Here is a 229058-nt window from a genome sequence, read left to right as displayed (position 1 = left end):
GGAACCCGGGGGCCCGAAAGGCTTCGCAACGTTAAAACTGTACGCTGCGCAATCGTCTTGCGCAATGGATAGAGTGGGGTCACGCTGGCGAAGTTCCAGAGGCTCACTGTATTTTTTTTCAAGAAATGTAAAGAAGTCATGGCGGTCACCGGGGCACAGGCTGGTTCAGCTGTTGTTCGATGGCCCGCACCAGGCCTTTGTTGTCTGGGGCGGTCAGGCTGGAGTAGCTGTCCACCAGCTTGCCGTCGCGGCCCAGCAGGTATTTGTGGAAGTTCCAGCGCGGCGCTGTGCCCGACAGCTGCGCCAGTTGCTGGAACAGCGGCGAAGCCTCGGAGCCCTTCACGCTGCTTTTGGCAAACATCGGAAATTTCACGCCAAAGGTGTTTTCGCAGAAGTCAGCAATCTCCTTGTTGCTGCCTTTTTCCTGGGCAAAGTCGTTGGACGGAAAGCCCAGCACCACCAGGCCCTTGTCTTTGTAGCGGGCGTACAGCTCCTCCAACCCCTTGTACTGGCCCGTAAAGCCACAGAAGCTGGCCGTGTTCACCACCAGCACCACTTTGCCGCTGTACTGGCACAGCGACTGAGGCTTTTCGTCCTGCAACCTCGCAAACGTGTGCTGCAGCGTGGCCGGGCAGCTTTCGGAACCCGCCGCGCGGACCGGGGGGGCATGGCCGACCGCCACCGCGACCAGCAACAAAAGGCTGGCGGCCGAAAGAAAGCGTCTGTTAGAGGTGTTCATAGGACTTGGGATCGCAGTGGGTATGGGCAATTTAACCATTCCATCATTTTTTGTCCACATGAGTTTTTATTTGGACTGATTGGTTTACGTGAATGCGAACCGCTCGGATTCAAAGTCCTGCAAAAGAAGTGGGTATTGCGGGCGCGCACGGGAACGGGGCGACAGGCGTCGCACGGCTGAAGGTTTGCCGTCGTGGTGGCAAGAGGGGGGAGAATTCCGGGCACAAGCTGCCCGCCAGTGGCGCTGGGCGCCGTTGGGTGGCGTGGGCCTGTGCCAGCCCACCCGCTGCAGGTGGGGGGATGCGCCCGCAGCCCGGCGCGGGGTCAGACCAGGTTGAGCAGGCGGTCCAGCGAGAGCTTGACTCTCACGTCCTTGAAAGCCACCACGCCCGTGACCTTCCAGGGGGGCATGCCGGTGTCACGCGGAATGGGCTCGCCCGTGGGCATGCCTTCACGGTTGGTCACCACCGCCACCTTGGGCGTGGTGGCCGTGGTGCCCCGGCGAACGACCACGCCCACCTCCTGGCTGGCCAGCCGCACGAAGGCCCCGGGCGGGTATACACCCAGGGTCTTGACGAGCGCAGCACCAGCCTCGTCCACCTGGTGCTCTTCGTCGTAGTAGCTGGCCTGCATGGCCGCCGTGACGGGCATGGGCAACCGGGCCGCGCGAGGTGCCATGCGGGCGCCAAAAATGTCGGCACGCTGCAGCAGGCGGGCCATTTGCTGGGGTTCCGTCTTCTTGGCCAGCGGGCCGGGGGTGCGGTGGTGGTGGCAGCGCACCGCCTCCAGCCACACCTGGTCGGCCACGCCAAGCGTGCGCAGCAGCGCCTCGGAACGCTCCGCATGACTCTCGACCGCCGCAATCTGCTGGGCGGTGAGCGGATGGGTCTGCTGGGCCAGCTGGTCCTGCAGCTCGGACATGGCTATGTTCATGGAGAGCGCCGCGTGGCCCAGCTGCTGCACGCGGGAGGCGGGCCAGCGCAGCATCTCGCGCGCCACCACCATGCACACACAGCACACCAGCATCGAATGCGTGGCGCTGTACATGCGCGTTTCCTGCGCAGACAGGTAAATCAGGCCCAGCAGCGTCGCGTCGGGCGTCTGCTCGCAGTGGCGGGCCAGCTCGTCGTGCAGCGTCTGGAAGCGCCCGCCAAAATCAGCGGGCGAAGGTGCACGCAGCAACTGCGTGGCACGCAACTGCAGTTCGGGCCAGTCAGGCAGCGTCTTGCCAGTGCGGCCCCGCCCTCCTGCGTCGTCGGCCGCCGTCATCTTCATCGCGGCAATTTCGCCCAGGTTGGTGTCGGCGATCAGCATGCGCTGCAATTGCGCGAGGTAGGCCCGGTGGCTGTCACCGGACTCATCGGTATCCACACACAGCTGCCGCCCCCGGCCCACCATCTTGGCCAGCTCTTCCCGGGTGCGGATGACATAGCCTTTTTGCGCCAGCAACACGCCATCAGCACCCCGCAGCACAAACGGCAGAGGGTGGCCCAGCTGGATGGATTCGATGTTCAGGCTGACGAGGTTCATGGTGGTCGTTACATTATCTAACGGCCACACGCCCGGCTAAGCCGGGGCAACCCCGGGGATTGCCTGCTTTTTCAAGCAACCACCGGCCTCCATCATCCCGCTGGGGGTGTAGCGGGCGCCTCGGGGGCGGGCACGGGGTGGGCACCCCGCGAGCGCCGCAGCATGCGACCAAACCACTGCCCCAGATCATCCACCCCCGTGAACACGGCGGGGATGACCAGCAGGCTCAGCAGCGTGGACGTGATCAGCCCGCCAATCACCGCCACCGCCATGGGCGAGCGGAAGCTGGCATCCGCCGCACCAATGCCCAGCGCAATCGGCATCATCCCCGCGCCCATGGCCAGCGTGGTCATGATGATGGGCCGTGCGCGCTTGTGGCAAGCGTCGATCAGTGCCTCAAAGCGCGTCATGCCATGCTCGCGCCGCGCCAGGATGGCGTATTCCACCAGCAGGATGGAGTTCTTGGTGGCAATGCCCATGAGCATGATCAGCCCGATGAGCGAGGGCATCGAGAAGCTCTTTTGCGCGATCAGCAGGCCCACGAACGCCCCGCCTAGCGACAGCGGCAGCGCCGCCAGGATGGTGACCGGGTGGAGGAAGTCCTTGAACAGCAGCACCAGCACGATGTAGATGCACAACACCCCGGTCAGCATGGCCAGGCCGAAGCTCGCGAACAGCTCGCCCATCATCTCGGCATCGCCAATGGTGATCTGGCGCACGCCCGGCGGCAGGTTCTGGATGGAGGGCAGCGCTTCGACCGCCTTCGTCACGTCGCCCAGCGGCTGGCCTGACAGCTCGATCTCAAAGTTGACATTGCGCGCGCGGTCATACCGGTCCACCACGGCCGGTCCCCCGCTGAACTCGAGCGTGGCCACCTGGCCCAGCATCACTGGGCCTTTGCTGCCCGGCACCGACAGGCGCTCCAGCAGCGACAGGTCTTTGCGCGCGTCGTCCTGCAGCTTGACCACGATCGGCACCTGGCGCGAGGCCAGGTTGAGCTTGGGCAGCGACACGTCGTAGTCGCCCACGGTCGCAATGCGCAGCGTTTCGGCAATCGCGCTGCTGGTCACCCCCAGGTCGGCGGCGCGCGCAAAGTCCGGGCGCACCGCGATCTCGGAGCGCACCAGGCTGGCCGTGGACGAGATGCTGCCCAGGCCCGGGATGGTGCGCAGGTCCTTCTCGACCGCCAGCGCGGCCGAGGTCAGCGCCTGCGGGTCGTCGCCCGAGAGCACCAGCACGTACTTCTCGCCGGAGCCCCCCAGGCCCACCTTGCTGCGCACGCCCGGCAGCGTCTCCAGCGCGGCGCGGATCTGGTTCTCGATGCCCTGCTTGCGCGGCCGGTCGCCGCGCTCGGCCAGCAAGATGGTGAGCGTGGCCTTGCGCGTTTCGGCATTGGCGCTGCCCATGAACGGGTCGCCACCGGCCGAGCCCCCACCGATGGTGGTGTACACGCTTTGCACATGGTCCACCTTGGCGATGCGCTGGCGCGCGTCCTCGGCCACGGCGCGGGTCTGGGCCAGCGTGGCGCCAGGTGGGAGCTCCAGGTACACCTGGGTCTGCGAGTTGTCATCGGCCGGGATGAAGCCCGTGGGCAGCAGCGGGATCAGCGCCAGAGAACCGATGAAAAACGCTGCCGTGGCAATGAAGGTCATCCAGCGGTGTTTGATGCACCAGGCCGCCCAGCGCAGGTACACCGTCATCCAGCGCGGGTCCTTGTGCGTGTCCACGATGGGTTTGAGGATGTAGGCCGCCATCATGGGTGTCAGCACCCGCGCCACCACCAGGCTGGCAAAGACCGCCAGCGACGCCGTCCAGCCGAACTGCTTGAAGAACTTGCCCGCAATGCCGCTCATGAACGCGGTGGGCAAAAACACCGCAATCAGTGTGAACGTGGTGGCCACCACGGCCAGGCCAATTTCGTCGGCCGCCTCCATGGCCGCCTGGTAGGGCGTCTTGCCCATGCGCAGGTGGCGCACGATGTTCTCCACTTCCACGATGGCGTCATCCACCAAAATGCCCACCACCAGCGACAGCGCCAGCAGCGTGATCACGTTGATCGAGAAGCCCAGCCAGTGCATGCCGATGAACGCCGGGATGACCGACAGCGGCAGCGCCACAGCCGACACGAACGTGGCGCGCCAGTCGCGCAAAAAGAGCCACACCACGAGCACGGCCAGCAACGCGCCTTCGTACAGCAGGTGCATGGAGCCGTCGTACTCCTCCTGCACAGGCTGCACAAAGTTGAAAGCTTCGGTGATCTCCAGATCGGGGTGCTGAGCGCGAATTTCCTTGAGGGCCGCCTGCACCGCAGAGCCGACTTCTACCTCGCTCGCGCCCTTGCTGCGCGCAACCTCGAAGCCCACCACCGGCTTGCCGTTGAGCAGGGCCAGGGCGCGCGGCTCTGCAATCGTGTCTGTCACCGTGGCCACCTGATCGAGCCGCACATGGCGGCCGTCTGACAGTGCCAGCGTGAGCCCTGCGAGCTCCTGCGCCGACTGCACCGTGGCCAGCGTGCGTACAGGCTGTTCGCTGCCGCCCAGGTCGGTGCGGCCACCGGCACTTTCGGTCTGCACCAGCCGCAGCTGGCGCGAGACATCGGCCGCCGTGGCGTTCAACGCCTGCAGCTTGACCGGGTCCAGCAACACATGCACCTCACGCTGCACACCGCCCACGCGGTTGACCGCGCCCACACCCCGCACCGTGAGCAGCTTCTTGGCCACGGCATCGTCCACAAACCAGGACAGCGCCTCGTCGTCCATGCGGGTGGAGGCGATGGTGAACGCCAGCACCGGCTGCGCGGCCAGGTCCATCTTGGTCACGATGGGGTCGCGCACGTCGCCAGGCAGGTCACCGCGCACGCGGGCCACGGCAGAGCGCACGTCGTCCAGCGCTTCCTGCGTAGGCTTTTCCAGGCGGAACTCGGCCGTGATGGTGGCGCCACCGTCCTGCACCTTGGTGTAGATGTGCTTCAGGTCTTGCAGCGTGGCGATGCTGTTTTCAATCTTGCGCGCCACATCGTTTTCGAGCTGCGCGGGCGAGGCGCCGGGCAGCGCCACGGTCACGGAGATCGTGGGCAGGTCAATGTCCGGAAAGTTCTGTACCTTCATGGCGTTGAACGACAGCAGGCCGCCGAAGGTCAGCAGCACAAACAGCATCAGCGCCGGTATGGGGTTCTTGATCGACCAGGTGGATACATTCATGTCGAATGCTCCTCAATTGATAGCTGTTTGCGCTTTATTGGTAAGCGCTAGAGCCATTTTTTGCTTGAAATCCGGAGCTTGCGAGGTGCTGCTGGCGGGCGGCGTGCTCACCACCCGCACCAGGTCACCGTCGTTCAGGAAGCCAGCGCCACGCACCGCTACCGAGGCATTCCCGTCCAGACCCGAGAGCACCTCGACCCGGTCAGCCACGCGGCGGCCCGTCTGCACCTTGCGCATTTGCACACGCTGCTCGGCACCCACCACAAACACGTACGAGAAGCCGTCGCGCACCACCAGCGCCTCTTGTGGCACGGTGAGTGCATCGCTGGCGCCCAGCGCAAACTCGCCGCGCACGAACATGCCCGCACGGAAGTCTGTGTTCAGGGGTAGATCAACGTACACCAGCGCATTACGCGTCTGCGGGTCCACCGTCGGCGCAATCATGCGCACCGTACCCTCCGCCGTCGCGCCGCTGGCCGCCGTCACGCTGACCTTGGCACCGGGCGCAATGCGGCGCAGCTCGGTGGACGTGACTTCGGCGCGCCATTCGAGGCGCCCCTTGCGCACCATGCGGAACAGCTCGGTGCCCGCGCCCACCACCGCGCCCACGGTGGCCGTGCGGGCCGAGATCACGCCGCTGTCGGGCGCCACCACCTGGGTGTACTTCAGACGCAACTGCTGTGCTTTCAGCGTGGCCTTGGCCGCCTCCACGCGAGCCTGCGCGGTCTTCTCGGCCGTGGTGTACTGCTGGATCTGCTGCTGGCTCAAGGCGCCCGTGGCCTGCAGCGAGCGGGCCCGGTCGGCATTGGCAGCGGCTTCGGCCGCATTGGCCTGGGCTTCGAGCAGGCTGGCGCGGACCTGGGCCACATCGGCCTGTACGGTTTCGGCAGAGAAAGTTGCCAGCACCTGGCCGGCCTTGACCACGTCGCCCACGTTCACACGCACGTCGGTCAGGCGCAGGCCGTTGCTCTCGGCGCCAATGCTGGCCTCCTGCCAGGCGGCGACGTTGCCATTGGCCGCCAGGCGCAGGGGCACCGAGGTGCGCTGGGGTTGGGCCGTGCTCACGGTAAGCGCGGGGCGGGGCTGGCCCGCCTTGGGCTCATCGGCGGCGCGCGATGCGCTGGAGAACACCAGGGCGCCACCGGTGGCCAGTGCGCAGGCAGCGATGACGGCGAAGGCCGTGGGAGAAATCTTGAAACCTTGCGTTTGCATTGTGTGTATCCGTTCATCCAGTCGGTGTCAGGAGAAAGGGTGAGCGATCAGCCCACCCCCCCGGTTTTTCATTCAGCGTGCGGCGGTAGCCGCAGCAGAAGGGGAGGCTGCCGTGGTGGTGGTCTGCCCGTCCCATCCACCGCCAGCGGCGCGGTACAGCGCAACCCAGGCGGCCTGGCGTTCATGCTGCAGCGCGATCAGCGCGTTCTCGGCCGCCAAGGACGTGCGCCGCGCGTCTTCCAGCTCCACCAGACTCGCCAGGCCGCCGCGCCAGCGCGCTTCGGTGGCATCGAAAGATGTGCGATAGCCCGCAGCCGCCGTTCGCGCGCTGGTGCTGCGCTCGGCCGTGCTCTGCAGCCGCACCAGCGCCTGTTCGACCTCGCTCACGGCCTGGCGCACCTTGGCGCGGTAGAGCGCGGCGGCTTCGTCATAGCGCGCCTGCGCCGCGTCCACCTGCGCGCCGCGCCGGCCACCATCGAACAGCGGCACGCTGAGCGCCAGCGGGCCGATGGTCCAGGTGTTCAGGTCGGTGGTCACGCCACCGCTGCGCACCCACGCCGTGCCCACCGAGCCGCTGAGAGACAGGCGCGGGTAACGCTGGGCCTGGGCGCTGCCCACTTCGGCACTGGCAGCGGCGACTTCGCGCTCGGCGTTGTACACATCAGGGCGCTGGGCCAGCACCTGGGCGGGTAGCGTGGCGACGGCGAACAGGGTGTCGGGGGCTGTGGCGGCAGGCGTGGACAGGCGCGAACGCAGCGCTGGCTCCTCCCACCCGGTCAGTGCCACCAGGGTCTTGACCTCCACGTCGCACTGCATGCGCTGCTGCGATGCACGCGCCTGCGCTTCGGCGGCGCTGGCACGGGCCAGGGCAGCCGTGGCGGGCGCCGTGAAGCCGGCGCGTTCGCTAAGACCTGACAGGCGCGAGGTTTCGCCACGCGACTGCGCATCGCGCTCGGCCACGCGCAGCTGCTCCAGGCAGGTGCGCAGGCTGCTCGTCTGCTGCGCCACCTCGGCGGCCACGCTCACGCGCGCCTCGTGCCACAGCGCCTGTGCGCCCGCCAGCCGCTCATCGGCAGCGGTCTTGGTCGCGCGGTTCGCACCAAAAAGATCAATCTCCCAGCTCGCCTGCAGCCCGGCCTGCGCCGTGGTCGCGATGCCTGCAAGCTGTTCGTTGAAACCCCGGCTGGCGCTGGCCTGCGCATCGAGCGACGGCAGCAGCGCGGCGCGGCTGGCCACCTGCGTGGCCCGGGCCTGCGCAATGCGGGATTGGGCCTGCGCCACACCGGGGCTGACGGCCTGGGCCGCGTCGATCAACTCCACGAGCAGCGGGTCGCCCAGCTGCGTCCACCATCGGGTCAGATCCCCCAAAGAGCCCTGGTGCGGCAAGGGCGCCTGCCACGCCACAGGTGGAGTGGTGGGCACTTGTGCGGGAGGCGCTGTGATGGCACAGGCGCCCAGGGCCAGGGGCAGGCAGGTGGCCCAGAAGAATCGGGTCTTGCTCAAAGTCATGCGTTGGATTCCTTGTGCGAATTCCGTGAAGTACTGCGGCGCGCGGGCTGTTGTACGGCCTGCCGCCTGGCGATCTCGCCCTGCACCATGCTCAGGGCGTAACCGGTCAGCCGGTCCACCCATTCGTCCACAGCCCCAGACCCCGCCAGCTGCGGTGCAATAGCCTGCAGCGGGTCGCGCTGGGTCCACATCTGCATAACCAGCCCGGCCAGCGAGAAGGCGAGGCGGTGCATGTCGTCGTCCACCTCGGCCACGCCCATGTGGCGGCACAGCACCTCAACCAGGGCGAGGTGGGGGGCACGGCACTCGCGCTCAATGAGCTCTGGCCACACATGGGTGGGGTCCAGCAGCTCGCGCACATGCAAGCGCAGCGACTGGGTCACGAGGTCATCGTGCTTGAGCGGCTCCAGAAAGCCACCGAAGTAGGCGGCCAGCGCCTGCTGCAAGGTCAGCGCAGGGTCGGCAAACACCGGGATGAGGTCGCTGCCGCTGCCGAAGGGCTCGTAGAACGTGGCTGTGTAGAGGCGCGCCTTGTCGCCAAAATGGTAGGCGATCGCTGCCACGTTGGTGCCGGCGGCTTCGGCAATGGCACGCACCGAGGTTTGCGCAAAGCCCCGCTCGGAAAACAGCTGCAGCGCGGCGCGCAGCAAGCGCACGCGCGTGTCTTCTCCGTCGCTGCGGGCGGTGCGCTGGGCTGCGGGAATGAAATGGGCGCCAAAACTCATGGCACCGGATTACACACCAGAATTCAAACAACCGTTTGAATTAGCGATGCCACGCGGAAAATTCAGCCCGCAAAAATGCAACAAAACGTCACACCTTGGTGCGACTCAACCGAACACGGACCTCCACAGGGCCAACACCGCATCGCGCTCGGCCTGCAGTGCGGGGGGGGCAACCTGGGTGGGCGCCTCGTCCAGGCGCGCCACGTGTTGCACGCGCCGCAGTTCACGGTACGCATCCGCAGCCGCCATACCCACGCCAGGGGGCAACAGCCCCACCTGCTCGGCGCGCTGCAGCAGCGCGATGTTGCCCACATTGCCCACCAGCTCCGGGTGGTTTGCAGACTGCGAGAGCACCAGGTATTGAACGGCAAACTCCGCATCCACCATGCCACCCGGACTGTGTTTCACATCAAACTGCCCGTCGCGCGTGGGGTGCGCTGCGCGCACACGATCGCGCATGGCCACGATCTCCTCACGCAGGGCGGCAGGGTCGCGTTCGGAGGTGATAACGGCCTCCCGCACGGCATCGAAGCGCGCCTGCAAGGCCTCGCTGCCCATCACAAAACGCGCGCGTGTCATGGCCTGGTGCTCCCAGGTCCACGCGGTGTTGCTGCCCCGGCGCTGCTGGTAGTTGGCGTAGGCCTCGAAGCTCGTGACCAGCAGACCTGAGCTGCCATTGGGCCGCAACGCAGTGTCGATCTCGTACAGATCGCCCTCGCCCGTCTTCACGGTGAGCCAGTTGATGAGCTTGCGCACAAAGGCCGCGTAGACCTCGGGGGCGCGTTCGTCGTCGTCATCGAACACAAAGACGATGTCCAGGTCGCTGCCGTAGCCCAGTTCCTTGCCGCCCAGCTTGCCGTAGCCAATGATGGCGAATTGCGGGCTCTCGCGGTGGCGCGTCTTGAGCCGGCTCCAGCACCACTGGGCCGTGATGCGCAGCACGCTGTCAGCCAGGGCGGACAGGTCATCCGCCACCTGCTCGACGGTGATGCGCCGCTCCACGTCGCGCGCGAGGGTGCGGAAGGTTTCCGCGTGCTGGGCACGGCGCAGCAGGTTGAGCAAGGTTTCGTCATCGTCCTCGCCCGTGGACTGCAGCGACGCGAGCCGCACGGCCAGTTCGCGCTCGAAGTCGGCCACCACAAAACGTTCGGCGAGCAGCGAATCCCCCACCAGTTCATCGATGACACCGGGGTGCTGCAGCAGGTAGCGGGCGGGCCACTTGGCCGCGCCCAGCAAGTGCAGCAATTGCTCGTGCACAGAGGGGCGCTCCAGCAGCAGCGCCAGATAGCTCTCGCGGCGCAGCAGCGGCTCCAGCCAGTTGGCAAGGCGCAGGGCGGCCTCTTCGGTGACGCGGCCTTCCTTGAGCCACTGTGCGGTGCGCTGCACCAGCCGGAACAGGCGGGCACGGGCTTCGTCGCGCAGCCCCGCCACGCGCGGGTGGTTGCGCCATTCGGCAACGCGCTCGCGAAATCCGGGCGGCAACTGCTCCAGCAGCGTGTCGAATTCGGGGGGGGCTGCTGCCGCAGCGCGGGGGCCGCCACAGCCTCCGCCATTGCACTGCTTCTTGCCCGCCCCGCCCAGCAGGGTGTCGAATTCCTGGGCCACCAGTTCACGGTGTGCGTCCAGCTCGTGCAGGAAGGCGCAGCAATCGGGATACCCCAGGGTGTGCGCGATCCACGCAAGATCGTCATCGCGCGTGGGCAGCACATGGGTCTGCTGGTCATCCAGGTACTGGATGCGGTGCTCCACACGGCGCAAGAAGACGTAGGCCCGCGCGAGCGCATCAGCCGTTTCCTGCGGCATCAGGCCCGCCTGGGACAGGCGGGTGAGCGCATCAAGCGTGGGGCGGCGGCGCAACTCGGGGAACTGGCCGCCCCGCACCACCTGCAGCAGCTGAACCGTGAACTCGATCTCACGAATGCCGCCGCGCGAGAGCTTGACGTCGTTGGCGCGCTCCGGGTGGCCCGCGCTGCGCTTGGCGGCATGGTCCCGGATCTGGCGGTGCAGCACCCGCAGCGCATCGAACACGCTGTAGTCCAGGTAGCGGCGGAACACAAAGGGCAGCACCACACCGCGCAGCGCCTGAACCTCAGGGCTGGCAATGCAATCACGCGGTGCCACCACCCGGCTCTTGAGCCAGGCAAAACGCTCCCACTCGCGCCCATGCAGCTGCAGGTATTCCTCCAGCGCCGACAACGAGACCGAAGGCGGACCAGAGTTGCCATTGGGGCGCAGCGCCAGGTCCACGCGGAACACAAATCCGTGTTCGGTGGTGTCGCCCACCAGGCTGTAGATGGCCTTGACCGCACGTGCAAAGTATTCGTGGTTCGAGATGCGCCCCCGGCCATCAGCCGTGCCCGCCGTTTCGCCATCGTGCTCGTACACGTAGATCAGGTCGATGTCGCTGGAGACATTCAGTTCGCGGGCACCGAGCTTGCCCATGCCGATGATCCACAGCTGCACGGGCTGGCCGTCCGGCCCGCGCGGCGCGCCGTGGCGCTCGTCCAGCTCCTGGCGGGCATGCTGGCAGGCCCTGTCCAGCGCCAGTTCGGCCAGCTCGGTGACCGCGCTGGTAATGTCCGCCAGCGGAGCCTGCGCCTCGCAATCCATCTGGATCAGCCGCTCCATGACCAGCTGGCGCAGCACCCGGAGCGCGGTGCCCGTGTCACAACCGCGTGCGCGCAGCGCGTCGTAGGCCTGCTCCATGCTGGGCCACCGGGGAACACCGGGCGGCAGGAGCAGCAGGTCAGCCTCGTAGCGGCGATGCAGGCGCTGATAGAAACGCGAGTGCGCGGCCCCGTGAACAAAGGTCGCGGAGGGATTGCAGGGGGATTCAGGATACGGGATCGACATGGCAGCCGCAGCGCAATGCTGCGTACATAAGAACACTGGTTTGTAGTGAACCCGCGCTAAGTCTGCGGGTCATAATTCCTGCCACATTCAATCCCACCATGATCGATCCCACCACGCACCCCACCCGCCTGCTGAAAATTGTGGCAGGTCTCGCGCGGTGGTCACTGGGCTTGCTGCTGGCCTTCTGGCTGCTGCTGACCATCGCGTGGGGGGCCCTTCATGGCTGGATTGTGCCGCGAATCGGTGATTTCCGCCCACAGCTGGAGGCGCATGCCGCACGGGCGCTGGGGGTTCCTGTCCAGATCGGTGCCATCGCGGCGCACACCGAAGGCCTGATCCCTTCCATTGAACTCTCGGATGTCACCCTGCTGGACGCTGCCGGCCGCTCTGCCCTGCGCCTTCCACGGGTGGTGGTGGCGCTGTCGCCGCGCTCCCTGCTCAAGGGCGGGTTCGAGCAGCTGTACATCGAAGAGCCCGAGCTGGATGTGCGCCGCACTGCCGACGGCCGCATCCAGGTGGCGGGTCTGGATTTCTCCCAGCAGCAGGGCGAGGACAACGCCGCCGCCGACTGGCTGTTTTCACAGGGCGAGGTGTTCATCCGGGGTGGCACGGTGCGCTGGACGGATGAGCAGCGCGGCGCCCCGGAGCTTGCGCTGGAGAAGGTGGACCTGCTCTTGCGCAACGGCAACTGGCACCATCACATGCGGCTGGATGCCACGCCGCCCGAAGCCTGGGGAGACCGCTTCACGGTGACGGGGCTGTTCCGCGCGCCCTTGCTGCGCGCGCGCGACGGCAACTGGAAACACTGGAATGGGCAGGTCTTCGCCGACTTTTCCCGGGTGGACGTCTCGCGGCTGCGCCACCATGCCGATGTGGGCGTGGATATCGCACAGGGCCGGGGCGCGCTGCGAGCCTGGGCCGATGTGCAGCGCGGGCAGATTGTGGGCGGCACAGCCGACTTGGCGCTGGCCGATGTCAATGCCACACTGGGTGCAGGCTTGCAGGCGCTGGTGCTGCCGTCCATTCAGGGGCGGCTGGGTGGGCGCCGACTGAACGGGGGGTTCGAGTTCTCGACCCAGGCGCTGCAATTCAAGACGGACGATGGTCTCACCTGGCCCGGAGGCAACGTCCGGCTTGTGCACACGGCAGCGGCCGGCAAGGCACCCGCCCAAGGCGAGTTCCGCGCCGACCGCCTGGACCTGGCTGCCCTGGCGCAGGTCGCCAGCCGCCTGCCCCTGGGCGCCACGGCACATGAGGCCGTGCGCACCTATTCACCCCACGGGCTCGTGGACGAGATCCAGGCCACCTGGAAAGGCCCTCTCGAAAACCTGCAGCAGTATCAAGTACGCGGGCGCATTCGCGGATTGGCGCTGGCAGGCGACACCCCCGCCAGCGCGTCCACCCAACTGGGCCTGCGGGGTGCCACGGTGGACATCGACATGACCCAGGCGGGCGGCAAGGCAGCGCTGACCATTGCCTCCGGCGCGCTGGTGCTGCCCGGCGTGTTCGAAGACCCGGTGCTGCCGCTGGACCGGCTCAGCGCCGATGTGCGCTGGCAATTCGATGGCGACCGCATCGCCGTGCAGGCCAACGATGTGCAGTTTGCCAATGCCGACGCCCAGGGCGAGGCCCGGGCCACTTGGCATACCAGCGATGCGGGCAAGGTGGCACACCGCTCTCGCTTTCCGGGGGTGCTGGACCTCACAGGCACCCTGAACCGGGCGGACGGGACCCGTGTGCACCGCTACCTGCCGCTGTCCATCCCCCAGGAGTCGCGCCACTATGTGCGCGACGCCGTGGTGGCGGGCAGCGCGAGCAACGTGCAGTTCCGCGTCAAGGGGGATCTGCACCACCTGCCTTTCGACGACCCCAAACAAGGCGAATTTCGCATCGCAGCCCGCGTGAAGGATGTCACCTACGCCTACGTCCCTACGCAGCTGCAACCGGCCAATACGTTGCCGTGGCCTGCATTGACGGAGCTGGCGGGGGAGCTGATCTTTGAACGCTCCTCCATGCAGGTGCGCGGCGCCAGTGGCAGTTTTGCGGGACGCCCGGGCCTGCGCCTGTCGAAGGTGGACGCCAAGATTCCAGACCTCTCCCATACCGTGGTGGGTGTCAGTGCCGATGCCCGGGGGCCGCTGACCGAGCTGCTCACGCTCATGAACACGTCGCCTTTGGGCCGGATGACCGGCAATGCACTGGAGCAGGCCAGCGGCACCGGCAACGCAGACTTCAAGTTGCGCCTGACCTTGCCGATCAGCGACATCGAAAAATCCAAGGTCCAGGGCAGCGTCACGCTGGCGGGCAACGAACTGCGCATTACCCCCGACACCCCGACGCTGAGCCGGGTGCGGGGCGTGGTGCAGTTCACCGAAGGCGGTTTTTCGCTCAATACCGTGCAGGCCCAGGCACTGGGCGGCGCTGTCCGGCTGGAGGGCGGCATGCGCGCTCTGCCCTCCAATGCCCCGGCTACCGAATCGGCCGTGCAGCTTCGCGCACAGGGCACCGCCACGGCCGAAGGGCTGCAGCAGGCATCACAACTGGGCATGCTCTCGCAGCTGGCGCGCCGCGCCACGGGCAGCACCGCGTATTCCATGGCGCTCGCGTTTCGCCGTGGCGTGCCGGAGGTGCAGGTGACCACCAGCCTGCAGGGGCTGGCGCTGGCGCTGCCCGCCCCGCTGGGCAAGACGGCCGAAGGCAGCCTGCCAATGCGGTTTGAAACCCAGGTGGCCCGCGAATCGCTGGTGGGCCTTACGCAGGCTGGAAATGGCACCGACGCCCCGCCTTTGCGCGATCAGATCACGCTGGACCTGGGCGCACTGGGCTCGGCCACTTACATTCGGGATCTGGGCGGGCCCCAGGCCCGGGTGCTGCGCGGTGCCATCGGCATCGGCCTGTCGGGCGGGGAATCCGCCCCGGTGCCCGCGCAGGGTGTGGCGGCCAACATCAGCCAGGGCAAGCTCGATGTGGATGCCTGGGAAGACGTGCTGACCCAGGCAACCGGCAGCGAACCCGCTGCACGCCCCGCAACCGCACCCGGATCGCCAGGCTCAACGGGGACGCCCAGCACGGCGCAGGACTACCTGCCCACCACACTGGCCTTGCGCGCCCGCGAACTCACGTTGCAAGGTCGCACCCTGCACAACATCGTGGCCGGCGCGCTGCGGGACGGCACCACCTGGCGTGCCAACCTCGACGCCACGGAACTCAACGGCTATCTGGAATACCGCCAGCCAGGCGGCGCCGAACACCCCAACGGGCGCCTGTTTGCGCGGCTCTCGCGCGTGAACATGCCCCAGAGCGACGTCACCCAGGTCGAGGCCCTGCTGGACGAGCAGCCCGGCGCACTGCCCGCGCTGGACATCGTGGTGGATGACTTTGAACTGCGCGGCAAACGCCTCGGGCGTGTGGAAATAGAAGCGCAGAACCGGGGCGGAGATGGCACGCAGCGCGAATGGCGCCTCTCCAAATTCAATATCCTGGCGCCCGAGGCGAACTTCACAGCCAACGGCAACTGGGCGGTGCTGAACACCGCAGGGGTGGGGCCCCGCACGCCGGAGCGGCGCACGGTGCTCAACTTCAAGCTGGACATCCGCGACTCGGGCGACCTGCTGGGCCGCATGGGCATGGCCAATGTGGTCCGGCGCGGCAAGGGCCGCATGGAAGGGCAGGTGGCCTGGATCGGCGCGCCGTTCAGCCCTGACTACCGCAGCATGACCGGGCAGATCAACCTGAACGTGGAGTCCGGCCAGTTCCTCAAGGCCGACCCAGGCCTGGCCAAGCTGCTGGGCGTGCTGAGCCTGCAATCGCTGCCACGCCGCCTGACGCTCGACTTCCGCGACGTGTTCAGCGAGGGTTTTGCGTTCGACTTTGTCCGGGGCGATGTGCGCATCGAGCAGGGCGTGGCCACCACGAACAATCTGCAGATGAAGGGCGTCAACGCCGCCGTGCTGATGGAGGGCAGCGCCAACATCGATCAGGAAACCCAGGACCTGCGCGTGGTGGTGGTGCCCGAGATCAACGCCATGACCGCGTCCCTGGTGGCCACAGCCATCAACCCGGTCATTGGGCTGGGCAGCTTCCTGGCCCAGGTATTTCTGCGCGGCCCGTTGATCGAGGCGGCCACGCAGGAGTTCCGCATCGATGGCACCTGGACGGACCCCCGCGTGGTGCGCGTGGCCCGCCGCAACCGCGAGGCAGGCCCTGCAACCGGCACCCCCACACGCCCCAGCGCACCCCGCACCGGAGAACCGTCATGATGAAAGTTGCTGCGATCCAGATGGTGTCCTGCACCCGGCTCGACGACAATCTGCGCGCTGCACGCGCCCTGCTGGAGCAGGCCGCCAGCGCAGGTGCCGAGCTGGCCGTGCTGCCCGAATACTTCTGCGTGATGGGCCACAAGGACACCGACAAACTCGCCCTGCGCGAAGCACCGGGCGAGGGCCGTATCCAGCACTTTCTGGCCAGCGCGGCACGCGAGCTGCAGATGTGGATTGTGGGAGGCACCTTGCCGCTGGTGGCCACCACACCCGACCGGGTGCGCAACACCACCCTGGTGTTCAACCCCGCTGGCGACTGCGTGGCACGCTACGACAAGATTCATCTTTTCTACTTTGACAACGGGCGCGAGCAATTCCACGAAGGCCGGGTTATCGAAGCGGGCAACACCCCCGTGCAGTTCGAGCTGCCATCGCGCGACGGCCACTGCTGGCGCGTGGGCCTCTCGGTGTGCTACGACCTGCGCTTTCCCGAGCTGTACCGCGCCCACGCCAGCGCGGGTGCAGACCTGCTGCTCGTGCCCAGCGCGTTCACCCACACCACCGGCCAGGCGCACTGGGAGCTGTTGCTGCGCGCCCGCGCCGTGGAAAACCTGGCGTATGTGCTGGCGCCCGCACAGGGCGGTGTGCACGAAAACGGGCGGCACACCTGGGGCCACAGCATGCTGGTTGACCCCTGGGGCACCGTGCTCGCCCAGCAGGACCAACTGGCGGGCGTGGTGTCAGGTGTGGTGGACCCGCAGCGCCTGCGCGACATTCGCCTTCAGTTGCCCGCCTTGTCGCACCGCGTCCTGTGAAGATCCCGCAGCAGCGCACACTCTTCAGACGCTGGCGCGGCGCATGGCGGCGCTGGTCGCTGTGGACCCTGCTGGTAGCCCTGGTGATCTCCATGCTCGCCACCATGGTGTGGCTTGCGGGGCGCTACGAGGCCAGTCAGGTGCAGTCGCGCCTGGAGCGTGACACGGCCGACGCGGTGTCCGACATCCGCGTGGCGCTTACGCGCAACCTGCAAAGCCTGCAGGCCCTGCACGCGGGCGACCCGGGCCAGCTGGCCTGGGAGGTCGATGCAGCCGAGCTGCTGCGCAACCGGCGGGAGCTCGTGCGCATCGAGTGGCGCGATGCCGACCTGCGGGTACGCACCCATGCACAGTCGCCCTACCGCCCCGTGGCCTGGGACGCCCGGCTGCGTGAGGGTAACCAGTCCGACGCCGCCATTGCCTGTGCCAACGCACGCCGCCTGAGCAGCCCAGCCTATTCAAGCAGCTACTTTCAGCCCCACGGCGACGGGCTGGGCTCGGAGATGATGGAGCTGTGCCTGCCGCTCACCTCGGGCGGGCGCAGCACGGGTTTCCTGGTGGTCACGTATTCGCTGCAGGACGTGCTGATCAACCTGGTGGCGCACAACCTCACCCGCAGCCAGGAGGCCTCGTTCACCGAGGCCGACGGCACCCGGCTGGCCGTGCTGGGCGCCGCGCGCCGCGGCTCGCGCATGTTCACGGCCACGCACCTGCTGGATCTGCCCGGCAGCACCCTGGTGCTGCGCATGGACACCTGGCACAGCGCGCCCAGCCTGTTCCCCAACGTGCTGACCGCGCTGGTCACCGCCATGTCGATTGCGCTGGTCACCGTGATGGTGGTGCTGGTGCGCGACAACCGCAGGCGCCTGCGCGCCGAGCGCGACCTGGCCGACGCGCTGGCGTTTCGCAAGGCCATGGAGGACTCGCTGGTCACAGGCCTGCGCGCCCGCGATCTGGAAGGCCGCATCACCTATGTCAACCCGGCCTTCTGCGCCATGGTGGGGTTCAGCGCGCCGGAGCTGCTGGGCCAAAGCGTGACCGCGCCCTACTGGCCCCCCGAGCGGGTGGAGGAGTATCGCCAGCGCCAGGCCATCCGCTTTGCGGGCACCATGCCGCCGCGCGAGGGTTTCGAGTCCGAATTCATGCGCAAGGACGGCACCCGCTTCCCTGTGCTGATCATCGAGGCCCCGCTCATCAACGCCCAGGGCCTGCACACGGGCTGGATGAGCGCGTTCCTCGACATCAGCGAGCAGCGGCGGGTGGAAGAGCTGTCGCGGGCGTCACAAGAGCGGCTGCAGGCCACCGCCCGCTTGGCCACCGTCGGCGAAATGGCCTCGCTGCTGAGCCACGAACTCAATCAGCCCCTGGCCGCCATTTCCAGCTATGCCACCGGCTCCATCAACCTGCTGGAGGCGCCCACACCGGCAGAGCAGGGCGCAGGCGCAGCTGCCCATGCCGAGCAGCTGCAGGATGTGCGCATGGCCATGCAACATATTGCGCGGCAAGCCGAACGCGCAGGCAAAGTGATCAAGAGCGTCCACGACTTTGTGCGCCGCCGCGACCAGGCGCGCGAAGCGGTGTACGCGCAGCAGTTGCTCGATGCCATCCTGCCGCTGGTGAGCCTGCAGGCACGCAAGCTGGGGGTGCGCGTGAACACCTCACTGGAGCCCCACCTGCCCCCCGTGTTGTGCGACCGCACCATGGTCGAGCAGGTGCTGCTCAACCTGGCGCGCAATGCCATGCAGGCCATGGACGACCCCGCCCTACCCACGCGCATTCTGGACATTCGGGTGCGGCGTGCGGCGTCGAACCAGCACAGCGGCTGGATCGAGTTTGCGGTGACCGACCTGGGATCGGGCATTCCCCCGGACGTAGCCGAAAGGCTTTTCACCCCGTTTTTCACCACCCGCCCCGAGGGCATGGGTCTGGGGCTGAGCATGTGCCGCACGGTGATCGAGCAGCATGGCGGTTTTCTCGGATTTGCGCCCCATGAACCGCGTGGTACGGTGTTTACCTTCACGTTGCCAGCGGCAACCCCCTGAGCGACTGCGTCACTTCCCCCTTCTCTCGCGCTGCGCGCGGGAAGGGGGTCGCCACCAGCGCGGCGGGGCGGCCCTTGCGCGGCGGCCCCCGCCCAGGCCGCGCCAGTTGCCGCGACTGCGCGTAACCGACAATGCACTAGTTAACCGAGTTAAACCATGGAGCCCACCACCAACGCCACCGTGTACATCGTGGACGACGACGCCAGCGTGCGCGAAGCGCTGGCGTGGCTGTTGCGTTCGCGCAGGCTATTCAGCGAGTCCTTTGAGAGCGCCGAGGCCTTTGACGCCATGCTCTCAAGCCGGCCCGCGCAGCGCCAGCCCTGCTGCCTGCTGCTGGACGTGCGCATGCCCGGCATGAGCGGCCTGGCGCTGTTCGACCTGCTGGCGGTGCGCGGTGACCTGGCCACCATGCCGGTGATCTTCCTGACCGGCCACGCGGACGTGCCCACTGCCGTGGACACCGTCAAGCGGGGCGCGTTTGATTTCTGCGAAAAGCCGTTTTCCGACAACGCGCTGGTAGACCGTGTTGAGCAGGCGCTGGCCAAATCGGCCGAGCGCCTGGCGCAACTGCGTGAGCGCAGCGACCTGCAGGTGCGCCTGCGCGATCTGACGGACCGCGAGCGCGATGTGATGGACCTTGTGGTAGCGGGCCTGCCCAACAAGCTGATTGCTGACCAACTCGATATCAGCGTACGCACGGTGGAGGTGCACCGCTCACGCGTGTTCGACAAGATGCAGGTCAAGTCGGCCGTGGAGCTGGCCAACCTGCTGCGCACAGAGAAGTAGGGCTCTGCGCGCCCTCCCCACGCCCTCTCGGGCGTGGTTGCTTACCCGCGTGGGCGCTCGCCCACAAAGATCTCCACGCGCCGATTGCGCGCCCGGCCGTCGGCCGACTCGTTCGTGGCGATGGGATACCGCTCCCCCATTCCGTCGATGGCGATGCGGCGCCCGTCCACGCCCCGCCCCGTGAGATAGCTGCGCGTGCTGGCAGCGCGGTCCATCGAGAGCGGGTTGTTGATGGCGTCGCTGCCCGTGTTGTCGGTGTGGCCGACGATGCGGACATCGGTGTTGGGGTTGTTGCGCAGCCCGGCTGCGAACTGATCGAGCACGGGCGCGAAATTGGGCTGGATGTCAGAACGGCCCACGGCAAACGAAATGTCGCTGGGGATGTTGAGCATGAGCTGGTTGTCGGCGGTCTGCGTCACGCCGATGCCGGTGCCTCGCGTGGCCTGCTCCATCTCGCGCTTCTGGCGCTCCATGTTCTGCGACCAGATGTAGGTGCCCAGGGCCCCCACACCGGCACCTACCACTGCCCCGGTGCCAGCGCTGCCGCCGGTGGCCGAACCGATGACGGCGCCTGCCAGCGCGCCCACGCCGGCCCCGGTGGCGGTACGGCGCTGGGTGTCGTCCATGCTGGCACAGCCAGTGGCCAGAACGATGACGGCGGTGGCGCCAAGAAGAATGTGTTTGCGCATGGTGGTGCTCCTTGAAAGATTCAACGGAGCTGGGCGCTTCGGGACTTCCGATCGCGTGCCGCATGGCCTGTGGTGGGCCTAGGCATGGGGTGCGCCCAGCTCATCGCCATCGTGGCTGCAGCCGGGCCGGGGCACCATCGGCACAGCGGCACCCTGGCTGTAGGACGAAACCGCCTGGGCCCGCTGCCCGCGCGCAGGCAAGGTCATTGCGCCGGGGGTGGTGGGGGAGCTGCCTCGGGGGATGCCGCTGGCGGTGGAGGCAAAGGCTCCTGCGGCGGCGGCTGCAGCTCGCCACCCTTGCGGCCCGAGAACATCGTCCACCAGACGATGGCCACCAGCAACACCAGCGCCAGCAGCGCTTCAAGCAAAATCAGCCCCATGAAATTGACACTCCTGCGCGTTGCTTTGACGGCGCTGATTGTAGGAACGCTGGCCGCCTGCTCCACGCCCCCTGCCCCAAGCCCCTCCCGCCCAGGGGCCATCCCCGCGCCACCACCGCCCAGCACCGTGGTGCTGCCCGGCGACACCGGCCCGCTGCCGCCACCGATGTCACAGCCCAAAAGCCGCTGGATTCCCGTGCGCTGGGCCGAGCTGCCGGGCTTTGCCGACGATGCGTTGCACGAGGCCTGGAACGCCTGGATCAAGAGCTGCGAACGCCCCCAGCCCCCCTTCACCGCGCTGTGCAGCGAAGTGCGCCAGCTCAGCATTGCCACCGCCGACGAGCAACGCGCGTGGCTCATCGCCCGCCTGCAGCCCTACCGCGTTGAAGCAACCGACGGCAACCCTGAAGGCCTGCTCACCGCGTACTACGAGCCGATGATGGAGGCCACCCGCCAGCCAGGCAATGGGTTTACCGTGCCCATCTACCGCATACCGACCAGCCTTGGGGCCCGCAAGCCCTGGTACACGCGCCAGCAGATCGAGACCCTGCCGGAAGCGCAGGCCGCGCTGGCGGGCCGCGCCATCGCCTGGCTGCGCGACCCAGTGGAATCGATGGTGCTGCACATCCAGGGCTCGGGCCGCCTGCGCATCGCCGAGGCAGACGGCACGGTGTCGCTGGTGCGCGTGGCTTACGCGGGCACCAACGACCAGCCCTACCAAAGCATCGGCCGCTGGCTGCTGGACCAGGGCTACACCCGCGACGCCACCTGGCCCGGCATCCGCGCCTGGCTGGCCGCCAACCCCCAGCGCACCAACGAACTGATGTGGACCAACCCGCGCTACGTGTTCTTTCGCGAGGAGCCTCTGAACCCGCTGGACGCAGGCTTCGGCCCGCGCGGCGCCCAGGGTGTACCGCTCACCCCCGGCCGCTCCATCGCCGTGGACCGCCAGAGCATCCCGTACGGCACACCCGTCTGGCTGGCCTCCAGCGGCCCGCAGGTACAGCTCAATCGCATGGTGCTGGCGCAGGACACGGGCAGCGCCATCCTGGGGGCGGTGCGTGCAGACTTCTTCACTGGCTGGGGCCCGGAAGCGGGCGACATCGCCGGGCGCCTGAAGCAGAACCTGCGTCTGTGGGCGTTGTGGCCCCGATGATTGTTGGATGATTATTGCCGCCAGCGCTTATTCAGCAAGCGCCAATAGCTATTATATTAATAGCAAACTCTCAACCCCTCTGCGAACCTACGCCCAGTGGTTGGCCGCCGGGGTTCACGGGCACGGCGCCCTTGCCGCTTCGGTTTCCACCCGCTGGGCCGCAGCCGCCGCCGCGAACGCCATGGCTGGGGGCACGGTCACAGTGCGCAGGTGATCGCCCGTGATGCGGTACTCGTACTCGCGCGTCGAGCCCACCATCTCCGTCCTGAAAGTGCTGCCCGCCATGGTAGCCGCATACACCTGGGGGCGGACGACCTGGTAACGGTACGTGGTAATGGCCGTCCCGCTGGCGGTCTTGCAGGTCGATTCGAACTGATCTTCCTTAAACTGCAGGGTGCAGCGGCCGGAGGTGTCTTCGGCCTTTTCGCCATCGGGGGTGGTCAGCACGATGTTGGTGGCGCGCCAGCAGCCGAGCAGGGCTGGGTCGGAGGCGGCGTGGACGCAGGGGACGATACACAGGAAAGAAAGCAGCAGGCGGGAGCGCGCGAGGAGATTCATAGGTTCATCTCACCCCATACAGAACAAGAACCAAGACCGACGCTGCGGCAAATGCGGCCCACGAGATCACGGTATATCTCGCGCCGATCTGGCCGTGCTTGGCCAACGACCAGATCTTCGTGATGTCATACGGGATACCGCGCGCGGCGCAATAGATAGCGGGGGCGAGAACCCCGTTCCCCAGCACGATCAAATACGCGAGTGGAAGCAGCGGATGCACTTGGTAGAGCATCTGAAAAATGAAGGTCATGGGCCGGGATTTTCAACCGAGTCGCACTGGCCGGGGGCGTTCAGCCCGAAGGGCGGAGTGAGGCGAGCCACAATGCTACAAAATTTATAGCTTATAGCGCTTACCCCACAAGCGCTAGCGACCAAAAACATCTCAAATCGCACAAAACCCAGCCCACGGCCCAACGCCCACCTTGTCCCCCTCGGCGGCGCATCCCCCATAAAGCCCCAGCGTGTGGCCCCGCTGCGCCACGTCATACAGCCATCACCCGATAAAGCACAGCAGGTATTCCGTCCGGGCTTCCTCGCGGATGCGTTCCACAAACCGAACGGACTGGCTGATGCCATGCAGCAATGGCCAGCCCCACATGCCCCGGAGCAGGATGGTGAAACCGATGGAGTTTTTGTGACGCGTTGTAAGAGGCACTCGCGGAACGAAGCAACGCCGCCGCCCGCATCGACGCGCGTGCGGAGGTTGTAAACCCTCCTGTGAATGGCCATACCTGCGGGCCAAGTGCATTTACAGATGACTACAAAGTCAACGGCACCACTACCAGATTGGCCCTTGAGAATCTGCGCTCGTCTTCGGCAGGTCGTGGCTCTCTGGGCGACCAACGGCCTATCGCCGCCGTAACCCTTCAGCCAGCCAAGAATCGCGCGAAGCGCACGGATGGCACAAAGCCGCCGCTTTTGACAGCGGAGTGCAGGGGCGCCGAACCTGCCAGGCCTGCGTCGGCATGGGCTTCATTGCGGTGCCATGGTGGCGTCATGGCGATGGCAGTTGTTCTGTTCCAGCGCCGAAGACAGGGAGGAGGTCTGTGCCCCAGCACAGATCGTGTTTGTTATTAACAATGAGAGGATCGCACCATGCGACAAGGTATTTTGAAGAGTGTTTTGGGAATGAGCTTGGGCCTGGCGATGGCCACGGGTGTGCATGCAGAGCTGCTCAACATCAGCACGATTGCGGTGCAATCGCAGAACACGCTGACAGCGGCGTGCACGATTGTGGGCGCAGGTGGGAAAACGTTGCCGGACGGCAGCAAAGTGTTCGTCGTCCTGGCAGAAGGCATGGCTGCCGATTCCAACCCCACGCTGGTGATCCGATTCAGCGACAACTCCACCGGGAGCAACGACGACTGGAATTCCACATCTATCGACGCTAGCGGCAAACCCATCCGGACGAATACTGCAGGATGGCTGGGCCGCAACCCAGGGCGCGAAAGTGATGCTGGCACAGTGGTCGCGGCGATTCCAGGCGAATGGTTTTGTGTGACTTCGCGTGAAGTTTCCGGCGGCGATGCGCTTCGTCCGGTGGCGATCTCCGTGACCGACGTCACGGCAAAGGCGGCGAGCGCGAAGTCTGCAGCCGTGGGCGCAGATGCGGGCTTGCGTTCCGATATCTGGGCCGGTTCGCCCGACTGATCCAACAGCCGCTCATTGGCTTCGGGGCGTTGCACGCTCCTATTGAAAGGGAACACCATCGTGTGTTCCCTTTTTTTCGGGCTACCGCATTGTCTGCACCAGCGGCATTTGCGGATGATTTATAGCTACCCGGGGAGGCCCCTCACTGCTCCACCGCCCAGCGCGTCACCCGGGGCGGCGCATCGCCCACATGAAACGCCAGCTTGCGGTCGCGCAGCGCCACGTCCGAGGCCGTCACGCGGTCAAAACGGCGCAGGTGCTCCGTCCACGACTCGTCCTCGATGCGCTCCACGTACCGCGCGGGCTGGCTGATGTCGTGCAGCAACTGCCAGCCCAGGGCGCCCTGGCGCAAACGGCTGCGGCGGCTTTCCTGCATCACGGCGCGGAATTCAGCGGCGCGGGCGGGGTCGATGAAGTATTCGATGGTGACCACCAGGTGCCCTGATCCGGGCGGTGTGTCGGCCACGGGCGCCTTGAAGGCGCGCGAGGGGCTCAGGTCCTCCTCCATGCTGCGGTCGGCGACCAGGCGCTGCACTAGCAGCATGGCCACCACGCCGGTGGCGGCGGCAATGCCCAGGCTCACATGCACATCGGTGACCGTGGCCACCTGGCCCCACACGGCGGCGCCCAGCGCGGTGGAGCCCATGATGGCCATCTGGTAGATGGACATGCCGCGCGCGCGCACCCAGTTGGGCAGCGCGAGCTGGGCAGACACCGACAGCGAGTTGGCCGTGGTGATCCACGCCATGCCAGCCACGAACATCGCGGGCACGGCCACGTACACATTGGGCGCCACGGCCATCACGCCCGTGGCCGCGGCCTGCAGCGCCGTGCCGCGTATCATCAGCACATCGCGCGCCATGGCCTGGCGCAGGCGCGGCAAGAACATGGCCGCCGTGATGGCGCCCGCGCCCATGCTGGCCAGCAGCAGCGTGAAGGTGCCCGCGCCGCCGCCTTCGAGCCCCTTGGCCAGCAGCGGCAGCAGGGCCAGCAGCGCGGTGGCGTGCAGAAAGAAGATGGAGATGCGCCACAGCACTGCCCGCATGCGCGGCGACTGGCGCACGAACTGCAGGCCCACGCGCATGGCGCTGGTCAGACGCTCGCGGCCCAGCGGGCTGGGTGTGTGCACCCGCTTCCAGCGCATGATGACCAGGCCCGAGAGGATGGACAGCACAGCGTTGAGCACAAACACCCAGGCGCTGCCCGCGCTGGCGATGATGGCGCCCGCCAGCAGCGGGCCGATGATGCGCGAGGCGTTCATGGCAACGCCGTTGAGCGCCAGTGCGGCGGGCAGCTGCGGGCGGCTGACCAGCTCCGGCACGATGGCCGCAAACACCGGCCAGCGCATGGCCAGGCCGATGCCGTTGGCAAAGGTGAGCGCCAGCAGCAGCGGCGCCGTCATGCCTCCGGCCAAGATGGCCACACACAGCACCAGCGCCACGACCGCGACCCAGAACTGCGTGGCGATGAAGTAACGGCGCCGGTCCAGGATGTCGGCCAGCGCACCGCTGGGCAGGCCCAGCAGGAACACGGGCAGCGTGGAAGCGGTCTGCACCAGCGCCACCAGCACGGGCGAGGTGGTGAGCGTGGTCATGAGCCAGGCGGCCGCCACGTCGTTCATCCACATGCAGGTGTTGGCCGCCACCCAGGTGAGCCAGAGCATGCGGAACACGGGCACCGACAAGGGCGCAAACGGTGAGAGCGAAGCCGCCTGGTTCAGCGCCGCGCTGTCCCCCAACTGGGCGGCAACGGACTCTTCGGTGCCATGCGCCAGATCCGCACGCGCGGCACGATCTGCAGCCGCATCGCTTTGCGGCGGGGCGCCCGCGCTCAGGTCCGGGGCATCAGGGGAGGGCGGGGGCGCAACGCTGCGCGTGCTTTCGTGGGACGGCAATGGCGGCATGTCTGCGCATTGTGCGACGGTTGGCGCGGCCGTGGTGGCTCAGCGCCAAATAGCCCACTGCGGGCCTGCGCCAAACATCGCGCCTTTTCACGTCTCGTCACGCCGCATCGGTCGGCGCAGCCGGGGCCTGGTGGCCCGCCTGTTTGGTTTGCCGCAGCAGCAGCCAGGCCATGAGCCCGAGTGCCGCCACGCCCGCCAGCAGCACGCCCCACAGCACGGCGCTGCGCGTGGAGATGCCGCCGCTGGCCGCCGCAACGGGGACCTGCGCGCCGTCTGCGGGCTTGCCGCCGGTGATGTCGGCCCGGGCCACATCGGCCAGTGCCACGGGCAGCTGGTTCTCTTGCGCGGGCTGGTAGCCCGGCACCAGGCTGGCCAGGGGCAGGAAGGCGCTGGCCGCCGCCGTGGCCCCGGGCAGCCCGGCCGCCAGCGTGAAGGGCCCCTGTCCGCTGGCCAGGAACACCAGCTGCGCGGGCTCGAACTGCAGCGCCAAAGCGGGCGCGGCAGCAAAACCGGGGGTCTTGGGGTCGGCTTCGATCTTGATCTCGCGCACCGAGGCGCCGCCCAGCTCCACGGGCCCGCTGGCCTGCTCCTTGCCGCCGGTTGCCATCTTGTAGACCACGGCACTGGCCAGTGGCGACCAGGGCTGCTCGCGGTGATTGCGGCCCAGCACGCGCACCGGAATCAGCACATTGCTGCCGGGCGGCGTGATGGCAAGCGCGGCGACCGGTGTGGCAAACGGCAGCGCAAACACCAGCTCGCGCGGGTTGGCCAGGGCGGGCGCGGCCATGCGGGCGCTGACACGCTCGCGCGGGCCCGTTTTGGTCGAGGTGGCCAGCGTGGCACCGCGCAGAGTCACGGCAGCGTCGCCCCAGGTCACGCGCAGGTAGTGGCCCTTCAGGTCGGCGCGCTGCAGATCGATCTGCTCGTTGCCCAGGCGACCCGGTGCCGTGGGCGCCGCTGCCGCGTCGGCACGGTAGAGCACGGTCTCGGCCAGTGGCTGCCAATGTTTGAGGTCCTTGCTGGCCTGCACCCGGAACGTCACGGGCTGGCCCGCAGGCAGATCCACGTCCAGGGCCATGCGGGCCACGGGCAACTGCACATTGCGCGCGTCGAGCAACGCGCCGCGCACGGCTTGCCGGGTGGCAGGGCCTGCCGTGGTGGTCGTGGCGGCCATGTCGATCTGCACCACACGCTGGCCCTGGCGCTCCTCGATGCGCAGCGACAGGCCTTCCAGCCCGGCCGTGCCTGTGCTCGCGGCGCCCAGGATGGGGTAGGCGGGCAAGATCACCGACTCCTCGGGCGCGCTGTCCGCCGCCACACCGGCCAGGGCCATGGGCACGGGCTGGCCCGCGCCGTTGAAAAGGCGCAGGTCGGCGTAGCCCGGGCTTTGCAGGCGCACCAGCACCTCGGCGGGAAGCACCACGCGCTGCAGCGGCGCATCGGCCGCGAGCGTGACGTGAATGCGGATGGCGTAGGCCGCAGGGCTGTTGGCATCGGCCGCCGCCTGGGCCACACCGGCGCACAGGGACAGGGCGGCTGCAGCCAGCACCAGGGGCAGGTTCAGGGCGACAGGCTTCTTCATGGCAGTGTTTCTGGTTGCGATGGCGCCAGCGGTGGCGCGGCAGGCTCCGCAGGCGCGGCTGCCTTGGGTGGCGACTTCGGAGGTAAAGGCGCAAAGTAGCCCACCACCAGCATCAGCACACCCACGGCGATGAAGGCAATGATGCGTTCGGCACCACCCGCGTTGGACAGATCGATCAGCAGCAGCTTGACCACCACCACGCCCAGCAGGCCCGCGCCCACCAGCCACAGCGGCCGCTGCACGCGGCGGTGTGCCAGCACCATCATGCTGAGCGCCAGCAGCGTCCACAGGATGGCGTAGCCGGTCTGCACCACAAAGCTGTTGAACAGCGCCGAGGCATCCCAGCGCACGCCAAAGAAGTGGTGGGCCACCCGCAGCCACACGGTGTTGATCACGATGAACGCGAGCAGCGCCAAGGCCACCAGCGCATGGCGCCCGGTGAGCCCGCCCGAGCGGGCCGGGGGCGGCAGCGCTGCGAGCAGCACGCGCCGCCAGAACACCAGGCCGCCCAGCGCAAGCGCCAGGGTCAGGTCGGTGGGGTTGAGCAGCGGGATGTAGGGCAGCGGCGCCGTGTGTCCGGACGAATGCACGGCGGCCAGCAGCGCGCCCCCGAACACCAGCACCGCAAGAGGCAGAGCCGCCAACCAGTAGTAAGCCTCGGCATGGGGGTTCAGCGGCCAGCGCAGCGCCGCGCGTGCCGCAGGCTGGTTGCCACGGCCCGCCCAGAGCGCGAGCACCATCAGCACCGCAATCGCGCTGACCAACAGGACCACACCGGCCCACGAGGTGCGCCACAGCTCGGCCTTGCCGATGCCGGACCACAGGCAGTCGGCCAGCAGCAAGGTCACCAGCCAGGCCGTGGCGGCGTGGAACCAGCCGAAGCGCGACGCGCTTCGGGCGGACGGGCCCTCAGCGTCCGCCGCCTGCCAGCGATCGGTCTGCCGCAGCATCCACCCATGCAGCGCCAGCACGATGGGCCACACGGCCCAGGCGGGCGTGGTCAGCACGCGGTGGCCGTCCACCGCCTGCGTCACCCACCCCAGCGCCAGCACGCCGATGGTGGCGCGCGCGGGCCAGGTGGCCACAGCCCAGCGCGTGCGCAGGCCGAGCAGCATCGACAGGGCCGCACTGAGCACCACGGCCAGCATGCCCAGCAGTTCGGCAACGCGGTCCGAGAACACCGGGACGGGCCACTGGCCCTGCTCCAGGCCGGGCACGCGCCGCGTGATCTCCAGCCACCAGGCCAGGCACCAGAAGACAAAGCCGTAGAGGTAGGCCTGGTTGGGCAACAGCACCTCCACCCTGGCATAGCCCTGGGCCCAGGCCGAACCGCTGTGGGGCAGCGGCTGGCGCAGCCACCAAGCCAGCAGCAGCGCGGGCAACGCAATCAGCATCGCGCCCAGGAAGGCCGGGTTGGCCAGCGGCAGGGGCGAGACCTGCAGGCCCCCGCTGTCCACGCCGCTCATGAACGCCAGCATGGCCACGACCTGCAGCACCAGGCCAAAGGCACGCGGCATCCAGCGGGCCTGACGCATGCCGACCCAGAAGGCGCCCGCGCCTTCGAGCGCCCACACCGCCGAGGTCCATTGCGCGTCCAGCGCGAGCGGCACGGCCAGCGTGGCAAAACCCACGCCGATGGCGATGAAGCATTCGGTGAGCAGGCGCCAGCTGGCTTGCGCGCGGCGCACCAGCACGGTCGCGGTCAGCAGGTAGACCGCCGCAAAGGCCAGCGCAGAGAAGGCCGCACCCAGCTCAAACGGCTGCACCAGCCCGGCCTGCAGCCCAAAGCCCACCAGCGGCGTGCCGAAGACCAGCATGCTGTCCACCGTCTTGCCCAGCTTGGTCGGCGTGTTGCGGGCATAGAGGATGGCAGTGGCGAGGTAGATCAGCACAAAGCCCGCGAGGAAGGGCTGCGTGCTGGCGTAGTGATCGGGCACATACTTCAGCGCCCCCCAGGCCGTGGCCACGCCGAAGGTGGCGACAAAACCCACCACGTTGAGCAAGCGCCAGGAACGTTTGTGGGCGATGAAAAGAATGGCCAGGTTGAGCAGCGTGTAGTAGCTGAACAGGCCCACGTGGCTGCCCTGCCCGGTGGACAGCAGGATGGGCGCCGCAAAGCCCCCGGCGAACGCCGCCACCGCGAGTGCGCGCGAGTCCTGCAGCAGCGCCAGCGCGCAACTCGCCGCGCAGACCGCGATCATCAGCCCGAAGGCCCAGAGCGGCGGCAGCAGCCCATAGAGCCGGAACGCGGCAAACACGGTGAGGTACATCACCGCCACGCCGCCGCCCTGCAGGGCCAACGCAAAGCCGGGTTTATCGGTGCGCTTGCGGAACCCCACCCCCAGCAGCGCGATGCCCACCGCCGCAACCGCCGCCAGACGGAACTCGACCGGCAACAGCCCGGCCGATGCCGCGTAGCGCGCGAGGAAAGAGAGGCCGATGAACAGGATCACCAGGCCCACACGCACGATGGTGTTGCCGCCCAGGAGCCAGCTCTTGGCCGCGAGCACGGCCAGCTCGATGGGGCTGGGCTGCGCGGGCGGGGCTGTCTTGCGGGGCTCGGAGGGGGCGGCAGGCGCATCCGTGCGGGCGGCCACCGGGGCCGACGCCGGGGCCAACGCGGGGATACGCGGCAGGCCTTGGGGCGTGAGTTCGCCGGTCCAAAAAGCGTCGTCCGCATCCCGAGGATCGTCGCTGGGGGTGGGTGGTGGAGGGGGTGCGTGTGGCACGGGCCCTTGCGGCACGGGCGCCGCCGCCTCAGACCGGTCTTCGGCAACCGCCGCCGCCTGCGATGCCCGCGTGGGCTGGGCGGTGGCCTTGGTGGCGTGCGCCTGCAGCTCGGTGCGGATGGCCGAGCGGATCGCCCAGCGCAGCGACAGCCCGGCGAAAAAGCCCAGAATGCCGCCCACAAATGGCCCGAAGTCGCCGTAACCGCCGAACCACGAGCCCAGCACCGCGCCCCAGAAAATGCCCCAGATGATCATGCTGCCCTCGCCCTCTTTTTGGGGCTCCGGTCGGCAGGCCCTGGGGCTGTGCGCGAGAGGAGCCATCGTATTGGTAGACCCACCGGCAACCGCTCGCGCAGCCACCTTGGGAACCAACACCCCGGTCAGGGACACGAGGTGCAGGGCCTTGCAGGCGCGTGGCGGAGAGGGTGCGTGCGGCAGCTTGGCAGCCCCGCTGTGGTTCCGCAGGCTTATACAGCACACCCTGCGCAGGAACCATTCCCTAACGCCTTGTTACCTCGCAGGGCGCCCAGCCACATCGAGCCCCTCGCCCCGGGGCGGGGGCTTGCGCTGCCCGGATTTGAGGCAAAAACAGGCCTCTCCGCCCGTCCATCAAGCCCTAATAGCTATTGATCTAATAGCAATCACCCTTTGACCCTCGCCAGGTGCGTGAGCGGCAGCGCCCCACTGGCCTTCACCTCGCCCAGCGAGAAGCTGGTGTGCATGTCTTTCACATTGGGCAGGTTCAGCAGCACGTCGCGCGCGAACTGCGAAAAGCTGTCCAGGTCGCGCGCCACCACCTGCAGCTCGAAGGTCCCGGTGCCGCTGATGTAGTGGCAGGACACGACCTCGGGGATCTGGCGGATGGCCTCTTCCATCTTGCGCGTGAGGTTGCCCGTGCTGCGGTCGGCATCGAGCCGCACAAAGGCCAGCACCCCCAGGCCAATCTTGTGCCGGTCGATCTCGGCACGGTAGCCCTTGATGAAGCCTTGCTCTTCCAGCGCCCGCACGCGGCGCCAGCAGGGCGCGGCCGACAGGCCCACGCGCTGGGCCAGCTCGGCGTTCGTCAGGCGGGCGTCAGCCTGCAGTTCGTTGAGGATGGCGATATCGAATTTGTCGAGAGTGTTCACAAAATGGCAGCAATGAGAAAGATCCTTTCTCAGAATAGCCTAAACACGGCACAGAACGCAAAGACATATCAGCGGCGCAGACATACACTTCTCTCCACACTGGAGTCGCTGCCCTAAACGGGCGGATGGACTCTGCCCCCACCGGCCCACAAGGCGCGGCCCCCACAAAAAAGCCATTGGAGACATAGCCATGAATGCCCCACTCCCAGAATCCGTCCGCAAGGCGCTGGAAACCGTCACGCTTGACGACAAGTATTCCCTGGACCACGGCCGGGCCTTCATGAGCGGGGTGCAGGCCCTGGTGCGCCTGCCCATGCTGCAGCGCCAGCGCGACGCGGTGGCGGGGCTGAATACGGCGGGTTTCATCAGCGGCTACCGGGGCTCCCCGCTGGGCACGTATGACCAGGCGCTCTGGGCGGCCAAGAAGCACCTGGCGGCCAACAACATCGTCTTCCAGCCCGGCGTGAACGAAGAGCTGGGTGCCACGGCCGTCTGGGGCACGCAGCAGCTGGACCTGTACCCGCAGAGCAAGAAGTTCGACGGCGTCTTCGGCATCTGGTACGGCAAGGGCCCCGGGGTGGACCGCTGCTCGGACGTGTTCAAGCACGCCAACATGGCCGGCACGGCCAAGCACGGCGGCGTGATCGCGATTGCGGGCGACGACCACATCAGCAAGAGCAGCACGGCCGCGCACCAGAGCGACCACATCTTCAAGGCCTGCGGCACGCCGGTGTTCTTCCCCAGCAGCGTGCAAGAGATCCTGGACATGGGCCTGCACGCCTTTGCCATGAGCCGCTTCTCGGGCGTGTGGTCGGGCATGAAGACCATCCAGGAGGTGGTGGAGTCCTCCAGCAGCATCAATATCGACCCGGACCGCGTGAAGATCGTGATGCCCGAGGACTTCGTGATGCCCCCGGGCGGCCTGCACATCCGCTGGCCCGACGCGCCGCTGGAGCAGGAAGCGCGCCTGATGGACTACAAGTGGTACGCGGCCCTGGCGTACATCCGCGCCAACAAGCTCAACTACAACGTCATCGAAGGCAAGAACGACCGCTTCGGCATCATTGCCAGCGGCAAGGCCTACAACGACACCCGCCAGGCGCTGGTGGACCTGGGCCTCGATGACGACACCTGCCGCCAGCTGGGCATCCGCGTGCACAAGGTCAACGTGGTGTGGCCGCTCGAAGCGACCATCACCCGCGACTTTGCACAAGGCCTGCAAGAGATCCTGGTGGTGGAGGAAAAGCGCCAGGTCATCGAATACCAGCTGAAAGAAGAGCTGTACAACTGGCGCGCCGACGTGCGCCCCAACGTGCTGGGCAAGTTCGACGAGCCCGAGGGCGATGCGACGGGCGGCGAATGGAGCATGCCCAACCCCAGCCAGAACTGGCTGCTGCGTGCCAAGGCCGACCTGACGCCGGCCATCATCGCCAAGGCGATTGCCAAGCGCCTGAAGAAGCTGGGCGTATCGAGCGACATCATCGCGCGCATGGATTCGCGCATTGCCGTCATCGAGGCCAGCGAACGCGCGATGACGGAGCTGAAGGTGGACACGGGTGAACGCGCCCCTTGGTTTTGCAGCGGCTGCCCGCACAACACCAGCACACGCGTCCCCGAAGGCTCGCGCGCCGTGGCCGGCATCGGCTGCCACTACATGGCTAACTGGATGCCCGATCGCAACACCTCCACCTTCACGCAGATGGGCGGCGAGGGCGTGACCTGGGTGGGCCAGGCGCCGTTCACCACCGACCAGCATGTGTTCGCCAACCTGGGCGACGGCACCTACTTCCACAGCGGGCTGCTGGCCATCCGCCAGTCGATCGCGGCCGGCACCAGCATCACCTACAAGGTGCTCTACAACGACGCCGTGGCCATGACCGGCGGCCAGCAGGTGGGCGAGCGGCCTGAAGGCCACTCGGTGCTGCAGATCATGAACAGCCTGAAGTCCGAGGGCGTGGTCAAGCTCATCATCGTGACCGACGAGCCGCAGAAGTACGACGGAGTACCGCTGGCCGAGGGCGTGACGGTGCACCACCGCGACGAGCTCGACACGCTGCAGCGCCAGTTCCGCGAGATCAAGGGCTGCACGGTCATCATCTACGACCAGACCTGCGCGACCGAAAAGCGCCGCCGCCGCAAGCGCGGCACCCTGGCCACGCCCGACAAGACCGTGGTCATCAACGAGCTGGTGTGCGAGGGCTGCGGCGATTGCTCGACCAAGTCCAACTGCCTCTCCGTCGAGCCCGTGGAGACCGAATTCGGCCGCAAGCGCCGCATCAACCAGAGCACCTGCAACAAGGACTACTCGTGCGTGAACGGCTTCTGCCCGAGCTTCGTCACGGTGGAGGGCGGCAAGCTCAAGAAGCCCAAGAAGGAAAAGAAGGGCGACCTGTCGGCGCTGCCCTCCATTCCTGAACCCGTGCTGCCGGTGGCCGAAGCGGCCTGGGGCATCGTGGTCGGCGGCGTGGGCGGCACGGGCGTGATCACCATCGGCTCGCTGCTGGGCATGGCGGCGCACCTGGATGGCAAGGGCGTCATCACGCAGGACGCTGGCGGCCTGGCGCAGAAGGGTGGCGCCACCTGGAGCCACATCCAGATCGCCAACCGCCCCGAAGCCATCTACACCACCAAGGTCGATACGGCCAAGGCGGACCTGGTAATCGGTTGCGATTCCATCGTGGCGGCCCACAAGTACACGCTGGCAGTGATGCAGCCGGGCCGTACCTTTGTAGCGCTCAACACGCACGGGACGCCCACGGCGGCCTTCGTGACCAACCCGGACTGGCAGTTCCCCGGCGCCAATTGCGACAGCGCCATTGCCGCGGCGGTCGGCGCAGGCGGTGTGGGCAGCTTTGACGCTGAGCAGGTGGCCACCCAGCTGCTGGGCGACAGCATCTACACCAACCCGCTGATGCTGGGCTACGCCTGGCAAAAGGGCCGCGTGCCGCTGACGTTGGCATCGCTGATGCGCGCCATGGAACTCAACGGCGTGCAGGTGGACAACAACAAGGCGGCGTTTGAATGGGGCCGCCGCTGCGCGCACGATCTGGCGTCGGTGCAGGCGCTGTTCCAGGCTGCGCAGGTGATCCAGTTTGTGAAGAAGCCCTCGCTGACCGAGATGATCGCCAAGCGTGTCGAATTCCTCACTGGCTACCAGAACGCGGCCTACGCGGCCGAGTACCACGCGTTTGTCGAGAAGGTGAAGGCGACCGAATCGCGGCTGGACGTCGGCACCCGCCTGAGCGAAGCCGTGGCCCGCTACCTGTTCAAGCTCATGGCGTACAAGGACGAGTACGAAGTGGCGCGCCTGCACACCGACCAGGCTTTCACGGACAAGATCGCCAACATGTTCGAAGGCGACTACAAGCTGGTGCACCACCTGGCACCACCCATGACGGCCAAGAAGAACGACAAGGGCGAACTCGTCAAGCAGCCCTTCGGCCCCTGGATGCGCAGCGCTTTTGGCCTGCTGGCCAAGATGAAGGGTCTGCGCGGCACGGCGCTGGACGTGTTCGGCAAGACCGAGGAGCGCCGCATGGAGCGTGCGCTGATCGTGGAATACCGCGCCTGCATCGACGAACTGCTGGCCCGCCTGAACGCCGACAACCTGGCGCTGGCCGTGGAGATCGCCCGCATCCCTGAAGAGATCCGGGGCTATGGCCACGTGAAGGAGCGCCACCTGAAAGCGGCACGCCCCAAATGGGACGGCCTGATGGCCCAGTGGCGCAGCGGCAAGGTGACCGAGCCCCGGCGCCAAGCGGCCTGACACACGGCCCGCAGCGGCCGTTTGGGGCGGAGAGCCCGCGCCTGGCGCGGGCTTTTTGCTATTAATTGATGAGCTATAAATGCATAACCATCAAGCGCTAGCAGCCATTTTTACCCAAATAACTGTCAATCCATCCCCTGCGCCGCCTGGCGCGGCAAACACCCGCTGCCGCCTTGGGTCTTCCTCCTGGGGACACAGGCGGGGCGCCGCATACAATGCCCTGTTCTGCCCTGACAGGCGCTATGGCGCTTGCCTCTGGTGGGTTGTGTGAATTTTGAACATCCGTTGTGGAGTCCAGTCCGTGTTTATTTCTTCCGCTTTTGCCCAAACCGCACCCGCAGCAGCCGCTGGCGGCGGCGACATGATGTCCACGCTCACGGGCATGCTGCCCCTGGTGCTGATGTTTGTGGTGCTGTACTTCGTCATGATCCGCCCCCAGATGAAGCGCCAGAAGGAACACCGCGCCATGATCGAAGCCATTGCCAAGGGCGATGAAGTGGCCACCGCAGGCGGCATCGTCGGCAAGGTCACGCGCCTGTCCGAAGGTTTCCTGCACATCGAGATCGCCAGCGGCGTGGAAGTGCAGCTGCAGCGCAGCGCCGTGGTTCAGGTGCTTCCCAAGGGTTCGGTGAAGTGAGGATCAACCCCCTGAGCGGCTGCGCCGCTTCCCCCTTCCCTCGCGCTGCGCGCGGGACGGGGGACGACGCCCGTGGCCTGGCAACGCCAGTTCCACGGTGTCCGCTGGCATGAGGGGATCGGCGCACACAGCGCCTGAAATACTGAGATAAGAGCGCGATCATGAACCGTTATCCGGTCTGGAAGTACGCGATCCTGGTGATCGTGCTGCTGGTGGGGGTGTTGTACACCCTGCCCAATTTCTTCGGCGAGGCACCTGCCGTGCAGGTTTCGTCGGCCAAAGCCACCGTCAAGGTGGACACCGCCGTGCAGCAGCGGGTGGAAGAGGTGCTCAAGGCGGCTGGCGTCACGCCAGACTTCGTGGAACTGGAAGGCAACTCGGTGCGCGCGCGTTTCGATGCGCCCGACACGCAGCTCAAGGCCAAGGACGCGATCCAGAAGGCCCTGGTACCCGACGCCAGCGATCCCTCGTACATCGTGGCGCTGAACCTGGTGTCCCGCTCGCCCGTCTGGCTCAAATCCCTGCACGCCAACCCCATGTACCTGGGCCTGGACCTGCGCGGCGGCGTGCACTTCATGCTGCAGGTGGACATGCAGGCGGCCTTGACCAAAAAAGCCGAGTCGTACGCAGGCGACATCCGCACTGCACTGCGCGACAAGAGCATCCGCCACGGTGGCATCAGCCGCGAAGGGCAGAACATCGACATCAAGGTGCGCGACGAAGCCACGATGACTGCAGCCCGCAACCTGATTGCGGACCAGTTCCCCGACCTCCAGGTCACCAGCACGCCCGAGGGCACTGAGTTCAAGCTGCGCGTTGCCATCAAGCCCGAAGCCACGCGCAAGGTGCAGGAGCAGGCGCTCAAGCAGAACATGGTCACGCTGCACAACCGGATCAACGAACTGGGCGTGGCCGAACCCGTGATCCAGCAGCAGGGCCTGGACCGCATCGTGGTGCAGCTGCCCGGTGTGCAGGACACGGCCAAGGCCAAGGACATCCTGGGCCGCACCGCCACGCTGGAAGTTCGCCTGGTGGACGAGGGCACCGAAGCCCGCGCCGCCGAGACTGGCCGTGGCCCCGTACCGTTCGGCTCGGAACGCTATCTGGAACGCAGCGGCCAGCCGGTCATTGTCAAGAAGCAGGTGATCTTGACCGGCGAGAACCTGACCGATGCCCAGCCGGGCTTTGACGGCCAGACGCAGGAACCCACTGTGAACCTCACGCTGGACGCCAAGGGTGCGCGCATCTTCAAGGACATCACGCGCGAGAACGTAGGCAAGCGCATGGCCATCGTGCTGTTTGAAAAAGGCAAAGGCGAAGTGGTGACCGCGCCAGTGATCCGCACCGAAATCGGCGGCGGGCGCGTGCAGATTTCGGGCCGCATGACCACGGCCGAAGCCAACGACACCGCGCTGCTGCTGCGCGCCGGTTCGCTGGCGGCGCCCATGGAGATCATCGAGGAATTCACCATCGGCCCCAGCCTGGGCGCCGACAACATCGAGCGCGGCATCAACAGCGTGGTCTGGGGCCTGATCGCGATTGCCGTCTTCATGTGCGCCTACTACATGCTGTTTGGCGTGTTCTCCAGCATTGCGCTGGGCGTGAACGTGCTGCTGCTGGTGGCGGTTCTTTCGATGCTGCAGGCCACACTCACATTGCCGGGCATTGCCGCCATGGCCCTCGCGATTGGGGTGGCCATTGACTCGAACGTGCTGATCAATGAACGCATCCGCGAGGAGCTGCGCTCGGGTGTCTCGCCACAGGCGGCCATCCATACGGGCTACGAGCGTGCCTGGGCGACGATTCTCGACTCCAACGTGACGACCCTGATTGCAGGCCTGGCCCTGCTGGCCTTTGGCTCCGGCCCGGTGCGCGGGTTTGCCGTGGTGCATTGCATCGGCATCCTGACCAGCATGTTCTCGGCCGTGTTCTTCTCGCGGGGCCTGGTGAACCTGTGGTACGGCCGCCAGAAGAAGCTCAAGAGCGTGTCGATCGGTACGGTCTGGAAGCCAGATGCCGACACCGCCGTGGCCAAGACGAACTAAAGGACAACGGCCATGGAATTCTTCCGCATCAAAAAAGATATCCCCTTCATGAAGCACGCGTTGATCTTCAACGCGATCTCCTTCATCACCTTTGCCCTCGCAGTGTTCTTCCTGCTGACCCGTGGCCTGCACCTGTCGGTGGAGTTCACCGGCGGTACGGTCATGGAAGTGGCCTACAGCCAGCCCGCCGAGCTGGCCAAGGTCCGCGAGACGGTTTCCGGCCTGGGCTATCCGGACGTGCAGGTGCAAAACTTCGGCACCGCCCGCGACGTGATGATCCGGCTGCCCGTGCAAAAGGGCGTCACATCCGCGCAGCAAAGCGAGCAGGTGCTGGGCGCGCTCAAGGCCGCTGACCCCGAGGTCACGCTGCGCCGCACCGAGTTCGTCGGCCCGCAGGTGGGTGAGGAACTGGTGCACGGCGGCCTCATGGCGCTGGCCATGGTGGTCGTGGGCATCGTGATCTACCTGGCCTTCCGCTTCGAGTGGAAGTTCGGGGTAGCAGCCATCATTGCCAACCTGCATGACGTGGTGATCATCCTGGGCTTCTTCGCGTTCTTTCAGTGGGAGTTCTCTCTGTCGGTGCTGGCTGCTGTGCTGGCCGTGCTGGGATACTCGGTCAACGAGTCGGTGGTGATCTTCGACCGGATCCGCGAGGCCTTCCGCAAGTACCGCAAGATGAGCACGCACGAGGTGATCGACCACGCCATCACGAGCACGATGAGCCGCACCATCATCACCCACGCATCGACCGAGGCCATGGTGCTGTCGATGTTCTTCTTTGGCGGCCCCAGCCTGCACTACTTTGCGCTGGCGCTGACGATCGGCATCCTGTTCGGCATCTACTCGTCCGTGTTCGTGGCAGCCGCCATCGCCATGTGGCTCGGCGTAAAACGCGAGGACCTTGTCAAGCCCGTCAGAAAAGATGGGGATCCGAATGATCCCCATGCCGGAGCCACCGTCTGACCCGCTAATATCTGCCCATGCAGCCCACGCCCTCTTCCGTTCCGCAGCGCCGCCTGGCCCGCCAGGCGCGCCAGCGGTTCGTAGAGGGCATCTGTGCAGGGCTCCCGGACCTGGACAAGACGGTCCTGGACCTCCTGACAACGCTGATGACCCAGACGGGCACGGCGCGCGAAATGCAGTCGCACCGCGATGCCTGGATGCGGTACCAACAGCACCACGCAGCCTGGACAGATCGCACCGGCAAGGCTTGGCGCGATGCGTTGGCCCCCCACAGCAGCACCACCCGGGGTGCCCTGGCAGCCAATGGCGCAAACCCCCAGTTCGAACTGTTGAGCGACGACGTGGTGGAAAACAAGATCCTGGCTTCGCGCATGGCCCTGACGGTCAGCGAACAGGTGAGCCAGCAGTTCGACACACTGCGGCAGCGCACCCAGTCGCTGGAAGGCCAGGAACTCGACAGCAGCGATATCCTCCGTCCGGAAGCCGTGTGCCTGCTGCTGGTCGAGCAGTGGGTGGAGGCCGGACTGCCCCGCACCGACCTGCAGACCGTGGTGGATCCGCTGCAGCGGGAGTTGGCCAACCTGCTCCAGAAACAGTACCAGGCCGTCAACGTGTTCTATGTGGAACAGGGTGTGACGCCACAGGCGGACCTGAAGTCCCGCGTGCGGCGCACGGCAGGGGGGGCGATCACCGGCAGTGGTGGGAGCAACGACTCCGGGGCCGGAGGCCTGGCCTCCCAGGCCCTGGCCCAGACCCGGGATGCCATGGCGGCAGCGCGCGGGGGCATGGTGCCTCCCCAAGGCGGTCGGCCCATGCCCCAGCATCCGTCCCGCATGCCCCCACCGGGCTACCCGCAGCACGGAATGCCCACTGCGTTTGCCACCGGCATGACTCCGCTGGCACGCGCCCGCCAGCGCGCCCACGGTGTGATGGGGCAACTGCGCAGGCTGCTCACACAGCCCGCCACCGGCTTCGACATGGTCAATGCCCCACCAGCGTCTGCGGCGCTGGCCCATGCACTGACCGCCCACCGTGTGCACGCCGATACGTACTACAGCGGTGTCGCCACCCTGATGGAAGACTACAGCCCTGCGGCCGTGGTCCAGTTGGCAGGTGCCGTGCGCGAACGCTCGACCGAACTCAAGAAAAAGGCCTCGACGGCCGGTGAAAAAGCCATCATCGAAGTGGTGGCCCTGATGTTCCAGAGCATCCTGGCCGAGGACCGCATCCCGCCAGCCGTGCGCGTGTGGTTTGCGCGACTTCAGGTGCCTGTGCTGCGCGTGGCACTGGCCGAGCCAGAGTTTTTCAGCAACCTCAACCACCCAGCGCGCCAGCTGATCGACCGTATGGGCGCCTGCGTAATGGGCTTTGATGCGACCAGCATCAATGGCAGCGCACTGGAGGCGGAAATCCGCCGCGTGGTACAGGTGATTGAGCAGTACCCTGAAACCGGCCGCCGGGTGTTCCAACTGGTCTACGACGAGTTCGAGAAATTCCTGTCCAAGTTCCTCACCGAAAAGCAGGCTACCTCGCGCCTGGTGACGGTGGCTCAACAGGTGGAGCAAAGGGAGACGCTGGCGATCCAGTACACCATCGAGCTGCGTACCATGCTGCGCGACATGCCGGTGCGCGACGAGATCCGCGAGTTTCTGTTCAAGACCTGGGCCGAAGTCCTGGCCCTCTCGGCCGTGCGCGACGGCCCCCAGCACGCAGACACCATCTCGCTCAAGCGCACAGCCGCCGACCTCGTCTGGGCCGCCAGTGCCAAGCCCAACCGCAGCGACCGCGCGCAGGTCATCCAGAATCTTCCTGGCCTGCTGCAGCGACTGCGCCAGGGGCTGGCCCTCATGGGCGTGAACGGCGCGCCGCAGGACGCCCAGATCAAGATCCTCACCGACACCCTGGCCGATGCCTTCCTGTCCAAGACGGCCTCCATCCCGCAGGCCCACATTGACGCCATGGCCAAGCGCCTGGCCAATCTGGAGGACTTTATTAGCGACGCCACGCTGGGCGACATGCCGCTCAATGCCGACAACATCGAGATGATGCTGGGTATCGATGCTTCGTCCATTCATGTGGTCGCCGACAACGGCGCCCCGGTGGAAGACGCCATGGTGGCCTGGGCCCAGGAACTGCAGCCTGGCACCTGGTACACACTGGACCACAACGGCGCATCGGCCCAGGTGCAGTACGCGTGGCAAAGCCAGCGCAAGCAGCTGCACCTGTTCGCAGCCGTGGATGGCAGCAGCTACCTGATCCAGCTGCGCAGGCTGGCTGCGTACTTGCAAGCGGGCTTGCTCGTGGCCCAGGACGAAGAAGGCCTGACCTTGCGCGCCACGCGCGATGCACTGGCCAAGCTGGACGCAAACCCCGAGCGGCTGCTGGACTAACGCGGTTTCAGGGGCATCAAGACGATGCCTGTGCCACCGGGCAACGAGAGGTCACCGCCAGCGTCAGGCGCTGCCCAGCCGCTGGTACAGGCCGCCGGGCAGACGCGCCACATGGCCATCCAACTCCAGCTCCAGCAATTCCACCTGCAGCGACGCCGCATCCATGCCCGTGCGGGCCACCAGGGCATCCACCCCCATGGGGTCAAAACCCAGCGCCTGCAACAGGGGGCTTTCGGTCTCGCGAGTGTCGATATCCCTGCTGCCTTCTTCGTCAAGCACGGCAGCGCCAGAAGATGCGCTCTGCTTGCCTGCCGCAGGGGGCATGCGCAGTTCTTCCAGTACATCCTGCGCGGACTCCACCAGCTTGGCGCCCTGGCGTATGAGCGCATGGCAACCCCGCGATTGCGGTGCGTGAATGGAGCCGGGGATGGCAAAAACCTCACGGCCCTGTTCCGCCGCCATTCGGGCGGTGATCAGCGAACCAGACGCCAACGCCGCCTCGACCACGAGAGTGCCTTGAGAGAGGCCGGAGATGATGCGGTTGCGCTTGGGGAAATTGGCGGCCAGCGGTGGCGTGCCCAGGGGGTATTCGCTGACCAACACCCCGTGGGCTGCGATGCGGTGGGCCAGGTCAAGGTTCTTGCGGGGGTAGACGCGATCCAACCCGGTGCCCACGACCGCAATGGTGGCGGGTGTTGCCTCCGCAAAGGGGTCGGAGGACACATCCAGCGCACCTTCATGGGCTGCCGCATCCACACCCAGTGCGAGCCCCGAGACGATGGTGAAGCCTGCCCCCCGCAGTGCGCGCGAAAAGAGCCGCGCGTTGTCCGCGCCCTGTGCCGTGGGGTTGCGGCTGCCGACCACGGCCAGGCACCGGCCGGTCGGGAACGGGTTTTGCGCCACCAGCCGGGCCGCCCCCATCAGGTACATGAGCAGCGGGGGATCTTCGGTGTCCAGCAGCGACTGTGGATACCGGGCATCCCCCAATGTGATCACCGCACGGGCAGGTCCTTGTGGATCTGCTCCCTCCAGCCAATGCCAGGTAGTCTCCAGCAACGCCTCCCATCCGCTGGGTACGGTACACAGCGCCTTGGCCTGGGCCAAGGTCACACAGTGCTGCAAGGCAGATTCGGGTTGGCGGAAGATGTCCTGCGGCAGCCCAAAACGGGCCAGCAGGCGCCGCGCGGCGCCATTGCCAACGCCCGGGGAAAGCGTGAGGCGCAACCAAGCGCCCAGCTCGTCGCGGTCCATGGAGGCAGTTGATAGAAGAACCACGGCAACGCCAGCCCCGCCACCGCGCCACCCACAGGCAGCCGTGCGGCTTCAGCCAGTCCGCCGTTATTCCTGAGGATTGATCAGGCGGTCGCCCACGCGCACGCCGCTGCGGATTTCAAGCAGCAGCGCGTACGAGACGCGGTCGAAGGTTCGGAACACCATGGCCGTCCCGTTGCTCTCGCTGGGTAGCTTGATCATGGTCTTCCCCTCGCCAGTCACATCCTTGATGCGGTCGCCCTGGGTCAGCAGCGACAGGACATGACCTGGCTCAATGCCGTCTTGCGAACCCATGTTGATCGCAACCACCTGGTTCTGGGCGGCATAGGCTGCCGAGAAGCTGCCGTAGATGGAGACGATGCGCGCGTCCACATCGATGTGGGGCGCTCGTGGGGTGTAGCTGGTGAAGACCCGGGCAGGCGCTGGCAGGATGCGATCCCCTGCGCGTATCTCTTCCTTGGTGCCGGACAGATCCACAGTGGCAGGCACATATTCAGAGACATAGCCGCCCTTGCCGTTGGGAATCTCTTCAAAAGACTCGCCACGCACCAGCTCGGCCTTGCCCAGGTACTGTGCTTCGTACCCCAGGATTTCACCCGTCACCGGATCCTTCATGGCCACGGCATCGCGGAAAACACGGAAAAAGCGGGGCTCGCCAGGTTCTGCACGGACGGGGGCAGATGCATCGCCGCGCACATAGGCGCGGTCGCCGCTGGCCATGAGCACGCGATCTTCGGTGGTGGCCACAATGCGGGGAGCCCGTTGCAACACGTCGGCATCCACCACCAGAGGCTCCACGAGGAAGGGCTCGATCAGGTGAGACTTGAGAGTGGGGAGCGCCGTGCTGGCCAGACTGTCGCTGCGGGTGCGGGGCGACACGCGCACCGTCTGAGGCTCTGAATCCGGCACGCCAGGGGGTGTCGTCCGCAGGCGGGCGTAGCTGCCATCCTTGTCCAGGTAAAGCGTCTGGCCCGGATAAATCAGGTGCGGGTTTGCAATGGCCTTGAGGTTCATGCCCCACAGTTCGGGCCAGCGCCAGGGCCGCTTGAGGTACAGACCCGAAATACCCCACAACGTGTCGCCGCGCTGCACCGTGTAGGTGTCCGGGGCGTTGGGCGCCAGCTCGGACAGGGGGATGCCACGCTCCGACACTTGCTGTGCCGTGGCGCGCTGACCGCTGGAGATGGGAGGGGTCTGGGCCTGAGCCGGTGCGACCAGCAAAGCGCCAGCGATGATGGTGAGCGCGCCCAGGGCGGTCCGCCGCACGCTGGTGAATGCTGTCATGTTGTTCCTTTTCTCATGCATTGGGAAACGCCCCCTCGCTGGCACCTCGACGCACGGAGCAACCGCGCAGCCGGGCAAATACGTTACAAAGCTTCTTAGATTCTCTGCTCAAGCCCTTGATTCGGCAACGATTATTGGCTGGCGGCGCTGCAGCAGGCCTTAAAAGTGGCGAAAATAGCGACATCTCTTGGCAGCTTTCATGGCAATCCTTCCCATTCTCTGTTACCCGGACCCCCGGCTTCACAAGGTTGCACGCCCCATTGCGGCGGTGGACGACCGCATCCGGACGCTGGTCTCCGACATGCTGGCCACCATGTACGACGCCCATGGCATTGGCCTGGCCGCCACCCAGGTGGACGTGCACGAGCGCCTGGTGGTCATCGACGTTTCTGAGGAACGCAACCAGCCGCTGGTGCTCATCAACCCCGAACTGGTCTGGACCAGTGCCGAAAAGCACCTCAACGAAGAAGGTTGCCTCTCGGTACCCGGCATCTACGACGGCGTTGAACGCTTCGATGCCGTGCATGTGCGGGCACTGGACGCCCAGGGCCAGTCCCGCGTCATTGAGGCCGATGGCCTTCTGGCGGTGTGCATCCAGCACGAGATGGACCATCTCATGGGCAAGGTGTTTGTGGAATACCTCTCCCCACTCAAGCGCAACCGCATCAAGACCAAGATGGTCAAGCAGCAGCGGGGGGCGCGCGAGTGACCGGTCCGGCGCTCTGCACCCGCAGGGGTGGCGGAGTGCTGGCGCGCCTGGCGCTTCTTGTGCTGGCGGTGCAAATTTCGGGCTGTGCGCTGCCAGCCCGCGAAAAAGCCGGCGCGCTGCGCGCCGAGGTGGTTGCCCGTCTGGGGCCGCCCACCGCCTCCTTCCCTTTGCCAAGCGGCGAGCGGCTGCTGTACTCCGAACTGCCCGCAGGGTTTGCGGCCTACAACCTGGATTTCGACGCCAGCGGCAGGCTGGTGCGCAACGAGCAGGTGCTGACGCAGGCGCGCTTTGAGAACCTTCCGGTGGGCATATGGACCACCGCCGATGTGCAGCGCACCTTTGGCGCGCCTTTGCGCGTGGAGCGTGTGGCGCGGTTCGAGGGCGACATCTGGACCTACCGCTTCCGCCAGAACTCCGACCCGCGCCTTGCCCACGTCCACCTAGACCGCCAGGGCGTGGTACGGCAGGTGCTATTCACGGACGAGCTTCCCCATTTTGACAACGCGCGCGACTGAGTGCGTACTTACCTCCTGACAACGGTTTCCCATGAGAGTCATTTTTGCCGGCACGCCCGAATTTGCCCGCGTGGCGCTGGAGCGGCTGCTGGCCGCAGGGTTCACGGTGCCCCTGGTCCTGACCCAGCCCGACCGCCCCGCGGGGCGCGGCATGAAGCTGCAGGCCTCCCCCGTCAAGCAATGCGCGCTGGAACACGGCATCCCGGTGGCGCAGCCCCGCAGCCTGCGCCTTGACGGCAAATACCCCGACGATGCAGCCGCCGCGCGAGATGCGCTGGTGGCTGCGCAGGCCGATGTGATGGTGGTGGCCGCCTATGGACTCATCCTGCCACAGTGGGTATTGGATCTCCCAGCCCAAGGGTGCCTGAACATCCACGCCAGCCTGCTGCCGCGCTGGCGCGGCGCCGCGCCCATCCATCGCGCCATCGAGGCCGGGGATGCAGAAACCGGCGTCACCATCATGCAGATGGATGCTGGCCTGGACACCGGCGACATGCTGCTGATGGAGCGGCTGGCCATTGCGCCCACAGACACCACCGCCACCCTGCACGACCGGCTGGCCGCGCTCGGGGGCCGCATGATCGTGGAGGCTCTGGAACTGGCCGCCTGTGGAGGGCTGAAGGCCGTGCCCCAGCCCGCCGAGGGCATCACCTACGCCCACAAGATCGAGAAGGCCGAGAGCACCATCGACTGGTCGCTGCCCGCCACGGTGATCGGCCAGCGTATTCGGGCGTTTGACCCGTTCCCCGGAGCCAGCACCGAATGCGCCGGGGAAACGATCAAAGTGTGGAGTTATGAAATTGATAGCAACAAATCCAATACAGATAAGCGCAATGGCCAAATTTTGTCGGTAAATGGCGACGGAGTGACGGTCGCCTGCGGCGAAGGCACGCTGCGCCTGACCACCTTGCAGCGCGCGGGGGGCAAGCGGCTCGCAGCGGCCGATTTCTTGCGGGGCTTTGACCTGCAGCCCGGCATGGTGCTGGGCGCTGCGCCCACTACCGCCGCGACACCGGCATGAGCCGCCGGGCCGCCATCGGCAACACACTGCGCCACCCCTCCTTTCGCGTGGCCGCCGTCGACATGGCGGGCACGGCCGTGGGCATCGGGGCCTGGGGCCTGGTCACCGGAGTGGTCATGGTCAAGAGCGGGCTGCCCATTGGGATGGCCATCTTCATGTCGCTGGTGGTGTATGCCGGCAGCGCGCAGCTGGCGGTCATCCCTTTGATGGCGGTGGGCGCGCCGCTGTGGGTGGTCTGGCTCACGGCGAGCTGTGTGAACCTGCGTTTTGTGATCTTCAGCAGCATGTGGCGCAGCTACTTCGCGCACCTGCCGCTGCGCCAGCGCCTGGCGGTGGGCTATTTCAGCGGCGATGTGATCTACGTGGCCTTCATGAAGCGCTTTCCGGAGCCGCGCCCCCAACCCGAGCAGGTGCCGTATTTCTGGGGTGCTGCCAGCACCAACTGGCTGGCCTGGCAGGTGCCGTCCATCGCCGGCATTCTGCTGGCCAATGCCGTGCCGCTGTCCTGGGGCCTGGGGTTTGCGGGCGTGCTGGCGCTACTGGGTGTGCTGCTGTCGTTGCTGTTCGACCGGGCCACCTGGCTGGCCACCGGTGTCGCCGCCACGGCTGCGATTGCCGCGTTTGCACTGCCGCTCAAGCTCAACATCCTGGTGGCCATTGCGGCAGCGGTGGCTGCGGGCCTCTTGATGGAAGCAGTGGACCGTCGCCGCCACAAGCCCGAACTGGTCCTGTTGCCCGCCGACAGCGTGCTGCCCCCTGAAGAACGCGAGCAGGTCGAGGCGGGCGACGTGGTGCCACTGCGCGAGGAGCGCCATCCATGATGAACGACTGGTCCTGGATTGAACCCTCCATCGCCATCTTCGGCCTGGCCGTGATCACGGTGGTGTCGCGCTCGTTCTTCATGATCCCCGAGCGCGAGCTGCCGCTGCCCGACTGGCTCAAGCGCGGGCTCAAGTACGCCCCTCTGGCCGCCCTCACCGCCGTGATCGCGCCCGAGATCCTGATGACCCATGGCGAACTCATCGGCACGTTCATGGACGCGCGCATCCCTGCCGTCCTGTGCGCCACCGCCTACTACTTCTGGCGGCGCGGCATCCTGGGCACCATCGTGGTTGGCATGGTGGTGTACATGCCGCTGCACATCGGCTGGAATTGGTAGAGGAGCACCCCCTGAGCCGTGTGCGTCAGTGCCGCCGCCAGAGGCGGTGGCTCTTCGGTGCAGTCCAAGCCTGCGCAGGCAGGCTTGGAGCCGCTGCCCCTCAGCCCCCAGGAGGACGACGCCAGGGGCCTGGCAAAGCCAGTTCCGCGGTTGCACTGGCACGGGCGCGGGAGCCGCATGGGCTTCGCTCACTAAAATGGCAGCCCTCAAGAGCCCGATTCAATCCACCCCTCCCGCCATGAACATCCTCCGCTTTTCCGATCTGTGCGCCCAAGGCAAGGCCCAAGGCCAGCGCGTTTTCATCCGTGCCGACCTGAACGTTCCCCAGGACGATGCTGGCCGCATCACCGAAGACACCCGCATCCGCGCCTCGATCCCCTGCATCCGCATGGCGCTGGACGCCGGAGCGGCCGTCATGGTGACCAGCCACCTGGGCCGCCCGACCGAGGGTGAGTTCAAGCCCGAGGACTCGCTGGCCCCCGTGGCCGCACGCCTGTCCGAGCTGCTGGGCCGCGATGTTCCGCTGGTCTCGAACTGGGTGGACGGCGTCACCGTTGCCCCTGGCCAGGTCGTGCTGCTGGAAAATTGCCGCCTGAACGTGGGCGAGAAAAAGAACAAGGAAGACCTGGCCCGCAAGATGGCTGCGCTGTGCGACATCTTCGTGAACGACGCCTTTGGCACCGCCCACCGCGCCGAAGGCACGACCTACGGCATCGCACAATTCGCCCCCATTGCCTGCGCCGGCCCGCTGCTGTCGGCCGAGATCGACGCCCTGACCAAGGCCCTGGCCCATCCCCAGCGCCCGCTGGCTGCCATCGTGGCGGGCTCCAAGGTCTCGACCAAGCTCACCATCTTGAAGAGCCTGGCCGACAAGGTGGACCAGCTCATCGTGGGCGGCGGCATTGCCAACACCTTCATGCTGGCGGCGGGCCTGCCCATCGGCAAAAGCCTGGCCGAACCCGACCTGCTGGACGAAGCGCGCGCCGTGATCGCCGCCATGAAAGCGCGCGGCGCCGAAGTGCCGATCCCCACCGATGTGGTCACCGCCAAGGCCTTTGCCGCCGATGCCCCAGCGACCGTGAAGGCAGCCAAGGACGTGGCCGAGGACGATCTGATCCTGGACATCGGCCCCGAAACCGCCGCCCGCCTGGCCACCCAGCTCAAGTCCGCAGGCACCATCGTCTGGAACGGCCCGGTGGGCGTGTTTGAATTCGCGGCCTTTGAAAACGGCACCCGCGAGATTGCCAAGGCCATCGCCGAATCACCCGCGTTCAGCATTGCTGGCGGTGGCGACACCCTGGCGGCCATCGCCAAATACGGCATCGAAAAACAGGTGGGTTATATCTCCACCGGCGGCGGCGCCTTTCTGGAAGTGCTGGAAGGCAAGACGCTGCCCGCGTTCGAAATCCTCGAAAAACGCTTCGTTACCATCGTTTGAAATTTGTTACACGCGCCGGTACAAGCAAATGCAGCCGCGCGTAAGCAAGCACGCCAATCTGTGACCAAAAACAACGAATTGCGTGTGTCTGGGCGCAGTTACCTCAATTTTTTCTTGTTTTTGTTGAGTATCGCGCCCAGAATTATTTTTCAATCGCGTGGGATGTATCTGTTCATGTCCCCGCCTCTCAAAGTCCGTAGGAGGGAATCATGAAATTTTCAAAGGCAGTCAGCTTGGCGGTATTGGCCGGCGCTGTGGCTACTTTGGCGGGATGTGCTTATCGTTCGCCCATTCCCCTGGCGGAGAACTTTGAGCTGACGGTACAACCCAAGGTCCGCTCGGCGGGCCACTGGGAACTGGTCTCGAACGACGTGGTGGCGCAAACCCTCAGCACGCTCGACAAGACCGGCATGGCCCCTGGCACGCAATTGCATGTCGCGCTGCCCCCCAACCCGAGCGCATTCGATCTGGCATTCCGTGATTTCCTGATCACCAAGCTCGTGCAAAGCGGTGCGCCTGTTTTGCAGGATCCTGGCCAGGCACTCAACGTGACGTACAACACGCAGGTGGTTCGTCACAACAGCCCCCGCCCCCACTTCATTCCTGGCCAGTTCACGATGATCGCTGCGGGCCTGATGGCAGCCTACGGCCTGCGTCACGAGCACCTGGATCTGCAACTGCTGGCCGCGCTGGGTGCCACCTCGCTGGCTGACTACGGCGCCAGCATCAACTCGGGCGGCCCCACCAACACCGAGCTGATCCTGACCACCACGGTCACACGCGGCGGCCAGTATGTGGCCCGCAAGACCGATGTGTACTACCTCGAGAACGCGGACACGCCGCTGTTCATGCGTCCGTCGTACTACAAGAACGTCAATATGAAGGTAGTTTCGCAATGAAAACCGCAGCACTTCTGACCGCGCTGGCCGCAGCAGCTTTGCTGGCCGGCTGTGCCAACAATGGCGCGCCCACGCGCACCGATCCGACTTACCAGGAAGCCGCCAACAACCAGTTCCTGACCAGCAGCCGCGATGCTGTGGCCAAGCTGACCGCCGGTTTCGACCTGAGCGCTGCAGGCAGCGGCCCCGTCCTGGTGGCCACCGTGGTCAACGTGAACGACCTGAGCCGCTCGGCCCCTCTGGGCCGCACGCTGTCCGAGCAATACGCCTCGCACATGGCGGCCAGCGGTTTCAACGTGAAGGAAATCAAGCTGCGCGGCGACGTGTTCGTGCGCGAAGGTGCTGGCGAGTTGCTGCTGTCCCGCGAAATCAAGGATATCGCCCGCAGCCACAATGCCTCGCTGGTGCTGGTGGGTACCTACTCGGCCGCTGCCAATTTCACCTACGTGAGCCTGAAGCTCGTGCGCACGGAAGACAGCCGCATCATCCGCGGCCACGACTACGCACTGCCCAACGACCGGGATGTGCAGCGCCTGCTGGCGGTACCGCGCTGAGGGAATGCGAATTCGGTAGGGGTGCTCCCGCTGCGTACGGGGACTCCCGAACCACCCCAAAAAAGGCCGTCTCGACGGCCTTTTTTGTTGCCCACTGCGGGCTCGTGACCACACCCCGGAGTCCTCTGCGCCGCAGCGGCGGGCAGAAAACCGTGCGGCGGTGCTTGTCACCCCACCTAAAATCAGGCCCCATGACCTTCACCGACATGCTGCGCGACGCCACGGCGCAAAACAACTCCCTGCTGTGCGTGGGCCTGGACCCGGAGCCCACGCGGTTTCCTGCGGGAATGCAGGGCGATGCGCACAAGATCTATGACTTCTGCGCCGCCATCGTGGACGCCACGGCCGATCTGGTGTGTGCCTTCAAGCCACAGATCGCCTACTTTGCCGCCCACAGCGCCGAAGACCAGCTCGAACGCCTGATGCAGCACATGCGCGCCAACGCGCCGCATGTGCCGGTGATCCTGGATGCCAAGCGCGGCGACATTGGCTCCACGGCCGAGCAGTACGCCAAGGAGGCCTTCGAGCGCTACGGTGCCGATGCGGTCACGCTGTCGCCCTTCATGGGCTTCGACTCCATCGAGCCCTACCTGGCCTACCACGGCAAGGGCGCCTTTTTGCTGTGCCGCACCTCCAACCCGGGCGGCGACGACCTGCAGACCCAGCGCCTGGCCAGTGTCGAGGGCCAGCCGCTCATGTATGAGCATGTGGCACGGCTGGCGCAAGGCCCCTGGAACAAGAATGGCCAGCTGGGCTTGGTGGTGGGTGCCACCTACCCACAGGAGATCGAGCGTGTGCGTGCCATTGCGCCCACACTGCCGCTGCTGATCCCGGGCGTGGGCGCCCAGGGTGGCGACGCCGCTGCCACCGTGCGCGCCGGGCTGCGCGATGGCGGGCCGATCATCGTGAACTCGTCGCGGTCCATCCTGTACGCGTCCAAGGGCGACGACTTTGCAGCGGCGGCGCGCACCGAGGCCCAGCGCACCCGCGCGGTGCTCGAAGCGGCCCGCGCGCGCTGACACCCCACTTTCAGCTCCTACGACCTTCGCGCCCCAGCTGCACCCGGATCACACCCATGCAGCTCAAGTGGCTCGAAGACTTCATCGTGCTGGCGCAGGAGCGCAGCTACACGCGGGCAGCCGAGCTGCGGCATGTTACGCACCCCGCCTTTGGCCGCCGCATCCGCGCGCTGGAGGCCTGGGCGGGTACGCCGCTGGTGGAGCGCGGTGGCGGCCCCGTCACCCTGACGCCTGCCGGGCAGAGCTTTCTGGAAACTGCGGGCCACATGGCGCGCAGCCTGGCGCAGTCGCACGAGGAACTGCAAAGCCTGGCTGGCCGGCAAGCCCGCACCGTGACGCTGGCCACCGGCCGCACGCTGGCACGCACGGTGGTGGCCGACTGGCTGGTGCGGCTGCAGCCCATTTTGCAAAACGCCGAGCTGTGCATACGCACCCGCGCCCTGGCAGACACCGTGGCGCTGCTGGAAAGGGGTGAAGCCGACTTCTCGCTCGTGTACCACCACCCGGCGCTGGCGATACGGCTGGATGCGCGCCAGTTCATGCATGTCACGGTGGCGTCCGACCGGCTGGTGCCCATTTCGCGGGCGACGGCACAAGGGCAGGCACTGCACCGCTTCGGGCAGGACCACCTGCCCGTGCCCTACCTGGCCTATGCCCCCCAGCTCGCGCTGGGGCGGCTGGTGGAAGACCATCTGTCCCAGAACCCGCATGCGCCCCGGCTGCAGCGGGTGGTGGAGTGCGACTCGGCCGACGCGCACTACGAATACGTGCAAAAAGGCCTGGGCGTGGCGTGGCTGCCCTGGTCCATGGTGCACGCCGATTGCCAGGCCAAACGGCTTGCGCCTGCGGGCGATGTGCGCATGGAAGTGCGCTTCGACGTGCGCCTGTACCGCCCCAAACGCCGACTCGGCCCCGTGGCCGAAGCGCTCTGGAAAGCCCTGGCGCAGCGTTGACCACCCCAGGGTTTGCCCGAGGGGGCAGAACCTATTTGGCACACCTCGGTGCCATTTCAGCACCACAGACGTGTGCCCGCCTTTTCACAATGGCTCCACCCACAAGAACTTCACTGGAGCCCCGCATGCAAAACACTCCCTCCCTGCGCCGCACCGCCTTGCTGTGTGGCATGGCCCTCCTGGCGGCCCCGGCGTTCGCACAGGATGTGTATCCCTCCAAACCCATCACCATTGTGGTGGGCTACCCACCCGGGGGCAGCACCGACCTGACCGGCCGCACCGTGGCCACGGAATTGAGCGCCAAGCTGGGCGTGCCGGTGGTGATTGAAAACATCGGTGGCGCAGGCGGCGCGATTGGTGCACAGAAGGTGGCGAGCAGCACACCCGACGGCTACACCTTTCTGGTGGGCGCCAGCAACGAGATTGCCATCAACAAGCTGGTGACCAAGAAGGTGAAGTACGACGTGAAGGACTTCACCGCCATCGGCCTCATCGCCTCGCAACCGCTGGTGCTGGTGGCATCCACCGGCGCGGGCGTGAAGAACCTGGCCGAGTTCACGCAGAAGGTGGCCAAGAACCCGGGCAAGTTCAGCTACGGCAGTTCGGGCGTGGGCACCTCGCTGCACCTGGCGGGCGAGATGGTCAAGGAGCAGGGCAAGCTCTTCATGACGCATATCCCTTACCGGGGCGTCGCGCCGCTCACCAACGACCTCATGGGCAACAACCTGGAATATGGCGTGTTCGTGCTCTCCAGCGGCCTGCCACACATCAAGAGCGGCAAGGTGATCGCCCTGGGCACCACCGAAGCCAAACGCTCCGCCGCCACACCGGACATCCCGGCCCTGGCCGAAACCCCGCAGTACAAGAACGTGGACATTGGCGTGTGGTTTGCGCTGATGGGCCCGGCCAACCTGCCCAAGCCGGTGTTCGACAAGGTGAAGAAGGCGCTGAACGACACCCTGCAGTCGCCCGAGTTCAAGAAGAAGATGGAAGCCAGCGGCTCCACCGTGGCTGCGACCACGGTCAACATCGACCAGTTCCTGGCGGCCGAAGTCGCCAAGTACAAGAAGATTGTGGAATTCGCCAAGATCGAAGAATGAGCAGCAGCACCGCCCCCCAAAACACGGCCGTTCCACCGCTGGCCTTTGAGCTGCCCGCGCCCGACATCACCGCCTGGCGCGTTGGCAACACCGGCACCGAAGGCGTCTGGCATTTTGACTCGGGCGAACCCGGCCGCCACGTGATGGTCAGCGCGCTGGTGCATGGCAACGAGCTGTGCGGCGCCTGGGCCTTGAAGGGCCTGCTCGAAGCGGGCGTGCGGCCGCAGCAGGGCACGCTCACGCTGGCGTTCTGCAACCTCGATGCGTTCGACCGGTTTGACGCGAGCAACCACGACGCCTCGCGCTTCACCGACGAAGACCTCAACCGCCAATGGCTGGACGAGCGCATCAACGCAGCCGATACCAACGAGCGCCGCCGCGCCGCCGCGCTGCGCCCGTTTGTGGCGCAGGCCGACTGGCTGCTCGACATCCACTCGATGCACGAGCCCTCGGCCCCACTGCTGCTCACCGGCATCCAGCCGCGCAACCTGGAACTGGCGCGCGCCATGCGCTCGCCCGAGCACATCGTGGTGGACGCGGGCCACAAGGACGGCGTGCGCATGCGCGATTACGGCCGGTTTGGCGCGCTGGAAGACGACCACGGCAACAGCACCCGTTCGCTGCTCATTGAATGTGGCTTCCATGGCGACCCGGCCAGCCGCGCCGTAGCGCAGGACCAGTGCGTGCGCTTCATCGAACAGTCCGGCGCCCTGAGCGCCGACGCCCTGGCGCAGCAACTGCCCGGCTGGCGCCTGCCCGATGCGCCCCGCCAATGGGCGCTGGAGGTGACCGGCCCCGTGGTGGCCACCAGCAGCGCCTTCCGCTTTGTTGCGCCCTACACGGGGCTGGAGCTGTTTGAAAAGGCTGGCACCGTGATCGGCGACAACGACGGTGTGCCGGTGACCACGCCGTACGACAACTGCGTGCTGGTGATGCCGTCGGTGCGCCAGGCGAGGGCTGGCGTGACGGTGGTGCGGTTCGCGCGGCGCAGGGCGCTGTAAGCGCTTAGCAACAGCTCAGTAGCGGCGCAACAGGCGCACTGCAGAGGCGGTGGGTGGCAGGAGCCTCCGCCTCTTCCCCTTCAAATACTATAAATTTAATAGCTGTTAGCGCTTATCCATCAAGCGCTAGAGGCCATTTTTGCTTGTATTTTTGGCCCCAACACCACACAGGCCAGAGCTGCCACCACCAGCACAATCCCCGCCCACTGCCAGGGCGCCACACCCTCGTCCAGCAGCAGCCAGCCTGCGGTAAGCCCCACCACCGGCACCGCCAGGCTGAAGGGCGCCACGCGGTTGGCAGGGTAGCGCTGCAGCAGGTTGGTCCACAGCGCATAGCCAACAATGGTGGCCGCCCAGCCCAGGTAGGCCACAGCCGCCCACGACAGCAAGGGCACGTCCGCCAGCGTTTGCCACTGCAGCCAGCGTGCGGCGTCAGGGTCGAACACGGCAGACAGCGCCACAAAAGGCAGCACCGGCACCAGGCTGCTCCAGATCACAAACGCCAGCGGATCAAACCCCGGGCTTTGCTGCTGCGCCAGGCGCGCCACGATGTTGGACGAGGCCCACATGGCAGCGCCGCACAGCGTCAGCAGCAAACCGGCCAGCGTGGTGGCCGCCGCCACACCCACCCCGGAGCCCGGCCCCACGTAGTTCATCGCAAAACACACCAGCCCCAGCGCGGCCAGCACCATGCCCCACCGCAAGGGCAACCCCGGCCGCTCGCGCAGCAGTGCAAAGCCGAACAGCGCGGTGAAGAACACCTGCGTCTGCAGCAGCACACTGGCCAGCCCGGCCGTCATGCCCACCTTGAGCCCGACAAACAGAAAACCGAACTGCCCCACGCCCTGGAACAGCCCGAACAACAGCACCCAGCGCCAGTGCATGCGCGGCGGGCGCACCAGCAGCACCAGCGGCAAGGCGGCACACAGGTAGCGCGCGGCGCCCAGCTGAAAGGGGCTGAAGCTGCGCAGCCCCCATTTCATCGCAACGAAGTTGACGCCCCACAGAACCACCACCACCAGGGCGGCCAGCAGGTCGCGCGCACGCAGCGGGCCACCTACCGGGCCTGGAGGGCCGGATACAGGCGCCGTCACTGCGCAGCCCGCGCAGCGTCAATGTGTGCCTTCACCCGCTGGGCCAGGGCCATGTCGCCGGGGGTTTCGGGGCTCCATTTGTCGATGGCACGGGGCTGCTCGTCGGCATCCACGGCGGTGTAGACCGCTACGCAGTGCAGCACCTCTTGCAGCGGCTCGCCATGGATGCCACCGCTGCGCACCTCCACGGCCAGGTGCATGGCGGTGTCGGTGGTGGACGCCAGGCGCGCATGCACCTCCACCAGATCCCCCGGGCGAATGGGGTGCACAAAATGCGCGCCGCCCACAAACTCGGTGATGCACGGCCCCTTGGCCCAGGCGCTGGCGCAGGCAAAGCCGGCCTCGTCCACCCAGCGCAGCACGGTGCCACCGGGCACACGGCCGGCCTGGGGCAGGGTGCTTTGCGACGCCAGGAAACGCAGGGTGATCGATTGCATGCCAGGTGCTCCAAGGGGCGGATGTTGGAGCCATTATTCTCCAGCGCGCCCTCTGCCGCCGCCCCGCCTGCATGCCTCCAAAGACGCCCCGCAGGTCGGCGAAAATTGACCTGAGTCAAAACCCTACTCAAAACAGCCCCCTACATTGCGTTACATCCCGCGCGGCCTGATGGAGGGCCGCATCCCAGTCGGCGGGTGCCGACACCCCGCCCCCTGAGGTCTACCCTTTTGCGCACACACCCACCGTGCGCCTACTGCCATGTCCCTTCTTCACCGCTTGAACCTGCTCGAAAAATTCCTCATCCTGGGAACCCTCGGGCTCATGATGAGTGCGCTGCCCACCTACCTGACGGTGCGCGATGCGCTGCACGCCATTGGCCATGCGCGCCACGAGGCGCAGGGCATGGTCCCTGCGCAGGCACTCACCCGCCTCGTGCAGCAGATGCAGGTGCACCGGGGCCTGTCGGTGGGCATGCTGGGCGGCGACGAAACCCTGGCGGCACGCCGCCCCGCTGCGCGCGATGCCGTCAACGCGGCGCTGGACGATGCCACCACCCGCTTTGCGGCCGCCAAGGTGCCCGCCGCCCAGATGGCCGCCTGGACCCAGGCCCAACAGACCTGGCGCACGCTGGAGCAGGCCGTGGCCGCACGCAGCATCGAGCAGGCCCAGAGCACGGCGCAGCACACACAGCTCATCGCGTCGCTGCTGCAGCTCAACGAATCCTTGCTGCATGCCTATGGCCTGCAGATCGACCCCGACGCCGACACGCACGCACTGATCCAGGCCTCGCTGGTGCAGGCGCCCATGCTGGGCGAAAAGCTGGGCATGCTGCGCGCGCAAGGCGCCAGCGCCCTGGGCAAACGCGAGCTGACGCCCCAGGGCAAGGGCCAGTTGCTGGTGCTGCAGCAGCGTGTGGCCGAGCTGCAGGCCGACACCTTCCGGGGACTGGACCGCGCCCTGCAAGGCAACCCCGATCTCCAACGCGCCCTGGGCAGCAGCGCGCAGGCCGTGCAGGGCCAGATCCAGCAATCGCTGCAGATGGCCGAACGCGACGTGATCAACGCCAGCGAACTCCAGCTGCCTTCCAAGGACTATTTCGACGCCTTCACCCGCACCATCGAAGCGCTGAACGCGCTCAACAACCTGTCCATGGCCAGCCTGGACCAGGCGCTGCAGGCTCGGGTGTCCGACCTGCAGCGGGGACTGCTGTGGGTGGCTCTGGCGCTGGTCGTAACGCTCTCGGCCACCAGCGGCATGGCGCTGGTGTTTGTGCGCTCGATGACGGTGCCGCTGTCGCAGGCCGTGGCGCTGTCACGCGCCGTGGCGCAGGGTGACCTGAGCGGCGCCCCGCTGGCCCACGGCACCAACGAAGTCGGCCAGCTGCTGCAAGCGCTGCAGCAGATGCGCAGCCAGCTCACGCAGGTGGTGCGCCAGGTGCGCAACGGTTCTGAAAACGTGGCCACGGCCAGCGTGCAGATTGCCCAGGGCAATACCGACCTCTCTGCCCGCACCGAAAGCCAGGCCAGTGCGCTCGAAGAAACCGCCGCCTCGATGGAGCAGCTCAACGCCACCGTGCGCCAGAACGCCGACAGCGCCCAGCAGGCCAGCCAGCTGGCCGCGAGCGCGAGCACCGTGGCCACCCAGGGCGGCGAGGTCGTGGCCCAGGTGGTCAACACCATGCAGGGCATCAACGCCGCGTCGCAGAAGATCTCGGACATCATCGGCGTGATCGACTCCATCGCCTTCCAGACCAATATCCTCGCCCTGAACGCCGCTGTGGAGGCGGCCCGCGCGGGCGAGCAGGGCCGGGGCTTTGCGGTGGTGGCCAGCGAAGTGCGCAGCCTGGCCGGACGCAGTGCCGAGGCCGCGCGCGAGATCAAGGCCCTCATCAGTGCCAGCGTGGAGCGCGTGGAACAAGGCACCGCCCTGGTGGACCGGGCGGGCAGCACCATGACCGAGGTGGTGGCGTCCATCCGCCGCGTGACCGACATCGTGGGCGAGATCAGCGCGGCCAGCCACGAACAATCGCTGGGCGTGGCCCAGGTGGGCGAGGCCGTGACGCAGATGGACCAGGTCACGCAGCAAAACGCCGCCCTGGTCGAGGAAATGGCCGCCGCCGCCAGCAGCCTGCAGAACCAGGCCGAAGACTTGGTGCAGGTGGTGTCGGTGTTCCGTCTGGGGGACGAAGGCCAGGGCCAGCACAGGGCACCACGTCCCACAAATTCGCTACAAATTCAATAGCTATTGGTGCTTACCCATCAAGCGCTAGCGGCCATTTCTATTCAAACTCTGCGCGCCCCGTGGCTCCGCGGCGCTGCGCGGAGCGGCGGATGGACCGGGCAGCTCGCTCGCTCCTCCGTTGCGCATCCGTTCACGCCGTCGCAGGCTCACCACCCGGCCCCGCCACCGGCAGCACCAGCCGCGCGCGCAGCCCCTGGCCGGGGGCGCTATGCAACTCCAGCGCACCCCCCTGGGCGCGCGCCACGCGCTCGGCAATCGCCAGACCGAGCCCGGCCCCCGGTGCGCCCGCACGCGCCGTGCCGCCGCCACGTGCAAAAGGCTGGCGCATGCGGTCGATCTCTGCGGCGGTGATGCCGGGGCCTTGGTCCTGCACCTCCAGCCATACCTGGGTGGCGTCTGCCCCTGTGCGCAGCACCACCGGCGGCGCACCGTGGCGCCAGGCGTTTTCCACCAGGTTTTCCAGCGCGCGGCGCAGGGCCTGGGGGCGCACGGGCACGTCGGGCAGGGCCCCCAGTTCCAGCACCAGCGCGCGGCCATGGTCGGCCTGCGCCTCGGCCACGGCCTGGGCCAGGTCGTTGAGCGATGCGGTGGTGGGCGCCTCGGCCTCACCGCTGCGTGCGAACTGCAGGAACTGGCCCACGATGCCATCCATCTCGTCGATGCTGCGCGCCATGCTGGCCGCCAGCGGCGCATCGACCTGCGGACCCGCAATCTCTACCCCCAGGCGCAGCTTGGTCAGCGGCGTGCGCAGGTCGTGCGACACACCGGCCAGCATCAGTGCGCGCTCGTGGTCGGCGGCGGCCAGACTCTGCGCCATCTGGTTGAAGCTGCGCGCCACGGTGGCGATTTCTTCGGGCCCATCATCCGGCAGGGTTGCGGGCGACTGGCCGTGCGCCAGTTGCTGCGCCGCGCCCACCACCTGCACCAGCGGGCGGTTGATGTGGCGCTGCAGCCACCACGCGCCCAGCAGCGCCAGCAGCATGCTGGCCAGCGTGGCGGCCAGCCAGGCGCCGGTGAACTCACGGGTGGGGAATACGCTGGGGAGGTTGAGCCAGTAGTCAGTGCCCTCGTGCACCATGCGCAAGGCCAGCACCCCGGTGCTGTCGCGGCGCCACACAGGTTGCGGGGGTTGTGTTTCAGCATCGCCCGCCCCCAGGCGGCGCGACACCGCCTGCACAAACTGCCGCTCCAAGGGCGACAGCAGACCGCGCCGCGCTGCGCTTTCTGGCAGAGCGGGCGGTGTGGCCTGCGCGGCCTGCCGGTTGAACGCCTCCACAAACGCCACGCGCTGCGCCGGAGGCAGCGCCTGCAGCCCGGCCCGCAGCGCAGTCACGTTGCGCGCCACGCCATCGGCCACCTGCGCCACACGGGGCTTGAAGATCATCTGCCGCACCAACACCGCCGCCACCAGCTGCCCCAGCACGATGAGCGCAGCCATCAGCAGCAGGTTGCGCCCGAGCAGGCTGCGCGGCCAGAGCCCCCAACGGCGGGCAGGGGGAGCGGGTGCCGTCATGGCTGCGCCCCTCCACCCGGCGCAGCGCCATCGGGCACAAACACATAGCCCACGCCCCACACCGTGCGGATGTGGCGCGGCTGGGCCGGGTCGGCCTCGATGAGCTTGCGCAGGCGCATCACCTGCACGTCGATGCTGCGGTCGGTGGCGGTGTGGTCGGGCCCATAGGCCAGCGCGATAAGCCGGTCGCGCCCGAGCGGTCGGTGTGGCTGCTGGGCCAGCGCCTGCAGCAGCGCGAATTCGCCGGTGGTCAGGGGCACGTCCTGCGCACCGTGGCCGTCGTTCCCGTCGTTGCGCTCCAGCCGGCGCTCGTCCAGCCACAGCGTGAACGCGCCAAACACAATGCGCCCACCCGCCTGGCGCGGCCCGGTGTGGGCGCCCAGCACACGCTGGCGCCGCACCATGGCCTGTATACGGGCCAGCAGCTCGCGCGGGTTGAAGGGCTTGGGCAGGTAGTCGTCGGCGCCCATCTCCAGGCCGATGATGCGGTCCACCGGGTCGCCGCGTGCGGTGAGCATGAGGATGGGAATGGTCTCGCCCTGCGCACGCAGGCGGCGGCAGATGGCCAGGCCGTCCTCGCCCGGCATCATCACGTCGAGCACCAGCACATCAAAGCGCTCGCGCTGCAGCAGCACGTCGAGCGGGCCCGCGCCATCGACCGTGCGCACGGTATAGCCCTGGTCGCTGAGGTAGCGCTGCAGCAGGGCACGCAGATCGGGCTCGTCATCAGCGACCAGGATTTTGGCCAGGGGGTCGGTCATGGGCAGGGAGCAACGTGGCAAGTGAAGGCGGCGTGGTGGCAATGGTAGGCGCTACTTGGACGGTACGGCGGGCCACGCACCCCCAAGCCATGACAAGGCATGACGGAGCCGCGGTCGTTTGTCATGGTTTGTCATACATCGGCGGATTTCTGCCATCAATGGCTCACACCCGGGACCCACAGTACAACCATGCCACACCCCAAGGCAAACCCCAAGGAGTTGACCACCATGCCTTTGCTGCCCCACCCCGCTGACAACGACCTGCTGCACCGCCCCGCGCTGGCAGCGGGTGTGCTTGTGTTACCCGCCCTCGCCACCCTGGGGCTGAGCGCCGTGCTGGCGCTGGCCGCCCCCACCGAAGCGCAGGCCCGCACCCGCCGGAGCGTGGAACATAACGCCGATGGCAGTACCACCACCCACACCGGCGTGGCGCGCAGCGGCCCGAATGGTGCGATGCTGCGCGGCCGCACCGCCACCACCGATGGGCAGGGCAACGGCAGCGTCACCCGCCGCGGCGCCGCCGTGGGCGCGCAGGGCGGGGTGGCCGCACGCCAGGGCAGCACCACCCGCAGTGCAGACGGCAGTGCCAGCCACAGCGGCACGGTGTCCGCCCAGAATGCCCAGGGCAGTCTGCACAGCAGCGGCGGGGCAAGCCGCAATGCCGACGGCAGCGTGGAGCAGGCCCGCAGCACCACCGCCACCAGTGCGGCCACCGGCAACAGCGTGCAGACGCAGAGCAGCTACAGCAAGGACAGCGGCTTGAGCCGCAGTGCCACCTGCTACGACGCGAGCGGCACAGCCATGGCTTGTCCGACGCGGCCTTAACACCGTCTGGACCCAGCCATCGATTGCCGCCCTCTGAACTCAGGAGCCTTGCCATGTCCCTGCGCCGCACCCTCACCTTGACCACCCTCGCCGCGCTCACGCTGGCCACCGCCAGCGTGCAGGCCCAGACCACCGCGCACAACGGTGGCCGCCTGCGTGCCCTCATCGCACAAAAGCAGGCCGCCGCCGCACCGGCCGTCCTGGCCGCCGGCGTGCAGCGCATCGCCGATGTGCCCTACGGCGCCGACCCGGCGCAGCGCATGGATGTGTATGTACCCACCAGCCCCACCACAGGCACCAACAGCCTGGTGGCCAGCGCGGTGCGCGCGCCGGTCATCTTCATGGTGCACGGCGGCGGCTGGCGGCATGGCGACAAGGCCATGGGCCGCGTGGTGCAGGAGAAGGTGAACCGCTGGGTGCCCAAGGGCTTCATCCTCATCTCCATCAATTACCGCATGCTGCCCGACGCCCCCGTGGCCGTGCAGGAGCGCGATGTGCAGGCTGCCCTCATGGCCGCGCAGCAGCGCGCGGGCACCTGGGGGGGAGACCCGAGCCGCTTCATCCTCATGGGCCACTCGGCCGGGGCTCACCTGGTGGCCCTGCTCAATGCCCGCGCCCCGCAGGCCCTGCGCGAAGGGGCCTGGCCGTGGCTGGGCACCGTCTCGCTGGACAGCGCCATGATGAACGTGCCCGCCCGAATGCGCGCCCCGCACCTGCCGCTGTACGACGACGCATTTGGCACTGACCCGGCTTATTGGGTAGCGATGTCGCCCTTCCACCAGTGGACGGCGGGCGCTCCGCCGATGCAGATGGTGTGCTCCACCCAGCGGGCGGACGACCCCTGCCAGCAATCCGATGCCATGGCCCGCCACGTGCGCAACCAGGGCGGCCGCGCCGAGGTGTTGCCGCAGGACCTGGACCATGGCGAAATCAACGCCCAACTGGGCCTGGACAGCGATTACACCCGCGCGGTGGAGGCCTTCATGGGATCGCTGGACGCTGAGGTGGCCCGTCGCCTGCAGTGATGTAGCGGCAATCTGCTACTGAATCAATAGCTGCTAGCGCTTTATAGATAAGCGCTAGCAGCCATTTTCATTCAAACTTCGCCTGCAGGTAGGGCGCCAGATACCGCCCCGTATGGCTGGCCGGGTTGGCTGCCAGCTCCTCCGGCGTGCCCACGCCCACCACGGTGCCACCGCCCGCACCACCCTCCGGCCCCATGTCGATGAGCCAATCGGCGGTTTTGATCACGTCGAGGTTGTGCTCGATGATGACGATGGTGTTGCCCGCGTCGCGCAGCTGGTGCAGCACCTTGAGCAGCAGGTCAATGTCGGCAAAGTGCAGGCCCGTGGTGGGCTCGTCCAGGATGTAGAGCGTGCGGCCGGTGTCGCGCTTGCTCAGCTCCTGCGCCAGCTTCACGCGCTGCGCCTCGCCACCGGAGAGCGTGGTGGCCGCCTGGCCCAGGCGGATGTACGACAGGCCCACATCCAGCAGCGTCTGCAGCTTGCGCGCTATTGTTGGAACGTCCTTGAAGAAGGCGGCGGCGTCTTCCACCGTCAATTCCAGGATCTGCGCGATGTTCTTGCCCTTCCACAGCACTTCCAGCGTCTCGCGGTTGTAGCGCTGGCCGTGGCAGATGTCGCAGGGCACGTACACGTCGGGCAAGAAGTGCATCTCCACCTTCACCACACCGTCGCCCTGGCAGGCCTCGCAGCGGCCTCCGGCCACGTTGAAGCTGAAGCGCCCGGGGCCATAGCCGCGCTCCTTGGCGGTATTGACCTCGGCCATCAGCTCGCGGATGGGGGTGAACAGGCCGGTGTAGGTGGCGGGGTTGCTGCGCGGCGTGCGGCCAATGGGGCTCTGGTCGACGTTGATGACCTTGTCGAAGTACTCGATGCCCACGATCTCGTCGTGCGCGGCCGGTTCTTCGTGCGCGCGGTACAGCTGGCGGGCCACGGCGGCGTACAGCGTGTCGTTGACCAGCGTGCTTTTGCCCGAGCCCGACACGCCCGTCACGCAGGTGAGCAGCCCCACCGGAAAATCCACCGTCACGTTCTTCAGGTTGTTGCCCGTGGCGCCTGCCACCCGCAGCGCCTGCAGGGCGCCCTGGCGTGCGTGGTGTTCGGCCATGCGTTCGGCGCGGCGTTTGCTGGCCTCGGTTTGCGGAAAGCGCGACTTGGCCTTGGCCTCGACCACGGGAGCAGTCTGCTCCAGCACCGGCAGCCAGGGCGTGCGGCGCTGGGGCACGGCAATCGAGCGCACGCCCGACAGGTACTGGCCCGTGAGCGACTGCGTGTTGCCACGCACTTCGTCGTACGTGCCCTGCGCCATCACGCGCCCGCCGTGCACACCCGCGCCGGGGCCCATGTCGATCACATGGTCGGCGGCGCGCATCATGTCTTCGTCGTGCTCGACCACGATCACGCTGTTGCCGATGTCGCGCAGGTGTTTGAGCGTGGCGATCAGGCGGTCGTTGTCGCGCTGGTGCAGGCCGATGCTGGGCTCGTCCAGCACGTACATCACGCCCGTGAGGCCCGAGCCGATCTGGGACGCGAGGCGGATGCGCTGCGCCTCGCCGCCGGAGAGGGTCTCGGCGCTGCGGTCCAGGCTCAGGTAGCTCAGGCCCACGTCGTTCAGGAACTGCAGGCGCGTGGCGATCTCGCGCACCACCTTGTCGGCGATCTCGGCCTTGGCGCCGGTGAGCTTCAGGTCGTTGAACCAGGTGTGGGCGGTGTTCAGTGTGGCGTGGCTCACTTCAAAGATGGCGCGGGCCTGCTCGCCCTCGCCCAGCCGCACGTGGCGGGCTTCGCGGCGCAGGCGCGTGCCGTGGCATTCGGGGCAGGGCTGGGTGCTGCGAAAGCGCGCCAGGTCCTCGCGCACCACCACCGAATCGGTCTCGCGGTAGCGCCGCGACATGTTGGGGATGATGCCTTCGAAGGGGTGCTTCTTGGCATACACCTTGCCCTTGGAGGCACCGCTGTCCATGATGTAGCTGAAGGCGATTTCTTCCTCGCCCGAGCCGTGCAGGATGGCGTGCTGCACCGGTGCGGGCAGAGATTCAAACGGCGCCTCGATGTCAAACGCGTAGTGCTTGGCCAGGCTCTCCAGCATCGCAAAGTAGTAGCCGTTGCGCCGGTCCCAGCCCTTGATGGCACCGCTGGCCAGGCTCAGCGTGGGGAAGGCCACCACACGAGCCGGGTCGAACACATCGCGCTGGCCAATGCCGTCACACGCGGGGCACGCGCCCATGGGCGAGTTGAACGAGAACAGGCGCGGCTCCAGCTCCGGCAGCGAATAGCTGCAGACGGGGCAGGCGAACTTGCTGCTGAACAGGTGCTCTTGCCCCGTGTCCATCTCCAGCGCCAGCACGCGGCCATTGCCCTCATGCCCGCCCACGCGCAGCACCGCCTCGATGCTCTCGGCCAGGCGCTGCTGCAGGTCGGCGCGCACCTTGATGCGGTCGATCACCACGTCGATGTTGTGCTTCTCGGTTTTCTTGAGCGCGGGCAGGTTCTCGTGCTCGTAGATCTGGCCATCCACCCGAAAGCGGACGTAGCCCAGCGCCTGCATCTGCGCGAACAGCTCGGTGAACTCGCCCTTCTTCTCGCGCGCCACGGGCGCCAGCAGCATGAGCTTGGTGTCTTCGGGCAGGGCCAGCACGGCATCCACCATCTGGCTCACGGTCTGTGCGGCCAGTGGCAGGTTGTGGTCGGGGCAATACGGCGTGCCAGCGCGGGCGTACAGCAGACGCAGGTAGTCATGGATCTCGGTCACCGTGCCCACGGTGGAGCGCGGGTTGTGGCTGGTGGCCTTCTGCTCGATGGAAATCGCGGGCGAGAGGCCTTCGATCAGGTCGACATCGGGCTTGTCCAGCCGCCCCAGAAACTGCCGCGCATAGGCCGACAGGCTCTCCACATAGCGCCGCTGGCCCTCGGCATACAGCGTGTCAAACGCCAGGCTGGACTTGCCCGAGCCCGACAGCCCCGTGATCACCACGAGCTGGTTGCGCGGGATGTCGAGGTCGATGTTCTTGAGGTTGTGCGTGCGCGCCCCCCGGATGCTGATGCGCTGCTCGCGCAGGGCGCGGGCGAGGTAAAGACCGCTGCTGTCGGCAGCTTGGGCATCGGTGGGGGAATGGGAGTCGGTCACGGAGTGGGGAAACAGCAGGGAAACCGACCATGATAGGTCAAGCCCCATGCCCTGTGTTGCAGCTGCTGCCATGCCAGTACCATTGCACGCCATATTCATTTGCCTACGCCAAAGTGACCGATCCCACACCACCCCACGTCCCCCATGTCCATGCCCAGGCGCTGACCGTGACCCGTGCGGAGCGCGAGCAGCTGGGAGGCCACCCCGGCCGGGTGGTCTGGCTCACCGGCCTGTCGGGTGCGGGCAAATCGACCATTGCCAATGCGCTGGAGCGGGAACTGAATCGCCAGGGCAAACGCACCTACATCCTGGACGGCGACAACATCCGCCAGGGGCTGAACCGGGATCTGGGGTTTTCGGACGCGGACCGGGCAGAGAACATCCGGCGTGTCGCACAAGTGGCCCGCCTGTTTGTGGACGCGGGCGTGATCGTGGTGGTGGCTTTCATTTCGCCCTTTCGTGCAGAACGCCAGGCGGCCCGGGAACTGTTTGCCCCGGGCGACTTCCTGGAAGTGTTTGTCGATGTGCCGCTGGCACTCGCCGAAGAGCGCGACCCCAAAGGCCTGTACCGCAAGGCCCGCACGGGCGAGTTGCGCCAGTTCACCGGTATTGATTCGCCCTACGAGCCACCGCTGGTCGCCGAGCTGGTGCTGCCCACAGCCCAGCTCACGCCCCAGGAATGCGTGCAGCGGATCTGCGCTTTGCTGTGAGCCTTTGGGCCGGTCAGCCATGCCTTGGGAGCCGTGCCACGCCCCGCACATGCCCACGCGAATCACAACTCCTGCCCAATGGGCGAAAATCCCTGCTTTACCTGCCCCATAGGGCACCACCGTGCCGGATTCTCCTTCTTCACTTGCGGGCGCTGCCCCACCGCCCCTGTCGCCATCGCCTTCCGGCAACGCCATGACCCCGCAGGAGCGCCGCTCCAGCCTCAGCCTGGCGCTGATCTTTGCGCTGCGCATGCTCGGACTGTTCCTGGTCCTGCCTGTGTTTGCGCTGGAGGCCCGCAAGTACCCCGGTGGGGATGACCCCGCCCTGGTCGGTCTTGCCATGGGCATCTACGGCCTGACACAGGCGGTACTGCAGTTGCCGCTGGGCATGGCCTCCGACCGGTTTGGGCGCAAGCGCGTGATCGTGCTGGGTCTTTTGGTGTTTGCAGCGGGTAGCCTGCTGGCCGCACTCGCCGATTCGCTCACGGGGCTGCTGGTGGGCCGCGCGATGCAGGGCGCCGGTGCCGTGTCGGCCGCCGTCACCGCCCTGCTGGCTGACCAGACGCGTGATGCCGTGCGCACCAAGGCCATGGCCCTGGTGGGTGGCAGCATCGGGCTGATGTTTGCGGTGGCGCTGGTGGCGGCGCCGGTGCTGGCGGCCCACATCGGGCTGGCGGGCCTGTTTGGCCTGACCTGCGCCCTGGCGCTGGCGGGCGTGGCGGTGGTGATTTGGTGGGTGCCTGCAGAAACCGCGCAGCACCAGAATGCGCCCCGGGGCCGCCTGGCCGATGTGTGGGCCCACCCCGACCTGCTGCGCCTGAACCTGGGGGTTTTCGTTCTGCACACCGTGCAGTTGTCCATGTGGGTGGCCGTGCCGGCCATGCTGGTGCAGGCGGGCCTTAGCAAAGACCACCACTGGCAGGTCTACCTGCCTGCGGTGGTGCTCTCGTTTGCGGCCATGGGCGGGCTGTTTGCGCTGGAGCGTGCGGGCAGGCTGCGCGCCGCGCTGCTGGGTGCCATTGCACTGGTGCTGCTGGTGCAGGCAGGCCTGGGCCTGCTGGCGGGCAGCGGCAGTACACCCACACTGTGGGTGCTGGGGCCGTTGCTGTTTGTGTTTTTCTGTGGATTCAACGCGCTGGAGGCCAGCCAGCCCAGCCTGGTGTCGCGCATGGCGCCGCCGCAGCTGCGCGGCGCGGCGCTGGGCAGCTACAACACGCTGCAATCGCTGGGCCTGTTTGCGGGCGGCGCGCTGGGCGGCGCCCTGGTGAAATGGGCCGGCGCGCCCGGCCTGTTTGCCGCCACCACCGTGCTCACGGCCCTGTGGCTGGTACTGACCTGGCCCCTGCGGCCCGTGGGGCGCGGCGGCCACTGAGTGGTGGATCGAGCCATGCCGCCAGAGCTTCCATTGCGAGCCGGTTGCGGCACAATGGCGCGTTTGGCGCCCGGAATCCTTCTCCAAATCCGGCGCTTCTTTCATCCCTTTAAGGCAAAAACAGCACCATGGCATCCGTAAACAAAGTCATCATCGTCGGCAACCTGGGCCGCGACCCTGAAATGCGCACTTTCCCCAGTGGCGATCAGGTGGCCAACGTGACGATTGCCACCACCGACAAGTGGAAAGACAAGCAGTCTGGCGAAATGAAGGAGGCCACCGAGTGGCACCGCGTGGTCTTCAACGGCCGCCTCGCCGAGATCGCTGGCCAGTACCTGCGCAAGGGCTCGCAGGTGTACGTGGAAGGCAGCCTGCGCACCCGCAAGTGGACCGACCAGAGCGGCGTGGAAAAGTACAGCACCGAAATCCGTGCTGACCAGATGCAGATGCTGGGCAGCCGCCAGGGCATGGGCGGCGGCCAGGGTGGTGGCCAGCAAGGCGGCGGATACGACGATGGCGGCTACGGCGGTGGCGACCAGGGCGGCGGCTACGACCAGGCCCCCCGCCGCGCCGCGCCCCCACCACGCCCCATGGCGGCCCCTGCCCAGCGCCCTGCGCCTGCGCCCGTGGCACAGCCACCCCGCGCAGCTTCGGGGTTTGACGACATGGATGACGACATCCCCTTCTAAAAGCCGCGCTTTCCAGTTTTGTAAAAAGGCCCGCAGCACAGACGCTGCGGGCCTTTTTTTGCGCCCGCACGATGGTCAAGAGGCGCTGAATCAACAGCACGCAGCGCTTCTTCTACAACGGCCAGCGCCCTCCCCACCCCCTCAGTTTGTCCAGTGCGGCACGGGGACAACGGCGCCAACACTTTCTTACACCGGTTGCGCCCAACTCGAAGATCATCGGGCGCTTGTTGGCGGCTGGCCTGCGGTGCCGCCAGCAAATTCTGGTTAGTCACAACAACATTCAACAGCACAAGAGAGGGATAGCCATGTCAGGCTTTGTTCGCAAGATTTTGATTTTCATCACCGGTTACGCGTGGCTGCTGCTACTGGCCGGGCCCGGCCTGATCGGCCTGTCGCTGTACAGCGGCTGGAAGGCCGATGGCGACCACGCCTACGCAGCGCGGGAAAGCCTGCAGAGCGTGGCAGGCACGGTGACGCAGGCTTCGGAGGTCACCGTCAAGCGCAAGCGCCGCGCTACCAAGCAGTTCTACGAAATCAGCGTCCAGCCCGATGGCGCAGGCGCCGAGGCCCGCAAGCTGCGCATCGACTACAGCACACCCCAGGAACTGGTGGGCAACCTGATCGACGAAAAAATCACCGCTTTGGTGGACAAGAGCGACAACGACCTGGTGTACGAAGTGGCGGTCGATGGCAAGCCCGTGATCAGCTATGAGACCACCAGGCAGCGCCTGCAGGCCGAGGCAGCGTCCTCCGCCCGGTCCTTCAGCGGCGCTGGCACCTGGATCTTCGCGATCCTGCTGACGCTGATCGGCGCCGCCGGTGTGTGGTCCAACCGCAGGCTGCGTGCAGCGGACTCCAGCCAGCAGCTCAGCGCGGCCTGAGAATTTTTCACAGAGAGGGAGGGAGGAGGCGCCTGGCGCGCCCCTCCCATGATTTCACAACCAACACATAGAGCGAGGAATACGCCATGAATCCCAATGTCCTGACCCCTTCGACGCCGGAAGGCGCACCGTTTGAACGGCGCGATTTCATCGTTGCTACCTACAAGCACCTCGGTGTGGCCATGCTGGCCTTCGTGGTGCTTTCCGCCGTCCTGATGGCGACCGGATTTTCCGGCACAGCGGCCAAGATGCTGCTGGCCAGCGGCAACAAGTTCCTGTGGCTGGGCGTCATGGGCGCGTTCATGCTGGTGGGCTGGCTGGCCTCGTACATGGCCGACAACGCAGAGAGCCCGCAAACACAGCTGATGGGCCTGGGCCTGTATGTACTGGCCGAAGGCCTGATCTTCGCGCCGATGTTCGGCATCGCCCAGATCGTGGCCCCCGGTGCCATTGGCGCTGCGGCCTTCATCACGCTGCTGCTGGTGGGCGCGCTCACCTGGACGGCGTTCACCACCAAGACCAACTTCTCGTTCCTGGGGGGCATTCTGAAGGTGGGCGGCCTGGTGGCCCTGGGCACCATCATTGCCGGCGCCATCTTTGGCTTCAAGCTGGGCATCTGGTTCTCGGGGATCATGGTGCTGTTTGCCGGCGCCTGCGTGCTGTACGACACCTCGCGCATCATCCACGACTACCCCGCCGACCGCCCTGCGGGCGCTGCGCTGCACCTGTTTGCATCGATCGCGCTGATGCTCTGGTACGTGCTGCGCATCCTGATCAGCCTGGCGACCAACGACGACTGAGCCGCCATTCTCGAAGACCCGCGCGGTGGCAAGGGCCGGCTCCTGCAAAGGGGTCGGCCCTTTTCTTTGCAGCAGGCTGAAATCCAAGAAAAATCAGGCTCTAGCGCTTGATGAACAAGCGGGAATAGCTATATTATTGATAGCAATTCATCGTAAGTGCATTCAGGTGCACCTGACACGCGTGGCCCAGCCGACATCCGAGCTCGCATTCCCCGTGGGCGCACCGCAGCCCCACAGCCCGCCGCCCAACTCCGGCATGCCATTTTCCTGTCGTCCCTTGCGCCCGCTGCTGGCACAATTAGAAACAGCAAGACAGCCAGCATGCACCTGTGCGCGCTCGCTGGCCCGTCGATAACGCCTCGCGCGCCACGGCGGCATCTCGACGAATCCCCATTACCTACTGATCCTCTTTCTGTCCATCATGCGCAAATACTTCTGGCTATCCTTGACCTGTGCGGCCCTGCTCGCCAGTTGCGGCGGCGGCTCGTCCGACGGCGAAGACGTGGGCCCCGCCCCTGGCGTACAGCAATACCCCGGCGGCGTGTGGGAGGGCACGGTGGGTACCGGCGCTGCGCAGCGGCAGGTGGTGGGCTACATCGATCCCGGCCCGCTGGGCACCGGGGGCGAGTTCTACATGGCACGCGAGGCCCCGGGCGCAGCGGGCTTTGATGCGTTTTACGGGCGCCTGAATGTCAACGTCACGGCAGTGCTGGCCACTGGCGTCACGTACTACTCGGTCCAGGACGGCAAATTTGCCACGGGCCTGACGCTGCGTGGCACGGCATCGAACAGCGGCAAGATCGGCCGCACCGACGGCATCAGCGGCAATTACTCCGACCCGGTGCAGACGGCGGCTGCGTCTGGCGCGGTGGTGCCGATCAAGCTCTCGTACAGCAGCCTGAACTTCCACCCCGCACGCGCGAGCCTGGTCGAGGGCACCTACCGGGGTACCGGCCTGTTTGGCGGTGGATGGGTACTCACCGTCACCCCACAGGGCCAGCTCTCGGGCCGCATCGGCGGCTGCCTGGTCACGGGCACGGCCACGCCACGCGCCGCAGACTCCCCGCTGTATTCGACGACGCTCAATCTGTCGGGCGACACCACCTCCTGCGAGGCCAGCGGCACGCAGCAATCCGGCATCGCCGTGCTGCGGTTTGACGCGGCAGGGGTGCCCAACGGCATCTGGGTGTTCACGCGCAATGCGACGGGCCCGAACAACACCTTCACCCTCAACGGCATTGCCGACCCCCGCACCACCGTGCCGCCTTCCACCACGCCGTTGTCGGTGGCAGGCAACTGGCAGGGCTCCTTCACGCTGCCTGCAGGCGTGATTGGCGATACGACCGTCTGGGGCAGCGTGCTGCCGGACGGCGGCCTGTTCTTCTACACCAACAGCAGCCTGGACCACAACGCGCTGTATGGCCGCCTTATCCGCTACGAGAACAACGTCACGAACAACCGTTTTGTGACGGCCAACGATGGCGTGTTCTTCAACCGCCTGCTGGCCAACACGGGCGCCTACAACGAGTCCGTGCTGATCGACGGCACGCTCCAAAGTGGCGATGGCACCAGCACCGCCGGCCTGTTCAGCGGCAGCTTCAGCTACCCAACGCAGCCAGGCGGTTTCCCCACCCGCTTCAGCGTGACGCCCGACCCGCTGTACGCCCTGCCCTCCGGCAAGGTGCCCAACGCGGCTCTGATCGTTGGTACCTACAAGATGGCTGGCACGGGTTTTGGTGGCGACACCACAACGCTGACGGTGTTTGCCGATGGCGCCATCACGGGCCTGACCACCAGCGGCTGTGAAGTGGCGGGCAAGCTCCTGGGCGAACTGGGCAGTGGTCTGAACCTGTACCGCGTCGAGGCATTCGGCTACCTCAACAGCCCCAACGCACCCATCACCTGCGGCCTGTCCTCGGGCCCGCCGCAGTCCGGCTCGGCATCGGCACAGTTCGATGCGAATGGCAAGGTCATTGGCCTGCGCATTCTGACTGCCGGGTTGTCCGTGGCTGGCACACGTGCCCACACCGTGTTTGTGGGCGCCAAGCAGACCACGCCGTAACGGCAGGGAGCACCCCTCGCGCTAGGCGGGGGGCGCTGCAATCGGGCAATCACTGCGGGTGCCCCTGTGATCTGTGATCTGTGATCGGCCCATGGGCCTGGGCTTACAGCGCCTTCACCCCGCGCAAGCGCCATGTGGCACGCAGACAGCGCTCCCACCACAAGCGGATTGCCAATAAAAAAGGCCCGTCGCACGTGAAGTGCGACGGGCCTTTTTGTGGCTTGCAGAGAGCGGGTGAGCGCCCTGGAAAAGTTCAGTAGCTATACGGTGACCGCAGCGGGTTGACCGGAAACGCCTGCAGGCCGTTGTAGGGCTGGAAGGCATAGCGCACATACAGGCCGCCCGCGAACTCGCGGTAATTGCGTGCGTTGTTGAGCGACAGGTGTCCACCCACGAACACCTGCGGATGCATCTGGTATTCCATGGCTGCACCCAGGTTGTAGCCCAGGCCCGTGCGGGACTGGCCGGGGTAGATGGCCGTGGCGCCCGTTTCGCCAAAGGCCAGCGCGTCGGCCGCAGCCTGGACGGCCGATACCTGCCGCGATGGGCTGTTGGGGAAATACGGCGCCGCATCTTCCTTGAAATACTGCACGCCCACCGAGCCCTTGAGCTGGTAGGACAGGCGGCCATTGCGCTGCGCCCATTCGACCGGAATGCCAAATGACACGAACTGCTGGGGACTGAAATAGCCACCGTGGCCCACCGTGAAGTAGCGCAGGTTGCGCTGGTACGACAGCCCCGTAAAGCTCAGGCCCGCCGTGAGGTCGGCGTTCGATGTGCGGTGCACATGCCAGTACATCCCGCCACCCAGCTCGGCCCGCGCATTGCTGCGCACGCGGGTACCGGTCAGGCCATGCAGCGAACCGTACCCATAGATCCCCAGTTCACCATCGTCCCAGGTCAGATCAACGCGGCCCCCCGAAGCGGACACGCCGCCCCAGCGGTCGCCGGTCCGGGCATCACGGACACCGGCAAACGACAGCAGGCTGTCGGTCACCGGGCGGCGCGAGAGGTCCACGGCCACGGTCAGGTCGTCGGTGAGGGCTGTGCGGTATCTCGCGCCTGCCGTCACATCGGACTGGCCGAAGCCCAGCGGCGTGCTGCCGATGTCTGCCCGGAAGCCTCCGCTTTCATAGCCTACGCTCAGGCCGACGCCGCTGTCGCTTTGCGAGCCAGCACCGCGTTCGGGCATGGCCAGGGCCGTGACCGGGCCACCACCAAAGCGGCTGATGGTGCCGTAGGGAGAGCCGGGCGAACCTGCGCTGGCGCCCGTGGGCGTTACGCCCAGCAGAAGGTGACCGTCACCCACGCTCATCTTGAGCTGCACGGGCGCTTCGATCTCGGAAAGCTGGCTCATGCCCGCCTCGCCCTGCCGTGCGCGCGCAACTGCGCCCACGGAGAACGAAGAAATCTGGCTTTGCTGCACTTCGCGCAGCTCGTCGCGGGCCGTGCGGGGCCGCGTGGGGTCGGGCACGTTGCCCAGCCCCGCCGTGGACCAGGCAGAAGGTGCTGCAGGAGCAGGCATTGCGCGTTGCGCAGGCAAGGACTGGGCGCCGCCCGCATACCCACCACCGTAGGCCTGTGCAGGCGTGTAGTAGCCCGCCGCAGCCGGGGCCGGAGCGCCCATCGGCTGCATGGGTTGTGCAGGCGGCACGTACACAGGTGCCATGGCCGGCGCCGCCGCAGAGGCACCCACCGACCGTGGGGTCGAAGAAGGCAGTGCCGCCGCGTTGCGCCGCGCGGCGCTGGTCGAAGCCGCCGTGTCAGCCGCCGCCACCGGGCTGGACGCCTCGGGGTAGTAACTGGCGGGCGTCATGGGAGCGGCCTGCGCATAGGCCTGCGGTGCCGTGCCAAAGCGGCTTGCACCGGCCGGGTCGGGAATGTAGAGGCCTGCAGGTGCGTTGTTGCTGCGCGCTACTGGCTGGGGCGCGTACTGCTGGGGGGTGTAGCCCACCGGCGAACGTGCGACGGCTGCGGCACCAGGCACTGACAGGCCGCCCCCGGCACGCTGCTGCAACGCCGCGCGCTGGGCAAACGGATTGCCCGAACGGGCAGGCCCCGCCGCCACGCCACTGGCGGCCAGCACGGCATCGCGCTGCGCGTTTTCGGCAGCAACGGCAGCCGTGAAGAACTCGGTGGCCTTGGAATTCTTGCCCTGCGCCCGGTACAACCGACCAGCGGCCGTCAGCACTTCGGGATCACGCGGAGCGCGCGCCAGCGCCACGGACAGCAGCGACTCCGCATAGCCGTAGTCCTTGGCGCCCGTGGCCATGGCTGCGGTCTGCAGGATGAGGGGCACGTCATTGGGAGACTTTTCCAGCAACCGCGCATACAGCGCCTGCGCCTGGGCATAGTCGTTGTTGGCCGCGTACATGCGGGCCAGTGCCGCCATGGCCAGGGGCTCGTCGGGCTGCTCGGCCAGCAAGGGAACGAGCGTGTCGTAGGCCGCGACCAGGTCGCCCGCCTCGCGCAGGCCATCGGCCTGGCGCACGATGTAGGCGCGGCGGATGTCGCTGAAACTCTTGCGCTCGCGGTCATTCATCGGGGCCGTCTGCAGCTGCCGCAGGATGCCCGCCAGTTCCACATCCTGCTGGGTCTTGAGCAAGGTGGCAGCGTACTGCAGGCGCAGGCCGACATCGGGCCGGGGGGTGCGCGCCAGCACCTGGCGCACCATGCCGAGTGCCCGCTGCGGATCGCCAGCGTCCGCGTAGGCCAAGGCCATGGCGCCCAGCAATTCGGGGTCTTGGGTGGCAAAGGACTCGGCCTGGGCCAGGGTGGCCAGGGCTTCCGTCTGGCGACCTTCAGCCGCCAACGCCGATGCAGCCGATGCCTGCACATGCACCCACACCCGCTTTTGCAGCGCGGCGATGTCACGGGTGCGGTGCTTTTCTGGAACACGGTCCAGCAGGGCCAGGGCGTTGGGCCAGTCACCAGCTTCCGAGGCGAGCAGGGCGCTGGCATACAGGGCCTCGGGCATGTTGGGGTTGGACAGCAACAACCCGTCCATCACGCCCCGCGCCTCGGCCACCGCGCCCATGCGCAGGTACAGGCGGGCCAGGTCCAGCCGCACCCAGGGGCTGGCCGGATCGTTCAGCAGGGCATCTTCCAGCGCTGCGCGGGCGGCGGCGGTATCGCCACGCTCCGTCGCTGCGCGGGCCTGGCCCAATGCCTGCGCAGCACGCAGGCGCCCCAGGGCTCCCACCTTTTCTTGCTGCGAGGGTGACAGCTTCTCCACCAGCGCCAGGGCTTCGGCCGCCTTGTTGTTCTGCGCCAGCACGCCCACAAGTCCCCGCACCGCGTCGGGGTTGTCGGCCTGGCGCGCGAGCACACGGCGGTAGGCCGCCTCGGCGGCGTCGTACTGGCCATCTTCGACCAACAGGTCTGCCAGGTCGGTTTCGGCCGTGACTTCGGCCGGATTCAGCCGCACAGCCTGCTCCAACGAACGCCGCGCTGCCGCTGTCTCGCCGCGTTCGCGTTCGGAGGTGGCCTGCTCGACCAGGCTCCAGTAGGTGGCGCTGTCGAGCGCCTGTTTCCAGCGGCTGGCCGAGCCCGCACGCGAGGCCCGCTCCAGCAGCCCGCGCGCGTCGGCAAACCGTTCCTGGCGCAAACGCAGAATGCCCAGGCCACCCAGCGCATCGCCGTCGGCGGGACGGGATTCGAGCACGTTCAGAAATGCGGCCTCTGCAGCATCCAGCTCGCCATCGTCCAGGGCCTGGAACCCTGCTGTCGTCCGCTGGCGCAGCGGGTCGGCCGTCCGGACGGAAGCTGCCTGGGACTGTTTTTGCAGGTTCTGGGCCTGCACCAGGCGCGTCTGCACCGCAGTGTCTCCGGGATTGGCGCGCAGGAATTCCTGGTACAGCGGGATGTCGGCCGATCGATTGCCCGTCCAGGCCAGCGCCTTGCGCCAGCTTTCCGTCGCCGCCTTGCCCACATCCGGGCGCCCGGCCAGCCGCGCCAGCTGGGCGATGCCTTCGCGGCGTGTGGATTCGCGGTAGGTCAGGTGTTGCGCCAGGGCCAGCGCAATCTGCGGGTCTTCGGGCGATTCCTGCGCCAGGCGGTTCAGACCCCGGCGGGCCTCGTCCCAGCCGCCTGCTGTGGCGCCCAGCGTCTGGTAGTACTCCAGCGCCAGGGGCCCAGTAGGAGCGCGGTCTCCCAGTGCCGCCTGGTAGGTGCTCAAGGCCTGGCTGGCCTGCCCGCTGCGGGCCTGCTGGCGCGCAGTTTCGATCTGGGGTGCGCTGCGGCCCGTGCGGATGGATTCCTGCAACCGGCTGACCAGCGGGCTGCGCGGATGGGCTGCCTGCAACTGGTTCAGGTAGCGCTGGGCGCCCTCGGGGCGGCGGGCGTTGAGCTCCACCAACGCCATCCCATAGAGGGCCTGGGCGTTCTGGGGGTTGATGCGCAACAGCTTCTGCCACGCCTCACCCGCGCGTTCCGTGTCGCCGCGCTCCTGCCAGTACTGCCCCTGGTCCAGCAGGGTCTGCTCGGCCCCGGTCTGCGCCCAGGCAACGGGGGCCATCAGCGAGGCCAGCAGCCCCATGGCAAGTGTTTGATGACGACGACGTTTGGAGGACATGCCTTCCTTCTCCCTGCGAGGCTCCCGGCCACCGAGGTGCCGGGAATGTGTTGCGTGATTCAGAAACAGCCGGGCGTGCTTTGCACCGCCTCAGCCTTTTTGCTTCAGCCGGGCCCGTGCGCGCGCTCTCAGCGACAGGTACATGATGATCGCTATCAGCACCGCCGCCGACACGCCCAGGACAATCAGCAACAGCGGGTTGCGCGAAAGAAACCACTGGGTATACAGCAAGGGGCCCAACTGACCCACATGGTAGTTTTTCTCGGCCACCAGGCTGTCCACCTGCTTGCCCCGGATGACCGTGGTGCTGCCCTGCACGTGTTTGAGCATTTCGGCATCCAGCAGTGCATCCATCACTTGCGACAGACCTGCAGGCTGGTTGCTGGCAACGAGCACCACACTGCGGCCACCGCGCAAAGGCGATTCAAAACCTGCCACCAGAGCATCGGTGCTGTCGCTGGAAAACGCAACCTGGCTGCGCCGTGCGTGCACGCTGGAGTCCTCGCCAAAGCCCCACCAGCGCAGCAGGCGGTTGGCGAAATCCGACATCTGGAAACTCTTGGTTTCGCCCTGCAGGAGGGCCGGAATGGAACTGGCCCATTGCTTGAGCAGGGGCTGGTTGCCGCCGGAGGCAATGACCAGCAGGTCCTTGTCGGCAAGCCGCTCCACCTGCTGGGCCTGCGCCACGGTCACGCCCAGGGCAGGGTATCCCGTGACGCGCCCCATGACACCCATCAGGCCCAGATAGGCCGCGTATTCCTGCGCTCCCGGCTTGTCCGGCATCACCACCGCAGATTCAGAAAGGTCTGCCATGCGTGTGAACGGGAACCCTGCATTGCCAAAGGCCGCCAGATCCGGCATGGCGATGAAATGCGGAAAACCGGAGATGTCGATGGTCGAGTCGGCCTCGACAGAGCCCCGGACGTTGTCGAGTGGCACGTCCTTGCAGGCGCCCTGCTTGACCACGTCATAGTAGTAATGCATCTGCAGCTGCGACTGGGCCGGCAGCTTGAACAGCGGGATGTGGAAAGTCTCGCGCTCCGGCGCCATCTCGCCCTTGGGGACCACCTTGGTCAGCAGGCGGTCCAGAGCGCCGGGTTCTTCATGGTTCACTGCGTGCAGGGGCAACGAACGCAGGAACTGCTGGTTCACATTGATGTTGAGGGTGGACTTGTCCGGGTTCGGGCGCGGGGTATAGCGATACCGCAGGTCCACCGGGATGCCCTTCTGGCGCCATGCGAACAGGTCGGGCGGCAGGAAGAAGTTCAGGCGGATCAGGTCTGGCGAGTAGCCGGACACGTTGAGCGCATCGGCCTCGACCAGTTCACCAAATTTCACGGGCCGGTCATTGGAAAGCCAGTTGGGCGCGTCGTACGGCTTGCGGGGCTTGAGTTCCGTGACCTCGGTGATCCGTGCCAGCGGGCCGGACAGGGCCGAGGAACCGATGGCCAGTGCCTTGGCGGCAACGCCAAGCTCGGCTTCGTCCCGCCCCATGACCAGCAGCAGCTTGCCATGGCGGTCTGCCGGGTGGCTCACCACGGCCACGGTGGGGCCCTGGATGTCTGGCAGGGTCAGCCCGGCGGGCGCTTGCGCCTTGCCCGCGATCATCACCACCGCGTTGCCGCGCGCGGGGAGTTCACCCACCAGTGACGGGAACCTCGCTCCCCGGAAACCGGCCAGCGCGCCAAACCAGGACGACATCGTGCCTGCGGCCTGCAAGGTGCCCGTGTTGGGCACTGCGCCGAACACCATCGGCAGCTCCAGCGGGCGCACATCCCGGCGATCAAAGAAAGGCTGCGGCAGCAGCGCCAGATCGTTCGTCTGGGCCACGGGCGCCACCGTCAGTTCCAGCACGCTGTCGTTGCCGACGTTGGCCCACAGGCTGGAGTGCAGCGGGTCTTCGCACTCCATCGTGTAGTGGCCGATCAGCTGCAGGTTGAGCCGGTTGAACTCGGTGATGAGGCGCGGCGGGATGACGATCTCGCGCTGCAGGTTTTCGCCCGCCTGCTGCGTGGTCACCGGAATGGTGGCGGCCACCTGCTCGTTCACCAGCACCTTGATATGGGACAGGTTGGGGAGCAGGGCGGGCGAGTAGGAGTAGTTCAGCTTCAGTCGCGCGCCTGTGACCACTTCGTCGTTGCGCACGCTGAACGCCACACCGCTGGTGCCGTCCACACCCCGCAATTGCAGCGGAAACAGGGCCCCCAGGTCCTTGAAACTGGTGCGGTGTACACGCACTCCACTCTCGGTCGGTTGCGCCGCAGCCAGCATTTCCGCCCCAGCCAAGCCCGCTGGTGCAGGGGCCGCAGCAAGTTGGGATACGGGCACGGCCGTCCCTGTCAGTACCAAGGCCAGCATGGCAGGCAGCATGCGCTTGCGCGGCAGCCGCGCTGTCGGATGTCTTTTGGGAATCATGGTGTCGAGTCTTTGGAAACAGGGAAAGGCTTAACGGGGCTTGAGGGACTTGACGGCGGAGACGGTCAGTTGTCCCATGCCGCGCACTCCAATCGCAATCACGCTCCAGAGCGAGCGCAGCGGCTTGTCGCGCTGGCCCGTGCCCCAAGTGGCAATCCAGGCATCCGCCCGTGCAAAGGTCAGCGATGCCAGTTCGGCCTGCTGGCGCAGACTGAGGTTGTCGAACTTCACGCCCAGACGCCCCTTGCCACTGAACGTGACAACGGCCGGAAAAACACCTTCTTCGTCGGACCTGAACAGCGACACGGAAAGGCGGCTGCCCATGGGAATGTCGCTGTCCGCCGGAACGGACAGGCCCAGCCCGTGCTGCGAGAAATCTTCGGTCTTGCAAACCAGCGTGCGGCCGTTATCAAAGCGGATGACAGCGGGCAGGGCAGCCGCCACGCGCGGTGTGCCACGGATCTGGCGCGTCTCGCTGGCCACCGCCACACTGGCGCCCAGCAGGATGACGTTGTAGGTGGTCCAGACCATGTTGATGACCAGCGTGGTGGTTTCGTCGCCTGCGGAGGAGAACAGCTTCCAGATCCCTACCGCAAAACCCACCAGATTGATCACCAACAGCACCACATAAGGCCGTGCAATGGTCCAGTCGAAATAGGCTTTCTCGATCACGCCCCCCTTGGCCGTCACGTTGAACTTGCCCAGCTTGGGGTTGATGAAGGCAACGATCACCGGGCGCATGATGTACCAGGCCAGCACTGACTCGTACACCTCATTCCAGAACGAGTGGCGAAAGCGCCCCTGGATGCGGGAGTTGGTCACGCTGGCGTGGGCCAGGTGGGGCAGCGCATAGGCGGTGATCATCAGCGCCGTGGCCTGGAACACGTGGGCCCCGAAGAACAGGTAGGCCAGCGGTGCAGTCAGAAACACCAGGCGCGGCAGTCCGTAGAAGAAATGCAGCATCGCGTTCAGGTAGCACAGCCGCTGGCCGAACTTGAGACCCTTGCCAAAGAGCGGGTTGTCGGTACGCGCGATCTGCGCCATGCCCCGCGCCCAGCGAATGCGCTGGCCTACGTGGCCGGAAAGGCTCTCGGTGGCCAGGCCCGCAGCCTGAGGCACTTCGAGGTAAGCCGTGTTGTAGCCCAGGCGGCTGAGCTTGAGCGCCGTGTGGGCGTCCTCGGTCACGGTTTCTACCGCAATGCCACCCACTTCCAGCAACTCCTTGCGGCGGATGATGGCGCAAGAACCGCAGAAGAACGACGCGTTCCAGAGGTCGTTGCCGTCCTGGACGATGCCGTAGAACAACTCGCCCTCGTTGGGCATCCGGTGGAACGTGTCCAGGTTGCGCTCAAACGGATCGGGTGAGAAGAACACGTGCGGCGTCTGCAGCATGACCAGGTTGGTGTCCTTGAAGAACCAGCCCATGCAGACCTGCAGGAAAGAACGCGTGGGGATGTGATCGCAGTCAAAGATGGCGATGTATTCGGAACTCGTGACTTTGAGCGCCGCGTTGATGTTGCCCGCCTTGGCGTGGTGGTTGTTGTCGCGGATCAGGTAGCCCACGCCCAGCTCTTCGCAGAACTCACGGAACTCGGGACGGCGGCCGTCGTCGAGCACATACACGTGCAGGCGATCGGCGGGCCAGTCCAGGCTCATGGCCGAGAACACCGTCTGGCGCACCACTTCAAGCGGCTCGTTGTACGTCGGAATGAACACATCCACGCTGGGCCAGGTGCTGATGTCCTGGGGCATGGGAACCGGGCGGCGCTGCAGGGGCCACGCCGTCTGGAAGTAGCCAATGAGCAGCACCGCAAAGGCATACAGCTCTGCCAGCACCAGGCCATAGCCGAATGCCGCATCCAGCCAGTTGGTAAAGCCGATGGTGTCGGTAAAACGCCAGTAGATGTAACGCGACGAGGCCGAGATCGACAGCACGATCATTGCCAGCGTGGACAGGCGGCCGGGGGTCCTGCTCAGCAGCAAGGCCGCACCAAACGAACCCACCGAAAAGAGAATCTGCCCCTGGAGATCCAGCGGTACGCTGATGACCAACCCCATCAGCAAGGCACTGAACACCACAGCCGCGACACGCGCTACGGGGTGCTGCCACAGATCCCACCCGGTGATGGCATGCACCACGGTGCGCCAGTGTGCCTGGGGACTGTGGGAATCGGCGTCAGCTACCTCGTCGGCCTGCGGGCGTTGGTCGATACTCATTGCGCGGCTCCAGCCAGTGGCAGTCGCAGGCGCTGCGCAAGGACGCGCGCGCACTTGCGCAGGTCATCGGCCGCCTGGCCTTGGGGGTCATACTCCAGCACGCTCTGGTCGTAGGCGAGCGCCTCGCGCACCGCCTGGTCTTCGTGGACCACGCCCACCAGGCGCTCACCCAGGTTGTCCTGCATCACACGCGTGATGTCTTTGGACAACTGGCGCGCGCCGTCCACCTGATTGAGCACGTACAGTGTTTCGGAAAAATCAGGGCGCGGTGTGCAATAGGTGTGCACCAGCCGCTGCATCAGGGCCAGCGCCGCATAAGATGCCGCATCGGGTAGGCTGACCACCACCACCACCTGGGCCGCCGACAGCGCCTGCTGCATATAAACAGAAGGACCCGGCGGCGTGTCGATCAGCACCACGGCATCCTCCGGCAGTGCCAGGCCCTGCAATTGCTGCTCCAGCCAGTTCGGGTGTGCGTCCAGGTGCCGCTCGAAAGCCACGCGGTCAGACTCGTTCACCACGCCATAGGGCAGCACATGCACACCCGATGGGCTTTGCACGCAGACCGAGCCCCAGTCTTCGCCTGCCAGGCTGGCGCGGGATACGCCGGCCAGAGAACGGGGATCGGCGCCGAAATGCAAGCCCAGCGCATTCTGGGGGTCCATGTCCACCACCAGCAACGTCGCAACACCTTCGCGCTGCAGTGCGGTGGCCAGGTTGGCAGTCAGGGTCGTCTTGCCCACGCCACCTTTGGCAGAAACGATGGCAATCACTTTCATAGGTGGCCCTTGCGAGGCTGCCAGGCGGGCGCTGGCGCAGCGCCGGCGGCCACGGGAGCACCCGCCAGACGCGCAAAAACCGATGGGAGGTCCACCGGCAAGGACTCCTGGTGCACGGCCTGCTCTTCAGCAACAGTCGGCGCAGCCTGTCCACGCAGGCCCGCAAGACCCGCCAGGGGGGAACGCGAGGCCAGCGCAGCCGCTGGCGGCAGACGGTCTGCCGCTACTGCTGCGGGCGCGGCCACCGGGCGGGGCAACTCGGCGGCGACGGGTGCAGTGCGCTGCACTGCCACCACGGGCTCTGGTCGCGCCGAAACGGAAGCCTGAGCCTGCTGGGGAAGCGGCGCCGCAGCGGTACCGGCGCTTCGGTCTACCGAGGGCACATCATCGGCCACGGCATTGCGCACGGCGGAGACAAGGGGCCAGCGCTCGTTGGAGAGTTGGTGCTCCTGCTTGCGGGCCAGCTCATGGTAGGGGTCTGCCTTGGCCCCAAACTGCTGAAAGAGGTTCACGATGTCGTCTGAGTGTTTCATGGGTCACCGCCAATGCCGCAACATATAGATCCGAAACCCGGTGCTCAGCGCGACAGCTGAAGGTGTACACACCCCCAGGCATCTGCAGGTGCGCACTGCACCACCTTGAGTTGCCCGGCACCCGCTTGGTCGAACCAGCTTTGGTAGACCCCTTCGAGGAAACCACCGGACCAATGCACGTGGTCCGGCCCGAATGCAGCAGATACGGGCGAGAGGCTGTGGTGGATGTTCAACTGCGCAACTTCCTGCGTCAAATCGACCCAGCCCCAGTCGATGCTCGTCCAGACCGCCGTCATGCTGCGCTGCAGGTCTTCCACAGTGGCACACGCTGGCAAAGGATGGTCTGCCGCAAACCGCGCGCCCACCCGGAACATCAGCGCGCGAAGGTCTTCCGGTGGCAGGGCCGCGACAAATTCCGCTGCAAGAGCCTGGAAAAACCCTCGCCATTGCACCGAACACTGCTGCCGGACCAGGTGCGCGGCGATGTCGGGGCTCGAAGGCATGGAAACAATTTGAGACATGGTGCAAGCACGAGCAAGCTTCGGGCCCGTTTTTGACGGCCGTCAGCAAGATGAACTAAGGGTTTACCACGTGCATTTTTTGATACATGTGGTTTCAAACAGCGTTTTCGGGAATTCTAGAAGCCACGCCGTGACAAATGACGCTTGTGGCGACGAACCAAAGGTCAACTTAGTTCAACTGGCGGTAACTACGTAGAAGTTTGTGGGTGTCACGCCACAAGAATTAATTATTTACTATTTGGATTATTCAATCCATAGTCTTAATTAATTAGAAAACCCCATTTGTGCGGGTGCACCACAATCGGCTAGAGGGCGAATGTGCCCCAGATGTTTCAGTCTGTCGCACCAAAAATGACCCCGCCCCCGAGGCAGACCTCCCCGTCGTACAAGACCGCACTTTGCCCCGGCGTCACCGCCCACTGCGCCTGTGGGAAACGCAGCTGAAAACCCGCGCCGTCCGCGCTGACGACGGTGCACGCGGCGTCCTGCTGCCGGTAGCGGGTCTTGGCGGCATAGTTCCCCGGCACAGGGGGGTGGCCGGACGTCCAGCTGGCATCTTGCGCCTCCAGGGCGGAGGACAGCAGCCAGGGGTGGTCGTGCCCCTGCACCACGCGCAGCGTGTTCCTGGCCAGGTCCTTGCGGGCCACAAACCAGGGCGCATGCTCGCCGCCGCCACGTTGTGCGCCCTTCTCCTTGATTCCGCCGATGCCCAGGCCCTGGCGCTGGCCCAAGGTGTAGAACGACAAGCCCACATGCTGGCCCAGCTTGCGGCCCCGGTCGTCCAGGATGGGGCCGGGCTCATGGCTGATGTAACGGTTCAGGAACTCGCGGAACGGCCGCTCGCCAATGAAGCAGATGCCCGTGGAATCCTTCTTCTTGGCATTGGGCAGGCCAATCTCCTCGGCGATCCGGCGCACCTCGGTCTTGTGCAACTCGCCCACCGGGAACAGCGTCTTGGACAGCTGCGCCTGGTTCAGGCGGTGCAGAAAGTAGCTCTGGTCCTTGGAGGGATCCAGCCCCTTGAGCAGCTCGAACAGGCCGGAGGTCGCGTTCTGGCGCACGCGGGCGTAGTGCCCCGTGGCGATCTTCTCCGCGCCCAGGCGCATGGCATGGTCCAGAAAAGCCTTGAACTTGATCTCGGCGTTGCACAACACGTCTGGGTTGGGCGTGCGCCCCGCCTGGTACTCACGCAAGAACTCGGCAAAGACGCGGTCCTTGTAGTCGGCTGCGAAGTTGACGTGTTCGATCTCGATGCCGATCACGTCGGCCACGGCGGCGGCGTCCACGAAGTCGATGTTGGACGAGCAGTATTCGCTGTCGTCGTCATCTTCCCAGTTCTTCATGAAGATGCCGACAACTTCGTGGCCCTGTTGCTTGAGCAGGTGGGCGGTCACGGCAGAGTCCACTCCGCCCGAAAGGCCCACGACAACACGTTGTTTGGGCGGTTTGGTATTGGCAGTCATTGCCCCGATTGTATTTTTTGCGCCGTGGCAGCACTGCGTGGGCGCACAGAACGCGTAGCCACCAGCAGGTCATAGAGCTGCTGCGCAGCGGGCGACAGCGATTTGCCCCTGCGTTTGATCAGCCCCATCTGGCGCGTCACCACGGGTTCGATCAGCGGAATGCTCACCAGCGTGGGATGGTCCTTGCCCGGCATGGCCAGGCTGGGCACAGCAGCCACGCCCAGGCCCGCCTCCACCAGGCCGAGCAGCGTGGTCACGTGCTTGGCCTCGTACAGACACTGGGGACGGTCGGGCACGTTGGCCAGCGCCAGGTCCATCAACAGACGGTTTCCCGAGGTCTTGCCCACCGACATGAAGTCGTGCTGGCCCAGCTCTGCCCAGGTGACCTTCTTGCGCCGCGCCAGCACATGGTCGCGCCGGCAGGCGGCTACGAAGCGCTCGGCCAGCACGGGCTTGAACTCGATCTCGGCCTCCTGGCTGCCGATGAAATTGAGGCCAAAGTCGGCATCGCCCTGCGCCACGGCCACCAGCACCTCGTTGGCGCTGGCGTCGTGCACCTTGACGCGGATTTTCGGAAACCGCTCGTGGTAGCGCTTGACCACCTGGGGCAAAAAGTAATACACGGCCGACGGCACGCAGGCAATCGTCACCTCGCCCATGCGGCGCGCGGCCACGTCGCCCAGGCCCATGAGCATGCCGTCCAGGTCATCCAGCCACACGCGGGTCTTGCGCGCAAAGTCGCGTCCCACGGCCGTGAGCGTGACGCGGCGCGTGGTGCGGTCAAGCAGGCGCACGCCCAGCGCTTCTTCGAGCTTGTCGATGCGACGGCTGAAGGCAGGCTGCGACAAGTGGATCGCCTCGGCCGCAGCACGAAAGCTCTGCAGCTCAGCCGCCGCGGCAAAGGCCTGGATGTCAGCAAGATCGAATTTGTTGTTCATGGGCATGGGCTTTCAAGACGTTTCGCTGTTGCGCAGCACGCATCAAACGATCAGAACATTGCAATTCACGAACGTGATTTCACCATGTACAAGGGCTCATAGCCTATTGCGCTGCATGCATCAATCATTGTCAACAATGCAATTCACAGAACAGATGAAGCGTCGCACCATGCCGACCCATGAGCTACAACCTTCCTTGCGTTCTGATGCGTGGCGGCACTTCCCGGGGGCCGTTCTTCCTGGCCGACTGGCTGCCGCAAGACCCTGCGGCGCGCGACCGCACCCTGATCGCCGCGCTGGGCTCGCCGCATGAATTGCAGATTGACGGCCTGGGCGGAGGAAACTCGCTGACCAGCAAGGTGGCGATCGTTTCCAGGTCGGTACATGCCGACTGCGATGTGGACTACCTCTTCGCCCAGGTCAGTGTGGAAGAGGCCCGCGTGGACACGCGGCCCAACTGCGGCAACATGCTGGCGGGCGTGGGGCCCTTTGCCATCGAGCAGGGGCTGGTGCCCGCTTCCGGCCACGGAAACACCACCACGGTACGGGTCTACAACGTCAACACCCGTTCACGCATTGATGTGCAGGTGTGCACCGCTGGCGGACGCGTGCACTACGACGGCGATGTGCATATTGACGGCGTGCAGGGCACTGCGGCACCGGTGCTGATGAACTTCCTGGACGCCTGGGGCGCCGTCACGGGCCAGATTTTCCCGACCGGCCAGCGCATCGACACCATCCACGGCCTGCAGGTCAGCTGTATCGATGCAGCGCAGGTCATGGTGCTGGTGCGCGCAGCCGACCTGGGCCTGCGTGGCAACGAGAGCCCTGCGGAGCTGGATGCCAATGCCGAACTGCTGTCCAGGCTGGAAGCGTTGCGGTGCGAAGCCGGTCTGCGCATGGGCATGGGCGACGTATCGAACAGCGTGCTGCCCAAGCCCGTGATCGTGTCTGCGGGCGATCAACCGGGCAGCGTCGTCTCGCGCTATTTCACACCCCAACGCTGCCACCGCTCACACGCCGTGACCGGTGCGATTGGCGTGGCTGCTGCCCACGTGCTGCCAGGCACGGTGATCACCGACTCCCTGCAGCACGCCATTGCAGGCACACGCCGTGTGGAAGTGCTGCACCCCGCCGGCCGCATTCATGTGGACGTGGAACTCACCGAAGTGGACGGCCAATTCAAGCTGGTGCAGGCCGCGCTGGTCCGCACCGCGCGAAAGATTCTGGAGGGCACGCTGTTCGTTTCAGAAAACGCATTCACCCACTGATTTCACACCCCAACCCTTTGGATGACAGGAGACAAAAAAATGATTCGCCAACACTTTGCGCCATCGCGCGCACGCCGCACCCTGCTCACCGCGGCGGCCCTCGCTGCCGCTGTGCAAATGATCCCCTCCCTGGCACATGCGGCCTATCCCGACAAGCCCATCACGCTCGTGGTGCCGACCGCCGCTGGCGGTGGCAACGACGGCATGGCGCGCGTGGTGGCGCTCAAGCTGTCCACCCTGCTGGGGCAACAGGTCATTGTGGAGAACAAGGCGGGCGCCAACGGTGCCATTGCGGCGGAGTTTGTGGCCCGCGCGGCGCCCGATGGTCACACGATTCTTTTTGGCTACATCGGCACCCACGGGATGAGCCCTGCGCTGCAAAAGCTGCGCTACGACCCCATCACGCAGTTCGAGCCCATTGGCATGGTGAGCTACTCGCCCACGCTCATGGTGGTTCACCCCAAGGTGCCAGCCAAGTCGGTGGGCGAGCTGGTGGCGTTGACCAAAGCCAAGCCCCAGGACTTCAACTACGCCTCGGCCGGCAACGGCACAGCCCCGCACTTCTCCGCCGAAATTTTCAAGCTGGAAAGCGGTGCGCAAATGGCCCACGTGCCCTACCGGGGTGCCGCGCCCGCGATGAATGACACCATGGCCGGGCAGACCCAGGTCATGTTCCCCAGCCTGTTCTCAGCCTACCCCCACGTCAAGAACGGCAAGCTGCGCGCCCTGGCGCTGGCAGGCCCCAAGCGTTCATCGCTGTTGCCCGATGTGCCCACGCTGGAAGAGGCGGGCGTGAAAGGCGTCGAGATCACGCAGTGGTACGCCCTGTTTGCGCCCGGCAAAACGCCCAAGCCCGTCGTCGATCAGCTCAACAAAGCGCTCAACACCGCCCTGGCGGACAAGGACGTGGCACGGCGCATTGAAGAACAAGGCGCCGTGGTGGACCCCAGCACGCCCGAGCAATTGGCCCTGACCGTACGCCAGGAGATCGCCAAGTGGAAGGGCGTCGTGCACAAAGCCCAGCTCACCCCCGATTGAGGCCCCAGAAATACCCTCGCACCCGTTTCAGATTTCAATCAGGCAGGAGACATCTATGAGAAAAAGAATAGGCAACATCGGTGCGCTTTGTGCCGCACTGGCCAGCAGCTGCATCGCGGCACAAACCAGCGGCGTCACGCTGTATGGAACCGTGGACCTGGGGCTGCGCCACGGCAGCGGCCTCACGGCGGCCAATGCGGCAGCCCCCGGTTCGTCGCACAGCCTGGGCAGCGGCATACACACCACCAGCCGCTGGGGGCTTCGCGGCAGCGAAGACCTGGGGGGCGGTGCCAAGGCGCTGTTCCAGTTCGAGAGCGGACTGAACGCCGACACCGGCACTTCTGCCAACGCCAGCAAGACCTTTGATCGCGCATCCTGGGTCGGTCTGGAGGGCGGATGGGGCACGCTGGCCCTGGGCCGCCAGACCACCACACTGGCGGATGCCATCTCGCCCGTGGACCCGCTGGGCATGCGCTTTGCCAGCTTCAACCCCAGCATCGGCGTGGCCGCGCTCAGCCAGCATGGCCTGGGCATCGAGTTCGGCAGTGCGGGGTCCACATCAGGCTCGTACCGGCTGGACAACGCGATCAAGTACACAGCGCGATTTGGCGGCCTCACCGCACGGGCGATGTTGGGCACGGGTGAAGTGGCTGGAAAGACATCGGCCCTGTCGTCGCGCGGGGTCGGCGTGGCCTATGCGGCCAGCGGCGTCACACTGTCGGGCGCATACCAGACCTTCAAGGACACGAACCAGCGCACCCTGGACGGAGCCACCCTGGGCGCGGCCTACCAATGGAACACCGTGCGCCTGGCGGCCAACGCGGCACGCAGCGAGGCCGAGACAGCGGTCGGCAAACACACGGTGCAGCGCGTGTTCTCGGCAGGCACGACCTGGTCCGTCACGCCCCTGTTCGATCTGACGGCTGCCTACTACAAGGTGGACCGCACCCGCACGGGCGTCGCCGACGACGGCTCCGGCCGCCTGGTGGCGTTTGCCGAATACAAGCTCTCGCGCCGCACCAAGGTGTATGCCGAGCTGGACAACACCCGCTGGCGCAACGGCTTCCAGGGCGCGGCGAACAAAGCCACTGCCACCGGCATCTCCGCCGGTGTGGTGCATACGTTCTGAACGTGCCTTACACGAACTTGCCGGTGATGCCCCCGTCCACCACCAGCTCGGTGCCGGTCACGTAGGCGGCGGCATCGCTGGCGAGGAAGGCGCAGGCATGCGCCACATCCCACGCCGTGCCCATGCGGCCCATGGGCACCTGGCGGGCACGCGCGGCGCGGGCCTCGTCGAGGCTGGTGTCCGAGAACATCTTCGCCACCGTGGTGGCGATGCGTGGCGTATCGATGAGCCCCGGCACCACCGTGTTGGCGCGCACGCCCTGGCCCGCGTACTGCTGCGCCACCATGCGTGTGAAGTGCGTGACAGCCGCCTTGGTCACACCGTAGGCCAGGTGCGGGTAGCCGAGGTAGCGCATGCCCGCGATGGACGAGATCGCAATGATGGAACCCCGCCCGCGCTCCACCATGGAGGGCAGCACCTGCTGGCAGGCCAGCAGCAGGCTGTTCACATTGACGGAATGGATGCGGTCGAAGTCTTCAACGCTCGTCTCCAGCGGGCCGCCGGTCTTGCCGATGCCCACATTGTGGTGCAGCACATCGATGGCGCCGCCAAAGCGCTCGCGTGCCTCGGCAAACAGGCGCTGCACATCGGCCGCGTCCGCCACGTCGCCCACCAGGGTGGCGGCCGTGCCGCCCTCGGCGTGGATGAGCGCCGTGGTCTCTTCGGCCGAGGCTGCGTCGCGGTCCGCCACACACACGCTGGCGCCCAGGCGCGCGTAGATCACGCAGGCAGCGCGGCCAATGCTCCAGCCCGGTCCGGCAGACCCGCCCCCGGCCACAAAGACGACGCGGCCCGACAGGTCCAGCGGCAGGGCGGGTGGATGGTCTGGCGGTGCGCTCATGCGTCCGCGCCCTGGCCGGCACTGCCGCCGACGAAGGGAATGGCGTGCTCCACCGTGTCCCAGATGAATCGTCCCGAGGGGCTTTGCTGCTCTTCCACGATGTGCGCCACCAGCCCGGCCGCACGCGAGATCACGGCAAAGCCGCGCATCACGGCTGTGGGCACGCCGATCTCGCCCAGCAGCGCGGCCACCGCGCCCGTGGCGTTGATGGTGATGGGGCGGCCTGCCACTTCATCCACAGCCTTGGACAGCGTCTCCAGCGCGCGGATCTTGTCGCCCTGCAGCTCAGGCTCGGCGCGGCCCATCTCCAGCAGCTTGTAGGCGCGCGGGTCCACGGGCTTGTGCAGGTGGTGGCCAAAGCCGGGCACGGGGGATTTGAGGCCCTTGTAGTGGCGCGCAATGGTGAGCGCCTCCGCCTCAGGGTCTTGCGCCGCCGCAATGCGGTCGAGCAGGCCCGAGCAGTTCTCCATGGTGCCCACGAAGGAGCTGCCCACGGCCAGCAGGCCCGCGCTCACGGCGCCCTGCAGGTTCTCGGGCGCGCTCATGTAGATGAGCCGCGTGGCAATGGCGCTGGGCGTGAGGCCGTGCTCCATCAGCACGATGAGCACCACGTCGGTGATGCGCAGGTCCACGCCGCGCGGGGTGCGGCCCAGGATCTGCATGAGCATCACCTCGGTGAAGGTCCTCTTCCCCATCAAGTCCTCGACCAGGTCCGCATCGCGGTAATGCAGGCTGGTGAGGGTGTGGGTGCACAGGCGGGTGACGGGGGTCTTGAAAGCAGGGTGGGTCATGAAATGGGTTCCTTCGTTCAGGCAGTGGCCGTACCAGCTAGGGCAGCCAGGGCCGCATCGCGTACGGCAGACTTGAGCACCTTGCCCACAGGCGAGCGAGGCAGGCTCTCGTGAAAATGGATGCGCTTGGGCGTCTGCACCGGTCCCAGGCGTTCGCGCACAAAGGCGATCAGCTCGGCCTCGCTCGCGTGCTCGCCGGGGCGCAACTGCACGGCGCCCTGCACGGTCTCGCCCCACTTGTCGTCGGGCAGGCCGAACACGGTGCATTCGTGCACCGCAGGGTGCTGGCCCAGCGCGTTCTCCACGTCCACGGGGTAGACGTTGAAACCGCCAGTGATCACCATGTCTTTGAGCCGGTCCTTGAGGTAGAGAAACCCCCGCTCATCGATCAGGCCCCGGTCGCCCGTGTGCAGCCAGCCGTCCACCAGGGTCTCGGCCGTCTTCTCGGGCAAGCGCCAATAGCCGGTCATCAGCAGGTCGCCCCGCGCCACCACCTCGCCCACCTCGCCCGGGGGCAGCAGGCGGCCGTCGGGCGCCATGATGCCCACGTCGCTGAACCAGGTGGTGCGGCCCACCGAGGCCAGGTTGCGCTCGTCCTCGAAATCCTCGGGGCACAGCACGGTGAGGATCTGCGGCGCCTCGGTCTGGCCGTAGGTGGTGCCCAGCACCGGGCCGAAGAACTCGCGCACCTGGCGGATCTTATCGGGGGGCATAGGGGCACCACCGTAGATGAGCCGGCGCAGGCGCGGAAAGTCTTCGCGCGACGCGCCAGGCAGCGCCATCAGCATGTAGACCAGCGTGGGCGGCATGAAGCACACGGTGCCGCCGCGCTCGCGGAAGGCCGTGCGCACCGCCTCGGCGCCCGCGCCCGCCAGCACCACGTGGCAGCCGCCCTGCGCCAGGATGGGCAGAAGGTACGTGGACGTGCCGTGCGTGATGGGCGCGGCGACGATGTAGCGCTCGTGCTCGTCAAAGCCCCAGGCGTGGATCTGGTTGGTTATGTTGGCCATCCACGCGCGGTAGGGCTGCATCACGCCCTTGGGTGCGCCCGTGGTGCCGCCAGTGAACTTGATGGCCTGGGTGGCGTCGTCCGGCAGGTCCAGCTGCGGGCGGGGTGCGCCAGCGTGCGCAGCGGCCAGGCTGGCCAGCGTGGTGGCGTCCTCGGTGGCCGGCGCCCCAGTCAGCACGCGGGCGCCGGGCGCGCCTTCGAGCAGGTCGGCGCACGCGGCGTCCAGCACCAGCAGGGTGGGCTCGGTGGCGTCGATGATGCGGCGGATCTCGGGCCGCGTGCTCTTGGGGTTGAGCGGCACCCACACCTTGCCGCAGGCCAGCACGGCCAGCAGCGCGGCGATGTGGTCGGCGCTGTTGCCCGCGCAGATGCCCACGCGGCTTTGGGGTGTGGGGTCGATGGCTGTGAAGCCCGCCGCGAGCGCTGTCACGCGGGCGGCCAGCGCGTCGTAGCGGATGGCGCCCTCGTGCGCGTCGATGGCAATGCGGTCGGGCCAGCGCTGGGCGGCCCGCCAGAAGAAGTCGATGGGGAACATGAAAGAGATGAGGTTGTGTGGGTGATCTGTCACTCGGCGGATGCGCCCGACTCTTTCACCACTTCGCGCCAGCGCTTGATCTCGGCGGCGGCAAACTGGCGCATCTTGTCGGGGGTGCCACCATCGGGCGTGGCGGCCAGCTCCTGCAGGCGCGTGCGCACCTCGGGCTGGGCCAGCACCTTGTTCAGGGCCGCGTTGACCTGCTCGATCACGGCGCGCGGCGTGCCCGCCGGTGCGGCCAGGCCAAACCACGACTGCACGTCAAAGCCCGCGTAGCCCGACTCGGCCAGCGTGGGCACGTCCGGCAGCAGGGGCGAGCGCTGGGCGCTGGTGATGGCAATGGCGCGCAGCTTGCCCGCCTGCACGTGCGGCAGGGCCGACGGCGTGTTGTCGAACATCGAGTCCACCTGGCCGCCCAGCAGGTCAGTGACGGCGGGTGCGCTGCCCCGATAGGGCACGTGCAGCATCTTGAGCTTGGACTGCATCTTGAACATCTCGCCCGAGAGGTGGATGGACGAGCCGCTGCCCGAGGATGCAAACGTGATGCCGTCCTTGGACTCCTTGGCGTAGCGCACGTAGTCGGCCAGGTTCTTGATGGGCAGCTTGGGGTTGACCACCAGGATGTTCGGAATCTTGGCGATCATGCCGATGGGCTCGAAGTCCTTGACCGGGTCGTAGCCCAGCTTGGGGTACAGCGTGGCGTTGATGGTGTTGGCGATGGTGTAGACGTACAGCGTGTAGCCATCGGCCGGCGCGCGCGCCACGGCCTCGGCGCCCACGTTGCTGTTGGCCCCGGCGCGGTTGTCCACCACCACCGGCTGGCCCAGCTGGTCGCCGAGCTTGACGGCCACCAGGCGCGCAATCACGTCCGTGGCGCCGCCCGCTGCATAGCCCACCACCAGCTTGACCGGCTTGGCGGGCCAGCCCGAGGCATTGGGCTGGGCCTGCAATGGCATGGCAACGCCGCCGGCCAGGGTGGCGACCAGCGCCAGCAGGGCACGGCGTGGCAGGGATGGCGAAGCTTTGCGCTGACCCAGCGCGGCGGGGGGGTGTGGGCTCATGGTGTCTGTCTCCGTTGGTTTTTGGAAAAATGCCGTCTTGACGCCTGCTGCGTGCCCTGCGGCACACTGCGCGGTGGTTGCGTTGACGAACAAATTCTTTCCCATGCCTTCCCGACCTGCGAATTCAAATGTCCGGCAGCCGGACGAACGTGTGAGCACACGCACGACAGAGGAGCCGGTCGAAGACCCTGGCAGCCGCACGCTGCGGCGCGGCCTGCAGGTGCTGGACGCCGTGCTGGCCCATGGCCGCGACGGTGCGCGTGTGGTGGACCTGTGCCGCGCCGCCGCGCTGGAGCGGGCGCCCGTGTACCGGCTGCTGGCCACGCTGATGGAGAGCGGCTACGTGGCGCAGCGCGGGCGCTTTCGCTACGTGGCGGGCCCGCGCCTGGCCGCCCTGGCCGAGCCCCCGGGCCAGCCCAATCTGGCCGTGCGCCTGGCCCCCGTGCTGGAGCGCGTGAGCCGCGCCTGTGGCGACGCCGCCTTTGCCATCGTGCGCGAAGGCCCCACCTCGCACTGCATTGCACGCCATGTGGGAACGCACCCGGTGCAGATCCTGGTGATCCAGGTGGGCACGCGCCAGCCGCTGGGCGTGGGCGCGGCGGGCCTGGCGCTGCTGGCGGCGCTGCCCGATGCCGAGATGCAGGCCTGCATCGACGCCAACGCGCAAGAGCTGCCGCGCTACGGCGGCATGACGCCCGAGCGCCTGCAGATCCTGGTCCGCGCCACGCGCGAGCGCGGCTGGTCGGTGGTGGGCAACCACGCCACGCAGGGCGTGCTGGCGGCTGGCATGGCCGTGCGCAACGCGGCGGGCGAACCCGTGGCGGCGATCAGCGTGGCATCGACCGTGGACCGCATGCCGCGCGAACGCCAGCAGCTCATCGCGCGCTGGATGCGCGAGGCGCTGGCGGCGCACCTGCCCAATGGCATCTGAGCGGGTCTGCGGCACACTCTGGCAAGCCGCAGACGGACGATGCCAGCCAGCCGACGCCGCGAACGCCACCGAAGCAATCACTACAAAAATAATAGCTTTCAGCGATGAATGGACCTGCGCCAGATGGCAATTTGGCTTCAAACCAATGCTTCCCCTGCCTTTCCACCACCCTGTTGACCGCCTTGCATCCGAGTCACGCCACGCACCCTGAGGCACGCCCATGGAACTGAGACAACTGCGCTATTTCGTGCGTGTGGTGGAGCAAGGCTCCATGAGCCGCGCTGCGCTGGACCTGGACGTGGTGCAGTCCGCGCTGAGCCAGCAAATCACCCGGCTGGAGAGCGAGCTGGCCACGCGCCTGCTGCAGCGCACGCCGCGCGGCGTCACGCCCACAGAGGCAGGGCTGGCGTTCTTTCGCGAGGCGCAGCTCACCCTGCGCCATGCCGACCAGGCCGTGCGCGCGGCGCAGCAGGCGCGGCTGTCGGGCACCGTCACCGTGGGGCTGGCGCCCACCACTTCGGGCGTACTCGGCCTGCCACTGATGCAGGCCATGCGCACACGCTACCCGGACGTGCGGCTGCACATGGTGGAGAGCATGTCGGGCCACCTCACGGCCATGCTGCATGCGCGCGAGCTGGACCTGGCCGTGCTGTTCGACACCCGCCTGCACCAGGCACAACAGGCCACGGGCGCGCGCCGCTGGGACATGGCGCCGCTGCTGGAGGAAGACCTGTTCCTCATCTGCGCCCGTGACCGACGGGAGAGCCCCGGCCCCCCCCGTGGCCGGCAGCTGCCGGAAACCATCACCGTCGCCGAGCTGGTGCAAGAACCGCTGATCCTGCCCACTGGCCCACACGGCCTGCGCAGCACGCTGGACACGGCCTTTGCCCGCGACCGCGTGGCGCCACACGTGGTGCTGGAGGTGGACTCGCTCGCCATGGTGATGGCCGCCGTGGACGCGGGCCTGGGCTCCACCGTGCAGCCCTGGGCCGCCATGGGCCGCTACCCGGATGCGGCCGAGCGTTTTCAGTGCGCACGCCTCACCGACGCGCCCGCGCGCCGCGTCAACCTGCTGTGCAGCCTGCCCGACGAAGAACTCTCACCCGCCGCCCTGGCCGCGCGGGTGGTGCTGGCGGACTGCGTGCGTGAATTGGTGACGAGCGGCCAGTGGTTTGGCACGACATGGATAGGCGGACAAGACACCAGCGCCTGAGCGGCCACCCCGCAGCCATCACGATCCGTGATACCCCCATGACCTGAACCCGCTGCACGGCGGGCCTGCGTCTCCCTACAGTCGCCATCACCCCGATGAACGACACGGCGACCGCGCCAGGAGACACCCCATGGGCCCCACACCCCCTTCTACATTCCCCCCCTCGCAGCGCGCCGCCTGGAGCCACCAGCCATGAGCGGCGATGCTGTGGTCGATGTGCTGGTGATCGGTGGCGGCAACGCCGCCCTGTGCGCCGCCCTGATGGCGCGCGAGGCGGGCGCCAGCGTGCTGCTGCTCGAATCCGCCCCGCGCGCCTGGCGCGGCGGCAACTCGGCCCACACGCGCAACCTGCGCTGCATGCACGACGCGCCGCAGGACGTACTGGTCGATGCCTACCCCGAGGAAGAGTTCTGGCAAGACCTGCTCAAGGTGACGGGCGGGCTGACCAACGAACACCTGGCGCGCCTGGTGATCCGCGAGTCGAGCACCTGCCGCCCCTGGATGCGCCGCCACGGCGTGCACTTTCAGCCCGCGCTGGCAGGCACGCTTCATGTGGCGCGCACCAATGCGTTCTTCATGGGTGGCGGCAAGGCGCTGGTCAATGCGTACTATCGCAGCGCCGAACAACTGGGAGTGCAGATCCGCTACGAAGTACCCGTGGAGCGCATCGAGATGGACGGCAGCCGCTTCATCGCTGCCCACCTGGCGAATGGCGAGCGTATTGCCGCCAAAAGCTGCGTGCTGGCCGCGGGTGGCTTTGAATCGAACCGCGAATGGCTGCGCGAGGCCTGGGGCCAGAACGAGCGCGGGGAGTGGCCGGCCGACAACTTCCTGATCCGCGGCACAGCCTACAACAAGGGTGTCTTGCTCAAGCACCTGCTCGACGACCACGGTGCCGACCGCATCGGCGACCCCACGCAGGCGCACATGGTGGCCATCGACGCGCGCGCGCCGCTGTACGACGGCGGCATCTGCACGCGCATCGACTGCGTGTCGCTGGGCGTGGTGGTCAACCGCGCGGGCGAACGCTTCTACGACGAGGGCGAGGACTTCTGGCCCAAGCGCTATGCCATCTGGGGCCGCCTGGTGGCGCAGCAGCCGGGGCAGATCGGCTACTCCATCATCGACAGCAAGGCCATCGGCCGCTTCATGCCGCCCGTGTTCCCGGGCGTGAAAGCCGACACCCTGCCCGAGCTGGCGCAGAAGCTTGGCCTGCCCGTGGACACGTTCACCCACACGCTCCATGCCTACAACGCCGCCTGCCGCGTGGGCACGTTCGACCACACCAGGCTGGACGACTGCCACACTGAAGGCGTGGCACCCGCCAAGACGCACTGGGCTCGGCCCATCGACACCGGGCCGTTCTATGGCTACGCGCTCAAGCCCGGCGTCACCTTCACCTACCTGGGCCTGCACACCGACGACACCGCTGCCGTGCGCTTTGGCAACGTGCCCAGCCCCAACCTGTTTGTGGCTGGCGAAATGATGGCCGGCAACGTGCTGGGCAAAGGCTACACCGCCGGGGTCGGCATGAGCATTGGCACCGCGTTTGGCCGCATTGCAGGCACGCAGGCGGCATTGGCATCAAAACAGGCCCCAGCGCACATCCCACAAGCGCAAACAGCTATAAAAACAGGAGTAAACGATGCAAACGCTTGAAGCCCTGGCGCGTGACGCTAAAGCGCTGGCGAATGGCGGCATTGTGCTGTCGGCCCCCGAAACCGAGGTGGCGCGCCAGCTGCAGATCTGCAATGCCTGCCGCTACTGCGAAGGCTTTTGCGCCGTGTTCCCGGCCATGACGCGGCGTCTGGAATTTGGCAAGGCCGACATCCACTTCATCGCCAACCTGTGCCACAACTGCGGCGCCTGCCTGCACGCCTGCCAGTACGCACCGCCGCACGAGTTTGCGGTGAACATTCCGCAGGCCATGGCCCAGGTGCGTGGCCAGACCTACGCCGACTACGCCTGGCCACCCGCTCTGGGCCAGCTCTACCAGCGCAACGGCCTCGCGTTGGCGCTGGCGCTGGTGGCCGGGCTCACGCTGTTCCTGCTGCTGGCCGTGGCGCTGCATGGCCAGGGCATCGCCGCGCTGTGGCAGGCCCCGGTGGGCGGCTTCTACGGCATCTTCCCTCACAACCTGCTGGTGGGGCTGTTTGCGCCCGTGTTCCTGTTCGCCGTGCTGGCGCTGGGCATGGGCGTGCGCCGCTTCTGGCGCGATATCACACCTGCCACCAGCGGCGCGCCGCTGAGCGCGCCCGCAACGGCCGAGGCCACCGATGCCGTGCTGCGCCTCAAGTACCTGGACGGCGGCCATGGCGACGGCTGCCACAACGAGGACGACGCCTACACCCTGTCGCGCAGGCGCATGCACCACCTCACGTTCTACGGCTTCATGCTGTGTTTTGCGGCCACCAGCGTGGCGACGCTGTACCACTACCTGCTGGCCTTGCCTGCACCGTACGACCTGCCCAGCCTGCCCAAGCTGCTGGGCGGGCTGGGTGGCATCAGCCTGGCGATTGGCACGGCCGGCCTGTGGCGGCTGAACCTGCGCCGCCACCCGCAACACGGCGACGCCGCGCAAAAGCCCATGGACCGCGCCTTCATCGCCCTGCTGTTCCTCACCGCCACCAGCGGCCTGGCCTTATGGGCCGCGCGCGGCACCGCAGGCCTGCCGCTGCTGCTGTGCCTGCACCTGGGCGCGGTAATGGCGCTGTTCGCCACCATGCCCTACGGCAAGTTTGCGCACGGCATTTTCCGCACCGCTTCGCTGCTGCGCCACGCGGTGGAAAAGCGCCAGCCCCACCCCATCGGTTTGAGCGCCGACTGAGCCAACGATCCATACACCACCCACGATGAAGGAGACACCCATGAAAAAACGCACCCTGCTGCACTGTGCCCTGGCACTGGCAACCGCCCCCCTGGCGTTCGGCGCTGCCGCGCAAGACTTTCCGCCCAAGAAGCCCGTCACGCTCGTCGTGGGCTTTGCCGCAGGCGGTGCAGCCGACGCGGCGGCGCGACTGATTGCCAAGAAGCTGGGTGAGAACATCGGCCAGTCGGTGGTGGTGGACAACAAGGGTGGCGCCGGCGGCAATATCGCGCACCAGTTCGTGGCCAACGCGGCACCCGACGGCACGGTGCTGCTGTTCGGCTCGGTGGGCCCGCTCACCATTGCGCCGCACTTGATGAAGCTCACCTATGACCCGTTCAAGGACCTGGCGGCGATCTCAGGCGGCGTGAACTTCCCCAACGTGCTGGTCGTGCACAAGGCTGCAGGCGCAAAGACGCTGGCAGAGTTTGTGCAGCTGTCCAAGAAGAAGCCTGGCAGCGTTGACTTTGCCTCCACGGGCGCGGGCTCGGCATCGCACCTGGCGGGCGAGCTTTTCAACCAGCGGGCGGGCATCGACATGACCCACGTGCCCTACAAAGGTGGGGCACCCGCCTTGCAGGATTTGCTGGGCGAGCGCATCACCTCCTACTTTGCAGCCCCACCCACGGCCCTGCCGCACATCGAAACGGGCAGGCTGATCCCGCTGGCCACCACGGGTCTCACGCGGCCAGCCTATCTGCCCAATATCCCCACCGTGGCGGAATCGGGCTTTCCGGGCTTTGAGGCGCTCAACTGGTATGCGTTTGTGGCGCCGGGCAAAACGCCGGTGCCGCTGCTGGAGCGCTGGAACCAGGAGATCGTCAAGGTGCTCAACGACCCGGCCGTGAAGGACGCACTGAACAAGCACGGCCTGACGCCCCAGCCCACCTCACGCGCCGAACTCACCGCCTTCATGAAGAAGGAGTCGACCCAGTGGGCTGCCATCATCAAGGAGCGCAAGCTCACGGCGGACTGAGCTGGCCTCTGCGGCAAAGCGGTGCCCCCGCCGCACCATGCAGTTCAGGCCATCTTCTTGCGCGCCGCGCTGCCGCGTGCAGAAAAGCCGGCCCGTTCGCTGCTGGCCTGGGCCTCACCCACCAGCCAGCGTGTGAACCGCGCGACCGCTTCGTTCTCGGCCAGTGCTGCACGGCTGCACAGGTAATAGCCCCGGTCCGTGTTCACGGCCGGGCTGAAGGGCAACACCAGCTGGCCCGACGCCAGTTCGGCTTCGATCAGCATGGGCTGGATCACCGTGACCCCCATGCCCGCACAGGCTGCAACGATCAGGTTGTTGCCCAGATCAAACCCCGGGCCCAGTACGGGGGCTACGTCTATCCCTGCGGCCTTTTGCAGCCACAGCGCCCAATTGCCGGGAAAGTTGATGTGCTGCAGCAGCGTTGCCTTGAGCAGATCACGCGGTTGGCGCAGCTTGGCCGCCAGCGCCGGGGTGCAAGCGGGCACGATCTCCCGCCCCGCCAAGTAGCGTGCACGGATGCCGCGCGGCCAAGTGCGCCCGGGGCGCTTCACATTGACCCACAGGTCCACGTCGTCGCGCGTGAAGCTCTCATCGTGGTGGAACGGCCGCAGCTCGATCTCGATGTCCGGGTGCAGCGTGTGGAACTGGCCCAGCCGTGGGACCAGCCAGCGGGTGGCCAGGGTGGGTACTACGCTGACCCGCAGCCGACGCTTTGAAGCACGCACCCCGAACCGGCTCACGGCGGTCTCCAAGCCTGCCACGTGGGCCTCCACCAATTGCTGGAATTCGCGGCCCCGCGCCGTGGGTAGCACCCGGGGGCCGGAGCGGTCCAGCAGCGTGCATTCCAGCCGCTGCTCCAGCCGCTGCACTGCCCGGCTGACAGCCGCCTGGGTCACGAACAGCACACCCGCCGCCTGTCGAAAACTGCCAAGCTGGCAGACCGCAAGAAAGGCGTGCAACTCGGGCAGCGAGGGGGACTTGAACTGCATGGTGGTGATTACATCCGGTTATCAGCGCAGATCAAATTGTCGTTTGCCCGCAGGCACCTGGCTCCCTACGCTTCGCCCATCTGTCCCACCTTGATTCCCGAGAACCATGCAGCTGCCCGAAGCCCTTCTCCCCGCCGCGCCCGTCCAGGTGCTCCTGCCCGCCACCGATGCCCCCATCCCTTTGGTCTGCGACTCTCCGCACAGCGGCACCGACTATCCGCCCGACTTTGGCTATGCCGTCTCCACCGCCGATCTGCGCAAGTGCGAAGACACCCATGTGCACTGGCTGTGGGACGCCGTGCCGCGTGTGGGCGGCACGCTGGTGCACGCCACCTTTGCGCGCAGCTACATCGACCCGAACCGCCATGAGCACGACATCGACCCCACCATGCTGGCCGATGCCTGGCCCGGCAATACCGCCCCTACCGCCCGCACCCTGGAGCTGGGCATGGGGCTGATTCCCAGCCACACCCCCACGCACCAGCGCATCTACGCGCGCCGCCTGTCGGCCCAGGAGGTTGCGCACCGCATCGCCCACTACTGGCGCCCATACCAACATGCGCTGGCGCAGGCACTGGAGGCCGCCGCCCAGCGTGGCCCGCGTTGGCACTTGAACTTGCATTCCATGCCCAGCAACGCCTACGAGCGGCTGGGCCGCGTGGCGCCCGGCCCGCTGGCCGACGTGGTGCTGGGCGACCTGAACGGTCGCAGCTGCAGCAGCGCATTCACCCAGCGCGTGGCCGAAGCTTTCCGCCGCCGCGGCTACTGCGTGGCCATCAACGACCCCTATGCAGGCCAGGAGCTGCTGCGCCGGTTCGGGGCGCCTTCGCGGGGTCATGAAAGCCTGCAGATCGAGATCAACCGGGCCATCTACCTGAACGAGCAGACGCGGGAGCCGCTGCCACACGCCAACCGCGTGCGCGCGGACATCACCGACCTGCTGCACGAGATGGCCGCCCATATCCGCAGCGCTTGCCTGGACAACGCCTGATTTCAACCAAGAGGACCCACCATGCCCACCCCCATGAACCGCCGCCGTTTTATCGCATCGACCAGCGCCGTGACGAGCGCCATTGCCCTGCCGGCACTGGCCCAGGCGCCCGACCGCTATCCCACACGTCCGATCACGCTGGTGGTGCCGTTTCCGCCCGGAGGCGCCGTAGACAACTCCGGCCGGGCGATAGCCGACAGGCTGGGCCGAGTGCTGGGGCAGCCCGTGATTGTGGAAAACAAAGGGGGCGCTGGCGGCACCATCGGCACCACGCAGGTGGCCAAGGCCCAGCCCGATGGCTACACGCTGATCGTCACCTCGCAGACCACGCATGTGATCAACCCCGCCCTGTCGGCCAGTCTGCCCTACGACGCGGTCAATGACTTCGCCCCCATCACGCTGATTGATCGCCTGGCCAATGTGCTCTTGATCACCCCCGGCCTGCCCGTGAAGAACTTCGCCGAGTTCGTGAAATACGTGAAGGAGAACCCGGGCAAGCTGAACTACGCCTCCTCGGGCAATGGCTCGCTGGCGTACCTGAGCATGGAGCTGCTCAAGGCCAAGCTGGGGCTGTCCATCACCCACATCCCATACAGGGGCGCTGGCCCCGCGCTGACCGACCTGCAGGCGGGCCAGGTGCACATGACCTGGAACAACCTGTCCTCCAACCTCAGCATGGCTCAGAACGGTCGCCTGCGCGCGCTGGCGGTGGCATCGCCAATCCGCGCTCCCCAACTGCCGGATGTCCCGACCTTCGACGAGCTGAAGTTGCCGGAGCTGAACCTGACTTCCTGGACAGGTCTTGCCGCACCTGCAAAAACGCCGGAATCCATCGTTGCGCAGCTCTACGAAGCGATGCGTACCGTGTTGCGTGATCCGCAAACACAAAGGGCATGGAATGACCGCGGCGCTATGCTGCCTGATACCGTGAAGCCCGCAGAGTTTCGCAAGGAGATTCAGCAGCGCATCGGTTTTTACAAGAACATCGTGAAGACCCACAAGATCTCCGTGGATCAATAGTGCCCACTCCCCATCCGTGCGGAATGGACGAAACATATCCCCGACCTCGTGCGCATGTGGGCAAGCCATCAGTACGTTGGAACATCGCCTTCAACTGGCCCATCCGCTCGCACCAGCCCATCATCCAGCAACTGCACAAGCCAGCCGCCGAGCACAGTGGGGTCGCCTTGCCACAGGCCGCTGCCCAGCAGCGCCGCGCAGGCGTCGTGCACCGAGGCACCGGCGTACAGCGCTTGCACCCAGGCGGCCTCGGCCGCGTCGAGCGTGCGAAAGTGCGGCTGGTGGCCTTTGCGCCAGACCAGCAGCGTGGCCGGTGCAGGCAGGGCCACGGCCTCGGGCACGTCGTCGTCGGTATGGATGGCGTTCCACACCCCCACAACGTTCGTCGTGATCGCGCGCAGCAAGGCGCTGGGGTGCAGTACACCAGGGCGGGTGGTCCAGGTGTCCGACGCCTGAGCAGCCGCAGTCTCCAAGGTCGGCACATCGGCACTGTCAAAGCGGGTGCGCAGATCCCAGCCGAGCTGGGCCAGTTCATGCAGCTCGGGGTTGTCGGGGTACGCCGCGCGCAGCGTGCCCACCAGGCCTTCGCCATAGCGGTTCAGGCTGCGCGTGCGCGGCGGATGGGCCACGGCGTAGTCGCGCGCATGGGCCTCGAAGGTGTCTGACCCCATGTAGAGGCACGTCTTGGCATAGGTGTCGGCCAGCACCTCGGCCAGCCGGGCGCGGTAGGCATGGTGGTAGATGGGCAAGCGGCCTGTGATGAGGTCTTCGGGCATTTCGGGCGGCAGCGCATTCGCCAGCACACGGTCGGCAAAGTGGCGCTGCACCGCAGCCAACCCCGTCGGGTCTGCCGTGGGGGCCAGGGTGATGGAGGTGATCGCGACAGGCTCGGGTGGGGCCACATGCTCCGCGGCAACGCGCCGGGCGATGGCCATTTCATCCAGCAGCTCGGCCAGCGGCGGGATGTGGTCGTCGCGCTCGATCATCGCGGCCACGGCGCCAAAACGCCGGCAGGCCTGTGCATACAGGTCCCACACCGGCAGCGCCACCGGGTGGTCGTGCGTGTCGATGATGTGGTCGCCGTTGTCGCTGTGCCCAGCCAGGTGAATTTGCTGCACCCGGTGTGCGGGCAGGGCATGCAGATAGCTCAGTGGGTCAAAGCCATGGTTCACGCTGCTCACGTAGATGTTGTTCACATCCACGAGCAGCAGGCAGTCGGCCTCTTGCGCAATGTGGGCCAGAAACTGCCACTCGCTGGCGCTGTCATGCCGGTAGCGGATATAGCTCGACACGTTCTCCAGCACCAGCCTGCGTCCCAGCACATCCTGTGCGCGACGGATCTGTGCGATCACATGGCGTGCAGATTCGTCGGTGTAGGGCAGCGGGTACAGGTCGTGCAACTGCTCGGGGCCAGGGCCCGTCCAGCACAGGTGGTCGGACACCCACAGCGGCTCGATGCGGTCAGCCAGGGCCTTCACGCGCTGCAGATAAGGCACATCCACACCCTGCGACGCACCGATGGACATCGCCACGCCATGCATGGCCACGGGGTAGTCGCGCCGGATGGCATCGATCACCGCCAGAGGTTTTCCACCGTCGATGAGGTAGTTGTCGGTGATGATTTCCAGCCAGTCGAGCGGCTGCTTGCGCGCGAGGAAATCGGCGTAGTGCTGCGTGCGCAGCCCCAGGCCAAAGCCGGTGCCGCGCGTAGCGATGAGGTCATGTGCCATGGCGAAATCAAGGTATCAAAGTGCGGGCACTGGGCATGATCGCCGAGACTGGCACGCCCTGATGCCAGCACCGCCGCGCAAGGGCCGCCCCGCCGCGCTGGCGGTGTCCCCCTGGGGGGATGGCGCGCAGCGCCTCAGGGGGGCTTGTTGCCTTATCCCTTGATATCGCCGATGGTGCCCTTCTCCATCAGGCACTGGGCCGCGGTCTTGGCCTTGAAGCCGTGGCCCTTGCAAGCGTTCTGGCCCTTGCAGCTGTGCTCGGCCGTGGAGCAGTCGCTATTGCCCTTGCAGTCGTGCACGTTGTAGCAGTGCACCTTGTCGTTGGCGCCGATGGCGGCGCCTTTGGAGCCCTTGGGCGCGTCGGCTGCAAAGCTGGTGGATGCCAGTGCCAGCAGCGCGGCAGACAGGGCGAAAGATGCAGTGGTCTTGGTGTTCGTGGACAGCATGGCGGGTAACTCCGTAGGCGTTAAGGGATGAGTAATCAGGTGGTTAGATCGCGCTGCACCGTGCCGCGCTCTCTGCCTGGTAATTCGTCCCCCGCACGCTGCGGGTTACATGCAGTCCAAAAAAACTTTTTTGCGTGGTGCCTCGGCGCTATTGCGCAGAGGGTTCGGTCACCGAAATGTCGGTGTGCACCAGCGTCAGCGGAAACCGCTGGCCCGCCAGGTAGTCCTCCAGGCAGCGCAGCAGCAGGGGACTGCGATGGCGCTCGGGGCAGGCGCGGATCTCATCGGCCGTGAGCCACAGCGTGCGCACGATGCCGGTGTCGAGCGTGCGCCAGTCGTGGTGCGTGCCCAGCGAGCCCGCAAACGCAAAGCGCATGTAGGTGATGTCGTCGCCCGTGCGCGTCTTGGTGAAGCGGTTGAGGTACACGCCGATCAGCGCCGTGGGCTCGAAGTCGTGCGCGGTTTCTTCCAGCACCTCGCGGGCGCAGGCCTGGATGGGCGATTCGCCCGGGTCCAGGTGGCCGGCAGGGTTGTTGAGCTTGAGGCCGTCGGTGGTTTCTTCCTCGACCAGCAGAAAGCGGCCATCGCGCTCGATGAGGGCGGCCACGGTGACGTTGGGTTTCCAGCGGTGGGGCATGGCGCGCATTATGACGAGGGGCGGTGACGCCAAGCCTACAGCGTGCGCGCCATGTACACAGCGCCTTCGCCGTAGCTGGCCAGGCGGGCCTGCTGGGCGGCGTCCGGCAAGGGGTGCAGCGCGTAGCCCTGCCGCTCCCAGTAGGCCTGCGAGCCCTGCACCGAGACCAGCGCGCTGTGCCGCAGCCCTTCTGCACGGGCCTGCGCCCACAGGGGCTGCAGCAACGCGTGGGCCAGGCCTTGCCCCGCATGGGCAGGGAGCACGGCCATGTCGTGCAGGTACAGCGTGTCGTGTAGGGCCACGGCCTCAAAGTCGCCGTGCAGCGGGGTGACCTTGCCGCGCACGCTGCGGTAGGCCGCCAGGTAGGCGCACACCGTGCCGCCGCGCTCCAGCACCACCGAGCAATTGGCAGGGCTGGCGAGGCGGCGGGCAAACACCTCGCCGCTCTCCACAAACCCCTCGCCATAACAGGCCAGTTGCACGGCCAGCAGGTCGGCCAGATCGCGCAGCGCCAGCGGGCGCACCACCACGGACATGAGTGAGCTTGGTTTTGATCAATCAGTGCGGCAGCACGGGCGCCTGCACAAAGTCGTCGAGCGACAAGCCCTTTTCCTTCAGCAGCGCCTCCAGCACGGGCTGCAGGCGGCCCAGGCTCTCCTGCACGGCCTCGCGCACGGTGTCCACAACCACCTGGGTGCTGCGCTCGATCTCGATGTTCAGGCGGTCGCCCACCTTCTTGGCTTCAAACACCGTGGCACGGCGCGTTTCGGGAATCATCCAGATCTCGAACCAGCCCTCCTGCCGGTTCACCTCGGCCACCGTGAGGCTGGCCCCGTGGATGGCGATGTAGCCCTTGGCAAAGATGTAGCGGCGAAACGCCTCGGGCACGGCCACGCGCCACACCAGGTTGTTGTCGAACTCGCGCCGCTCGATGAGTGTGCCGGTGAAGTCCACATGGCCCGACAGCGGATGGCCGCCAATCTCGGCACCGTCCTTGGCCGCGCGCTCCACGTTCACGCGGTCGCCCTGGCCGTAGCTGCCCAGCGTGGTGATGTTCAGGCTCTGCAGCATCACGTCGAAGTTGGCCTGCGTGGGCGACAGGATCTCGGTGACCGTGAGGCACACGCCATCGGTGGCCACACTGGCGCCAATGGCCAGGTCCTGGCAGAAGCCCTCGGGGAAATCGAGCGTGAAGGTGCGCAACCCTGCGCGGTCGTGGATCGCGGCAATGCCTGCCGTGGCTTGGACGATGCCTGTGAACATAAGCAAGAACTTTGATTTAGTGCTCTGGACTGCCGGAGCGGCCCAAGAGTCAGCGAGGTCTTTCTATTTTGCCAGCCACTTCCGTCACAGGTATAGCCAACCGGTGAGCACCCTTTGAATCCAGGTGAGATCAACGCGTGAGGCGAAAGCTCTCTACTTCATGAAAGTGCGCAGGCGGGCAACAGTACGCTCAAGGCTTGGCGAATTCGCCATCGCGGCTTCCACGTCCCAAAATTCACGTACAAACTGGCCCAGCCGTTCGTTATAGAGAGGTCCTATAGAGACAGCACTCCCCTGGGCAGGTACCAGTTCTGCCGCAAGCCGTTTGTTGCGACTGCGACGAACCAGGTTGACCAATTCTTGTTTGGGATCGGGCAAAGTTTCAGGTGCGGGCGAAATTTTGCTGGGAGGTATGCCTGCAAAAGCTGCGAAGCCCGCCCGGTCGGCCAGAACCCATGCCTCGGCCTCGCGCACAGCCACTCGGAACAGCATGGTCCTCGGCAAGAGGGCCACACCCCATTGCTGACGCAGCAGCGGAGCACACGCGGTCTGATCCAGATCCGCCAGCACCACATGTGGGAGAGCACGGCTGGCATTCAGATACTTGGTCACTGATCGTCGAATGTTGCCCACGCCACGTTCCACCATGGGCCGCAGAACCACATAGTCGCGACCGGTATGAGCCAACACCTTCTCCATCAGCACCCGACTCAGCACATCTTCCACTACCAGGGCAATTTCCAATCTTTGGACCATGGCTAGAAAATGGAAAGCTGATCCAGTTGCCCCTGCGGCGCCTTACGAACCATCGCCTCAGCCACGTTATAGCCAGCCTCAACCAACGCAATTTCCTGCGCAGTGGCAAGCGCAACCCTAGTCCCTTCTGGTGACGGTTCCAGCCGCAAGACATCACGCGGGTCCACGCTACTGTGTTCCAGCAATGCCTCGCTGTGCGTGGTCACAAACACTTGGCGGCGGTGCTTGGCTTTGCGCTGCATTTGCCACAGCAGGGGTGGAATCTGTCTAACGATGGATTCGTTCAGCGATAACTCGGGCTCTTCTAACAACAGTAGGGAGTCTCCATCCAGCAGGCTCCACATGATGCCCAGCAGGCGCAGAGTGCCGTCCGAAAACTGGTCTTCCCGCTGCCAGCCAGCGTCAGGCCGCCAATGCTCGTAGAGCGCTTCTAAGTGCGGTGTGCCCGTCGCGTCGTCTCGGCTGAACTTGAGATCGCGCATATTCGGCACACAGGCCTTCAGAGCCGATTCAATCTTCTTCAGCCTGGCATCGCGGGTGCGATCAGGGGTTTTTGCGATACGTTCAAGGAACGACTGCCCGAAAGGATCACCTTCCAGCAAAGCCGCCGCGCCCAACTCGGTATGTTTGAGTAGCTGTGGCACCAGATGCAGATAGGTCAGTGCGCCAAAGAACTGCGCAATCTCCCGGAAGTCCTTGTTGGCGTTAACTTGCTCCAAGCTGGTTTCCGTCAAACGTTCGGGATCCGCTTGATCTTCTCGATTGTGGGGACGATCCAGCAACACAGTTTCACTGCGCAGATCTACCACCCTCTCATTGCTCACTACCACCCGCTGCTTGCCTTTTCCTTCGCTGCGAAAAGCAAGGCAATAACGCCAAATGGCGGGGGTATCTACTTTTTCAGCCAGATCGACTTCAATTAACACCTCGGGGTCGCGGCGCGCCAACAAGCATCGCAGCTTGGTCATACCGCCGCGCGCTTCTACTGCCCGCTGTAGGCCACCCCCTTTCGGCTTGGCTACGTCCCTCAAAAATCGAAAGACATCCAACAGATTTGATTTGCCCGACGCGTTCGGTCCGATGACAAACACTCGGTCGCGCAAATCCACTTCGATTCTCTTGAAGTTGCGCCAGTTCTGCAGTTTGAGTCTTGTAATAAGCACGCGCGCTCCTTATGCCGATACACCACCAGAAAGTTGGAGTATCGCCGCAGAGTTACACGGCATAGGTACGCGCAGAAGATGGCACCCCTGTGCGTTGGACGAAATGCTCGGCTACTTCGCCCGCAGCAGCTCGCCCACTTCCAACAGCACCAGCTCGTTGTCATCCGCCTTGTTCGGATCGCGGCTGCTGCTGAAGGGCAGGTTGTTGTCGTTGCCCACCACGATGTGCGTGCTGTCCACGATGTCCACGTTCTCGATGGTGAAGTACGGGAAGGTGAGCACGCCGTTGTTCAGCGGCTTCTTGGCCAGGCGCTGCGGGTCCTGGATGTTCATGAGGTCGATGTAGCCCACCTTGCGGATCTCGCCGCCCACGTTGGCGTCGCTCATCTCCACCTTGTAGACGCGCTTGAACTTGGCCAGGTCGTGGAAGCAATCCGTGCGCTTCTGGCCTTCGGGGCAGGCCTTGTCGGCCGTGCCTTCGCCGTTGTCGCGCTCGATGATGAGGCCCATGCTGGCGTCGATCATGTTGAAGTCGCCAATCGCGTGGTGGTTGGCCTCCAGCACGTACTTCCAGTGGCGGCCGGTCCATTGCTCGGTCTTCACGTCGAACTCCAGCACGCGCAGGTACTGCTTGCCGCCCACGTTTTCATACGCCTTGGCATCGTCGTTCCACAGTGCGCCTTCCAGCAGCGCGTAGAGCTTGCTGCCGTCCTTGCTGGCGGCCATGCCTTCGTAGCCCTTGGAGCGCTTGACCACAAACGCAGTGGGCTTGGCATCAGGCGCGCCGGGCATCAGCACGCCGGGCGCATCGGGCGAGCGCACGGTCTTGCCGTCCACCTGGGTCTCGAAAACGCCGAGCACCTTGCCATTCAGGTCGGCCTTGATGAGGAAGGGGCCGAACTCATCGCCAATCCACAGCGCGCCACCGGCGAACTGGAAGCTCTCGGGGTCGAAGTCGGCGCCGGTCAGGTAGCGGCTGCTGGTGCCTTCGTGCGTGATGCGAAACGGGATCTTCTTGTCCGGGTCGTGCAGGAAGATGGTCTTGTGGCGATTGAACTGGCCGCTTTTGAAGTCCACGGTGTAGTGGCTCAGGTGCAGCATGAAGTCGGGCGAGTTGGCCTTGGAGCCCGCACCGTTGTCGGTCAGGATCCAGAACGATCCATCGGCCATGCGCTTGATGCCCGAGTGGCCCTGGATGGGCTGGCCCTGGAACGGCAGCGATACGCCGGTGTCGCGGCCGCCCGACTGGCCCATCACGCTGCCCACGGCGTCCACCCGGCGGGGTGTGGTGAACTTGCCCGCCACCTGCAGGTCGTGTGGCGCGTCCTTGGGGGCGGCAATCATCGTCAGGGCGGGCAGCACCGCGTGACCGGCCAGCGTGGCCGGGTAGGCCTGCTGGGCCAGGGCTGCAGAAGAGGCGGCGCACAGCAGGGCTGCACTGGCGGCGATGAAGGAGAGTCGGGACATGTTCATGGGGAATAAAGCCAAAACCCGCACGATGCCGCGCCCTTGTGACGCCACCATGAAAGGCAGGCACCAGGATATGCCCTGGCATACAGCCGATGGACACGGACCTTTTGCCAGGTTCAAGAGTCACACCCGCCTTGCGCTCCCCCACCATTCCCCACCCACAACGCTGGACAGCACCTATTCCCTATGGACACCCTTTCTGCATTGCAATCCCTCGGACTGGAACTGCCCAGCCCCGCCTACATCGCGGGCGCCATCGTGTTTGGCCTGATCGGCATGGCGGCTTTCTGGCACGGCAAAAGAGCGCAGCAGCCACGCACCCGCTGGTGGGGCGTGGCGCTCATGTTCTACCCCTACGCGGTTTCGCGGACCTGGATGCTGTTTGCGGTGGGCGTGGCGCTGTGTGCGGGTCTGTGGCTGGACATGCGGCGCGGCTGAAACGCAGGCGAGGGTTGCGCGCAAAACGCTAAGATTTTCATAGCTGTTTGCGCTTGATGGATAAGTGACAGGGCCATTTTTAGTGAAAATTTCTGGCGCATCACACCAGCCGCTGCAATGCCTGGCGCCGCCATACCCCGTGGAAGTACAGCCCCTGCAGCACCAGGGCGCACAGGTATGTGGCGGGGTAGGCCACCCAGGTGGCCACCAGCCCAAACTGGCGCCCCAGCAGCCAGCCCAGCGGCACGATGAGGCAGGCCAGGCACCCCAGTGAAATGAGCGTGGGTGCCAGCACCGTGCCACTGGCACGCATCACGCCGGAATACACGCTGGCCCATCCAAAAAACACCGCGCCCCACACCGTGATGGGCAGCACGCGTGCGGCGATGTCGATCACGCGGGCGTCGGCCACAAACAGGCCCACCACCCAGGGCGCAGCGCCAAACATCAGCAGGGCCAGGCCGCCGGTGAGGAGCAGGTTCATGCGCATGCCGGTGCGCGTGACGGCCGCCAGCTGCTGCCCGTGGCCCGCACCAATGGCCTGCGCCGCAAACACCGACGACGCAATGGCCACGGCCATCGCCGGGAACAGCACATACGACATCACCTGGCTGGCGGCCCCCCACGCCGCCGTGGCTGCCGAACCATGCGCGTTGACCAGGCTGAGCAGGCCCAGGTCGGCCAGCGAGCCGGTGATGAAGAACAGGCCCGTGGGCACGCCCAACCGCACCAGGGTGCGCAGCAAGGCAGCGTCCAGCCGCAGATGCGCGGCCAGCGCCCGCGTGGGGGCCAGCACATGCGCGCGGCGCCGCAGGTGCCAGGCCGTGTAGCCCAGCGAGCACAGCGTGGCCAGCAACAGCGCGGCCACGCCACCCAGGATGCCCAGCGCAGGCAGCCCGAGGGCAGGCACGCCCCGGATGAACAGCGGCGCGCACACCAGCGTGACCGACAGCGACACCACCAGCGCGCGCAGCGGCGTGACGGTGTCGCCCGTGCCACGCAGCAGCGCCGCCGTGAGCATGGAGGTGAACAGCACGGGGAACAGCACCATCATCCCCCGCGCATAGGCCACCGCCTGGGGCAGCACGTCGGCCGGCGTGCCCAGCAGCAGCATCAGAGGCCGCACGGCCAACAGCCCCAGTGCGGCCAGCACCAGGCCCAGCAGCACCCCGGCGCACAGCGTGGTGCCCGCCACGGCATGCAGCCGCGCGTGGTTGCGCGCGCCAAAGGCCTGGCCCACCAGGATGGACGACCCATTGCCCAGCCCGAAGATGAAGGCACTGAGCAGCAGGAACAGCGGCATGAACGAGGCCACGGCCGCCAGCGAGCCCGCACCCAGCAGCCGCCCCACGTAGATGTGGTTCACCGTGCCGGTGAGCGCCTGCAGGATGTTGGTGAGCACCAAGGGGCCCAGGAACACGAGAAAGCGCCGGTCGAGCGAAGGCGGCGGGCTGCCGGGGTGGGCCTTGTCCGTCATGGTGCTGCGCCCTCCATGAGCCCGGGGGTCTGGGTGCTGTGGATGCACACCAGCGTGCCCGCTACCACCCGGTCAAACAGGTCGATCACATCCGCGTTGGTCATGCGCACGCAGCCGTGTGACCGCGGCACGCCCATGGGGCAGTCGTCCGGGCAGCCGTGGATGTAGATGTAGCGGCGCAGCGTGTCCACCGCTCCGCCCCGGTTCACGCCGGGCTCACAGCCGGTGAGCCAGAGGATGCGGCTCAGGATCCAGTCGCGGCCGGGGTGTGCTGCAGCCAGCTCGGGGGAATACACCTCGCCCATGGCGCGCCGCCCCACAAAGACCGTGCCAGGCGCACAGCCCGCGCCCACCTTGGCGCGCACGCGGTGCAGACCGCGGGGAGTGCAGCCGCTGCCGTTGTGTTCGCCCACGCCGTTCAGGGCGGTGGATACCGGGTAGGTGCGCAGAGTGGCCCCGTCGAGCATCAGGTGGAGCTGCTGCCGCGCCACGTCGATGTGCACTTCGGGGCCTGCCATCGGCATTCAGCCCGCCGCCACCAACCCGGCACCGTGCCCGCGCGTGAAGGCCTCTTCAAACACCGAATAGCCCGACCAGTCGCTGTGCGCAAACGCGAGCCGCGCCGTGGTGGGGGTGGGAATCCAGGGCGATTGCTCACCATTTGATAGCTGTTTGCGCTTACCTGATAAGCGCTGGAGGCCAATTTGGCTTAAAAAGCCCTGCATGCCAGGTACCGGGATGGCCATGGCGTGGCCGTAGCGGGTGATGTCCACTCGTGTGGCGCGCTGGCGCAGGTCGGGGTGGGGCACGGCCAGGGTGGCCAGCGCGGCCTCAGCCCATGGTTGCCAGGGCTGGGTGGCCAGCTGCTGGCGGCCGCCCTGCACATCGCCCAGCGCCTGGTAGTAGGTGAGCACGGTGGGCCCGGCCAGCGCGGCCCCTGTGTCCAGCCGCTGGTGCCCGGCGTTCACGTAGCCCAGGCCGCCGGCGGTGGGGTCGGCGTAGAGCACGTTGTCCCACGCGGGGGCAGCGCCGGGGCGGTCGGTGAGCGGGCTGTCGATGTGGATGTTGGCCACCAGCCAGGGGGCCGACTGCAGGCGCTGCGCAGCGCCGGTCAAAAAAGCGGGCGGGTTGTGCACCACCCGCGCCGCCACGAACACGGGCAGCGCCACGACGCAGCGCGGCGCCTGCCAGCGCTCCACGCTGTCAGTGGCATGGTTGAAGGCGTCCACCTCCACGCCGTGGCGGGTTTCGGCAATGCGCAGCACGCTGGTGGCGGTGCGCAGCTGGCCGCCCCCATTCACAGTGTTGGCAAGCGGCTCGGCCAGGCGCTGGGTGATCCAGCCGTTGCCTTCAGGCCAGGTGAGCACGCTTTCGCGCGCCTCATCCACCGCCTCGCCCGGCGCGTGAAAACCGTGGCGGCTGGCAAAGTAGTGGATGCCCGCCCAGGCCGACACGCGCGCCACGCCCGCGCCGTAGTCGTCGCGGCAGCAGTAGTTCAGGTACCAGAGCAGGTGCTCGTCATCCAGGCCCTCTTGCGCCAGCCAAGCACTGAAAGTCATGGCATCCAGCGCTTGATGGGCGGGCGCTAGAGGCTTTTTTGGCCCCAACAGCTTGAGCGCAGGCATGGCAAACCGCGCGGCCTTCGCCTCTCGCTCCACCGCCTGTGCAAAGCGGCGGTATTGGGCCAGCGTGGCTTCGCCCACACCGTGCACGGGCAGCAGGCCTTCTTGCCACTCGCCGTCAAAAAACAGGCGCTCCTGCGGGCTGTGGCACAGGTGGCGTTCGTCGTACTGCCAGCGGCCAGCCACGCGGCGGCGCAGGCCCAGCTCTTCCAGCAGATCCTGCACCTCGCGCGCATCGTCGCCGGGCACGGGCAGGTAGTGCGCGCCCAGCGGGCAGGCAATGCCGCTCACGGCCCCGCCCCGGCTGTTGCCGCCTGCACCGTCTTCCAGCTCCAGCATCGCAAAGTCATCCACCCCCGCCAGCCGCAGCGACCGCGCCGCAGCGAGCCCCGCCACGCCACCGCCCGCGATGATGACCTGCGCACGGCGGACTACGCTGGGGGCGGGCAAGGTGCCGGTCTTGAGCAGGTCGCGCAGCTGGTGGCCGCGCGCCATGTCGATGCCGGTGAAGCCGCCTTCCAAGACGCGAGGGGCCTTGTCGCAACCCGGCAGGAGCACCGCGGCGGCAGTCGAAGCGGCGGCGGTGGCTAGGAAATGGCGACGTTGCATGGCGTCAGTGTCTCCGGGTGTACGCAACGCCTGCGCCGCTTGCGACCGGCGCGGCCCAGACCAGCGGCCCCCGCGCAAGGGCCGCCCCGCCGCGCTGGGGGCGTCCCCCTGCCCGCTGCGCGCAGCGCTGCGAGAGCGGGGGGATGGCGCGAAGCGGCTCAGGGGGGCTTCTCAATGTTTTCCCCACTCGCGTTCGTACGTGTGCACCAGCGCCTGGTTCGACAGCCGGTTCACATCGGCCGGCACGCGCGCCATGTCGAGCGGAAAGTCGAACAACAGCGGCAGCGTGTCGGCACCCAAGAACCGCAAATCGGCTGGCAGTGCCTCGGGCAGGCGCCAGGGCCTGCGGCTGGCGATGATGAAACCCCATTCGCCAAAGCTGGGTACATGCGCGTGGTAGGGCGCCGTCTGCAGGCCGATGGATTCGATGGTCTGCGCCACCGTCCAGTAGCTTTTGCGCGCCACCAGCGGGGAAGTGGTCTGCACCACCGCGTAGCCGCTGGCGGCCAGGCGCTTGTCCAGCAGCGCGTAAAAGCTGTTGGTGTAGAGCTTGCCGATGGAGAAATTGGTAGGGTCGGGAAAGTCCACCACGATGACATCAAAGGTGTCCGACCCATCCTGCAGCCAGCCAAATGCATCGGTGTTGACGATCTTCACCTTGGGGTTCTGCAGCGCGTGGCCGTTGAGCTGCGCAAGGCGCGGGTTCTCGCTGAAGATCTTCGTCATGGCTGGGTCCAGCTCCACCAGCGTCACGGACTCGACCGAGGGGTACTTGAGGATCTCGCGCACGGCCATGCCGTCGCCGCCGCCCAGCACCGCCACCTTCTTCGGTGCACCGTGGGCCGCCATCGCTGGATGCACCAGCGCCTCGTGGTAACGGTATTCGTCGGCCTGCGCAAACTGCAGGTTGCCGTTGAGGTACAGCCGGTGCCCCAGGCGGCCCTGTGTGACCACGATGCGCTGGTAGGGCGACGCAGTGCTGAAGACGATGCGGTCCTGGTAGAACTTGTCTTCGGCCACGCTGGTGATCTGCTCGGCCCCCGCCAGCGCGGCCAGCAAGATGCCCAGCACCATCACGCAGGCTGCCAGGTGCGCCTTCAGGCGCCGCAACTCGTGCCGAAACAGCCACACCGCCCACAGCGCCACGGCCGCATTCATCACCCCAAACAGCAGCCCCGTGCGGATGAGCCCGAGGTGCGGCACCAAGAGCAGCGGAAACGCCATCGACACCGCCAGCGCGCCCAGGTAGTCAAACGTGAGCACCTGCGAGACCAGGTCCTTGAGCGCCACGTTGCGCTTCAAGATGCGCATCACCAGGGGGATCTCCAGCCCCACCAGCGTGCCCACCATCAACACCATGCCGTACAGCAGAAACCGGAAAGCGCCGGGCGTGTACGCATTGGCCAGGAACAGCGTGGCAGGCAAGGCTCCGCCAATCAGCGCCACCAGCAATTCGATGCGCAAGAAGTGCGCGGGCAGTTGCCGCTCGAAGTACCGCGACAGCCACGAGCCCACGCCCATGGCAAACAGGTACGTGCCGATGATGGTGGAAAACTGCAGCACCGAATCGCCCAGCACATACGACGCCAGCGCGCCCGCCGCCAGCTCGTACAGCAGGCCGCAGGCGGCCACCACGAACACGCTGATGAGCAGGGCGATTTCGATGGGGCGGGGGCCGGCGGTGGCGCCCGGGGCCTCGGACGGCGAGGCAGGAGAAGTCAGGTCGGATTGCAAGGCAGGTACCGGCGCGCCGCAGGGGCGCGCGCCGTTTCAGACAAGGTGCGTCAGTGAATGGCCGCCGCCACGATGATGCTGATCCCCAGGCACATCGCCGCCACCACCATGGCCAGGGCCTTGTTTTGTTTCTCGACGATCTCGCGCCACAGGTCGTAGGGCGTGATCTTGTCCACGATGACAAAACACAGCCAGAAAATGACCACGCCAATCAGCGCGTACAGCATGGACCCGAGGAAGGCTGCGGGCCGGAGCCATTCGATTCCCATCATGGTGTGAACTCCTTGAAACGGTAGTGTGTGGGGGGTGGTGGGGTGGTGAAGACGGGGCTCATGGATCTGTCTGCAGGCAGGCGCCTTGGAGCGCCCGCCTACTTGTGGCTTCCGCCGGACGAGTATCCGCCGAACGAGCCGCCCGAGCTGCGGTAGCCGCTGCCCGACGACCCCGAACAATTGCTCAGGATGATCAGCAGGATGATGATGATGATCGCAATCAGGATGATGGTGCCGCAGCCCAGGCCCGACTTGGCGGTGAAGGGGCCCGGGTCATCGCGCTGCAGTACATCGGCCTTGTCTTCGAGCTTGAAGGCCTTGGCCACGGTGTCGCTGGCCAGCTTGTCACCGGCGGACCAGGTGACTTCATTGGGCGTCTGCTCCAGCGACAGCAGGCCCTTGGCGCTCGCAAAGTCGCGGTTGCTGGTTTTCTGGCCCCGCGTGACCTGCCAGTAGAACTCGCCCAGCACGTAGGTCGTTTCGGCCTCGTAGGTGTACTTGAGCTCGTACTTGGTGCCCATGTAGGTGGCGGTGCGACCGTTGGACGAGAGCTGCGGCGCGCCGGTGGTGGGGCGCACCATGCTCCATCCTTCTTCGGAATCGACCAGGAAGGCAAACCCGCGCTTCTGGTTGTAGAGCAGGTATTCGCTCCAGCCAAAGTGTTCATCGTCGCCCGGCTCCACGCCCATGCGGTGCTGAAAACCCACCACCTGCCAGTGCACACCCTGCAGCTGCCCCTTGCTGCCCAGCGGAATGAGGGGCTGCACGGGCTCGTCCTGCTCGGCCGAGCGCAGTTCGCCGCCCACGCCGCTATCGAGGCTGATGATGCTGGCGCAGGAACCGCAGGTGATGCTTTTGGTGCCCGCCAGCTTCACCTGCACGGGCGCGCCGCAGTGCGGGCAGTTGAACTGGCGGCCTTTTTCGTCCTTGGCGGATTCGTCCTTGAGGCCCTGGAGCTGCAGGTCTTCCAGCAGTACCGACTTGCCGCGCTCCACGTTGGGCGGGGTGTGGCCGTAGTCGATGCTGACCACTTCACCGTCGGCGCTGCGCAGCTCGACCATGCCGAAGGGCTGGCCCAGCGGGGGCAGCTTGGGCAGTTCGCCCTGGGCAGAGATCAGCGATGCCTGGCCGGTGTAGGCCACGCTGTAGGGCTTGCCGTTGATGGCGGTGGTGGTGCCGATGCGAAAGCGCTCGGGCGCAGGCATTTCGCGGCCGGGGTCGATGGGGCGCGTGAAGACATAGGCACCGTTGTCCTCGCCCAGCGTGGCCAGGGTGCCGTCGTTCAGGAAGGCGGCCCATTCGGTCCAGACCCCTGCATCGCCTTTGTATTGCAGGCGGCCCACCAGGGTGAAGGGCACATCCTTGCCGTCGAGCTGGATGCGCCCGCTGGCCATGAGCTGCAGGGGGCTGTGGTCGTCGAACAGCTCGGCCATCTTGCCCAGGCGCGTGAGCACGTCGCCGCTGCGCACGACGGTGCTCTGGCAGTAGCCGCAGACGGCGTGCGTGGACTGCGCGCTGCGGAATTCAACCGGCGCGCCGCAGCCCGGGCAGGGCGCGCGGTAGTAACGCTGTGTTGGGTCGGTGGCCATCGTGGGGCTGCTGCCTGCGCCGCGCTACACGGCTTTGAGGCCTTTTTGGCCTCTAGCGCTTATCCCTCCAGCGCAAGCAGCTATATTTATGATAGCAACCGGGTTCAGACCAGCTTCTTGAGCAGCTCAGCCTTCTTGGCGTCGAACTCTTCCTGCGTGAGGATGCCCTTGGACTTGAGTTCGCCCAGCTTCTCCAGCGTTGCCATGACCTCTTCGGGCTTGACGCCCACCGGGGCCGCAGCGGCCTGCGCTGCCGCAGCAGCAGCGGGTGCCACCGGGGTCTGCAGGCCCTGCTGCAGGTTTTGCGCCAGCACCTGGCCCAGCGCCACGCCCGCGCCGAGGCCCATCGCATCGCCCGCAATGCCGCCACCACCGCCACTGGCTTCGGCGAACTTGGGAATGGCCTGCGCGGTCTGGTACTGCATGAACTTGGCCATGTCGTTGCCGACCATGCCCATGCCGATCTTCTGGTCGAGGATCTTTTGCAGCTCTTCGGGCAGCGAGACGTTCTGCACCGTGAGAGATTCGATCAAGATGCCCAGCTTGGCAAAGATGGGCGCCAGTTCCTTGACCATCGCCTCCGCAAACATCACCTGGTTGGCCGCCAGGTCGAGGAACGGCAGGCCGCTGCCCGCAATGGCGTTGCTGATGTTCTGCAGCACCAGGCCGCGCAGCTGGCCTTCCAGGTCGGCCACGGGATACGACTCGCGCGTGCCCGAGATTTCGGTGTGGAACGCCTTGGGGTCGGCAATGCGGAAGGCGTAGTTGCCGAACGCGCGCAGGCGCACGGCGCCAAAGTCCTTGTCGCGGATCGTGATGGGCTGGGGCGTACCCCACTTCTGGTCGATCTGCTGGCGTGTGCTGAAGAAGTACACATCGCTCTTGAAGGGGGACTCAAAGAGCTTGTCCCAGTTCTTCAGGTACGTGAGCACCGGCAACGTCTGCGTAGTGAGCTTGTAGGTGCCGGGACCAAACACGTCGGCCACCTGGCCTTCGTTGACGAAGATGGCCATCTGCGACTCGCGCACCACCAGCGTGCCGCCGTTCTGGATTTCCATGCCCGCCATGGGGAAGCGCCAGGCCAGCGTGCCGTCCCCCTCTTCGGTCCATTGAATGATGTCAATGAACTGTTTCTTGATGAAGTCCATGAGGGCCATGTGTGCTCCCAAAGCAAAAGGGGGGTTGAAAAGAGCGGCCATCATAGCAACGGGGGCATGGCGCGGAGCGGCTTTTTTGAGCCCCATCGGTGAACTGGTTCACGCGCCGGACCAGTTTGGTTGGCATGGCGCTGCCCGACCGGGATGGATGGCCGCTTGATAGTGGCTATCTCCGGCTTAGTCATGATCAATTAGCCAACGCTATTGAGAATTACTACCATTTCAACATCCCTGCACACCACCACAGGCCCTGATGAAGAAGTGAAAAGGAGTCCGCCATGTCCCACATCCGCCGCGCTGCCCGCCAGAACAAAACCATGCTGATGAAAACAGGCAGCTACTACGTGATCCACATCTGCGTGGCCGCCCTGGTGGCCTATGCCGTCACGGGCAACCTATGGGCCTCGCTCACGCTGAGCCTGCTGGAGCCCACGGTGCAGGCGGTCGCGTTCTTCTTCCATGAAAAGGCGTGGGACCGGGCTGCTCGGCGCGGCGCTGACGACGCCAGACAGGCACCCAGCCCAGCCGCCTTGCAGGCCGTTTGAACCAACGTCTGAACCACCCGTACGAAGGAGCCCCCATGTACAGCATTCCCTTGCGCAGCCGCACCGCTACCGGCTTGGCCTTTCAACGCTGGCTCGTTCACCGGCTGGCCGGGCTGGCTGTAGCCAGCTGATGTCGCCCGAGGCCACTCAAGCGCTGGCGCTGAAAACAACAATGCCCCGGCTGGCGGGGCATTGTGGGGAGCGCGGGAGAAACGACTCAGGCCTTTACGTCCAGCAGCGAACCCATCATTTCGTCTTGTGCCTTGATGGTCTGCAGATTGGCCTTGAAGGCGTAGGTGGCCGACATCTGCTCGACCGCCTCCTTCTCCAGCGCCACGCCCTCGGCCTCTTGCTGGCGCTGCACGGTGGCGCGCACGCCAGCGCTGTCGGCGGCCTCTTCCTGCGCCACCACCTGGCGGCGGTAGTTGGGGGTGTTCATGTTGGCCACGTTGTTGGCCGAGGCATCCAGCCGCAACTGCGCGGCCTGCAGGCCGGAACTGCCAATCGAAGAAATGGTTGCCATGGTGTGTCCCGCTCAAAAGCGCCAAAGAGTTGGCATTGTCTGCCTGCGCCGCGCTGCGGGCAAGTCATCAACCATGGGCCTCCAGTAGGCATTGTGCAAACGCCTGCGCCGCCCTCGGCGGTTGCGGCGACTTGCGCAGCACGCTCACAAACTGGCAGCGGTAGTGGAACTGCGCGGGCAGAACGGCCTGCATGAGCCCCTGGCGCTCGAAGCCTTCGGCGTAGTGGTCGGGCAGAAAACCCAGGTAGCGGCCTGAGAGGATCAGCGTGGCAATCGACTCCTGGTCGAACCCGGTGGCCTTGCGCGGCAGGCGGGTGCTGTGGCTCAGCTCCATGTTGGGCGAGTGGTAGCCCAGGCCCGCAAACTGGTAGGCGCGCAGGGATTCCCAGGTGAGCGCAGCATGGTCGGTGCCGTACAGCGGGTGGCGCGCGCCGCAGTACAGCAGCATGGTTTCGGCGAACAGGTCGGCATAGACCAGGCTTTGCGACGTGCGGTGCGCCGGGATGATGCCAACGTGGAAGCTGCCGTCGATCAGCCCGCGCTCGATGGCCGGGATGGACGCCACGTGCATCTGTAGGCTGACTTCGGGCGCTTGGCTGGCAAAGAGCGCAATCGCATCGCCGATGTGCGCGGCCGGGTTGCTGGCGGTCTTGTCGAACACCGCCACCTCCAGCCGCCCGCCCATGCGGCGGTGGATGTCGTCGATGCTGCTGCGAAAGGCGTCCACGGCCGACAGCAGGCGCAGGGTCTCGTCGTACACGCGCTGCCCCTCGGCCGTGAGGGCAAAACCGGCCCGGCCCCGGCGGCACAAGGTGAGGCCCAGGCGGGTTTCCAGGTCTTTCATGTGGCGGCTGACGGTGCTGGTGCCGATGTTCAGCTCCAGTTCGGCGGCCGACATGCCGCCGCACTCGACCACGCTCTTGAAGACCTGCAAGAGGCGCAGGTCCATGTCGCTGAGCTGGCCCAGTACGGCGCGGTGTTTGGGGGAAGGGTGGGGTGGAGGTGTTTTTACTTGCATAAACCGTCAAGTAAACATTGATATTGGAGTATTGGAGAGATTAACAGGCAGCGCAACAATGCCCTACGTCAAGCCCCAGACCGCTGGGGTTGCCCGCCTTTTGTCGCCGCCTTTGCACTGGAGAACCCCATGAGCTTCGTCAACATCGAAAAACCCGCCGCTGGTGCCGAAGGCCCCCGCATGGACGCCGAATGGCTGGACGCGCACTGGATGCCCTACACGGCCAACCGTCAGTTCAAGGCCAACCCGCGCATGATCGTGGAGGGCAGCGGCGCCTACTACACCGACGCGGACGGTCGCAAGATTTTTGATGGCCTCTCGGGCCTGTGGTGTGCGGGCCTGGGCCATGGTCGCCGCGAGATCGCCGAGGCCATTGGCAAGCAGGCGATGAAGCTGGACTACGCGCCCGCCTTCCAGTTCGGCCACCCCCTGTCGTTCGAGCTGGCCAACCGGGTCAAGGAACTGACGCCTGCGGGCCTGGACTATGTGTTCTTCACCGGCTCGGGCTCCGAGTCGGCCGACACCTCGCTGAAGATGGCGCGCGCTTACTGGCGCAACAAGGGCCAGGCGAGCAAAACCCGCCTGATCGGCCGCGAAAAGGGCTACCACGGCGTGAACTTCGGCGGCATCTCGGTGGGCGGCATTGTTGCCAACCGCAAGATGTTCGGCCAGGGCATCGAAGCCGACCACCTGCCCCACACCCAGCCGCCCGCTGGCTCGTTCCACAAAGGCATGCCGCCTACCGGCAAAGAGCTGGCCGACCGCCTGCTGGACGTGATTGCACTGCACGACGCATCGAACATTGCCGCCGTGATCGTGGAACCTTTCTCGGGCTCGGCCGGCGTGGTGATCCCGCCCGTGGGCTACCTGCAGCGCCTGCGCGAGATCTGCACGCAGAACAACATCCTGCTGATTTTTGATGAAGTGATCAGCGGCTTTGGCCGCAGCGGCGCCTGGACCGGGGCCGAAGCCTTTGGCGTGACGCCCGACATCCTGAACTTTGCCAAGCAGGTGACCAACGGCGCGCAACCGCTGGGCGGCGTGGTGGCCACCAAGGAGATCTACGACACCTTCATGGCGGCGGGCGGCCCGGAGTACATGCTGGAGTTTGCGCACGGCTACACGTACTCGGCCCACCCTGTGGCCTGCGCGGCGGGCATTGCGGCGCTCGACATCCTGCAGAAGGAAGACATGATCGGCCGCGTGAACGCGCTGGCGCCGTACTTCGAGCAAGCCGTGCACAGCTTGAAGGGCGCCAAGCATGTGGCTGACATCCGCAACTTTGGGCTGGCTGCTGGCTTCACCATTGCCGCGCTGCCGGGCGAGCCGGCCCGCCGCCCCTATGAAATTGCGATGAACTGCTGGAAGAAGGGCTTTTACGTGCGCTACGGTGGCGACACCATCCAGCTGGCGCCGCCCTTCATCAGCGAGAAGGCCGAAATCGACCGCCTGATCAACGCGCTGGGCGATGCCCTGGCTGAAACGGCGTGATGACACACCCCCGGCCCTTGCACGGCGGCCGCTGGCCTGGCGCGCGCCGTTTCATCCGCCAGCGGGAATACTCCTGATTCAATAGCTACTAGCGCTTTCTAGATAAGCGCTAGCGGCACTTTTTACCCTTATTTTTGCCATGAACCACGACAAGAATGTCACCACCACCGTCGGCCACCTGATCGACGGCAAGATCGTTGCGGACACGGCGCGCACGCAGCCGGTGTTCAACCCCGCCACGGGCCAGTCGACCACCAGCGTGGCGCTGGCCAGCAAGGCTACTGTGGAGGCCGCCATTGCTTCGGCCGAAGCCGCCTTCCCGGCCTGGCGCAACACGCCGCCCCTGAAACGCGCCCGCGTGATGAGCAAGCTGAAAGTCCTGCTCGAAGAAAACGCCGACAAGATTGCCGCCCTGATCACCGCCGAACACGGCAAGGTGCTGGCCGATGCACACGGTGAGCTGCAGCGTGGCATTGAAAACGTCGAATACGCGAGCTACGCGCCCGAGCTGCTCAAGGGCGAGCACAGCCGCAACGTGGGCCCCAGCATCGACTCATGGAGTGAGTTCCAGGCGCTGGGCGTCACCGCAGGCATCACGCCCTTCAACTTCCCGGCGATGGTGCCGCTGTGGATGTGGCCCATGGCCGTGGCCTGCGGCAACACCTTTGTGCTCAAGCCTTCGGAGCGCGATCCCTCCTCCACGCTGTTCATCGCCCAGCTTGCGCTGGAAGCGGGCCTGCCGCCCGGCGTGCTGAACGTCGTCAACGGCGACAAGCTGGCCGTGGACACTCTGCTGCAGGACCCGCGCGTGAAGGCCGTGAGCTTTGTGGGCTCCACGCCGATTGCCGAATACATCTACAGCGAAGGCTGCAAACACGGCAAGCGCGTGCAGGCCCTGGGCGGCGCCAAGAACCACGCCGTGCTCATGCCCGACGCGGACGTGGACAACGCCGTGAGCGCCCTGATGGGCGCGGCCTACGGATCGTGCGGCGAGCGCTGCATGGCCATCCCGCTGCTGGTGGCCGTGGGCGACGAAGTGGGCGACGCCGTGATCGCGGGCCTGAAGACCGAGATCGCCAAGATGAAGGTCGGCCCAGGCACCGACAACAGCAACGACATGGGCCCGCTGGTCACCAAGCCGCACTTCGAGAAGGTGAAGGGCTATGTCGACCAGGGCGTGGCAGAGGGTGCCACGCTGGTGGTCGATGGCCGCGGCGTGAAGGTTGCGGGCCATGAGGAAGGCTACTTCCTGGGCGCGTGCCTGTTCGACAACGTCAAGCCCGGCATGAAGATCTACCAGGAAGAGATCTTCGGCCCCGTGCTCGGTGTGGTGCGCGTGAAGACGCTGCAGGAAGCCATGCAGCTCATCAACGACCACGAATACGGCAACGGCACCTGCATCTTCACGCGCGACGGCGAGGCCGCCCGCTACTTCACCGACCACATCCAGGTGGGCATGGTGGGCGTGAACGTGCCCCTGCCCGTGCCGGTGGCTTACCACTCGTTCGGCGGCTGGAAGCGTTCGTTGTTTGGCGACCTGCACGCCTACGGCCCCGACGCCGTGCGCTTCTACACCAAGCGCAAGACCATCACCCAGCGCTGGCCCAGCGCCGGTGTGCGCGAGGGCGCGGTGTTTAGCTTTCCGAGCAGCCGATAGAGCGCAGCGCGCGCCCAGGGCCCGTTCAAAGCCCCCCGAGGGGGTGACAGACAGGCCGGGGAGTGCGTTCGCGTGTGTGAAATGCCTCTTGCAGCATATTCGTTGACCGCTCCCGTGTTGCCGTCATAGTATTCCTGAGCCTATCACTCACTAATGGAGGAGAACTCATGGAAGCATTTATGGGGATGATCATGCCGGTCGGTTTCAACTACGCGCCGCGCGGCTGGGCGTTCTGCAACGGACAGACGGTTCCTATTCAGCAAAACTCAGCCATGTTCGCCTTGCTGGGAACCACGTACGGGGGGGATGGCGTGAACACCTTCGGCCTGCCGGATTTGCGGGGCAGGGTCCCCGTCGGATCACAAGCCCCTGGACCAGGATTGACCCCCATCGCACAAGGCGAGAAGGCGGGTACCAACAACAACACTGTGATTGGCACGGGCTCGGTGACGGTGACACTCAATGCCTCGAATCTGCCACCGCACACGCACCCGGCCACCTTCGACCCCGCAGGGCTCACGGGCACAACGCATTTGCAGGCGTCCACGGGCACCACGGGCACCAGCACGACTCCCGCCAATGGCTCTTTCCTCAGCGCATCGCCGAGTGGCCCGAGCAGCGCATCCATCTACTCACCGACCGCAACGGGTCCTGTCAACCTGGGCGGCGTCAGCACCGCCATTGGTGGCACAGGTGCGGTGACGGTGGGCGCCAATACCGGCGGCCAGCCGTTGGCCGCCCCCGTGACGACCACAGCCATGGTGTCCAACATGCAGCCGTATCTGGGCCTCAACTACATCATTTGCATGGAAGGCATCTTCCCATCGCGCAACTGAGATCGTTGGACGGTCTCGCGCAAGCAGCGCTGCGGTCGCTGCGTGCGGCGTGGGCAGCTATGCGGCTGTCGCATAGCTGCGGTGGGGCATCTGGTCTGGGGCATGGATTGTCTGCAGCCAGGTGGCCAGCAAGCGCCGCAGCTTGTTCTGCGGCCCCCGGCACCGTGATCTACTTGCAGTGTGTCCCCGTTGTCGATGCAGGAACCGCCCCACGGATGGCGTTGCCTGCAAGCGCTACGCGGTCAGGCACACTTCATTTCCCCCGTCGAAGATGGCTTCAACAACGGGGCGATTGCGCTGGCAGGTCTCACTGCGAAGTGCTTCTCCAGATCATCTGTACGAACAGATCGTCTTCGGTCACGGAAGTGAATCCGCATTTTTGATACAGACACTGCGCTGGACCGTTGTATCGCCCTACCGCCAGACACAGTGGCAGGCCCTGCGCTGCTGCATGGCGCTGCAGCGCAGCCAACGCAGCCATTGCAGCGCCGCTGCGGCGAGCTGGCGGCGCAATGGCGATATCCACCAGACGCAATTGTTCGGGTGAGGCGTCTACCACCATGCGCCCTATTGGCTGGCCGGAACGCAGCAGTACCAACTGGCGGGCCAAGGGGAACTGGTGGCGGTAGCCGGTCTCCTGTGCATTGAACTGCATGGCTATCAACTGCTGGAGCATCGCGAGGTCGGGGATGGCCTGCTGGAGGTCATCGCGGGTAGATAGATAGAGTTCCAGCAGAAAAGGCTGATCGTCGTCGGCCCTCTCACGCAGGGCGAATGGTTCAGATAGCAAATACACAGTGGATTCTCGGCTGTAGGATGTTGAGCGGGTCGTGGATACCAGCCCATTCTGGCAACTCAATGGCCTGTATCCAACCCTTTTGTGATCCCTCAACACACGCCATCGATGAGCACCACTTTTGAATCCGTCAACACCCTGGTGGGCAGTCCCTTCGTCGCACTGACAGAGCATGGCCCTGTGGAGCTGGTTTTGGTAGAAGCTACCGAACGGGCGCGCGGCCATTTGCCAGAGCAATTTCGGACACCGTTCACACTGCTATTTCATGGACCAGATGTTCCAAGGCTTTCTCAGGCAACGTACACCCTGAGCCACCCGCAATTGGGAAGTGTGCAGTGGATGCTGGTGCCCAGCATGCCGGATACGCGCTCGCCGAACATCGCCCGCTATGAGGCGCTGTTTGGCTAACAGCTTGCCCCCATGGGAAGCACCGCTAACGATAGCGCCCGCTTCGATCTGTCGCCCGCTGGAGCTGGAAACGAACTGGAAACCGTCGATGACAGAAGGACCGCTGCAGTCCATTTCTGCGGTCTTTTTTCCGTATCTCGGCCATGGACTGCGCCGACCGCAAAACAGCCCTGGCTGGGAACGATTGTGGTGAAGCCCACAGCTTCGCAGCTCGAAGCGGAGGTCCAGACCACTTCGGCAGCGGTTGCGTAAAGGTTGCACCTCGCGCTGGAGCGATCCGCCGCATTCCAACCCAGACGGCAAAGCTGAATTTCCCATGTAAGCAGATTCGCTTACTAGGGTTTTTACCGAACGCGGCCTACAATCGCCCACCCTTACGAAAGCTGACAACCTGCGCCGGACCTGCTTGAACCGGCGTGGCATTGACACCCCAAGCTGGAGACAATTGAATGCCCGAAAACACCACGGCCCAGAACAACAACGATTCCGACAAGCGCGCCCAGTTGCGCCGTGCCGCTCTCGAGTACCACGAGTTTCCCAAGCCCGGCAAGATCGCCATTGCCGCCACCAAGCAGATGGTCAACCAGCATGACCTGGCGCTGGCCTACTCGCCCGGTGTGGCTGCACCTTGCGAAGAAATCGTCAAGGACCCGGCCAATGCCTTCCGCTACACCTCGCGCGGCAACCTCGTGGCCGTCATCACCAACGGCACTGCCGTGCTGGGCCTGGGCGACATCGGCGCGCTGGCCTCCAAGCCTGTGATGGAAGGCAAGGGCGTTCTGTTCAAGAAATTCGCCGGCGTGGATGTGTTCGACATCGAGATCGACGAAAAAGACCCCCAGAAGCTGGTGGAAGTGATCGCCGCGCTGGAGCCGACCTTCGGCGCCATCAACCTCGAAGACATCAAGGCCCCCGATTGCTTCTACGTGGAGCGCGAGCTGCGCAAGCGCATGAAGATTCCGGTCTTCCACGACGACCAGCACGGCACGGCCATCACGGTGGCGGCGGCCATCGTGAATGCGCTGAAGGTGGCGGGCAAGAAGATCGAGGAGGTGAAGCTGGTCACCAGCGGCGCGGGCGCGGCGGCCCTGGCCTGCCTGAACCTGCTGCTCAAGGTGGGCGTGCAGCGCAAGAACGTGTTCGTCACCGACCTGGCCGGCGTGGTCTATGAAGGCCGTGAAGAGCTGATGGACGACGACAAGCGCCAGTTCATGCAGAAGACGGATGCACGCAAGCTGGCCGAGGTAATGGTCGGCGCGGACGTGTTCCTGGGCCTGTCGGCCGGCAATGTACTCAAGCCCGAAATGGTCGCTACGATGGCCGAGCGCCCGGTGATCTTCGCGCTGGCCAACCCCAACCCCGAGATCCTGCCTGAGCTGGCCCACAGCGTGCGCAGCGACATCATCATGGCCACGGGGCGCTCGGACTACCCGAACCAGGTCAACAACGTCCTGTGCTTCCCGTACATCTTCCGTGGCGCGCTGGACTGCGGCGCCACAACCATCACCGATGAGATGGAGATTGCCGCCGTCCACGCGATTGCCGAGCTGGCCCAGGCCGAGCAGAGCGAAGTGGTGGCCGCAGCCTACGTGGGCGAGAAGCTGTCGTTCGGCCCCGAATACCTGATTCCCAAGCCTTTCGACCCGCGCCTGATGATGAAAATTGCGCCGGCCGTGGCCCAGGCCGCCATGGACAGCGGCGTAGCCCAGCGCCCCATCGCCGACATGGACGCGTACCGCGACCGGCTGCAGACCTTTGTCTACGCCTCCGGCACGACGATGAAACCCATCTTCGACGCAGCACGCACCGCCGCCAAAAAGCGCGTGGCCTACGCCGAGGGTGAGGAAGAACGCGTGTTGCGCGCCGCGCAGATCGTGGTGGACGAAAAGGTGGCCCGCCCCACGCTGATCGGCCGCCCCGCCATCATTGCCCAGCGCATCGAAAAATTTGGCCTGCGCCTGAAGGAAGGCGTGGACTACGACGTGGTCAACACCGACTTCGACCACCGCTACCGCGACTTCTGGCAGACCTACCACCGCATGACCGAGCGCAAGGGCATCACCCAGCAGGTCGCCAAGATCGAAATGCGCCGGCGCCTCACGCTCATCGGCGCCATGATGCTGCACAAGGGCGAGGTGGACGGTCTGATCTGCGGCACCTGGGGCACCACGGCCAACCACCTGCTCTACATCGACCAGGTGATCGGCAAACACGCGGGCGGCGCCGACAGCACTGCGCAGGATGTGCCGGTATACGCCTGCATGAATGGCCTCATGCTGCCCGGCCGCCAGGTGTTCCTGGTGGACACCCACGTCAACTACGACCCGACCCCCCAGGAGCTGGCCGAGATCACCGCCCTGGCTGCCGAGGAAATGATGCGCTTTGGCGTCAAGCCCAAGGCCGCGCTGCTGTCGCACTCCAACTTCGGCACCAGCAACCACCCCAGCGCCGTCAAGATGCGCCAGACGCTCGAACTGCTGCGCCAGCAAGCCCCCTGGCTGGAAGTGGACGGTGAAATGCATGGCGACGTGGCGCTGGACGGCAAGGCCCGTGCGGCCCTCATGCCCAGCAGCGAACTGACGGGTGACGCCAACCTGCTGGTGTTCCCCAACATCGACGCAGCCAACATCGCCTACAACCTGCTCAAGACCGCCGCAGGCGGCGGCATCGCCATCGGCCCCGTGCTGCTGGGCGCGGCCAAGCCGGTCCACATCCTGACGCCCAGCGCCACCGTGCGCCGCATTGTGAACATGACAGCACTTACCGTGGCCGATGCCAACGTGTCAAGATAAGCCAAAAATTGATAGCAAGCGCTAACTTAAAGAGCTTGCTTTTCCCTTCAGCGTCTGCCCAATCTTTGTGCAGACGCTTGCTTTTTGGGGGCCGTTGAGCGACACTAGCGGCTCGAAATTTCGGGTTAACCCGTAGTTTCTGAAAGGTTCGTTGATGCTGAAGGCTGTAGCCACCCGGGCGCGCAAAGCAGGGTTTTTGTGTGTTTTGGGTGTTGCGTTCGTGTTGTCCCCGGTAGCGGGGCATGCCCGGAACTCCCCGTCCACCGACGGCTCCATCCCCCCTATCGCATTGGCCGAGTTGCCGCCCCAAGGGCGGGCGACGTATGCGCTGATCCGTGAAGGAGGGCCCTTTCCGTATGACAAGGACGGAACAGTTTTTGGCAATCGCGAGCGGCTGTTGCCCGCCCACAAGCGGGGCTACTACCGTGAGTACACCGTCAGAACACCAGGATCGCGCAACCGGGGAGCCCGGCGCATTGTGTGTGGCGGCAAGCCCCGGGTTCCGGACGCCTGCTACTACACCAGCGATCACTACGCCAGTTTTCGCGAGATCGTCGAGTGACCCCCGTTGCGCTGCACGCAGGCCAGAGAGACGCTGGCAGCGGTAAGCGCGCCCCCTTGAATCCCCACCCGCAGGCTGCATCCCGCAGCCCTGCGAAATGCCAGAAGTTTGTGGACTTTAAAAAGAAAGAGTAGCGGAGATGCAGACGCCACTTCGTAAAGACCTGGAAACGCCACTGCGTGGCGTGCGCACCAACATCGTGCAGTCCATTCGCGCTTTCCGCGTGCAGGACCTGCAGGATGCGGCCACCTCCATGGGTCACCATTTCTTGTACGCCAACCTGGCCCATGCGCAGTCCAAGCAGGATGTGCTGGACCTGATTGCCGGGCAATTCACCTTCCCGTCGCACTTCGGCAAGAACTTTGATGCGTTGTACGACTGCATGACGGATCCCTTGCATAAATCGGGCCCGCAGCCTGGTTTCATCGTGGTGCTGGAGCAGATCCCCGCCACGGGCAAGTTCGACAAGGAAGCGCGTGAACAACTGCTCGATATCTTCCGCGACGCCGCCGACTACTGGGGCGACCGCAAGATACCGTTCCGGTGTTTCTATTCTTTTCTGTAGCCCGTTCTGCATCAACCAGCCAAGCAGAACGGGCGAACGAGGCTACCGGCACCCAACAAGGTGTCGAGGGCATTGAAATCGGCACGGATTCCGCCGAAAAAATGCCGACCGACAAGCTTGTCGATGTCTCCCCGATGGCGCTGCGCATGAGCAGCCCTTTCAACGCGGGTTACTGGCTGAGCGCGGCGTAACTCGGTATATCCCCCTGAGCGGCTACGCCGCTTCCCCCTTCTCTCGGCTTCGCCGGGAAGGGGGACGACACCAGCGCGGCGGGGCGGCCCTTGCGCGGTGTCACTGGCCTGGGCCGTGACAGTTGCCAGGGTCGTGGCGAAATGAGGGGCCGAAGCTGTAGGCGCGACGCCATCGCATCTACGGCAAAAATGGCGCCTTGCGCGCGCCCATCAAGCGCCAACAGCTATCAATTCAAGAGCAAATCTGCGCCAGCGCCACGTATTCGGCCACGGGCACTTCCTCGGCGCGGCGCTGGGTGTCGAAGGTGCCGGCGAACTGGCGCGCTTCGAGCCAGCGGCCCAGGGTGTGGCGCAGCAGCTTGCGGCGCTGGCTGAAGGCGACCTGCACCAGTTCTTCCAGCAGGGGCACCGACAACGGCGCAGGCTCTGCGTGCGGCACCATGCGGACCACGGCGCTGTCCACGCGTGGGGGTGGGTCAAAGCTCTCAGGCGGCACGAACAGCACGTTTTCCATGGCGTAGCGCCACTGCAGCATGACTGACAGGCGCCCATAGTCGCTGGTGGCGGGCTTGGCCACCATGCGGTCGATCACTTCCTTTTGCAGCATGAAGTGCTGGTCTTCGATGACCTGCACATGGTCCAGCAAGTGGAACAGGATGGGCGTGGAGATGTTGTAGGGCAGGTTGCCCACCACGCGCAGCTTGAGGTCGGGCAACGCGGCTTTCTCGCGCATCGCCAGTGCCAGCGCGGTGAAGTCCACCTTGAGCACGTCGGACTCGATCACTTCCAGCTGGCCGTGCAGACGCAGGCGCAAGGCCAGATCGCGGTCCAGCTCGATGACCGTGAGGCGCCCCAGGCGCTCGACCAGGGGCTGGGTCAGCGCCGCGAGGCCCGGCCCGATCTCAACCATGGGCTGGCCCGGATGGGGTGCAATGGCCTGCACGATATCTTCGATGATGCCCTTGTCGGACAGAAAATGCTGTCCGAAGCGCTTGCGGGGGATGTGTTTCAACGCGTGCTTACCTGTCTGATCATCGGTCGGTCACTGCGGTGGGTCGCGGTATTCGACATACGCGCGTCCGCGCAGCTCCTGCGCCCAGGTGGCGTAGGCCTCGTCCAGTTTCTTCTCGCGCACGGTGTCGCGCGCCATGTCGCGCTGCTCGCGCTGGGTGAGTTTGGCCTCGCGGCGCTCCAGCAGCTGGATCAGGTGCACGCCGAAACGCGAAACCACGGGTTCGCTGATGTCGCCGGGCTTGAGAGCGTTCAGGGCCTGCTCGAACTCAGGCACATAGCGGCCGGGGGTGGCCCAGCCCAAGTCGCCACCTTCCTTGGAGCTACCGTCCTGCGAGTGCTCACGGGCCAGCGCCGCAAAATCGGCCTGCCCCATCTGCACACGGCGGCGGTAGTCGGCCAGGCGAGCGGCGGCGGCGCTTTCGGAAAGTTGCGGCCCCGTGCGCAGCAGGATGTGGCGGGCATGGTTTTGCACCACCGTGGTGGGCACGCCAGCCGTGACTCGCTCGATCACCTTGAGCACGTGGAAGCCCGCTGGCGAGCGCACGGGCCCGACGATGCTGCCCACAGGCAGGCCCAGCGTGGAGTTCACAAACAGCTCGGGATACCGGTCGGCCGGGCGCATGCCCAGCTGGCCGCCCGCGCGCTGTCCCTCGGGCGCATCCGAAAACTCGCGGGCCACGGCCGCAAAGTCTTCCCCCGCGCGCACCTTGTCGGCCGCGCGCTGGGCGCGTGCCTGGCGCTCGGCCACCTGCACGGGGCTCGCGTTCTCGGGCACCAGCACCAGCACATGGCCCAGGTTGATCTCCATCGAAGCGACGTCGTTGCCCTTTTGCTGCTCGCGCAGGTACTGGTCGATGTCCAGGTCGGTGACTTTCACGCGCGCCTCCACCTCGCGCTCGCGCAGGCGCTGCAGCAGCAACTGGTTGCGCAATTCCTCGCGGAAGCGCTCCTTGCCCATGCCGTCCCGCGCCAGGCGGCGGTAGAGGTCATCGACCGACATGTTGTTCTGGCGGGCCACGCCCTGTTCGGCCTGCGACACGGCGTAGTCATCCACCTTGAGGCCCGACTCCTTGGCTTGCTGCAGCTGTGCGCGCTCCAGGATGATGCGCTCCAGCACCTCGCGCGCCAGCAGCTCCCGGGGCGGCATGGCGCCCCCTTGCTGGGCCAGCTGGGCTTCGGCGCGGGCCAGGCGCGCGCGGACCTCGTTGTTGGTCACGGGCTCGGAATTGACCACGGCGACAATGAAATCCGCCTGCCGGGGTGCCGAGCTGCTGCTACCACTTGCCGTTTCTGCAGGCAGCGTGATCGATGGTGCGGCCGCCGGGCGCGCCGTCAGCCCTTTGCCCGACGGTGCGCCGGAAGGGCGCAGCCCTTGGGCCAGGGCGCCCTGGGAGAGCAGGGAAGCCAGGGTGGCAATGGCCAGTGCAATGACTCGGTGATTCATGGCGTTAAGCGTAGGAGCGTTGGGCGTTAGTCGTAGTTGCTGAAACGGCTGGGCGTTGTGACCTGCTCGCGCAGGTTCTGGTAACGCGGCACATTCTGCTTGAAGGTGTCCAGGGGGCTGGAGCCCAGGCTCAGGCGCGAGAAGCCGACGAACTCGATCTGGAACAGCAGGCGGGTGTTGGAGGTGGTCACGCTGCTTTGCAGGCGCTCCAGCACCACACGGCCAATCCAGCAGCAGCTGTCGTACTCCAGGCCGACCACAGTGTCCACCAGCTTGCGGTCCTGCAGGCTGTAGTTCAGGCGGCCTACGCTGTACCAGCGCCCGCCGCCCTGGCCACGGCCTGCGCCCAGGTCTTTGCCCTTGTTGCCCCACAGGTCGTTCAGCGGCCACTGCCAGCCGATGTCGATCTGCTCGCTGGTGCCACGCTGCAGGCGGTAGGCCGCGCTCACGGTGCGGTAATTGCCGGGGCTATAGCGCGCGCCGATGGTCGAGCGGATAGAGCGGCCCGTCTTGGGGTTGTACTGCACGGTGGAGTCAAAGCCCCACTGGGGCGTCCAGCTGATACCCGCGCCCAACAACAGGTCCGACAGGCGCTCGCTCACGGGGGTACCGCCGGGCAAGGTGACCTTCTGGTCCGAGAACCGCAGCCGCTGGGCAATGCCAAAGCGTGCGGCCTCGGCGCCCGTGTTCGGGTCCAGTAGCCGGGTGGTCACGCCCAAGGTGAGCAGGTTGTTGTCTGCCAGCCGGTCGTTACCCCCGAAAGCGTTCTCGGTGTAGATGGTGGCGAAGTTGAAATCATTGGCCGCCGTGTCGTACACGGGCAGCATGCTCTGGTCACGGTAAGGCGTGTAGGTGTAGAACGCGCGCGGCTCCAGCGTCTGCAAAAAGGCGCGGCCAAAGTAAGCGGCATCGCGTTCGAACACCAGCCCGCTGTCCAGGCTGAAGGTGGGCAGGGTGCGGTTGGCTGAACGCTGCCCGTTGGACAGCGCCGAGTCAAACTGGTACTGCGTGGCGTGCAATTGCAGGCGCGGGGTCACGAAGCCACCGGGCGCCAGAAACGGCCGGCTGATCTGCGCCATCGCATAGCTGCGGTTGGCATTGGGCTGGCCTGTCAGCTCGCGGGCGGCCTGGAAGCGGGTGGTGTCCAGCTCCACGCTGGCATCGAGCCCGCCACCCAGCTGCGACGGTGCATAGCGCCACTGCAACTGGGGCAGCCGGTCATACGGCGGCACGATGGGGGAGGTCACGTCCTGCAAGGTCTGCCACTTGAGGGTGCGCACGCTGGCGGACATGTCATTGCGCGCCCACGACAGCGTGGCGTCGCCCGGCAGCAGGCGCTGGCGCAGCAGGTCGGACGCCCGGCCAAAGTCGCGCCAGTAGTTGTCGTCGCTCACGCGGTTGACGTTCAGATTGAGCCCCAGCCCGCCCATCGGCGTGTCAAAGGCGCCTTGGTGCTGGCCCGAAAAGCTCCAGCGCATGCGGTCGCGCAGGCGGTCGGTGGGCATCACATCGGCACTGATCTGGCCGGTGTAAGTGGGCTCCAGGTAGCGGAACTCGCCCCCCAAGTTGGCGCCGCGCTTGGTCATGAGTGCCGCGCGCAGCGTGGCGTCGCGGTTGGGTGCGATGTTCCAGTAGTAGGGCTGGATGTACGCCACCCCGTCGCGGCTGTCCAGCCCGATGGTGGGCGGCAGCAGGCCGGACTTGCGCTTGTCCGACAGCGGGAAGGTGATGTACGGAATGGGCAGCACAGAGACGCCCTTGAACTCCAGCACCGCGTCTTCGGCGGTGCCGACCTCTTCCTCGTTGTCGATGCGAATGGTGGCGGCGCGCAGCACCCAGTCGGGCTGCCAGCTTTCTTCATTGCCGCGCTCGCAGGTGGTGTAGGTGGCGTTGTGCACCACGGCACGGTCGCGGTCGATGAAATCCACGCGCGTGGCGTCGCCGTGCGCCTGGGTGGCCAAAAATTGGTAGCGGGCGTCGCTGAAGAAACCCTCAAAGGCATCCACCCGCAGCTCCAGCGCCGTGCCTTCGTACACGTTGCCCGCGCGGTTGATGCGCACCTTGCCGTTGGCCTTGGCCAGGTCTTCGGGCACGTTGTAGTCCAGGCGGTCGGCACGGATCACAGTGTCGCCCCGGCGCAATTCGGCATTGCCTTCGATGACGGCGTTCAGGTCGGTCTGGCCGCTGATCCGGTCCCCCGTCACAAAAACGGGGAGCTGGGGCCGGACCGCCTCGGGAATCTTTTCCTGAAGCAGGGGCGAGGTGCGCAGCGCAGGGGGTGCATCCCAGGCGCTGGCAGGCGGGGCAGCGTCAGGCGCCTGCGCCAGCACGGAGAGCGGCAGACCGCACCAGGCCAGCGCCACGCCATAAGCCAGGGCCCGGGGTACGGGAGCGCGCAGCCGCTCGGGCTTCGCCTTGGCGGGCCGGGGCCGGAGGGAGGATGTCTGCACGGTGGGGGGCTTGCAGCGTGGCACGTGGGGCGGTGGGCAGGGGCGGATCAAAGAAGGAGGAACCCGCCCACCTCAGAGCCTGGGGGGAGCGGGTTTGTAAAATCGGATTATCCATGAGCCACCCATCTTCCCCTTCTCCCGCCTGCCCGCCCCCGGGCACGGCCGTGGCAACCCCCGCAACTTCCACCGTGGCCTGGCCCGATGCGGCCCGCCAGACAGCCTTCGAGGCCTGGCTGGCGCCCCTGGTGGGCCCGCACCAGCTACTGCCCGCCACGCTGCGCCCCGCCTCGGCGGACGCGAGCTTTCGGCGCTACCTGCGCATCGACAGCGCCATGGGCTGCAGCCGCATCGTGATGGATGCGCCGCCGGACAAGGAAAACTGCAAGCCCTTCGTGCAGGTGCAGGGCCTGATGGCCGCCGCCGGTTTGAACGTGCCCGATATCCTTGCGTACGATGAACCGACCGGCTTCATGCTGCTGTCCGACCTGGGCCACCAGTCGCTGATCGAGCTGCTGAACCCCGAAAAGCCCCAGGACGCCTACGCCTGGTACCAGCAGGCCACCGACGTGCTGCTGGACTGGCAAAAAGCCTCCCAGCCCGGCGTGCTGCCGGCCTATGACGAGGCGCTGCTGCGCCGCGAACTGGCGCTGTTCCCCGACTGGTACCTGGCCAGGCACCGCAGCGTCACGCTGGACGACAAGCAGCAGGCCATGCTGGCCAGCGCCTTTGATGCCATCGTGGCCCACAATCTGGCCGCTCCCCAGGTCTATGTGCACCGCGATTTCATGACCCGGAACCTGATGGCCCCCACCGAACAGGGCGCGCCCCTGGGGGTGCTGGACTTCCAGGACGCCGTCTACGGCCCCATCACCTACGACATCGCCAGCCTGCTGCGCGATGCGTTCATCAGCTGGGAAGAAGAATTCGTTATTGACATTACCGTGCGTTACTGGGAGAAGGCGCGCAAGGCCGGACTGCTGGGGGCCCGCAGCGCCAGCGGCTGGGGCGATGACTTCGGCGAGTTCTACCGTGCGGTGGAATGGATGGGCCTGCAGCGCCACCTCAAGGTCGCCGGAATCTTTGCGCGCCTGACCCTGCGCGACGGCAAGCCCAAGTACCTGGCCGATGCGCCGCGTTTCATGGCCTACATCCGCGCCACGGCCAACCGCTACCGGCAGCTGGGGCCGCTGCTCAAGATGCTCGACCAGATCGAAGGCACCGAGCCGGTGGTGGGCTTTGCCTACGGCCGGATGTAGCGGCGCGACTGGGCGCACGCAGTAAAACAGAATAAAATTAGGCTCTAGCGCTTATCAATCAAGCGCAAGTAGCTATAAATTAAGTAGCAAATGCCCCGTTTCCATTGCCCGGCCCTTCTGGCCACCGGCGCCGAGTTGGATTTGCCCCCCGGCGCTGCGCGCCATGTACAGGTGCTGCGCCTGCAACCGGGCGACACCATCACGCTGTTCCACGGCGGGCAAGCCGAGGGCGACCCGGGCGGCGAATTCGACGCCACGATACTGAAGATGGGCCGCAGCGATGTGCGCGTGGTGGTGGGCGCCCACCATGCCACCGAACGTGAAGCCCCGCGCGCCGTGCACCTGCTGGCCGGTATCACCGCCAACGAACGCATGGACTGGCTGGTGGAGAAAGCCACCGAGCTGGGCGTGGCGAGCATCACGCCCCTGGTGGCCGAGCGCAGCGTGCTCAAGCTCAAGGGCGAGCGGGCCGAGAAAAAAATCGCCCACTGGCAGGCCGTGGCCGTGGCCGCCTGCGAGCAGTGCGGCCGCAACCGCGTGCCCGTGGTGCACAACGCCGTGGACCTGGCCGGCTGGGTACGCGCCCAGGCCCAGGCCACCACAGTGCAGCGCCTGCTGCTGTCGCTGCGCGCGGGCACGGCGCCGCTGCACACGGCGGCGGGCCCGGCCGGGCCCGTGGTGTTTCTCTCCGGCCCCGAAGGCGGGCTCTCCAGCACCGAGGAAGACCTGGCACTGCAACACAGCTTTGCCCCGGTCACGCTGGGCCCCCGTGTGCTGCGCGCCGAGACCGCACCGCTGGCCGCCTTGGCGGCACTCACCCTTCTTTAAGGATGACCTGCATAACTCCCTACGATGGGTGATAGCGCGGTCTCGGGCGGTCCGCTGCGTTGCTTTTCTTGCCAATAGCTGGGCTATTGGCTGCCAAAAGACGCCTTGCGGCCCATCCCGATCCGCACTACCACCGACTCTCGAGGGTTATGCAGGACATCCTTAACGGGGTCAGGGTCCTTCGGCGAAACCCCAGGCCGCGCCTGGGCAGGGCTGTACGCCGGGCGATGACCCTCCTAGAATGAAAAGCGCACGGCCAGGCCCCGTTGCACGCCGCAGCGCAGCCCCACCCATCCACACGCCACCCGACCGCCCTGGCAGGAGCACCCACCTTGCGCACACCTTCCCGCTGGCACCGCATTCGGGACGTGGTTCTCTCCACCGACCGTCGGCGGCGCACGCTGGTGGCCATGGCGTTGCTCGCGCTGGTGCTCATGACCAGCAGTGCGGGCGTCATGCTGATGGTGGCAACGGCGAGCAGCGCAGTGAACGCCGTTGCCGTGCAATGGTGGGCCGCCATCTCGGTCGGCGGGATGGTGGTGATGACCGCGTTCATCCGTTCGGGCGAGACCGCGCGGCTCAGCGACCCCTCACTCACCGTGCCCCAGATGGTCTGGACCATCACCAGCGGCGCCGTGGCTTATGTGCTGGCGGGCGATGCGCGGGGCGTGGTGCCCGCCGTGCTGGCCATGATCCTGTTCTTTGGCACCTTTGGCCTGACCGTGGCAGAGGTGATCGGCATCGGCGTGTATGCACTGCTGGCCTTCGGCTGTGCGGTGGCGGCCACCACGCGTTTTAACGCGAGCCCGTTTGGCTACCTGGATACCGCCTATGCGCTCATGGTGCTGATCGTGCTGGGGGGCAGCATTGCGCTGAACCTGCGCATCCAGCGCATCCGCGCGCGGCTGCAGGAGCAGCGCGAGGCGCTGGCCCAGGCGCTCGCCGTCAACCGCGATCTGGCCACCCGCGACGAGCTGACCGCCCTGCCCAACCGCCGCGCCATGCAGGACCTGATGGAGCTGGAACGCCGCCGCAACCTGCGCAACGGCCGCCCCCTGCTGCTGGCCCAGCTGGACATTGACCACTTCAAGCGCGTCAACGACACCCATGGCCACGCCACGGGCGACCGGGCGCTGCAGGCCTTTGCGGGCATCGTGCGGGCCAGCGTGCGCGACACCGATGTGCTGGCCCGCTGGGGTGGCGAAGAGTTTGTGCTGCTGCTGTCCGACACCCAGATGGACGATGCCCGCGACCTGCTGGAGCGCGTGCGCCAGGCCGTGGCCGCGATGGAGATTCCGCACGCTGCCGGCGTGCTGCGCATGACGGTATCGGCTGGCCTGGCACTGCACCTGCCCGGCGACATGGTGGAGCAGACGCTGGAGCGCGCCGACCAGGCGCTGTACACCGCCAAGTCGCTGGGGCGCAACCGCGTTGTGGTGGCGCCCTCCGGCCCGCGCGCCGCGCGGGCCTCGGCCGCGTCCTCCTGACTCCCGCAGCCTGGCCGGTGCAGGTGCTCAGGCACTCAGCCGTGGCGGCGCGCGCATCTGCTCCGGGGTGGTGAAGTAGGCAGCCAAGGTGCCGAGCTGCTCGCGCGCCTGACGCAGTTCGTGCCGCGCCACAGTGCGCAGGTGCACCTCGTCGGGTCCGTCCATCAGCCGCAGCGCGCGGCCCCAGGTCCAGAACGCCGCCAGCGGCGTGTCGGGCGACAGGCCCATGGCGCCAAAGATCTGCATGGCGCGGTCCACCACGCGCTGCTGCAGGCGCGCGGCCACCACCTTGATGGCGGCGACCTGGGCACGCACAGTGCGCGCATCCGCAGCGTCGCCCTGGTCCAGCAGCCAGGCCGCATGCAGCACCAGCAGGCGCGCCTGGTCGATCTCGATGCGCGACTCGGCCAGCCATTCCTGCACATTGGCCTGCTCGGCCAGCGGCTTGCCAAACGCCGTGCGCTCCAGTGCGCGCTCGGTGGCCAGGGAGAGCGCCAGCTCGCACTGGCCGATGGTGCGCATGCAGTGGTGCACACGGCCGGGGCCCAGGCGCGCCTGCGCCATCGCAAAGCCGGCGCCCCAATCGCCCAGCAGGTGGTCCGCAGGCACACGCACGCCCTGCAGCAGGATCTCGCAATGCCCCTCGGGCGCATGGTGGTGCAGCACACTGATGTTGCGCACGATCTGCACACCCGGCGTGTCCACGGGCACCAGCACCATGCTGTGGCGATGGTGGCTGTCGGTCTGGTCATCACCTGCATTGCGGCAAAGCACGATGAGCAGCTGGCAATGCGGGTGCGCCGCGCCGGTGATGAACCACTTGCGACCGCTGAGCACCAGGTGGTCACTCTCGCGCCGCACCGTGGTCTGCAGGTTGGTAGGGTCGGACGAGGCCACGTCGGGCTCGCTCATCGCAAAGGCCGAACGCATCTGGCCGTGCAGCAACGGCACCAGCCAGCGGGCGCGCTGGGCGGGTGTGGCAAAGCGGTGCAACAGCTCGATGTTGCCGGTGTCCGGCGCGTGGCAGTTGAACACCTCGGCCGCCCACGGCAGGCGGCCCATGGCCTCGGCCAGCGGCGCGTAGTCGAGGTTGGACAGCCGCGTGCCGGGCTCGTCGTCCTCAAGCGTGGGCAGGAACAGGTTCCACAGGCCTTCTTCGCGCGCCAGCGCCTTCAGGTCCTCCACAAAAGGCGGCGGGTAGTCGCCCGCCAGCACGGCCGCATGCCAGGCAGGGTTGTAGGGCAGCAGATACCGGTCCATGAACGCCAGCAGGCGATCACGGCATTGAAGGGCCAGAGGGGAAGGTGCGAAGTCCATGAGGGCATTGTGAAAACAGCGCCAGCGCGCGTCACAACGCAGGCGACAACGGGCTTGATACAAGTCAGGAACGGGCCGGATGGGTGACACAGCGGGCTCGAAAATGCTTCTGTTTTTATAGCTGTTAACGCTTATCAAACAAGCGCTAGAGCCCTATTTCATGCAAGAAACCTCAACGCCACACGCTACCATCGCCCCATGAGCACCCATTACGAAACCCTGACCCACGCCGACACCTACCGCGAGGCCTTTGCGGTCGAGCCACCGCAGGCCCTGGGTGAACGCCACCTGTGGCCACGCAAGCCCGGCTTCTTCATCGTGCATGCGGCCACGGCAGCCGCCATCGCCCAGCCAGTGGTGGCCAAAGCGGCGGCCGACGCCGAACCCAGCCCCCCGGCAGACACGCCCACAGACGCACCCGCCGCCAGCACGGAACGCGTGCTCGTGCCCGCGCAATGGGGCCTGGTGCCGCACTGGGTCAAGTCGACATCCGATGCCAAGCTGCGCGCGCCCAAGCTGGTCAATGCCAAGTCCGACACCGCCTCCACCGGCACCGCGTTCCGCGACGCGTGGCTGAATGGCCAGCGCTGCATCGTGCCCATGGTGGCGTTTTACGAAGACGACCTGCGCAGCGGCAAGGCCGTGCCTACCCGCGTGGCGCGCGTGGACGGCAAGCCCATGGGCGTGGCGGGCCTGTGGGCGCGCTGGCAGGGGGCCGATGGCGAGGTGATCATCAGCTACTGCCTGCTCACGGTAAACGCCAACAACCACGCACTGCTGCACCGCTACGGCCAGCCCGGCAGCGAAAAAAGCATGCCCGCCATCCTGAACGAAGGCGCCTACGACGCGTGGCTCACGGCCCGGCCAGAGAAGGCCAAGGAGTTCATGCGCCAGTACGCGGCCCAGTGGCTGCTGGCCAACCCGGTGGAGAAAAAGGCAGACAAGGTGCCCAAGGGCCTGCTGGGCTGATTCCGCGCCGCGTGAGCGGCACGGTGGCGCGCCGGGGCGCTCAGGACGGCCGCTTCATCTGGCAGGACGTTGGCTGGGCGCTGATGTAGTTATCCCACGCCACTTCGGAGCGGAAGCCATAGCCGGTTTTCTCGGCGTCGTACTTCACGCCCTTGCTGCCCTGCTTGGCCCAGATGCCCAGGTACAGCGGCGCTTCGAGCTGGTGGTCGGTCTTGCGCATGCGCACCTCGCCCATGGGGCTCTTGTAGGTCATGCCTTCCAGGGCCAGGGCCACCTTCTTCGCGTCGGTGGACTGGGCCTTGCGCATGGCTTCACGCAGCATGTGCATGCTGTTCCAGTGCGCGGCAAACACAAAGTCGTCGCCGGTCTTCTTCTTGTAGTCCACGTAGATCTTTTCCAGATCGGGCGTGGGGGCGTTGTGCACCCAGTTCCAGATCACCCCCACCTTGCCTTCGCCCCAGGGCCCGATCTGCGCGGGCGTGCCGGGGTTGTTGGCGTTGAGGGTGAAGTAGTTGATGTTCAGGCCGTAGTCGCGCGAGGACTTGAACAGCAGGGTCAGGTCGCTGCCCCAGTTGGAGGTGATGACCGTGTCGGCCTTGGCAGCGGCCATCTTGGCCACATAGGGGGCAAAGTCGCGCGTCTGCGCGATGGGGATGAAGTCATCGCCCACGATTTCGATGTCGGGCCGCTTGCGCGCCAGGTATTCCTTGGCGGCCTTGGAGACCTGGCGGCCGTGGGTGTAGTCCTGGTTGAGCAGGTACACGCGCTTCACGTCCTTGCGGCCTTGCAGGTAGGTGGTCAGCGCCTCCATCTTCATCTCACTTGATGGATAGAAGCGGAAGTGCCAAAAGCTGCAGCGCTCGTTGGTGAGCTGCGGGTCCATGGCGGCGTAGTTCAGGTACACCGTCGCGCGCTCCGGGTCGCGCTCGGCGAGCTTGTTGAGCCCGTCCACCAGCGCCAGGGCCACCCCCGATCCACCCCCTTGGGTGATATAGCGCACGCCCCGGTCGGTGGCAGCCTTCAGGGCGTTCAGGCTCTCCTGCGGCGTGCCCTTGTTGTCAAAGTCCATCACCTCGAACTTGGGCTCGTTGGGCCCGGCCTTGGCATTGACCTGCGCCACCACCTCGCGCAGCTGGTTGAGCGAGCTTTGGCCGGTGAGCGCAAAGGGGCCGGACAGCAGATCGATAAAGCCGATCTTTACCGTCTCGGCCGCCCCGGCGTGCGTCGCCATCACCAGCGCTGCGGCGCATGCGCCGACCTGAAGCCATTTCCTGGGAACCAAATTCATGTCTGTCTCCGTGGGGTGGGTGAGTGGAAAAGAAAGGAAAGCCGAAAGCCGTCAATGCGTGGCTGCGTTACTCGCCGGCGAACACCGAGCCATGGCGCTGCCGCAGCTCGTTTTTCTGGACCTTGCCGGTGCCGCCCAGCGGCAGGCTTTCGACAAACAGCACGTCGTCGGGCAGCCACCACTTGGCAACACGCTCTGCGAGGAAGTCCAGGATCTGCGCCTTGTCGAGCGACTGGCCGGGCTTGCGCACGATGAAGAGCAGCGGGCGTTCGTCCCACTTGGGGTGCTTGACGCCGATGACAGCGGCCATGGCCACCGCCGGATGCGCCACGGCGGCGTTCTCCAGGTCGATGGAGCTGATCCACTCGCCGCCCGACTTGATCACGTCCTTGGTGCGGTCGCGGATCTGCACCACGCCCTGGGGGCTGATGGTGGCGATGTCGCCGGTGGGGAACCAGCCATCGACCAGCGCCGAACGCTCGGCCTTGTGGTACCGGTCCACGATCCACTGGCCGCGCACCATCAGCTCGCCCTGCGCCACCCCGTCGCGGGGCAGGCTGGCGCCGTTTTCATCCACGAGCTTGAGTTCGATGCCAAACACCGACTTGCCCTGCTTGGCCACCAGTGCATGGCGGTCCTCGGGCGGCAGCTCGGCATCGGCCGCGCCCAGCACGCTCATGGTGGCAATCGCCGTGGTCTCGGTCATGCCCCAGCCATGGCGCACCTCCACGTCGTACACGTCGCTGAACTTGGCGATCAGCGCCTTGGGCATGGCCGAGCCGCCCACGCCCGTGCGCCGCATGGTGGTAAAGCGCAGCTGGTTCTGCTCCACATGCTGGATCAGGCCCATCCAGATCGTGGGCACGCCCGCGCTGACGGTGACGCGCTCGGTCTCCATCAGCTCGTACAGGCTGGCGGCGTCCAGGCGCGGGCCGGGCAGCACCAGCTTGGCCCCGCCAATCAGGGCCGCATAGGGCAGGCACCAGGCGTTGATGTGGAACATGGGCACCACGGGCAGGATGGTCTCCCGCGCGCTGATGCTCAGCACGCCCGGCATGCAGGCCGACAGGGCACTGAGCGCCAGCGCCCGGTGCGAATACAGCACGCCCTTGGGGTTGCCGGTGGTGCCCGAGGTGTAGCACAGCGCTGCGCCGGTCTTTTCATCACATTCGGGCCACTCAAAGCGGTCATGCTGGCCGGCCACCAGGGTCTCGTAGGCCTCGACCCCGGGCACCCCTTGCAGGTCGATGGTGCCCAGCGTGTCGGAATCACACAGCGCCACCCAGTGCCGCACGCGGGGGCACGACGCCGCAATGGCGCGCACCAGCGGCGCAAAGCTGGTGTCGAACAGCACCACCTCATCGTCGGCGTGGTTGACGATGTAGGCCAACTGCTCGGGGTGCAGGCGCGGGTTGCAGGTGTGCATGACCATGCCGCTGCCGGACACGGCGTAATACGCCTCCAGGTGGCGGTGGTTGTTCCAGGCCAGCGACCCCACTACGCTGCCAGGGCGCAGGCCCAGCGCCTGCAGTGCGTTGGCCAGCTGCCGGGCGCGCCGGGCCATGTCGGCAAAGCGGTAGCGGTGCAGGCTGCCATTGGTGTCGCGCGAGACGATCTGCTGGTCGCCGTACTGGTTCTCGCCATGTTCGAGGATGGCCGAAACCAGTAATGGCCGGTCCATCATGCTGCCGGGCTGGTGCTGCTGCATTGCCGTTGTCTCCTAGGGATGTGCGCTGTGCTGCATCGCGGCATCCGCGGGTGCCGGTGCAGAGCCCTCTTTATCGGGGCTGACACATCGTCGCAAACAACGCGGGGCGTGCTTGTCTTCTACGTGACTGGGGTGCGCAGCACCGCCTTGATGCATGGAGGTGTCAAAGGCCCAGCGCTGTGAAAAGCGTGTCCATGCGCGCCTGCACGGCGGCGTCCATGGCCATGGGCCGCCCCCACTCCCGCTGCGTCTCGCCCGGCCACTTATTCGTCGCATCCATCCCCATCTTGCTGCCCAGGCCGCTCACGGGCGAGGCGAAGTCCAGGTAGTCGATGGGGGTGTGCTCCACCAGCAGGGTGTCGCGCGCCGGGTCCATGCGGGTGGTGAGGGCCCAGATCACGTCTTTCCAATCGCGCACGTTCACGTCGTCGTCCACCACCACGATGAATTTCGTGTACATGAACTGGCGCAGGTGGCTCCACACGCCCATCATCACGCGGCGCGCGTGGCCGGCGTAGGCCTTGCGGATGCTGACCACCGCCATGCGGTAACTGCAGCCTTCGGGCGGCAGGTAGAAGTCCACGATCTCGGGGAACTGCTTTTGCAGGAGCGGGATGAACAGCTCGTTCATCGCCAGGCCCAGCACGGCGGGTTCGTCGGGCGGCTTGCCCGTGTAGGTGCTGTGGTAGATCGCGTCCTTGCGCAGGGTGATGCGGTCCACGGTGAGGACGGGGAACTCGGCGCATTCGTTGTAGTAGCCGGTGTGGTCGCCGTACGGGCCTTCCAGCGCGTGCTGCCAGCCGCTCGGGTGGCTCGCGTCGGGCTGGATGTGGCCTTCGAGCACGACCTCGGCGGTGGCGGGCACCTGCAGAGGCACGCCCAGCGCGGGCGTGACCTCGGTGCGGGCGCCGCGCAGCAGGCCGGCGAACTGGTACTCACTCAAGCTGTCTGGCACGGGCGTGACGGCGCCCAGCAGCGTGGCCGGGTCGGCGCCCAGCGCCACGGCCACGGGGTAGGGCTGGCCGGGGTGGACGGCGCAGTGGTCGGCAAAGTCCAGCGCCCCGCCCCGGTGGGCCAGCCAGCGCACGATGACCTGGTTGCGCGAGAGCACCTGCTGGCGGTAGATGCCCAGGTTCTGCCGGGCCTTGCGCGGCCCGCGCGTGATGGTCAGGCCCCAGGTGATGAGGGGTGCCACGTCGCCGGGCCAGCAGTGCTGCACGGGCAGGCGGGCCAGATCGACATCCGGCCCCTCCCACACCTCCTGCTGGCAGGGTGCGCCGCGCGCCACGGTGTGCGGCGCCATGTTCCAAAGGGTCTTGAGCAGCTGGCCCATGCCCAGCATGTCCTTGAAGCCTTTCGGCGCCTCGGGCTCCTTGAGGGTGGCCAGCAGTTCGCCCAGGGCGCGCACACCGCGCAGGTTGGCCACACCCATGGCGCGCGCCACGCGGTCTGTGGTGCCAAACAGGTTTGTGAGCACCGGCATGGTGTGGCCCGTGGGCTGCTCGAACAGCAGCGCTGGCCCTCCGGCGCGCAGTACACGGTCGCTCAGCGCTGTCATCTCCAGGTGGGGCGAAACCGGCTCCGCCACGCGGCGCAGATCGCCCGTGGCTTCGAGCTGGGCCATGAAGTCGCGCAAGTCGCGGTAGGCCATATCGGGTCCAGAATATGAATCAAATAGGCCGCTAGCGCTTGCCCAATAATCGCAAACAGCTATCTATTAAGGAGCATTCAGCTCCAGACCCTGCCACCGAGGCGCCAGGGCGTGCGGCACATCGATAAGGTCGAGCACGCGCGCCACGCTGTAATCCACCACCTCGCCCACGGTCTGCGGGCGCAGGTAGAACGCGGGCAGCGGCGGGCAGACGATGCCGCCCATCTCGGTCACGGCCACCATGTTGCGCAGGTGGGTGAGGTGCAGGGGCGACTCGCGCACCATCAGCACCAGGCGGCGGCGCTCCTTGAGGGCCACGTCGGCCGCGCGCGTGAGCAGGTTGTCGGCCAGCCCATGCGCTATGGCAGCCAGCGTGCGCATGGAGCAGGGTGCCACCACCATGGCATGGCACTGGAACGAGCCGCTGGCGATGGCCGCGCCCACGTTGGCCACGTCGTGCACGCGGTGCGCCAGGGCCTCCACTGCAGCGCGGTCCATGTCCAGCTCGTGCTGCAGGTTGCGCCAGCCGGCGTCGGAGACGACCAGGTGGGTCTCGATGCCGCTTTGGCCCTGCAGCACCTGCAGCAGGCGCGCGCCGTACACGGCGCCGCTGGCGCCCGAGATCGCGACGATGATGCGGCGGGTGTGGGCAGCATCAGCCATGCGTGGGCTCCATGGCGGCAGAACGAACCAAGGGCTGCGCCTGCTGATCGGCCTCCACCTGCTCCAGCACCAGCGCGGCCTGCACGGGGTCGAAGTCTTCGTGCGCGCGTTTTTTCACGCCGTACTGCTGCAGCTGGTAATGCCGGTCGGCAACGATGCCGTGGCGCGCGAGCGTGCTTTTGACGCAGACCAGCGGGCAGCCGTCGAGCGCGATGATGGGCCGGCCCGAGCGCACGGTTTTCATGAGGTGCGGCACATCGCCACCCACCCCGGCGATGCACGACATCTCGGCCACGCCGCGCCGGTCGAGCTGCAGCGCCACGTGGTTGGCCAGCTGGGCGGCGCTGGAGCAGCCCGAGCAGGAATAGACCAAGGGGTGGTTCTGGGGATCGGTGTCGGTGGCCATGCTTATCCTCCGTTGCGTGGTGTGGGGTCCAGGCGGCGACGCAGGTGGCCCAGCACCTCGCGCGGCGCCAGCCTCTGCGCCCACTGGCGCGGGTCCAGCACCGGCAACTCGATGGCATCGAGCGCGTTCTTCACCACCAGGCCCAGCTCGGTGTCGCCCTCCATCGACAGCCGGCGACTGAAGAACAGCGTGTCCGGGTCTTGCTGGCGCTGGGCCAGCAGCAAAAAATCATGCGCTGTGGCGCTCAGCGTCACGTCGGCCACCGCCGGGGCCACCAGCGGGGCGTGGGGTGCAAAACGCTGGCCCGTCCAGGCAAAGTCGAAGGCCAGACGCGCATCGCGCACTTGCACGCGCATCTTCTTGTGCAGCAGCAAGCGGCCCACGTCATCGGGCAGGTGCCGCGCGAGCGCCAGGTTGAGCGCCGTCACCAGCAGCATCGAGCCGGGGTAGGCGGGCAGGCGCGCCAGCAAAGCCCCCACGGGCGGCGGCACCAGCCGTGGGTTCGCGGCAGGCGTGGGCGAAGAAGGGAAAGCAGCCATAGGTTGAAGACGGGCCCTCAGGCCACGTAGAAAAACACGGTGAAGAAGTGGCAGACGCTGCCGCCCAGCACAAACAGGTGCCACAGCCCATGGCCGTGGCGCACGCGGTGGTCCAGCGCATAGAAAACGATGCCCAGCGTGTAGCAGGCCCCGCCCGCCAGCAGCCAGGCAAACCCGGCTGGCGTGAGCGCCTGCCACAGCGGCACCACGGCCACGAGCGCCAGCCAGCCCATGAGCACATAGATGACCAGCGACAGCACCCGCGCACCACGCGCCCACCAGATCTCCTGCGCAATGCCCAGCAGGGCCAGGCCCCACACCACGCCCAGCAGCGACCAGCCCCAGGGCCCGCGCAGCGACACCAGCGCAAACGGCGTGTAGCTGCCCGCAATCAGCAGGTAGATGCTGCAGTGGTCCAGCTTTTGCAGCACGGCCTTGATGGAGCGTCGGCGCACGCTGTGGTACGCGGTGGACGCCGCGTACAGCGCCACCAGCATGGCGCCATAGATGCTGAACGCGACCACCTTCCACGGGTCACCCAGGCGCGCAGCGAGGGTGATGAGCACGGCCGCGCCCGCCGTGGCCAGCAGGGCGCCGACCAGGTGGCTGATGCTGTTGAAACGTTCTCCGGTGTACATGGGGGATCTGCCTTGGCGTTACGGATGCATGGGAGGCTGCGCGGCTGCACTGCCCGCAGCGCCGTGAAGCCCCTGCTCCAAGCCCGGTCGCCCGAACCAGTAGCCGTTGCAGGGCAGATCGGGCATGAACGGCTGCATGCGCTCCACATAGTCAGGTGCCTTTTCAACAGCATCCTCCGCAGCCACGGCGCGGCGGGCTTCGTCAAACGCCGCGATCACCTGCGGCATGTGCTGAGCCTGCGGGCTCAGCCGCACCACGTCCACACCCTGGGCGCGCATCGCGGCCAGCTCATTGGCCAGGTTGTAGACGCGGGCCGACTGGGTCTGCGTGCCGTTGAGCACGAGAAAGCCCTCGCTCTCGCGCGTGCGCAGCGGCAGTCCGTCAGCATGGTCGAGGCAGCTGAACTGGCAGTCGTCCTTGGGCAGGTTGCGGTGGCGTGCGGTAAAGCAGCGTGCCGAATAGGCCAGCGGCATGCGTCCGTAAGCAAACACCTCGGTCTCCAAACCTGCGGGCCGCTGCGCCAGCACGGCGGAGAGCGCGGCCTGCGACATTTCGAGCGGCATCACCCAGCGGGTGGCACCCAGTTGCGCCATCCATTGCAGCGAGTGCGCGTTGTAGAGGTTCAGGTGCGGCCCAGCCACAAAGGCCTGCGGCCCGGCAGGTGCGCGCGCAAGGCAGCTCACGGCCCCCATGTCATTGGCCTCGACCAGAAACTCGCCGTTGCCCGTGATCTTGTGCATCACGCCCACGTCGGCGCTGGACTCGATGAGCACCTGGCTGGACAAGACCGCCTCCTTGCCCGAGTCCCGCAGCATGCGCGCCAGCGCCAGCCAGTCGGCCAGGCGCAACTCATGGCGGCGTGAGCACACCGTCTCGCCCAGGTACACCACATCCACGGGCGTGGCGGCCATGGCTTCGTAGAACGCGAACACGGTGTCGCGGGGCCAGTAGTACAGCAGCGGGCCGAGAGAGAGTTTCATGGGGCGGTCTCCGGGGTTTTTATCGTGGGATCCAGACGCTAGTAGCGGCTCACAAACCTCAGCGAAGCGTTCTGGCTAGGCGCCGCGTCGCAGGCAGTACGGCCAGTACGACAAGACGCGGCAACGACGCCAGAAGAGGTTTGTGAGTCGCTCATCATTTCCAGGGGCGGTGGTAGGCACCCAGCGTGTGCTGCTGGCCTTCTGCCACCTGGTCCAGGCTGGCCATCCAGCGCGTCTTGGGCGCGTAGCGGTGGGGATAGGCCAGGCACTGGTCCATGGCCTCGCGCCAGACCTGGGTGACCTGCGCCACATACGCGGGGCTGCGCTGGCGGCCTTCGATCTTGATCGCGCGCACGCCCATCTTGAGCAGCTGGGGCAGCAGCTCCAGCGTGTTGAGGCTGGTGGGCTCTTCGATGGCGTAGTAGTTCTCGTCGTCCCCCACATCGAAACGCCCCTTGCACAGCGTGGGGTAGCCCGCGTTCTCGCCGGGCGCATAGCGGTCGATGAGCACGCCGTTCAGGCGCGACTCGCGGCCCTGCGGCGTCTCCACCCAGCGCACGGCCTTGGGCGGAGAGCACACGCCGTGCGTGTTGGGCGATTCGCCGGTCACGTACGACGACAGCGCGCAGCGCCCCTCGACCATCACACACAGGCTGCCGAAGCCGAAGACTTCGATCTCGACCGGCGTGCGATCGATGACCTGGCGCACCTGCTCCATCGAGAGCACGCGCGGCAGCACGGCGCGCACGATGCCGAACTGCTCGCGGTAGAAGTTGATGGCCTCGTAGTTGGTGGCCGAGCCCTGCACCGACAGGTGCAGGCGCAGCCGGGGATGGTGCTGCACCGCGTAGTGCATGAGGCCGGGGTCGGCCAGGATGACCGCGTTCACGCCCAGGTCCACCGCCTTGTCCAGTGCGCTGCGCCACGGCCCCGGGTTGGCCGCCTGCGGGTAGGTGTTGAGCGCCATGAAGACCTTGCAGCCGCGACAATGCGCATAGGCAATGCCGTTGGCGATGGCGGCCTCGTCAAAGTTGAGGCCCGCAAAATTGCGCGCATTGGTGGCGTCGCGCAGGCCCAGGTAGACGCAGTTTGCGCCGTGGTCCACAGCGGCCTTCAGGGCGGGCAAGCTGCCGGCGGGGCAGACGAGTTCCAGACCGGGGGTTGCAGCGTCAGGCAGCACCGCCTCCATCGATTTCAGGGGTTTCATCACAAACATTCAAACGCGGGCCCCGGGCCGGGCCACAGCACTGGGCGCCACCATAATGAGGACACCCCACGCATCCGCTGATCTTCATCAACGGCGGTGCACAATTCCGGAGCAAACCAGTCGGGTTTTGATGTGGCCCGCCTCCGCAGCGCACCCCATAGCCGCCAGGCCTTGACTTGCGTCTACGCTGTCCCACTTTTCGCTCCTTCCTTTTGCCCACCCCGGGCGCTGCCCTGTCATGAACAAGAACCTGTGGCTGCTGGCGCTGTGCCAAGGCCTTTTCCTCACCAACAACGTTGTCTTCATTGCCATCAACGGCCTGGTGGGCCTGCAGCTGGCGCCCTTTGGCTGGATGGCCACGCTGCCGGTGATGGGCTACGTGGTGGGCGGTGCGCTGTCCACGCCCCTGGTGGCCAGGACGCAGATGCGCTGGGGCCGCAAGGTGTCGTTCCAGATCGGGCTGGCCGTGGCCGTGGCATCGGCCGCCCTGTGTGCCTGGGCGGCGTTCAGCGCCAGCTTCTGGCTGCTGTGCACGGCCACCCTGGTGGCGGGCTACTACAGCGCCAACGGCGGCCTGTACCGCTTTGCCGCCGCCGAACTGGCCAAGCCGGACTACCGCGAAAAGGCCGTCTCGCTGGTGCTAGCGGGCGGCCTGCTGGGCGCCGTGGCAGGCCCCAACCTGGCCAGCGCCACGCGCACGCTGTTCCCGGTGCCGTTTGCGGGCGCCTATATCGCGCTCATCGGTGTGGCGCTTCTGTCCATGCTGTGCATGACAGCCATCCGGTTCGAGGTGCAACCCGTGGTGCTCAATGCTGCGGGGCAACGCGAGCAAGGGCGCCCCCTTTCTGTGCTGATGCGCCAACCCGCCTTCATCGTGGCCATTGTGGGCGCCGCGCTGGGCTATGGGGTGATGAACCTGCTGATGGCGGCCACGCCGCTGGCCATGCAGGTGTGTGGCTTTGACTTCGACGCCTCGGCACTGGTGCTGGAGTGGCATGTGATCGGCATGTTCGCTCCCGGCTTTGTCACCGGCCACCTCATCAAGCGGTTTGGTGTGCTGCCCATCATGGGCACGGGGGTGTTGCTCAACCTGGCGTGTGTGGCGGTGGCGCTGATGGGCGTGGAGCTGCACCACTTTGGGATTGCGCTGTTCTTCCTGGGCGTGGGCTGGAACTTCCTGTTCACCGGCTCCACCACGCTGGCCATGACGGCCTACCGCCCTGAAGAAAAGGACCGCGCCCAGGCGGCCATCAACTTCTGCGTGTACGCCACGCTGGCGTTGAGCGCGTTCTCGTCGGGCGTGCTGGTCACCACGCAGGGCTGGACGCTGCTGAACGCCGGGTCGCTGGTGCCCATTGTGGTGACGGGGCTGGCACTGGCCTGGCTGGGTCTGCAGCGCAAGCGCGTTTCACGCGGCGTCTGAAGGCACCTCAGCCACAGCGCCTTCTGCGGCCACCGTGGTGCGCAGCCACTGTGCAAACGCCGCCACCGCCCGGTCTTCCAGGCGCCCCGGCGCCACGAAGAGGCTGTAGCCCCGCGCGCCGCTGTCGTGGTGCGGGTGGGCCAGCACCAGCTCGCCCGATTGCAGTTCGCGCTCCACAAAATACCGGGGCACCAGGCCAATACCCAGATCGGCGCGCACGGCCTCCACCAGCATCGAGAACAGATCAAAGCGGTGGCCGCCCAGGGTGTGGGCCGGCACGCGCGTGATGCCCGCGCGGGCCAGCCAGTCGTCCCACGCCCCCAGGCGCGAGCTGAGCTGCAGCAGCGGCACGGCCCGAAAATCGCCGCGCTCTGTCGCACGCCGGTGGCGCGACTGCGGGGCACACACGGCCACGCAGACCTCGGGCATCAGGGGCGCTGGTACCACGCCGGGCCAGGCCGCGTCGTTGTACTGCACGGCCACATCAAACGGGATCTCCGCCATGTAGATCTGCGTGGGGTACACCTGCAGGTGCAGGCTGCAGCCTTTGTGCTGCGCAAGGAAGGCAGGCAGCCGGGGCAGCAGCCAGCGCTCGGCAAACACCGGCACGCAACCCACCAGCAGGCGCGCGCCATCGGGCCGCTGGGCCATGGCTTCGAGGGTGTGGTTCTGCAGCCGCAGCAAGTCGCCCACCACCTGCGCGTGGTAGCGGCGGCCTACGTCGGTGAGCGTGGAGCCGCGTGCGCCGCGCTGCACCAGTTGCAGGCCCAGCTGGCCCTCCAGCAGGCGCAGCTGCTGGCTCACGGCGCTGTGGGTGAGGCAGAGTTCTTCGGCCGCCTTGCTTACGCCGTGGTGGCGTGCCACGGCATCGAAAACAAGCAGGGCGCGGGTGCTGGGGATGTGTTTGCGCATGTAAAAAAACTGTCGGCTGGGCAGATTAAAGCAGAGCCCAGGGGCAGGGTTCGGTCCAACAATTGCATGGCACTGCATGCCGGCACACGGCTCCATCCACGATGGCTGGACAGGCCGGTCACCCCTTCCGTTTGTGTTCGTTTTTCGCTGGATCACCATGACTCTCCCTCTCCATACCTTCCGTGCCACAGCCCTTGCGGGTGCCATGGCCCTCGCCTGCGCCGCCTTGCTGCCCGGTGCCGCCCATGCGCAGTTCGGCGCCGTGGCGCCCACACCCACCACGCTGCGACCCGCCGTGGACAAGGCCTACGGCCAGCTCATGGCTGCGCCCCAGATCCTGCAGCTGCTTGACGCCGTGAAGGCCGACCACGACCGCGCCACCGAAGACCTGCGCATGCTCACCGAGATCGAGGCGCCTCCGTTCAAGGAACAAAAGCGCGCCGAAGCCTTCCTGGCCCGGCTCCAGTCCCTGGGCCTGACCAACGCCGCCATCGACGCCGAAGGCAATGTGGTGGGCGTGCGCAAGGGCACGGGCAACGGCCCCAAGCTGGTCATCTCGGCCCACCTGGACACGGTGTTCCCATCCGGCACCGATGTGAAGGTGAAAGAGCGCGACGGCAAGCTCTATGCGCCCGGCATTTCCGACAACACGCGCGGCCTGGCCGTGCTGCTGTCGTGGCTCAAGGTGCTGAACGACCAGAAGATCGCCACCGTGGGCGACCTGGTGTTTGTGGGCAATGTGGGCGAGGAAGAGCTGGGCAACCTGCGCGGCATGAAGCACCTTTTCAAGGAACACCTGGACATCGACGGCATGGTGGCGCTGGAGCCCGCGCCCGATGGCACGGTGCTGGTGCTGGGCACGGGCAGCCACCGCCACGAGGTGACCTTCAAGGGCCCCGGCGGCCACAGCTACGCCGCGTTTGGCGAGGTGCCCAGCGCCATCCACGGCATGGGCCGCGCCATTGCCAAGATCGCCGACATCCGCACGCCCAAGAGCCCCAAGACCACGTTCACCGTGGGCACTGTGGGCGGCGGCACATCGGTCAACACCATCGCGCCGGATGCGCGCATGGCGGTGGACATCCGCTCCGACGAAACAGCCCCGATGCTGGCCACCGAAAAGCAGGTGCTGGCCGCCGTGGACAGCGCCGTGACCGAAGAGAACGCACGCTGGGGTGTGAACACCCTGAGCGCATCGACCAAACTCATCGGCGACCGGCCCGGTGGCCGTACGGCGGCGGATTCGGTCATTGTCGAAGCGGCCGTGCGCGCCAACACGGCGTTTGGCCGCAAGACGGTGCTGGGCGGCGCGAGCACCGATGCCAACGTGCCCATGTCGCTGGGCATCCCCGCCATCGTGATCGGGGGCGGCGGCAAGACGGGCGGGTTCCACGCGCTGTCGGAGTGGATCGACCTGACGGATGCCTGGAAGGGCGCCCAGACCTCGCTGGTCACGGTGCTGGGGCTGGTGGGGGTACAAGGCGTGAGTGCGCCGCTGCTCGACAAGCGCCCACCCCGCACCAAGTAGTGGCGCGGCACCCCAGCGGCGTCACCCCGTTCACGATTGTTGACACGAAGGCGCCGCCGAGGTGCGTACCATGGGCGGTTCCGTCCGGGCTGGCACACTGCCGCCCTTCATCCCTCTGCAGGAGAACACCATGGGTTTGCTCGATTCCGTTCTGGGTGCCGTTATCAACAATGCATCGCAAGGCAGCAATGGCGCCGCTGCAGCCGGTGGGGCCGGGAGTGGCCTGGGCGGCTTGATCAGCCTGGCTGCGCAGAACCCGCAGCTGGTGCAGGCCGTGATGTCCCTGATCAGCAACGACGGCCCGGTGGGTGGTCTGCCGGGGCTGATGGCCAAGTTTCAGCAGGCGGGGCTGGGCAATGTGATTGCGTCCTGGCTGAGCGCGGGGCCGAACCAGGCGATCTCAGGCGAACAGTTGTCCAGCGTGCTGGGCGCCGGCCCGCTGTCGCAGATCGCATCGCAACTGGGCGTGGGCCCCGGCGCTGCAGCAGGCCAGCTGGCCCAGGTACTGCCGGGCCTGATCGACCAGCTCAGCCCGCGCGGCGAGGCGCCGCAGGGCGGGTTTGGCACCTCGAACGACCTGTTCGGAATGCTGGGCGGATTGTTACAAAAATGATAGCTAATGGCGCTTGATAGATAAGCGCTGGCGGCCATTTTGGCTTGAAATTTTGGGTAACCGCGACGACCCGGCTACCTCACTGCCGGACAGCGCCGCACCAGCCACTGCTGCAGCAGGTCGAACACCGGCTCGGCCAGTTCCGGGCTTTCATTGAACAGCTCGTGGAACAGGGGTTCAAAGCAGTGTGCATGCACGACGGCCTTGGGGGCTGCGGCCGCAAAGGCACGGCTGCCCGCAGGGTGGACCAGCTTGTCGCTGCCCGCCCACATTAGCAACGTGGGCACGCTCCAGTGCGTGGCGCGGGCCACGGTGGCGGGGCCGCCGTTGGCGATGAAGCGGGCCAGGCGGGCGCTGATGCGGTCGTGGCACAGCGGGTCGGCCAGGTAGGCCGCGACCACGGCCGGGTCGTGCGAGAGGTACTGCGCATCGAGCCCATTGCCCACGCGCAGGTTGGGTGCGATGCGCGGCAGCGTGGCCAGCAGCAGCTTTTGCACGGCGCCCAGGCCCGCATCCAGCGCGGGGGATGACAACACCAGGGCGTCCACAGGCCGTATCTTCAACGATACAAAACGCGAAGCCACAAGCCCGCCCATGCTGTGGCCCAGCAACACCAGGGGCTGGCCTGCGGGCATGCGGGCGCGCGTGGCGTCCACCAGGTCGGCCAGGTCATCCAGCAGGCGCAGGTCCGAAGTGAGGCCGCCACGCGGCCCGCCGGATTCGCCGTGACCATACTGGTCGTAACCCCGCACGGCAAAACCCCAGTCGTTGAGGCGGCGGGCCACCGCGTCATAGCGACCCACATGTTCGCCCAGGCCGTGCACCAGCAGCACGGTGCCCCGGCAGGGCTCGCCCTCGGGCAGGGGCCAGTCCTGCACAGCCAGGTTTTCGCCGTCGCTGGCGGTGAAGGTGGTGAGGGTGGAGGGAGCGAGTTCGTCGGCGTCGAGGGTCATGGTGAAAGGGCTGGCACGGACAGGGGAGCAGAACGCGGATCAGGCGGGGTGCAACACGGGGGATGCCGAGCAAGGGCCGCCCCGCAGCGAGGGCATCGTCCCCCTTCCCGAAGTCACGCAGCGACTTCGAGAGAAGGGGGAAGGCGCGCAGCGACTCAGGGGGTTGTACCCGAGCTTTCCGCCATGCCGGCAATCACCTGCGCCACGGCGGCGGTGAGCTTTTTGGCGTAGGGCACATGCAGGAACTCGTTGGGGCCGTGGGCGTTGCTCTTGGGGCCGAGCACACCACACACCATCATTTGCGCGGTGGGGAAGCCTTCGCTGAGCATGTTCATGAGCGGGATGGTGCCGCCCTGGCCGATGTAGCCGCAGGGCGCACCAAAGTGGGCCTGCGAGGCGGCGTTGAGCGCCTGCTCGAACCAGGGCGTGGTGGCGGGGGCATTCCAGCCTGTGGCGCCGCTCATGCTCTGGAAGGTGACCTTCGCCTGGTAGGGCGCGTTGTCTTCAAGCAGGGCTTTCAGCTCCTGCACGGCGGCGGCGGCGTCCACCAGGGGCGGAAGGCGCAGGCTGAGCTTGAAGGCGGTGTAGGGGCGCAGCACATTGCCTGCGTCCTGCAGGGCCGGGAAGCCTTCGGCGCCGGTCACGCTCAGCGTGGGCTCCCAGGTGCGCTTGAGCAGGGCCTGCAGCGGGTCGGTGGTGGTGGGCAATGCAAAGGTAGTGGAGCCGCCGCAGTCGTAGTGCGCCCAGGGGAAGCGCTTGTACACCTCTTCGCCCAGGATGCCCGCCGTGGCGCGGGCCTGGGCCAGGCGGTCGGCAGGCACTTCGCAATGAAAGCTCTGGGGCAGGAGACGGCCGGTGGCGCTGTCTTCGAGCCGGTCGAGCACCTGCCGCATGATGCGGAACGACGAAGGCACCAGGCCCGAGGCGTCACCGGAGTGGATGCCTTCGGTGAGGATCTCGACCTGGAGCGTGCCGGTGGCCATGCCGCGCAGGCTGGTGGTGAGCCACAGCTGGTCGTAATTGCCAGCGCCCGAGTCCAGGCACACCACCAGTGCCACGTTGCCCATGCGGGGCTTCAAGGCATCGATGTAGGGCAGCAGGTCGCGCGAGCCGCTTTCCTCGCAGGTCTCGATCAGGCCCACGATGCGCGGGTGGGGCACGTTCTGGCGCTTGAGCTCCTGCACGGCCGCGATGCTGGCATAGACCGCGTAGCCGTCGTCGGCACCGCCGCGGCCATAGAGCTTGCCGTCTTCGTACTTGGGCGTCCAAGGGCCGAGGTCGTTGCGCCAGCCGCTGAACTCGGGTTGCTTGTCGAGGTGGCCGTACATGAGCACGGTATCGGTGGCGCCGGCCTGGGTGGCGTCGATTTCAAAGAACAGCACGGGGGTGCGGCCTGGGAGGCGCACGATTTCGAGCGTGAGGCCTTCAACCTTCTGCGACTCGACCCACGCGGCGGCGTTGCGCACCACGGTGTCGAGCAGGCCCTGCTCGGCCCAATCGGGCGAGAACATGGGCGACTTGGCGGGGATGGCGATGTAGTCGGTGAGCTGGCGAACAATGTCGTTGTCCCAGGCTTGGCTGACCCGTTCGAGGGCCAGGGCGGGTTGCAGGGCGTGGGGTGGGACTCGGGCGTTCATGGGCAGCTCTCCTGAATACGGCGGATCTTGTGGACCGAAACCAGCATTCCAACACAACGCCTGTGCGGGCGCCATGGCAGGTATCCATACACCCGCGACATAGTCTGGCAGCGCTGTGGCAGGGGGCGCAGCTCTTCTTCGGGTGGTGTGCCCAGCGTGGCCCGTCCCGCGTCCCTCTTGGGGGTCAATACCGGGAAACAGGATGCGTGTCGGGATTGGCCTGTGCCGCCGCCAGGGAGGCGGGGCGCCGCAGGCTGGTGGACACCTCCACCCGGTTGCGGCCGTTTTCCTTGGCCTGGTAGAGCGCACGGTCGGCTGCGGCGATCAGCATGTCCCAGCTGTCGCCGAGCTCCAGCCGGCCGCCAAAGACGCCAATGCTGACCGTGACGGCAATGCCCAGGGCCGCGTCGGTGGTTGCATCTGGCGCGGCTCCGCCCACTGCGCGGATGCGGCAACGCGATTCCTCCACCGCCTTGCACAGTTCCCGCGCCAGCTGCTCGGCCCCCAGCAACGTGGTGTCGGGCAGCACCACCATGAATTCCTCACCCCCGTAGCGGCCCACCAGGTCCTGCGCCCGCACGCGCTCGCTCAGCACATTGACCACGCTGCACAGCACCTGGTCACCGGCGGGGTGCCCGTAGCGGTCGTTGACCCGCTTGAAGTGGTCGATGTCCACCATCATGAGCGCGATGGATTCGCGCGAGCGCACGGCGCGCGAGACGTCGCGGTCCAGCGCCGCGATCAGCGAGCGGCGGTTGGCCACGCCGGTAAGCGGATCCAGCGCCGCCATGATGCGGTTGTTCTCGTCGGCACGGTCGCGTGACATGAACACAAATCCCATGGAGCTGATGAGCACCACAGAAAACGTGGCCATGAAGGTCAGCGTCTGCAGCAGGCTGCCCGGGAGGATGCTGGTGGCCGTCTGGCTTTCGCCCAATGCCAGCAGCGCGCGGCCGCCCAGCACCAGCGCCTCCAGGCCCAGCCCGGCCACCAGCAGCCACTGCCCGCGCCCCACGGTGGCATGGCGGCGCTCCAGGGCCGCCACCAGAGCCCACACGGCCTGCAGCCCGATGACCAGGCCCACAAAACTCGCGCGCGCCGGAAAGTTGTCGATAAACACGATGACAAAACACGTGACCAGCGCCGACGGTGTGAGCAGCAGCAGCCACCGTGGCGGGCGCCCCTGGAACTGGTAGATCGCGGCGATCATCCCCACAAACACGCAGGACAGCAGCAGGTTGCCCAGCACGATGGACACCACATCCGGCACCAGGCCCCGCAGCATGATCAGCAAATGCCCGACGGCATTGACCATCAGGGCGGCCGCCCACCGCCCCAGGCCATCGCGCCGACGCCCCCAGCCCACCACAGCCATGGAGGCGGCCATCATGAGCGAACTCACGATGATCATGACCAGCATGGTGGGAACGTGGGCGGCCATGGATGGGGTGGGCGGTGTGGTGGGGGGTTTCAGATCAGCATAAACGAAGGTCTGCAGACCGCAAACCGCCAGATGACCACGCGCCCCCGCCGCACAGCCGATTGGTCGGATGCAGTGGGCTATTGCAACTGGGCGGGTGCGCGCGCGCCACCGCCGGGGGCGTGCACCGCCTCGCCCTCGCCCGTTTGTGCCATGGGCGCGGCCAGGGCCGCGCGCTGGGTGTAGCCGATACCGCCACCGGCAGCGCCCTCGGCCCGCGAGAGCTTGAACACCTGCACCGCCCCCGCAAGACGGGAGGCCTGCTCCCGCAGGCTTTGGGCTGCGGCGGCGGATTCCTCCACCAGGGCAGCGTTCTGCTGTGTCATCTGGTCCAGTTGGTTCACGGCAGTGTTGACCTGGCCGATGCCGTCGGACTGCTCGCTCGATGCCGCTGTGATCTCTCCAATGATGTCGCCCACGCGTTTGACCGAGCCCACGATCTCGTCCATGGTGGTGCCCGCGTTCTGCACCAGGCGTGCGCCCGATTCCACCCGCTCCACCGAGGCGCCGATGAGCGCCTTGATCTCGCGCGCGGCCTCGGCACTGCGCCCGGCCAGACTGCGGACCTCGCTGGCCACCACGGCAAAGCCCCGGCCTTGTTCACCTGCGCGGGCGGCTTCCACCGCTGCGTTCAATGCCAGGATGTTGGTCTGGAACGCAATGGAATCGATCACGCCGATGATGTCGGCAATCTTGCGCGAGCTTTGGTTGATGTCGCCCATGGTGGTGACCACCTCACCCACCACCTGGCCACCGCGCGCGGCCACGGCGGCGGCGGTGCTGGCCAGCTGGTTGGCCTGGCGCGCGGCGTCGGCCGACTGGCGTACCGTGGAGGTGAGGTGCTCCATGCTCTGCGCGGTCTGCGCGAGGCTGCTGGCCGTGGCCTCGGTGCGGGCCGACAGGTCCTGGTTGCCGCTGGCGATCTCGGCGCTGGCGGTGGTGATGCTGTCCACCGCCGTGCGCACCTGCTGCAGCATCTGCGTGTAGCGCTGGCGCATGCCTTCCACCTCCTGCACCAGCGCGCCGATTTCGTCGCGCCGCGTGGTGCGGAATTCTTCGGTCAGGTCGCCCTGCGCTACCAGGGTGATGGCCTGGGTCAGGTCCTGCAGCGGGCGGCTTACGCCCCGGCGCAGCATGAGGAACAGGCCGATGGCCAGCAGCACCACGGCCACGGCCATCAAGCCCCACACGGCGAGCGTGACGCGGCGCTGGCTGGCCATGGCCTCGCCATCGGCCACCTCGGCCACCACCCACCAGCCACCGCCGGTCTTGCGCACCAGGGCCCAGGGGTCTTCGGCGCCTGCGCCCAACACGGGGGCGGCTTCACGAACAAAGCCATCGGGCGATGCGGCCAAGGCTTCAAAAAACGGGCGGGCCTGGGGGTAGGCCTCCAGCACACGCTTGCCGCGTGCGGTGGGGTGGTACACAAACACCGCCTTGTCGAGCGAGGTGCCGGGGTTGATCACGTACGTGCCGCCATGCTCGAAGAATTTGGTCTGCGTGACCTGCTTTTGCAGCATGGCGTGGAACACGCTGATGTCGTTGCCGATGAACAGCAGCGCAATCACCTTGCCCGAAGCGTCCTTGGCGGGCAGGTAGTGGCCCATGAAGGGCTTGCCGCCCACCACGGTAACGCCGGTGTAGGGCTCGCCTTTGGCCACGGTGGCATAGGCCGGGTCGTCCTTGCCCAGCGGCGTGCCCTGCTGGCGCTCGCCCTTGTCGTTCTTGACCGAGGTGGTGATGCGGATGAAATCGTCGCCCTTCTTGGCGAACACCGTGGCGATGCCACCGGTTTCGTTAGCGAATTTATCGACCGAGCCGTAGTCCTCGTTGACCAGCGCGCCATAGCTGCGCAGCTCGCCCGAGGCTTCGTCGAGCTGCATGGTGGCCTCGAAGTAGCGCTGAAAGCCCTTCATGGTGAGCTGCACCAGCTCGCGGTTGGTGTTGTCGGCAGCGTCCAGCGACTGCGCCACGCTCTGCGCGGTGTCGCCCACACTGGAGGCGACCAGGGCGCGGGTGCTGCGCTCGGTCAGCACGGCAATGGCCAGCCCCACCAGCACCAGCACCAGGGCCACCAGCGCAATGGCGGTCAGCGTGACCTGGCGCGCGACGGAACGGTTGTTGGCAAGGGAAGCAGCCATGCAGTGTGTCTCCTGGAGATTGAAAGCCCAAAGCCGGCTGTCGCCGGTCTGCGGTCACTCTACGTCCAGAGGCTTGTTACATTTATTCACGCATTCCCTTACGCAAAGCTGCGTACCTCAACGCCACCGATGTGTGAGTCATGGCCTGCGAAACTGGCACTGCCCAAGCCGAGGACGCCGAGCAAGTACCGCCCCACAACGAAGGCGTAGGGGGAAGGCGCAAAGCGACTCAGCGGATCTTCCCAGTCATCCAGCCCAGGCCTTGCGAGGTGCCCGCTGCGGGCCGGTATTCGCAGCCGACCCAGCCGCCGTAGCCCAACGCGTCGATGGTGTCGAAGAGAAAGGGGTAGTTCAGCTCCCCCCGGTTAGGCTCGTGGCGCCCGGGCACACCGGCAATCTGAACATGCGCCACCCGGCCCGTGGGCAGGTACTGGTGCAGCTTGGTGGCCACGTCACCTTCCACGATCTGGCAGTGGTAGAGGTCCATCAGCACCTTGAGGTTGGGGGCCTGCGCCGCATCAAGCAGCTCGTGCGCGTGATCCTGCCGGTTCAGAAAGTAGCGCGGCATGTCGCGCAGGTTGATGGGCTCGATGAGGATGTCGCACCCCGCGCGCGCAGCCTCGGCCGCCGCCCAGCGCAGATTGCCAACGCACAGGTCCTTGAGGGATTCGCGCTCCACGCCGGGCGGCACGATGCCCGAGAGCACGTGGATGCGCGGGCAGCCCAGCACCTCGGCATAGCGCAGGGCTTCTTGCACGCCCGCGCGGAACTCGGCCTCATGCCCAGGCAGCGCTGCGGTGCCGCGCGCGTTCTGGTCCCACGCCGCCGCCATGCGGCTGCGGTCGGTGCCGCCAGGCGGGGCATTGAACAGCACCAGCTGCAAGCCGTTGTCCGCAAGCCGGGCCGCCACCTCGACGGGCTCGAAGGCATAGGGAAACAAGAACTCCACCGCCGTGAACCGGTCGCGCGCCGCAGCGGCAAAACGGTCCAGAAACGGCAGCTCGGTGTACATCAGGCTCAGGTTGGCGGCAAACTGGGGCATGGCGGGCGCGGGCGGAAGGTGGAATCAGAGCGCAGCAGCTTATCGTGCAGCATCGGGGCCAGCAGCCCTTGACAAGCCTCAACCAGGTTCCACCCATGAAAAATATGAGCCAAATTGGCACCTAGCGTTAATGGATAAGCGCTAGTAGCTATTAATTTGATAGTATTTTACTCTCCTACCAGGACACCCAATGCGCATCGGAGAACTCGCCCAACGCACCGGCACCACGCCCAAGGCCATCCGGCTGTATGAGTCGCGGGGCCTGCTGGGCACGGTGGCGCGCGCGGGCAGCTACCGCCACTATGGCGAGGCCGATGTGGCCCGCGTGTTGCTGATCCGCCAGGCCCAGGCGCTGGGTTTTCGTCTGTCGGAGCTGGATGGCCTGCCCCACATCGACACCGCTGCAGGCTGGGAACGCATGGCCCAGCTGGTGGCCGGGCGGCGGGCCGCCGTGGCGCAGGAGCTGGCGCGCCTGTCAGCGCTGGACGCGCAGCTGGCGCTGTTGGAAGCCGAGCTGCACACCTGCGACACGCTGGCCGTGCCCGTGGCACCCGAAGCCTGCGCTGCGCCCTCCACACTGGCGGTGGCACCTCCAGCGCACAACCCCGCGCAATTTGGTGCAGCTACCACGGCGGGCGCTGCGAGATTCACCGCGACTTGACCTGACCGCTTGACTCTGCCCCGTGGGGCAGGGTGACCATGGCGCCATCAACAACACCGTGATGGAGCGTCTGTGGCAGAGCAACAAAACATTCTGGTCATCCTGGGCCACCCCACCGCCGAGAGCCTGTGCGCAGGCATGGCACGTGCCTATGCCGAGGGCGCCAGGCGCGCAGGGGCGCAGGTGCGGTTTCTGGACGTGGGGCAGCTCGGTTTCAACCCTCTGTTTCAGGGCTATGGCGCTGCCCAGCCGCTGGAACCCGATTTGCTGGCCGCGCAGGCCGACATCACCTGGGCGCACCATCTGGTGTGGGTCTATCCGATCTGGTGGGGCGCCATGCCCGCGCTGCTCAAGGGTTTTATCGACCGCGTGCTGCTGCCCGGCTATGCCTTCAAGTACCGCAAAGGCTCATCACTGTGGGACAAGCTGCTGGCCGGCCGATCGGCCGAGCTGCTGGTGACCATGGACTCGCCGCCCTGGTACTTTCGCTGGGTCACGCGCATGCCGGGGCACCACCAGATGAAGAAGGCCATCCTGGAGTTCTGCGGCATCAGCCCCGTGCAGGTGCACAGCTTTGGCCCGGTGCGCAGCGCCAGCACCGAGCGGCTGGCGCAGTGGGTGGAAAAGGCGCGGCAACTGGGGCAGCGCCAGGGGGCACGCTCCGCGCCGGGCAAGCCGCGCCCGGCACCCGTCACTTCGTCGCCGTGAATGCTTGAACGGCAGCTCGGCCCACGGCAGGGTCATCGGTGAAGAAGCCGTCGATGCCTGCGCGCAGATAGGCCGTGATCTCGGCCACGCTGTCGCCGCGTACCGTGCCGTCGGTGGCGGGCGCCTTTTTCAGCCCGGCAGGCAGAAAGGCGTTTTCGGGCCGCAGCGTCCAGATGTGCACGCCCAGGCCTTCGGCGCGGGCGCGCGCCACCAGCGGGGTGGGTTCGCCCGGCACGCCATCCTTGACCGGCACCACCAGCGTCTTGAACGGGCCGATGGCACTGGCATAGGTGGCCACCTGCTTCAGGCCTTCGGGCGTGATGAGGTCGGCATAAGCGCGCGTGTTGGCCGCGCCCTGCGCCACAAAGTCATACGGCCGGCCCGAGGGCGCGACCAGCTGCACCAGGCGCACGCTGCTGAGCTTGCGGATCGCCTGCAGGTTGCTGACCTCGAAGGACTGCACGAACACGGGCGCGTCCTTGTGGTTCCAGCCGTTTTTCTCCAGCACGGCCAGCAGCGGCGCCTCCAGCGGCAGGCCGATGGACTGGAAGTAGGTGGGGTGTTTGGTCTCGGGGTAGATGCCGATGGTCCTGCCCGTCTTGGCTGTGGCCGCCTTGGCCAGGTCGATCACCTCCTGCAACGTGGGCACCTCGAACCGACCGTTGTAGGCCACGTTGGCCGGGCGCTGCGCGGGGATGCGCTCGCGGGCGCGCAGGGTCTTGAGTTCGGCCAGGGTGAAGTCTTCGGTGAACCAGCCGGTGATGGCCTGGCCGTCGATGGTCTTGGTGGCCTTGCGCGCGGCGAACTCGGGGCGGTCCACCACGTCGGTGGTGGCTTCCTTCACAGAGCCATCGGCGCCGAGGATGGAGATGGCGTTCTCGTGCCGCGCCACCAGCACGCCGTCCTTGGTGATCACCAGGTCGGGCTCGATGATGTCGGCGCCGTCGTCAATGGCCTGCTGGTAGGCGGCCAGCGTGTGCTCTGGCCGCAGCGCCGAGGCGCCCCGGTGGGCAATGACGGTGGGGGTGGGTGGCCAGGCCTGGGCCACGGCGCCCAGCGCCCAGGTGGTGAGCAGCGCGGCGGCAGTCACGGCGCGCAGTGCAGTGCGTTTCATGCGGGTCTCCTACAAGCAGAGCCCGCACCTTAGCCGATGCGTTTGACAGCGTCGTGTCGCGAGGATGCCTACGCGTGTTCGAAGTGAAAAACGGCCGTGCCCGCGCGTGCATTGGGCAGCCAACGCACCTCTTGCCCGTCCTGCAGCCCGAAGGAGTCGAGGATGCGCAGGCTGTTCTTGGTGGCCAGCACTTCGAAGTCTTTGTAGGTGCCCACACGGATGTTGGGCGTGTCGTACCACTGGTAGGGCAGGCGCCGCGTCACCGGCATGCGCCCGCGCAGGATGGACAGGCGGTTGGGCCAGTGCGCAAAGTTAGGGAAGGCCACCACACCCGTGCGGCCCACGCGCGCTGTCTCGCGCAGCATGGTCTCGGCATTGCGCAGGTGCTGCAGCGTGTCGATCTGCAGCACCACGTCAAAGCTGTTGTCGTCGAACATGGCCAGCCCCTCGTCGAGGTTGAGCTGGATCACATCCACGCCGCGCTGCACGCAGGCCAGCACGTTGGCGTCGTCGATCTCCACGCCATAGCCACTGCAGCCGCGCTCGCGCTGCAGGTAGTCGAGCATGGCGCCGTTGCCACAGCCCAGGTCGAGCACGCGCGAGCCGGGGGGCACCAGGCGCGCCAAGGCTTGCATCGCCGCTTTTTCGGTCATGGTTGCAACTCCTTGGCAATGCTATCGAAGTAAGAGCGCATGACGCCCATGTACCGGGCGTCATCGAGCAAAAAGGCATCGTGCCCGTGGGGCGCGTCGATCTCGGCGTAGCTCACGCTGCGGCGGTTGTCGAGCAAGGCCTTCACGATCTCGCGGCTGCGCTTGGGTGAGAAGCGCCAGTCGGTGGTGAAGCTCACCAGCAGGAACCTGGCCTGCGCCCGGGCCAGGGCCCGCGTGAGGTTGCCGCCGTGGGTGCGCGCGGGGTCGAAGTAGTCGAGCGCGCGGGTGATGAGCAAATAGGTGTTGGCGTCGAAGTAGTCGCTGAACTTGTCGCCCTGGTAGCGCAGGTAGCTTTCGATCTGGAACTCGATGTCCTGGGTGCTGTATTTCAGTTCCAGGCCTTCGCGCAGCTGTCGGCCGAACTTCTCGTTCATCACATCGTCGCTCAAGTACGTGATGTGGCCGATCATGCGGGCGATGCGCAGGCCACGCTTGGGGATCACGCCGTGGCGGTAAAAGTGGCCGCCGTGGAAGTCCGGGTCGGTCACGATGGCGCGGCGGGCCACTTCGTTGAAGGCAATGTTCTCGGCCGTGAGGTTGGGGGCGCTGGCCACCACCACCGCGTGGCGCATGCGCTCGGGGTACTGCAGCGTCCACGAAAGTGCCTGCATGCCGCCCAGGCTGCCACCCAGCACGGCGGCCAGTTGCTCGATACCCAGGCGGTCGAGCAGGCGGGCCTGGGCGTTGACCCAGTCTTCCACCGTGACCACCGGGAAGTCCGCGCCATAGACCTCGCCCGTATCGGGATGGTTGTGCATGGGGCCGGTGGAGCCAAAGCAGGAGCCCAGGTTGTTCACGCCGATCACGAAGAAGCGGTCGGTGTCCACGGGCTTGCCGGGGCCGATCATGTTGTCCCACCAGCCCTCGCTCTTGTCCTGCCCGGCGTAGACGCCCGCGACGTGGTGCGAGGCATTGAGGGCGTGGCACACGAGCACGGCGTTCGAGCGGTCGGCATTGAGCGTGCCGTAGGTCTCGTAGGCCAGGTGGTAGTCGCGGATGGACGCACCGCTTTGCAGCGGGAGCACCTCCGGAAAATGCATGGACTGGGGCGTGGCAAAAAACGACATAAAAAAACCCGGCGTCGCTAAAAACGAGGCCGGGCGGATGTGTCGGACGGGTCTTTAGCAGGATTTATAAAGCGCCCGCAAGCTGTGGCAAATCGGCGCGTCTGGCAAATATACCAAAACGGCCGCTGCTGCTCACCCGGCGGGCGTGAAGATCGCCACCAACCCCAGCACCAGAAAAATCACCGCCGAGACCACATGGACGGCGCGAATGGGCACGCGGCGCGTGATGCGTTCGCCCAGCCAGACCACAGGCGCGTTGGCGATCATCATCCCGAGCGTGGTGCCCGCCACCACCCACAGGTAGGCGTTGTACTGCGCGGCCAGCATGACGGTGGCGATCTGCGTCTTGTCGCCCATCTCGGCCAGGAAAAACGCCACCACCGTGGTGCCGAACACACCCCAGCGCGGCGAGCCATCGGCCTCACCTTCGTCAAGCTTGTCGGGGATCAGCATCCACACCGCCATGGCGATGAACGATGCACCCAGGATCCAGCGCAGCACCTGGGGGCCGAGGAACGTGGTCACCCAGGCACCCAAAGCCCCGGCCAAGCCGTGATTCACCAGGGTCGCCACCAGGATGCCAAGCACGATCGGCCAGGGTTTGCGAAAACGTGCGGCCAGCACGAGCGCGAGCAGCTGCGTCTTGTCGCCCATCTCGGCGAGCGCGACGATGGCGGTAGAAATGAAGAAGGCTTCCATGGGGGAGGGGGTCCTATCCGGCCGGATGGGTGGAAAACGCATTGACTGCACCCCGACTCCGGCCATGTGGATCGGTTTGCAGTCAATGGTCTCGCCCAGCTCAAAAGCCGCATACGCCATAGGTTTCAAAGAACCCAAGTGTGTTGACGCATGCCCCCGGCGCATTGCGCGGCCGGGCGGGCTACTCCCCAAAGACTCGCGGATTTTACCCTGCTTCCGACAGGGAAAACAGGCGGTTGGTTGCCGAAAGGTGGCGACGGGCCAGGTTCGGGTGGCTGTTCAGACCCTGCGGGTTTCCCCTGAAAACCACCGTTGCACGCTCCAAAATACCCACAAATTTGTGCAGGATGGATGGCTTGATCCAGAAATAAACCCCACACGCCTCATAAAGTGATTAATAATGGGTTCGCTTTTCTGCTTGCAGGAAAGCAGTTAGCTTAGCGGTGAATGGTCAGTTTCGCGTCTTTGAAGTCGTCACAGGTTTGTTGATTGCGTCGGACTCCATCGCGTTTTTGTGTTTTTTCAGGAGTCCTTCATGGGCAACAAACTTTACGTGGGCAACCTGCCCTACTCTTTCCGCGACGAAGATCTGCAACAGACCTTCAGCCAGTACGGCTCGGTCGGCAGCGCCAAGGTCATGATGGAGCGCGACACCGGCCGCTCCAAGGGTTTCGGCTTTGTCGAAATGGGCAGCGATGCTGAAGCCCAAGCCGCCATCCAAGGCGTGCATGGCACCAATTTCGGCGGCCGTGACCTCGTGGTCAACGAAGCCCGTCCCATGGAGCCCCGCGCTCCCCGTAGCGGCGGCTTCGGCGGCGGCAACGGTGGTGGCGGCGGCTACGGCGGTGGTGGCGGCGGCGGTTACGGCGGTGGCCGTAGCGGTGGCGGCGGTGGTGGTGGTTACGGCGGTGGCCGTAGCAGCTACTAAAAGACCTTGCTGGCAGACCTTTGCGGTCTGCCAAAGGCAAAACAAAGGAGCCCCTGGGCTCCTTTTTTCATGCCTGCGCGGCATCGCCACCACAGTCGGCATTGCCGCTTGCTTTTTCCGCAAAAGTGTGGCGCATAATGAGCCAGCGGGGTTTCCCCCGCTTAAAGTTTGCGGTGATCCGTCAGTTTCGCGCTGAGAGCGTCATTGAGATTAGCTGGCTGCGTTTTCGGGACTCCATCGCTTTTTCCATGTGTTTTTGAGGAGTCCCTCAATGGGCAACAAACTGTACGTCGGCAACCTGCCGTACTCGGTGCGCGACAGCGATCTCGAACAGGCCTTTGGCCAATTCGGCGCAGTGACCAGCGCCAAGGTCATGATGGAGCGCGACACAGGCCGCTCCAAGGGCTTTGGTTTCGTGGAAATGGGCAGTGACGCGGAAGCCCAGGCCGCCATCAATGGCATGAATGGCCAGCCACTGGGTGGCCGCAGCATCGTCGTGAACGAGGCACGCCCCATGGAGCCCCGCCCACCCCGCAGTGGCGGATTTGGCGGCGGTGGTGGCGGTTACGGCGGCGGCGGTGGTCGCAGTGGTGGCGGCGGTTACGGCGGTGGCCGTGAAGGCGGCGGCGGTGGTGGCTATGGCGGCGGCCGCGAGGGTGGCGGCGGTTACGGCGGCGGTGGTGGCGGTGGCCGCAGCGAAGGCGGATTCCGCAGCCCCTACGGCTCTGGCTCCCGCAACGGCGGTGGCGGCGGTGGCCGCAACGGCGGTGGTGGCGGCTATGGTGGCGGTGGTGGCAACGGCTACTGAAGCAGACCTGCGACGTTTCTCTGAAAGCCCCCTCGGGGGCTTTTTTCATGCCCGGCCGCCACGGCTTGCTTCTATCGCAGCCAGGACCGCCCCGAACCGGCGGCCAAAAACCACCTCCGGTGGACCTAGGAGCTACTGCTCGCTCTGCCGCCGCTTGCGCGGGCGCCCGGCCAGCAGCTTGTCGAACAGCACGTTCGGCACCATGCGCAGCAACTTGGCAACCACCCCCATTTGCCAGGGGATGACCCGGTAGCTGACACCGGCCGTGATGGCCCGGAAGGCACGGTCCGCAAAATCATCGGCCTGCATCAGAAACGGCATGCTGTAGCGGTTCTGGCGGGTGAGCGGCGTGTCGATGTAGCCCGGAGAAATGGTGACCACACGCACTCCGTGGGGGCGCATCTCCCCGCGCAGGCTCTCGCAGTAGCTGATGACGGCCGCCTTGCTGGCGCAATACGCACCATGCCCGGGCAGGCCACGGATGCCTGCCACGCTGCCGATGCCCACCAGCGTGCCGCTGCCACGCTGCGCCATCGCGTCCGCAAAGGGATGGAAGGTGGCCGCCACGCCGATGTTGTTGGTGGCAAAGGTGCGTGCCATCACCTCGATGTCGTCGCGCACTGCCGTATCCATGCCCACGCTGATACCCGCATTGGCAATGACCACGTCAGGCACCCCTTGGCGTGCGATGCAATCGCGGCCCGCAGCAACGATGCTGTCGGTCACGGCTACATCTGCACTATAAATTTCGTAGCTGTCAGCGCTTATTCCTTGAGCGCTAGCCCATGTTTTGACCTCAGAGGTGCGGCGCGCCACCAGGGCCAGGCGGTAGCCCGACCGGTGAAAGCGCAGGGCCAGGGCCTGGCCGATGCCGCTGGACGCGCCGGTGATGAAGACAAGGGGAGTGGTCATGCGGGCTCCGATCGGGGCGGCGTACTAGGGTTTGGCCGCGCCGGGCTGGAGCACGCCACGCACACGTCCGCGCAGCTGCAGCACCTGGTCGAGGTTGTCGTAGTCCATGCCATCGGCCGTGAAGCGATCATTGCCGCGCGTGAGGGTGACGGGCTTGTCGGAACGCACGCGTTCGGTGTTGGTGTAGGCGTGCAGGAATTCGCTGCGGAACTCCAGCCGAGGCTGGGCGGGTGACCCTGGCTTGGCGGGCAGGGGCTCGCGCGTGACGATGGCATTTCCAAACAGCTGCACCTCCGAGCCATCGGCGTTGGTCAGGGCGCGGTCTGCCGTGGCCACGGTGAGGCGGCCCTGCGGCGTCACCGAGCGCATGCGCGCTTTGTCGATCTCCAGCGTGTCGGAGTCGGGGTAGTGCCGCGCTTCTTCGCCCTGCACTTCGCTTTGCAGGCGCCCGCTCGCGTCAAAGCTTTTTACCGAGAACGACTTCATGAAATAGTCGGGCTGGTTGCCTTGTTGGCGCTCGATGGCAGGCAGCAGGGGCATGGGCGCGTTGCGCACAAGCCACCAGGTGCCCAGCGCCAGCAGCCCCATGAGCACGACGGGCAGATAGAGCGAGAACTGTTCCCAGCCCTGGCGGACCCAGTTGCGCATCACGGTGTTGCCTCCGGGCCAGGCACGACAACCTGGCAGGTGGGGAAAGAGCGCAGAAAACCCCGGTTCATGCGGTGTACTCCGCCAGCAGTGCGGCATAGCGGCCCGAGGCCACCAGCAGTAGATCACACAGTTCGCGCGCGGCACCATCGCCGCCCCGGGCCTGCGTCACAAAATGGGCGGCGTGGCGCACTTCGGCCTGGGCGTTGGCCGGGGCGCACGCGAAAGCACTGCGGCGCATCACCGGCAGGTCGGGCCAGTCGTCACCCATCGCAGCAGCCTGGGACCAGTCCAGCCCCAGCGTGGCCAGCATCTGCTCAGCGGCGGGGCGTTTGTCTTCGGTGCCGAACACCGCATGTTCGACCCCCAGCGCCTTGAGGCGCACGCGCAGCGGCGCGGAGTCGCGGCCCGTGATGACCGCAGGCGTGATGCCTGCCTTTTGCAGCAGCTTGAGCCCATGCCCGTCCAGCGTATTGAAGCGCTTGAGCGTTTCGCCCGATTCGCTGAAATACAGGCCGCCATCGGTCAGAACGCCATCGACATCAAAGAAAGCGATACGCACGCTCTGGGCGCGCAGCAGCAGCTCGGGGGGAAATTGCAGCACGGGCAGGGTCATTTCAATAAGGGGCATGCAGATCGAACGGGCACAGCCAAGACCAGTGCACCCGTGGAACCGGCTTCGCCGGGCCACCGGGTGCGTCCCCTAAGGGGGAAGGCGCGCAGCGACTCAGGGGGGTCATTTGAAGTGAGGTCATATGACTTTGGCTCGCATCAGGTCGCCGATGTGCACCGCCCCCGTGAGCACCCCTCCCGCATCCACCACCAGCACGCTGGTGATGGCATGCGCCTCCATCATTTCGGCGGCGTCCACCGCAAGGGCGTCCGGGGCAATGCGGCGCGGGTGGGGGTGCATGACCTGGCCCGCCGTGGCAGTGCGCAGGTCGGCCCCGGCCTCGATGCGGCGGCGCAGGTCGCCGTCGGTGAAGATGCCCAGCACCTGGCCGGCGGCATCCACGACGGCCGAGGCGCCCAGGCCCTTGGCACTCATTTCGCGCATGAGGTCGCTGAAGGAGGCGTCGGGCGCCACACGCGGCACCTCGCTGCCGGTGCGCATGACATCGCTCACATGGGTGAGCAGCTTGCGCCCCAACGCACCGCCAGGGTGCGAACGGGCAAAGTCTTCAGGGCGGAAGCCCCGGGCGTCGAGCAGGGCCACGGCCAGCGCGTCGCCCATGGCCAGCTGGGCCGTGGTGCTGGCGGTGGGGGCCAGGTTCAGGGGGCAGGCCTCACGCTCCACGCTGCAGTCGAGCACCAGGTCGGCATGGCGGGCGAGCGTGGACTGCAGCCCGCCGGTCATCGCGATCAGCGGGGCGCCCAGGCGCTTGAGCACGGGCAGGATGGCCGTCAGTTCACCACTTTCGCCACTGTTGGAGATCGCCAGGACCAGGTCGTCGCCCGTGACCATGCCCAGATCGCCGTGGCTGGCCTCGGCCGGGTGCACAAAAAACGCCGGCGTGCCCGTAGATGCCAGCGTGGCTGCAATCTTGCGGCCCACGTGGCCGCTTTTGCCCATGCCCATCACCACCACACGGCCACGGGCCTGCAGCACCATCAACACAGCCTCGGCAAACACGCCATCGACGCGGGCCGCCAGCCCGGTCAGCGCCGCCGCCTCAATGTCAAAGGTCTCGCGGGCCAGGCGCAGGGCCTGTTCGGCGTCAAAAGGGGGCAGTGTGGCGGGCACAGGGGTCATCCGGTGGATTCTATCGACCGGGCATGCCTGCGCGGGTGGCAGATTTTTTGCCCTGGCTCTGGCATGGACCCTGCTTCGGACAGAAAACACCGAGGGCCGCAGGAAGGCTCGGATAGCATCGAACCATGTCCTCACTCGCCCTCACCTTGCTTTACCTGTTGGCCGCAGTGCTGGGTGTTGTGGTCTGCCGCAGCCTCAAGCTGCCACCCATGCTCGGCTACCTGGCTGCGGGGGTGCTCATCGGCCCCCATGCGCTGGCGCTGACGCAGAACTCGGAAGGGGTGCGGCACCTGGGCGAGTTTGGCGTGGTGTTCCTGATGTTCGCCATCGGGCTGGAGTTCAGCCTGCCCAAGCTGCGCGCCATGCGGCGCCAGGTGTTCGGCCTGGGGCTGATGCAGGTGGTGCTGACGATGGTGGTGGTCACTGGCGCGGCACTGGTGCTCTCCCGCTGGGTGGGCGGCGTGTGGGATATGGGCTGGCAAACGGCGCTGGCGCTCTCGGGCGTGATGGCGATGAGCAGCACGGCCATTGTGGTCAAGCTCATGGCCGAGCGGGCCGAGCTCGAAAGCGAGCATGGCCGCCGCGTGATGGGCATTCTGCTGTTCCAGGACCTGGCCGTGGTGCCGCTGCTGGTGCTGATCCCCGCGCTGAGTTCCTCGTCAGACCAGCTGCTGACCGCGCTGGCGTGGGCGCTGGTCAAGGCCACGGTGCTGGTGGGCATTCTGCTCACGGGCGGGCAGCGGTTCATGCGCTGGTGGCTCACGCTGGTGGCGCGGCGCAAGAGCGAGGAGCTGTTCATGCTCAACCTGCTGCTGATCACGCTGGGCCTGGCCTGGCTGACCGAACTGGCGGGGCTGAGCCTGGCGCTGGGCGCCTTCATCGCGGGCGTGCTGGTGTCCGAGACAGAGTACAAGCACCAGGTGGGCACGGACATCCGCCCGTTTCACGACGTGCTGCTGGGCCTGTTCTTCATCACCATCGGCATGATGCTGGACTGGCACATCCTGGTGGACCGCTGGGCGCTGGTGCTGGCCCTGCTGACGGTGCCGCTGGTGGTCAAGCTGGGGATCATCCTGGTGCTGGCCCGCAGCATGGGGGCCACCACGGGCGTCGCCCTGCGCACCGGGCTCTACCTGGCCCAGGCGGGGGAGTTCGGATTTGTGCTGCTGTCGCTCACGCAGGCCAACGGGCTGGTGCAGCCCGCGCTGATGAACCCCATCCTGGCCGCCATGGTGCTGTCCATGCTGGCGACGCCGTTTCTCATCATGTACAGCAACCGCATCGTGATGAAGCTGGTGGCCAGCGACTGGCTGCAGCAGTCGCTGCAGATGACGTCCATCGCGCGCAAATCCATCAACACCAGCAAACACGTGATCATCTGCGGCTACGGCCGCTGCGGACAAAACCTGGCGCGCATGCTGGAGCATGAAGGCATCCCCTACATGGCGCTGGACCTGGACCCGGACCGTGTGCGCCAGGCCGCCGCTGCGGGCGATTCGGTGGTGTATGGCGACGCCACCCGCCTGCAGGCGCTGATGGCCGCTGGCCTGGTGCGTGCCAGCGCGGTGGCGATCACCTACATCGACGTGCCGGCCGCCCTGAAGGTGCTGGCCAACGCGCGCTCGCACGCACCACAGGTGCCCGTGGTGGTGCGCACGCAGGACGACCTGCACCTGGACAAGCTGCAAGAGGCGGGCGCCACCGAGGTCGTGCCCGAGGCGATCGAAGGCTCGCTCATGCTCGCCAGCCACGCGCTGGCCCTGGTGGGCGTGCCCATGCGCCGCGTGCTGCGCCTGGTGCAGGACCAGCGCGATGCGCGCTACAACCTGCTGCGCGGCTACTTCCACGGCGCCGACGACGACACGGCCAACGAGCGCGACCAAGAACGCCTGTCCACCATCAACCTGCCGCCCGGCTCCACAGCCCTGGGCCGCAGCCTGGGCCAGCTGGCCCTGCCCGCCATGGGCGTTCGGGTGGTGAACCTGCGGCGTGGCAACGGCCACATCAGCGCAGCGGAGGACGACGCACAGCTGGCCGAAGGCGACACGCTGGTGCTCTCAGGGCACCCGGCGGCGCTGGCACTGGCGGAGGACAAGTTGTTGCGGGGGTAGCAGGGTACATCCCCCTGAGGCACTGCGTGCCTTCCCCCTTCTCTCTACGCGCTACGCGCTCCGGGAAGGGGGAAGATGCCCTCGCTGCGGGGCGGCCCTTGCTTGGCATCTCTCGCCTAGTGCGTGCCAGTGGCTGAGGCTGGCGCCAAAATTTGAATTAAATATGGCTCTAGCGCTTATCTGCCAAGCGTCAATAGCTATCCATTTAATAGCAAACTACAAAAGCTCGGCGGGCCCTGGCCGCCCGAACAGATAGCCCTGGAACTGCTGGCAACCGTTACGCAACAGGAACGCGCGCTGCCCTTCGGTTTCCACCCCTTCGGCCACCACGTCCAGGCCCAGGCTGTGGGCCAGGGTGATGATGGTGCAGGCGATGGTGGCGTCGTTGGGGTCGGTGAGCACGTCGCGCACAAAGCTCTGGTCGATCTTGAGCTGGTCCAGTGGCAGGCGCTTGAGGTAGCTCAGGCTCGAATAGCCCGTGCCAAAGTCGTCCAGCGAGAAGCCCACGCCGAGCGTGCGCAGCGCCTGCATCTTGAGGATGCTGTCTTCCACATCATGCAGCAGCAGGCTTTCCGTGAGCTCAAGCTTGAGGTGGGCCGGGTCCGCCCCGCAATCGCGCAGCACGCTGAGTACTTCGTCGGCAAAGCCGGGTTGGCGAAACTCCTGCGCGCTCACGTTCACGGCCACGGTCCAGTCCGCAGTGTGCGGCGCTGTTGCCCAGAGCGCCAGCTGACGGCAGGCCATGGTCAGCACCTGGCGCCCTAGCGCCAGGATCAGTCCGGTCTGCTCTGCCAGGGGGATGAAGTCGCCGGGAGGCACCATGCCGCGCTGCGGGTGGTTCCAGCGCACCAGCGCCTCGGCCCCCAGCACCTTGCCGGCCTCGTCCACCACCGGCTGGTAATGCAGCAGGAACTCGTTGCGCAGAATGCCCTGCCGCATGTCGCCTTCCAGCGCCGACCTCGCAGACGCCGCCGCCTGCATGGCGGGGTCAAAGAAACACAGCGTGTTGCGGCCCTGCGCCTTGGCCTGGTACATGGCCAGATCGGCGCGCTGGAGCAGCTCCTGCACGGGCAGCTGCACACCGCGAAAAAGGGCAATGCCGATGCTGGGCGTGCTGTGCACTTCGCTGTTTTGCACCACGTAGGGCTCGTTCAGCGCCGCCAGCACCTTTTGCGCCACGGCCTCGGCTTCGGCGGCCGCAACGTCCACCTCGGCGTGGAGGCCCTGCAGCACCACCACGAACTCGTCGCCACCCAAACGCGCCACCGTGTCGGTGGCGCGCACGCACGCGCCGATGCGCCCGCCCACCTGCACGAGCAGCCGGTCTCCCCACTCGTGGCCCATGGTGTCGTTGATGCCCTTGAAGTTGTCGAGGTCCAGGAACAGCAAGGCCCCGTGGCATCCCTCCCGCGCACACGCGTTGGCCGCGCGGTCCAGCCGGTCCATGAGCAGCCGCCGGTTGGGAAGGCCGGTGAGTTCGTCATAGAAGGCCAGGCGCTGGATCTCGGCCTCGGCCAGCTTGCGTTCGGTGATGTCGCGCGCCACGCCCCGGTAGCCCGTGAACTGGCCGGCACCATCAAAGATGGGCTCCCCGCTGATGGAGACCCACACGGGCTTTCCGTCTTCGGTCAGACGTTGCATTTCAAAGTCGTGGAACACCTCGTGCGCCTCCAGTTGCCTGCGGTGCTCCCGCCATTGGCCCTCGCTCACAAAGGTATTGGGCAGCTCCCAGCGCGTGCGCCCGTAGTGCATCTCGTCGGGTACACCGGCATCGTTGTAGGGGTTGCCGTCCAGGCGCACAAAGCGGAACTGCGCATCCTGCTCCCAATACCAGTCGGAGGACAGGTGGGTGAGGCTGCGCCAGCGCGATTCGCTCAGGCGCAAGGCCTCCAGGGTGCTCAGGTAGTCGGTCACGTCCGTGAAAGTGCGCACGCGCCCCCCTGGCTCCAGGGCCCGGGTGCGCACTTCGATGTAGCGGCCGTTGTGGGTGCGCCGCACATAGGTGTCCGGCATGGTGAGCTTGCCACCGTGGGCCGCATATTCCGACGCCACATAGTTGCGCGCCGTGGGTTCTATCAGCTCAAATCCGGTGCCGAAATCGCCCCGTTCGGTCTGAAACCGCACCACGTCCTCGACTTTGGGCTGGGCGGCCAGCAGGGATTCGGGCAGGTCGAGCAGCTCCAGATAGCGCCGGTTATAGACCCGGATACGTCCCTCCGCATCCACGTTGGTAATGCCTTGCGACACGCTGGCCAGCGTGCCTTCGAGGGCGCGCGTCTTCTCGGCCAGCAACGCGCTGGTGCGCGCGAGTTCCACCTCAACCGCGCTGCGCGCCAGCTCGGCTCGGCGGGCCATTTCCAGCTGGCCCACGGTGTTGAGCAGGGGCTGGAGAAACTGCACGTCTGCCGCCGAATACCCCTCGGGCCGATTGGCCAGGCCCACCATGGCCACCAGTTCGCCCGCCGCATGGATGGGCAGCCCCAGGTAGGTGCGCAGCGGGGGATGGCCCGGGGGCGTGCCCGCGCTGCGCGTGTCGTGGCCTGCATCGTTGGTGAGCACCGGCTCGCCCGACACCAGCGCCGCGCCCACCAGGGACTGCAGGTTGTCGAACACCATGCCTTCTTCTGCGTGCTGGGCATAGAGGGCATGGGAGGCCTCGTCCCAACTGATGTCCGTCATCGCATGCACCCGCAGGAAGGGATGCCCGTCGGCGGCACGTTGTACCTGGCCCACCAGGCCAAAGGCACTTTGCGTGAGCGACATCAGCTCCTTGAGTAGGGCCTCGAACGCGGCGCGCGGGCCCGAACTGGCGATGAACATGGCCTGCGCAAGCGATATCGCCTGCAGCAACCGGTGCTGGCGCGTCAGCATGGCCTCTGCCACCAGCCGGGCACGGGCGCTGGAACTGCGCTCCAGCACCGCATCGATCTGCGCGGGCAGGGTCAGCAGATAGTCCAGCGCAGGGTCCTGCACAGCATAGTCATCAAAGCCGTGGCGCAGGGCCTGGGCCGCATGGGTCTCGGCGCCCTTGCGCACGATGATCATGGCCGGGACGCCATCGAGCAGCCGCAGCAGGTCAAAGGCCGAGCCATCGACGCTGCGCTGCGCCGCCAGCACAATGTCCGGCCTGCTGTGCTCCAGGTGGTCCCGGGCCTGCGCCAGCGACTGAGCCACATCCACCCGCCAGCCGGACCAGGGGTCTGCGAGCGCATCCACCACCGCCTGCGCGTGGTGATGATCGCTTTCGATCAGCAGGATGGAGATGGGCATGGCCGATCGGCGTTGTGGAGTGGTCCAACGGGGGGCGTTACCAAGGGTGTAACAGCACGGAAACATTATGGGGGCTTGCAGCGCTCCGGGCACACCCCCACGGCAACCACCCCTGGCTGGATACACTTTGCCCCACAACGGCCTTTGGCCTGCGCACGTTTGCGCGTGCAGCCTTTCTTTACCCCCCCGACCCCATGCAGCCACTCAGCGTCAACGAATACCTCCGCCAGCACATCCGCACCGTACCCGACTGGCCCGCGCCCGGTGTGCAGTTCCGGGACATCACCCCGCTGCTGCAGGACCCCAAGGTGTTCCGCGTGCTGATCGACGCCTTTGTGCACCGTTACATGGACAAGGCGCTGCGCCCGGATGTGGTGGCCGGGCTGGATGCACGCGGCTTCATCCTGGGTGCCGTGGTGGCCTATGAACTCAACGTGGGTTTTGTGCCCATCCGCAAGAAGGGCAAGCTACCCTTCACCACGGTAGAGGAAACCTATGAACTTGAATACGGCAGCGCCACGGTGGAGCTGCACACCGACGCCGTAAAGGCAGGCGACCGCGTGCTGCTGATCGATGACCTCATTGCCACGGGCGGCACGATGATGGCGGGCCGCAAGCTGCTGGAGAAACTGGGCGCGACGGTGACCGAGGGCGCCGCCATCGTGGACCTGCCCGAGCTGGGAGGCTCCAAACGGCTGCGCGAATCCGGCCTGCCGCTGTACACGCTGGTGGACTTCGAGGGCCACTGATCACGGCCGCCCAGAGTCCGACTAGCTGCGGCCCGCAGGGTCAGTTCAGCTCGCCGTACTGGGTGCTGCTCAGGTCCGGCGCGGGGCCATCGGACCCGGGCATTTCGGTGTCTTCAAACCCCGTGGGCTGCGAAGGCGGCAGCAAAGGCCCCGAACGCACAGGCACACCGGGCTTGGCCGCTGCCAGCGGCACTGCGGCGGTGGTGCCTGCCGCCGAGGCCAGGGCGCGCTTGAACGCCGCCACTTCGTCCGCCTCGATGGGTTCGTACCGTGGTGCTGGGCGTGGTGCGGCGGCGGGCGCAGTGGGCGCCGCAGCAGGCGCAACCGCCGGAGCAGCCAGGGGAGGGCGCAGTGGCGCGGGGGCCGTGGCGGCGGCTGTCGGCACGGGCGCCACCGGGCGGGCCGGGGTGGCCACCACCGGAGCGGGTGCCGTAGCCACCGGAACCGGCCGCCGGGCCAGCGGTGGTGCTGCCTGCAGGGAAGCCCCCTGGGGCGCAACCCCCTTCTGGGGGATACCCACTGCTACGTGGTCATTGATGCGCCAGTACACGGCGGTTACCAGGATGTCGTAGCGGGTTTTGGCCGTCTGGGCAATCAGCGCCTCGATTTCGGACAGGCGCACAGTTTCTCCACCGTATTCACGCGCCAGGTCCATCATGACCAGAAACTGGCGCCCACGCTGGTCCAGCGACAGCACCTTGAACTTGTAGCTGGCCGACAGCACACCGGCCCGCACCATTGCGTCGCGGACCACCGTGTAGAGCAGCTCGCGGCGCTCCATGCGTTCGTTCTTGCGGTTGGCGGCGTGCTCGGGAGGCAGGGGCTCCACCAGCGGTTTGCCCTGGCGGCCTGGCGAGAGCGGTACCGTGGCATCGGCATTCAACAGGCCCGACGGTTCGGCCATGGGCCGGGGCTTGGGGGGAGCAGGTTTGCGGCTAAACCAACTGAACAGAGACATGGCTTGCTTTCTACGGGACGGCGCCAGAAAAATCCAAATTGAGTGTAACTTGCTGTACACCCATTCTTGCCCCGCAAAAGCCCGCAGGCCACCACCACATCGGTGGTCTGTCAGGTGGCCGCAACGCGGCGGCGGCGATTGCCCAGCCGCTTGGCCAGTACCGCCCCAGCGGCCATCACCAGGCCCAGCGCAATGGCAGGCTGGCGGATGGAAAGTTCGGTGAAGCGGATGGCGGTCAGGCTCCACAGCTTGCAGGGCGCGCTGGCCTGCACGGTGGCGCTACGGGAGCGGTGCGAGAAAAACGCACCTTCGCCCACCACGGAGCCTGCCCCGACGATCGCCAGACGCAAGCGCTCTTTTTCGTCCTGGTAGTGCACGCTCAGGCTGCCGCTTTCCACCAGGTACAAGGTACGGTCTGTAGCGCCCTGCGTGAACAACACCTGTCCGGCGGGCATGACCACGGGCAGAAGGTAAGACGAGAGGATGTCCCACTGCGCCTGGGTCAGTGGGTTGGTCATGCTGTCGTCGGCACTGGCCTGTGCGATGGCATCGATCAGACCTTGCAGGTCTACCTTGGAAACAACAGGCGTGGGAACATTCATGGTCTGCCGAAAGTACCCTTGTTACAGATTGCGCACAAGCGCTGTTTACGTCCATTTACAACATAAGCGACAGGCGGCGGCCTGTGCGCCCTGGTCGGAGGCCAGCCCGTTCAAACTGCACGAACAGTCGCACTTCTGCGGACCTATTTGCCAATACAAAAACTGGAAAAAATGACGCCCAGCAGGTCATCCGAGCTGAACTCGCCGGTGATGGCGCTGAGGGCGTTCTGAGCCAGGCGCAACTCTTCGGCCAGCAGATCCAGCGCCGGGCCCTGGGCCTGCAGCTGGTCGGCCGCCTCTTGCAAGTGAGCCCCCACGGCCTGCAAAGCCTCCACATGCCGGGCACGGGCAATGTAGAGGCCTTCCGGCGCAGACTGCCAGCCGGCTACTTCCAGAAGCAGGCGCCGCAGACCATCCAGGCCCTCGCCCGTCCGGGCAGACAGGTGCACGCCAGGCCGGGCGTTTTCACCCGCCGCCGCAGCCGCCCCTGGCGCCCGGTCGAGCTTGTTCCAGACGTCAATCACGGGAATGCTCTTGGGCATTTTTTGGGCCATCGCGCTTGCTATATCGGCGTCACCAGCTATGTATTCAGGAGCATCCGCACGCTCTAGGTCATGCAGGAACAGCACCGCGTCGGCCCCGGCAATTTCGTCCCAGGCGCGGGCGATGCCGATGCGCTCCACCTCGTCGCTGCTGTCGCGCAGGCCGGCGGTGTCGATGATGTGCAGGGGCACACCTTCGATCTGGATGGTCTGCTGCACCTTGTCGCGGGTGGTGCCTGCAATGGGGGTGACGATGGCCAGCTCGGCCCCCGCCAGCGCGTTGAGCAACGAGCTTTTACCGGCATTGGGCTGGCCTGCGATCACCACCTTGATGCCCTCGCGCAGCAGCGCGCCCTGGCGCGCCCGCTGCATCACAGAGGCCAATGTTTGCTGCAAATTCGATAGCTGTCCATGCGCATCTGCCTTGCGCAGGAAGTCGATTTCTTCCTCAGGGAAGTCCAGCGTGGCCTCCACCAGCATGCGCAGGTGGATGAGGGCATCACGCAGGCCATGGATCTCGGCCGAAAAAGCCCCGGTCAGCGAGCGGCTGGCGCTGCGGGCAGCCGCCTCGGTGCTGGCGTCGATCAGGTCGGCAATCGCCTCGGCCTGGGCCAGGTCGATCTTGTCGTTCAGGAAGGCTCGTTCGGTGAACTCGCCCGGCTGGGCGACGCGCAAGCCGCGCAGATTGGGCTGGCCGGTAGCGGGGTCGGTGGCGGCACCCGCCTCCAGGCAGCGTGCCAGCAGCAGTTGCAGCACCACCGGGCCGCCGTGGGCCTGCAGCTCCAGCACGTCTTCGCCGGTGTAGCTGTGCGGGCCGGGAAAGTACAGCGCCAGCCCCTGGTCGATGGCCTGGCCCTGCGCATCGCGAAAGGGCAGGTAGGTGGCCTCGCGGGGCTTGAGGGTGCGCCCGCAAACCGCCTGCACCAGCGCATCCAACCCGCGCCCTGACACGCGCACGATGCCGACGGCCCCACGCCCCGGGGCGGTGGCGATGGCGACGATGGGGTCTTGGTGGCGGGCAAGCATGTGCGGCGATTTTGGGAAGAGAGCGCCAAAAATTGGCGCGGCCCAAGCGCGAGACACCGCGCAAGGGCCGCCCCGCCGCGCTGGTGTCGTCCCCCTTCCCGCGCGCAGCGCGAGAGAAAGGGGGAAGCGGCGCAGCCGCTCAGGGGGTTACTTAAATTTTGGCAGGTTGAACTGCGGTGGCACGCCCATGCGGGAGTTGATGAGCCACTGCTGCGCAATCGACAGGATGTTGTTGGTCAGCCAGTACAGCACCAGGCCGGCCGGGAAGAAGAAGAACATCACGCTGAAGATCAGCGGCATGAACCACATCATCTTGGCCTGCATCGGGTCTGGCGGCGCGGGGTTCAGGGCTGTCTGCAGCAGCGAGCTGGCGGTCATCAACAGCGGCAGGATGAAGAACGGGTCAGGCGTCGACAGATCGTGAATCCAGCCGATCCAGGGCGCGTTGCGCATCTCAACGCTGGACAGCAGCACCCAGTACAGCGCAATGAACACGGGGATCTGGATCATGATGGGGAAGCAACCACCCATGGGGTTGACCTTTTCCTCGCGGTAGATGCGCATCATCTCCTGCTGCATCTGCTGCGGCTTGTCCTTCAGGCGCTCGCGCATCTCCATGATCTTGGGGTTGATGGCCTTCATCTTGGCCATGCTGGCGTAGGCCTTGGCGTTGAGCCAGTAGAACGCGATCTTGAGCAGCAGCACCAGCGCCACGATGGACCAGCCCCAGTTGTTCAGCAGCTTGTGCAGCTGGTCCAGCAGCCAGTACAGCGGCTTGGACAGGATGGTGAGCCAGCCATAGTCCTTGACCAGTTCCAGGCCGGGGTACAGCTTTTCCATCATCGTTTCGACCTGCGGGCCAGCGAACAGGCGCGCATCGATGGTCTTGGTGGCACCGGGCTCGATGGCGCCCAGCGAGGTCAGCATGCCCACGGAGTACAGATTGGTGTCCACCTTGCGGGTGAAGGGCTCGCGCTGCACACCGTCGGCCAGCAGCCATGCTGTGGCGAAGTAATGCTGCACCATGGCCACGTAGCCGTTGGGCGAGTCCTTGGGGATGTCGACCTTGCCGTTGTCGATGTCCTTGAACTCGATCTTCTGGTACTTCTTGGCGTCGGTGTAGACGGCCGGGCCGGTGAAGGTGGAGTAGAAAGACGACTCTCCGGGAGGCTTGTTGCCATCGCGCACCAATTGCAGGTACAGCTGGGGCGACACCGCCGCGCTGCCCGTATTGACGATGTCGTGCTTGACCGCGATGTCATAGGCGCCACGCTTGATGGTCCAGGTCTTGACCAGCTTCACGCCGCCCTGTGCAGGCGATTCGAAGCGAACGCTGATTTCATCTTCACCGTCCTTGAGTTCACGCGGGCCGGGCACCACGGTCATGGCAGTCTTGTGGGTGGGGAACGTGCCACCGATCAGGCCGGTTTGCGCCACATAAACGCGCTGGGCGCTTTCGTCCAGCAACAGGAAATTGCGGGCCTTGTCGGCCATGTCGGCGTGCTTGAGCAGCTCGGCATGCGTGAGCGAGCCGCCTTCGCTGTCAAACACCAGGCGATACAGGTCGGTCTTGACTTCGATGCGCTCGCGGGGGGCAGGTGCTGCCGCAGCAGCCGCTGGCTGGCCAGGCACTGCAGAGGCCCCCGTCGCTGCAGCGGCCACGGGTGCACTCGTGGAAGGCACGCTGGCAGCCCCGGTCGCGCCCGACGCGGCACCGACAGCGGCGGGTGCCGTCACGGCTGGCGTGGTGGGGAAAAAGGTAGCCTTGTTGCCGTTGTGCAGCTGCCACTTGTCCCACAGCAGAACCATGGAAAAGCCAAAAATCACCCACAGGATGGTGCGGCGAATGTCGTTCATGAAGACTTCTTTGGTGAGGATGGTTGGGTGTTGGAAGGATGAAGCCGCGAGAAAAGCCGCATGCTGCGCGGCAATTGTTGCGGGACCGGGTCATGGCCCCCGTCACACCAGGGGTGGCAGCGTACCAGCCTGCGCACCGTGAGATAGCTACCCGCCGCAGCGCCATGCTGCTCCAGCGCCTGCAGCGAATAGGCCGAGCAGGTCGGTTCAAACCGGCACGACGAACCCAGCCAAGGGCTCAGGAACAGCCGGTAGCCCTTGACGACACCGATCAAGAAGCGCTGCATCAGCATGGCACCACCGGCTCTGCAACACCACCTTGTTGCTGCGCGGGGGAAGCAGCACCGGCCCCACCTGCACGCCGTGCGGCGTAGCCAAACAGCTGCAACAGCTCTGCCCGCACCGCCTGCTTGAGCTGGTCGGACGTAGCGCTCACGAACTGCTTGCGGTCAAACGCCGTGCGCAGACGCACCACATGGGCGGCCTGCGGGAGCCGCGCTTCAAACGTGGCGCCCACGTTGTAGATCTGTCGCTTGATGGTGTTGCGCGTCACGGCGCGGCGCGCCCAGCGCTTGGGCACCATGGCACCCAGCCAGACGCCCTGCACGGCAAACAGGGCCTGCGGCCCTTGCTGTTGTGGCAAGGAGCCGGGCCCTGTGGGTAAAGCAGCACTGGCTTGGCGGTCAGCCGCAGCACCTTCGGCATCCAGCACCAGACGGTGCAGCACAAAATGCGCTGTACGGGAGACAGTGCCCCCCGCCATGGTGGCCTGGAACTGCGGACGGGTTTTCAGCCTGTGCATGCAAGCGCCCCGTTTGGAACCTGGCAGTACAAGCCGGGAACAGGCGGGGAGCAGGCCGTAGACCGTAGCGGCCTTAGACGGCCAGGCGCTTGCGGCCCTTGGCGCGGCGTGCGTTGATAACGGCACGGCCGCCGCGGGTCTTCATGCGGACGAGGAAACCGTGGGTGCGCGCGCGGCGCGTCTTGGAGGGCTGATAAGTACGTTTCATGGTGCTATTCCTTGAGGTTCAGTTCCGGACTGCTGCTCTTGAACCCCCTGCAATCTGCGCAGCCACGCCCTGTACAACAGAACATTGGCGGCAGATCCACGGGGCAGAAATAACGGCGCGCCGGGTCAAATCACCCTGAACACATTCAGGGAAACCCGAGATTATCGCAGGCTAGCCAGCTGCTGGCAATGCCTTTTGGCTGGCAGGCTTATCTCCGGATCACGTTTCGGCTTGTTTTATCGCGGCTTATCACGGGTTCTCGGCAACTACGGCTGCGGTTTTCAATGGGTACACGCCAGCACCACAGCGCCCCCCTGAACGACTATCAACACCTCTGACCACCGCAGTTTTCAAATTGTGGATAACTATTTGACAAGCTACAATCCGCCGCCCAGCCCCGTTCCTCCTATCCACAACAAGAATCCCCCTGAAATGATCGAGGAACCCTCCCGCAGCCCCCAACATTCACCCGGTGCAGATGCCGGCCAGGGCCTGTGGCAAGCCTGCGTAGAGCAACTGGCGCAAGACCTGCCCGAGCAGCAGTTCAACACTTGGATCAAGCCCCTGATTGCCCAGGTGGCCGAAGACTTCTCCAAGGTCACCGTGCTGGTGGGCAACCGGTTCAAGCTCGACTGGATCCGGGCGCAGTATGCGGGCCGCATTGCCGCGTTGCTTGAAGGCCTGTATGGCCAGCCCGTCACCCTGGAGTTAGCGCTCGCTCAACGGGAATCCGTTGTACGCACTTACGCACGACCCGCAGCGTCTGAACCATCGAACACCGCAACGCAGTCCGAACCGCAATCGAGCCACAGCGATGAAGCCTCAGCGGGCGCCTTCCGCAACCGGCTCAATGCAGGCCTCACATTTGAGACGCTGGTGGAAGGCACGGCCAACCGCATGGCGCGCTCGGCCGCCATGCACGTGGCGGGCATGCCCGGCCACCTGTACAACCCGCTGTTTATCTATGGCGGCGTGGGTCTGGGCAAGACTCACCTGGTGCACGCTGTGGGCAACCGCCTGCTGCAGGACAAGCCCGACGCCAAAGTTCTCTACATCCATGCCGAGCAGTTTGTGTCGGATGTGGTTAAGGCCTACCAGCGGCGCACCTTTGATGAATTCAAGGAGCGCTACCACTCGCTCGACCTGCTGCTGATCGACGATGTGCAGTTCTTCGCCAACAAGGACCGCACGCAGGAAGAATTCTTCAACGCGTTCGAAGCCTTGCTGGCCAAGAAATCTCACATCGTGATGACGTCGGACACGTATCCGAAGGGCCTGGCCAACATCCACGAGCGGCTGGTGTCGCGCTTCGACTCGGGCCTGACGGTGGCCATCGAGCCACCCGAGCTGGAAATGCGCGTGGCCATCCTGATCAACAAGGCCCGCGTCGAAGGCACCGAGATGCCCGAAGAAGTGGCATTTTTCGTAGCCAAGAACGTGCGCTCCAACGTTCGCGAGCTCGAAGGCGCGCTGCGCAAGATCCTGGCTTATTCGCGCTTCAACCAGAAAGAGATTTCCATCCAGCTCGCCCGCGAGGCGCTGCGCGATCTGCTGTCGATCCAGAACCGGCAGATTTCTGTGGAAAACATCCAGAAAACGGTGGCTGACTACTACAAGATCAAGGTCGCCGACATGTACAGCAAGAAGCGCCCGGCCAGCATTGCCCGGCCGCGCCAGATTGCGATGTACCTGGCCAAGGAACTGACGCAAAAGAGTCTTCCCGAGATCGGAGAATTGTTTGGCGGGCGCGACCACACCACCGTTTTGCATGCAGTGCGCAAGATTTCGGGCGAGCGCCAGCAGCTGACCGAGTTGAACCAGCAGTTGCATGTGCTGGAACAGACCCTGAAAGGCTGATAACCGGTGGGAGAGACCCCGAAAAGAACCCGCCCGGTAAACGGGCAAAATGGCGGGTTATACAGCAGGGGGAGGCACGACCTGTGCCGCTGTCCACGCACCGTCCCAAAAACCACAAGAGGTTGAAGACATGATCGTCCTGAAGGCAACACAAGACAAGGTTCTCGCGGTTCTGCAATCCGTGGCTGGCATCGTGGAGCGCCGCCACACGCTGCCCATCCTGGCCAATGTGCTGATCCGCAAGACGGGCAATGCCCTGCAGCTGACGACCAGCGACCTCGAAATCCAGATCCGCACCACGGCTGAGCTGGGCGGCGACACCGGCGACTTCACCACCACCGTGGGGGCGCGCAAGCTCATCGACATCCTGCGCACCATGCCGGGCGACCAGACCGTTAGCCTCGAATCGGCACAGTCCAAGCTCATCCTGAAAGGCGGCAAGAGCCGCTTCACGCTGCAAAGCCTGCCGGCTGAAGACTTCCCGCTGGTGCAAGAGTCTGCCGCCTTCGGCCCCGTGTTCGCCGTGCCGCAAAAGACGCTGAAAGATCTGCTCGGTCAGGTGTCGTTTGCCATGGCGGTGCAGGACATCCGCTACTACCTCAACGGCATCCTGTTCGTGGCTGAGGGCAAGCAACTGTCCCTGGTGGCCACCGACGGCCACCGCCTGGCTTTTGCCAGCGCCACGCTGGATGTGGAAGTGCCCAAGCAGGAAGTCATCCTGCCGCGCAAGACCGTGATCGAGTTGCAGCGTTTGCTCAGCGATGCGGGCGGCGAGAACCAGCCCCACATCGAGATGCAGTTCGCCAACAACCAGGCCAAGTTCACCTTTGGCGGCATGGAGTTCGTCACCAAGCTGGTCGAGGGCAAGTTCCCCGACTACAACCGCGTGATCCCCAAGAACCACAAGAACAGCATCACCCTGGGCCGCGCCCCGCTGCTGGCCAGCCTGCAGCGCACGGCCATCATGACCAGCGACAAGTTCAAGGGGGTGCGCCTGAACCTGGAGCCCGGCACCCTGCGCGTGGCGTCGAACAACGCAGAGCAGGAAGAGGCCGTGGACGAGCTCGACATCGACTACGGTGGCGACACCATCGAGATCGGCTTCAACGTGACCTACCTCATCGACGCCCTGGCCAACATGGGCCAGGACATGGTGAAGGTGGAGCTTTCGGACGGCAACAGCTCTGCGCTGCTGACCATCCCCGAGAACGACAGCTTCAAGTACGTGGTCATGCCAATGCGCATTTGAGACGGCCCCCGCCCTGCTGCACAGCCTGACCACGACGACTACCGTTTTGATAGCTGCTAGCGCTTACTGGATAAGCGCTAGAGCCCAATTTGACCTATATTGACACATTGGAAACCCCGGTTTCCACGGATCCCAAGGCCCACCATGACCGTTGACAACATCCCCTCCGAGCCCGAAGACACCGGCGTCTCCGGCCATGTTGAGCCCACCCTCGCCAAGATCGACACCAACCAAGCCGGGGCCAGCGAAAGCTACGGCGAAGGCGCCATCACCATCCTCGAAGGCCTGGAGGCCGTGCGCAAGCGCCCCGGCATGTACATCGGCGATACCAGCGACGGCACCGGTTTGCACCACCTGGTGTTCGAGGTGGTCGACAACTCCATCGACGAAGCCCTGGCCGGCCACTGCGACGACATCGTCGTCACCATCCATTCCGACAACTCCATCAGCGTCACCGACAACGGCCGGGGTATTCCGACCGGCGTGAAGATGGACGACAAGCACGAGCCCAAGCGCTCGGCCGCCGAGATCGCACTGACCGAACTGCACGCGGGCGGCAAGTTCAACCAGAACAGCTACAAGGTCTCGGGCGGCCTGCACGGCGTGGGCGTGAGCTGCGTGAACGCGCTCAGCAAGATGCTGCGCTTGACTGTGCGCCGCGAAGGCAAGGTGCACGCGCTGGAGTTCAGCAAGGGCTTCGTGCAAAACCGCATCGTGCAGACGGTGGACGGCGTGGAAGTCTCGCCCATGCAGGTGCTGGACGACACCGACAAGCGCGGCACCGAAGTGCACTTCTTGCCCGACACCGAGATCTTCAAGGAGAACAACGAGTTCCACTACGAGATCCTGGCCAAGCGCCTGCGCGAACTCTCGTTCTTGAACAACGGAGTGCGCATTCGCCTGAAAGACGAGCGCAGCGGCAAGGAAGACGACTTCTCGGGCGCTGGTGGCGTGCGCGGCTTTGTGGAGTTCATCAACAAGGGCAAGACGGTGTTGCACCCCACATCGTTCTACGCAGCGGGCGAGCGCCCGGCCGAGACGTATGGCGGCATCCCTGGCACCCACATCGGCGTGGAAGTGGCGATGCAGTGGAACAGCGCGTACAGCGAGCAAGTGCTCTGCTTTACCAACAACATCCCCCAGCGTGACGGCGGCACCCACTTGACCGGCCTGCGCGCCGCGATGACCCGCGTCATCAACAAATACATCGAAGAAAACGAATTCGCCAAGAAGGCCAAGGTCGAAGTGACCGGTGACGACATGCGCGAAGGCCTGTGCTGCGTGCTGAGCGTGAAGGTGCCCGAGCCCAAGTTCAGCAGCCAGACCAAAGACAAACTGGTGTCGAGCGAAGTGCGCGCCCCCGTGGAAGACATCGTGGGCAAGCTGCTCACCGACTACCTGCAAGAGCGCCCGGCCGACGCCAAGATCATCTGCGGCAAGATCGTGGAGGCCGCCCGCGCCCGCGAAGCTGCCCGCAAGGCCCGCGAAATGACCCGCCGCAAGGGCGTGCTCGACGGCATGGGCCTGCCCGGCAAACTGGCCGACTGCCAGGAAAAAGACCCAGCGATGTGCGAGATCTACATCGTGGAGGGTGACTCCGCCGGTGGCTCTGCCAAGCAGGGCCGAGACCGCAAGTTCCAGGCCATCCTTCCCCTGCGCGGCAAGATCCTGAACGTGGAAAAAGCCCGCTACGAAAAGCTGCTGACCAGCAACGAAATCCTCACGCTGATCACGGCCCTGGGCACCGGCATCGGCAAGGCCGGTGGCACCACCGGCGGCGACGACTTTGACGTGGCCAAGCTGCGCTACCACCGCATCATCATCATGACCGACGCCGACGTGGACGGCGCCCACATCCGCACCCTGCTGCTCACCTTCTTCTACCGCCAGATGCCCGAGCTGGTCGAGCGCGGCCACATCTACATTGCCCAGCCGCCGCTGTACAAGGTGAAGGCTGGCAAGGAAGAGCTGTACCTGAAGGACGCCCCCGCACTCGACGGCTTCTTGCTGCGCATTGCGCTGAACCACGCCAGCGTGACCACCGGCGGCGCCAACCCGCAAACCCTGACGGGCGACACCCTGGCCGAACTGGCGCGCAAGCACCAGATCGCTGAAAGCGTCATCGCCCGCCTGGGCAACTTCATGGACGCCGAAGCCCTGCGCGCCATTGCCGACGGCGTGAGCCTCAAGCTCGACACCGTGGCCGACGCCGAAGCCAGCGCCGTGGCCCTGCAAGCCAAGCTGCGCGAGCTCAACACCACCGGCGCCCCCGCCGAAGTGGCTGGCGAATTCGACGCACGCACCGACAAGCCCCTGCTGCGCATCAGCCGCCGCCACCACGGCAACATCAAGAGCAGCGTCATCACGCAAGACTTTGTGCACGGCGCCGACTACGCCGCCCTGGCCGAAGCGGCTGAAACCTTCCGCGGCCTGCTGGGCGACGGCGCCAAGGCCCTGCGCGGCGAGGGCGAAAAGCAGAAGGAAGAAAAGGTCGGCGACTTCCGCCAGGCCATGAAGTGGCTGATCAGCGAAGCCGAACGCAGCACATCCCGCCAGCGCTACAAGGGCCTGGGCGAGATGAACCCCGAGCAGCTGTGGGAAACCACGATGGACCCCAACGTGCGCCGCCTGCTGCGCGTGCAGATCGACGACGCGATCGAGGCGGACCGGGTGTTCACGATGCTGATGGGGGATGAGGTGGAGCCCCGGCGGGATTTCATTGAAACGAACGCTTTGCGGGCGGGCAATATCGACGTCTGATCGTTGAGATCTCCCATCGCCATCGTTGACGTCGACCGCCTCGACACCTGGACCCGCTACCGCGCGGGCCTGTGCGACACCTGCGCGGCCAACTGCTGCACGATGCCGCTGGAAGTGCAGTTGCCCGACCTGGTGCGGCTTGAGCTGGTAGACCCGTTCGAGGCCGAGCATGAAGAGCTGCGGCACATTGCCAAGCGGCTGCTCAAGGCGCGGTTGATTGACCACTTCAATCACAAGAACGCGATCTTCACGATGGCGCGGCGGGCCAGCGGGGACTGCAATTTTCTGGACCCGAAGACCCGGCTGTGCACGGTGTATGACAAGCGGCCCGAGACGTGCCGGCTGCACCCACAAAAGAAGAGCCCCAAGCCTGGGTACTGTGCTTATGGGGCTCGGGACTTGCAGCGCAAGGGCTGAACGGTCACCAAGACCAATCCGTCGGTTGGTGCAGCAGCGCGGCACCCGACACAGTGCAAGCTGACCAACCTCCCTGCTCCTACACCGTGTCCCTCTGTACAAGGCCTGCCCAAGGCTCCGCAGGCTCTGCCATCACGGCACTTGCACACCGCGCTGCTGGGCAGCCATGCATCATGAACCAGCGGTAGCTGACGCCCTGGACGTGTCCACGGACGAGAAGGTGCCGGGTGATGGTGGAGGCACTGTTGCTGCTGCAGGGGGCGTGCACGCACAGTATCGCCAGCGCACCCGCCTTCGGTGTTGTTTACAAGCCCGCCCACCACGGCAGCGCTCGACCAGCGGTGCTGCGTGCGCTGAGCTGCAATGCTGTCGTGGTCGCCTGGCTCCCGGTTCTATCCTGCTGCGGCGGCCTGCACGGGGTGCGCCTTGTGCGCGGTGCGGTGTCCGTTTGATGCGTTCCTTATGGTGCGGACCCAGCCCTTCATTGAAGACGTCTAGTGTGGTGTTGCACGCTAGCACTGCAACGGGCACCCATGCCCGCCACGATGCACGTTCAAGATGGACAGCACGACGCGACGGTGTCCCACACGCCCGAGCGGCGGGGCGTGGTGACATGGGTGGTTCACCCCATTCACCACAAGGAGCACACCATGTCTGAAAAGAAAGCCAGCGTTCACTGGGAAGGTGCCGGCAAGTCCGGCCAGGGCCAGATCAGCACCGAGACCGGCGCACTGGACAAGTACCCCTACGGCTTTGCCAGCCGCTTCGGCGACGACCGCAAGGGCACCAATCCCGAGGAGATCGTGGGCGCTGCCCATGCAGCCTGCTTCACCATGGCGTTTTCTTTTGCCGCCGAGAAGGCTGGCATCGCCACCGAGACCGTCGACACCACGGCCAGCGTGCGGCTCAGCAAGGAAGGCGATGGTTTTGTGATTGACCGCATCGCCCTCACGCTCACGGCCAAGGTGCCGGGCATGGACGATGCTGCCTTTCAGAAGCTAGCGGCCGATGCCAAGGCCAACTGCCCGCTGTCCAAGGCACTGGCCTCGGTGCCAGAGATCACGCTGACCGCCACGCTCGTGAAGTAGCTATCGGTACAGGCGCAGCGCCGGGGGCGCCGCCTTGGCCGATTCTTCTTCACCCTCAGCGAGCCCGCACCGCCGCTGCCAGCGCAGCAAATGCCTGCCGGTCCAGCGCGTGGGTGAAGGCCGTGTTGGGCACCGGGTGTGTTGATAGCTTCACCACCACCAGTTCTGCCGCCGGGTTGATGTGGATGTGCTGACCCATCAGGCCCTTGGCTTCCAGCGTACCGTCCGCATCGTGCGGCACCCACCACTGGTTGTGGTACGAGTAGCCCGCGCGCATGGCCGTGCCGGGGGCCATGCTGAATTTCGTGGGATCGGCACCCTTGCGCAGCTCGGCAATGGTGGCGGCCGAGATGATCTGCTGGCCGTTGAAGCTGCCATTGGCACGAAGCATTTCTCCAAAGCGCCCCAGGTCGCGCAGCGTGGCGTTCACGCCCACGCTGGTGGACTGGCCACCGTTCGCATCGGCAAACACATAGGCATCCTCCTGTGCGCCCAGGCGCGACCAGATGCGCTCGGACAGCAGCGTGGCGTAGCTCTTGCCCGTCACGCGCTGCAGCAGCCAGCCCAGTACTTCCGTGTCCACCGACTTGTACGCAAACGCGGTGCCGTGCTCCCCTTCTTTCTTGAACGTGGGCAGGAACTCGGCCATGCTTTTGGCGGCGTTGCTGCCGGGCGGCGCGGGCTGCAGGCCTGCGGCGGCCAGGTACTGGAAAACGCCGGACGCAGGGTCGGCAAAGTTCTCGGCGTATTGCACGCCGGTCGTCATGTCCAGGGTCTGCTGCACGGTGGCATCGGCCCAGGCGCTGGTGGCCAGCTCGGGCAGGTAGCGGGGGATCAGCGCTTTGGGGTCGATCACGCCTTCCTGGATGAGTTCGGTCACCAGCAGGCCGGTGAGCGATTTGCTCATGGACCACAGCACGTGGGGCTGGTGCGGCTGCATGCCGATGTGGTGGCGCTCGTACACGACACGGCCTCGGTGCAGCACCAGCAGGCCATCGGTGTAGGTGGCCTTTTGCCAGTCAGCCAGCGTGGTGGTGCCGCCCTTGCCGTCGGGCACCGGCAGTGCATCGTCCAGCGCGCGGGCTGCGGCGAGTAGCGCGCTGGGTGCGCCGGCGCCGCGCCAGACGGCGGCCGTGGGGCCCAGCTCGCGCAGGTGGTGCGCGGCCCAGCGCACGTTGGGGTATTTGAGGATGTTGGCCAGGCGCACGACCTTGTCGGGCGGCGGCGGAAAGCCCTGCATCAGCTGCAGCGTGGCGGGGTGGGTGGCGTCGGGCGGGGGCAGTTGCGGTGCCTGGGCGTGGCTGGTAGCGGCCATGCAGAGAGCAGCAGCGGCCGCGGCGAGTGTGACCAGGGCAAATTGAAGGCGGGGGTACGGCATGGTGCAAAAGTCCTGCAAAGGTAAGTGGAGAGCGGGCAGAGAAATGACGGGATAAAAATGGGTGAACGGTGGAGCCAGACGCCTAGCTCCGCGCCGCCAGCAGCGCGCGGATCACGGCCTCGGTGCGCTCGTATTCGCCTTCGCCAAAGTGCTTGTAGCGAATGCGGCCCTGCGCATCGATGAGGTAGGCCGCGGGCCAGTACTGGTTGCTATAAGCCTTCCAGGTGCCGTAGCGGTTGTCCTGCGCCACGGGGTGCTTCACGCCGTGGCGGCGCATGGCCACCTCGACATTGCGGGTAGTGCGCTCAAACGGAAACTCCGGCGTGTGCACGCCCACCACCGTAAGGCCCTGGGGGGTGTACAGCTCGGCCCAGCGGTTCACGTGGGGCAGCGTGCGGATGCAGTTGATGCAGGCATACGTCCAGAAGTCCACCAGCACCACGCGGCCGCGCAGCTGGGCCAGAGTGAGCGGCTGGGAGTTGAGCCAGCGCTCGATGCCCGTGAACTCGGGTGCCGCGCCAAAGTCGGGCAGCGTGGCCGCCTGGACGGCGGGCCCTGCTGCGTGGGTGAGGGCGGGTGCCGCCACGGCGGCAGCCACAGATGCTGCAGACGCCAGGAACGTGCGGCGCTGAAACGAGATGGGTGAAGAAATGCGCGATGTCATGGTGAAACTCCTTGCTGAGGGCCGCTTACAGCCCTCCAAAACTTGAGGGATAGAACTGCGACAGCCACGCTGTGACCTGGCCATCCACCTCCAGCAGGATGGCCAGCGCGACGGCGATGACCACCACCCCAAAAACCTGCTGCACGCGGTGCGCATGACGGGAGATGCGGCGCACATGACTGGCCGCGGCCTGACCGCCGTAGGCGATGGCCAGCATGGGCAGCGCGGCGCCGGTGGAATAGGCCAGCAACAGCACCGCCGTGCTGACCCCGGGCGGCTCCGTGGCGATGAGCGTGAGGATGGCGGCGAGCACCGGCCCGGCGCAGGGCGTCCACACCGCACCCAGGCTCAGACCCAGCAGCAGCCCGCCCCAGTTGCCCGCCGATGCGCCCATCCCCAGGCTGGCCGCGCAGTTGAGCACGCCACCCGCCTGTTGGCTCAGCCACTGGAATGGCTTGGGCCACACCGTGAGCACGCCAAACACCAGCAGCAATACGGCGGCGAACCGGCGCAAGCCCTCGGGCGACACGCCCAGCACCTGCGTGAAGCTGCTGAACAGCAGCGCCACGGCTGCGAACGACAGCGCAAACCCCAGCGCGATGAACAGCGGACGCGTGCGCTGCGCTGGGCCGCCCGCCACCGACGCCCCCAGCACCACCGGCAACATGGGCAGCACGCAGGGCGCGCCCACAGTCAGCATGCCAGCGGCCACGGCCAGCCAGGGGGAGGTGGCGGCCATGCTCATTGCACGCCCCCACGCTCTGCGGCCGGGCGACGCCACACCTGCGTCTTGCCGAACAGCGGGATACCAACATACGCGCGCACCAGCAGCTGGTCGGGCTCAGCGGGGGTGAGGGTGGAGCGGTAGGTCTTGGCGTTCTCGCGGTTGTAAATCTCGCCTTGGTACTCGCCGCTGCCGCTGCCGCTGTCGCGCAGGCCGGACAGCATCGTCATGCCCAGCGCGGGCCGCGCGTCGGCCGCGGCCATCTCGGTGCCGGGTGCACTCATCGACCGGTTGGCCAGCACGCGCACCACCTTGCCGCAGAGGGTGTTGGTGCCGCTGCTGCCACCGGTGTTCGCACTGGCAGTGCCATTGGCGTTAGTGGGGCAGGGAGCAATCTCCACCTCCAGGTTTCCGCTTTCGGTGATCCAGCGGCCCAGCGGGGCCTTGGGGTGCGGCGCCGTGGCGGGCTGGGTGGCAGCCTCTTGCGCGCTGGCGGTGTGCGCCAGGCCCAGGGCCAGCGCAGCGGCGGCCAGGGCGAAGGATGGTTTCATGGCAAGTCCTCGTGAAGTTCAGGAAGACTGCATTCAAGCCAGCGCACGTATCGGCGGTTTGTCCTGCACAGGCCTTTTGGTACGCGCGCGTGTCGGCGGCACCGGCAGACAAGTTCAGATACATGCGGGCCCGTACCGGCCTCACCGCAAGGCGCCAAAGCCTGGACAATCAGCGCCCATGACGACGACGACCCCGCCCGACCACATCCTGATCGTCGATGACGACGCCGGCATCCGCGAGCTGGCGGCCGAGTACCTGCAGCGCCAGGGCCTGCAGGTGAGCGTGGCAGCCGACGGCAGGCAGATGCGCGAGGTGCTGGCCACGCAACGCATCGACCTCTTGGTACTGGACTTGATGCTGCCGGGCACTGACGGCATCGCGCTGTGCCGCGAGCTGCGCAGCCCCGGCACGCCGCCGCTGCCCATCATCATGCTCACCGCGCGCAGCGACGAGGCGGATCGCATCCTGGGCCTGGAGCTGGGTGCGGACGACTACCTGACCAAGCCCTTTGCCGCGCGCGAGCTGCTCGCGCGCATCCACGCCGTGCTGCGGCGCACGCGCATGCTGCCGCCCAACCTGGCCGTGGCCGAGCCCGCGCGCCATCTTGCGTTCGGCGACTGGCGGCTGGACACCACGGCGCGGCACCTGCTCGATGCCACGGGCGCAGTGGTGGCGCTGTCGGGCGCCGAATACCGGCTGCTGCGCGTGCTGCTGGACCACCCCCAGCGCATCCTCACACGCGACCAGCTGCTGCAGCTCACGCAGGGTCGCGATGCCGATGTGTTCGACCGCTCCATCGACCTCTTGGTCAGCCGCGTGCGCCAGCGGCTGGGCGACGGGGTACGCGGCTCGCGCTATATCAAGACCGTGCGCAACGAGGGCTATGTGTTCTGCGCCGACGTCTTGCCCGCACCGGCAACCGCACCCGCGCCGGGAGGAGCCGCCGCATGACGCTGCGCTGGTGGCCCCGCTCGCTGTTCGGTCGCATCCTGCTGGTGCTGGCACTGGGCCTGGCGCTGGCGCATGCGCTGACCTTCGTGCTGGCGATCACCGAGCGCAGCATGACCATGCGCCGCGCCATGGTGTCGTACCTGGCGAGCGATGTGGCCAGCTCCATGGCCATGCTGGACCGCCTGCCCGCCGCGGAGCGCGCGCAGTGGGTGGACCGGCTGGCGCGTCGCAACTACCGGTTTGCGCTGACCGCGCCGCTGGACGCACCCGAAGACCCGTCCGACCTGGCCCGCCTGATTGCAGGCGCCGTGGGCGCCACGCTGCCCCCCGGCCAGACGGTGCGGGTGATCGACCCCCACGTGCCCGGCACCGAGCTGCGCCTACAGCTGCAGCTGGCCGACGGCACGCCGCTGGCCGTGGACATGGACGAGCCCCGGCTGCAGGTCTCGCCCTGGGTGCTGGGCGCGCTGGCGCTACAGCTGGCGCTGCTGGTAGGCCTGTGCGCCTGGGCCGTGCGCGCGGCCACGCGGCCCTTGCGCACGCTGGCCGATGCGGCCGATGCGCTGGGTGCCGACCGCGCCGCCGTGCCCCTGGCCGAGGACGGCCCGCGCGAGGTGCAGCGCGCTGCCCAGGCCTTCAACCGCATGCAGCAGCGCATCCAGGCGCACCTGGAGGAGCGCATGCGCATCCTGGCCGCCGTCTCGCACGACCTGCAAACGCCCATCACCCGCTTGCGCCTGCGCGCCGACCTGCTGGACGACACCGCGCTGCAGGGCAAGCTGCACGCAGACCTGGCCGAGATGCAGTCGCTGGTGGAAGAGGGCATCGCCTACGCGCGCTCGTCCCAGGCGGCCCAGGAGCCCCCACAGCGCGTGGACCTGCGCGCGCTGCTGCAGAGCATCGCGTTCGACTACGCCGATGCGGGCCTGCCCGTGACGCTGCTGCACGCAGACCCGGGCACCTGCGACTCGCGCCCGCAGGCCCTGCGCCGGCTGGTGTGCAACCTGGTGGACAACGCGCTCAAGTTCGCGGGCGCGGCTGAAGTGAGTCTGGAGGCTGGAGATCACGGCCAGTGGCTGCTGCGCGTGCTGGACCGGGGGCCGGGCATACCGGAAGCTGACCTGGCCGCCGTGCTCCAACCCTATGTGCGGCTGGAAGACTCGCGCAACCGCGGCACAGGCGGCACGGGGCTAGGCCTGGCCATTGCGAACGAGCTGGCGCAGGCGCTGGGCGGCCGGCTGGTGCTGGGGCCGCGTGAGGATGGTGCGGGGCTGGAGGCGCGGGTCGAGCTGCCCGGCCCGCAGCCATAGCACCGCTCTGTGGGCTCTCCAGGCGCAGCAGGCCGCTGCTACAGTGGCCCTTCCGTGGATTCATGAGGGGAACACCGTGGACAGCACTGGTAGCACCAACGCAGGCAGTAGCAGCAGAAGCCAAAACATCCGCATCGGCATCGGCGGCTGGACCTTCGAGCCCTGGCGCGACAACTTCTACCCCGCAGGCCTCGCGCACAGCAAGGAGCTGCAGTACGCCAGCCGCCAGCTCACCTCCATCGAGGTCAACGGCACGTACTACAGCACCTTCAAGCCGCCCACCTTCGCCAAGTGGCGGGATGAAACGCCCGAAGGTTTCCTGTTCTCGCTCAAAGCCAACCGTTTTGCCACGCACCGGCGCGTGCTGGCGCAGGCAGGCGAGTCGATCACGCGGTTTGTGGAGAGCGGCATCTCGGAACTCAAGCACAAGCTCGGGCCCATCGTGTGGCAGTTCATGCCGACCAAGGTGTTTGAGCCACGGGACTTTGAGGCCTTTCTGGCCCTGCTGCCACAACAGGTGGATGGCCTGCGGCTGCGCCACGCCCTGGATGTGCGCCACCCGAGTTTTGCCACGCCAGAGTTCGTGGCGCTGGCCCGCCAATACGGCTGCGTGCCTGTCTACACGGACTCCGAAAAGTTTCCCGCCATCGCAGATGCAGAGGCCGATTTTGCCTACCTGCGGCTGATGCGCAGCCAGGCCGATGTGCCCACCGGCTACACGCACGAGGCGATTGCACAGTGGGCCGATGGCGTGCGCACCTGGACCGGCGGCGAGCGGCCGCGCGATGTGTTCGTCTACTTCATCAACGGCGCGAAAGAGCGAGCGCCTGCGGGCGCGATGGAGTTGCTGAGGCAACTGGGCCTGCGCGCTTAGCAGCGGCGCAGCTACAGCGTCTCTCGCTGCACAAACCCCTGCGGGGCCTCGCCACCATCGGGCACATTGCCCACCACCACACGTTCCACCCGCGCATGCACAGGCCCCTGATGCGCCCAGTCGATGAGGGCCAGCACGGCCTGCTCGGTGCCCCATGCGCAGGCCTCCACGCGGCCATCCTGGCGGTTGCGCACCCAGCCCTTTACGCCCAGGCGTTCGGCGGCCTGCACCATGGACCAGCGGTAGCCCACGCCCTGCACATGGCCGGTGATCAACAGATGGCGGGTGATGGTGGAGTGGGGTTCTGCGTTCATGGGGGGCACTGTAGCGCGCTCCTTGTGGGGAGCCCGCTCCAGGGGCACACTGCCAGCACCACCGCACCCCATGACCACGACCACCCCCAAGGCACTGCCCACCATCGACCCCCAGCGCTGCACCGGCTGCGGCTGGTGCATTGCGGTGTGCCCGCCGCATGTGCTGTCGCTGCAGGTGCAAGGCACGGGGCCCTGGGGTCCCAAGTGTTCCACCCTGCACGATGCGCCGGGCTGCACCGGGTGCGCGCTGTGTGCGGTGCGCTGCCCGTTCGATGCGATCCGCATGGTGCGCGTGGCAGCCACCGAAGGTCGGTGAGTCCTTCGCGCCACAGGCCCACAGAAACGGGTTGACGGGCCCCGGCACGCATCCGGTACACTGCGCCCTTCATGTCGTACACCTCCATCCCCTTCACCGCACGCGCCGCTGCCTTCCAAGGCATGGGCATGATGCCGCCCGCACTCACGCGGGCCAATGGTGAACAGCGGGCACTGGATGCACGAATGATTACCACCATTACCACCGCGGCCACCTGAGCACGCGCAGGTGGCCGTTTCGGCAGCCACCTGGTGATCGCTCTCTTCTCCCCCAAGACGAATGCACGAAACCCAGCTCTGGCAGCTGGGTTTTTTTGTTTGTTCGTTCGTTAGCCGGAGAAGTCCATGTACCGAGATCCCGTCCAGTCCCTCGAAGCCCCGTCGTTGCAGTCGCCCACTGCGGCCATGCGCCCCCTGCGTGTGGGCATGATCGGCATTGGCACCGTGGGCGCGGGCACCTTTCGCGTGCTGGCACGCAACCAGGCGCTCATCGCAGGCCGCGCAGGGCGGGACATCAAGCTGGTGGTGGTCTGCGCCCGCAGCCTCGCCCGCGCCATGAGCGTGGTGGGCAAAGATGTGGCCCTGACCAACGACCCCATGCAGGTGGCCACACACCCCGATGTGGATGTGCTGGTGGAAGCCGCTGGCGGCACCGGCCCTGCGCGCGACTGGGTGTTGGCCGCCATCCGCGCGGGCAAGCATGTGGTCACGGCCAACAAGGCGCTGCTGGCCACGCACGGCAACGAGATCTTTGCCGCCGCCCGCCAGCACGGCGTGGCCGTGGCCTATGAAGGCGCGGTGGCGGTGAGCATCCCCATCGTGAAGGCGCTGCGCGAGGGCCTGACGGCCAACCGCATCGAATGGGTGGCGGGCATCATCAACGGCACCACCAACTTCATCCTGAGCAAGATGCGCGATGAGGGTGTGGGCTTTGCCGAAGCGCTGGCGCAGGCCCAGGCGCTGGGCTATGCCGAGGCCGATCCGACGTTTGACATCGAGGGCGTCGACGCTGCGCACAAGATCTCGCTGCTGGCGGCCAATGCGTTCGGCATGCCGGTGCGCTTTGCCGATGCGCAGGTGGAGGGCATCACCCGCCTGCAGGGGCTGGACGTGGCCTGCGCCGAGCAACTGGGCTTTCGCATCAAGCTGCTGGGCGTGGCCAAGCGGCGCAAAGAGAGCGATGCGGACGGCGTGGAGCTGCGCGTGCAACCAGCGCTGGTGCCTGCCGCGCATTTGCTGGCGCAGGTGAATGGCTCGATGAACGCGGTGATGGTCAAGGGCGATGCGGCGGGCGTGACGATGTTCTACGGCGCGGGTGCGGGGTCCGAGCAAACCGCATCGGCCGTGATTGCAGACCTGGTGGACGTGGCGCGCCAGGACGGCACCCGTGCACAGCAGCGCGTGCCGCACCTGGGGTTTCATCCCGAGGCCGTGGACGAGCAACTGGCCGTGCTGCCCCGCGCAGCCGTGCACACCCGCCACTACCTGCGCGTGCCTGTGCACAGCGCCCAGCAGATCGAAGCCGTGGGTGCCTGGCTGGCGGCGCAGCACGTGCCCGTGCAGCGTGTGGAGCTGGCCTGCGACAAAGCGCTGCCCACGGGCAGCGAGCCCCAAGTGCTGGTGCTGACCGATGCCGTTGCCCAAGCCACGGTAGACCTGGCCGTGCACGCACTGGCCGCCCACCCTGCGGTGGCCGGGCCAGTGGTGGCGCTGCGGGTGGAGCTGCTGGAGGGATGATTCGTCCATAACCCGTTCACACTGAGGCTGCCGAAGCGCCGCGCACGGCTTCGCCAGGCTCAGCCCGCACGGTGATGAACGATTTCAGCCACCTAAAAAATATGGTCAAAACAGGCTCTAGCGCTTATCTATCAAGCGCCACAAGCTATCAATTTTGATACTGGCGTGTACTCAAGGCATCAAGCCGCCAGCACCAGCGCGGCCATGTCTTGTGCTGCAGATGTGCCCTCTGCCATCAGGCCCTGCACCACGCCCGCGCGGTCGGTGTCGGTGCGGTTCTGGCTCACCTTCCAGACGCCTTCCCAACGCTCCACCGCCAGCTCGATGCCCACGATGGCGCCCAGCAGCTTGTGGATGTAGTCGGGCGGGGCATCGTCAATGCGCCAAGGGTCGGGGCGGTGCGCCTCGTGCCGCTCGCTCAGAATGTGCAGGATGGCGCGCAACTGCACTGGATCGTCCACCGCGCTGAGCGTGCCGTGGGCGTGCACGGTGGCGTAGTTCCAGGTGGGCACCTGCTTGCCGTCGATGGCCTTGGACGGATACCACGAGGGCGACACATAGGCCTGGGGGCCGTGGAACACGGCCACGGCCTGCTGCGGCAGCAGCGGCCACACGCCGTTGCCGCGCCCCACATGGCCCACCAGCGTGCCGTGCGGTCCGCGCGAGGGGTCCAGATACAAAGGCACATGGTTCACGTGCAGCGTGCCCTCGTGCGACACGACCAGGGTGGCCAGGGGCTGGGCCTGCACCAGTCCCTGCTGCGCGGCCGGGTCGGTGACTTGAAACTGGCGGTTGGCAATGGTCATGTCAGGCTCCATCCACTTCGAGCACGGGCGCGCAGTCGATCTGCGTCTTGACCGAGTTGGCCAGAAAGCACGATGTGTGGGCGCGGTGGTGCAGATCGTCCAGTTGTGCGGCACTGGGCGCGTGGGCCCCATCAAAGCGCGTGACGGGGCGCAACTGCACGTGGGTGACGACAAGCTGCCCCTGCGCGTTCTTGGCCATGGTGCCCACGGCGGCGTCGGCATAGTGGTTGAGCCGATAGCCCGCGCGGCTGGCGAAGTCCATGAACCACAGCATGTGGCAGCTCGACAGGGCCGCGACGTAGGCTTCTTCCGGGTCCACCGCTGCCGCGTCGGAATACGGCAGCGGCACGACATGGGGTGACGACGACGCGGCCACGGTGGCGCCGCCATCGAACTGCCAGGTGTGGGTGCGGTGGTAGCGCTTGTCCAGAAAGTCATCGTTGCCACGGGACCAGGTGATAGTGGCGGTGTGCTCGGCCATGGATAGGTCTTTCTTGCGGTGGCCGGGCCTTGGAGGAAACACAAGCCCGGGATTTCTAAAATGGCTCTTCAGTTTATGGTTGCATCACCACAACCAAGGGGCCAATTCATGCCAGTTGCCGGAGCCAATCCCAAGACCACAGCCCCCCGGGACGGGCGCCTGGGCCAGTTGCGCCAGCAGGTGTACGAGCAGCTGCGCAGCGCCATCGAACAGGGCCGCCTGCCGGCGGGCACGCGCCTGCCGCCGTCGCGCGAGCACGCAGCCAGCCTGGGCGTGTCACGCAACACCGTGCTGTGGGCCGTGCAGCGCCTGCAGGCCGAAGGATATGTGGAGGCGCGTGTGGGCGACGGCACCTATGTCTCGCAGGCCGCAGGCGCACCGCCTCCGCAAGGGCTGGTGGCGCCGCCGCGTGGGCTCTCGCGGCGCGGGCAGCTCATTGCCGAAACGGCTGCCCGCTGGCGGCCGCCGCATGTGGCGGCACGCGCGTTCCGCATCGGCGCGCCCGAAGTGGACACGTTTCCGTTTGCCCTGTGGGACCGCCTGGCACGCCAGGCCAGCCCCCGTCAGCGCAGCGCCCGCGCGCAGTACCTAGACCCTGCCGGCGACCCCGACCTGCGCCAGGCCGTGGCCCTGTGGCTGTGGGCGTCGCGCGGCATCCGCTGCGATGCGGCGCAGGTGGTGGTGTGCTCGGGCTCACAGCAGGGCATCGACCTGATCGCGCGGCTGCTGCTGGACGTGGGCGACGAGGTGCTGGTGGAAGACCCCGGCTACCCGGGCATCCGCGCCAGCCTGCTGGGCCACGGTGTGCTGGCGCGGCCTGTAGCGCTGGATGCGCAGGGCCTGCGCATCGACGAGGGCGCGGCCCAGTGGCCCAGCGCGCGCATGGCCGTGGTCACGCCCACGCACCAGTTCCCCACCGGCGTGTGCATGGGCCTGGCGCGGCGGCAGGCGCTGCTGCAATGGGCGCGCACGCACGACGCCTGGGTGGTGGAAGACGACTACGACGGCGAGTTTCAGTACGGCGGCGCTGCCCAGCGCGTACCCGCCCTGTGCAGCCTGCCGGGCTCGGAGCGCGTGCTGTATGTAGGCACCTTCAGCAAGACACTACACCCCGGCCTGCGCCTGGGTTTTGTGGTGGTGCCGCCCGCACTGGTGGAGGCCTTTGCCATGGCCCGCGCCATCACCGACCGGCACGCGCCGGGCGACACCCAGGCGGTGCTGGCGCGCTTCATTGCAGAAGGCCACCTGCTGCGCCATCTGCGGCAGATGCGCGAGCTGTACCAGGCGCGCCAGCGGGTGCTGGTTGACGCGCTGGCCGATACGAGCGGTGGGGCCCTTCAGCTGGCGCCCAGCGACCGGGGCATGCACCTGCTGTACGAAGCCGCCCCAGGCAGTGACGACGAGACCCTGAGCCGCAAGGCGCTCACCGCCGGGGTGATGCTGGCGCCACTATCGCGCTATGCGATGCAGTCCACGCGGCGTGGCTGGCTGTTGGGGTATGCAGGCTATAGCGAAGCCGAGATCGTGGCCGCCGCGCGCGTGGTGGGCGGGCTGGCGCGCATGCGGTAAATCACCACGCGCCGGGCTGCGGGGCCAGGGCCACGCTGCGGTCCACTGCCGTGGCCTCGGCCTGCGGCACTACTTTGCGCCACCAGTGCGTGGACAGCGCGGGCGCGCGGATGTCCAGCCGCTCGCCCATGATGGGCGCCACCAGCGGCACCTGCTTTGCCGCTGCGAGCGCGGTGATGCGCTCGAACGGCTCCACCCAGGGGTGCAGCGACAGGTCGAACGTGCCGTTGTGGATGGGGAACAGATGGCGCCCCTTCACGTCCAGATGGGCTTGCAGGCTCTCCTCAGGGTGCATGTGGATGTCGGGCCAGTCGGCGTTGTAGGCGCCGGTTTCGATCAGCGTCAGATCGAACGGGCCAAACCGCTCGCCAATGGCCTTGAAGCCGTCGAAGTAGCCCGTGTCGCCACTGAAGAAGATGCGCGTTTGCTCGTCGCCGTGCCCTGCCATCAGCACCCATGACGCCCACAGGGTGCTGTTGCCGTCTTGCAAACCCCGACCCGAGAAATGCTGTGCCGGCGCGGCCACCAGCTGCAGCCCGCCGATGGTGGTGCCCTGCCACCAGTCCAACTGCTGCACCTTGGCCGTCGGCACGCCCCAGCCGATGAGCCGGTCGCCCACGCCCAGCGGCGTGATGAAGTGCTCCACCTTGGGCGCAAGCTTCTGGATGGCTGCGTAGTCCAGGTGGTCGTAGTGGTCGTGCGACAGGATCACGCCGGTAATGGGCGGCAGCTCGTCAATCGTGATGGGCGGCGCATGAAAACGCTTGGGGCCCAGGAACTGGAACGGCGAGGCGCGCTCGGAAAACACCGGGTCGGTCAGCCAGAACTGGCCGTTGATCTTGAAGAGCAGGGTGGAGTGCCCCAGGCGCCACAGGCTCAGGTCGGGCGCGGCCAGCAGGTCTGACCGCATCACCGCGTACACCGGCACGGGCTGGCGCGGCACCGAGTCGTCGGGCTTGCCGGTGGCAAAGCGCCACATCACCTGCAGCGTCTTGAGGGCGCCCAGCGCATGGCGGGGTGCCACGTTGCGAAACTTGCCACCCGCGAACTGCGGCGACTGTTCATAGGCGGCCACCGGCTGGGCGGCGCGGGAAAAGAGGCTGTAGGCCATGGCGATCAGTACAACGAAGGCGACACAAAGTGCCGGGAGCAGACGGCGGCGGCGGGCGATGGAGAGTGACACCGGATCTGCGACATAGAAATTACACTGCACAGTGTAGTTCACTTTTTAGAAAAGTAAACTACCCGGTGTAAAATTTGCGCATGACTGCCTCCCAGCCCACCCCTCGCCTGACCGACCGCAAGCGCGATGCCATCGTGCAGGCCGCCATCGGCGAGTTCCGCGAACACGGCTTCAACGGCACCAGCATGGACCGCGTGGCCGCAGCGGCGGATGTGTCCAAACGCACGGTGTACAACCACTTCCCAAGCAAGGAAGAACTGTTCGAAGCCATCCTGCTGCTGATGTGGGAGCGCAGCCAGTCACCCGACGAACTGGCCTACACCCCCACGCGCCCGCTGCGCGACCAGCTGCTGGAGCTGCTGGCACAAAAGATGCGCCTGCTCAACGACGCGAGCTTCATCGACCTGAGCCGCGTGGCCATGGCCGACATGATGCACACCCCCGAGCGCGCGCGCGGCATCACCGCCAAGCTCTCGGCCAAGGAAGAGGGCCTGCCGTGCTGGCTGCGCGCGGCCCAGCAGGATGGCCGCCTGCGCGCCACCATGGATGTGCCCTACGCCGCGCAGCAACTGCAGGGCATGGTCAAGGCATTTGCGTTCTGGCCCCAGCTGGCCATGGGCCAGCCGCCCTTGAGCGCCGCACAGCAAGCGCAAGTGGTAGGGGATGCGGTGGACATGTTCCTGGGGTTCTACGCCGCGCCCACCCAGAAGGCCAAGGCCCCCGCAAAAAAAGCCCGGGTTGGAAGCACGGGCAAGGCAGCGGCAGTCCCTGTTGCAACCTCTGCGAAAGCTGCCCCTCGCCGCGCCCCAGCGCGCTGACCAACGCCACCACCCTGGTCAGCAAACCGGCGTGAGGAGCGATTTGCACTACGCTCACCCGTTCTTTCCACGCAGCCTGACACCAAGATGCCCCTCGCTCCCTACCTCGACACCGCCCCGGTCCTGGACACCGGCGTTTTCATACACGACTCTGCCCAGGTCATCGGCGACGTCACGCTGGGCCGCGACAGCTCGGTGTGGTGCAACGCCGTGCTGCGCGGCGATGTGAACCGCATCACCGTGGGCGTGTGCAGCAACGTGCAGGACCTGACCATGGGCCATGTGTCGCACCGCAACGCCAGCAAGCCCGAAGGCTCGCCGCTGGTCATCGGCGACTACGTCACGGTGGGCCATTCGGTGATCCTGCACGGCTGCCGCATCGGCAACGAATGCCTCATCGGCATGGGCTCCATCGTGATGGACGACGCGGTCATCGGAGACAGCGTGATGCTGGGTGCGGGCAGCTTGGTCTCGCCCGGCAAAGTGCTGGAGAGCGGCTATCTCTACATGGGCCGCCCGGCGGTGCGCCAACGCGCGCTGACCGAGGCCGAGATCACGTACCTCAAGTACTCCGCCGAGCACTATGTGCGGGTGAAGAACAACTATCTGAACGCTCCACAGGCAGAGTCCAAGACCTGAAAATGCAGGTTTACGCCATGGCCCCATGCCGTGGCCCCGGCAGATAATTGGAAACATATGGCCGAACTCCTCGCCCAACTTTCCGAGTCCGTCACCACCGCCCAGTCCGTGGAGGAACTGACGCGGCCGCTGCTGGAGATGCTGGAGGCCGTGACGGGCCTTGAGTCCACCTACCTGACGTCCGTCGACCAGGCACAAGGGGTGCAGCATGTGCTTTATGCGCGCAATGTGGGCGATTTGCAGATCCCTGAAGGCCTGGCTGTTCCGTGGAACGACACGCTGTGCAAACGCGCGCTGGAAGAGGGCCGCACCTTCACCGATGACGTGCCGGGCTGCTGGGGCGACTCGGGAGCCGCGCGGGACCTAGGCATCCACACCTATGTGAGCAAGTCCGTGCGCATGAGCAACGGCGCGCTGTACGGCACCCTGTGTGCGGCCAGCAAGCATGCCCGTGCCCGCACGCCCGAAACCGACCGCATCCTCACGCTGTTCGCCTTCCTGATCGGCCAGCAGGTGGAACGTGAAAAGCTCATTCAGGAGCTGGTGCACGCCAATTCCCAACTGGCCGCCGCAGCCTCCACCGACCAGCTCACCGGCTTGCCCAACCGCCGCGCCCTGGTGGATGCGCTGGAGCGCCTGCTGGCACAGGGCCGGCGCCAACAGAGGGGTGTGCACATTGCGTTCGTCGATCTGGATGGCTTCAAGGCCATCAATGACACCCACGGCCATGATGTGGGTGACCAGTTTCTCGTTGCGATTGCGCAGAGGCTCCAAAGCACACTGCGCGCGGAGGACATGGCGGCGCGGCTGGGCGGCGATGAATTTGTGGTCATCAGCCTGGGCCTGCACGCGGGCGATTCGGCGCACACGGCGCAGGAGGTGCTGGGCCAGCGCATTGTTCAGGCCACGCAGGGGCGATTCGAGCTCCAGGGCGCCTCGCTGGACTATGCCGGGGCCAGCGTCGGCGTAACCACCATCACGCCGGATCAGAACCTGGGCGTGGAAGAGGCGTTGCGAGCGGCTGACCGAACCATGTACCAGGTAAAGCAGGCGCGCCGCAATGCGCAGGAGGCGCTGGCCCGGGCGGGAGGCAACGTGACTCAGCACACGGGCAACGCTGAATAACCCTGCGCAACACGGCGGGCCCTGGATCGGGAGAGCTGCAATACGGCACAGCACTGGCTGATTCCGTATTGCCCTCTGACGGCGCCCCCCACGCACCGGAGGCGCGCAGTGGCCCCATGGCAGCAGTGCCCGGCCCGTGCCGGGATAATCAAGGCATCCCCGATACCCGCACTCCATGGCTACTTCCCCGTGCCGCGTCCTCTCCGTCATCCCCCCGATGACGCAGCTGAACACGCCCTACCCCTCCACCGCCTACCTCACGGGCTTTCTGCGCTCGCGGGGGGTGACGGCGTTCCAGGAAGACCTGGCATTGGCGCTGGTGCTGCGCCTGCTCTCGCCCGAAGGGCTGCGCGCGGTGGCCACCCAGGTGGATGCGCTTCCCGCCAAAAAGCAGAGCCCCGCCGTGCAAAGTTTTGCGGCGCAAAAGGACCGCTACCTCGCCACTATCGGCCCCGCCATTGCCTTCTTGCAAGGCCGCGACAGCACGCTGGCGCACCGCATCGTGGGACGGAACTACCTGCCCGAGGGCCCGCGCTTTGCCACACTGGATGTGTATGTGGATGACGAAGGCGGCGACCCGCTGGGCTGGGCCTTTGGCGCCCTGGGCCTGCACGACAAGGCCAAGCACCTGGCCACGCTGTACCTGAACGACCTGGCCGATGTGCTGCGCGACGCGGTGGACGAGCGCTTTGAGTTTGTGCGCTATGCCGAATCGCTGGCGGGCAGCCAGCCCACGTTTGACCCGCTGGCCCAAGCACTCGCTGCGCCGCCCACGCTGGTGGACGCGCTGCTGGAGCAGCTCACGCACGAAGCGATTGCCAAGCACCAGCCCACCGTGGTGCTGCTGTCCGTGCCGTTCCCGGGGTCCGTGTATGCGGCGTTCCGCATCGCCCAGGCCTTCAAGGCGCGCTACCCACACATCGCCACCGTGCTGGGCGGCGGCTTTGTGAACACCGAGCTGCGCGAACTGGCCGACCCGCGTGTGTTCGACTTCTTTGATTACGTGACGCTGGACGCGGGCGAGCGCCCGCTGCTGGCGCTGCTGGAGCACCTGCGCGGCGAGCGCGGCCGCCAGCGCTTGGTGCGCACCTTCGTGCGCGGTGACGATGGCGCGGTGCAGTACATCAACATGATGGAAGCCGACATCGCCTTTGCCGAGGTGGGCACACCCACGTGGGACGGCCTGCCGCTGGACCGATATCTGTCGCTCCTGGACATGCTCAACCCCATGCACCGCCTGTGGAGCGATGGGCGCTGGAACAAGCTCACCGTGGCGCACGGCTGCTACTGGAAGAAGTGCAGCTTTTGCGATGTGAGCCTGGACTACATCAGCCGCTACGAAGGCGCCAGCGCCGCCGTGCTGGCCGACCGCATCGAGCAGATCGTGCGCGAGACGGGGCAGACCGGCTTTCATTTCGTGGACGAAGCCGCACCGCCCAAGGCGCTCAAGGCACTGGCCACCGAGCTGATCGCGCGCAACGCAGGCATCAGCTGGTGGGGCAATGTGCGGTTCGAGAAAACCTTCACGCCCGACCTGGCCGAGCTGCTGGCCGACAGCGGCTGCATCGCGATCTCGGGCGGGCTGGAGGTTGCATCGGACAGGCTGCTGGAGCTCATGAAAAAAGGCGTATCGGTCGACCAAGTGGCGCGCGTGACGCGGGCCTTCACCGACGCGGGCATCCTGGTGCATGCGTACCTGATGTACGGCTTTCCGACCCAGACCGTGCAGGACACGGTGGACGCGCTGGAGTACGTGCGCCAGTTGTTCGCCAACGGCTGCATTCAGAGCGGGTTCTTCCACCGCTTTGCCTGCACCGTGCACTCGCCCGTCGGCAAAAACCCCGAGGAATACGGCGTGACGCTGGCGCCGCTGCCCCCCGGTGACTTTGCCAAGAACGACGTGGCCTTCATCGACCCCACCGGCGTGGACCACGACGCGCTGGGTGGCGCGCTCAAGAAGGCCATCTACAACTACATGCACGGCATCGGGCTCGAAGAGGACGTACGCACGTGGTTCCCGTTCAAGGTGCCCAAGACGACGGTGCGGCGTGACCGGATCGAGCGGGCGCTGCAGCAGCGCGGCTGAGCCCGCAGTATTTCTTCAAGCAGCCGCCATGAAATCCAGGATGTCGTCGAAGTCCTTGCGGTCCTTGGGCGTCTGGTACTTGTAGGCAGCGAACGACTGCTGGAGCATTCCGGTCAGCCGGTCACGGCGTTGCACGAGTTCGGCCTTCCACGCCGGATCGCGCACCAGCAGTTTCAGGATAGCGAGCTTGCCGTCCAGGTTCTCGTACATGGCGTCGAACGAGCGGGCCGTGAGCTCCAGCAAATTGGCCAGCTTGGGCAGGCCGCGGGTTGTGGCGCCCTTGTCCAGCAGCGACTGCACGATCTTGGCTTGGTGGTAGTAGATGGCGATCTCGATGGGGTAGCTGGTTTCCGATGCGCCCTGAGCGCGCCCATCGGGGTCGGCACCGTGCTGCTGCAGCAGGTCCACGATCTTGGGTGCAGAGAACCGACAGGCCTCGTACAGGTTCGGATAGCCCTTGTGCGGCAGGTTGGGGTCGGCGCCATGCTCCAGCATGAGCTGCACGACCTTCACGCGCTTGTCGGTGATGGCCTTGTTCAGGCAGGAGTAGCCGGAAGAGAATGTGCTGTTGGGGTCGGCCCCCTTCTCCAGCAGGGCCTGCACGGTGGCCTGGTTCTTGGAGAACCCGATGGCGCGGATGAAGGCATAGGTCGGGTCGTTCTGCTCGCGCTCGGCGGCCTCGATGATTTTCCCCACCCGGCCGAGCTGAGCGGTCGGGGCCAGGGTCTTCATCAAGGCCACGACATCTACGGGCGGCTTTTTCTTGCCGTCGATGAAGCCATATTCAAGCTTGCGGGCGACCTCATCATCGACCAGTTCGGCATGCAGCGCATGGCAGACCTTGGACAAGGGCTTGATGAAATCACCAACATCGGCAGAGCCCGAGGTGAATGCCGCGTGGATCACCAGGCCCGAACGCTTATAGCGGTCAAAGCCCAGGTGGTCCGTGGGGTGGATGGTGAGCTTGCGGGCCGCGAAGAAGGCCCTGACCGCCGCTTCAAGCCCGGCACCACCGGGAGTGCTGAAAACCGCATGCAGTGTGTCGGCATCGGTATCGTTCTTGCAGACCAGCGTGAATCGCGTCGTGGTTTCCATGTTCCCTCGGATGGACTGAAGCAGTGGTTTTTGCAGGCATCATATTTCGATGCAGACTCCTCGCCCGCCCTTCACCGCCGCCATCTTCGACATGGACGGACTGCTGGTCGACTCCGAGCGCGTGACCCTGCGCGCCTGGCTTGACGCCGCACGGGCGCGGGGCATTGCACTGGCAGAGGCCGACTACCTGCAGGTGGTGGGGCGCGCGTCCACCGACTCCGACACCATGCTCACGGCTTTGCTGGGTGGTCCGCAGATGTTCGAACAGGTGCAGTCCGATGTGGCTGCGCGCCTGTGGGACGCGGGGCCAGAGCCCCTGTTTCCCCTCAAACCCGGCGCCGCATCGCTGCTGCACGCCTTGCGGCAAGCAGGCGTGCCCTGCGCGGTGGCCTCATCGTCGCGGCGCGACGAGATCGAGCACCGCCTGGACAGGGTGGGCGTGCTGCAGCACTTTCACGCCTGGGCTGGCGGCAACGAGGTACCGCGCGGCAAACCCGACCCCGCCCTGTACCAGCTGGCGGCCGTGCGCCTGGGCGTGGACCCCGCACAGTGCCTGGCGTTTGAAGACAGCGAGAACGGCGCACGCGCAGCGCAAGCCGCAGGGGTCGCGGTAGTGATCGTGCCGGACCTCAGAGCACCGGGCATCGAGGTGGTGGAGCGCAGCCACGGCGTGCTCGAATCGCTGGTGCACGCCCATGACCACCTGCCGCGCTGGTTCAGGGCGGCGCGGATGCCGTAAAACTGACAAGAATTGGCCTCTAGCGCTTATCCATCAAGCGCATATAGCTATCAAATTAGCAGCATTACCGTTTCTGCTTCTGGTAAGCCTTGTCGGCCGGTGGCCCCCGGTCCGTGTCCTGCAGTCCACGTTTCACATCACGGTAGGCCTGCTCCATCATTGCGTCGGGTTCGCCGTCGGTCATGTTGACCGCCTCGTCGCGCTCGTGGGGCAGGCGGGGTTCGGGCCCGCTCAGGTCTTCGGGTCCGCTGCCGGGGTGCGGCTGGGGCTGGGTGGTGTTCACGCGCCGCTCGGTGCGGGCGGGCACAGGAGCGGAGGGGATGATCTCCTCTTCCTTGCGGGGGGCTGTGGGGGTCGTTTTCATGCGGGGCCTTGGTATGCAACGTGGAGTCCCTCCACCCTAGCGCCGCTGGCCGCGCCGCGCTGTAGGCCCAGGCCCTGCGCCGCTGCGGGCGTGCGGAGCCTGCTGTCACCAGAACAACCACCGCTCCAGCGCATTGAGCACGATGACCACGATCACGCCGAGCAAAAAGAGGATCGCCTTGCGGCGCGCCCGCGCGCTCACCACCAGCTTGTAGACCGTGTACGCGGCGAGCGTGCCCACAAAAGGCGCCGCGATGGCTGCACCCGACAGGACGATGGCCACGAGTTTGCCCCAGCCGTCGGTCCCGCCCATGGTCCAGATCGAACGCAAGTAGATCGCGCTCGGAATGGCCAGGCCCAACCACAGCACCCCGGACGCCACTGCCACGCTGACGTGGTGCGCGAGCAGGCCATAGAGCACCAATGCGCCCACCACCCCGCCCAAGAACGCCACCCGCTTGAGCCAGAGCGGTAGCGACTCGCCAGAGCGGCGCGCTGGCGTGGCTTCACGGGCCTTCTTGGTCGCTGCGGCCGCTGCGGCCTCCGCCTGGGCTCGTTCTTTTTGCAGTTGTTGCTGCTTCTCGGTGGATTCACGGGCACCACGCAGGAAGTCGTCCACCGCCGGGTTGTCCACCTGGCCCAGGATCCGGCCCGTGCGCGACAGGGCTTGGTCGTGCTGGGGCAGTTCGGTCTGCAGGGACGCCCCCTGGCTGAACCACTCACCCATCTGCGCCAGCCACCCCACGCCGGGCGGCGGCAGCCCAAGGCCACCCTCGCCCGCGCGGCACAGGTAATGCTGCGTGCTTTGCGGCGGGATGAGCTGCTGCGTGCTGTAGCGGGGCAAATAGCATTGCATCAACGGCGCAGCCGCCTGCTGGCCGGGGCGGCCCAGGCGCAGCGCAAACTCCGGCAAAGGCACGGGCTCGCCCAGCCCATTGCGCACGCCCAGCCAAAGGTAAAGGCCCCGAGGCCGGCCATCTTTGGCCCGGTGCACCCAGAGGCCAGGGCCTTCTTGGGCAATGCTGTCCGCGCCCAGGGCATCCAGCTCGGACGGCAGCGGAACATCGGGGCCGTCCATGTCCCATAGCGGCCGCAGCTGGGCTTTGAGGAGGGAGGGCCAGACCGCACGCGCCCGGCGCTGCAGATCGTCCGCATCGACCTCGCGCCCGTGAGCGATGGCAACTTCGATGGTGCGACTGGCCTGCGCCGGCCGCCCCTCCAGGGCGAGCAACCATTCGTCGAGCAATGCAAGCCGCAGATAAAGCGCATCGGCCCCTTGCCCCTGGGCCTCTGCCGCACGCACCCATGCGTACCGGGCAGGCTGCTGCGGCACCAGCTCCTGCGCCAGCAACTGCTGGCGCGCAGGGCTGCCTGCCGGGGCAGCCGACGATGCGGGTTGTTGTGCCCATGCGCCCGATGCACCCACCATGCATAGCAGCACCGCAAACCACAGCACCCGCAGCAGGATGCGTTGCACACTTTTCGCCCCACCCGGAACACAGCTTGCGCTTGCCATTGCCCATGGCCTGCAGCGCAGCAGCGGACCGCAGTTCGGCGCAAATCCCCACGCATTTCCCCCCTGCATCTTTGCTCTCCTGTAGCTGTGCGGGGATTTTCTTTCAAGGCAGCTGCGGGGGGACAGCCCGCCCATCCGCCACAAGGCACTGCCCAGCGTCAACCTGTCTTCGGCATGCGACACTACTGTATGTCTCAACAGGTGTGGGCCGCGCAGGCCCTTGAATCTTTCGATGCGGTGGTGTCAGCCACCGAGGGTTTTCGCAGCCGTGCCGGCCAGCGGCTTATGGCCGAGCAGGTGGCGCGCACGTTCAGCAGCGCCACGCTGGGCAAGGTGGATGAAGAAAGCGGTGAAGACGCGCCTACGCGGTCCATCGCCGTGATCCAGGCGGGCACGGGCGTGGGCAAGTCGCTGGCGTACTGCGCACCCGCCATCGCCCTGGCGCTGTCGCGCGGCACGCGGGTGCTGATCTCTACCGCCACCGTGGCGTTGCAAGAGCAGCTGGTCAACAAGGACCTGCCCGCGCTGGCCGCGCTGCTGCCCCAGCCCTTCAAGTTTGCGCTGGCCAAGGGGCGCGGCCGCTATGTGTGCAAGCTCAAGCTCGACCGCCTGGCGGGCACGGGCGAGGCGGAAGAAGAGGGCGAAGACGACCTGTTTGCCGAAGAGGAAGCCGCCGCCCGCGCCAAGCGCCCCCGGCACGAAACCGAGGCGCGCATGCAGTTCTACAGCTCCATGGCGCAAACCTTGTCGAAAGGCGCCTGGGACGGCGACCGCGACAGCCTGGACACGCCCCCCGAGCCCGAGGTGTGGAGCCCCGTGGCAGCCGAGGGCGCGTCGTGCACCGGCAAACACTGCCCGGCCTTCAGCCAGTGCACCTACTACGACAAGCGCAAGGAGCTGGTGGGCGCGCAGGTGATTGTTGCCAACCACGATTTGCTGCTGTCATCGCTGGGCGCGCGCGTGCTGCCCGAGCTGGACAACTGCCTCCTGGTGCTGGACGAAGCCCACCACCTGCCCGCCACAGCGCTCGACCAGTTTGCGTGCAGCATGGACCTGTCGCGCATCACCTGGATCGAGCGGCTTGCCAGCCGAGGCCTGCGCATTGGGGCACTGCTGGAGGTCGAAGAGATTGCCGACATCCCCAAACATTCGGCCCAGTTGCGCCAGACGCTGCAGGACCTGGCGCGCATCGTGATGGATGTGTACGGCGCCCAGCTCAAGAGCCAGCCCAGCGCCTGGGGGCCGGCGCGCGTGCGGGTGCCACGGGGCGAATTGCCCGAACAGCTCATTGCCCCGCTGGGCCTGCTGGCCGCCAGTGCCGAAGGCTTCCTCGATGCCCTGCGCGCCATCAGCAAAGCCCTGCGCGCCGAGATGCGCGACAAGCCCGACGAGGCCAAGCACCTGTCCACGCTGTATGCACAAATCGGCATGCTGGCCCCGCGCCTGGAAGAGCTGCACGCCACCGCACAACTGCTGCTGCAGGATGCGCCCGAAGGCGCGGTGCCGGCAGCCAAATGGTTCACGCTGGAGGTGGATGGCGACTTCATCGTGGTCAAGGCGCACGCCAGCCCCATCCTGCCTGGCACCACGCTGCGCAACCACCTGTGGAGCGCGGTGCGCGGTGCGGTGCTGACCTCGGCCACGCTCACCAGCTGCGGGCACTTTGATTTCTTCTTGCGCGAGGCAGGCCTGCATGGCGACGAGGCGGCCACCACGCTTGAGGTGCCCAGCCCCTTCAACTACGCCGCGCAGGGCACGCTGATTGCAGCCGAAACCCGCGCGGACCCCAAGAACGCCGCGCAGTTCACCACCGAGATGGTGGACGCGCTGCTGCACGACATTGCCCGCGTGGAATACGGCGCGCTGGTGCTGTTCACCTCGCGCGAGCAGATGCGCCAGGCGGTGGACGCGCTGCCCACCGCCATGCGCAGCGTGGTGCTGGTGCAGAACGCACTGCCGCGCACGCAGCTGCTGCGCCGCCACCGCGAGCGGGTGGAAAACGGCGAGCCCTCGGTCATCTTCGGCATGCAGTCCTTCGGCGAAGGGCTGGACCTGCCGGGGCGGCTGTGCGAGTCGGTCTTCATCACCAAGCTGCCCTTCGCCCCGCCCGACGACCCCGTGGGCGAGGCCCGCGCCGAGTGGCTGCGCGCCGTGGGACGCGACCCGTTCAGCGAGCTGGTGGTGCCCGCCACCGCCATCCGCTTGGCGCAATGGGTGGGCCGCGCGATTCGCACCGAAGAAGACATGGCGCATGTGTACTGCTACGACAAGCGCCTGACGCGCACCAGCTACGGCCAGCGGCTGCTCAAAGGGCTGCCACCGTTTGCGCTGGAGCAACGCGCGCCGCTGTGAAGCGGCGACACTTTGCGCACCGATTTCACAACCACTACAACAACGACAGAGAGGACCCCACCATGCCCCACACCACCCCTGCCTGCCCCCAATGCGGCCTGGAGAACACCTACCCCGATGGCAGCAACTATGTGTGCCCCGACTGCGCGTTTGAATGGCCGCAGGTGGCCGATACTGCCGAGTCCGATGCCGCAGAAGCAGGCGACGGCGTGGTGCGCGATGCCAACGGCAATCCACTCGCAGACGGCGACGCGGTGATCCTGGTGAAAGACCTCAAGGTCAAGGGTTCGTCGTCCACGCTCAAGAAGGGTACCAAGATCAAGAGCATCCGCCTGGTGGATGGCGCCGATGGCCACAACGTGGACTGCAAGACCGACCTGGGCAGCATGCTGCTGAAGTCGGAGTTTTTGAAGAAGGCGTGAAGCGCCTTCCCTCCACCTGGCGTACCACGCTTTACCGTGACAGCACGGCAGGTGCTGCGCAAGGTGGAGGTACCGGTGCAGCCGCACGGGCGGCATAGGTAACGCCCGGTCCTGGCCCATCCTGTCTGGGCGGGTCGGACGGGATGTCGGACAAGCGCCCACGCACAGGCGGGCAGGGGGACGACGCGGCGCATGGCGCCGGCGGCCTAGAGTCGTAGCACCCCCTCCATTTCACGGAAGCCCCTCATGCACCACGACACCCCCGGCCACGAAACCTTGTGGAAACTCATCAAGGACATTCGGTTTGGCATGCTCACGCACCGCACCTCCACGGGCATGCTGCACGCGCACCCGCTCACCACGCAAAACCGCCAGTTTGACGAACACGGCGAGCTGTACTTCTTCATCCCCAAGTCGGGCGAGCTGTACGAACGCCTGCTGACCGATGGCGAAGTCAACGTGTCGTATGCCAACCCGGACGATGACAGCTACGTGTCGCTGTCGGGCCAGGCCCGCGCTGTGGACGACCATGCGCAAAAACAAGCCCTGTGGTCCCCCATGGCCCAGGCATGGTTCCCGGGTGGCGTGTCCGACCCCAACCTGGCGTTGCTGGCCGTGCGCATCCGCCATGCCGAATACTGGGATGTGGATGAAAGCAAGATGGTGCAGCTCTTCAAGATGGCCAAGGCCGCCATCACGGGCGAGCCACCGCGCAGCCTGGGCGAGCACAAGGAACTGACCTTGTACTGAGAGGCTGAGCGGCAGGCCCCCGGGCGGCTGTTTCCCCAAGGTGGGGCAGGGGCCGGAGGCACGCCGCACCCTGCCGCGATGCCGGGAGCACCGTCAGCGTCTTGCACAGAAATTCAAGAAAAAATGGGCTCCAGCGCTTTTCTATCAAGCGCTAATAGCTACATATTTCATAGCAAAACCACCGCGCCATGGGGCCCACGGGCTCCTTTTTCTTTGGGCCACGGCTCTTGAAACAGCGCGCCAAGGCATCCACATGCCATCCATACACCATCCCATTGGATGTTTTATGGAGTTTCCCCGATGAACAATATCGTTCCCATCGCCCCGTCGCGCGGCAAGGTGCCCGAGTCCGAGAAGGTCACGATCAACCTGGGCTTCGTGGACCTGGGCCACATTGATCTGCTGGTCTCCGAAGGCTTTTACGCCAACCGCACCGACTTCATCCGCACCGCCATCCGCAACCAGCTGACCGCCCAGAACGACGCCGTGCGCCAGGTGGTGGCCCGCAAGATGCTTGTGCTGGGGCTGCAGCGTTTTGGCCGGGCCGATCTGGAGGCCGTGTTGGCGGCGGGCCAGGCGCTGGAGATCCGCGTGCTGGGCCTGGCCAGCATCGACGACGACGTGCCGCCCGCCCTGGCGCAGGCCACGGTTGCCTCGGTGACGGTACTGGGCGCGTTCCATGCCAGTGCGGCCGTCAAGACCGCCCTGGCCGGGCGCATGCATTGAACACCACCGACCCGGACCGCAGCGCACCGCTGGCGCGCCCACCCACACAAGGAGTCCCCATGGACTGGAACCTCAATCTCAAGCGCCTGATGGGCGAAGCCACCCAGCTGGTGCGCAGTGGCCAGCTGGCCGACGCCACGCGGGCCATCCAGCAGACCCTGGGCGCAGCCGTGGCGCGCCACAGCAACGAACCGACACCTGCCAGCGCTGAGGCCACGTCGTTGCAAGCGCCATCACCTGCAGGCACAGAGACCCCACGCTGGCGCAATGCCAACACCGCGCAGGACGTGGAAGACGCCGTGGTCATCGACCGCAGCGCCCCCACACCGCCAGCAGAAGCACAGCCCTCCACCACACCACGCCCCACCAGCAACCACCCGAAGGCGGAGCCGCCCGGCAGCTTCACCCGCGTGGTCTTCACCCACCCGAGTGCACGGCACCACCCGCACCACTACCACCTGTACGTGCCCCCGGGTACCACGGCAGGCACCCCCATGCCGCTGGTGCTGATGCTGCACGGCTGCACGCAGAACCCCGTGGACTTTGCCACCGGCACAGGCATGAACGACGCAGCCGCCCCCGCCAACGCCCTGGTGCTGTATCCCGAGCAACCCCACAGCGCCAACCCCAACGGCTGCTGGAACTGGTTTCGCCCTGGCGACCAGCACCGAGGCAGCGGCGAGCCCGCGCTGCTCGTCGCCATGCTGCAGGACGTGATGGCGCGCCACCCGGTGGATGCGCAACGCGTCTACGTGGCGGGCCTGTCGGCTGGCGGCGCCATGGCCGCACTGCTGGGCCGCGAATACCCCGAGCTGTTTGCCGCCGTAGGCGTGCACTCCGGCCTGCAGGCGGGCGCGGCACACAACGTGATGGCCGCGCTGTCGGCCATGAAAAACGGCGCCAAACCCGGCGCCGCCACCCACCCCACCGCCGAGGCTCCTGCACTGCCGCCTCCGCCGATGATCGTGTTCCATGGCGACGCCGACACCACCGTGCACGCCCACAACGGCGAGCAACTCATCGAGGCAACGCTGTCAGCACTGGCCGCGGCCCCAGATGGCGGCCAGACGACGGTGGAGACGGTGCACCAGGGCCAGTCCCGTGGTGGCCAGAGCTATACCCGCAAGGTGTACACCGTGGCGGGTAGCGCCCTGTCGGCCAGCACACTGCACAGCACGGTCGTGGCAGAACAATGGGTGCTGCACGGCGCAGGGCACGCGTGGGCTGGTGGGCACGCGGGCGGCAGCCACACCGACCCACGCGGCGTGGCTGCCACGCAGGAGATGCTGAGGTTTTTTCTGGAACATCCGCGCGCTCCGAGGCATTGACTCCCCACACGCGTCCCCTCACTCGGTCTTCGATGCGCTAAGGCCGGTGTGCAAGATCGCGTACAACACCTTCGAGCCCCTGAACCACGCGGGCCAATCGGTCGTAGTCCACCTTATCAGATGTGTCCTCGCGGGTGTGGTAGTGCGGGTAGCGGTAGGGGGCGGTGTCGGTCACCATCAGCGCGGGGTAGCCCGCGTCGATGTAGGCCGCGTGGTCCGAATAGTCCACGCCAGGAATGAAACGCGGCGCCGCGATGCCCTCGGACGGGAACGCCGCATGCGAACGGAACGACCGGACCACCCGGCGCGCCAGCCCCAGGTCGGGCGTGGTTGCGACGAAGGCAATGAAATCACCCTGCGTGGGGTAGAACTGGTTCAGCGGCCAGGGGTACTTCTGCGACCCTTCGGCGTTCGAGAAATACCCCATGGTCTCCAGCGACAGCATCGCCACCACCGGCGCACCACGGGCCTGCAAGGCCTGGGCGTGCACCTGGCTGCCCATCTGCGGGGTCTTGAAAAAGGGCGGCTCTTCGTTGGTGTAGAGCACAAACATCACGTCCGCCTGCGCGGTGGCGCCCAGGTGCTTGAGGCTTTTGGCCAGGGCCAGCACGGCGGCGGTGCCCGTGGCGTTGTCGTTGGCACCGGGCGTCTCGTGCGCCGAATCGTAGTGCGCGCCGATCACAACCAGGCGCTGCCCCGGCGCGCTCTGGCTGGGCACCGTGACCTCCAGGTTGCGCACCGCCACGCCCCGCGCCTTGAACTCGTCGCGCCGAACCTGGTAACCATACGAGACCAGCTCTGACTCCAGGTAAGTCGCCACGGCCTCCAGCGCAGCAGGGTGCTGGGCGTTGTGCTCCTGCGCTGCAATCACGGCTACATGCCGCTGCAACTGCTGCGCCAGCGCCTGCTGCGCAGCACTGGCGGCTGGGAGCGCGCCACGGTGCGAGCTGCCCGGCATGGTAGTGAACACCAGTATGGCCGCCAGAATCAGGCCAAACACGGCGGCGAGGGCGCCTGTAATGCGCAGGAGACTTTGCCCCACACGCAGGGCTACGTCGCTCACGCCGATGTGGCGCTGCGGCCGGGGCGCGTCTTGCTCTTGCGATAGCGCTGGGTGGCCTCGGCCAGCATCGCGTCCTTGGGCAGAAGCTTGGAGCCGCCCACCCACAGTTCGGTCGGCACGCCGTGGGCATCGCGCACGCGGCGGACCGCCTGGCCCGGGCTGGCGTAGGCCGAGGCTTTCTGGACCACCCCGGTGTCGCGCCCGGTGATGGCCAGCTCGGTGGTTGCTGCGTTGAAGGGCACGAACATGGCAGGCACCACTTGGCAGACCACATTGCCCATGGGCACCAGATCGCTGGCGCCCCACAGGCTCCACCAGCGCCCCGCCCAGGCGGCCTCTTTCTTGGCAGGCGCGCCGTGATGCTGGAACGCAAACAGGATACTGGCAATGCCTTCCACCCACTCGGTGGACAGGCCATCCTGCGCGTTGGTAAGCGCGGTCACCGTCAGGTCCAGCGCGGGGTAGCGCGCCGTGCGCGACAGAAACCCCTGCAGCCCGCCGGTGTGGCCCATCCATTCACGCGGGCCCGGCGCGCTGAGCATGGTGCCCAGCCCGTAGTGGGACTCGAACACGTTGCAGGGGTCGCGCCAGCGGCGCTGCGCCATCTCGCGGCGGCTGGCGGGCGAAAGGATGCTGTGCTTGCTGTCTGGCGCCAGCTGCGAAAAGAAGCGGGCCACATCCGACGCGGTAGACACAAACCCGGCCGCCGGGGCCATGGCGTCGCACACGTTGTCGCCAGGCACGATTAGGCGCTGGCCGAACGGAAACTCACTGCTGTGGCCCACAGCCATCGGGGCGCCCCGCGCAAGGCGCGGCATGTCGGGCACCGTTTCCTGCAAGCCTGCAGCATCAATCACATGGCGCACCATCCAGCTCGCGTACTCCGTGCCCGTGACCTGCTCCATCATCAGTCCGAGCAGGCCATAGCCGTGGTTCGAATACTTGAGCTGCACCCCCGCCTCCAGCGGCGGCTTGTCGCGCAGGTCCGCCAGCAGTTCTGCACGGGAGAGAAAGGCCCGCCGGTCCAGGAACTGGCCCGCGTCGGGGCCGTCGCGCGTGACGCCTGCGGCGTGTGACAGCAGCTCGCCAATGCGCGCCCGGGCCAGGTCCTTGTGCAGGCCATCGACATAGCGGCCAATGGGGTCGTCCAGGCCGATTTTTCCTTGCTCGCGCAGCAGCATGACCCCAGTGGCCGTGAAGCTTTTGGAGTGCGACGCGATGCGCAGGCGGTGCCGGGGCGTGAGGGGTTTGCCAGTCCGCATATCGGCCACGCCCAGCGCCAGCTCTGCCAGGGTCTCTCCCCCGCGTGCGATGGCCACGGAACACCCGGGCTGGCGGAAGCGCTCCAGCTGCAGGCCCAGCCATTGCGGCACATAGTCCAGCGCCGCCTTGAGCCAGGCTGAATCGGTGCCGTTCTTCTTCATGCGTTGCTCCGCTCGATCCGTCGAGAAAAAGGGATGGGCAGTGTAGGGCACGCGTTCCCGCAGGGCTTGCGCACGCGCACGCGGGCCAGGCCCGCGGGGCACTGGCCGACGCCCAGATGCCCCAGGCAGCGCAATCACAGACCGCAGGGGGTCATGCAGGCCATCCCCGGGTGTTTCACCACAGGTCCCAGGACATCCAAAGGGCCATCCCCCACATCGCCAGGGCAATGCTGACATCCAACGCTCGGCATGCGCTGGAGGCTCCCATGAATCGCTGCGCTTTGCGTGCACCCAAAACCCATACCGAAAACCACACCAGCGACGCATTCACCGCGCCCAGGGCATAGCTCCAGCGGGTATCGACCGGCAGCGCTGCGCCCACTGCTCCGATGATCAGTACCGTGTCCAGCCAAGCAGCTGGATTGAGCAACGACACCAACAAGAGCTGGTGCAATCCGTGCGATCCGGGGGCCGCTGCGGCGACGGCATTCAATGACACGGCAGGACAGGCACGCATGGCGTTGCGCACTGCCAACCCGCCGTGCAGGACCAAAAGCGCAATGCCAAGCACCTGCGCGGCCAACCGCAATGCAGGTTCCGCCTGTAGCGCGGCAGACAGCCCGATAAGCCCCAGGGCAATCAGCACCGCATCGCTGCCGCAGCCCACAGCAATCAACTGGGCCGGAGAGCGTCCACGCAGTGCTTCGCGAAGGATCAGGACATCCTTCGGTCCTGGGCAAATGAACACGCCCAAGCCAAGTACAAAGCCCTGCAACCAGGTAGAGAGGTCAATCATGTCGGCGCCTTACCGACAACCTCTCAAGCTGAACCGGACGATTTGAAGAGCGAATGATCATAAGGCTCTCGCTGCAATGGCCCCGAGCCTGTCCTGTATCTTGGTGCCCTGGTGCCAACGAGAGGCGGCCCAACCCACACCACGGACAATATGTCCCTCACGCCACCCGCCCCACCCATGCCCCCCATCGCCGTCATCGACTTTGAAACCACCGGCATCTCGCCCGGCCAGGGCGCGCGTGCGACCGAGGTGGCGATCGTGCTGCTGGAAAAAGGGCAGGTGGTGGACCGTTTTCAAAGCCTGATGAAAACGGGGGTGTGGATACCGTCGTTCATCACCCAGCTCACCGGCATTACCAACGCGATGGTGAACGCCGCGCCCGATGCGGCGGGGGTGATGCAGGACGCGGCGCGTTTTGTGGGCGATGCGCCCATGGTGGCGCACAACGCTTCGTTTGACAGCAAGTTCTGGCAGGCCGAGCTGGCCCTGGCCGGTCTGCCCGCGCCGCAGCCGTTTGCGTGCACGGTGCTGCTGTCGCGGCGGCTGTACCCGCAGGCGCCTAGCCACAAGCTGGGCTCGCTGGTGGACTACCACGGCCTGCCGCGCACGGGCCAGGCGCACCGGGCGCTGGCCGATGCCGAGATGGCCGCTGCGCTGCTGGCCCGCATGCAGCACGACCTGCGCACGCGTTGGAGGGTGGCGGAGCCCAGCTACACGCTGCTGCAAACGCTGCAGCGCTGCGCCAAGCCCAAGGTGGGGGCGCTGCTGGCGCAGCATGCGGTGGCCTAGCGAGAGCCCGCTGAGGGCACGCCAAGCAACACCCATTAACTATCAATTTGATAGCTATCAGTGCATGATGGACGAGCGCAGAAGGCCATTTTTATTCAAATTTCTTGCATACTGAGGCCGCGACAATCCCACACAAGGTGGCTGCGCCCACAACAACCCCCGATGAAAGGTCTTGCCATGGAAATTCTGGTACTTGGACTGGTGCTGTTTCTGGGCGTGCATTCGGTGCGCATCGTGGCCGATGGCTGGCGCACGCAGACGCTGGCACGCATGGGTGAGATGCCGTGGAAGGGGTTGTATTCACTGGTCTCTGCCGTGGGCCTGGCACTCATCGTGTGGGGCTATGGCTTGGCGCGGCAGCAGCCGGTGGTGCTGTGGGTGCCGCCCATTGGCATGCGGCACGCTGCGTCGCTGCTGACGCTCATTGCCTTCATCCTGCTGGCCGCCACCTACGTGCCGCGCAATGCCATCAAGGCCCGGCTGCACCACCCCATGGTGCTGGGCGTGAAGGTGTGGGCGCTGGCGCATTTGCTGTCCAACGGCAACCTGGCCGATGTGTTGCTGTTTGGCAGCTTTTTGCTGTGGGCCGTGCTGAGCTTTCGGGCCGCACGGCAGCGCGACCGGGCGATGAACACCGGCTACGCGCCCGGCACTGCGGCGGGCACGGGCGTGGCCGTGGTGGTGGGCGCTGTGGCCTGGGGGGGCTTTGCGTTCTGGGCACATGCCTGGCTGATCGGCGTTGCGCCTCTCGCGCGGTAGGGTGGCAGGGGCTTGGCGCAGCACTGCAGGACCAAATCCCGGAGAATCCGCGCTTTCCGTTTTTGTTTTCTTTCCCATTGCCTTTTCACACTGAGCCTTCTGCATGACCGACGCAACCACCTCCACCACGCCACCCCCCTTGCCCGATCACCTGTCGGTGGACCCCCGCAGCCCCCACCATGTGGCGGAGGTGTTCAAGCACGACATCGGCATCCGCTTCAACGGCAAGGACCGCAGCGATGTCGAGGAATACTGCGTCAGCGAAGGCTGGGTGAAAGTGCCCGCAGGCAAGACGGTGGACCGCAAGGGCCAGCCATTGATGATCAAGCTCAAGGGCAAAGTCGAAGCGTTCTACAAATAGGCCGTGGCCACCGAACCCGCCCACTGGGTGGTGCACTGCGACGGCAGCGCCGTGCCCAACCCCGGGCGCATGGGGCTGGGGGCAGTGCTGGTGGGGCCCGGTGGGGCCACGCAACACACCATTTCTGAAGCCACGACCTTCACCGGTTGCAACAACGAGGCCGAACTGCGCGCGCTGCTGCGGGCGCTGCAGTGGCTGGAACCCCAGGTGGTGGCGACTGCAACCACCGTGCAGGTGCTCAGCGACAGCAGCGTGCTGGTGGAGCAACTGGGCGAGCAGGCCGTAGCGCCTATCGAGCGGCTGGCACCGCTGTTTGACGAGGCGCGTCGTATGCTGCAGCGGTTTGCACAGGTGGACCTGCAATGGGTTCCCCGCCACCGCAATGGGGCGGCCGATGCGCTGGCGCGTGCCGCGCTGGGTCTGGCGCCCAAGGTGGCCACGCCACACGGCCGCACCCAAAAGCGGCGGCGCTGATCCTGCCCTGCTCCGACCTGCTTCACGCAGCGCGCCGGCTGCAGTGCATGTCCATCACGCTCGCGCTCGCGCCAGCAGCAATGCCTTCTCCTGCGCATTGCGCGTCAGGCTGGCGGCCCGTTCAAACTCTGCACAAGCTTCCGTCTGGCGCCCCAGCTTGGCCAGCAGGTCGCCCCGCACACTGGGCAGCCAGTGGTAGTGGCGCAGGCTGGGTTCTGCGGCCAGTTCATCCACCAGGGCCAGTGCTGCGGCCGGACCCAGGGCCATGCCCACCGACACGGCGCGATTGAGAGCGACCACCGGCGAGGGCGCCACCTGCAGCAGTGCGTCATACAGCGCCACGATGTGGTGCCAGTCGGTGTCTTGGGCGCGGTGCGCGCGCGCATGGCAGGCCGCAATCGCACCCTGCAGCGCATAGGGCCCCCAGGCATGGCCTGCGCGTGCCAGCTGCTCGGCCTTGTCGAGGGCCACCAGCCCCCGTCGCACCAGCAGGTGGTCCCAGCGCGCACGGTCCTGGTCCATCAGCAGCACGGGCTGGCCTTGTGCGTTGGTGCGTGCGGGCAGGCGGGAGGCCTGGATTTCGAGCAGTGCCACCAGCCCCTGCACCTCGGGCTCATCGGGCACCAGGCTGGCCAGCACGCGCACCAGTCGCTGCGCCTCGCCGCACAAAGCGGGGCGCATCCAGTCATCGCCCGCCGTGGCGGCATAACCTTCGTTGAAGATGAGGTAGATCACCTCCAGCACCGAGGCCAGTCGCGGCGCGCGCTCCGCAGGGCCGGGCACTTCAAACGGAACGTGGGCCGCAGACAGGCTTCGCTTGGCGCGAACAATGCGCTGGGCCACGGTGGGCTCGGGCACAAGAAACGCGCGTGCGATCTCAGCCGTGGTGAGCCCGCCCAACAGCCGCAAGGTAAGCGCCACACGCGCCTCGGTGGGCAGCACGGGGTGGCAGGCGGTGAAGATGAGGCGCAGCAGGTCGTCACCAATGTCGTCCTGCTGTACGTGCATCAGGGTCTCCACCACGTCGGGCGCGTACTGGGCTTCGAGCGCTTCGAGGTCGTGGCCCAGAGCTTCGTTCTCGCGCGTGTGCAGCGCCTGCTGGCGAAGGTGGTCGATGGCGCGGCGCTTGGCCGTGGTCATCAGCCACGCCGCCGGATTGGCGGGCAGGCCGGTGGTAGGCCAGTGCTCCAGCGCGGCCACCAGCGCGTCCTGCGCCAGTTCCTCGGCCCGGCCCACGTCCCGCGTCATGCGCGCCACGCTGGCGATGATGCGCGCGGCCTCGATACGCCACACCGAGTCGATGGTGCGGTGCAGGGCATCGCGGTCGGGAAGGGTAGAGGGTTTCACGCGATCAAAAGGTGTGAATGAATCCGGCGCATTCATTCACACGTTCTCATCCCAGCGCCTTGCTGGCGTCCACCATGTGCACAAACTCCCAGGTGTGCCCATCCAGGTCGTCAAAGCTGCGCGAGTACATGAAGCCCAGGTCCTGCGCGGGGCGGGGGGTGGCGCCGCCCGCAGCCACGGCCTTGTCCACCAGCGCATCGACTTCTGCACGGCTTTGGCAAGAGAAGCACACCAGCACCTCGGAGGTAGTGCGTGCATCGGCAATCGTCTTGCTGGTGAAGGTCTGGTAGAAGTCCTTGACCAGCAGCATCACGAAGAGGTTTTCGCCCACCACCAGGCAGGCGCCCTGGTCGTTGGTGAACTGGGGGTTGAAGTCATAGCCCAGTGCGCGGAAGAACGCCTGCGAGCGGGCCATGTTCTCGATGGGCAGGTTCACGAAGATTTGTTGGTGCATGAGGTGCTCCTGAGGAGTAAGGAAGGTAAAGCGAAACGAAAGGTTTTGCAAAGCGCAACAGGGGATGGGGCTCAGCCGGCAGGCTTTTGCGCCACAGCCTGCAGGTTGACCAGGCCGTCTTCAAAGTCCTGGCCCACCATGCGGTCCATGTTGAAAACCAAGTGCGCAATCTTGGCCAGGTAGGGCACAGGGCCGTGCATGGCCCAGGTGACGCGGGTGGTGCCTGCCCCTTCAGGCTGCAGGGTGAACTCGACCTGGTTGTGGGCTTCGAACGGGGCCACAAAGTCGAGCTTCATTGCCACGCGCGCCGGGGCCGTGGCATCGACGATCTCCATGCTGCCGGTGCCCACCTTGTCGCCCTGCCACGCATAGCGCGCGCCGGGGCCGATGGTGTTGGCGCTGTACTCGCCCTTGGCGGCGGGATCCTTGCGTTCGTACGGGTTCCAGGTGTTGAACTGGCGCAGGTCGTGAATGAGGCCGTACACACGCTCGGGCGGGGCGGAGATGACGCGGCTGCGCTCCACGCGGAAGGTGTCGGGGCGGGTGGCAGCAAACGCCAGGAAAAGTCCCAGCGCCGCCAGCAGCACAAGGGCAATGGTCTTGATCATGGTAGAGGGTCCTCCCGGTTGGTTTCAGCCGCGCATCGCTTCGAGGTCATGGAATTTCTCCACGCCTTCGACGCCGGCAAAGTCCTCCATCTCAAAGAGCTGGCGCACTTCGATCTCGGCATCGAGCCCCTCACCCCGCGGATTGGGAAAGCGGCGCGTCCATTCCAGCGCCTCGCCCTTGCTGCGCACCTGGATCAGGGTGTAGCCGGCGATGAGTTCCTTGGTTTCGGTGAACGGCCCGTCGGTCACGGTGCGGCCGCTGGCGGTGTAGCGCACGCGCCAGCCCTGCGCGCTGGGCTTGAGGCCGCTGCCGTCCAGCAGCACGCCCGCATGGGCCAGTTCTTCGTGGTAGCGGGCCATCTCGGCCATCAGGGCGGCGCTGGGCATGCAGCCTTGTTCGGATTCGGCGGTGGCTTTGACGATGATCATGAATCGCATGGGGTTCTCCTGAGAGTGATGGTTGAGGGCCCATTGGTGGACCTTCACCTGCACGACGAACGAAGGCCGGGCAGATCGACAGGATGGTTCAAAAAATCAGGGTAACTACGTAGAAAAAAGTCGCCAAGGTGTCAGGTGCAGCCCAAGGTGTGGGGCATTTGCCAAGGCGTGCAAATGGTTACGCGCCCGGCCAGACACCCTCGGTAGGATGCCGCGCGGAGAGCCCCCGAGCACAATGAACGAAGACAGCGACATCACCACCGAACCGGCCCCTCCCTGGCTGGCCAGCATTCCGCTGGAACCCAGTTGCCAGAGCCCGGCCCTGGTCATCGTCCACCCCGGGCGGGCCGTGGTGCCACCAGAAGGCTTGAAGGCGGTATTGCGCTTCAACGCCGACGGGCGCGGCGGCTGGGTCAGCGCTGCCCAGGCCGACAACTCGCTGTGGGGCTATATCGATGGCGAAGGCTGCTGGCGCGTGCCGCCCGCGCTGCAGAACGCACGCAACTTTTCAGAAGACGGACTGGCGCGCTTTTGCGAAGGGGGCCGCTGGGGCTTTGTGGACCTGGCGGGTGCGGTGGTCATCCCCCCGACCTTCGACAACGCCCACCCATTCCGCAACGGGGTGAGTGCCGTGCAGGTGGGCCAGGATGCATGGCGCCCCATCAACCGCGAGGGCCAGCCCACCAGCGACGAAGCTTTTCATGAACTGGGCCTGTTCGGCGCGAACGGCCTAGCCCGCGCCACGCTGTGGAAAAAGGATAGCAACCAGCGCACCCAGGGCTTTGTGGACCGCGCGGGCCGCTGGGTGATTGAACCCCGCTTTCGCGATGCCAAGCCATTTGGCGAGTCCCCCACCACGGCCGCATCGCTCGATGGAGAACGCTACGGGCTGATCAATGCCCGGGGCGATTGGGTGCTGAAGCCGCATTACCCCAGCATCGACGCCTTCAACAGCGATGGCCTGGCCTACTTTGACGAACCCAACGCCTGGGACAACGGCCACGGCTATCTCGACGCCCGGGGCAAGGTGGTGGTCAAGGGTGGCCGCCACCTGTCTCGGCGCATGGTCTGCGGCGTGGTGGCCAACAGCTACGACGGCACGGTCTTTCTCACGGCCGAAGGCAAGCCCTTGCCCGGCCCGCGCTTGAGCTATGGCTCGGACTTTTCTGCCGAGAGCGGCTTTGCCGTGGTGCGCACCGCCGCGCAAGGTCCGTCGGCCTGCGCCACCTGGGCCCTGTTGCATCCCGATGGCCGTTTCGTGCCGGCACCGGCGCATCTGCTGGAGCCGCTGACCAACGGCGATGGCTGGCTGGTGGGCAACACGCCCGATACCCCGCTGGTGCCGTTCCTCACCCGCGATGGTCAGCTGGCGTACATCGACGGCGAAGGGGTTGTGGTCTGGCGCGCGCACTATGACGGCCAGCAGGTGGCCTTGCTCGGCGCCGAAGGTGCGCCCCTGTGGCGCAGCGGCGTGCGCGAGAACTGCTGGCCGCCCCGGCCCTTTTTCCATGCCCCCCTGACCGACCACCTGGAAGGCCTGGACACGCTCGACGGCATCGTGCCCCTGGCCAGCCGCCTGCTGGCCCAGGCCGAGACACGCCTGCACCAACTGGCTGCGGGCGACATGCTGCAAGCTGACCGCGCGGGCACGGAAAAGGACGATGACGGCACCGACGACGAGGAAGATGCGGACGACCCAGACCAGGTGCAGGCCGACCGCACCGTGGTCGTGCGCCGGGTCATGCGCGCCTACCTGAGCGAGTCGCACAACGGCCCGTATGAATTCCTGTCTGCCGACCTCCACCGCGCGGTGAACGAAGCCCGCGAGGCCATGGTGCAGCGCCTGTCAGCGCGCTTTGGCCCGGCCGACCCGGACCCCGAACACGCCGCCCCCTGGCACCGCAGCGGCGACCACACCCAGGCCTGGGCCTCGCCGCTGGCCAGACCCCTGCCCGGTGATGGCGGAGTGCTGCGCGAATCGCGCGAGCAGTGGCTCACGCTGTACCAACATGCGGATTCCGGCGATGGCGACGCATGGTGGGAGCTGTGGCTGATGGCAGCGCCCAGCGTGGATGCGCTGCAGCTTGCGCAACGTGCGCGTTCTGCACCGCCAGCACCCCAGGCCCAAGCCGCCGACGAGACCACGCTGATGGCACAGCTGCAGTCGCACCCACGTACGCTGGCCGATGTGCCGCGTGAACACATCACCCACGCCATGGTGGACGCCGCGCTGGCCACCGATGAAGACACCGTGCGCTTTGTGCCCAGGCGGCTCATGACACCCGCACGCTACGCCACCGCACTGCGGCAGGGTGTGAAAAGCTTTGCGCAAATACCGGCCGGGATGCTCAGCGAGGACGCCTGCATCGCCCACGTGCAGGACGGTGGCTGGCGCCTGGAACAGGTGCCCGAGACCTTGCGCACCGTCGCTGTCTGTGCGCACGCGCTGCGCCGCAGCCCCAGTGCGCTGGAACACGTGCCCGAATCCCTGCGTGCACAGGCGCGCGAAGCGATGGCCCAGCTACCCCCGGATGCACAGGAAGAAGACCCGCCACGCGCGGGTGGCGACCTGGGCGACTGGTTGTCGCGCCGCGTGGTGGGCTCGGCCCTGCAAGGCCAGGACACCACGGCACGCAGGCTCCAGCACAAGGGATTTTTGGCAGCGTTTGTGATGCAGGCAGCACTGACCGCAAAGTCAGACACGCCCCCCACCCTCCGGGGGATGGCGGGGTGGTTCGAGCAGCGGCCAGTGCTGGCGCTGGTGGCCCACCTGCTGCTGGGCCTCGCAGCCTTGGTGGGCCATGCATTCGTCTCGGTCGCGGCCTGGCGGGCCGAGGGCCCGTGGATCGGGCTGGGCACCTTCGCACTGATGGGCTTTGCGGAGCTGTACTGGGCGTGGCGTTTTGTAGCGTCCAGCCCCTGGAGCCCCTGGCTGGCGCTTGCAGCCACCCTGGTGGTGGTGTACGTGTTCGGCTGGCGCCGCCTGTACCGCCGCGTGGGGCTGGCCTACGCGGCACGTGAGGGCATCACGCCCGTCGAGTGAGCTCCGGCGGGGGTTCACGGGGCGACCGCTGCACTTTTTACAGTTTTCTAGGG

At 66.4% G+C, this 229058-nt stretch carries 198 protein-coding genes, 1 pseudogene and 1 riboswitch; of the genes and pseudogenes, 92 read left to right on the top strand and 107 right to left on the bottom strand.

The annotated features are described in order from the left end of the window. Positions 1-145: 145 nt before the first annotated feature. The 7 genes from C8C93_RS21020 to glnE all read right to left on the bottom strand — a co-directional run bounded on the left by C8C93_RS21020 (position 146) and on the right by glnE (position 11767). Positions 146-739, bottom strand: coding sequence for a glutathione peroxidase (locus tag C8C93_RS21020; protein WP_233559529.1), 594 nt, complete (start codon positions 737-739; stop codon positions 146-148). A gap of 323 nt (positions 740-1062) precedes the next feature. Next, positions 1063-2268, bottom strand: coding sequence for an HD-GYP domain-containing protein (locus C8C93_RS21015; protein WP_121508174.1), 1206 nt, complete (start codon positions 2266-2268; stop codon positions 1063-1065). Between the two features lie 92 nt (positions 2269-2360). Beyond that, positions 2361-5468: an efflux RND transporter permease subunit gene (locus C8C93_RS21010; protein ID WP_121508173.1), complete on the bottom strand. Its 3108-nt coding sequence runs from the start codon at positions 5466-5468 to the stop codon at positions 2361-2363. Positions 5469-5480: 12 nt separating this feature from the next. Beyond that, a complete protein-coding gene (locus C8C93_RS21005; protein WP_121508172.1) occupies positions 5481-6680 on the bottom strand; it encodes an efflux RND transporter periplasmic adaptor subunit in 1200 nt (399 codons plus the stop codon). A gap of 72 nt (positions 6681-6752) precedes the next feature. After that, entirely contained in the window at positions 6753-8189 is a 1437-nt protein-coding gene (locus C8C93_RS21000; protein WP_121508171.1) for an efflux transporter outer membrane subunit, read from the bottom strand. After that, positions 8186-8914, bottom strand: coding sequence for a TetR/AcrR family transcriptional regulator (locus tag C8C93_RS20995; protein WP_121421610.1), 729 nt, complete (start codon positions 8912-8914; stop codon positions 8186-8188). The genes C8C93_RS21000 and C8C93_RS20995 overlap by 4 nt, the downstream gene beginning before the upstream one ends. 105 nt (positions 8915-9019) lie before the next feature. Next, positions 9020-11767 (bottom strand): bifunctional [glutamate--ammonia ligase]-adenylyl-L-tyrosine phosphorylase/[glutamate--ammonia-ligase] adenylyltransferase, encoded by a 2748-nt coding sequence (glnE, locus tag C8C93_RS20990; RefSeq protein ID WP_121508170.1) that lies wholly within the window; start codon positions 11765-11767, stop codon positions 9020-9022. 98 nt (positions 11768-11865) lie between these two features. Here glnE and C8C93_RS20985 point away from each other — a divergent pair, with 98 nt between their 5' ends. From C8C93_RS20985 to C8C93_RS20970, 4 genes are all read left to right on the top strand, one after another. Continuing rightward, on the top strand, positions 11866-16026 hold the full coding sequence (locus C8C93_RS20985; RefSeq protein ID WP_121508169.1) for a YhdP family protein: 4161 nt from the start codon (positions 11866-11868) through the stop codon (positions 16024-16026). After that, positions 16026-16841 carry a carbon-nitrogen hydrolase family protein gene (locus C8C93_RS20980; protein WP_121508917.1) on the top strand — a complete coding sequence of 272 codons (816 nt, stop codon included), beginning with the start codon at positions 16026-16028 and terminating at the stop codon, positions 16839-16841. The genes C8C93_RS20985 and C8C93_RS20980 overlap by 1 nt, the downstream gene beginning before the upstream one ends. After that, on the top strand, positions 16838-18883 hold the full coding sequence (locus C8C93_RS20975) for a nitrogen regulation protein NR(II) (protein WP_370110263.1): 2046 nt from the start codon (positions 16838-16840) through the stop codon (positions 18881-18883). Before C8C93_RS20980 ends, C8C93_RS20975 begins: the two co-directional genes overlap by 4 nt. A 156-nt stretch (positions 18884-19039) precedes the next feature. Beyond that, positions 19040-19669, top strand: a complete 630-nt coding sequence (locus tag C8C93_RS20970; RefSeq protein ID WP_055394714.1) for a response regulator transcription factor — start codon at positions 19040-19042, stop codon at positions 19667-19669. A 41-nt stretch (positions 19670-19710) separates the two neighbouring features. On the opposite strand, the gene C8C93_RS20965 is transcribed toward C8C93_RS20970, so the two are convergent. The 3 genes from C8C93_RS20965 to C8C93_RS25275 all read right to left on the bottom strand — a co-directional run bounded on the left by C8C93_RS20965 (position 19711) and on the right by C8C93_RS25275 (position 20738). Next, positions 19711-20358 (bottom strand): OmpA family protein, encoded by a 648-nt coding sequence (locus tag C8C93_RS20965; protein WP_055394716.1) that lies wholly within the window; start codon positions 20356-20358, stop codon positions 19711-19713. 78 nt (positions 20359-20436) lie between these two features. After that, positions 20437-20565, bottom strand: coding sequence for a hypothetical protein (locus tag C8C93_RS25575; RefSeq protein WP_255424294.1), 129 nt, complete (start codon positions 20563-20565; stop codon positions 20437-20439). After that, entirely contained in the window at positions 20562-20738 is a 177-nt protein-coding gene (locus tag C8C93_RS25275) for a hypothetical protein (RefSeq protein WP_176885330.1), read from the bottom strand. The genes C8C93_RS25575 and C8C93_RS25275 overlap by 4 nt, the downstream gene beginning before the upstream one ends. Here C8C93_RS25275 and C8C93_RS20960 point away from each other — a divergent pair. Continuing rightward, entirely contained in the window at positions 20671-21894 is a 1224-nt protein-coding gene (locus tag C8C93_RS20960) for a murein transglycosylase A (RefSeq protein WP_121508915.1), read from the top strand. The two genes, C8C93_RS25275 and C8C93_RS20960, sit on opposite strands and share 68 nt — an antisense overlap. A gap of 114 nt (positions 21895-22008) precedes the next feature. On the opposite strand, the gene C8C93_RS20955 is transcribed toward C8C93_RS20960, so the two are convergent. Together C8C93_RS20955 and C8C93_RS20950 are read right to left on the bottom strand one after the other, a co-directional pair. Next, on the bottom strand, positions 22009-22452 hold the full coding sequence (locus tag C8C93_RS20955; protein WP_121421615.1) for a hypothetical protein: 444 nt from the start codon (positions 22450-22452) through the stop codon (positions 22009-22011). Between the two features lie 4 nt (positions 22453-22456). Next, positions 22457-22702, bottom strand: a complete 246-nt coding sequence (locus C8C93_RS20950; protein WP_055402226.1) for a hypothetical protein — start codon at positions 22700-22702, stop codon at positions 22457-22459. 845 nt (positions 22703-23547) lie between these two features. On the opposite strand from C8C93_RS20950, the gene C8C93_RS20945 reads away from it, so the two are divergent. Next, a complete protein-coding gene (locus C8C93_RS20945; RefSeq protein ID WP_147433274.1) occupies positions 23548-24102 on the top strand; it encodes a hypothetical protein in 555 nt (184 codons plus the stop codon). Between the two features lie 142 nt (positions 24103-24244). On the opposite strand, the gene C8C93_RS20940 is transcribed toward C8C93_RS20945, so the two are convergent. The 4 genes from C8C93_RS20940 to C8C93_RS20925 all read right to left on the bottom strand — a co-directional run bounded on the left by C8C93_RS20940 (position 24245) and on the right by C8C93_RS20925 (position 31443). Next, complete coding sequence (locus C8C93_RS20940; protein ID WP_121508168.1) at positions 24245-26005, bottom strand: MFS transporter; 1761 nt, start codon at positions 26003-26005, stop codon at positions 24245-24247. A 97-nt stretch (positions 26006-26102) separates the two neighbouring features. Further along, on the bottom strand, positions 26103-27587 hold the full coding sequence (locus tag C8C93_RS20935; RefSeq protein WP_121508167.1) for a DUF3999 domain-containing protein: 1485 nt from the start codon (positions 27585-27587) through the stop codon (positions 26103-26105). Then, positions 27584-30571 carry a DUF2339 domain-containing protein gene (locus C8C93_RS20930; protein ID WP_121508166.1) on the bottom strand — a complete coding sequence of 996 codons (2988 nt, stop codon included), beginning with the start codon at positions 30569-30571 and terminating at the stop codon, positions 27584-27586. Before C8C93_RS20930 ends, C8C93_RS20935 begins: the two co-directional genes overlap by 4 nt. Before the next feature lie 386 nt (positions 30572-30957). Then, positions 30958-31443 (bottom strand): Lrp/AsnC family transcriptional regulator, encoded by a 486-nt coding sequence (locus C8C93_RS20925; protein WP_094289647.1) that lies wholly within the window; start codon positions 31441-31443, stop codon positions 30958-30960. Between the two features lie 190 nt (positions 31444-31633). Between C8C93_RS20925 and C8C93_RS20920 the strand changes: the two genes are divergently transcribed. The 5 genes from C8C93_RS20920 to C8C93_RS20900 all read left to right on the top strand — a co-directional run bounded on the left by C8C93_RS20920 (position 31634) and on the right by C8C93_RS20900 (position 41244). Continuing rightward, positions 31634-35209, top strand: a complete 3576-nt coding sequence (locus C8C93_RS20920) for an indolepyruvate ferredoxin oxidoreductase family protein (protein ID WP_121508165.1) — start codon at positions 31634-31636, stop codon at positions 35207-35209. A 301-nt stretch (positions 35210-35510) separates the two neighbouring features. Beyond that, a complete protein-coding gene (gene yajC / locus C8C93_RS20915) occupies positions 35511-35846 on the top strand; it encodes a preprotein translocase subunit YajC (RefSeq protein WP_055400362.1) in 336 nt (111 codons plus the stop codon). A gap of 161 nt (positions 35847-36007) precedes the next feature. After that, entirely contained in the window at positions 36008-37891 is a 1884-nt protein-coding gene (gene secD, locus C8C93_RS20910; RefSeq protein WP_121508164.1) for a protein translocase subunit SecD, read from the top strand. Positions 37892-37903: 12 nt separating this feature from the next. After that, positions 37904-38854: a protein translocase subunit SecF gene (gene secF, locus C8C93_RS20905; protein ID WP_121421621.1), complete on the top strand. Its 951-nt coding sequence runs from the start codon at positions 37904-37906 to the stop codon at positions 38852-38854. 17 nt (positions 38855-38871) lie between these two features. Beyond that, entirely contained in the window at positions 38872-41244 is a 2373-nt protein-coding gene (locus C8C93_RS20900) for a DUF1631 domain-containing protein (RefSeq protein ID WP_121508163.1), read from the top strand. A gap of 63 nt (positions 41245-41307) precedes the next feature. Here C8C93_RS20900 and dprA read toward each other — a convergent pair whose 3' ends face one another. Then, positions 41308-42495 carry a DNA-processing protein DprA gene (gene dprA, locus C8C93_RS20895; RefSeq protein ID WP_121508162.1) on the bottom strand — a complete coding sequence of 396 codons (1188 nt, stop codon included), beginning with the start codon at positions 42493-42495 and terminating at the stop codon, positions 41308-41310. An 87-nt stretch (positions 42496-42582) separates the two neighbouring features. Further along, on the bottom strand, positions 42583-43800 hold the full coding sequence (locus C8C93_RS20890; RefSeq protein WP_121508161.1) for a LysM peptidoglycan-binding domain-containing protein: 1218 nt from the start codon (positions 43798-43800) through the stop codon (positions 42583-42585). A 199-nt stretch (positions 43801-43999) separates the two neighbouring features. Between C8C93_RS20890 and def the strand changes: the two genes are divergently transcribed. From def to C8C93_RS20830, 12 genes are all read left to right on the top strand, one after another. Continuing rightward, entirely contained in the window at positions 44000-44509 is a 510-nt protein-coding gene (gene def / locus C8C93_RS20885) for a peptide deformylase (protein WP_121421624.1), read from the top strand. A gap of 35 nt (positions 44510-44544) precedes the next feature. Next, positions 44545-45024 (top strand): hypothetical protein, encoded by a 480-nt coding sequence (locus C8C93_RS20880; protein WP_121508160.1) that lies wholly within the window; start codon positions 44545-44547, stop codon positions 45022-45024. A 31-nt stretch (positions 45025-45055) separates the two neighbouring features. After that, positions 45056-46045: a methionyl-tRNA formyltransferase gene (gene fmt, locus C8C93_RS20875; protein WP_121508159.1), complete on the top strand. Its 990-nt coding sequence runs from the start codon at positions 45056-45058 to the stop codon at positions 46043-46045. After that, entirely contained in the window at positions 46042-46866 is an 825-nt protein-coding gene (locus tag C8C93_RS20870; protein WP_121508158.1) for an AzlC family ABC transporter permease, read from the top strand. The genes fmt and C8C93_RS20870 overlap by 4 nt, the downstream gene beginning before the upstream one ends. Further along, positions 46866-47204, top strand: a complete 339-nt coding sequence (locus C8C93_RS20865) for an AzlD domain-containing protein (RefSeq protein ID WP_121508914.1) — start codon at positions 46866-46868, stop codon at positions 47202-47204. Before C8C93_RS20870 ends, C8C93_RS20865 begins: the two co-directional genes overlap by 1 nt. Positions 47205-47442: 238 nt before the next feature. Beyond that, positions 47443-48642, top strand: a complete 1200-nt coding sequence (locus tag C8C93_RS20860) for a phosphoglycerate kinase (RefSeq protein WP_121508157.1) — start codon at positions 47443-47445, stop codon at positions 48640-48642. Between the two features lie 209 nt (positions 48643-48851). Next, entirely contained in the window at positions 48852-49541 is a 690-nt protein-coding gene (locus C8C93_RS20855; RefSeq protein ID WP_055400342.1) for a hypothetical protein, read from the top strand. After that, positions 49538-50095, top strand: a complete 558-nt coding sequence (locus C8C93_RS20850; protein ID WP_055400340.1) for a FlgO family outer membrane protein — start codon at positions 49538-49540, stop codon at positions 50093-50095. The genes C8C93_RS20855 and C8C93_RS20850 overlap by 4 nt, the downstream gene beginning before the upstream one ends. Before the next feature lie 191 nt (positions 50096-50286). Then, positions 50287-51114 carry an orotidine-5'-phosphate decarboxylase gene (gene pyrF / locus C8C93_RS20845; protein WP_121508156.1) on the top strand — a complete coding sequence of 276 codons (828 nt, stop codon included), beginning with the start codon at positions 50287-50289 and terminating at the stop codon, positions 51112-51114. Positions 51115-51170: 56 nt separating this feature from the next. Further along, positions 51171-52067, top strand: coding sequence for a LysR family transcriptional regulator (locus C8C93_RS20840; RefSeq protein ID WP_121508155.1), 897 nt, complete (start codon positions 51171-51173; stop codon positions 52065-52067). Positions 52068-52192: 125 nt separating this feature from the next. Then, positions 52193-53167 carry a tripartite tricarboxylate transporter substrate binding protein gene (locus tag C8C93_RS20835; RefSeq protein WP_121508154.1) on the top strand — a complete coding sequence of 325 codons (975 nt, stop codon included), beginning with the start codon at positions 52193-52195 and terminating at the stop codon, positions 53165-53167. Beyond that, positions 53164-54168, top strand: a complete 1005-nt coding sequence (locus tag C8C93_RS20830; protein WP_121508153.1) for a succinylglutamate desuccinylase/aspartoacylase family protein — start codon at positions 53164-53166, stop codon at positions 54166-54168. Before C8C93_RS20835 ends, C8C93_RS20830 begins: the two co-directional genes overlap by 4 nt. Positions 54169-54287: 119 nt before the next feature. Here the strand turns inward: C8C93_RS20830 and C8C93_RS20825 are convergent, their stop codons facing one another. Beyond that, a complete protein-coding gene (locus C8C93_RS20825; RefSeq protein WP_228897157.1) occupies positions 54288-55262 on the bottom strand; it encodes an EamA family transporter in 975 nt (324 codons plus the stop codon). Continuing rightward, the gene (locus C8C93_RS20820; RefSeq protein WP_055400328.1) at positions 55259-55699 is read right to left on the bottom strand and encodes an acyl-CoA thioesterase; all 441 of its coding nucleotides are present in this window, start codon (positions 55697-55699) and stop codon (positions 55259-55261) included. Before C8C93_RS20820 ends, C8C93_RS20825 begins: the two co-directional genes overlap by 4 nt. A gap of 259 nt (positions 55700-55958) precedes the next feature. Between C8C93_RS20820 and C8C93_RS20815 the strand changes: the two genes are divergently transcribed. Further along, entirely contained in the window at positions 55959-57941 is a 1983-nt protein-coding gene (locus C8C93_RS20815) for a methyl-accepting chemotaxis protein (RefSeq protein ID WP_121508152.1), read from the top strand. A gap of 130 nt (positions 57942-58071) precedes the next feature. Here C8C93_RS20815 and C8C93_RS20810 read toward each other — a convergent pair whose 3' ends face one another. Continuing rightward, complete coding sequence (locus tag C8C93_RS20810; RefSeq protein ID WP_121508151.1) at positions 58072-59454, bottom strand: ATP-binding protein; 1383 nt, start codon at positions 59452-59454, stop codon at positions 58072-58074. Further along, positions 59451-60215 carry a two-component system response regulator OmpR gene (ompR, locus tag C8C93_RS20805; RefSeq protein ID WP_121508150.1) on the bottom strand — a complete coding sequence of 255 codons (765 nt, stop codon included), beginning with the start codon at positions 60213-60215 and terminating at the stop codon, positions 59451-59453. The genes C8C93_RS20810 and ompR overlap by 4 nt, the downstream gene beginning before the upstream one ends. Before the next feature lie 228 nt (positions 60216-60443). Between ompR and C8C93_RS20800 the strand changes: the two genes are divergently transcribed. Both C8C93_RS20800 and C8C93_RS20795 read left to right on the top strand, forming a co-directional pair. Then, entirely contained in the window at positions 60444-61040 is a 597-nt protein-coding gene (locus C8C93_RS20800; protein ID WP_121508913.1) for a hypothetical protein, read from the top strand. Positions 61041-61093: 53 nt separating this feature from the next. After that, positions 61094-62065, top strand: a complete 972-nt coding sequence (locus C8C93_RS20795; RefSeq protein ID WP_121508149.1) for an alpha/beta hydrolase — start codon at positions 61094-61096, stop codon at positions 62063-62065. A 67-nt stretch (positions 62066-62132) separates the two neighbouring features. Here the strand turns inward: C8C93_RS20795 and uvrA are convergent, their stop codons facing one another. Then, positions 62133-65189 carry an excinuclease ABC subunit UvrA gene (gene uvrA, locus C8C93_RS20790; RefSeq protein WP_121508912.1) on the bottom strand — a complete coding sequence of 1019 codons (3057 nt, stop codon included), beginning with the start codon at positions 65187-65189 and terminating at the stop codon, positions 62133-62135. Positions 65190-65302: 113 nt separating this feature from the next. Between uvrA and cysC the strand changes: the two genes are divergently transcribed. The 6 genes from cysC (at position 65303) to C8C93_RS20760 (ending at position 71703) form a co-directional block, all read left to right on the top strand. Continuing rightward, positions 65303-65899 (top strand): adenylyl-sulfate kinase, encoded by a 597-nt coding sequence (gene cysC, locus C8C93_RS20785; RefSeq protein ID WP_121508911.1) that lies wholly within the window; start codon positions 65303-65305, stop codon positions 65897-65899. 193 nt (positions 65900-66092) lie between these two features. Then, on the top strand, positions 66093-67271 hold the full coding sequence (locus tag C8C93_RS20780) for an MFS transporter (protein WP_121508148.1): 1179 nt from the start codon (positions 66093-66095) through the stop codon (positions 67269-67271). Positions 67272-67399: 128 nt separating this feature from the next. Continuing rightward, on the top strand, positions 67400-67960 hold the full coding sequence (gene ssb / locus C8C93_RS20775) for a single-stranded DNA-binding protein (protein ID WP_055400317.1): 561 nt from the start codon (positions 67400-67402) through the stop codon (positions 67958-67960). Positions 67961-68265: 305 nt separating this feature from the next. Continuing rightward, a complete protein-coding gene (locus C8C93_RS20770; protein ID WP_121508147.1) occupies positions 68266-68841 on the top strand; it encodes a hypothetical protein in 576 nt (191 codons plus the stop codon). 86 nt (positions 68842-68927) lie between these two features. Then, the gene (locus tag C8C93_RS20765; RefSeq protein WP_121421645.1) at positions 68928-69641 is read left to right on the top strand and encodes a Bax inhibitor-1 family protein; all 714 of its coding nucleotides are present in this window, start codon (positions 68928-68930) and stop codon (positions 69639-69641) included. A gap of 421 nt (positions 69642-70062) precedes the next feature. Then, a complete protein-coding gene (locus tag C8C93_RS20760) occupies positions 70063-71703 on the top strand; it encodes a hypothetical protein (RefSeq protein WP_233559528.1) in 1641 nt (546 codons plus the stop codon). Positions 71704-71956: 253 nt separating this feature from the next. Here C8C93_RS20760 and C8C93_RS20755 read toward each other — a convergent pair whose 3' ends face one another. The 8 genes from C8C93_RS20755 to C8C93_RS20720 form a co-directional block, all read right to left on the bottom strand. After that, positions 71957-76276, bottom strand: coding sequence for a cellulose biosynthesis protein BcsC (locus tag C8C93_RS20755; RefSeq protein WP_233559527.1), 4320 nt, complete (start codon positions 76274-76276; stop codon positions 71957-71959). A 90-nt stretch (positions 76277-76366) separates the two neighbouring features. After that, positions 76367-78691 (bottom strand): cellulose biosynthesis cyclic di-GMP-binding regulatory protein BcsB, encoded by a 2325-nt coding sequence (gene bcsB / locus C8C93_RS20750; RefSeq protein WP_121421647.1) that lies wholly within the window; start codon positions 78689-78691, stop codon positions 76367-76369. 30 nt (positions 78692-78721) lie between these two features. Further along, positions 78722-80908: a UDP-forming cellulose synthase catalytic subunit gene (bcsA, locus tag C8C93_RS20745; protein WP_055400303.1), complete on the bottom strand. Its 2187-nt coding sequence runs from the start codon at positions 80906-80908 to the stop codon at positions 78722-78724. Then, the gene (gene bcsQ / locus C8C93_RS20740) at positions 80905-81687 is read right to left on the bottom strand and encodes a cellulose biosynthesis protein BcsQ (protein WP_121508144.1); all 783 of its coding nucleotides are present in this window, start codon (positions 81685-81687) and stop codon (positions 80905-80907) included. Before bcsQ ends, bcsA begins: the two co-directional genes overlap by 4 nt. Further along, on the bottom strand, positions 81684-82220 hold the full coding sequence (bcsP, locus tag C8C93_RS20735; protein WP_121508143.1) for a cellulose biosynthesis protein BcsP: 537 nt from the start codon (positions 82218-82220) through the stop codon (positions 81684-81686). Before bcsP ends, bcsQ begins: the two co-directional genes overlap by 4 nt. A gap of 44 nt (positions 82221-82264) precedes the next feature. Then, positions 82265-82741, bottom strand: coding sequence for a cellulose biosynthesis protein BcsD (gene bcsD / locus C8C93_RS20730; protein ID WP_233559526.1), 477 nt, complete (start codon positions 82739-82741; stop codon positions 82265-82267). A gap of 332 nt (positions 82742-83073) precedes the next feature. Next, entirely contained in the window at positions 83074-84204 is a 1131-nt protein-coding gene (gene mnmA / locus C8C93_RS20725; protein WP_121508142.1) for a tRNA 2-thiouridine(34) synthase MnmA, read from the bottom strand. After that, on the bottom strand, positions 84201-85142 hold the full coding sequence (locus tag C8C93_RS20720; RefSeq protein ID WP_121508909.1) for a LysR family transcriptional regulator: 942 nt from the start codon (positions 85140-85142) through the stop codon (positions 84201-84203). The genes mnmA and C8C93_RS20720 overlap by 4 nt, the downstream gene beginning before the upstream one ends. A 179-nt stretch (positions 85143-85321) precedes the next feature. On the opposite strand from C8C93_RS20720, the gene C8C93_RS25480 reads away from it, so the two are divergent. The 3 genes from C8C93_RS25480 to C8C93_RS20705 are packed head-to-tail and all read left to right on the top strand — an operon-like array spanning position 85322 to position 88580. Then, positions 85322-86413: a 4-oxalomesaconate tautomerase gene (locus tag C8C93_RS25480; protein ID WP_121508141.1), complete on the top strand. Its 1092-nt coding sequence runs from the start codon at positions 85322-85324 to the stop codon at positions 86411-86413. A gap of 39 nt (positions 86414-86452) precedes the next feature. Continuing rightward, a complete protein-coding gene (locus tag C8C93_RS25475) occupies positions 86453-87451 on the top strand; it encodes a Bug family tripartite tricarboxylate transporter substrate binding protein (RefSeq protein ID WP_370110225.1) in 999 nt (332 codons plus the stop codon). A 55-nt stretch (positions 87452-87506) separates the two neighbouring features. Further along, positions 87507-88580, top strand: a complete 1074-nt coding sequence (locus C8C93_RS20705; protein ID WP_121508140.1) for a porin — start codon at positions 87507-87509, stop codon at positions 88578-88580. Positions 88581-88587: 7 nt separating this feature from the next. On the opposite strand, the gene C8C93_RS20700 is transcribed toward C8C93_RS20705, so the two are convergent. From C8C93_RS20700 to C8C93_RS20685, 4 genes are read right to left on the bottom strand one after another with little or no spacing between them, the layout of a single operon-like run. Beyond that, positions 88588-89421, bottom strand: coding sequence for an SDR family NAD(P)-dependent oxidoreductase (locus C8C93_RS20700; RefSeq protein ID WP_121508139.1), 834 nt, complete (start codon positions 89419-89421; stop codon positions 88588-88590). Then, positions 89418-90212: a citryl-CoA lyase gene (locus C8C93_RS20695; protein WP_121508138.1), complete on the bottom strand. Its 795-nt coding sequence runs from the start codon at positions 90210-90212 to the stop codon at positions 89418-89420. Before C8C93_RS20695 ends, C8C93_RS20700 begins: the two co-directional genes overlap by 4 nt. A 17-nt stretch (positions 90213-90229) precedes the next feature. Further along, a complete protein-coding gene (locus tag C8C93_RS20690) occupies positions 90230-91756 on the bottom strand; it encodes a class I adenylate-forming enzyme family protein (RefSeq protein ID WP_121508907.1) in 1527 nt (508 codons plus the stop codon). 29 nt (positions 91757-91785) lie between these two features. Then, entirely contained in the window at positions 91786-92817 is a 1032-nt protein-coding gene (locus C8C93_RS20685; RefSeq protein ID WP_121508906.1) for a tripartite tricarboxylate transporter substrate binding protein, read from the bottom strand. Positions 92818-92920: 103 nt separating this feature from the next. Between C8C93_RS20685 and C8C93_RS20680 the strand changes: the two genes are divergently transcribed. From C8C93_RS20680 to C8C93_RS20660, 5 genes are all read left to right on the top strand, one after another. Continuing rightward, a complete protein-coding gene (locus C8C93_RS20680; protein ID WP_121508137.1) occupies positions 92921-93748 on the top strand; it encodes an IclR family transcriptional regulator in 828 nt (275 codons plus the stop codon). Between the two features lie 220 nt (positions 93749-93968). Beyond that, on the top strand, positions 93969-94961 hold the full coding sequence (locus C8C93_RS20675) for a LysR substrate-binding domain-containing protein (protein ID WP_121508136.1): 993 nt from the start codon (positions 93969-93971) through the stop codon (positions 94959-94961). A gap of 192 nt (positions 94962-95153) precedes the next feature. Next, positions 95154-96620 (top strand): FAD-dependent tricarballylate dehydrogenase TcuA, encoded by a 1467-nt coding sequence (tcuA, locus tag C8C93_RS20670; protein WP_121508135.1) that lies wholly within the window; start codon positions 95154-95156, stop codon positions 96618-96620. Beyond that, a complete protein-coding gene (gene tcuB, locus C8C93_RS20665; protein WP_121508134.1) occupies positions 96607-97788 on the top strand; it encodes a tricarballylate utilization 4Fe-4S protein TcuB in 1182 nt (393 codons plus the stop codon). Before tcuA ends, tcuB begins: the two co-directional genes overlap by 14 nt. A 40-nt stretch (positions 97789-97828) precedes the next feature. Further along, positions 97829-98803: a tripartite tricarboxylate transporter substrate binding protein gene (locus C8C93_RS20660; RefSeq protein WP_121508133.1), complete on the top strand. Its 975-nt coding sequence runs from the start codon at positions 97829-97831 to the stop codon at positions 98801-98803. 44 nt (positions 98804-98847) lie between these two features. On the opposite strand, the gene C8C93_RS20655 is transcribed toward C8C93_RS20660, so the two are convergent. Next, positions 98848-99792 (bottom strand): LysR substrate-binding domain-containing protein, encoded by a 945-nt coding sequence (locus C8C93_RS20655; protein ID WP_121508132.1) that lies wholly within the window; start codon positions 99790-99792, stop codon positions 98848-98850. Positions 99793-99898: 106 nt separating this feature from the next. Between C8C93_RS20655 and C8C93_RS20650 the strand changes: the two genes are divergently transcribed. Together C8C93_RS20650 and C8C93_RS20645 are read left to right on the top strand one after the other, a co-directional pair. Further along, complete coding sequence (locus C8C93_RS20650; RefSeq protein WP_121508131.1) at positions 99899-100783, top strand: N-formylglutamate amidohydrolase; 885 nt, start codon at positions 99899-99901, stop codon at positions 100781-100783. Between the two features lie 21 nt (positions 100784-100804). After that, positions 100805-101803: a tripartite tricarboxylate transporter substrate binding protein gene (locus tag C8C93_RS20645; protein WP_121508130.1), complete on the top strand. Its 999-nt coding sequence runs from the start codon at positions 100805-100807 to the stop codon at positions 101801-101803. Positions 101804-101871: 68 nt separating this feature from the next. Here C8C93_RS20645 and C8C93_RS25685 read toward each other — a convergent pair whose 3' ends face one another. The 8 genes from C8C93_RS25685 to C8C93_RS20605 form a co-directional block, all read right to left on the bottom strand. Further along, positions 101872-103533 (bottom strand): DUF692 family multinuclear iron-containing protein, encoded by a 1662-nt coding sequence (locus tag C8C93_RS25685; protein ID WP_158603287.1) that lies wholly within the window; start codon positions 103531-103533, stop codon positions 101872-101874. Between the two features lie 152 nt (positions 103534-103685). After that, positions 103686-103979, bottom strand: a complete 294-nt coding sequence (locus tag C8C93_RS20635) for a hypothetical protein (RefSeq protein WP_121508129.1) — start codon at positions 103977-103979, stop codon at positions 103686-103688. Positions 103980-104127: 148 nt separating this feature from the next. Then, complete coding sequence (locus C8C93_RS20630; protein ID WP_121422951.1) at positions 104128-104616, bottom strand: NUDIX hydrolase; 489 nt, start codon at positions 104614-104616, stop codon at positions 104128-104130. Between the two features lie 35 nt (positions 104617-104651). Then, entirely contained in the window at positions 104652-105152 is a 501-nt protein-coding gene (locus tag C8C93_RS20625; RefSeq protein ID WP_121508128.1) for a GNAT family N-acetyltransferase, read from the bottom strand. Between the two features lie 22 nt (positions 105153-105174). Next, positions 105175-105879: a riboflavin synthase subunit alpha gene (locus C8C93_RS20620; RefSeq protein WP_121508127.1), complete on the bottom strand. Its 705-nt coding sequence runs from the start codon at positions 105877-105879 to the stop codon at positions 105175-105177. A 153-nt stretch (positions 105880-106032) separates the two neighbouring features. Continuing rightward, entirely contained in the window at positions 106033-106635 is a 603-nt protein-coding gene (locus C8C93_RS20615; RefSeq protein WP_121508126.1) for a hypothetical protein, read from the bottom strand. A gap of 2 nt (positions 106636-106637) precedes the next feature. Continuing rightward, entirely contained in the window at positions 106638-107798 is a 1161-nt protein-coding gene (locus tag C8C93_RS20610; RefSeq protein WP_121508125.1) for an AAA family ATPase, read from the bottom strand. A 111-nt stretch (positions 107799-107909) separates the two neighbouring features. Beyond that, on the bottom strand, positions 107910-109265 hold the full coding sequence (locus tag C8C93_RS20605) for an esterase-like activity of phytase family protein (protein ID WP_121508124.1): 1356 nt from the start codon (positions 109263-109265) through the stop codon (positions 107910-107912). A gap of 189 nt (positions 109266-109454) precedes the next feature. Between C8C93_RS20605 and C8C93_RS20600 the strand changes: the two genes are divergently transcribed. Next, the gene (locus C8C93_RS20600) at positions 109455-109706 is read left to right on the top strand and encodes a hypothetical protein (RefSeq protein WP_121421666.1); all 252 of its coding nucleotides are present in this window, start codon (positions 109455-109457) and stop codon (positions 109704-109706) included. 100 nt (positions 109707-109806) lie between these two features. On the opposite strand, the gene C8C93_RS20595 is transcribed toward C8C93_RS20600, so the two are convergent. From C8C93_RS20595 to C8C93_RS20560, 7 genes are all read right to left on the bottom strand, one after another. Beyond that, on the bottom strand, positions 109807-111183 hold the full coding sequence (locus C8C93_RS20595; protein ID WP_121508123.1) for an MATE family efflux transporter: 1377 nt from the start codon (positions 111181-111183) through the stop codon (positions 109807-109809). Then, positions 111180-111701 carry a L,D-transpeptidase gene (locus C8C93_RS20590; protein WP_233559525.1) on the bottom strand — a complete coding sequence of 174 codons (522 nt, stop codon included), beginning with the start codon at positions 111699-111701 and terminating at the stop codon, positions 111180-111182. The genes C8C93_RS20595 and C8C93_RS20590 overlap by 4 nt, the downstream gene beginning before the upstream one ends. 6 nt (positions 111702-111707) lie before the next feature. After that, complete coding sequence (locus tag C8C93_RS20585; protein ID WP_121508121.1) at positions 111708-113414, bottom strand: FAD-dependent oxidoreductase; 1707 nt, start codon at positions 113412-113414, stop codon at positions 111708-111710. Between the two features lie 171 nt (positions 113415-113585). Next, positions 113586-115148: a polyamine aminopropyltransferase gene (locus C8C93_RS20575; protein ID WP_199727059.1), complete on the bottom strand. Its 1563-nt coding sequence runs from the start codon at positions 115146-115148 to the stop codon at positions 113586-113588. Positions 115149-115198: 50 nt separating this feature from the next. After that, positions 115199-115420 carry a DUF350 domain-containing protein gene (locus C8C93_RS20570; RefSeq protein WP_055398038.1) on the bottom strand — a complete coding sequence of 74 codons (222 nt, stop codon included), beginning with the start codon at positions 115418-115420 and terminating at the stop codon, positions 115199-115201. A gap of 98 nt (positions 115421-115518) precedes the next feature. Further along, positions 115519-117009 carry a DUF4178 domain-containing protein gene (locus C8C93_RS20565; protein ID WP_055398036.1) on the bottom strand — a complete coding sequence of 497 codons (1491 nt, stop codon included), beginning with the start codon at positions 117007-117009 and terminating at the stop codon, positions 115519-115521. A gap of 104 nt (positions 117010-117113) precedes the next feature. Beyond that, the gene (locus C8C93_RS20560) at positions 117114-118166 is read right to left on the bottom strand and encodes an SPFH domain-containing protein (RefSeq protein WP_121508904.1); all 1053 of its coding nucleotides are present in this window, start codon (positions 118164-118166) and stop codon (positions 117114-117116) included. Between the two features lie 278 nt (positions 118167-118444). On the opposite strand from C8C93_RS20560, the gene C8C93_RS20555 reads away from it, so the two are divergent. Beyond that, positions 118445-118711 (top strand): DUF2061 domain-containing protein, encoded by a 267-nt coding sequence (locus tag C8C93_RS20555; protein WP_121508120.1) that lies wholly within the window; start codon positions 118445-118447, stop codon positions 118709-118711. Between the two features lie 217 nt (positions 118712-118928). Here C8C93_RS20555 and C8C93_RS20550 read toward each other — a convergent pair whose 3' ends face one another. Beyond that, positions 118929-119234 carry a flagellar basal body protein gene (locus C8C93_RS20550; RefSeq protein WP_055398029.1) on the bottom strand — a complete coding sequence of 102 codons (306 nt, stop codon included), beginning with the start codon at positions 119232-119234 and terminating at the stop codon, positions 118929-118931. Between the two features lie 67 nt (positions 119235-119301). Further along, the gene (locus C8C93_RS20545) at positions 119302-120252 is read right to left on the bottom strand and encodes a LysR family transcriptional regulator (RefSeq protein ID WP_055398026.1); all 951 of its coding nucleotides are present in this window, start codon (positions 120250-120252) and stop codon (positions 119302-119304) included. 129 nt (positions 120253-120381) lie between these two features. Between C8C93_RS20545 and C8C93_RS20540 the strand changes: the two genes are divergently transcribed. The 3 genes from C8C93_RS20540 (at position 120382) to C8C93_RS20530 (ending at position 124236) form a co-directional block, all read left to right on the top strand. Beyond that, complete coding sequence (locus C8C93_RS20540) at positions 120382-121743, top strand: aspartate aminotransferase family protein (protein ID WP_055398024.1); 1362 nt, start codon at positions 120382-120384, stop codon at positions 121741-121743. 139 nt (positions 121744-121882) lie between these two features. Continuing rightward, positions 121883-123400 carry a CoA-acylating methylmalonate-semialdehyde dehydrogenase gene (locus C8C93_RS20535; protein WP_121508119.1) on the top strand — a complete coding sequence of 506 codons (1518 nt, stop codon included), beginning with the start codon at positions 121883-121885 and terminating at the stop codon, positions 123398-123400. A gap of 167 nt (positions 123401-123567) precedes the next feature. After that, positions 123568-124236: a phage tail protein gene (locus C8C93_RS20530; RefSeq protein ID WP_121508118.1), complete on the top strand. Its 669-nt coding sequence runs from the start codon at positions 123568-123570 to the stop codon at positions 124234-124236. 307 nt (positions 124237-124543) lie between these two features. Here the strand turns inward: C8C93_RS20530 and C8C93_RS20525 are convergent, their stop codons facing one another. Further along, a complete protein-coding gene (locus C8C93_RS20525) occupies positions 124544-125032 on the bottom strand; it encodes a GNAT family N-acetyltransferase (RefSeq protein ID WP_158603285.1) in 489 nt (162 codons plus the stop codon). 108 nt (positions 125033-125140) lie between these two features. Between C8C93_RS20525 and C8C93_RS25165 the strand changes: the two genes are divergently transcribed. The 5 genes from C8C93_RS25165 (at position 125141) to C8C93_RS25085 (ending at position 129550) form a co-directional block, all read left to right on the top strand. Further along, positions 125141-125440 (top strand): hypothetical protein, encoded by a 300-nt coding sequence (locus C8C93_RS25165; RefSeq protein WP_158603284.1) that lies wholly within the window; start codon positions 125141-125143, stop codon positions 125438-125440. Between the two features lie 449 nt (positions 125441-125889). Beyond that, positions 125890-128232 (top strand): NADP-dependent malic enzyme, encoded by a 2343-nt coding sequence (locus tag C8C93_RS20520; protein ID WP_121508116.1) that lies wholly within the window; start codon positions 125890-125892, stop codon positions 128230-128232. Between the two features lie 154 nt (positions 128233-128386). Next, complete coding sequence (locus C8C93_RS20515) at positions 128387-128794, top strand: ribonuclease domain-containing protein (protein WP_055398013.1); 408 nt, start codon at positions 128387-128389, stop codon at positions 128792-128794. Between the two features lie 139 nt (positions 128795-128933). After that, entirely contained in the window at positions 128934-129359 is a 426-nt protein-coding gene (locus tag C8C93_RS20510) for a barstar family protein (protein ID WP_010464776.1), read from the top strand. After that, positions 129338-129550, top strand: coding sequence for a hypothetical protein (locus C8C93_RS25085; protein WP_147433275.1), 213 nt, complete (start codon positions 129338-129340; stop codon positions 129548-129550). Before C8C93_RS20510 ends, C8C93_RS25085 begins: the two co-directional genes overlap by 22 nt. A gap of 232 nt (positions 129551-129782) precedes the next feature. Here the strand turns inward: C8C93_RS25085 and rsmA are convergent, their stop codons facing one another. From rsmA to C8C93_RS20495, 3 genes are read right to left on the bottom strand one after another with little or no spacing between them, the layout of a single operon-like run. After that, complete coding sequence (rsmA, locus tag C8C93_RS20505; RefSeq protein WP_121508115.1) at positions 129783-130562, bottom strand: 16S rRNA (adenine(1518)-N(6)/adenine(1519)-N(6))-dimethyltransferase RsmA; 780 nt, start codon at positions 130560-130562, stop codon at positions 129783-129785. A gap of 30 nt (positions 130563-130592) precedes the next feature. After that, the gene (locus C8C93_RS20500) at positions 130593-132008 is read right to left on the bottom strand and encodes a peptidylprolyl isomerase (RefSeq protein WP_121508114.1); all 1416 of its coding nucleotides are present in this window, start codon (positions 132006-132008) and stop codon (positions 130593-130595) included. A 26-nt stretch (positions 132009-132034) separates the two neighbouring features. After that, positions 132035-134407: an LPS-assembly protein LptD gene (locus tag C8C93_RS20495; RefSeq protein WP_121508903.1), complete on the bottom strand. Its 2373-nt coding sequence runs from the start codon at positions 134405-134407 to the stop codon at positions 132035-132037. A 164-nt stretch (positions 134408-134571) separates the two neighbouring features. Between C8C93_RS20495 and C8C93_RS20490 the strand changes: the two genes are divergently transcribed. The 3 genes from C8C93_RS20490 (at position 134572) to C8C93_RS20480 (ending at position 138029) form a co-directional block, all read left to right on the top strand. Continuing rightward, on the top strand, positions 134572-135714 hold the full coding sequence (locus C8C93_RS20490) for an aminoglycoside phosphotransferase family protein (RefSeq protein ID WP_121508113.1): 1143 nt from the start codon (positions 134572-134574) through the stop codon (positions 135712-135714). 90 nt (positions 135715-135804) lie between these two features. Continuing rightward, a complete protein-coding gene (locus C8C93_RS20485; protein WP_121508112.1) occupies positions 135805-136542 on the top strand; it encodes a 16S rRNA (uracil(1498)-N(3))-methyltransferase in 738 nt (245 codons plus the stop codon). A gap of 332 nt (positions 136543-136874) precedes the next feature. After that, on the top strand, positions 136875-138029 hold the full coding sequence (locus tag C8C93_RS20480; protein WP_228897118.1) for a diguanylate cyclase: 1155 nt from the start codon (positions 136875-136877) through the stop codon (positions 138027-138029). 27 nt (positions 138030-138056) lie between these two features. On the opposite strand, the gene C8C93_RS20475 is transcribed toward C8C93_RS20480, so the two are convergent. Further along, the gene (locus C8C93_RS20475; protein ID WP_121508111.1) at positions 138057-139346 is read right to left on the bottom strand and encodes an acyl-CoA dehydrogenase family protein; all 1290 of its coding nucleotides are present in this window, start codon (positions 139344-139346) and stop codon (positions 138057-138059) included. A gap of 198 nt (positions 139347-139544) precedes the next feature. Here C8C93_RS20475 and C8C93_RS20470 point away from each other — a divergent pair, with 198 nt between their 5' ends. Then, positions 139545-140315 carry an SOS response-associated peptidase gene (locus C8C93_RS20470; protein ID WP_121508110.1) on the top strand — a complete coding sequence of 257 codons (771 nt, stop codon included), beginning with the start codon at positions 139545-139547 and terminating at the stop codon, positions 140313-140315. Positions 140316-140355: 40 nt separating this feature from the next. On the opposite strand, the gene C8C93_RS20465 is transcribed toward C8C93_RS20470, so the two are convergent. From C8C93_RS20465 to C8C93_RS20425, 9 genes are all read right to left on the bottom strand, one after another. Further along, on the bottom strand, positions 140356-141603 hold the full coding sequence (locus tag C8C93_RS20465) for a branched-chain amino acid ABC transporter substrate-binding protein (protein ID WP_121508109.1): 1248 nt from the start codon (positions 141601-141603) through the stop codon (positions 140356-140358). Positions 141604-141670: 67 nt separating this feature from the next. Further along, on the bottom strand, positions 141671-143311 hold the full coding sequence (locus C8C93_RS20460; protein ID WP_121508108.1) for a long-chain-fatty-acid--CoA ligase: 1641 nt from the start codon (positions 143309-143311) through the stop codon (positions 141671-141673). 163 nt (positions 143312-143474) lie between these two features. Further along, complete coding sequence (gene ubiD, locus C8C93_RS20455) at positions 143475-144962, bottom strand: 4-hydroxy-3-polyprenylbenzoate decarboxylase (protein ID WP_121508107.1); 1488 nt, start codon at positions 144960-144962, stop codon at positions 143475-143477. Positions 144963-145028: 66 nt separating this feature from the next. Next, complete coding sequence (locus C8C93_RS20450; protein ID WP_121508106.1) at positions 145029-145625, bottom strand: UbiX family flavin prenyltransferase; 597 nt, start codon at positions 145623-145625, stop codon at positions 145029-145031. Further along, on the bottom strand, positions 145618-146031 hold the full coding sequence (locus tag C8C93_RS20445) for a putative zinc-binding protein (RefSeq protein ID WP_121508105.1): 414 nt from the start codon (positions 146029-146031) through the stop codon (positions 145618-145620). Before C8C93_RS20445 ends, C8C93_RS20450 begins: the two co-directional genes overlap by 8 nt. A 2-nt stretch (positions 146032-146033) precedes the next feature. Further along, positions 146034-146570 carry an SCP2 domain-containing protein gene (locus C8C93_RS20440; RefSeq protein WP_121508104.1) on the bottom strand — a complete coding sequence of 179 codons (537 nt, stop codon included), beginning with the start codon at positions 146568-146570 and terminating at the stop codon, positions 146034-146036. Between the two features lie 17 nt (positions 146571-146587). After that, the gene (locus tag C8C93_RS20435) at positions 146588-147208 is read right to left on the bottom strand and encodes a hemolysin III family protein (RefSeq protein ID WP_121508103.1); all 621 of its coding nucleotides are present in this window, start codon (positions 147206-147208) and stop codon (positions 146588-146590) included. 18 nt (positions 147209-147226) lie between these two features. Next, entirely contained in the window at positions 147227-148189 is a 963-nt protein-coding gene (locus C8C93_RS20430) for a U32 family peptidase (protein WP_121508102.1), read from the bottom strand. Positions 148190-148343: 154 nt separating this feature from the next. Further along, positions 148344-149378 carry a peptidase U32 family protein gene (locus tag C8C93_RS20425; protein WP_121508902.1) on the bottom strand — a complete coding sequence of 345 codons (1035 nt, stop codon included), beginning with the start codon at positions 149376-149378 and terminating at the stop codon, positions 148344-148346. Positions 149379-149634: 256 nt separating this feature from the next. On the opposite strand from C8C93_RS20425, the gene C8C93_RS20420 reads away from it, so the two are divergent. Then, positions 149635-150819 carry an MFS transporter gene (locus tag C8C93_RS20420; RefSeq protein WP_121508101.1) on the top strand — a complete coding sequence of 395 codons (1185 nt, stop codon included), beginning with the start codon at positions 149635-149637 and terminating at the stop codon, positions 150817-150819. Here C8C93_RS20420 and C8C93_RS20415 read toward each other — a convergent pair. Then, positions 150805-151731, bottom strand: a complete 927-nt coding sequence (locus tag C8C93_RS20415) for a LysR family transcriptional regulator (protein ID WP_121508100.1) — start codon at positions 151729-151731, stop codon at positions 150805-150807. The genes C8C93_RS20420 and C8C93_RS20415 overlap by 15 nt on opposite strands. 157 nt (positions 151732-151888) lie before the next feature. Here C8C93_RS20415 and C8C93_RS20410 point away from each other — a divergent pair, with 157 nt between their 5' ends. Continuing rightward, positions 151889-153259, top strand: a complete 1371-nt coding sequence (locus C8C93_RS20410) for a M20/M25/M40 family metallo-hydrolase (RefSeq protein WP_121508901.1) — start codon at positions 151889-151891, stop codon at positions 153257-153259. Positions 153260-153389: 130 nt separating this feature from the next. After that, positions 153390-153872, top strand: coding sequence for a YidB family protein (locus C8C93_RS20405; RefSeq protein ID WP_121508900.1), 483 nt, complete (start codon positions 153390-153392; stop codon positions 153870-153872). A 74-nt stretch (positions 153873-153946) separates the two neighbouring features. On the opposite strand, the gene C8C93_RS20400 is transcribed toward C8C93_RS20405, so the two are convergent. The 5 genes from C8C93_RS20400 to otnI form a co-directional block, all read right to left on the bottom strand. Continuing rightward, entirely contained in the window at positions 153947-154825 is an 879-nt protein-coding gene (locus C8C93_RS20400; protein WP_121508099.1) for an alpha/beta hydrolase, read from the bottom strand. A 155-nt stretch (positions 154826-154980) separates the two neighbouring features. Then, positions 154981-156462, bottom strand: coding sequence for a M20 family metallopeptidase (locus C8C93_RS20395; protein WP_121508098.1), 1482 nt, complete (start codon positions 156460-156462; stop codon positions 154981-154983). Positions 156463-156646: 184 nt separating this feature from the next. After that, the gene (locus tag C8C93_RS20390; protein WP_121508097.1) at positions 156647-157903 is read right to left on the bottom strand and encodes a diguanylate cyclase; all 1257 of its coding nucleotides are present in this window, start codon (positions 157901-157903) and stop codon (positions 156647-156649) included. Between the two features lie 119 nt (positions 157904-158022). Next, entirely contained in the window at positions 158023-160083 is a 2061-nt protein-coding gene (locus C8C93_RS20385) for a methyl-accepting chemotaxis protein (RefSeq protein WP_121508096.1), read from the bottom strand. A gap of 229 nt (positions 160084-160312) precedes the next feature. Beyond that, positions 160313-161125, bottom strand: coding sequence for a 2-oxo-tetronate isomerase (gene otnI / locus C8C93_RS20380; protein WP_121508095.1), 813 nt, complete (start codon positions 161123-161125; stop codon positions 160313-160315). Between the two features lie 190 nt (positions 161126-161315). Here otnI and C8C93_RS20375 point away from each other — a divergent pair, with 190 nt between their 5' ends. Next, positions 161316-161786, top strand: coding sequence for a MerR family transcriptional regulator (locus C8C93_RS20375; RefSeq protein WP_121508094.1), 471 nt, complete (start codon positions 161316-161318; stop codon positions 161784-161786). A gap of 72 nt (positions 161787-161858) precedes the next feature. After that, positions 161859-162494: an NAD(P)H-dependent oxidoreductase gene (locus C8C93_RS20370; RefSeq protein WP_121508093.1), complete on the top strand. Its 636-nt coding sequence runs from the start codon at positions 161859-161861 to the stop codon at positions 162492-162494. On the opposite strand, the gene C8C93_RS20365 is transcribed toward C8C93_RS20370, so the two are convergent. The 4 genes from C8C93_RS20365 to C8C93_RS20350 form a co-directional block, all read right to left on the bottom strand. After that, on the bottom strand, positions 162478-163608 hold the full coding sequence (locus C8C93_RS20365; protein WP_121508092.1) for a glycerophosphodiester phosphodiesterase: 1131 nt from the start codon (positions 163606-163608) through the stop codon (positions 162478-162480). The two genes, C8C93_RS20370 and C8C93_RS20365, sit on opposite strands and share 17 nt — an antisense overlap. 68 nt (positions 163609-163676) lie before the next feature. After that, positions 163677-164261, bottom strand: coding sequence for a methionine biosynthesis protein MetW (metW, locus tag C8C93_RS20360; RefSeq protein ID WP_108498592.1), 585 nt, complete (start codon positions 164259-164261; stop codon positions 163677-163679). Continuing rightward, on the bottom strand, positions 164258-165388 hold the full coding sequence (locus tag C8C93_RS20355; RefSeq protein WP_121508091.1) for a homoserine O-acetyltransferase: 1131 nt from the start codon (positions 165386-165388) through the stop codon (positions 164258-164260). The genes metW and C8C93_RS20355 overlap by 4 nt, the downstream gene beginning before the upstream one ends. 132 nt (positions 165389-165520) lie before the next feature. Then, positions 165521-166087 (bottom strand): TMEM165/GDT1 family protein, encoded by a 567-nt coding sequence (locus C8C93_RS20350; RefSeq protein ID WP_121421696.1) that lies wholly within the window; start codon positions 166085-166087, stop codon positions 165521-165523. A 16-nt stretch (positions 166088-166103) separates the two neighbouring features. Continuing rightward, positions 166104-166289, bottom strand: a riboswitch (yybP-ykoY riboswitch). A 333-nt stretch (positions 166290-166622) separates the two neighbouring features. On the opposite strand from C8C93_RS20350, the gene C8C93_RS20345 reads away from it, so the two are divergent. Next, a complete protein-coding gene (locus C8C93_RS20345; protein WP_100408622.1) occupies positions 166623-167015 on the top strand; it encodes an RNA-binding protein in 393 nt (130 codons plus the stop codon). 271 nt (positions 167016-167286) lie between these two features. Beyond that, complete coding sequence (locus C8C93_RS20340) at positions 167287-167823, top strand: RNA-binding protein (protein WP_121508090.1); 537 nt, start codon at positions 167287-167289, stop codon at positions 167821-167823. Between the two features lie 132 nt (positions 167824-167955). On the opposite strand, the gene C8C93_RS20335 is transcribed toward C8C93_RS20340, so the two are convergent. The 4 genes from C8C93_RS20335 to C8C93_RS20320 all read right to left on the bottom strand — a co-directional run bounded on the left by C8C93_RS20335 (position 167956) and on the right by C8C93_RS20320 (position 171136). Continuing rightward, positions 167956-168735, bottom strand: a complete 780-nt coding sequence (locus C8C93_RS20335; protein ID WP_121508089.1) for an SDR family oxidoreductase — start codon at positions 168733-168735, stop codon at positions 167956-167958. A 24-nt stretch (positions 168736-168759) separates the two neighbouring features. Then, positions 168760-169383, bottom strand: a complete 624-nt coding sequence (gene lptC / locus C8C93_RS20330) for an LPS export ABC transporter periplasmic protein LptC (protein WP_121421699.1) — start codon at positions 169381-169383, stop codon at positions 168760-168762. A gap of 67 nt (positions 169384-169450) precedes the next feature. Then, positions 169451-170014 carry an HAD family hydrolase gene (locus tag C8C93_RS20325; protein WP_121508088.1) on the bottom strand — a complete coding sequence of 188 codons (564 nt, stop codon included), beginning with the start codon at positions 170012-170014 and terminating at the stop codon, positions 169451-169453. Between the two features lie 120 nt (positions 170015-170134). Continuing rightward, entirely contained in the window at positions 170135-171136 is a 1002-nt protein-coding gene (locus C8C93_RS20320) for an SIS domain-containing protein (protein WP_121508087.1), read from the bottom strand. A 125-nt stretch (positions 171137-171261) separates the two neighbouring features. Here C8C93_RS20320 and C8C93_RS20315 point away from each other — a divergent pair, with 125 nt between their 5' ends. Next, positions 171262-173247, top strand: coding sequence for a monovalent cation:proton antiporter family protein (locus C8C93_RS20315; protein WP_055401241.1), 1986 nt, complete (start codon positions 171262-171264; stop codon positions 173245-173247). Positions 173248-173463: 216 nt separating this feature from the next. Here C8C93_RS20315 and C8C93_RS20310 read toward each other — a convergent pair whose 3' ends face one another. Further along, a complete protein-coding gene (locus C8C93_RS20310; RefSeq protein WP_121508086.1) occupies positions 173464-176517 on the bottom strand; it encodes an EAL domain-containing protein in 3054 nt (1017 codons plus the stop codon). Between the two features lie 194 nt (positions 176518-176711). Here C8C93_RS20310 and C8C93_RS20305 point away from each other — a divergent pair, with 194 nt between their 5' ends. Then, complete coding sequence (locus C8C93_RS20305) at positions 176712-177266, top strand: adenine phosphoribosyltransferase (RefSeq protein ID WP_121421703.1); 555 nt, start codon at positions 176712-176714, stop codon at positions 177264-177266. Between the two features lie 40 nt (positions 177267-177306). Here C8C93_RS20305 and C8C93_RS20300 read toward each other — a convergent pair whose 3' ends face one another. From C8C93_RS20300 to rpmH, 7 genes are all read right to left on the bottom strand, one after another. Continuing rightward, the gene (locus C8C93_RS20300) at positions 177307-178224 is read right to left on the bottom strand and encodes a hypothetical protein (protein ID WP_055401235.1); all 918 of its coding nucleotides are present in this window, start codon (positions 178222-178224) and stop codon (positions 177307-177309) included. Between the two features lie 110 nt (positions 178225-178334). After that, positions 178335-178826 (bottom strand): Crp/Fnr family transcriptional regulator, encoded by a 492-nt coding sequence (locus C8C93_RS20295; protein ID WP_055401233.1) that lies wholly within the window; start codon positions 178824-178826, stop codon positions 178335-178337. Between the two features lie 143 nt (positions 178827-178969). Beyond that, entirely contained in the window at positions 178970-180394 is a 1425-nt protein-coding gene (mnmE, locus tag C8C93_RS20290; RefSeq protein WP_121508085.1) for a tRNA uridine-5-carboxymethylaminomethyl(34) synthesis GTPase MnmE, read from the bottom strand. A 147-nt stretch (positions 180395-180541) separates the two neighbouring features. Next, positions 180542-182251, bottom strand: a complete 1710-nt coding sequence (gene yidC / locus C8C93_RS20285) for a membrane protein insertase YidC (RefSeq protein ID WP_121508084.1) — start codon at positions 182249-182251, stop codon at positions 180542-180544. Beyond that, positions 182248-182541, bottom strand: coding sequence for a membrane protein insertion efficiency factor YidD (gene yidD / locus C8C93_RS20280; RefSeq protein WP_121508899.1), 294 nt, complete (start codon positions 182539-182541; stop codon positions 182248-182250). The genes yidC and yidD overlap by 4 nt, the downstream gene beginning before the upstream one ends. Further along, positions 182538-183053 carry a ribonuclease P protein component gene (locus C8C93_RS20275; protein WP_121508083.1) on the bottom strand — a complete coding sequence of 172 codons (516 nt, stop codon included), beginning with the start codon at positions 183051-183053 and terminating at the stop codon, positions 182538-182540. Before C8C93_RS20275 ends, yidD begins: the two co-directional genes overlap by 4 nt. A 73-nt stretch (positions 183054-183126) precedes the next feature. Beyond that, a complete protein-coding gene (rpmH, locus tag C8C93_RS20270; RefSeq protein WP_005798102.1) occupies positions 183127-183261 on the bottom strand; it encodes a 50S ribosomal protein L34 in 135 nt (44 codons plus the stop codon). Between the two features lie 432 nt (positions 183262-183693). Here rpmH and dnaA point away from each other — a divergent pair, with 432 nt between their 5' ends. The 5 genes from dnaA (at position 183694) to C8C93_RS20235 (ending at position 190632) form a co-directional block, all read left to right on the top strand. Continuing rightward, positions 183694-185118 (top strand): chromosomal replication initiator protein DnaA, encoded by a 1425-nt coding sequence (dnaA, locus tag C8C93_RS20265; protein WP_121508082.1) that lies wholly within the window; start codon positions 183694-183696, stop codon positions 185116-185118. Positions 185119-185248: 130 nt separating this feature from the next. Then, entirely contained in the window at positions 185249-186367 is a 1119-nt protein-coding gene (gene dnaN, locus C8C93_RS20260) for a DNA polymerase III subunit beta (protein ID WP_055401227.1), read from the top strand. Between the two features lie 144 nt (positions 186368-186511). Continuing rightward, positions 186512-189127 (top strand): DNA topoisomerase (ATP-hydrolyzing) subunit B, encoded by a 2616-nt coding sequence (gene gyrB / locus C8C93_RS20255; RefSeq protein WP_121508081.1) that lies wholly within the window; start codon positions 186512-186514, stop codon positions 189125-189127. Between the two features lie 3 nt (positions 189128-189130). After that, entirely contained in the window at positions 189131-189544 is a 414-nt protein-coding gene (locus C8C93_RS20250; RefSeq protein ID WP_055401223.1) for a YkgJ family cysteine cluster protein, read from the top strand. A 650-nt stretch (positions 189545-190194) separates the two neighbouring features. Further along, entirely contained in the window at positions 190195-190632 is a 438-nt protein-coding gene (locus C8C93_RS20235; RefSeq protein ID WP_055401254.1) for an OsmC family protein, read from the top strand. Between the two features lie 55 nt (positions 190633-190687). Here the strand turns inward: C8C93_RS20235 and C8C93_RS20230 are convergent, their stop codons facing one another. The 4 genes from C8C93_RS20230 to C8C93_RS20215 all read right to left on the bottom strand — a co-directional run bounded on the left by C8C93_RS20230 (position 190688) and on the right by C8C93_RS20215 (position 193949). Further along, positions 190688-192010: a serine hydrolase gene (locus tag C8C93_RS20230; protein ID WP_121508079.1), complete on the bottom strand. Its 1323-nt coding sequence runs from the start codon at positions 192008-192010 to the stop codon at positions 190688-190690. A gap of 82 nt (positions 192011-192092) precedes the next feature. After that, the gene (locus C8C93_RS20225; protein WP_121508078.1) at positions 192093-192674 is read right to left on the bottom strand and encodes a thioredoxin family protein; all 582 of its coding nucleotides are present in this window, start codon (positions 192672-192674) and stop codon (positions 192093-192095) included. 25 nt (positions 192675-192699) lie between these two features. Next, positions 192700-193413: a cytochrome c biogenesis CcdA family protein gene (locus C8C93_RS20220; RefSeq protein WP_121508077.1), complete on the bottom strand. Its 714-nt coding sequence runs from the start codon at positions 193411-193413 to the stop codon at positions 192700-192702. A 2-nt stretch (positions 193414-193415) separates the two neighbouring features. Then, complete coding sequence (locus C8C93_RS20215; RefSeq protein WP_121508076.1) at positions 193416-193949, bottom strand: DUF2147 domain-containing protein; 534 nt, start codon at positions 193947-193949, stop codon at positions 193416-193418. 178 nt (positions 193950-194127) lie between these two features. Here C8C93_RS20215 and C8C93_RS20210 point away from each other — a divergent pair, with 178 nt between their 5' ends. The 3 genes from C8C93_RS20210 to C8C93_RS20200 all read left to right on the top strand — a co-directional run bounded on the left by C8C93_RS20210 (position 194128) and on the right by C8C93_RS20200 (position 197085). Further along, positions 194128-194901 (top strand): response regulator, encoded by a 774-nt coding sequence (locus tag C8C93_RS20210; RefSeq protein WP_121508075.1) that lies wholly within the window; start codon positions 194128-194130, stop codon positions 194899-194901. Continuing rightward, positions 194898-196211 carry an ATP-binding protein gene (locus C8C93_RS20205; protein WP_121508074.1) on the top strand — a complete coding sequence of 438 codons (1314 nt, stop codon included), beginning with the start codon at positions 194898-194900 and terminating at the stop codon, positions 196209-196211. Before C8C93_RS20210 ends, C8C93_RS20205 begins: the two co-directional genes overlap by 4 nt. Before the next feature lie 76 nt (positions 196212-196287). After that, positions 196288-197085 (top strand): DUF72 domain-containing protein, encoded by a 798-nt coding sequence (locus C8C93_RS20200; RefSeq protein ID WP_233559524.1) that lies wholly within the window; start codon positions 196288-196290, stop codon positions 197083-197085. Positions 197086-197096: 11 nt separating this feature from the next. Here the strand turns inward: C8C93_RS20200 and C8C93_RS20195 are convergent, their stop codons facing one another. Next, positions 197097-197399, bottom strand: coding sequence for an acylphosphatase (locus tag C8C93_RS20195; protein WP_121422963.1), 303 nt, complete (start codon positions 197397-197399; stop codon positions 197097-197099). Between the two features lie 70 nt (positions 197400-197469). On the opposite strand from C8C93_RS20195, the gene C8C93_RS20190 reads away from it, so the two are divergent. The 3 genes from C8C93_RS20190 (at position 197470) to C8C93_RS20185 (ending at position 199451) form a co-directional block, all read left to right on the top strand. Then, on the top strand, positions 197470-197715 hold the full coding sequence (locus tag C8C93_RS20190) for an ATP-binding protein (RefSeq protein WP_121508072.1): 246 nt from the start codon (positions 197470-197472) through the stop codon (positions 197713-197715). A 71-nt stretch (positions 197716-197786) separates the two neighbouring features. Then, the gene (locus C8C93_RS25160) at positions 197787-197933 is read left to right on the top strand and encodes a hypothetical protein (protein ID WP_158603283.1); all 147 of its coding nucleotides are present in this window, start codon (positions 197787-197789) and stop codon (positions 197931-197933) included. Between the two features lie 126 nt (positions 197934-198059). After that, a complete protein-coding gene (locus tag C8C93_RS20185; RefSeq protein ID WP_121508071.1) occupies positions 198060-199451 on the top strand; it encodes a homoserine dehydrogenase in 1392 nt (463 codons plus the stop codon). 179 nt (positions 199452-199630) lie between these two features. Here C8C93_RS20185 and C8C93_RS20180 read toward each other — a convergent pair whose 3' ends face one another. Continuing rightward, positions 199631-200257, bottom strand: coding sequence for an FMN-binding negative transcriptional regulator (locus tag C8C93_RS20180; RefSeq protein ID WP_055401201.1), 627 nt, complete (start codon positions 200255-200257; stop codon positions 199631-199633). 1 nt (position 200258) lies between these two features. After that, positions 200259-200738 carry an OsmC family protein gene (locus tag C8C93_RS20175; RefSeq protein WP_121508070.1) on the bottom strand — a complete coding sequence of 160 codons (480 nt, stop codon included), beginning with the start codon at positions 200736-200738 and terminating at the stop codon, positions 200259-200261. A 108-nt stretch (positions 200739-200846) separates the two neighbouring features. On the opposite strand from C8C93_RS20175, the gene C8C93_RS20170 reads away from it, so the two are divergent. Further along, the gene (locus C8C93_RS20170) at positions 200847-202307 is read left to right on the top strand and encodes a PLP-dependent aminotransferase family protein (protein WP_121508069.1); all 1461 of its coding nucleotides are present in this window, start codon (positions 200847-200849) and stop codon (positions 202305-202307) included. A 1-nt stretch (position 202308) separates the two neighbouring features. On the opposite strand, the gene C8C93_RS20165 is transcribed toward C8C93_RS20170, so the two are convergent. Beyond that, a complete protein-coding gene (locus C8C93_RS20165; protein ID WP_121508068.1) occupies positions 202309-203418 on the bottom strand; it encodes an MBL fold metallo-hydrolase in 1110 nt (369 codons plus the stop codon). A 152-nt stretch (positions 203419-203570) separates the two neighbouring features. On the opposite strand from C8C93_RS20165, the pseudogene C8C93_RS20160 reads away from it, so the two are divergent. The 4 genes and pseudogenes from C8C93_RS20160 to C8C93_RS20145 form a co-directional block, all read left to right on the top strand. Next, positions 203571-204185, top strand: a pseudogene (locus C8C93_RS20160) (TetR/AcrR family transcriptional regulator); the annotation flags it as partial. Positions 204186-204395: 210 nt separating this feature from the next. After that, positions 204396-204947 carry a gamma carbonic anhydrase family protein gene (locus C8C93_RS20155; protein ID WP_121508066.1) on the top strand — a complete coding sequence of 184 codons (552 nt, stop codon included), beginning with the start codon at positions 204396-204398 and terminating at the stop codon, positions 204945-204947. A gap of 57 nt (positions 204948-205004) precedes the next feature. Further along, a complete protein-coding gene (locus C8C93_RS20150; RefSeq protein WP_121508065.1) occupies positions 205005-206072 on the top strand; it encodes a sensor domain-containing diguanylate cyclase in 1068 nt (355 codons plus the stop codon). 175 nt (positions 206073-206247) lie between these two features. Beyond that, positions 206248-208158: a radical SAM protein gene (locus C8C93_RS20145; RefSeq protein ID WP_199727057.1), complete on the top strand. Its 1911-nt coding sequence runs from the start codon at positions 206248-206250 to the stop codon at positions 208156-208158. 15 nt (positions 208159-208173) lie between these two features. On the opposite strand, the gene C8C93_RS20140 is transcribed toward C8C93_RS20145, so the two are convergent. After that, positions 208174-209253, bottom strand: coding sequence for an ankyrin repeat domain-containing protein (locus C8C93_RS20140; RefSeq protein ID WP_121508063.1), 1080 nt, complete (start codon positions 209251-209253; stop codon positions 208174-208176). Between the two features lie 49 nt (positions 209254-209302). On the opposite strand from C8C93_RS20140, the gene C8C93_RS20135 reads away from it, so the two are divergent. Continuing rightward, positions 209303-209992 carry an HAD family phosphatase gene (locus tag C8C93_RS20135; protein WP_121508062.1) on the top strand — a complete coding sequence of 230 codons (690 nt, stop codon included), beginning with the start codon at positions 209303-209305 and terminating at the stop codon, positions 209990-209992. A 64-nt stretch (positions 209993-210056) separates the two neighbouring features. Here C8C93_RS20135 and C8C93_RS20130 read toward each other — a convergent pair whose 3' ends face one another. Further along, positions 210057-210356: a hypothetical protein gene (locus C8C93_RS20130; protein ID WP_121508061.1), complete on the bottom strand. Its 300-nt coding sequence runs from the start codon at positions 210354-210356 to the stop codon at positions 210057-210059. Positions 210357-210461: 105 nt separating this feature from the next. After that, positions 210462-211832: a hypothetical protein gene (locus C8C93_RS20125; protein WP_233559523.1), complete on the bottom strand. Its 1371-nt coding sequence runs from the start codon at positions 211830-211832 to the stop codon at positions 210462-210464. Between the two features lie 228 nt (positions 211833-212060). Between C8C93_RS20125 and dinG the strand changes: the two genes are divergently transcribed. From dinG to C8C93_RS20100, 5 genes are all read left to right on the top strand, one after another. After that, positions 212061-214223 carry an ATP-dependent DNA helicase DinG gene (gene dinG, locus C8C93_RS20120; RefSeq protein WP_121508060.1) on the top strand — a complete coding sequence of 721 codons (2163 nt, stop codon included), beginning with the start codon at positions 212061-212063 and terminating at the stop codon, positions 214221-214223. 62 nt (positions 214224-214285) lie between these two features. Further along, positions 214286-214645 carry a zinc ribbon domain-containing protein YjdM gene (locus C8C93_RS20115; protein WP_121422966.1) on the top strand — a complete coding sequence of 120 codons (360 nt, stop codon included), beginning with the start codon at positions 214286-214288 and terminating at the stop codon, positions 214643-214645. Between the two features lie 246 nt (positions 214646-214891). Then, positions 214892-215395, top strand: coding sequence for a pyridoxamine 5'-phosphate oxidase family protein (locus C8C93_RS20110; RefSeq protein WP_121421727.1), 504 nt, complete (start codon positions 214892-214894; stop codon positions 215393-215395). Between the two features lie 300 nt (positions 215396-215695). Beyond that, on the top strand, positions 215696-216121 hold the full coding sequence (locus tag C8C93_RS20105) for a CopG family transcriptional regulator (RefSeq protein WP_121508059.1): 426 nt from the start codon (positions 215696-215698) through the stop codon (positions 216119-216121). Positions 216122-216180: 59 nt separating this feature from the next. Beyond that, positions 216181-217449, top strand: a complete 1269-nt coding sequence (locus tag C8C93_RS20100; RefSeq protein WP_121508058.1) for a PHB depolymerase family esterase — start codon at positions 216181-216183, stop codon at positions 217447-217449. 37 nt (positions 217450-217486) lie between these two features. On the opposite strand, the gene C8C93_RS20095 is transcribed toward C8C93_RS20100, so the two are convergent. The 3 genes from C8C93_RS20095 to C8C93_RS20085 form a co-directional block, all read right to left on the bottom strand. Next, positions 217487-218512, bottom strand: coding sequence for a M28 family peptidase (locus C8C93_RS20095; RefSeq protein WP_199727056.1), 1026 nt, complete (start codon positions 218510-218512; stop codon positions 217487-217489). After that, positions 218509-219936, bottom strand: coding sequence for a serine hydrolase (locus C8C93_RS20090; protein WP_121508057.1), 1428 nt, complete (start codon positions 219934-219936; stop codon positions 218509-218511). The genes C8C93_RS20095 and C8C93_RS20090 overlap by 4 nt, the downstream gene beginning before the upstream one ends. 175 nt (positions 219937-220111) lie before the next feature. Continuing rightward, a complete protein-coding gene (locus tag C8C93_RS20085) occupies positions 220112-220732 on the bottom strand; it encodes a LysE/ArgO family amino acid transporter (protein ID WP_121508056.1) in 621 nt (206 codons plus the stop codon). A 177-nt stretch (positions 220733-220909) separates the two neighbouring features. Between C8C93_RS20085 and C8C93_RS20080 the strand changes: the two genes are divergently transcribed. The 4 genes from C8C93_RS20080 (at position 220910) to C8C93_RS20065 (ending at position 223115) form a co-directional block, all read left to right on the top strand. Then, the gene (locus tag C8C93_RS20080; RefSeq protein ID WP_121421731.1) at positions 220910-221521 is read left to right on the top strand and encodes a PolC-type DNA polymerase III; all 612 of its coding nucleotides are present in this window, start codon (positions 220910-220912) and stop codon (positions 221519-221521) included. A gap of 177 nt (positions 221522-221698) precedes the next feature. Further along, positions 221699-222280, top strand: a complete 582-nt coding sequence (locus C8C93_RS20075; protein WP_121508055.1) for an NnrU family protein — start codon at positions 221699-221701, stop codon at positions 222278-222280. A 103-nt stretch (positions 222281-222383) separates the two neighbouring features. Continuing rightward, positions 222384-222641 (top strand): DUF3297 family protein, encoded by a 258-nt coding sequence (locus C8C93_RS20070; RefSeq protein WP_010464995.1) that lies wholly within the window; start codon positions 222384-222386, stop codon positions 222639-222641. Positions 222642-222644: 3 nt separating this feature from the next. Continuing rightward, on the top strand, positions 222645-223115 hold the full coding sequence (locus C8C93_RS20065) for a ribonuclease HI family protein (RefSeq protein ID WP_255424291.1): 471 nt from the start codon (positions 222645-222647) through the stop codon (positions 223113-223115). A gap of 54 nt (positions 223116-223169) precedes the next feature. Here the strand turns inward: C8C93_RS20065 and C8C93_RS20060 are convergent, their stop codons facing one another. From C8C93_RS20060 to C8C93_RS20045, 4 genes are all read right to left on the bottom strand, one after another. After that, positions 223170-224462 carry an RNA polymerase sigma factor gene (locus tag C8C93_RS20060; protein ID WP_121421734.1) on the bottom strand — a complete coding sequence of 431 codons (1293 nt, stop codon included), beginning with the start codon at positions 224460-224462 and terminating at the stop codon, positions 223170-223172. 46 nt (positions 224463-224508) lie between these two features. Further along, positions 224509-224916, bottom strand: coding sequence for a VOC family protein (locus C8C93_RS20055; protein ID WP_121508054.1), 408 nt, complete (start codon positions 224914-224916; stop codon positions 224509-224511). A 71-nt stretch (positions 224917-224987) separates the two neighbouring features. After that, positions 224988-225524, bottom strand: coding sequence for an SRPBCC family protein (locus tag C8C93_RS20050; RefSeq protein ID WP_121508053.1), 537 nt, complete (start codon positions 225522-225524; stop codon positions 224988-224990). A 24-nt stretch (positions 225525-225548) separates the two neighbouring features. Beyond that, positions 225549-225962 (bottom strand): YciI family protein, encoded by a 414-nt coding sequence (locus tag C8C93_RS20045; RefSeq protein WP_121508052.1) that lies wholly within the window; start codon positions 225960-225962, stop codon positions 225549-225551. Positions 225963-226197: 235 nt separating this feature from the next. Between C8C93_RS20045 and C8C93_RS20040 the strand changes: the two genes are divergently transcribed. Next, positions 226198-229005 carry a WG repeat-containing protein gene (locus C8C93_RS20040; protein WP_121508051.1) on the top strand — a complete coding sequence of 936 codons (2808 nt, stop codon included), beginning with the start codon at positions 226198-226200 and terminating at the stop codon, positions 229003-229005. Positions 229006-229058 lie beyond the last annotated feature (53 nt).

The sequence above is a fragment of the Acidovorax sp. 93 genome (assembly GCF_003633835.1).
Taxonomy (GTDB): domain Bacteria; phylum Pseudomonadota; class Gammaproteobacteria; order Burkholderiales; family Burkholderiaceae_C; genus Acidovorax; species Acidovorax facilis.
This window is presented reverse-complemented; position numbering and strand designations above follow the sequence as displayed.

Bases quoted from the DNA above. Each gene is read 5' to 3' on its own strand.
- C8C93_RS21020 (WP_233559529.1), bottom strand. From the start codon at position 739: ATGAACACCTCTAACAGACGCTTTCTTTCGGCCGCCAGCCTTTTGTTG.
- C8C93_RS21015 (WP_121508174.1), bottom strand. From the start codon at position 2,268: ATGAACCTCGTCAGCCTGAACATCGAATCCATCCAGCTGGGCCACCCT.
- C8C93_RS21010 (WP_121508173.1), bottom strand. From the start codon at position 5,468: ATGAATGTATCCACCTGGTCGATCAAGAACCCCATACCGGCGCTGATG.
- C8C93_RS21005 (WP_121508172.1), bottom strand. From the start codon at position 6,680: ATGCAAACGCAAGGTTTCAAGATTTCTCCCACGGCCTTCGCCGTCATC.
- C8C93_RS21000 (WP_121508171.1), bottom strand. From the start codon at position 8,189: ATGACTTTGAGCAAGACCCGATTCTTCTGGGCCACCTGCCTGCCCCTG.
- C8C93_RS20995 (WP_121421610.1), bottom strand. From the start codon at position 8,914: ATGAGTTTTGGCGCCCATTTCATTCCCGCAGCCCAGCGCACCGCCCGC.
- glnE (WP_121508170.1), bottom strand. From the start codon at position 11,767: ATGTCGATCCCGTATCCTGAATCCCCCTGCAATCCCTCCGCGACCTTT.
- C8C93_RS20985 (WP_121508169.1), top strand. From the start codon at position 11,866: ATGATCGATCCCACCACGCACCCCACCCGCCTGCTGAAAATTGTGGCA.
- C8C93_RS20980 (WP_121508917.1), top strand. From the start codon at position 16,026: ATGAAAGTTGCTGCGATCCAGATGGTGTCCTGCACCCGGCTCGACGAC.
- C8C93_RS20970 (WP_055394714.1), top strand. From the start codon at position 19,040: ATGGAGCCCACCACCAACGCCACCGTGTACATCGTGGACGACGACGCC.
- C8C93_RS20965 (WP_055394716.1), bottom strand. From the start codon at position 20,358: ATGCGCAAACACATTCTTCTTGGCGCCACCGCCGTCATCGTTCTGGCC.
- C8C93_RS25575 (WP_255424294.1), bottom strand. From the start codon at position 20,565: ATGACCTTGCCTGCGCGCGGGCAGCGGGCCCAGGCGGTTTCGTCCTAC.
- C8C93_RS25275 (WP_176885330.1), bottom strand. From the start codon at position 20,738: ATGGGGCTGATTTTGCTTGAAGCGCTGCTGGCGCTGGTGTTGCTGGTG.
- C8C93_RS20955 (WP_121421615.1), bottom strand. From the start codon at position 22,452: ATGAATCTCCTCGCGCGCTCCCGCCTGCTGCTTTCTTTCCTGTGTATC.
- C8C93_RS20950 (WP_055402226.1), bottom strand. From the start codon at position 22,702: ATGACCTTCATTTTTCAGATGCTCTACCAAGTGCATCCGCTGCTTCCA.
- C8C93_RS20945 (WP_147433274.1), top strand. From the start codon at position 23,548: ATGCGACAAGGTATTTTGAAGAGTGTTTTGGGAATGAGCTTGGGCCTG.
- C8C93_RS20940 (WP_121508168.1), bottom strand. From the start codon at position 26,005: ATGCCGCCATTGCCGTCCCACGAAAGCACGCGCAGCGTTGCGCCCCCG.
- C8C93_RS20935 (WP_121508167.1), bottom strand. From the start codon at position 27,587: ATGAAGAAGCCTGTCGCCCTGAACCTGCCCCTGGTGCTGGCTGCAGCC.
- C8C93_RS20930 (WP_121508166.1), bottom strand. From the start codon at position 30,571: ATGATCATCTGGGGCATTTTCTGGGGCGCGGTGCTGGGCTCGTGGTTC.
- C8C93_RS20920 (WP_121508165.1), top strand. From the start codon at position 31,634: ATGAATGCCCCACTCCCAGAATCCGTCCGCAAGGCGCTGGAAACCGTC.
- secD (WP_121508164.1), top strand. From the start codon at position 36,008: ATGAACCGTTATCCGGTCTGGAAGTACGCGATCCTGGTGATCGTGCTG.
- secF (WP_121421621.1), top strand. From the start codon at position 37,904: ATGGAATTCTTCCGCATCAAAAAAGATATCCCCTTCATGAAGCACGCG.
- C8C93_RS20900 (WP_121508163.1), top strand. From the start codon at position 38,872: ATGCAGCCCACGCCCTCTTCCGTTCCGCAGCGCCGCCTGGCCCGCCAG.
- dprA (WP_121508162.1), bottom strand. From the start codon at position 42,495: ATGGACCGCGACGAGCTGGGCGCTTGGTTGCGCCTCACGCTTTCCCCG.
- C8C93_RS20890 (WP_121508161.1), bottom strand. From the start codon at position 43,800: ATGACAGCATTCACCAGCGTGCGGCGGACCGCCCTGGGCGCGCTCACC.
- def (WP_121421624.1), top strand. From the start codon at position 44,000: ATGGCAATCCTTCCCATTCTCTGTTACCCGGACCCCCGGCTTCACAAG.
- fmt (WP_121508159.1), top strand. From the start codon at position 45,056: ATGAGAGTCATTTTTGCCGGCACGCCCGAATTTGCCCGCGTGGCGCTG.
- C8C93_RS20870 (WP_121508158.1), top strand. From the start codon at position 46,042: ATGAGCCGCCGGGCCGCCATCGGCAACACACTGCGCCACCCCTCCTTT.
- C8C93_RS20865 (WP_121508914.1), top strand. From the start codon at position 46,866: ATGAACGACTGGTCCTGGATTGAACCCTCCATCGCCATCTTCGGCCTG.
- C8C93_RS20860 (WP_121508157.1), top strand. From the start codon at position 47,443: ATGAACATCCTCCGCTTTTCCGATCTGTGCGCCCAAGGCAAGGCCCAA.
- C8C93_RS20855 (WP_055400342.1), top strand. From the start codon at position 48,852: ATGAAATTTTCAAAGGCAGTCAGCTTGGCGGTATTGGCCGGCGCTGTG.
- C8C93_RS20850 (WP_055400340.1), top strand. From the start codon at position 49,538: ATGAAAACCGCAGCACTTCTGACCGCGCTGGCCGCAGCAGCTTTGCTG.
- pyrF (WP_121508156.1), top strand. From the start codon at position 50,287: ATGACCTTCACCGACATGCTGCGCGACGCCACGGCGCAAAACAACTCC.
- C8C93_RS20840 (WP_121508155.1), top strand. From the start codon at position 51,171: ATGCAGCTCAAGTGGCTCGAAGACTTCATCGTGCTGGCGCAGGAGCGC.
- C8C93_RS20835 (WP_121508154.1), top strand. From the start codon at position 52,193: ATGCAAAACACTCCCTCCCTGCGCCGCACCGCCTTGCTGTGTGGCATG.
- C8C93_RS20830 (WP_121508153.1), top strand. From the start codon at position 53,164: ATGAGCAGCAGCACCGCCCCCCAAAACACGGCCGTTCCACCGCTGGCC.
- C8C93_RS20820 (WP_055400328.1), bottom strand. From the start codon at position 55,699: ATGCAATCGATCACCCTGCGTTTCCTGGCGTCGCAAAGCACCCTGCCC.
- C8C93_RS20815 (WP_121508152.1), top strand. From the start codon at position 55,959: ATGTCCCTTCTTCACCGCTTGAACCTGCTCGAAAAATTCCTCATCCTG.
- C8C93_RS20810 (WP_121508151.1), bottom strand. From the start codon at position 59,454: ATGACGGCACCCGCTCCCCCTGCCCGCCGTTGGGGGCTCTGGCCGCGC.
- ompR (WP_121508150.1), bottom strand. From the start codon at position 60,215: ATGACCGACCCCCTGGCCAAAATCCTGGTCGCTGATGACGAGCCCGAT.
- C8C93_RS20800 (WP_121508913.1), top strand. From the start codon at position 60,444: ATGCCTTTGCTGCCCCACCCCGCTGACAACGACCTGCTGCACCGCCCC.
- C8C93_RS20795 (WP_121508149.1), top strand. From the start codon at position 61,094: ATGTCCCTGCGCCGCACCCTCACCTTGACCACCCTCGCCGCGCTCACG.
- C8C93_RS20780 (WP_121508148.1), top strand. From the start codon at position 66,093: ATGACCCCGCAGGAGCGCCGCTCCAGCCTCAGCCTGGCGCTGATCTTT.
- ssb (WP_055400317.1), top strand. From the start codon at position 67,400: ATGGCATCCGTAAACAAAGTCATCATCGTCGGCAACCTGGGCCGCGAC.
- C8C93_RS20770 (WP_121508147.1), top strand. From the start codon at position 68,266: ATGTCAGGCTTTGTTCGCAAGATTTTGATTTTCATCACCGGTTACGCG.
- C8C93_RS20765 (WP_121421645.1), top strand. From the start codon at position 68,928: ATGAATCCCAATGTCCTGACCCCTTCGACGCCGGAAGGCGCACCGTTT.
- C8C93_RS20760 (WP_233559528.1), top strand. From the start codon at position 70,063: ATGCGCAAATACTTCTGGCTATCCTTGACCTGTGCGGCCCTGCTCGCC.
- C8C93_RS20755 (WP_233559527.1), bottom strand. From the start codon at position 76,276: ATGTCCTCCAAACGTCGTCGTCATCAAACACTTGCCATGGGGCTGCTG.
- bcsB (WP_121421647.1), bottom strand. From the start codon at position 78,691: ATGATTCCCAAAAGACATCCGACAGCGCGGCTGCCGCGCAAGCGCATG.
- bcsA (WP_055400303.1), bottom strand. From the start codon at position 80,908: ATGAGTATCGACCAACGCCCGCAGGCCGACGAGGTAGCTGACGCCGAT.
- bcsQ (WP_121508144.1), bottom strand. From the start codon at position 81,687: ATGAAAGTGATTGCCATCGTTTCTGCCAAAGGTGGCGTGGGCAAGACG.
- bcsP (WP_121508143.1), bottom strand. From the start codon at position 82,220: ATGAAACACTCAGACGACATCGTGAACCTCTTTCAGCAGTTTGGGGCC.
- bcsD (WP_233559526.1), bottom strand. From the start codon at position 82,741: ATGTCTCAAATTGTTTCCATGCCTTCGAGCCCCGACATCGCCGCGCAC.
- mnmA (WP_121508142.1), bottom strand. From the start codon at position 84,204: ATGACTGCCAATACCAAACCGCCCAAACAACGTGTTGTCGTGGGCCTT.
- C8C93_RS20720 (WP_121508909.1), bottom strand. From the start codon at position 85,142: ATGAACAACAAATTCGATCTTGCTGACATCCAGGCCTTTGCCGCGGCG.
- C8C93_RS25480 (WP_121508141.1), top strand. From the start codon at position 85,322: ATGAGCTACAACCTTCCTTGCGTTCTGATGCGTGGCGGCACTTCCCGG.
- C8C93_RS25475 (WP_370110225.1), top strand. From the start codon at position 86,453: ATGATTCGCCAACACTTTGCGCCATCGCGCGCACGCCGCACCCTGCTC.
- C8C93_RS20705 (WP_121508140.1), top strand. From the start codon at position 87,507: ATGAGAAAAAGAATAGGCAACATCGGTGCGCTTTGTGCCGCACTGGCC.
- C8C93_RS20700 (WP_121508139.1), bottom strand. From the start codon at position 89,421: ATGAGCGCACCGCCAGACCATCCACCCGCCCTGCCGCTGGACCTGTCG.
- C8C93_RS20695 (WP_121508138.1), bottom strand. From the start codon at position 90,212: ATGACCCACCCTGCTTTCAAGACCCCCGTCACCCGCCTGTGCACCCAC.
- C8C93_RS20690 (WP_121508907.1), bottom strand. From the start codon at position 91,756: ATGTTCCCCATCGACTTCTTCTGGCGGGCCGCCCAGCGCTGGCCCGAC.
- C8C93_RS20685 (WP_121508906.1), bottom strand. From the start codon at position 92,817: ATGAGCCCACACCCCCCCGCCGCGCTGGGTCAGCGCAAAGCTTCGCCA.
- C8C93_RS20680 (WP_121508137.1), top strand. From the start codon at position 92,921: ATGCCTTCCCGACCTGCGAATTCAAATGTCCGGCAGCCGGACGAACGT.
- C8C93_RS20675 (WP_121508136.1), top strand. From the start codon at position 93,969: ATGGAACTGAGACAACTGCGCTATTTCGTGCGTGTGGTGGAGCAAGGC.
- tcuA (WP_121508135.1), top strand. From the start codon at position 95,154: ATGAGCGGCGATGCTGTGGTCGATGTGCTGGTGATCGGTGGCGGCAAC.
- tcuB (WP_121508134.1), top strand. From the start codon at position 96,607: ATGCAAACGCTTGAAGCCCTGGCGCGTGACGCTAAAGCGCTGGCGAAT.
- C8C93_RS20660 (WP_121508133.1), top strand. From the start codon at position 97,829: ATGAAAAAACGCACCCTGCTGCACTGTGCCCTGGCACTGGCAACCGCC.
- C8C93_RS20655 (WP_121508132.1), bottom strand. From the start codon at position 99,792: ATGCAGTTCAAGTCCCCCTCGCTGCCCGAGTTGCACGCCTTTCTTGCG.
- C8C93_RS20650 (WP_121508131.1), top strand. From the start codon at position 99,899: ATGCAGCTGCCCGAAGCCCTTCTCCCCGCCGCGCCCGTCCAGGTGCTC.
- C8C93_RS20645 (WP_121508130.1), top strand. From the start codon at position 100,805: ATGCCCACCCCCATGAACCGCCGCCGTTTTATCGCATCGACCAGCGCC.
- C8C93_RS25685 (WP_158603287.1), bottom strand. From the start codon at position 103,533: ATGGCACATGACCTCATCGCTACGCGCGGCACCGGCTTTGGCCTGGGG.
- C8C93_RS20635 (WP_121508129.1), bottom strand. From the start codon at position 103,979: ATGCTGTCCACGAACACCAAGACCACTGCATCTTTCGCCCTGTCTGCC.
- C8C93_RS20630 (WP_121422951.1), bottom strand. From the start codon at position 104,616: ATGCCCCACCGCTGGAAACCCAACGTCACCGTGGCCGCCCTCATCGAG.
- C8C93_RS20625 (WP_121508128.1), bottom strand. From the start codon at position 105,152: ATGTCCGTGGTGGTGCGCCCGCTGGCGCTGCGCGATCTGGCCGACCTG.
- C8C93_RS20620 (WP_121508127.1), bottom strand. From the start codon at position 105,879: ATGTTCACAGGCATCGTCCAAGCCACGGCAGGCATTGCCGCGATCCAC.
- C8C93_RS20615 (WP_121508126.1), bottom strand. From the start codon at position 106,635: ATGGTCCAAAGATTGGAAATTGCCCTGGTAGTGGAAGATGTGCTGAGT.
- C8C93_RS20605 (WP_121508124.1), bottom strand. From the start codon at position 109,265: ATGTCCCGACTCTCCTTCATCGCCGCCAGTGCAGCCCTGCTGTGCGCC.
- C8C93_RS20600 (WP_121421666.1), top strand. From the start codon at position 109,455: ATGGACACCCTTTCTGCATTGCAATCCCTCGGACTGGAACTGCCCAGC.
- C8C93_RS20595 (WP_121508123.1), bottom strand. From the start codon at position 111,183: ATGACGGACAAGGCCCACCCCGGCAGCCCGCCGCCTTCGCTCGACCGG.
- C8C93_RS20590 (WP_233559525.1), bottom strand. From the start codon at position 111,701: ATGGCAGGCCCCGAAGTGCACATCGACGTGGCGCGGCAGCAGCTCCAC.
- C8C93_RS20585 (WP_121508121.1), bottom strand. From the start codon at position 113,414: ATGCAACGTCGCCATTTCCTAGCCACCGCCGCCGCTTCGACTGCCGCC.
- C8C93_RS20570 (WP_055398038.1), bottom strand. From the start codon at position 115,420: ATGATGGGAATCGAATGGCTCCGGCCCGCAGCCTTCCTCGGGTCCATG.
- C8C93_RS20565 (WP_055398036.1), bottom strand. From the start codon at position 117,009: ATGGCCACCGACCCAACACAGCGTTACTACCGCGCGCCCTGCCCGGGC.
- C8C93_RS20560 (WP_121508904.1), bottom strand. From the start codon at position 118,166: ATGGCCCTCATGGACTTCATCAAGAAACAGTTCATTGACATCATTCAA.
- C8C93_RS20555 (WP_121508120.1), top strand. From the start codon at position 118,445: ATGTCCCACATCCGCCGCGCTGCCCGCCAGAACAAAACCATGCTGATG.
- C8C93_RS20550 (WP_055398029.1), bottom strand. From the start codon at position 119,234: ATGGCAACCATTTCTTCGATTGGCAGTTCCGGCCTGCAGGCCGCGCAG.
- C8C93_RS20545 (WP_055398026.1), bottom strand. From the start codon at position 120,252: ATGCAAGTAAAAACACCTCCACCCCACCCTTCCCCCAAACACCGCGCC.
- C8C93_RS20540 (WP_055398024.1), top strand. From the start codon at position 120,382: ATGAGCTTCGTCAACATCGAAAAACCCGCCGCTGGTGCCGAAGGCCCC.
- C8C93_RS20535 (WP_121508119.1), top strand. From the start codon at position 121,883: ATGAACCACGACAAGAATGTCACCACCACCGTCGGCCACCTGATCGAC.
- C8C93_RS20530 (WP_121508118.1), top strand. From the start codon at position 123,568: ATGGAAGCATTTATGGGGATGATCATGCCGGTCGGTTTCAACTACGCG.
- C8C93_RS25165 (WP_158603284.1), top strand. From the start codon at position 125,141: ATGAGCACCACTTTTGAATCCGTCAACACCCTGGTGGGCAGTCCCTTC.
- C8C93_RS20520 (WP_121508116.1), top strand. From the start codon at position 125,890: ATGCCCGAAAACACCACGGCCCAGAACAACAACGATTCCGACAAGCGC.
- C8C93_RS20515 (WP_055398013.1), top strand. From the start codon at position 128,387: ATGCTGAAGGCTGTAGCCACCCGGGCGCGCAAAGCAGGGTTTTTGTGT.
- C8C93_RS20510 (WP_010464776.1), top strand. From the start codon at position 128,934: ATGCAGACGCCACTTCGTAAAGACCTGGAAACGCCACTGCGTGGCGTG.
- C8C93_RS20500 (WP_121508114.1), bottom strand. From the start codon at position 132,008: ATGAATCACCGAGTCATTGCACTGGCCATTGCCACCCTGGCTTCCCTG.
- C8C93_RS20490 (WP_121508113.1), top strand. From the start codon at position 134,572: ATGAGCCACCCATCTTCCCCTTCTCCCGCCTGCCCGCCCCCGGGCACG.
- C8C93_RS20485 (WP_121508112.1), top strand. From the start codon at position 135,805: ATGCCCCGTTTCCATTGCCCGGCCCTTCTGGCCACCGGCGCCGAGTTG.
- C8C93_RS20475 (WP_121508111.1), bottom strand. From the start codon at position 139,346: ATGGACTTCGCACCTTCCCCTCTGGCCCTTCAATGCCGTGATCGCCTG.
- C8C93_RS20470 (WP_121508110.1), top strand. From the start codon at position 139,545: ATGAGCACCCATTACGAAACCCTGACCCACGCCGACACCTACCGCGAG.
- C8C93_RS20465 (WP_121508109.1), bottom strand. From the start codon at position 141,603: ATGAATTTGGTTCCCAGGAAATGGCTTCAGGTCGGCGCATGCGCCGCA.
- C8C93_RS20460 (WP_121508108.1), bottom strand. From the start codon at position 143,311: ATGCAGCAGCACCAGCCCGGCAGCATGATGGACCGGCCATTACTGGTT.
- ubiD (WP_121508107.1), bottom strand. From the start codon at position 144,962: ATGGCCTACCGCGACTTGCGCGACTTCATGGCCCAGCTCGAAGCCACG.
- C8C93_RS20450 (WP_121508106.1), bottom strand. From the start codon at position 145,625: ATGGCTGATGCTGCCCACACCCGCCGCATCATCGTCGCGATCTCGGGC.
- C8C93_RS20445 (WP_121508105.1), bottom strand. From the start codon at position 146,031: ATGGCCACCGACACCGATCCCCAGAACCACCCCTTGGTCTATTCCTGC.
- C8C93_RS20440 (WP_121508104.1), bottom strand. From the start codon at position 146,570: ATGGCTGCTTTCCCTTCTTCGCCCACGCCTGCCGCGAACCCACGGCTG.
- C8C93_RS20435 (WP_121508103.1), bottom strand. From the start codon at position 147,208: ATGTACACCGGAGAACGTTTCAACAGCATCAGCCACCTGGTCGGCGCC.
- C8C93_RS20430 (WP_121508102.1), bottom strand. From the start codon at position 148,189: ATGAAACTCTCTCTCGGCCCGCTGCTGTACTACTGGCCCCGCGACACC.
- C8C93_RS20425 (WP_121508902.1), bottom strand. From the start codon at position 149,378: ATGGAGGCGGTGCTGCCTGACGCTGCAACCCCCGGTCTGGAACTCGTC.
- C8C93_RS20420 (WP_121508101.1), top strand. From the start codon at position 149,635: ATGAACAAGAACCTGTGGCTGCTGGCGCTGTGCCAAGGCCTTTTCCTC.
- C8C93_RS20415 (WP_121508100.1), bottom strand. From the start codon at position 151,731: ATGCGCAAACACATCCCCAGCACCCGCGCCCTGCTTGTTTTCGATGCC.
- C8C93_RS20410 (WP_121508901.1), top strand. From the start codon at position 151,889: ATGACTCTCCCTCTCCATACCTTCCGTGCCACAGCCCTTGCGGGTGCC.
- C8C93_RS20405 (WP_121508900.1), top strand. From the start codon at position 153,390: ATGGGTTTGCTCGATTCCGTTCTGGGTGCCGTTATCAACAATGCATCG.
- C8C93_RS20400 (WP_121508099.1), bottom strand. From the start codon at position 154,825: ATGACCCTCGACGCCGACGAACTCGCTCCCTCCACCCTCACCACCTTC.
- C8C93_RS20395 (WP_121508098.1), bottom strand. From the start codon at position 156,462: ATGAACGCCCGAGTCCCACCCCACGCCCTGCAACCCGCCCTGGCCCTC.
- C8C93_RS20390 (WP_121508097.1), bottom strand. From the start codon at position 157,903: ATGGCCGCCCACGTTCCCACCATGCTGGTCATGATCATCGTGAGTTCG.
- C8C93_RS20385 (WP_121508096.1), bottom strand. From the start codon at position 160,083: ATGGCTGCTTCCCTTGCCAACAACCGTTCCGTCGCGCGCCAGGTCACG.
- otnI (WP_121508095.1), bottom strand. From the start codon at position 161,125: ATGCCCCAGTTTGCCGCCAACCTGAGCCTGATGTACACCGAGCTGCCG.
- C8C93_RS20375 (WP_121508094.1), top strand. From the start codon at position 161,316: ATGCGCATCGGAGAACTCGCCCAACGCACCGGCACCACGCCCAAGGCC.
- C8C93_RS20365 (WP_121508092.1), bottom strand. From the start codon at position 163,608: ATGAAACGCACTGCACTGCGCGCCGTGACTGCCGCCGCGCTGCTCACC.
- metW (WP_108498592.1), bottom strand. From the start codon at position 164,261: ATGACCGAAAAAGCGGCGATGCAAGCCTTGGCGCGCCTGGTGCCCCCC.
- C8C93_RS20355 (WP_121508091.1), bottom strand. From the start codon at position 165,388: ATGTCGTTTTTTGCCACGCCCCAGTCCATGCATTTTCCGGAGGTGCTC.
- C8C93_RS20350 (WP_121421696.1), bottom strand. From the start codon at position 166,087: ATGGAAGCCTTCTTCATTTCTACCGCCATCGTCGCGCTCGCCGAGATG.
- C8C93_RS20345 (WP_100408622.1), top strand. From the start codon at position 166,623: ATGGGCAACAAACTTTACGTGGGCAACCTGCCCTACTCTTTCCGCGAC.
- C8C93_RS20340 (WP_121508090.1), top strand. From the start codon at position 167,287: ATGGGCAACAAACTGTACGTCGGCAACCTGCCGTACTCGGTGCGCGAC.
- C8C93_RS20335 (WP_121508089.1), bottom strand. From the start codon at position 168,735: ATGACCACTCCCCTTGTCTTCATCACCGGCGCGTCCAGCGGCATCGGC.
- lptC (WP_121421699.1), bottom strand. From the start codon at position 169,383: ATGCGCAACTGGGTCCGCCAGGGCTGGGAACAGTTCTCGCTCTATCTG.
- C8C93_RS20325 (WP_121508088.1), bottom strand. From the start codon at position 170,014: ATGCCCCTTATTGAAATGACCCTGCCCGTGCTGCAATTTCCCCCCGAG.
- C8C93_RS20320 (WP_121508087.1), bottom strand. From the start codon at position 171,136: ATGACCCCTGTGCCCGCCACACTGCCCCCTTTTGACGCCGAACAGGCC.
- C8C93_RS20315 (WP_055401241.1), top strand. From the start codon at position 171,262: ATGTCCTCACTCGCCCTCACCTTGCTTTACCTGTTGGCCGCAGTGCTG.
- C8C93_RS20310 (WP_121508086.1), bottom strand. From the start codon at position 176,517: ATGCCCATCTCCATCCTGCTGATCGAAAGCGATCATCACCACGCGCAG.
- C8C93_RS20305 (WP_121421703.1), top strand. From the start codon at position 176,712: ATGCAGCCACTCAGCGTCAACGAATACCTCCGCCAGCACATCCGCACC.
- C8C93_RS20300 (WP_055401235.1), bottom strand. From the start codon at position 178,224: ATGTCTCTGTTCAGTTGGTTTAGCCGCAAACCTGCTCCCCCCAAGCCC.
- C8C93_RS20295 (WP_055401233.1), bottom strand. From the start codon at position 178,826: ATGAATGTTCCCACGCCTGTTGTTTCCAAGGTAGACCTGCAAGGTCTG.
- mnmE (WP_121508085.1), bottom strand. From the start codon at position 180,394: ATGCTTGCCCGCCACCAAGACCCCATCGTCGCCATCGCCACCGCCCCG.
- yidC (WP_121508084.1), bottom strand. From the start codon at position 182,251: ATGAACGACATTCGCCGCACCATCCTGTGGGTGATTTTTGGCTTTTCC.
- C8C93_RS20275 (WP_121508083.1), bottom strand. From the start codon at position 183,053: ATGCACAGGCTGAAAACCCGTCCGCAGTTCCAGGCCACCATGGCGGGG.
- rpmH (WP_005798102.1), bottom strand. From the start codon at position 183,261: ATGAAACGTACTTATCAGCCCTCCAAGACGCGCCGCGCGCGCACCCAC.
- dnaA (WP_121508082.1), top strand. From the start codon at position 183,694: ATGATCGAGGAACCCTCCCGCAGCCCCCAACATTCACCCGGTGCAGAT.
- dnaN (WP_055401227.1), top strand. From the start codon at position 185,249: ATGATCGTCCTGAAGGCAACACAAGACAAGGTTCTCGCGGTTCTGCAA.
- gyrB (WP_121508081.1), top strand. From the start codon at position 186,512: ATGACCGTTGACAACATCCCCTCCGAGCCCGAAGACACCGGCGTCTCC.
- C8C93_RS20235 (WP_055401254.1), top strand. From the start codon at position 190,195: ATGTCTGAAAAGAAAGCCAGCGTTCACTGGGAAGGTGCCGGCAAGTCC.
- C8C93_RS20230 (WP_121508079.1), bottom strand. From the start codon at position 192,010: ATGCCGTACCCCCGCCTTCAATTTGCCCTGGTCACACTCGCCGCGGCC.
- C8C93_RS20225 (WP_121508078.1), bottom strand. From the start codon at position 192,674: ATGACATCGCGCATTTCTTCACCCATCTCGTTTCAGCGCCGCACGTTC.
- C8C93_RS20220 (WP_121508077.1), bottom strand. From the start codon at position 193,413: ATGGCCGCCACCTCCCCCTGGCTGGCCGTGGCCGCTGGCATGCTGACT.
- C8C93_RS20215 (WP_121508076.1), bottom strand. From the start codon at position 193,949: ATGAAACCATCCTTCGCCCTGGCCGCCGCTGCGCTGGCCCTGGGCCTG.
- C8C93_RS20210 (WP_121508075.1), top strand. From the start codon at position 194,128: ATGACGACGACGACCCCGCCCGACCACATCCTGATCGTCGATGACGAC.
- C8C93_RS20205 (WP_121508074.1), top strand. From the start codon at position 194,898: ATGACGCTGCGCTGGTGGCCCCGCTCGCTGTTCGGTCGCATCCTGCTG.
- C8C93_RS20195 (WP_121422963.1), bottom strand. From the start codon at position 197,399: ATGAACGCAGAACCCCACTCCACCATCACCCGCCATCTGTTGATCACC.
- C8C93_RS20190 (WP_121508072.1), top strand. From the start codon at position 197,470: ATGACCACGACCACCCCCAAGGCACTGCCCACCATCGACCCCCAGCGC.
- C8C93_RS25160 (WP_158603283.1), top strand. From the start codon at position 197,787: ATGTCGTACACCTCCATCCCCTTCACCGCACGCGCCGCTGCCTTCCAA.
- C8C93_RS20185 (WP_121508071.1), top strand. From the start codon at position 198,060: ATGTACCGAGATCCCGTCCAGTCCCTCGAAGCCCCGTCGTTGCAGTCG.
- C8C93_RS20180 (WP_055401201.1), bottom strand. From the start codon at position 200,257: ATGACCATTGCCAACCGCCAGTTTCAAGTCACCGACCCGGCCGCGCAG.
- C8C93_RS20175 (WP_121508070.1), bottom strand. From the start codon at position 200,738: ATGGCCGAGCACACCGCCACTATCACCTGGTCCCGTGGCAACGATGAC.
- C8C93_RS20170 (WP_121508069.1), top strand. From the start codon at position 200,847: ATGCCAGTTGCCGGAGCCAATCCCAAGACCACAGCCCCCCGGGACGGG.
- C8C93_RS20165 (WP_121508068.1), bottom strand. From the start codon at position 203,418: ATGGCCTACAGCCTCTTTTCCCGCGCCGCCCAGCCGGTGGCCGCCTAT.
- C8C93_RS20155 (WP_121508066.1), top strand. From the start codon at position 204,396: ATGCCCCTCGCTCCCTACCTCGACACCGCCCCGGTCCTGGACACCGGC.
- C8C93_RS20150 (WP_121508065.1), top strand. From the start codon at position 205,005: ATGGCCGAACTCCTCGCCCAACTTTCCGAGTCCGTCACCACCGCCCAG.
- C8C93_RS20145 (WP_199727057.1), top strand. From the start codon at position 206,248: ATGGCTACTTCCCCGTGCCGCGTCCTCTCCGTCATCCCCCCGATGACG.
- C8C93_RS20140 (WP_121508063.1), bottom strand. From the start codon at position 209,253: ATGGAAACCACGACGCGATTCACGCTGGTCTGCAAGAACGATACCGAT.
- C8C93_RS20135 (WP_121508062.1), top strand. From the start codon at position 209,303: ATGCAGACTCCTCGCCCGCCCTTCACCGCCGCCATCTTCGACATGGAC.
- C8C93_RS20130 (WP_121508061.1), bottom strand. From the start codon at position 210,356: ATGAAAACGACCCCCACAGCCCCCCGCAAGGAAGAGGAGATCATCCCC.
- dinG (WP_121508060.1), top strand. From the start codon at position 212,061: ATGTCTCAACAGGTGTGGGCCGCGCAGGCCCTTGAATCTTTCGATGCG.
- C8C93_RS20115 (WP_121422966.1), top strand. From the start codon at position 214,286: ATGCCCCACACCACCCCTGCCTGCCCCCAATGCGGCCTGGAGAACACC.
- C8C93_RS20110 (WP_121421727.1), top strand. From the start codon at position 214,892: ATGCACCACGACACCCCCGGCCACGAAACCTTGTGGAAACTCATCAAG.
- C8C93_RS20105 (WP_121508059.1), top strand. From the start codon at position 215,696: ATGAACAATATCGTTCCCATCGCCCCGTCGCGCGGCAAGGTGCCCGAG.
- C8C93_RS20100 (WP_121508058.1), top strand. From the start codon at position 216,181: ATGGACTGGAACCTCAATCTCAAGCGCCTGATGGGCGAAGCCACCCAG.
- C8C93_RS20090 (WP_121508057.1), bottom strand. From the start codon at position 219,936: ATGAAGAAGAACGGCACCGATTCAGCCTGGCTCAAGGCGGCGCTGGAC.
- C8C93_RS20085 (WP_121508056.1), bottom strand. From the start codon at position 220,732: ATGATTGACCTCTCTACCTGGTTGCAGGGCTTTGTACTTGGCTTGGGC.
- C8C93_RS20080 (WP_121421731.1), top strand. From the start codon at position 220,910: ATGCCCCCCATCGCCGTCATCGACTTTGAAACCACCGGCATCTCGCCC.
- C8C93_RS20075 (WP_121508055.1), top strand. From the start codon at position 221,699: ATGGAAATTCTGGTACTTGGACTGGTGCTGTTTCTGGGCGTGCATTCG.
- C8C93_RS20070 (WP_010464995.1), top strand. From the start codon at position 222,384: ATGACCGACGCAACCACCTCCACCACGCCACCCCCCTTGCCCGATCAC.
- C8C93_RS20055 (WP_121508054.1), bottom strand. From the start codon at position 224,916: ATGCACCAACAAATCTTCGTGAACCTGCCCATCGAGAACATGGCCCGC.
- C8C93_RS20050 (WP_121508053.1), bottom strand. From the start codon at position 225,524: ATGATCAAGACCATTGCCCTTGTGCTGCTGGCGGCGCTGGGACTTTTC.
- C8C93_RS20045 (WP_121508052.1), bottom strand. From the start codon at position 225,962: ATGCGATTCATGATCATCGTCAAAGCCACCGCCGAATCCGAACAAGGC.
- C8C93_RS20040 (WP_121508051.1), top strand. From the start codon at position 226,198: ATGAACGAAGACAGCGACATCACCACCGAACCGGCCCCTCCCTGGCTG.